This is a genomic window from Desulfogranum marinum (assembly GCF_963675105.2).
Taxonomy (GTDB): Bacteria; Desulfobacterota; Desulfobulbia; order Desulfobulbales; family Desulfobulbaceae; genus Desulfogranum; species Desulfogranum marinum.
Map to the genome: position 1 here is coordinate 2,278,775 of NZ_CAXXRO010000004.1, position 230,686 is coordinate 2,509,460.

At 46.7% G+C, this 230,686-nt stretch carries 180 protein-coding genes, 1 tRNA gene and 1 pseudogene (2 of these 182 cut by a window edge); 94 read left to right on the forward strand and 88 right to left on the reverse strand.

The genetic code is table 11. The features are described 5' to 3' along the window. Together ACHZCY_RS18785 and ACHZCY_RS18790 are read left to right on the forward strand one after the other, a co-directional pair. On the forward strand, nt 1-289 hold the 3' portion of the coding sequence (locus ACHZCY_RS18785) for a CBS domain-containing protein (RefSeq protein WP_319549968.1). The gene continues 281 nt to the left of window position 1, outside the view; the window shows 289 of its 570 coding nt (coding positions 282-570); the start codon falls outside the window, past its left edge; its stop codon occupies nt 287-289. Between the two features lie 86 nt (nt 290-375). Further along, a complete protein-coding gene (locus ACHZCY_RS18790) occupies nt 376-1,797 on the forward strand; it encodes a transferase (RefSeq protein WP_205220976.1) in 1,422 nt (473 codons plus the stop codon). A 27-nt stretch (nt 1,798-1,824) separates the two neighbouring features. On the opposite strand, the gene ACHZCY_RS18795 is transcribed toward ACHZCY_RS18790, so the two are convergent. The 3 genes from ACHZCY_RS18795 to ACHZCY_RS18805 form a co-directional block, all read right to left on the reverse strand. Next, complete coding sequence (locus tag ACHZCY_RS18795) at nt 1,825-1,950, reverse strand: hypothetical protein (RefSeq protein ID WP_319549969.1); 126 nt, start codon at nt 1,948-1,950, stop codon at nt 1,825-1,827. Nucleotides 1,951-1,968: 18 nt separating this feature from the next. Further along, complete coding sequence (locus ACHZCY_RS18800; protein WP_205220977.1) at nt 1,969-2,286, reverse strand: DUF1104 domain-containing protein; 318 nt, start codon at nt 2,284-2,286, stop codon at nt 1,969-1,971. A 268-nt stretch (nt 2,287-2,554) separates the two neighbouring features. Beyond that, nucleotides 2,555-3,238 carry a class I SAM-dependent methyltransferase gene (locus ACHZCY_RS18805; protein ID WP_319549970.1) on the reverse strand — a complete coding sequence of 228 codons (684 nt, stop codon included), beginning with the start codon at nt 3,236-3,238 and terminating at the stop codon, nt 2,555-2,557. A 529-nt stretch (nt 3,239-3,767) separates the two neighbouring features. On the opposite strand from ACHZCY_RS18805, the gene ACHZCY_RS18810 reads away from it, so the two are divergent. From ACHZCY_RS18810 to pta, 5 genes are all read left to right on the forward strand, one after another. Beyond that, complete coding sequence (locus ACHZCY_RS18810) at nt 3,768-3,992, forward strand: EF-hand domain-containing protein (protein ID WP_319549971.1); 225 nt, start codon at nt 3,768-3,770, stop codon at nt 3,990-3,992. A 412-nt stretch (nt 3,993-4,404) separates the two neighbouring features. Next, nucleotides 4,405-5,001, forward strand: coding sequence for an NUDIX hydrolase (locus ACHZCY_RS18815; protein ID WP_319549972.1), 597 nt, complete (start codon nt 4,405-4,407; stop codon nt 4,999-5,001). Between the two features lie 67 nt (nt 5,002-5,068). Further along, nucleotides 5,069-6,160 (forward strand): esterase-like activity of phytase family protein, encoded by a 1,092-nt coding sequence (locus tag ACHZCY_RS18820; protein WP_319549973.1) that lies wholly within the window; start codon nt 5,069-5,071, stop codon nt 6,158-6,160. A 143-nt stretch (nt 6,161-6,303) separates the two neighbouring features. Further along, nucleotides 6,304-6,951 carry an HAD family hydrolase gene (locus ACHZCY_RS18825; protein ID WP_319549974.1) on the forward strand — a complete coding sequence of 216 codons (648 nt, stop codon included), beginning with the start codon at nt 6,304-6,306 and terminating at the stop codon, nt 6,949-6,951. Nucleotides 6,952-7,046: 95 nt separating this feature from the next. Then, nucleotides 7,047-9,152 carry a phosphate acetyltransferase gene (pta, locus tag ACHZCY_RS18830; RefSeq protein WP_319549975.1) on the forward strand — a complete coding sequence of 702 codons (2,106 nt, stop codon included), beginning with the start codon at nt 7,047-7,049 and terminating at the stop codon, nt 9,150-9,152. Between the two features lie 8 nt (nt 9,153-9,160). Here pta and ACHZCY_RS18835 read toward each other — a convergent pair whose 3' ends face one another. From ACHZCY_RS18835 to ACHZCY_RS18890, 12 genes are all read right to left on the reverse strand, one after another. Beyond that, the gene (locus ACHZCY_RS18835; RefSeq protein ID WP_319549976.1) at nt 9,161-10,072 is read right to left on the reverse strand and encodes a LysR substrate-binding domain-containing protein; all 912 of its coding nucleotides are present in this window, start codon (nt 10,070-10,072) and stop codon (nt 9,161-9,163) included. Nucleotide 10,073: 1 nt separating this feature from the next. Then, nucleotides 10,074-10,868, reverse strand: coding sequence for an amino acid ABC transporter ATP-binding protein (locus ACHZCY_RS18840; protein ID WP_319549977.1), 795 nt, complete (start codon nt 10,866-10,868; stop codon nt 10,074-10,076). Further along, nucleotides 10,861-11,550, reverse strand: coding sequence for an amino acid ABC transporter permease (locus ACHZCY_RS18845; protein WP_319549978.1), 690 nt, complete (start codon nt 11,548-11,550; stop codon nt 10,861-10,863). Before ACHZCY_RS18845 ends, ACHZCY_RS18840 begins: the two co-directional genes overlap by 8 nt. 7 nt (nt 11,551-11,557) lie before the next feature. Next, nucleotides 11,558-12,208 (reverse strand): amino acid ABC transporter permease, encoded by a 651-nt coding sequence (locus tag ACHZCY_RS18850; protein WP_319549979.1) that lies wholly within the window; start codon nt 12,206-12,208, stop codon nt 11,558-11,560. A 76-nt stretch (nt 12,209-12,284) separates the two neighbouring features. Further along, nucleotides 12,285-13,136 carry a transporter substrate-binding domain-containing protein gene (locus ACHZCY_RS18855; protein WP_319549980.1) on the reverse strand — a complete coding sequence of 284 codons (852 nt, stop codon included), beginning with the start codon at nt 13,134-13,136 and terminating at the stop codon, nt 12,285-12,287. Between the two features lie 89 nt (nt 13,137-13,225). Then, nucleotides 13,226-14,122, reverse strand: a complete 897-nt coding sequence (locus tag ACHZCY_RS18860; RefSeq protein WP_319549981.1) for a DMT family transporter — start codon at nt 14,120-14,122, stop codon at nt 13,226-13,228. Between the two features lie 11 nt (nt 14,123-14,133). Next, nucleotides 14,134-15,342 carry an aminopeptidase P family protein gene (locus ACHZCY_RS18865; RefSeq protein WP_319549982.1) on the reverse strand — a complete coding sequence of 403 codons (1,209 nt, stop codon included), beginning with the start codon at nt 15,340-15,342 and terminating at the stop codon, nt 14,134-14,136. A 743-nt stretch (nt 15,343-16,085) separates the two neighbouring features. Further along, complete coding sequence (gene speB / locus ACHZCY_RS18870; protein ID WP_319549983.1) at nt 16,086-17,045, reverse strand: agmatinase; 960 nt, start codon at nt 17,043-17,045, stop codon at nt 16,086-16,088. Nucleotides 17,046-17,415: 370 nt separating this feature from the next. Further along, on the reverse strand, nt 17,416-18,246 hold the full coding sequence (locus ACHZCY_RS18875; RefSeq protein ID WP_319549984.1) for a DODA-type extradiol aromatic ring-opening family dioxygenase: 831 nt from the start codon (nt 18,244-18,246) through the stop codon (nt 17,416-17,418). Nucleotides 18,247-18,280: 34 nt separating this feature from the next. Then, nucleotides 18,281-20,392, reverse strand: a complete 2,112-nt coding sequence (ovoA, locus tag ACHZCY_RS18880) for a 5-histidylcysteine sulfoxide synthase (protein ID WP_319549985.1) — start codon at nt 20,390-20,392, stop codon at nt 18,281-18,283. A 94-nt stretch (nt 20,393-20,486) separates the two neighbouring features. Further along, entirely contained in the window at nt 20,487-20,636 is a 150-nt protein-coding gene (locus ACHZCY_RS18885; protein WP_319549986.1) for a hypothetical protein, read from the reverse strand. A 1,008-nt stretch (nt 20,637-21,644) separates the two neighbouring features. Next, nucleotides 21,645-23,051, reverse strand: a complete 1,407-nt coding sequence (locus tag ACHZCY_RS18890) for an MBL fold metallo-hydrolase (protein WP_319549987.1) — start codon at nt 23,049-23,051, stop codon at nt 21,645-21,647. Nucleotides 23,052-23,435: 384 nt separating this feature from the next. On the opposite strand from ACHZCY_RS18890, the gene corA reads away from it, so the two are divergent. Continuing rightward, on the forward strand, nt 23,436-24,500 hold the full coding sequence (corA, locus tag ACHZCY_RS18895; protein ID WP_319549988.1) for a magnesium/cobalt transporter CorA: 1,065 nt from the start codon (nt 23,436-23,438) through the stop codon (nt 24,498-24,500). Nucleotides 24,501-24,544: 44 nt separating this feature from the next. On the opposite strand, the gene ACHZCY_RS18900 is transcribed toward corA, so the two are convergent. Next, nucleotides 24,545-25,357, reverse strand: a complete 813-nt coding sequence (locus ACHZCY_RS18900) for a mechanosensitive ion channel family protein (protein WP_319549989.1) — start codon at nt 25,355-25,357, stop codon at nt 24,545-24,547. Nucleotides 25,358-25,366: 9 nt separating this feature from the next. Next, nucleotides 25,367-26,593: a hypothetical protein gene (locus tag ACHZCY_RS18905; protein ID WP_319549990.1), complete on the reverse strand. Its 1,227-nt coding sequence runs from the start codon at nt 26,591-26,593 to the stop codon at nt 25,367-25,369. Nucleotides 26,594-27,124: 531 nt separating this feature from the next. Here ACHZCY_RS18905 and ACHZCY_RS18910 point away from each other — a divergent pair. After that, the gene (locus ACHZCY_RS18910; protein WP_319549991.1) at nt 27,125-28,957 is read left to right on the forward strand and encodes an SLC13 family permease; all 1,833 of its coding nucleotides are present in this window, start codon (nt 27,125-27,127) and stop codon (nt 28,955-28,957) included. A gap of 101 nt (nt 28,958-29,058) precedes the next feature. Continuing rightward, nucleotides 29,059-29,382, forward strand: a complete 324-nt coding sequence (locus ACHZCY_RS18915) for a YajD family HNH nuclease (RefSeq protein ID WP_319549992.1) — start codon at nt 29,059-29,061, stop codon at nt 29,380-29,382. A gap of 48 nt (nt 29,383-29,430) precedes the next feature. Here ACHZCY_RS18915 and ACHZCY_RS18920 read toward each other — a convergent pair whose 3' ends face one another. From ACHZCY_RS18920 to ACHZCY_RS18980, 13 genes are all read right to left on the reverse strand, one after another. Next, complete coding sequence (locus ACHZCY_RS18920; protein ID WP_462687165.1) at nt 29,431-30,909, reverse strand: IS5 family transposase; 1,479 nt, start codon at nt 30,907-30,909, stop codon at nt 29,431-29,433. A gap of 591 nt (nt 30,910-31,500) precedes the next feature. Then, nucleotides 31,501-33,192, reverse strand: a complete 1,692-nt coding sequence (locus ACHZCY_RS18925) for an FAD-dependent oxidoreductase (RefSeq protein ID WP_205220993.1) — start codon at nt 33,190-33,192, stop codon at nt 31,501-31,503. Between the two features lie 484 nt (nt 33,193-33,676). After that, the gene (locus ACHZCY_RS18930) at nt 33,677-33,811 is read right to left on the reverse strand and encodes a hypothetical protein (protein WP_205220994.1); all 135 of its coding nucleotides are present in this window, start codon (nt 33,809-33,811) and stop codon (nt 33,677-33,679) included. A gap of 201 nt (nt 33,812-34,012) precedes the next feature. Beyond that, nucleotides 34,013-35,320, reverse strand: a complete 1,308-nt coding sequence (locus tag ACHZCY_RS18935) for a glycine/betaine/sarcosine/D-proline family reductase selenoprotein B (RefSeq protein WP_319549993.1) — start codon at nt 35,318-35,320, stop codon at nt 34,013-34,015. Nucleotides 35,321-35,331: 11 nt separating this feature from the next. Then, nucleotides 35,332-36,648 carry a glycine/sarcosine/betaine reductase component B subunit gene (locus ACHZCY_RS18940; RefSeq protein ID WP_319549994.1) on the reverse strand — a complete coding sequence of 439 codons (1,317 nt, stop codon included), beginning with the start codon at nt 36,646-36,648 and terminating at the stop codon, nt 35,332-35,334. A 431-nt stretch (nt 36,649-37,079) separates the two neighbouring features. Further along, entirely contained in the window at nt 37,080-37,247 is a 168-nt protein-coding gene (locus tag ACHZCY_RS18945; protein WP_319549995.1) for a DUF1330 domain-containing protein, read from the reverse strand. Between the two features lie 329 nt (nt 37,248-37,576). Further along, on the reverse strand, nt 37,577-37,846 hold the full coding sequence (locus tag ACHZCY_RS18950; protein ID WP_319549996.1) for a hypothetical protein: 270 nt from the start codon (nt 37,844-37,846) through the stop codon (nt 37,577-37,579). Between the two features lie 782 nt (nt 37,847-38,628). Next, nucleotides 38,629-40,032, reverse strand: a complete 1,404-nt coding sequence (locus tag ACHZCY_RS18955; protein WP_319549997.1) for a GGDEF domain-containing protein — start codon at nt 40,030-40,032, stop codon at nt 38,629-38,631. A gap of 55 nt (nt 40,033-40,087) precedes the next feature. Then, entirely contained in the window at nt 40,088-41,326 is a 1,239-nt protein-coding gene (locus ACHZCY_RS18960; protein ID WP_319549998.1) for an FIST signal transduction protein, read from the reverse strand. A 725-nt stretch (nt 41,327-42,051) separates the two neighbouring features. Beyond that, nucleotides 42,052-43,632 (reverse strand): IS66 family transposase, encoded by a 1,581-nt coding sequence (gene tnpC / locus ACHZCY_RS18965; protein ID WP_319548957.1) that lies wholly within the window; start codon nt 43,630-43,632, stop codon nt 42,052-42,054. A gap of 58 nt (nt 43,633-43,690) precedes the next feature. After that, on the reverse strand, nt 43,691-44,026 hold the full coding sequence (gene tnpB / locus ACHZCY_RS18970) for an IS66 family insertion sequence element accessory protein TnpB (protein WP_319548958.1): 336 nt from the start codon (nt 44,024-44,026) through the stop codon (nt 43,691-43,693). 14 nt (nt 44,027-44,040) lie between these two features. Beyond that, entirely contained in the window at nt 44,041-44,364 is a 324-nt protein-coding gene (gene tnpA / locus ACHZCY_RS18975) for an IS66 family insertion sequence element accessory protein TnpA (protein WP_319548959.1), read from the reverse strand. Further along, on the reverse strand, nt 44,318-45,154 hold the full coding sequence (locus ACHZCY_RS18980) for a DUF1294 domain-containing protein (RefSeq protein WP_394713417.1): 837 nt from the start codon (nt 45,152-45,154) through the stop codon (nt 44,318-44,320). Before ACHZCY_RS18980 ends, tnpA begins: the two co-directional genes overlap by 47 nt. Nucleotides 45,155-45,340: 186 nt before the next feature. Between ACHZCY_RS18980 and ACHZCY_RS23650 the strand changes: the two are divergent. After that, nucleotides 45,341-45,628 (forward strand): annotated as a pseudogene (locus ACHZCY_RS23650) (IS1634 family transposase); the annotation flags it as partial. A gap of 209 nt (nt 45,629-45,837) precedes the next feature. On the opposite strand, the gene ACHZCY_RS18990 reads toward ACHZCY_RS23650, so the two are convergent. From ACHZCY_RS18990 to ACHZCY_RS19015, 6 genes are all read right to left on the reverse strand, one after another. Beyond that, the gene (locus ACHZCY_RS18990) at nt 45,838-48,303 is read right to left on the reverse strand and encodes a mechanosensitive ion channel family protein (RefSeq protein ID WP_319550000.1); all 2,466 of its coding nucleotides are present in this window, start codon (nt 48,301-48,303) and stop codon (nt 45,838-45,840) included. Between the two features lie 339 nt (nt 48,304-48,642). After that, nucleotides 48,643-48,807 carry a hypothetical protein gene (locus ACHZCY_RS18995; protein WP_319550001.1) on the reverse strand — a complete coding sequence of 55 codons (165 nt, stop codon included), beginning with the start codon at nt 48,805-48,807 and terminating at the stop codon, nt 48,643-48,645. Between the two features lie 7 nt (nt 48,808-48,814). Continuing rightward, on the reverse strand, nt 48,815-49,126 hold the full coding sequence (locus tag ACHZCY_RS19000) for a lipid-binding SYLF domain-containing protein (protein ID WP_319550002.1): 312 nt from the start codon (nt 49,124-49,126) through the stop codon (nt 48,815-48,817). Nucleotides 49,127-49,476: 350 nt separating this feature from the next. Further along, a complete protein-coding gene (locus tag ACHZCY_RS19005) occupies nt 49,477-49,701 on the reverse strand; it encodes a hypothetical protein (RefSeq protein WP_319550003.1) in 225 nt (74 codons plus the stop codon). A 229-nt stretch (nt 49,702-49,930) separates the two neighbouring features. After that, a complete protein-coding gene (locus ACHZCY_RS19010; protein WP_319550004.1) occupies nt 49,931-50,110 on the reverse strand; it encodes a hypothetical protein in 180 nt (59 codons plus the stop codon). 336 nt (nt 50,111-50,446) lie between these two features. Next, a complete protein-coding gene (locus ACHZCY_RS19015; RefSeq protein ID WP_319550005.1) occupies nt 50,447-51,808 on the reverse strand; it encodes an integron integrase in 1,362 nt (453 codons plus the stop codon). 1,663 nt (nt 51,809-53,471) lie between these two features. Between ACHZCY_RS19015 and ACHZCY_RS19020 the strand changes: the two genes are divergently transcribed. The 4 genes from ACHZCY_RS19020 to ACHZCY_RS19035 all read left to right on the forward strand — a co-directional run bounded on the left by ACHZCY_RS19020 (nt 53,472) and on the right by ACHZCY_RS19035 (nt 57,117). Continuing rightward, nucleotides 53,472-53,939 carry a hypothetical protein gene (locus ACHZCY_RS19020; protein ID WP_319550006.1) on the forward strand — a complete coding sequence of 156 codons (468 nt, stop codon included), beginning with the start codon at nt 53,472-53,474 and terminating at the stop codon, nt 53,937-53,939. A gap of 154 nt (nt 53,940-54,093) precedes the next feature. Beyond that, entirely contained in the window at nt 54,094-54,528 is a 435-nt protein-coding gene (locus ACHZCY_RS19025) for a hypothetical protein (RefSeq protein WP_319550007.1), read from the forward strand. 201 nt (nt 54,529-54,729) lie between these two features. Further along, a complete protein-coding gene (locus tag ACHZCY_RS19030) occupies nt 54,730-56,295 on the forward strand; it encodes a phytoene desaturase family protein (RefSeq protein WP_319550008.1) in 1,566 nt (521 codons plus the stop codon). 33 nt (nt 56,296-56,328) lie between these two features. Continuing rightward, nucleotides 56,329-57,117, forward strand: coding sequence for an MBL fold metallo-hydrolase (locus ACHZCY_RS19035; RefSeq protein ID WP_319550009.1), 789 nt, complete (start codon nt 56,329-56,331; stop codon nt 57,115-57,117). Between the two features lie 381 nt (nt 57,118-57,498). Here the strand turns inward: ACHZCY_RS19035 and ACHZCY_RS19040 are convergent, their stop codons facing one another. From ACHZCY_RS19040 to ACHZCY_RS19055, 4 genes are all read right to left on the reverse strand, one after another. Beyond that, the gene (locus ACHZCY_RS19040) at nt 57,499-58,710 is read right to left on the reverse strand and encodes a hypothetical protein (protein WP_319550010.1); all 1,212 of its coding nucleotides are present in this window, start codon (nt 58,708-58,710) and stop codon (nt 57,499-57,501) included. Nucleotides 58,711-58,741: 31 nt separating this feature from the next. After that, on the reverse strand, nt 58,742-60,478 hold the full coding sequence (locus ACHZCY_RS19045) for a ShlB/FhaC/HecB family hemolysin secretion/activation protein (RefSeq protein ID WP_319550011.1): 1,737 nt from the start codon (nt 60,476-60,478) through the stop codon (nt 58,742-58,744). A 483-nt stretch (nt 60,479-60,961) separates the two neighbouring features. Continuing rightward, nucleotides 60,962-61,855 carry a hypothetical protein gene (locus ACHZCY_RS19050; protein ID WP_319550012.1) on the reverse strand — a complete coding sequence of 298 codons (894 nt, stop codon included), beginning with the start codon at nt 61,853-61,855 and terminating at the stop codon, nt 60,962-60,964. Between the two features lie 550 nt (nt 61,856-62,405). Then, the gene (locus tag ACHZCY_RS19055; RefSeq protein WP_205221002.1) at nt 62,406-63,386 is read right to left on the reverse strand and encodes an arsenic resistance protein; all 981 of its coding nucleotides are present in this window, start codon (nt 63,384-63,386) and stop codon (nt 62,406-62,408) included. Nucleotides 63,387-63,831: 445 nt separating this feature from the next. On the opposite strand from ACHZCY_RS19055, the gene ACHZCY_RS19060 reads away from it, so the two are divergent. After that, nucleotides 63,832-64,104: a DUF4242 domain-containing protein gene (locus ACHZCY_RS19060; RefSeq protein ID WP_205221003.1), complete on the forward strand. Its 273-nt coding sequence runs from the start codon at nt 63,832-63,834 to the stop codon at nt 64,102-64,104. Nucleotides 64,105-64,713: 609 nt separating this feature from the next. Beyond that, entirely contained in the window at nt 64,714-65,076 is a 363-nt protein-coding gene (locus ACHZCY_RS19065) for a hypothetical protein (protein ID WP_205221004.1), read from the forward strand. Nucleotides 65,077-65,240: 164 nt separating this feature from the next. Here ACHZCY_RS19065 and yccS read toward each other — a convergent pair whose 3' ends face one another. Beyond that, nucleotides 65,241-67,382: a YccS family putative transporter gene (gene yccS, locus ACHZCY_RS19070; protein ID WP_319550013.1), complete on the reverse strand. Its 2,142-nt coding sequence runs from the start codon at nt 67,380-67,382 to the stop codon at nt 65,241-65,243. Between the two features lie 577 nt (nt 67,383-67,959). On the opposite strand from yccS, the gene ACHZCY_RS19075 reads away from it, so the two are divergent. Beyond that, nucleotides 67,960-69,927: an aminotransferase class I/II-fold pyridoxal phosphate-dependent enzyme gene (locus ACHZCY_RS19075; RefSeq protein WP_319550014.1), complete on the forward strand. Its 1,968-nt coding sequence runs from the start codon at nt 67,960-67,962 to the stop codon at nt 69,925-69,927. Nucleotides 69,928-69,996: 69 nt separating this feature from the next. Here ACHZCY_RS19075 and tsaA read toward each other — a convergent pair whose 3' ends face one another. The 5 genes from tsaA to ACHZCY_RS19100 form a co-directional block, all read right to left on the reverse strand. Then, nucleotides 69,997-70,482, reverse strand: a complete 486-nt coding sequence (gene tsaA, locus ACHZCY_RS19080) for a tRNA (N6-threonylcarbamoyladenosine(37)-N6)-methyltransferase TrmO (RefSeq protein ID WP_319550015.1) — start codon at nt 70,480-70,482, stop codon at nt 69,997-69,999. A gap of 34 nt (nt 70,483-70,516) precedes the next feature. After that, nucleotides 70,517-71,152 (reverse strand): LysE family translocator, encoded by a 636-nt coding sequence (locus ACHZCY_RS19085; protein WP_319550016.1) that lies wholly within the window; start codon nt 71,150-71,152, stop codon nt 70,517-70,519. A gap of 26 nt (nt 71,153-71,178) precedes the next feature. Continuing rightward, nucleotides 71,179-74,400 (reverse strand): efflux RND transporter permease subunit, encoded by a 3,222-nt coding sequence (locus ACHZCY_RS19090; RefSeq protein WP_319550017.1) that lies wholly within the window; start codon nt 74,398-74,400, stop codon nt 71,179-71,181. Then, nucleotides 74,397-75,332, reverse strand: a complete 936-nt coding sequence (locus tag ACHZCY_RS19095; RefSeq protein WP_319550018.1) for an efflux RND transporter periplasmic adaptor subunit — start codon at nt 75,330-75,332, stop codon at nt 74,397-74,399. The genes ACHZCY_RS19090 and ACHZCY_RS19095 overlap by 4 nt, the downstream gene beginning before the upstream one ends. 120 nt (nt 75,333-75,452) lie before the next feature. After that, nucleotides 75,453-76,787 carry a TolC family protein gene (locus tag ACHZCY_RS19100; protein WP_205221010.1) on the reverse strand — a complete coding sequence of 445 codons (1,335 nt, stop codon included), beginning with the start codon at nt 76,785-76,787 and terminating at the stop codon, nt 75,453-75,455. 374 nt (nt 76,788-77,161) lie between these two features. Between ACHZCY_RS19100 and ACHZCY_RS19105 the strand changes: the two genes are divergently transcribed. After that, nucleotides 77,162-77,794 (forward strand): hypothetical protein, encoded by a 633-nt coding sequence (locus tag ACHZCY_RS19105; protein ID WP_205221011.1) that lies wholly within the window; start codon nt 77,162-77,164, stop codon nt 77,792-77,794. A 96-nt stretch (nt 77,795-77,890) separates the two neighbouring features. Here ACHZCY_RS19105 and ACHZCY_RS19110 read toward each other — a convergent pair whose 3' ends face one another. The 5 genes from ACHZCY_RS19110 to ACHZCY_RS19130 form a co-directional block, all read right to left on the reverse strand. Next, nucleotides 77,891-79,282 (reverse strand): MBL fold metallo-hydrolase, encoded by a 1,392-nt coding sequence (locus ACHZCY_RS19110; protein ID WP_319550019.1) that lies wholly within the window; start codon nt 79,280-79,282, stop codon nt 77,891-77,893. Between the two features lie 37 nt (nt 79,283-79,319). Beyond that, a complete protein-coding gene (locus ACHZCY_RS19115; protein WP_319550020.1) occupies nt 79,320-80,405 on the reverse strand; it encodes an OmpA family protein in 1,086 nt (361 codons plus the stop codon). 115 nt (nt 80,406-80,520) lie between these two features. Continuing rightward, a complete protein-coding gene (locus tag ACHZCY_RS19120) occupies nt 80,521-81,081 on the reverse strand; it encodes an HD domain-containing protein (protein WP_319550021.1) in 561 nt (186 codons plus the stop codon). 24 nt (nt 81,082-81,105) lie between these two features. Beyond that, a complete protein-coding gene (hemE, locus tag ACHZCY_RS19125; protein WP_319550022.1) occupies nt 81,106-82,128 on the reverse strand; it encodes a uroporphyrinogen decarboxylase in 1,023 nt (340 codons plus the stop codon). Between the two features lie 63 nt (nt 82,129-82,191). After that, a complete protein-coding gene (locus ACHZCY_RS19130) occupies nt 82,192-83,253 on the reverse strand; it encodes a radical SAM/SPASM domain-containing protein (RefSeq protein WP_319550023.1) in 1,062 nt (353 codons plus the stop codon). A 215-nt stretch (nt 83,254-83,468) separates the two neighbouring features. Here ACHZCY_RS19130 and ACHZCY_RS19135 point away from each other — a divergent pair, with 215 nt between their 5' ends. Beyond that, nucleotides 83,469-83,954: a universal stress protein gene (locus tag ACHZCY_RS19135; RefSeq protein ID WP_205221016.1), complete on the forward strand. Its 486-nt coding sequence runs from the start codon at nt 83,469-83,471 to the stop codon at nt 83,952-83,954. A gap of 360 nt (nt 83,955-84,314) precedes the next feature. Here ACHZCY_RS19135 and ACHZCY_RS19140 read toward each other — a convergent pair whose 3' ends face one another. After that, nucleotides 84,315-85,394 carry a hypothetical protein gene (locus ACHZCY_RS19140; RefSeq protein WP_319550024.1) on the reverse strand — a complete coding sequence of 360 codons (1,080 nt, stop codon included), beginning with the start codon at nt 85,392-85,394 and terminating at the stop codon, nt 84,315-84,317. On the opposite strand from ACHZCY_RS19140, the gene ACHZCY_RS19145 reads away from it, so the two are divergent. Next, nucleotides 85,393-85,767, forward strand: coding sequence for a hypothetical protein (locus ACHZCY_RS19145; RefSeq protein WP_205221018.1), 375 nt, complete (start codon nt 85,393-85,395; stop codon nt 85,765-85,767). The two genes, ACHZCY_RS19140 and ACHZCY_RS19145, sit on opposite strands and share 2 nt — an antisense overlap. Here the strand turns inward: ACHZCY_RS19145 and ACHZCY_RS19150 are convergent. Then, a complete protein-coding gene (locus tag ACHZCY_RS19150; RefSeq protein ID WP_205221019.1) occupies nt 85,709-86,509 on the reverse strand; it encodes an acyltransferase in 801 nt (266 codons plus the stop codon). The two genes, ACHZCY_RS19145 and ACHZCY_RS19150, sit on opposite strands and share 59 nt — an antisense overlap. Nucleotides 86,510-87,191: 682 nt before the next feature. On the opposite strand from ACHZCY_RS19150, the gene lon reads away from it, so the two are divergent. The 6 genes from lon (at nt 87,192) to ACHZCY_RS19180 (ending at nt 96,076) form a co-directional block, all read left to right on the forward strand. Continuing rightward, nucleotides 87,192-89,585 carry an endopeptidase La gene (gene lon / locus ACHZCY_RS19155; RefSeq protein WP_394713452.1) on the forward strand — a complete coding sequence of 798 codons (2,394 nt, stop codon included), beginning with the start codon at nt 87,192-87,194 and terminating at the stop codon, nt 89,583-89,585. 88 nt (nt 89,586-89,673) lie between these two features. Beyond that, on the forward strand, nt 89,674-90,678 hold the full coding sequence (mltG, locus tag ACHZCY_RS19160; protein WP_319550026.1) for an endolytic transglycosylase MltG: 1,005 nt from the start codon (nt 89,674-89,676) through the stop codon (nt 90,676-90,678). Nucleotides 90,679-90,849: 171 nt separating this feature from the next. Continuing rightward, a complete protein-coding gene (locus ACHZCY_RS19165; RefSeq protein ID WP_205221021.1) occupies nt 90,850-91,050 on the forward strand; it encodes a cold-shock protein in 201 nt (66 codons plus the stop codon). A gap of 213 nt (nt 91,051-91,263) precedes the next feature. After that, on the forward strand, nt 91,264-92,895 hold the full coding sequence (locus ACHZCY_RS19170; RefSeq protein WP_319550027.1) for an NAD+ synthase: 1,632 nt from the start codon (nt 91,264-91,266) through the stop codon (nt 92,893-92,895). An 80-nt stretch (nt 92,896-92,975) separates the two neighbouring features. Then, nucleotides 92,976-94,754, forward strand: a complete 1,779-nt coding sequence (locus ACHZCY_RS19175; RefSeq protein ID WP_319550028.1) for a hypothetical protein — start codon at nt 92,976-92,978, stop codon at nt 94,752-94,754. Between the two features lie 113 nt (nt 94,755-94,867). Continuing rightward, nucleotides 94,868-96,076 carry a pyridoxal phosphate-dependent aminotransferase gene (locus ACHZCY_RS19180; protein WP_205221024.1) on the forward strand — a complete coding sequence of 403 codons (1,209 nt, stop codon included), beginning with the start codon at nt 94,868-94,870 and terminating at the stop codon, nt 96,074-96,076. 171 nt (nt 96,077-96,247) lie between these two features. On the opposite strand, the gene ACHZCY_RS19185 is transcribed toward ACHZCY_RS19180, so the two are convergent. Continuing rightward, nucleotides 96,248-97,231 carry a LysR family transcriptional regulator gene (locus ACHZCY_RS19185; RefSeq protein WP_205221025.1) on the reverse strand — a complete coding sequence of 328 codons (984 nt, stop codon included), beginning with the start codon at nt 97,229-97,231 and terminating at the stop codon, nt 96,248-96,250. Between the two features lie 261 nt (nt 97,232-97,492). On the opposite strand from ACHZCY_RS19185, the gene ACHZCY_RS19190 reads away from it, so the two are divergent. The 13 genes from ACHZCY_RS19190 (at nt 97,493) to ACHZCY_RS19250 (ending at nt 108,974) form a co-directional block, all read left to right on the forward strand. Continuing rightward, complete coding sequence (locus ACHZCY_RS19190; protein ID WP_205221026.1) at nt 97,493-97,900, forward strand: NADH-quinone oxidoreductase subunit A; 408 nt, start codon at nt 97,493-97,495, stop codon at nt 97,898-97,900. Beyond that, nucleotides 97,870-98,358: an NADH-quinone oxidoreductase subunit B gene (locus tag ACHZCY_RS19195; RefSeq protein WP_205221027.1), complete on the forward strand. Its 489-nt coding sequence runs from the start codon at nt 97,870-97,872 to the stop codon at nt 98,356-98,358. Before ACHZCY_RS19190 ends, ACHZCY_RS19195 begins: the two co-directional genes overlap by 31 nt. A 21-nt stretch (nt 98,359-98,379) precedes the next feature. After that, entirely contained in the window at nt 98,380-98,907 is a 528-nt protein-coding gene (locus tag ACHZCY_RS19200; protein WP_205221028.1) for an NADH-quinone oxidoreductase subunit C, read from the forward strand. Then, a complete protein-coding gene (locus ACHZCY_RS19205) occupies nt 98,904-100,022 on the forward strand; it encodes an NADH-quinone oxidoreductase subunit D (RefSeq protein ID WP_319550029.1) in 1,119 nt (372 codons plus the stop codon). Before ACHZCY_RS19200 ends, ACHZCY_RS19205 begins: the two co-directional genes overlap by 4 nt. A 22-nt stretch (nt 100,023-100,044) precedes the next feature. Next, nucleotides 100,045-101,037 (forward strand): NADH-quinone oxidoreductase subunit NuoH, encoded by a 993-nt coding sequence (nuoH, locus tag ACHZCY_RS19210; RefSeq protein WP_205221030.1) that lies wholly within the window; start codon nt 100,045-100,047, stop codon nt 101,035-101,037. A gap of 2 nt (nt 101,038-101,039) precedes the next feature. Next, the gene (locus ACHZCY_RS19215) at nt 101,040-101,480 is read left to right on the forward strand and encodes a 4Fe-4S binding protein (RefSeq protein WP_205221031.1); all 441 of its coding nucleotides are present in this window, start codon (nt 101,040-101,042) and stop codon (nt 101,478-101,480) included. Next, complete coding sequence (locus ACHZCY_RS19220; RefSeq protein WP_205221032.1) at nt 101,480-102,040, forward strand: NADH-quinone oxidoreductase subunit J family protein; 561 nt, start codon at nt 101,480-101,482, stop codon at nt 102,038-102,040. The genes ACHZCY_RS19215 and ACHZCY_RS19220 overlap by 1 nt, the downstream gene beginning before the upstream one ends. 3 nt (nt 102,041-102,043) lie before the next feature. Further along, entirely contained in the window at nt 102,044-102,370 is a 327-nt protein-coding gene (gene nuoK, locus ACHZCY_RS19225) for an NADH-quinone oxidoreductase subunit NuoK (RefSeq protein WP_205221033.1), read from the forward strand. Between the two features lie 16 nt (nt 102,371-102,386). Continuing rightward, on the forward strand, nt 102,387-103,880 hold the full coding sequence (locus tag ACHZCY_RS19230) for a monovalent cation/H+ antiporter subunit D family protein (protein ID WP_205221034.1): 1,494 nt from the start codon (nt 102,387-102,389) through the stop codon (nt 103,878-103,880). Then, the gene (locus ACHZCY_RS19235; protein ID WP_205221035.1) at nt 103,877-104,158 is read left to right on the forward strand and encodes a hypothetical protein; all 282 of its coding nucleotides are present in this window, start codon (nt 103,877-103,879) and stop codon (nt 104,156-104,158) included. Before ACHZCY_RS19230 ends, ACHZCY_RS19235 begins: the two co-directional genes overlap by 4 nt. Beyond that, nucleotides 104,155-105,945: a Na(+)/H(+) antiporter subunit D gene (locus tag ACHZCY_RS19240; protein ID WP_319550030.1), complete on the forward strand. Its 1,791-nt coding sequence runs from the start codon at nt 104,155-104,157 to the stop codon at nt 105,943-105,945. The genes ACHZCY_RS19235 and ACHZCY_RS19240 overlap by 4 nt, the downstream gene beginning before the upstream one ends. 13 nt (nt 105,946-105,958) lie before the next feature. Further along, nucleotides 105,959-107,470: a complex I subunit 4 family protein gene (locus tag ACHZCY_RS19245; protein WP_205221037.1), complete on the forward strand. Its 1,512-nt coding sequence runs from the start codon at nt 105,959-105,961 to the stop codon at nt 107,468-107,470. A gap of 85 nt (nt 107,471-107,555) precedes the next feature. Continuing rightward, nucleotides 107,556-108,974, forward strand: coding sequence for an NADH-quinone oxidoreductase subunit N (locus tag ACHZCY_RS19250; RefSeq protein ID WP_232370844.1), 1,419 nt, complete (start codon nt 107,556-107,558; stop codon nt 108,972-108,974). A gap of 89 nt (nt 108,975-109,063) precedes the next feature. Here the strand turns inward: ACHZCY_RS19250 and ACHZCY_RS19255 are convergent, their stop codons facing one another. Next, nucleotides 109,064-110,320 (reverse strand): serine hydroxymethyltransferase, encoded by a 1,257-nt coding sequence (locus tag ACHZCY_RS19255; RefSeq protein ID WP_205221038.1) that lies wholly within the window; start codon nt 110,318-110,320, stop codon nt 109,064-109,066. Between the two features lie 667 nt (nt 110,321-110,987). Between ACHZCY_RS19255 and ACHZCY_RS19260 the strand changes: the two genes are divergently transcribed. After that, a complete protein-coding gene (locus ACHZCY_RS19260; protein ID WP_319550031.1) occupies nt 110,988-111,728 on the forward strand; it encodes a dienelactone hydrolase family protein in 741 nt (246 codons plus the stop codon). Nucleotides 111,729-112,011: 283 nt separating this feature from the next. Beyond that, a complete protein-coding gene (locus ACHZCY_RS19265; protein WP_319550032.1) occupies nt 112,012-112,452 on the forward strand; it encodes a gamma-glutamylcyclotransferase family protein in 441 nt (146 codons plus the stop codon). A 169-nt stretch (nt 112,453-112,621) separates the two neighbouring features. Here the strand turns inward: ACHZCY_RS19265 and ACHZCY_RS19270 are convergent, their stop codons facing one another. The 4 genes from ACHZCY_RS19270 to ACHZCY_RS19285 form a co-directional block, all read right to left on the reverse strand. Further along, complete coding sequence (locus tag ACHZCY_RS19270) at nt 112,622-113,164, reverse strand: DUF2058 domain-containing protein (protein WP_319550033.1); 543 nt, start codon at nt 113,162-113,164, stop codon at nt 112,622-112,624. A gap of 583 nt (nt 113,165-113,747) precedes the next feature. Next, a complete protein-coding gene (yhbY, locus tag ACHZCY_RS19275) occupies nt 113,748-114,071 on the reverse strand; it encodes a ribosome assembly RNA-binding protein YhbY (protein WP_205221042.1) in 324 nt (107 codons plus the stop codon). Nucleotides 114,072-114,142: 71 nt separating this feature from the next. Then, a complete protein-coding gene (locus tag ACHZCY_RS19280) occupies nt 114,143-115,339 on the reverse strand; it encodes a TraB/GumN family protein (protein WP_319550034.1) in 1,197 nt (398 codons plus the stop codon). 281 nt (nt 115,340-115,620) lie between these two features. Next, nucleotides 115,621-117,318 carry a LysM peptidoglycan-binding domain-containing protein gene (locus tag ACHZCY_RS19285; RefSeq protein ID WP_319550035.1) on the reverse strand — a complete coding sequence of 566 codons (1,698 nt, stop codon included), beginning with the start codon at nt 117,316-117,318 and terminating at the stop codon, nt 115,621-115,623. A gap of 301 nt (nt 117,319-117,619) precedes the next feature. On the opposite strand from ACHZCY_RS19285, the gene ACHZCY_RS19290 reads away from it, so the two are divergent. The 14 genes from ACHZCY_RS19290 (at nt 117,620) to ACHZCY_RS19355 (ending at nt 138,119) form a co-directional block, all read left to right on the forward strand. Next, nucleotides 117,620-121,030: a transglycosylase domain-containing protein gene (locus tag ACHZCY_RS19290; RefSeq protein WP_319550036.1), complete on the forward strand. Its 3,411-nt coding sequence runs from the start codon at nt 117,620-117,622 to the stop codon at nt 121,028-121,030. Nucleotides 121,031-121,342: 312 nt separating this feature from the next. Next, on the forward strand, nt 121,343-123,043 hold the full coding sequence (locus ACHZCY_RS19295; RefSeq protein WP_319550037.1) for a hypothetical protein: 1,701 nt from the start codon (nt 121,343-121,345) through the stop codon (nt 123,041-123,043). Nucleotides 123,044-123,133: 90 nt separating this feature from the next. Continuing rightward, nucleotides 123,134-124,054 carry a coiled-coil domain-containing protein gene (locus ACHZCY_RS19300; RefSeq protein ID WP_319550038.1) on the forward strand — a complete coding sequence of 307 codons (921 nt, stop codon included), beginning with the start codon at nt 123,134-123,136 and terminating at the stop codon, nt 124,052-124,054. A gap of 641 nt (nt 124,055-124,695) precedes the next feature. Further along, entirely contained in the window at nt 124,696-125,289 is a 594-nt protein-coding gene (locus ACHZCY_RS19305) for an alpha/beta fold hydrolase (RefSeq protein ID WP_319550039.1), read from the forward strand. Nucleotides 125,290-125,317: 28 nt separating this feature from the next. Continuing rightward, nucleotides 125,318-127,792, forward strand: coding sequence for a DNA topoisomerase III (locus ACHZCY_RS19310; protein ID WP_319550040.1), 2,475 nt, complete (start codon nt 125,318-125,320; stop codon nt 127,790-127,792). A 285-nt stretch (nt 127,793-128,077) separates the two neighbouring features. Next, nucleotides 128,078-128,470 (forward strand): ribosome silencing factor, encoded by a 393-nt coding sequence (gene rsfS / locus ACHZCY_RS19315; RefSeq protein WP_205221050.1) that lies wholly within the window; start codon nt 128,078-128,080, stop codon nt 128,468-128,470. Between the two features lie 134 nt (nt 128,471-128,604). Further along, the gene (thrC, locus tag ACHZCY_RS19320) at nt 128,605-129,996 is read left to right on the forward strand and encodes a threonine synthase (RefSeq protein WP_319550041.1); all 1,392 of its coding nucleotides are present in this window, start codon (nt 128,605-128,607) and stop codon (nt 129,994-129,996) included. After that, entirely contained in the window at nt 129,993-130,826 is an 834-nt protein-coding gene (locus ACHZCY_RS19325) for a purine-nucleoside phosphorylase (protein ID WP_319550042.1), read from the forward strand. Before thrC ends, ACHZCY_RS19325 begins: the two co-directional genes overlap by 4 nt. Before the next feature lie 2 nt (nt 130,827-130,828). Then, nucleotides 130,829-132,160: an amidohydrolase family protein gene (locus tag ACHZCY_RS19330; RefSeq protein WP_319550043.1), complete on the forward strand. Its 1,332-nt coding sequence runs from the start codon at nt 130,829-130,831 to the stop codon at nt 132,158-132,160. Nucleotides 132,161-132,229: 69 nt separating this feature from the next. Beyond that, complete coding sequence (gene tatA, locus ACHZCY_RS19335) at nt 132,230-132,415, forward strand: twin-arginine translocase TatA/TatE family subunit (protein WP_205221054.1); 186 nt, start codon at nt 132,230-132,232, stop codon at nt 132,413-132,415. A 40-nt stretch (nt 132,416-132,455) separates the two neighbouring features. Next, entirely contained in the window at nt 132,456-132,704 is a 249-nt protein-coding gene (tatA, locus tag ACHZCY_RS19340; RefSeq protein ID WP_205221055.1) for a twin-arginine translocase TatA/TatE family subunit, read from the forward strand. Between the two features lie 296 nt (nt 132,705-133,000). Further along, nucleotides 133,001-134,149: a class II glutamine amidotransferase domain-containing protein gene (locus tag ACHZCY_RS19345; protein ID WP_205221056.1), complete on the forward strand. Its 1,149-nt coding sequence runs from the start codon at nt 133,001-133,003 to the stop codon at nt 134,147-134,149. After that, nucleotides 134,107-135,747 carry a glutamate synthase-related protein gene (locus ACHZCY_RS19350; RefSeq protein WP_205221057.1) on the forward strand — a complete coding sequence of 547 codons (1,641 nt, stop codon included), beginning with the start codon at nt 134,107-134,109 and terminating at the stop codon, nt 135,745-135,747. Before ACHZCY_RS19345 ends, ACHZCY_RS19350 begins: the two co-directional genes overlap by 43 nt. An 11-nt stretch (nt 135,748-135,758) precedes the next feature. After that, nucleotides 135,759-138,119, forward strand: coding sequence for an FAD-dependent oxidoreductase (locus tag ACHZCY_RS19355; protein ID WP_319550044.1), 2,361 nt, complete (start codon nt 135,759-135,761; stop codon nt 138,117-138,119). An 82-nt stretch (nt 138,120-138,201) separates the two neighbouring features. Here ACHZCY_RS19355 and ACHZCY_RS19360 read toward each other — a convergent pair whose 3' ends face one another. Next, the gene (locus ACHZCY_RS19360) at nt 138,202-138,477 is read right to left on the reverse strand and encodes a hypothetical protein (RefSeq protein WP_205221059.1); all 276 of its coding nucleotides are present in this window, start codon (nt 138,475-138,477) and stop codon (nt 138,202-138,204) included. Nucleotides 138,478-138,620: 143 nt separating this feature from the next. Next, nucleotides 138,621-140,474 carry a penicillin-binding protein 1A gene (locus ACHZCY_RS19365; RefSeq protein WP_319550045.1) on the reverse strand — a complete coding sequence of 618 codons (1,854 nt, stop codon included), beginning with the start codon at nt 140,472-140,474 and terminating at the stop codon, nt 138,621-138,623. 156 nt (nt 140,475-140,630) lie between these two features. Here ACHZCY_RS19365 and mutL point away from each other — a divergent pair, with 156 nt between their 5' ends. From mutL to ACHZCY_RS19400, 7 genes are all read left to right on the forward strand, one after another. Further along, nucleotides 140,631-142,508 carry a DNA mismatch repair endonuclease MutL gene (mutL, locus tag ACHZCY_RS19370; RefSeq protein ID WP_319550046.1) on the forward strand — a complete coding sequence of 626 codons (1,878 nt, stop codon included), beginning with the start codon at nt 140,631-140,633 and terminating at the stop codon, nt 142,506-142,508. Between the two features lie 75 nt (nt 142,509-142,583). Then, the gene (gene hisD / locus ACHZCY_RS19375; RefSeq protein WP_205221062.1) at nt 142,584-143,894 is read left to right on the forward strand and encodes a histidinol dehydrogenase; all 1,311 of its coding nucleotides are present in this window, start codon (nt 142,584-142,586) and stop codon (nt 143,892-143,894) included. Further along, the gene (rsmG, locus tag ACHZCY_RS19380) at nt 143,884-144,528 is read left to right on the forward strand and encodes a 16S rRNA (guanine(527)-N(7))-methyltransferase RsmG (RefSeq protein WP_319550047.1); all 645 of its coding nucleotides are present in this window, start codon (nt 143,884-143,886) and stop codon (nt 144,526-144,528) included. The genes hisD and rsmG overlap by 11 nt, the downstream gene beginning before the upstream one ends. Before the next feature lie 299 nt (nt 144,529-144,827). Continuing rightward, nucleotides 144,828-145,907 (forward strand): 3-isopropylmalate dehydrogenase, encoded by a 1,080-nt coding sequence (gene leuB / locus ACHZCY_RS19385; protein ID WP_205221064.1) that lies wholly within the window; start codon nt 144,828-144,830, stop codon nt 145,905-145,907. A gap of 28 nt (nt 145,908-145,935) precedes the next feature. Then, nucleotides 145,936-146,862, forward strand: coding sequence for a ribose-phosphate diphosphokinase (gene prs, locus ACHZCY_RS19390; protein ID WP_319550048.1), 927 nt, complete (start codon nt 145,936-145,938; stop codon nt 146,860-146,862). Nucleotides 146,863-147,007: 145 nt separating this feature from the next. Then, nucleotides 147,008-148,126, forward strand: a complete 1,119-nt coding sequence (asd, locus tag ACHZCY_RS19395) for an aspartate-semialdehyde dehydrogenase (protein ID WP_319550049.1) — start codon at nt 147,008-147,010, stop codon at nt 148,124-148,126. 85 nt (nt 148,127-148,211) lie between these two features. Further along, nucleotides 148,212-149,081 (forward strand): radical SAM protein, encoded by an 870-nt coding sequence (locus tag ACHZCY_RS19400; RefSeq protein WP_319550050.1) that lies wholly within the window; start codon nt 148,212-148,214, stop codon nt 149,079-149,081. Between the two features lie 28 nt (nt 149,082-149,109). Here ACHZCY_RS19400 and ACHZCY_RS19405 read toward each other — a convergent pair whose 3' ends face one another. The 5 genes from ACHZCY_RS19405 to ACHZCY_RS19425 form a co-directional block, all read right to left on the reverse strand. Beyond that, nucleotides 149,110-151,503 carry a hybrid sensor histidine kinase/response regulator gene (locus ACHZCY_RS19405; protein ID WP_319550051.1) on the reverse strand — a complete coding sequence of 798 codons (2,394 nt, stop codon included), beginning with the start codon at nt 151,501-151,503 and terminating at the stop codon, nt 149,110-149,112. Between the two features lie 597 nt (nt 151,504-152,100). Next, entirely contained in the window at nt 152,101-152,784 is a 684-nt protein-coding gene (locus ACHZCY_RS19410) for an ABC transporter ATP-binding protein (protein ID WP_319550052.1), read from the reverse strand. Next, nucleotides 152,777-154,003, reverse strand: a complete 1,227-nt coding sequence (locus tag ACHZCY_RS19415; protein WP_319550053.1) for a lipoprotein-releasing ABC transporter permease subunit — start codon at nt 154,001-154,003, stop codon at nt 152,777-152,779. The genes ACHZCY_RS19410 and ACHZCY_RS19415 overlap by 8 nt, the downstream gene beginning before the upstream one ends. A 52-nt stretch (nt 154,004-154,055) precedes the next feature. After that, the gene (lysS, locus tag ACHZCY_RS19420) at nt 154,056-155,543 is read right to left on the reverse strand and encodes a lysine--tRNA ligase (protein WP_319550054.1); all 1,488 of its coding nucleotides are present in this window, start codon (nt 155,541-155,543) and stop codon (nt 154,056-154,058) included. Nucleotides 155,544-155,678: 135 nt separating this feature from the next. Then, nucleotides 155,679-156,974: a class I SAM-dependent RNA methyltransferase gene (locus ACHZCY_RS19425; protein ID WP_319550055.1), complete on the reverse strand. Its 1,296-nt coding sequence runs from the start codon at nt 156,972-156,974 to the stop codon at nt 155,679-155,681. A gap of 63 nt (nt 156,975-157,037) precedes the next feature. Between ACHZCY_RS19425 and ACHZCY_RS19430 the strand changes: the two genes are divergently transcribed. The 5 genes from ACHZCY_RS19430 to trpS all read left to right on the forward strand — a co-directional run bounded on the left by ACHZCY_RS19430 (nt 157,038) and on the right by trpS (nt 164,965). Next, a complete protein-coding gene (locus ACHZCY_RS19430) occupies nt 157,038-158,396 on the forward strand; it encodes a sigma-54-dependent transcriptional regulator (RefSeq protein WP_319550056.1) in 1,359 nt (452 codons plus the stop codon). 258 nt (nt 158,397-158,654) lie between these two features. After that, a complete protein-coding gene (locus ACHZCY_RS19435) occupies nt 158,655-160,577 on the forward strand; it encodes a diguanylate cyclase domain-containing protein (RefSeq protein ID WP_319550057.1) in 1,923 nt (640 codons plus the stop codon). A gap of 647 nt (nt 160,578-161,224) precedes the next feature. After that, nucleotides 161,225-161,815: a nucleotide exchange factor GrpE gene (locus ACHZCY_RS19440; protein WP_319550058.1), complete on the forward strand. Its 591-nt coding sequence runs from the start codon at nt 161,225-161,227 to the stop codon at nt 161,813-161,815. A 108-nt stretch (nt 161,816-161,923) separates the two neighbouring features. Continuing rightward, a complete protein-coding gene (gene dnaK, locus ACHZCY_RS19445) occupies nt 161,924-163,864 on the forward strand; it encodes a molecular chaperone DnaK (protein WP_205221077.1) in 1,941 nt (646 codons plus the stop codon). A gap of 132 nt (nt 163,865-163,996) precedes the next feature. Beyond that, nucleotides 163,997-164,965, forward strand: coding sequence for a tryptophan--tRNA ligase (gene trpS / locus ACHZCY_RS19450; RefSeq protein ID WP_205221078.1), 969 nt, complete (start codon nt 163,997-163,999; stop codon nt 164,963-164,965). Between the two features lie 33 nt (nt 164,966-164,998). On the opposite strand, the gene ACHZCY_RS19455 is transcribed toward trpS, so the two are convergent. Then, on the reverse strand, nt 164,999-165,127 hold the full coding sequence (locus ACHZCY_RS19455; protein WP_319550059.1) for a hypothetical protein: 129 nt from the start codon (nt 165,125-165,127) through the stop codon (nt 164,999-165,001). 83 nt (nt 165,128-165,210) lie between these two features. Beyond that, entirely contained in the window at nt 165,211-166,164 is a 954-nt protein-coding gene (locus ACHZCY_RS19460; RefSeq protein WP_205221106.1) for a peptidylprolyl isomerase, read from the reverse strand. A gap of 658 nt (nt 166,165-166,822) precedes the next feature. Between ACHZCY_RS19460 and ACHZCY_RS19465 the strand changes: the two genes are divergently transcribed. From ACHZCY_RS19465 to folP, 5 genes are all read left to right on the forward strand, one after another. Then, nucleotides 166,823-168,124, forward strand: coding sequence for a 3-deoxy-D-manno-octulosonic acid transferase (locus tag ACHZCY_RS19465; RefSeq protein ID WP_319550060.1), 1,302 nt, complete (start codon nt 166,823-166,825; stop codon nt 168,122-168,124). A 66-nt stretch (nt 168,125-168,190) separates the two neighbouring features. Beyond that, nucleotides 168,191-169,306, forward strand: coding sequence for a glutamine-hydrolyzing carbamoyl-phosphate synthase small subunit (gene carA, locus ACHZCY_RS19470; protein ID WP_319550061.1), 1,116 nt, complete (start codon nt 168,191-168,193; stop codon nt 169,304-169,306). A gap of 21 nt (nt 169,307-169,327) precedes the next feature. Then, on the forward strand, nt 169,328-172,558 hold the full coding sequence (carB, locus tag ACHZCY_RS19475) for a carbamoyl-phosphate synthase large subunit (protein WP_319550062.1): 3,231 nt from the start codon (nt 169,328-169,330) through the stop codon (nt 172,556-172,558). 102 nt (nt 172,559-172,660) lie between these two features. Then, a complete protein-coding gene (ftsH, locus tag ACHZCY_RS19480; RefSeq protein WP_319550063.1) occupies nt 172,661-174,541 on the forward strand; it encodes an ATP-dependent zinc metalloprotease FtsH in 1,881 nt (626 codons plus the stop codon). Nucleotides 174,542-174,627: 86 nt separating this feature from the next. Beyond that, nucleotides 174,628-175,422, forward strand: coding sequence for a dihydropteroate synthase (gene folP, locus ACHZCY_RS19485; RefSeq protein ID WP_319550064.1), 795 nt, complete (start codon nt 174,628-174,630; stop codon nt 175,420-175,422). Between the two features lie 52 nt (nt 175,423-175,474). On the opposite strand, the gene ACHZCY_RS19490 is transcribed toward folP, so the two are convergent. Then, nucleotides 175,475-178,552: a ChaN family lipoprotein gene (locus ACHZCY_RS19490; RefSeq protein WP_319550065.1), complete on the reverse strand. Its 3,078-nt coding sequence runs from the start codon at nt 178,550-178,552 to the stop codon at nt 175,475-175,477. Nucleotides 178,553-178,830: 278 nt separating this feature from the next. Between ACHZCY_RS19490 and ACHZCY_RS19495 the strand changes: the two genes are divergently transcribed. From ACHZCY_RS19495 to trmFO, 7 genes are all read left to right on the forward strand, one after another. Then, the gene (locus tag ACHZCY_RS19495; RefSeq protein ID WP_205221085.1) at nt 178,831-180,024 is read left to right on the forward strand and encodes a 3-phosphoglycerate dehydrogenase family protein; all 1,194 of its coding nucleotides are present in this window, start codon (nt 178,831-178,833) and stop codon (nt 180,022-180,024) included. Nucleotides 180,025-180,407: 383 nt separating this feature from the next. Beyond that, nucleotides 180,408-181,346: a DUF362 domain-containing protein gene (locus tag ACHZCY_RS19500; protein WP_319550066.1), complete on the forward strand. Its 939-nt coding sequence runs from the start codon at nt 180,408-180,410 to the stop codon at nt 181,344-181,346. A 349-nt stretch (nt 181,347-181,695) separates the two neighbouring features. After that, nucleotides 181,696-182,442, forward strand: a complete 747-nt coding sequence (gene fabL / locus ACHZCY_RS19505) for an enoyl-[acyl-carrier-protein] reductase FabL (protein WP_394713453.1) — start codon at nt 181,696-181,698, stop codon at nt 182,440-182,442. 272 nt (nt 182,443-182,714) lie between these two features. Then, a complete protein-coding gene (metK, locus tag ACHZCY_RS19510; protein WP_319550068.1) occupies nt 182,715-183,878 on the forward strand; it encodes a methionine adenosyltransferase in 1,164 nt (387 codons plus the stop codon). 72 nt (nt 183,879-183,950) lie between these two features. After that, nucleotides 183,951-185,237: an adenosylhomocysteinase gene (gene ahcY, locus ACHZCY_RS19515; RefSeq protein ID WP_205221089.1), complete on the forward strand. Its 1,287-nt coding sequence runs from the start codon at nt 183,951-183,953 to the stop codon at nt 185,235-185,237. 131 nt (nt 185,238-185,368) lie between these two features. Continuing rightward, nucleotides 185,369-185,815 (forward strand): 3D domain-containing protein, encoded by a 447-nt coding sequence (locus tag ACHZCY_RS19520; RefSeq protein WP_319550069.1) that lies wholly within the window; start codon nt 185,369-185,371, stop codon nt 185,813-185,815. Beyond that, nucleotides 185,812-187,125, forward strand: coding sequence for a methylenetetrahydrofolate--tRNA-(uracil(54)-C(5))-methyltransferase (FADH(2)-oxidizing) TrmFO (trmFO, locus tag ACHZCY_RS19525; protein ID WP_319550070.1), 1,314 nt, complete (start codon nt 185,812-185,814; stop codon nt 187,123-187,125). Before ACHZCY_RS19520 ends, trmFO begins: the two co-directional genes overlap by 4 nt. A 22-nt stretch (nt 187,126-187,147) precedes the next feature. Here the strand turns inward: trmFO and ACHZCY_RS19530 are convergent, their stop codons facing one another. The 9 genes from ACHZCY_RS19530 to ACHZCY_RS19570 form a co-directional block, all read right to left on the reverse strand. Next, complete coding sequence (locus tag ACHZCY_RS19530; protein WP_319550071.1) at nt 187,148-188,920, reverse strand: DnaB-like helicase C-terminal domain-containing protein; 1,773 nt, start codon at nt 188,918-188,920, stop codon at nt 187,148-187,150. 352 nt (nt 188,921-189,272) lie between these two features. After that, nucleotides 189,273-196,421, reverse strand: coding sequence for a HEAT repeat domain-containing protein (locus tag ACHZCY_RS19535; RefSeq protein WP_319550072.1), 7,149 nt, complete (start codon nt 196,419-196,421; stop codon nt 189,273-189,275). A 375-nt stretch (nt 196,422-196,796) separates the two neighbouring features. Next, entirely contained in the window at nt 196,797-198,179 is a 1,383-nt protein-coding gene (locus ACHZCY_RS19540) for a TIGR03013 family XrtA/PEP-CTERM system glycosyltransferase (RefSeq protein WP_319550073.1), read from the reverse strand. 106 nt (nt 198,180-198,285) lie between these two features. After that, nucleotides 198,286-198,948, reverse strand: coding sequence for a Maf family protein (locus tag ACHZCY_RS19545; RefSeq protein WP_319550074.1), 663 nt, complete (start codon nt 198,946-198,948; stop codon nt 198,286-198,288). After that, entirely contained in the window at nt 198,899-199,681 is a 783-nt protein-coding gene (truA, locus tag ACHZCY_RS19550) for a tRNA pseudouridine(38-40) synthase TruA (RefSeq protein WP_319550075.1), read from the reverse strand. The genes ACHZCY_RS19545 and truA overlap by 50 nt, the downstream gene beginning before the upstream one ends. Next, entirely contained in the window at nt 199,681-200,721 is a 1,041-nt protein-coding gene (argC, locus tag ACHZCY_RS19555; protein WP_319550076.1) for an N-acetyl-gamma-glutamyl-phosphate reductase, read from the reverse strand. The genes truA and argC overlap by 1 nt, the downstream gene beginning before the upstream one ends. A 131-nt stretch (nt 200,722-200,852) precedes the next feature. Then, nucleotides 200,853-201,245 (reverse strand): 30S ribosomal protein S9, encoded by a 393-nt coding sequence (rpsI, locus tag ACHZCY_RS19560; RefSeq protein WP_205224835.1) that lies wholly within the window; start codon nt 201,243-201,245, stop codon nt 200,853-200,855. A gap of 13 nt (nt 201,246-201,258) precedes the next feature. Continuing rightward, nucleotides 201,259-201,687 (reverse strand): 50S ribosomal protein L13, encoded by a 429-nt coding sequence (gene rplM, locus ACHZCY_RS19565; protein ID WP_205224834.1) that lies wholly within the window; start codon nt 201,685-201,687, stop codon nt 201,259-201,261. 64 nt (nt 201,688-201,751) lie between these two features. Continuing rightward, a tRNA-Gly gene (locus ACHZCY_RS19570) sits at nt 201,752-201,826 on the reverse strand. Between the two features lie 285 nt (nt 201,827-202,111). On the opposite strand from ACHZCY_RS19570, the gene hisB reads away from it, so the two are divergent. The 9 genes from hisB to hflX all read left to right on the forward strand — a co-directional run bounded on the left by hisB (nt 202,112) and on the right by hflX (nt 210,988). After that, nucleotides 202,112-202,711: an imidazoleglycerol-phosphate dehydratase HisB gene (gene hisB, locus ACHZCY_RS19575; protein ID WP_319550077.1), complete on the forward strand. Its 600-nt coding sequence runs from the start codon at nt 202,112-202,114 to the stop codon at nt 202,709-202,711. A gap of 33 nt (nt 202,712-202,744) precedes the next feature. After that, nucleotides 202,745-203,386: a hypothetical protein gene (locus tag ACHZCY_RS19580; RefSeq protein WP_205224832.1), complete on the forward strand. Its 642-nt coding sequence runs from the start codon at nt 202,745-202,747 to the stop codon at nt 203,384-203,386. A gap of 20 nt (nt 203,387-203,406) precedes the next feature. Then, the gene (locus ACHZCY_RS19585) at nt 203,407-204,174 is read left to right on the forward strand and encodes a tRNA lysidine(34) synthetase (RefSeq protein ID WP_319550233.1); all 768 of its coding nucleotides are present in this window, start codon (nt 203,407-203,409) and stop codon (nt 204,172-204,174) included. Continuing rightward, nucleotides 204,174-205,055 carry a damage-control phosphatase ARMT1 family protein gene (locus ACHZCY_RS19590; RefSeq protein ID WP_319550078.1) on the forward strand — a complete coding sequence of 294 codons (882 nt, stop codon included), beginning with the start codon at nt 204,174-204,176 and terminating at the stop codon, nt 205,053-205,055. Before ACHZCY_RS19585 ends, ACHZCY_RS19590 begins: the two co-directional genes overlap by 1 nt. Nucleotides 205,056-205,066: 11 nt before the next feature. Beyond that, nucleotides 205,067-205,798: a metallophosphoesterase family protein gene (locus ACHZCY_RS19595; RefSeq protein ID WP_319550079.1), complete on the forward strand. Its 732-nt coding sequence runs from the start codon at nt 205,067-205,069 to the stop codon at nt 205,796-205,798. Nucleotides 205,799-205,802: 4 nt separating this feature from the next. Beyond that, nucleotides 205,803-207,143 (forward strand): protein kinase domain-containing protein, encoded by a 1,341-nt coding sequence (locus tag ACHZCY_RS19600; RefSeq protein WP_319550080.1) that lies wholly within the window; start codon nt 205,803-205,805, stop codon nt 207,141-207,143. Nucleotides 207,144-207,158: 15 nt separating this feature from the next. Continuing rightward, nucleotides 207,159-207,647, forward strand: coding sequence for a hypothetical protein (locus ACHZCY_RS19605; protein WP_205224827.1), 489 nt, complete (start codon nt 207,159-207,161; stop codon nt 207,645-207,647). 134 nt (nt 207,648-207,781) lie between these two features. After that, entirely contained in the window at nt 207,782-209,176 is a 1,395-nt protein-coding gene (asnS, locus tag ACHZCY_RS19610; protein WP_319550081.1) for an asparagine--tRNA ligase, read from the forward strand. Between the two features lie 204 nt (nt 209,177-209,380). Continuing rightward, nucleotides 209,381-210,988, forward strand: coding sequence for a GTPase HflX (gene hflX, locus ACHZCY_RS19615; RefSeq protein ID WP_319550082.1), 1,608 nt, complete (start codon nt 209,381-209,383; stop codon nt 210,986-210,988). A 160-nt stretch (nt 210,989-211,148) separates the two neighbouring features. Here the strand turns inward: hflX and ACHZCY_RS19620 are convergent, their stop codons facing one another. Genes ACHZCY_RS19620 through pyrE form a run of 3 tightly spaced genes read right to left on the reverse strand, consistent with a single transcriptional unit; the run spans nt 211,149 to nt 212,354 of the window. After that, entirely contained in the window at nt 211,149-211,616 is a 468-nt protein-coding gene (locus ACHZCY_RS19620; RefSeq protein WP_319550083.1) for a PilZ domain-containing protein, read from the reverse strand. 4 nt (nt 211,617-211,620) lie between these two features. Next, on the reverse strand, nt 211,621-211,791 hold the full coding sequence (locus ACHZCY_RS19625; RefSeq protein WP_205224726.1) for a dual CXXC motif small (seleno)protein: 171 nt from the start codon (nt 211,789-211,791) through the stop codon (nt 211,621-211,623). Nucleotides 211,792-211,793: 2 nt separating this feature from the next. Next, nucleotides 211,794-212,354 (reverse strand): orotate phosphoribosyltransferase, encoded by a 561-nt coding sequence (gene pyrE, locus ACHZCY_RS19630; RefSeq protein ID WP_319550084.1) that lies wholly within the window; start codon nt 212,352-212,354, stop codon nt 211,794-211,796. A gap of 189 nt (nt 212,355-212,543) precedes the next feature. Here pyrE and glmS point away from each other — a divergent pair, with 189 nt between their 5' ends. Further along, nucleotides 212,544-214,382, forward strand: a complete 1,839-nt coding sequence (glmS, locus tag ACHZCY_RS19635; RefSeq protein ID WP_319550085.1) for a glutamine--fructose-6-phosphate transaminase (isomerizing) — start codon at nt 212,544-212,546, stop codon at nt 214,380-214,382. A gap of 392 nt (nt 214,383-214,774) precedes the next feature. Here glmS and ACHZCY_RS19640 read toward each other — a convergent pair whose 3' ends face one another. The 3 genes from ACHZCY_RS19640 to ACHZCY_RS19650 all read right to left on the reverse strand — a co-directional run bounded on the left by ACHZCY_RS19640 (nt 214,775) and on the right by ACHZCY_RS19650 (nt 221,114). After that, the gene (locus ACHZCY_RS19640; RefSeq protein WP_319550086.1) at nt 214,775-218,263 is read right to left on the reverse strand and encodes a translocation/assembly module TamB domain-containing protein; all 3,489 of its coding nucleotides are present in this window, start codon (nt 218,261-218,263) and stop codon (nt 214,775-214,777) included. Further along, on the reverse strand, nt 218,263-220,077 hold the full coding sequence (locus tag ACHZCY_RS19645; protein WP_319550087.1) for an autotransporter assembly complex protein TamA: 1,815 nt from the start codon (nt 220,075-220,077) through the stop codon (nt 218,263-218,265). Before ACHZCY_RS19645 ends, ACHZCY_RS19640 begins: the two co-directional genes overlap by 1 nt. Nucleotides 220,078-220,277: 200 nt before the next feature. After that, nucleotides 220,278-221,114, reverse strand: coding sequence for a DNA ligase (locus tag ACHZCY_RS19650; RefSeq protein ID WP_319550088.1), 837 nt, complete (start codon nt 221,112-221,114; stop codon nt 220,278-220,280). 309 nt (nt 221,115-221,423) lie between these two features. Here ACHZCY_RS19650 and ACHZCY_RS19655 point away from each other — a divergent pair, with 309 nt between their 5' ends. Continuing rightward, nucleotides 221,424-221,855: a hypothetical protein gene (locus tag ACHZCY_RS19655; RefSeq protein ID WP_319550089.1), complete on the forward strand. Its 432-nt coding sequence runs from the start codon at nt 221,424-221,426 to the stop codon at nt 221,853-221,855. Here the strand turns inward: ACHZCY_RS19655 and ACHZCY_RS19660 are convergent. After that, nucleotides 221,787-222,140 (reverse strand): cupin domain-containing protein, encoded by a 354-nt coding sequence (locus ACHZCY_RS19660; RefSeq protein ID WP_319550090.1) that lies wholly within the window; start codon nt 222,138-222,140, stop codon nt 221,787-221,789. The genes ACHZCY_RS19655 and ACHZCY_RS19660 overlap by 69 nt on opposite strands. A 406-nt stretch (nt 222,141-222,546) precedes the next feature. Between ACHZCY_RS19660 and ACHZCY_RS19665 the strand changes: the two genes are divergently transcribed. The 3 genes from ACHZCY_RS19665 (at nt 222,547) to ACHZCY_RS19675 (ending at nt 228,812) form a co-directional block, all read left to right on the forward strand. Continuing rightward, entirely contained in the window at nt 222,547-226,605 is a 4,059-nt protein-coding gene (locus ACHZCY_RS19665; RefSeq protein ID WP_319550091.1) for a DEAD/DEAH box helicase, read from the forward strand. Nucleotides 226,606-227,024: 419 nt separating this feature from the next. Further along, nucleotides 227,025-228,035, forward strand: coding sequence for an asparaginase (locus tag ACHZCY_RS19670; RefSeq protein ID WP_319550092.1), 1,011 nt, complete (start codon nt 227,025-227,027; stop codon nt 228,033-228,035). Nucleotides 228,036-228,239: 204 nt separating this feature from the next. Then, nucleotides 228,240-228,812, forward strand: coding sequence for a cytochrome P450 family protein (locus ACHZCY_RS19675; protein ID WP_205224717.1), 573 nt, complete (start codon nt 228,240-228,242; stop codon nt 228,810-228,812). 349 nt (nt 228,813-229,161) lie between these two features. On the opposite strand, the gene ACHZCY_RS19680 is transcribed toward ACHZCY_RS19675, so the two are convergent. The 3 genes from ACHZCY_RS19680 to ACHZCY_RS19690 form a co-directional block, all read right to left on the reverse strand. Next, complete coding sequence (locus ACHZCY_RS19680; protein WP_319550093.1) at nt 229,162-229,446, reverse strand: hypothetical protein; 285 nt, start codon at nt 229,444-229,446, stop codon at nt 229,162-229,164. A gap of 365 nt (nt 229,447-229,811) precedes the next feature. Further along, a complete protein-coding gene (locus ACHZCY_RS19685) occupies nt 229,812-230,462 on the reverse strand; it encodes a fibrobacter succinogenes major paralogous domain-containing protein (protein WP_394713454.1) in 651 nt (216 codons plus the stop codon). A 44-nt stretch (nt 230,463-230,506) separates the two neighbouring features. Next, nucleotides 230,507-230,686 carry the 3' portion of an EFR1 family ferrodoxin gene (locus tag ACHZCY_RS19690; RefSeq protein WP_319550095.1) on the reverse strand. The gene runs 621 nt beyond the window's last position, so only the last 180 of its 801 coding nucleotides appear in the window; the start codon falls outside the window, past its right edge; its stop codon occupies nt 230,507-230,509.

Sequence of the window (230,686 nt, forward strand, 5' to 3'; positions counted from 1 at the left end):
AGCAGACAAATGTGAGCAGTACAGGTTGGAAGGCCCGATATTGGACCAGGATTCTTTTCGTGCAACGGCAAATAAAAAAGTAGAAGAATTTATGCAGCGGCCTACCCCCGGCGAATTTGTCTCGGAAGAAAGTTCCCTGGATATGGCAATTCATAAACTTGTAGCAGGAACCCACCTCTCTCTTCTTGTTACAAGGAAAGAAGAGATTGTAGGGGTCTTAAGGATTGGAGATGTATTCGCTTCTGTTTTTCATGAAATGCGCAAGAGGGAAGGGGAACTGGAAACCTGACCGGTGATGGTTGTCGATATTGAGTCCTCCTTCATTTGATATATTCATCCTGTATACATTGCACTTTTACGGTAGAGAAGAGAAACATGAACGAACTGCAAAAATTATATGAAAGAATTATTCAGCGGGTAAATATCAACCTCCGTGAACTTAATTTTGACACAGAGCCATACTCCACGGGTATAATTCAACCCCAACAGATGGATAAGTTTTATGCTTTTTATGGGATAACAACGGGGCATCCTTTGAATTTGGTATTTGAAAATTCAGGATTAGCTGGGAGCTATTTTTTGGGAAAATGCCGAATTTCCAACTCATTGCTTTACAAGAGTGATATTCGGGGAGACGAGTTGAAGAGAAAAGGGGATCTTTTTAAATATCAGAATTTTGCGATCGACCTAAACGACGACGAATCGATCGACATCAGAACTTCTGCCCTGGCTAAAACTCTGGTCCACAATCATTCGCATGACCCGGAAACTCCTGAAGTGTTCTTTATCAGAGATACGCTTGCCATGGATTACGCAAACATCCATGGCTCGCCGACTGATGGGGCTTTTCTCGGTCCCTTTGCGACTGTTGATTTAACAACCGTCCAGGATAGTGTTATCGGAACGTATTCTTATATTCAGGCGGGAGAAATCAGTCACATGAGAATAGACCCCGGCACGATATGGGTAAACGCACCTGACCAGTTTAACTTTTACTATCGTCATGACCCGGATCTCCTCAAAAAATACGCAACTGTAACCCCGGGTGAACGTCCTCGTGGAATGATATTTGATTTTATTGAGGAACGTGAAGAAGCTTTTCAGCGCCTTTTTGATGCAGTTAATGTTGATGTTATTGAATCTGTGCCCAAAACAGCATCTCTTGATCGGTACGCTGTTGTCCTGCCCAAAACTACCATTGCTGATAATGTTCTTATCTCGCAAAGGGCGTATTTAGAGGATTCGTATATTGGTAAGGGATCAAATGCACAGGAAAATTGTTACATTATCCACTCAAAGCTCGAAGGATATAACGTCACAGCCCATGGTGCCAAGATAATTGAATCGGATCTTGAGCGAGATGTCTTTGTCGGGTTCAATAGTTTCTTGTTAGGAAAAGAGGGGGCAAGGCTGCATGTCGGCCAAGGTTGCATTGTCATGCCGCATACAATTGTCGACATTGATGAACCCTTGCATATTCCAAAGGATCATTTGGTGTGGGGCATCATAAGAAACAATGCTGATCTTGAAAAAAACAGTATTTCTTTTGATGCATTGAAGGCAGAGAAAACCGCATTCAACAAGGGGAATCTGCACTTTGAAGGAAACGGCTACCTTTTTGTCAAAGCATTTAAGGACCGCATTGATCACATTCTTGATGCTAATGGTGCTTTTTTTGACGGAGCAAATAATACCGGTCACGCGCAAAGGAACCAAAATCTGTCACTTAACACGATACAACCTTTTCAATTTGGTGCAATGAAAGGGCTCTACCCCAATATCACCATAGAACTGTAAACAGCAGATAACTGTTCATCGGTCACCCTAAGGAGTCTGCGCACTATCAGGGATCAGGCTGGAAAATAGAGCATTACTTTCGTTAATCAGCATGGGGCTCTCTTCTTTGCTGATGCAGATGGGCAGCAACTGATGGACTTTATTCGAGTCCATCAGTTGCAGGTGAATGATTCAATTATTTTTCCCCTGACCTTGCCCCTGACCAGCGCCCTTCCCAGATCCTTGACCTTTTCCGCCACCGTATCCTTTGCCTTTCCCCTTGCCTGGTCCCATATACTGGGTGCGTTCTTCAGGGGTCATTTGATTGATTCTTTTTTGCCATTCATTGCGAAAGGCATTTCTTTCGGCTTCTGTAGCATTGTACAACGTCCCGCGCACATTGTTTAACTCCTCAGTGGTCATGGTCGTGTAATCAGTGCTCCAGGCAGGGCTGTTCAAGGTAAAGACTGCCAAGGCTGCCAAAAGTGAAGTTGCCATTTTCTTTCTCATGATGTTCTCCTTAATGGTTGAAAAAGTGAATAGGACTATTCCCAGCGTCGCATATCTTGCGTGCATAAGGGACCTTCGTGCATGGATTATTCGTGCGTCTTCTATGACTCTAAGCAGTATCCATGCCAGGGAAACATTGTGCTGTCAATTATGTGAAAATTTCTTGAAATCAGGTAGTTGGGATTTTTTCTGCCGTAAGCTGACTGTTGCAGCGGCGACAAGTTATGCAACCTTCGACGGAATTGTCGAGGGAAGGGGCCTTAAAAGATTATTCTTCGTTTGTATGCCATTGCACTGCCAGGAAAGCTCCTGTTTCAGCATGTTCCCTGTTTCCCTGTAGTTCAATCTCTGGAATGTCTTCAACCCGGGTATTTTTTTGAAAGTGAATGGCCGTCTTGATAACGCAGGGGTGCGGAACCAGCAAACGCATATCCTGCGGTGAACGGAAAGAAACGTTCTGAAAGAGGCTATGCCCCCCGTCTCGGGCATTCTTTTGTCTCTCTATTGCCCATGGACTGAGACTATTTAAAGTGGTAACAACGATACATCCTCCTTTTCGGGTGACTCTATTCAGTTCTGCTATTGCTTTTTCTGCGTCAGCCACAAATTCAATCGCGGTCATGGAAAACACTTTGTCAAAACTGTTGTCAGGAAAAGGGAGGGCACACATATCGCTGCAGAGACCGCTAAAGGCGTCATCTCGAGTACGCTCCAACGCTATTTTCAGCATAGGAAGAGACAGGTCAATGCCGACCACCGTCGTTCCGCAGTCAAGAACATCCTCTGTGAAAATACCCGTGCCGCAGCCCACATCCAAAATCTTTTCGCCTGGCTGGGGATACAGTAGCTCAAGTAACAGCTCAGTTTCATACTTTTTTACAAGCCTTCCTGAAGAGGTTGTAAACCAACGGTCATATTTATCTGTCCATGAGTCAAAAAGTGCGGTGTCCATTATTTATTTTGCGGTAAAGTGTTAAAATTTTGTTGATAGTTGGTGGTATGTTCGAAAATATTTGTACCTTTTCTTTGCAAAAGGAGCCGCATACCTCCTGTCTGAATATAGTTTCAAGTATCACGTGCCTACACGAACGAAACTGATTTTATCGGCAGAAAGGGCGTCGCCATTTTGTGCATTATGTCTGGAATACTACTCTATTGGTATAAGCTGCTTGTCCTTTATGGGTAACTGGGTAGCTGGTAAATCCAGTTTACTCTCTAATTCATCAAAATTACAAGAGAAGTGTCGCCGACCGGCCACAAGCATTTTCCCGTATTTTCAGGGGGTTTGTTTAGATGGCCTGTAAAGGTGTCTTTTGCCGACAACGGTTATCCATGCTATCTTTAACTTTATATGTCTCTGATTGTTTTATCTTTTTGATATATCCACACTGTTTTGTAGTGGCATACCCCTTGCTAGAGCAGGGCAAGTTATGTGGGAATATATCCCAATATTTCAAAGTAAACAGAAGAGGAATATAATCATGATGAAAAGAACTGTAGTTGCAATGGCCGCTTTGTCTATTTCCCTGGTATCAGGAAATGTCTTTGCCGATACCCATCCCCTTATGGGACTTGATAAGGACCAAGACGGCTTTGTTTCCCTCGAGGAAGCGCAAGAGATGCCGGAAGTGGTTGAAGCGTTCGACGTGCTCGACGTTAACAAGGATGGCAAACTTGATGTAAAAGAGTTATCCGCCCTTAAATAGAACCTAAATCTTGCAGGATTTAGGTAGAAGTAATTAGTATTCGACGACGGGTTCCGGTTTTGGTCGAGTCCGTCGTCGTTTTTGTTAGAAGATTATATGGTGTAGCTGAAATAATTTTTTTTATAAGTTGTACCTACTTGTTATTGTAACCTTTCGCTTTTCAAGCCGCAGCGCACTACCCACCTGTTTGTGGTTATGAAAAATTTCTTTTGCAGTATTCCATAGCTTTCCTCATAGTCTTTCCTCGCAAGTTTATATGCCTGCATTGTAAATAAAAATGCATCTTTTTGAGGCGCATCCAGGCACTGTGAAAATGTTCATCAGTCCAAATCCCTGGATCATTAACAAGGAATTGATAGTCCACACACTGTCCATCCTGGGGTGAGTGTGGTATATATTCACAGGTTAATGCGTGTCGTTTCCCAATATGAAAAAGAAGAAGGCAATCATCATGGGCGATAAAAACAACTTGAATGGCTGGGAACTGGCCGAAGAAAAGGAACTGCTTAAAACCTCATTGGGGAGCATTTGGTCCGGTCCTGCTAAATGTCGCAGGAGTGGTAGGGAAAAGGAATTTTTTTTGTTTGATTTTACAGACTGGGTAAATGTTGTTGCCGTGACCCCTGACAACCAGTTGGTCATGATTCGTCAATTTCGTTATGGCAGTCGCCGCCAGGAAATTGAAATCCCCGGCGGAATGATCGATCCCGGTGAAGATCCCATAACCGCGGGTTGCCGTGAACTGCTTGAGGAAACCGGCTATACCGGCAGCGATCCGCTGATTATCGGTAAGGTGTGTCCTAATCCAGCTTTGCAGCGCAATTACTGTTATACGGTCATGGTACGGGACGCTGTGAAATCCGCTGAGCCCAGATTTGACGATATGGAAGATATAGAGTGTTTTCTTCATTCGTATGCAGAGGTGGCGTCGCTTGTCAGAGCAGGAACGATTGATCATGGGTTGGTATTGAACGCCTTGATGTTTTACAAAATGGCGGAGCTTTTTTGAGAAAGACCTCTCTTTCATTCAATATGATTTTTCCAGAAGCATTTTACCCGGAAAGGAAGGGAAAAAGATGAAAAGTTTGTTGTTAGTGCCATTGCTGCTTATGCAACTTAGCGTTTTGCAGGCCTGCGCAGTAACCCTGGAGTTGATCGGGGATCAGAATTTTCGCTACGATACCCAGGTTGGGGGGACTGCTTTTAACGGACTGTCAGGGCTGGCCTATGATCTTGAAGAAGGCTGCTTCTATGCTGTTTCCGATGACAGGTCACAGTTTCATTCGGCAAGATATTATGTGCTTGCAGTGGATGATGATGACGGGTTCACTCTTACACCTCAAAAGGTGATATTTTTTCAAGACGCCGACCGGCAGTTTTTCAAGAAAAATAAAATCGATTTTGAGGGACTGGCAATCCTGGGGAACAAAAATTTGCTCGTCAGCAGCGAAGGGCCTGTGGAGCAGGGAGAAGAACCGTCGCTAACCGAGTTTCGCATGGACGGTAGTTTTGTAAAACAGTGGAATCTTCCTTCGCAATTTATACAGGGGCTGGAAGGGGAGAAAGGCGTTCGGGAAAATCTTGGGTTGGAAGCCTTAACCGTGACACCGAATTTCGAATGCATCTTTACCGCAAATGAGCAGGCCCTGAAGCAGGATGGCAAGAAAACCACCATTGTAAATGGTTCACCTGTCCGTATTATTAAGTATTCAAAAAGTGGGAAAGTTTTAGCCCATTATCCCTATATGGTTTCACCGGTACCGAATCCTACCGGCATGAATGCATTGCAAGGGGGGAACGGTCTGGTTGAACTACTTGCCCTTGATGAGTATCGTTTACTTGCCATGGAGAGAAGCTGGGTCACCACGCTTAACACAGTGTATATTCGTATCTACCTGATCGACCTGGAAGAGGGGAGAGATGTTTCATCTGTGCAATCATTGAAATCTCTAAACAGGGAGAGCGGGTTTGTTAAGAAAACATTGGTTCTTGACCTGGATAGCCTCCTGCCGCTTCCAGATCCGGAGTACAGCTCTCTGGACAACATAGAAGGTATGTCGTTTGGACCCGACCTGCCGGACGGTAGCAAAACGCTTTTTCTGGTGTCCGATGGCAACTTTAATACATCTCAGCGCACGCTTTTTCTGGCATTCAAAATACGCTTATAAGAAGATGGCTCATGGTGGAAAGTTGAGCGTGGTTACCGGAAAGAGGAGACGTATTTGCTGAAAGCTACCGTTGTCGTTTTAGGATCGGGTGAATCTTTTATAACAAAGTATCAGTGGGTCTTTTCAGAGACTGGAGATATAGAATGAAATCGTATGACAGCTATCTTTTTGATGCCGATGGCACCCTTTTCGACACTGTGGATCTCATCTGCACATGTTTTCAATATGTTGCTGAAAAATATGCAGGAAAAAGCATGGAGAGAAGTACCATTATTGATGGTATTGGCCTGCCGCTCAAGAGTCAACTCATCACTCATTTGGGCGCCGAGCAGGATCATGATCAGATTCTTGATGATTATCTCCAATACCAGCTCAGTATTATGGAACAAAGCATCAGCCCGTTTCCCCATGTTATCGAAACATTGGAGCTGCTTAAAGGCGCCGGCAAACAACTGGCCGTTGTCACCTCACGAAGAAGATTCAGCCTGGAGCAAATCCTTGAGTCTACGGATACTCACAAGTATTTTGATGTGTTGATAACCCCGGAAGACACAACCAATCATAAGCCCGACGCCGAACCCGCGCTCAAGGCTATGTCGCTGCTTAATGCCGATAAAGCCAGTACCGTTTTTATCGGCGACGCCCTCTATGATATCTGCAGCGGAGCCGGCGCCGGTATCGATACCATTTTTGTCAACTGGAGCCATGCGCATGTCTCCTCCCTTCCTGTTGCTCCCACCTGGTCGATTGACTCTTTACAGGAACTGACTGTGTGCCTCCGCAACAGGTAGATGGGAAAATGATGATGTAGGAAAAGCAGCTCAGATAGTCAGGAAACTCCTCGGTAAACATCTTTTATTAAGAGATCACTTAAAAAGGTTCGCTCATGTCTAAAAATCTGTATGTTACAGCACTTGAGCCGCAAAGCGGCATGTCTGTGGTCACCTTGGGAATCATGGAATTTTTGGTGCGAAATCTTGAGCGGGTGGCTTTTTTCAGACCTATTATCAACGTCTCTCGCCATGCAGATGGTATCGATAAAATTCTTCACCTGATTTCCACCCACTATGATTTGAAATTATCCTATGAGCAGATGTATGCCTTTACCTTTGATGAGGCACAAAATCTGATATCGGAAGATAAAACAGGGCAACTGGTTGAAGGGATACTGACCAAGTATAAGGCCCTTGAAAGTGAGCATGATTTCGTCCTTTGCCTGGGAACGGATTTTGAGAGTGACTCCTCGGCGTTTGAGTTTGAGCTGAATGCGGATATTGCCAACAATCTCAGGTGCCCGATTCTGATGATAGCCAATGGCTATGAGGGTTCGGTCGATGGTATGCTGAAAACCTGTAAATTTGCCATTGAAGCTTTTGAGGACAAAGGTTCCAGTGTGTTGGCAATGATCCTCAACCGAACACCTGTCCATTTGCAGGAAAACATTTCTGCTTTCTTGCTCGATAGCCTCCGGGAGAAGGTGGAGCTTATCTATTCCATCCCCCACGACGAATCCCTGGAAATGCTCACCATGGCTGAAATAGTTGCCGCACTTGACGGGGAAGTTATCTATGGGCAAGGGCAACTCAGCAGGCTGGCTACTCGTTTTGTTGTGGCGGCAATGAACCTGCAAAACTATCTGCCCACCCTTGCCGATGATGACCTGGTCATCACTCCTGCAGACCGTCTTGATATCATTTTAGGCACTATGGCTGCCTATCGTTCCACAAACATGCCCAATATCGCAGGTATGGTCCTCACTGGGTACCTGCAACCCGAAAAAACACTCCAGGACTTGCTCGAAGGGGCTGAAGGGCTGGTTCCCATTGTTAAGGTTGAAGATGATACCTTTAGCACTGCCTCCAAGATCAAGGCTATCCGCAACTACATCACGCCCGAATCCACCCGTAAAATTGCCACTGCGCTGGGGCTCTTTGAGGCCAATGTGGACACCACGGCATTACGCAAGAGAATTATTCGTTTTTCCAGCCTGTACACCTCGCCCAAAATGTTTGAGTTTGGCCTGATTAAACGCGCCAGGACCAACAAGCAGGTTATTGTGCTTCCCGAAGGGGAAGAGGAACGTATCTTGCGAGCAGCAGAAATACTCGTCCACCGGGATGCGGTGAAAATTATTTTGCTGGGCAGGTCCAAAGCGATCCTCAAAAAAATAGTTGATTATGGGCTCTCGCTAACCGGTATCGAGATTATTGATCCAATTCAATCCGAGCATTTTGAAGACTATGCCGCCACATACTACGAGCTTCGTCGGCACAAAGGGATTACCCCGGATAATGCCCGCGATGTCATGTCCGGGGTTAACCACTTCGGCACCATGATGGTCTACAAAGGGCATGCCGATGGTATGGTGTCAGGTTCTGTGCATTCAACTCTGCAGACTGTTCGCCCCGCACTGGAATTTGTAAAAACCAAGCCGGGCAGCACCATCATGTCAGGGGTGTTTTTCATGTGCCTGGAAGACCGTGTGCTCGCCTATGCCGACTGCGCTGTCAACCCCAGGCCCACTGCCGAGCAGCTGGCGGAGATTGCCATTGAAACGTCTAAAACAGCCAGGTTGTTCGGCATTAATCCACTGGTTGCCATGCTTTCTTATTCTTCCGGTTCATCGGGAAAAGGTGAAGAGGTGGATAAGGTGAAAAAAGCCACCGAAATTGCCCATAAACTTGCGCCGGAGCTGATGCTCGAAGGGCCGATCCAGTACGACGCTGCCGTTGATGCCACGGTTGCCAAGACCAAAATGCCGGAGAGCAGCGTTGCCGGAAAGGCAACAGTCTTTATTTTTCCCGATCTCAATACCGGCAACAACACCTACAAAGCAGTGCAGCGTTCAGCAGGGGCGGTGGCAATCGGCCCGATTATGCAGGGCCTGAACAAACCGGTAAATGACCTGAGCCGTGGCTGCTTGATACCCGATATTGTGAACACGGTCGCCATTACAGCCATCCAGGCACAGGCGGAGAAAGGGTTGATGTGAGGTTTACGTCAAAACTGCATACCCTCTCGAAACAATGCTGCCTGTTCCTTGGTCCACTCATAAAATTTTTGAATGACGATACGTTTCAGATTCGATTTTGGGCAGGCAAGGTAAAAACCGTCTTCTAAAAGTACATGATCAAATAGCCTGACAAGGCGTCCCTTTGCGATATCTTCCGCCACCAGGCTGTGTCTGCTCACTGCAACCCCTTGTCCTTTGATTGCACTTTCACACACCATGGCCAAGGTGCTAAATGCTGGGCCTGTGCCGGATTGAGGCATGGACATTCCCAAGCTGGCAAACCATGCATCCCAGCTTGTACTGTAAATAGCTTGCGGCACGGAGTCATGTAAAAGGTGCTCGCCGCGGAGATCTTGTGGGGAGGCAATCCGATGAGATAGAAGAAAGTCAGGTGAACAAACCGGGAAAATGGCATCATGAAAGAGAAAGCTCTGGTCCCACTCGGGATGATCTCCCTTACCGTATGTGATGGCAATGTCTACGCCGTCATTGAGAAAATCAGGTTGTGCCAGGTCAGCGTCAACGACAATGTTTAATTCAGGTGCCCAGTCTCGCAGTTCGTCGATCCTCGGCAGCAACCAGCGTGCGGCAAAAGAGGGCAGGGCGCGAACGGTCAATTTTCCGGTGAGCCTTGTGTCGTCCAGTTCCTGCAGGCTCTGTTCTATTCTCCCTAAACCTTCACGGACAGCATCCCAAAACCTGGCACCTTTCTCGGTGAATTTTAAACCGCGTGCCTGTCGCTCAAAAAGTCGAAATCCGATGACTGACTCCAACTTGGCTATCTGCTGGCTGACAGCACTTTGTGAGATACCGAGTTCGTTTCCTGCCTTAGTGAAGTTTAAATGCCTCGCTGCAGCAACAAAGAATCTGAGGCTGTCGAGCGATTTTAATCTGTCCATATCAGTTGATGCCGGCGTTTCGTTCCGACCACGTGCTGAGAAAAGCTTTCAAGCGCGGGCTTGATGGATTTTCAAAAACCTTGCTGGGAGGACCTTCTTCTTCGATGATGCCGTCGGCAAGAAAGACAACCTTGTCTGCTACCTGGGCAGCAAAACCCATTTCATGGGTGACGATAATCATGGTCATGCCCTCATCGGCAAGATCGCGCATAACCGTGAGCACCTCGCCGACCAGCTCCGGGTCAAGGGCTGAAGTGGGTTCGTCAAAAAGCATTATAGAAGGTTCCATGCTCAGCGAACGGGCAATGGCAACCCTTTGCTGCTGGCCACCTGAAAGGTTGGCTGGGTAGTGGTCTTCCTTGCCGGATAAACCAACTTTGTTCAAAAAGAAGCGGGCTTTTTCTTCTGCCTCTTTGCTGGGAAGCTTTTTGACTAGGGTCAGCGGTGCCATAACGTTTTTAAGAACCGTCATATGTGGCCAGAGGTTAAATTGCTGAAAAACCATGCACACATTTTTCAAGGAGGCAAAACGGGCTTGCTGGAGTCTACTTGAGGTCTTTTTCCCCGGTTCTAAGGCGCTAAACGATTCCTTTCCTACAGATATTTTTCCTTCATCAAAGGTTTCCAGGCTGTTTATACAACGGAGCATGGTACTCTTGCCGGAACCGGACCCGCCTATGAGGCAGACAACTTCTTTGTGTTTTACCTTGAGATCGATCCCTTTAAGCACTGTATTGTCGCCAAACGATTTCCATAGATAGTGCAGCTGAACTGCATAAGTATCCTTGTTAGACATTGTGATTTGCCGAAGTTTGAGTTGTGGGGGAGAGGGAAGTCAGTTGTCTTTTTTCCCATGCCATGCCGCATTTAGAAATACAGTGTACGATAATCCAGTAAGCTCCTGCCAGGAGCAGGTATGGTTCTACAATGGAAAAGGTGCTGGTTGACACCTTGACCGCAGCCGTTGTCAGTTCCGGAACAGTTATGATGGATAATATGGCAGATTCTTTGACAATGATAATTGTCTGGTTTGTTAGTGCCGGTAAGATCAGGGTCAACATTTGAGGCAACTGGATATGCAGTATTATCTGCAATTTGGAAAATCCGAGGTCGTTGGCAGCCTCAATCTGGCCCTTGGGAATGCTTTGAAATCCAGCACGATAGATTTCAGCGAAATATGCGCCGCCGTATGCCGCAAGGCCTATGATTCCGGTTGCGATTGCGGAAAGACGAAGGCCAAAGTGGGGACCTCCGTAGAAGAGTAGAAAGAGCTGTACTAAAAGTGGCGTGCCTCGGAAAACATTTATATACCAGCGGCATGATATCTGAAAAAGTAGAAAGCGTGATTGGCCTAATATGTAAAGGAACAGCCCCCAGAGTAGGCCGCAAAGGATGCCGGCGGCACAGACGAGCAAAGTAAAGGCGAATCCTTTGAGAAACAGCGGGTAATATTGAGTTATGATGGAGAGATCAAACATGTTTGCTTTATATCCTTTTCATTTTTTGTTCAATGATATTGCCAAAGCTGCTTATGGCGTAGGTCATGACAAAATAAATAACTCCAGCTGCAAGAAAGAACTCGATGGGACGAAAACTGGTTGAAGCCAGTGTTTGCGAGATTCGCATAAGATCCGTTACTGCGATGGTGGAAATCAAGGCTGAGTTTTTCAAGATATCTATAGATTCGTTGATCAGTGCCGGAACGGTTGCTCTGAATACCTGGGGTATTTGGATGTGTATCTTGATTTGCCACCAGCTAAAGCCAAGATCTTGAGCTGCTTCCACTTGTCCTTTGGGCAGGGATTGAAAGCCGCCACGGAGAATTTCAGACTGAAATGCCGCCGTATTCATTGATAACGCAATGATAGCCGCAGCCACTGAAGGGATGAATATGCCGAAAAGCGGCAGGAAATAAAAAATAATGGCAAGCTGAACCAGTAATGGGGTACCTCTGAAGAAACTGACATAAATGGCGATAGTTCTCTGGAGTGGTTTGTTTCCCGAAAATTTCCCGAAACAGAGGAGATGGCCGAGCACAAAGCCGATGCCTATGGATACAAAGGATATCCATAAGGTACGCCATGCCCCAGCAAGAAGTTCTGGGATGTGATCGAGGATAATCGTAAAATCGAACATTCTGACCGTCCGTAGGTGTTGTCAAGGATGCAGGTGCGAGTCGTCCCGTTATTGGCCCGGGACGACTCGGGGGGTTTTAGTTAACGGGTTCAGGGACCTTATCCAAAGGAAGATCCATGGTAAAACCAAACCATTTCATCTGCAGTTCTTTGAGTTTGCCGTTGTCATCAAGCTTTCTAATACCGTCGCTAAAGAACTGTACCAGTGAATTGCTGGCTTCATCTTTTCGGCCGGCCCATGCAAAATAGGATGGTGGGCCAAAAGCCGGCAGGATAATTTCAAAGACATCTGCACGCTCTTTCACCAGCGGGGCAATGTTTGGAACGGTGTTGACCACGGCATCCACCCGACGACCAGCCAGTGCAGCATATGCGTCGTCATAGCTGACGAACTCCATTAATTTGTCGACACCCTTGCCAGCTTTTGGCTTGAGCACTTCGTTTTCATAGTTTTTTAGTGCGTTGAAGTAGGGGGTAGCTCCCGCCTGGATACCGATTATTTTGCCGGCCATATCTTCAGCTGACTTAATGGCATCATCACCGGTTCGTTTAACAATCGTTAAAGATGCTGTGGAGATTGGTAAGGTGAAGGCATACTTTGCAGCACGTTCTTTGGTAATGGTTAAAGATGTACACACAAAATCATAGCGTTTGGCAACTAGACCAGCCAAAATTCCTTGGTACGGCAGGTCGAGCTGCTTGAGCTTTACCCCTGGAAGATCTTTGAGGATTTCGTCGAGCAGGTCTTTGCCGTATCCGACTATTTTCCCTTGTTTCAGCATTTCAAAAGGAGCGAAACGAGCTTCGGTGGCAATAACAATTTCACCCCTCTCTTTTATCTCTTCCAATAGATCTTTGGCCTGGCTTTGTGCGCTGGTCGCGAAAAAACATGCCAGCATTAAGGCAGCGAATTTAAACGGACGAATCATGATGAACCTCTTGTTTGTTGGTTTTGGTTTTTTATTGAAAAAATGGGTTGATACTGAACTGCACCCAGTGCTGCTGTAGCTTGTCTGTTTTATTGGTGATTATGAAAAACCTCCGTGCATTTTTTTGGCCCCCTGAGGAGAGCGAAGAGCGCGGGCCTGAGAGTATCAAGTGAGCCGACCACAGCCCCTCCGGTGACCAGGACGATGGCTGCACCATGTAAAAGCGTAAAGTTTGCCCCGTTGACGACAACCAGGAGCAGGGTCGATAAGAGCGGGGTAATGTAGGCCAGGCTGCCGATGGTTCTCGAATCACTCCGTTTCATGGCTGCGTCCCATGTGTAGAAAGCCATACCCATCGGGCCTATACCGAGGAGAACGATATTGATGCACTCTTCGGGGTTTGGCATTGGGAGCGATCCTTGAGTTATGTATTGCAGGCCAAGGGAGAGGAGGCCTGATACAAAACAGAATCCACCTACTGCTGCTGTGGAAAATAGCGGAAGCCGTTTGGTGAGCAGGGAATAACACGCCCAAATGATGGCAGCGCCAAATGCGCAGCAGTATCCCGAAAGGTACTCAATCTTCAGGCCGATCTTGCCGCCTGTAACGATGAGGATAGCTCCCGTAAGGCCAAATATCGCCCCAATGATATGGTGTGTTGTGAGGTTGTTGCCCGGTAAGATAATCGGCGTAAAAAGGACGATAAACAAAGGCCACAGGTATTGAATCATGTTTGCTTCAACGGCAGGCGCTTTTCCAAAAGCTGCAAACAGGAGGAAGTGGTAGCCAAAGATACCGCCTACGCCGACCATCCAGGTTACAGCTGAAACCTTCCACTCTCGAATTCTGAGAGCACCGACTATGCCGCAAGTAGTGAGCACGAGCCCCACTGACAGCAGGGGCGGTAAATGGGAAACCCGGTCTGTCAGTAGAGCGAGGGAGCTCCACATGGCTATAGTTGCGAGGGCAAATAAGGTGGCGTTCACTTGTCTGTCCTCTAGGCTTCAATTATATTGTGCTCAGGTCCCACTGGGAATCCTGTAATGTTTCGAGCACCATCGTCTGTCAGCACAAGTATGTCATGTTCTCTGTAGCCTCCTGCGCCTTGTTCTCCCTGGGGGATGGTTATCATAGGCTCCATGGAGATAACCATGTTCGGTTTAAGGACGGTTTCGATGTCTTCGCGCAATTCAAGGCCTGCTTCGCGTCCGTAGTAGTGGCTCAATACACCAAAGGAGTGGCCATAACCAAACGTGCGGTTTTCAAGAAGTCCTTCTTGGGCATATATTTCGTTGAGTTCTTTGGCTATATCGCAGCAACGGACTCCTGGTTTTATTAGGCTGAGTCCTTTTTGGTACACTCGACAATTAATGTTCCATAGCTCCAGCTCCCTGTCTGTTGGCTGGCCAAGAAAAAGGGTGCGTTCAAGAGCGGTGTAGTATCCGGCGATCATGGGGAAGCAGTTAAGGCTGAGAATGTCTCCTTTTTGAACTCTACGGCTTGTGACCGGATTGTGCGCACCGTCGGTGTTAATGCCTGACTGAAACCAGGTCCAGGTGTCCCGTAGTTCACCGTGGGGAATCCGGTGAGCTATCTCGCGCACCATGGCATTGGTTGAAGCCAGAGCAATTTCATGCTCAGGGACACCCTCAGCTATGGCTTCTACGCAGGCCGCTCCGCCGATGTCGGCAACTTGCGCCCCTATGGTAATAAGTGCTATTTCTTCGTCAGACTTGATCATTCGCATACGCATGATGTCTGCGCTGATGTCGATCAGGTCAGCGCCTGGAAAAGTATCTTCCAGTTTTCTCAGGTTTTGCATGGTTAGATGATCAAATTCGATGCCGATCCGCTTGCACCCAGGGAGGAGTTTTTTCACTGCTCGGAAATAGTTATCCTGTTTCCAGTCGGTATAAACAATGTTGTCTCCAAAACTGCGTCTGTATGGCTGCCCGAAATCAATATTGGCACTGATGGTTGTAGATTTCGTCTGAGTAACTGTCAGGCCGAAATTACGGCCAAAAGAACAGTAGAGAAAGTCAGAGTAATAGTTGATATTATGCATGGAGGTGAATAGTATCGCGTCGATATTTTCTGCCCCCATATATGTACGGAGAGTATCCATTCGGTGTTGCATTTCCCCGCTGGAAAAGGTCCCTTTGACCCTGTTTCCATTTTTTATTTCTAGTACATCGATCATGTCCATTATTGGAGGTCCTCCTTATCGTGATTGTCACTGGATGTGGTGTGTTTTCACTTTTAGTGCAACCGTTGTGCCCAAGAGACATGTCAGGGGTTTTTTGTGTTGAGGGTGTGTTCTGCTGTGAGCCATTAGTTTGGTTAAATGCTCGTTTTTAAATGTTTTATTTGAATTTATGGAGTGCTGTTATTTTTTTAAAGCCGAAAAAGAACAATAAAAGCATAAGTTGAGCTTATGGCCATATGAGCTGAGGTTGCCACTCGCAGGAAACGCGCTAAATATTGAACGAAAATGTATTTTGAAATGTATAGTTATCACAATAATGTAATTTTTCAGCGTGTGCTTTGGGGCGTTTCTGTTGTCGGCGTAGACTGCGAGCCCATCCGTGGAAAAACAGTTGGAATCGGATTCGCTTGAGAAATGCGATACTTTGAGGGGCACTTGAAAAACTAGATATTACGTTCGTCGTCAGGTCAGCCATAACTCCGTAGCATGCGCAAAAAATCACCATAGGCATGTGGTTACTAGAGGAGTCTAATGTTTACCTCCGAGGATAATTTTTTTAGCAGAACGAGGTAAGCGTCAGGATCCGGGAGGCCGGACGAAATAGTTGTTTTTCAAGGTGAAGAGGAGCTTCAGCGAAGGGAAGATGCAATGCCGTTATTGTTCATATTTTGGCCGAACCTTGTGTGTGGGAATTTATGACATACTCGTGAAAAGTATATGTCTTCTGGTTTAGTTGTCGTGGTCTAAGGGTGTTTTTCAGAGAGGACACCAGGGAGAACACACAGCATTTCAAATAGGAAATTGGCGCCAATCAAGGACGTGTTGCCGCTGGTGTCATATGGGGGAGATACTTCAACCAAATCACCTCCGACGATGTCAAGTCCCTGGCATCCGCGAACAATTTCAAGGGCCTGAATGGTTGTCAGGCCTCCGATTTCTACCGTACCGGTTCCTGGGGCATAGGCAGGGTCAAGGCCGTCAATGTCAAAACTGATATAGACAGGACCGTTCCCAACCTGTTGCCGTACTTCTTCCATGAGGGGAGTCAGTGATTTGTGCCAGCACTCCTCTGCCTGCACTACCCGGAATCCCTGTTTTCTTCCCCAGTCAAAATCCTCTGCGGCATAGCCGCTTCCCCGGACACCAATCTGGACAACACGGTTGCCATTGATAAGGCCTTCTTCAATCGCTCGCCTGAAGGTTGTGCCGTGAGCGATCTTCTCGCCAAACATTTCATCATTAACATCGGTGTGGGCGTCCACGTGAACCAGGCCAACAGGGCCATGTTTCTTTGCGATGGCTCTTAGTATCGGTAGGGTGACGGTGTGATCTCCACCTAGAGTTAAAGGGATGCAGTTGTGCTGAAGGATTTCATCAAATTTTTGCTCGATGATGTCTATGCTTTTTAATAAGCTGTAAGTGTTTATAGGGATGTCACCAATATCGGCAACTTGAATGTTGTCAAAAGGTGCGGCCCCTGTCCCCATGTTATAAGGTCTGATCATGCAGGATTCTGCTCGAATGGATCGTGGAGCATGTCTTGCCCCAACTCGGTTTGAAGTCCCTATATCAAGCGGGATGCCGACAAAACAGGCATCAAGCCCGGCAGCATTTTTTTGCGTTGGCAGTCGCATCATTGTTGCGGGTCCACCGGCCCTTGTCATGTCGTTACCGCCGAGAGGCTGGTTGAACTTTTTTTCCATGTGCTCTTCTCCTGAACAACTGATTGACGACCATTTTTCATACTCTTGTGAGTTATTGCACCAGGGAAGGTGCTAGCAATATCAGGACCATTTGTACGTGCAGGTAAATATAGTAGAGCGATGAGGCCACTGTTGTAAGAGAAGAGGAATGACGGAGGGAAGGATAGGGCTGCCTTTATTTCATTTTAGGGTGTCTTGAATAAATAAAAAATAATTTCAAATTCAAGACGCATCGAAAATTTTACCACAGGCATATAGCTGATATCAGGATCTTTGGTTACCTCCAAGGATAAAATTTTAGATGGAAAAGAAAGGACTATCCGGCAGCTTAAGAATTACTCGTAGCTGCGCTGGTTTGTAAAAAGGGCCTTTAGTTAGTTGGAAATATACTGAATTGCTCTGCTGACCAATAGTACATGCTTGATTTTCTACCCAAAATTCGAAGTTCAAAAAAATCGGAACAATGGGTGCGGGTAAGACCATAGCAAACATGTAATGGGAGCAGATGCTCTTCTCGGGGATGGCAAAAATCGGCAAAAGGGGCTTGGTGCCACTGGGTGAGCCTTTGTGCTCTTTCCGCTTCCTCAATATCCGGGTTCGAACAGGTCTCCACCAGCCAACTTTCAAAAGATACATTCATTGCTTCCGATTCGCTGGTAACAGGTGTGAAAAAGGCATTCATGTTGTGAAAGGAAAAGCCGGAACCAATCACAAGTAGATTTTCATGAGCCAGGTCTTGGAGAATTTCTCCTATCCGAAGATGTTCAGCAGGGTCGAGGCCGCTAACAAGGGACACCTGTACACAAGGAATATCAGCATCCGGATACATTATTTTTAGGGGGACAAACACACCATGATCAAAATCTCTTTGGTCATCCAGCCTGGAGGCAACACCTTTCTTTTCAAATATCTCGTGGAGTTGGTTGGCTAGCCCGGGGTCGCCTGGGCAGGCGTACTGAATGGTGTAGGATTCTTCTGGAAACCCAGAGTAGTCATACAAAAGAGCTGGGCGTGCCGCCGAGGTGATGGTGGCTACGTTTTCTTCCCAGTGCGCACTGATGATGAGGATAGCCGATGGCGTTGGTATGTGGTCTGCAATTTTTTTTAAGCAGGCAACCATCTCTTTATGCCCTTCGTCCCCAAGAAGAGGCGAAGGGCCGCCCCCATGAGACAAAAACAATACTTGTGGTTTGTTTGTCACCGAAATCTTCTCCTGTAATGGGTGGAACGCTGAGTTAATCGGCGCGCTTTTCCCATGCTGTCATCTGGGCAATGGTGTGTTGAAATTTTCTTTTGGTCTCCCGCAGCACAAAAGGTATATCCTGTGGGTCTGTCGCCATCTGAAAATGCTTGCTGAGGATTTCCTGCAAACCTTCCAAGGTGGTATAGGGCTCGCCATCCCGCCTGAAGCCACCTATCCAGTTTTCTTTTTTGGTGAATTCTTCAAGCCAGGTGTAAGGGGAGGTTAAGACCAGCAATCCACCGGGGTGCAGACGCTCATGAATGGTGGTTAAAAACGTACGAGGATCATAGAGACGGTCCAGCAGATTGGCTGCTACAATCAGATCATAGCCGGTAAAGCGGGGTTTTAAATTTGAGGCATCGGCCTGGAAAAATTCAACCTTGTTTTTTGTCGATTCCAGGCCGAAGTCGGCGAGTTTCCGCTCGTGATAGGAAGTAATCTCCCCCTCCTCAGTAAGTCCGTAATGGGTTGCCCCCTTTTCCTGCATTTGAAAAGCGATGCGGATGAAACGGGCCGAAAAATCCAACCCCTGAACAAAATCAAACTCCTTGGCCAGCTCAAAGGTGGTTCTGCCCACTGCACAGCCAAGATCCAACGCTTTCTTTTTCGGTCTGTTTTCCATCAAGGCAAGACAGTGAGCAGCCACGGTGGCTGAAAAATTAGCAACATCGAAATAACTTTTTCCGTAATGGGCCTCACAGTACTGAGAAACAGCACCATCGGTTTCGTACATGGCCTCAGGTTGGACAAGAGGCTGCTTGGCCTCAACGTAGCGAAAACCAGCATGCTGAAAGAAATGTCGCCGAAAGGCATAACGCGCATCTTTAGTCGCTTCATTGCCGGTGGATATCCATGATCCACCCTTTATTAAGTTGTGGCGGGTGTCAAAGGTGGGGGTGGAAAAATCATCATAGCATGGGTGGACCTCAAAACCGGTAAAGCCGGAAATCGGGGTCTCGGTCCATTGCCAGACATTGCCGATGATATCGTAAAAATCACCCACTGAAAAACGGGTAACCGGGCAGGAGGAGGCCCAGTATTCCAAATTAATGTTTCCCGGTGCTTTGTCCCAGTATGGCTGGTCGGCAATCGGTTGCAGGCTCCTCAGGCGATACCATTCATCTTCGCTTGGCAGGCGGATGGGCTTACCGGTTTTATCTGCCATCCAGTTACAGAATGCCTTGGCCTCAAGATAGTTAACCTCAACCGGCCAATCCCATGGCATCTCGATAATACTGGTCATGGTACGATACTGGTAACCGTCTTTGCCCGGTATCCAGAACAAGGGATGCTGCGCCTGCGAAAAAGAAACCCAGTTCCAGCCTTCTTCCGTCCAAAATTGTTGCTGTTTGTACCCGTGATCCTCTACAAAAGAGAGGTATTCCTTGTTGGAGACCAGATACTTTGCAGCAGCAAAATCCCAGACTTCAGCTTCATGAACCCCGAATTCATTATCCCAGCCATAGAGAGGGTCATTTTTGTGCTTGCCTACAACAACTTTGCCACCTTTTACCGGTATTAAGCTGTTTTCAGGTGGCTCATTGCTTTGTTCACAGATCTTCCATACGTCAAGCTGTCGCACCTGATCTATGGGCAAGCGGCGAATGATTACCGAGGAGGTTTCCAGATGGATGCGCTGATGTTCAATTCCCATCATCATCACCCAAAAGGGACTCTCCCAGTTGATGGGCATCTCCAGCGGCAGGGTGGAAATTAATTGATCCACAAAGTTCCTGACCTGTACCCTGTATTCCTTAACAGCCTCCACCGATGGCCAATCGTAGTGGGAACTGTCCAGATCATCCCACGACATCTCATCCACACCCACTGCAAACATGGACTCAAAGGTGTGGTTAATGCGGGTGGTGGTTAATTTGGCGATGATCAGCTTGTTCATGTAAAATGTCGCCGTGTGGCCCAGGTAAAAAATCAGCGGATGCCGCAAAGGTTCAGCCCTCAGGTAAAAGGCTTCATCCCCAGCCAGAGTGCCGTATAGTTGGTCCTCAAGGGCAAAGGTGTCGTGGAAATACTGACGAATCTCTGCCCGCTTCTCCTCAGCATTTCCCTGGTTCAAAATAGTGGTCTTGGTCACACGACGATTCATCTTCACTCCTTCGGGTAAATACAGTTCAAAACCCTATCAACGGCAAAACAAATAAAAAGTTGGATGTTAAGGGTATGTGTCTGCTTTGATTATTCTAAATGGGCATTGTTGCCGCTCCCAGGATGCCGCTGGGGATAGTTGCATCGTGCCTTTCGAAGCGGTTCCGGGCGTTGAGTCTCAGCCAGGTAAGAGAAACAGTCTCAGTTTTTTGGGCGGATTTTACCGCCTCAACAAAGGTTGACATGTCAGAGATCTCCTGCCCGTTGTATGCAATGAGTATATCTCCTGTTATTGATTGTGAGCCCTTGGTCTATTTCCTCGAAGGTGCCTGGTTTTTCCTGGCTCAACCGTTTTTCCGGAGGAACCAGGGCTGCTTTCTCGTCAAGTTTAAGACGCCTTTTTCCAGCATTCTGTGGTGAACGCTGAAGCCCAAATACACTGCCAATCCAACGAGAATCAGAGGTGGGGTAAGGTATTTGGCAATTTGAATAAAATTAACAAATTTTGACCTTAGCCCGGATTTCTCATCAGTTCAGGCGGCGTCAGGTTCAAAGTTTTTGGTAATGAATTATAATAGATTATATTCATTACCAAAATACTGAAGAAGATGATGCTGGATGGACTGACCTTTGGTGAACATTGTGTGAAACTTTCAAATCCACGTGAGGTTGCATAACATGCAGAAATTGTGTGTACTTTGACAAGTTGATACAATGTTCATGAGAAATCCGGGTTGATAGTAGCCAACAATGCACTGCCGCATCCGCTAAGAATCAACCAAAAGGTTACAAAGAATTCCGTACCATATTTTTTTGTATTTTTCTTCTTTGTTTCATCGATTATTTATCTTATGAACCTCACTAGCAAGCCGACCGTTGTTGTTGAGGCGAACCTCTTCATGGTACTGTCAGTATCGGTAACAACGGGGTGTATACAGTTGACTTGGATGGGTCGATACGCCCCCGTTGGTCGTGGTTCCTTTTGTTTATACCTAAATCCTGCAATTGGAAATTTCGGAGTCTACGCTACCTGCCGAAGATGTGAGGCACCGGAGGCGCAGACGTATAAAAATACTTCAAGCCTTCGGTAACGTAGCAGATTTGGTGAAATTGCCGATCCCGAAGGGCGTTGAAGGTGAGAAAAAATAGGTTCACTCAAACCGTGAATAGAACTTCAAATCAATTTTCTGCTCAATATGTTGTTTTTTAAAATAGAATTTATTTTTTCTAACATTCGACGTGCAGGACTTAGGTTATATTGTAACACTCTGGTGCGGTTCAGGAACCTGCACTGATGGTAGGCCGATTTGTGAACGTAGTGCTTCTGCGAGTGCATTGGCCGATTCCTCTTCGCCATGTATCACAAAGGTGTGTGCCGGTTTTTTTTGCATAACGCCGGCCCATGCAAGCAGGCCTTCCCGATCGGCGTGACCGCTGAATCCGGTCAGCACCTCAATTTTGGCCCTGACCGCATATTTTTCGCCGAATATACTGACTTCCTCGTTCCCTTCTACAATTCTTCTGCCCAAGGTGTAGGGAGACTGCCATCCGGTGATCAGGATGGTGTTTTTGGGGTCACCAATCCGGCTTTTGAGGTGGTGAAGAATGCGCCCTCCTTCCATCATGCCGCTGGCACTTATGACAATGGCCGGTTTATCAGACGCGCTCAATGCCTTTGACTCTTCGACTGAGGCCGTGTAGTTCATCGTTTCAAAACCGAACGGGTCGTTTTCTTTGTCCTGCAGCATAAATTCAAGAATTTCCTCGTCATAGGATTCAGGGTGCAGGCGGAAAATGTCGGTCGCCCTTGTCGCCAGCGGACTGTCGACATAAATGGGCATTGGCGGGATATCGCCGTGCTCAAAAAGTTTATGGAGGGTATATACGATCTGCTGGGTCCTGCCGACGGCAAATGCAGGAAGCAGAAGCGTTCCGCCGCGTTCATAGGTTTCGTTGACTATTCGTTTCAGCTCTTTTTCAGACTCGGGGTAGGGGGGGTGCGACCTGTTGCCGTAGGTGCTTTCCATGATCAACACATCGGCTCCTTCTGTGATCGGCTGCGGGTCGCGTATAATTGGGATGCCTGGACGTCCGATATCGCCGCTGAACACAAGTCTGATGTCTCTGTCTGTCTCTTCCTCATGGATGTCAAGCACCACATGGGCGCTGCCCAGCATGTGCCCGGCATCTATAAGTGTAAGCTCAATCCCTGGGAAAATCTGACGTTTACGGTTGTAGCTCATGCCTATAAACTGTTCCATCGAACGGACAACGTCTTCCTTGGTGTATAGGGGTTCGAAGGGGACTTTCCCATCCCTTTCCCGTGCACGATTGACGAATTCAACCTCTCTGGTCTGGAGATACGCGCTGTCCATCAACATCACGGCACACAAATCGCGTGTAGCAGAAGTGCAGATAATATCGCCTTTGAAACCGTTCCTGACCCTGCATGGTATATTGCCGGAATGATCGATGTGGGCATGGGAAAGGATGATAGCATCAAGATCACCGTCACAGGGGTTTTGCCGGTTCAAATGAAATGCTTCTTTGCGTCTTCCCTGAAACAGGCCACAGTCAAGAAGCAGCCGCAGACCATTGACCTCGATCAAATGCTGGGAACCGGTTACTGTTTTCGCTGCGCCAAGAAAGGTAATTTTCATGAGTTCTCCCTACAAAAAAGTGATTACCCGAAAGGTGGAGTGAGATATAGGCTAAATTACATCTTAACATAACAGAAATATTTAGAAAATCGAGCAAAATGCCTCCAGGCCAGGTGTTGTTTGTACGGTGAAATAGAGGATAAGGGATAGCTGATCTGCAAAAAACGATATGGTTTACATTTGTACGGTGGTTTGTTAATGGGGCGCCTGCATCATCTCGTGCTGTATATCTCCTTTACAGGGAGGATTGATAAAGTGTTATAATACCTTTCAGCTACCTACAGTCGTGGCTGACGAATTACAACCGTCTCTCTTCCTTTCCTTGCAAAGGCAGCTTGACCGGCGATGTTTCAGAGGAAGTGCTCAAAAGACAAAGGTGAATTTATGGCGCGTTTTATTAAAAGCAGTGAAAAGGCTACTGGTCTGTCGCCCTGGTCGCCGGTTTTTATCGGCAACCGTAAACTCGAAAAAACGATCATCCGAATCCTTGATTATAATAAGAATACTCTGGAAGATGAAACGGTCGATACTCCTGGAAACATGGGACAATTTTTCGGTGCTGAAACAGTTACCTGGATTAGTGTTTATGGGCTGCATGATGTAGACATAATCAAGTCTGTCGGCGAAATTTTCGGAATACATCCGCTGACACTTGGAGATATAGCCAATACCGGGCAGCGTCCGAAAATGGAGGAATATGAGAATTACATCTACCTGGTCCTGAAAATGTTGCGGTTTGACAGTGATGAGGAGATCGTTAAGGCCGACCAGCTTTCACTTATACTCGGAGAGCATTTTCTGCTCACCTTCCATGAGCAACCTATCGACATTTTCCTGCCGGTAAGGCAGCGAATAAGCAAAAGTAAAGGCCGAATCAGGGAAAAAGGGCCCGATTATCTCGCATATGCATTACTTGATACAATCATTGATAATTATATGATTGCGATTGAAAATATAGGAAGCAAAATTGAGGAGCTTGAAGATCTGATTCTGGAAGAGCCTACCCAGGAACTTCTCAGTCAAATAACCAACTATAAAAGAGAAGTGAACTATCTACGCAAATCCATACGACCGGCGCGTGAACTGCTGTTGCAGTTGGCAAAAAATGATTCAGAATTTATTCGTGAGCAGACGACGCCGTTTTTGAAAGACCTCCAGGATATTGCAACCCAGGCGACAGAAACGCTGGATTCATACAGGGAGATGCTTTCTGATCATCTCAATATCTACAATACAGCAGTGAGCAACAGGCTCAACGAAATCATGAAAGTGCTCACTGTGTTTGCAGCTATATTTATCCCGCTGACCTTTATTGCAGGCATCTATGGGACAAACTTTGAATATGTACCTGAATTGCATTTCAAATACAGTTACTTCATTTTCTGGGGGATGATGCTGCTGGTAGCAGGTGTGATGCTTCGTTTTTTCAGGCGCAAAGGCTGGTTGTAGAGGTGCCGGACGGTGCAAAAAATGAGGAGGGGCTGTCAAGGTGATCAGCTGTCTCTTTGAGCAAGGGAAACGGCAGTGGTAAATTCCACACCTTTGTTTCGTAAGGCGGCTTTACCGCGTATTGTCAAATCGGTGATAAAGTGAAACTGCTGGAGCGGTTCAACCGGATATGCCTTGAGCCGATAGTGGGTTCCCCACGGTTTTTCCTGCACAATGACATTGATCGGCTTTTCGATTTGTACAAAAGAACTTGTTAAGGCGACGTCGTGCAGCACCTGTTTAACCTGTGCTGCGTCATGGTTGGGGTGAAGATAAAAATCCGCGGCGCACTGCAGGTCCTGGCTGCCGTCATTAGCGTTGAAAATGAGCTGGTCCCAGATTTTCAAATGGGGAATAAACACAACGGTATCATCAGGGGTGACGATCTCTGCATTCCGCATATTGATAGTTCTTACTTCTCCGTATGCTCCGTTGATTTCTATCCAGTCGCCGGGGCGGTAAGGGGCCTCGTACAGCGTTACTATGCCCGCAAGCAGGCTGCTGACATAATCTTTAAAGACGAATCCCAAGCCAAACCCCAGCAAACCCAGCAGAACCGTCAAGTTCTCAACGGTGGGTTCAATGACTGAGGTGATAAACAATATCAGGCCGGCAAGTATGATGAGCAGGCGAAGAATCGGTATGGCGGAAAGAGTGTAAAAGCGAAAACGACCGGCTAACCTTTTGGCCAGCCATGCCAGGGATCGTGATGAAAGTATGATCAGCAGCCATGTACCGATCACAATCAGTGCCAGCTGAAAAACGTCAACTGCTATGAGGGTCCGCACGATTTCGGCGGCAGCAACGGAACTGTCCATCCTCTTCTCCTAAAAGTGATCAACCAGGTAACGACTGCTCTGGAGGAACTGGCGTACAGCCGGATATCCCAGCGGTGTAACCTGCCAGACTGCGTTATCCCTTTCCACCAGTTCATATTCTTTCAGACGGTACAAGGTCGCCAAGACGTTTTTTTGCGAAAGTGGTAACAGCAGCTGCAACACCTCCTGGGTAAGTCCGTTATGCAGGAGGAGTGCATGCAGGATAAAAGCTTCATTACAGCCAATGTCCGAAGGGAGCGATGGAAGCTTGAGCTGATTCCATGGTATAACCCAAATAGTTTGCTGCGGCATATCAGGCTGCTCCGTACTATGCTGTTCCTGCTGGTTTTCACCAGGTTCGGTCTGCATGCTGGTACACCAGATTTTTTGGGCAATGCCGAAATTGCCGCGGCTGTAAGCTGCGACAATCTGCAAGAAATTGCTGTATTCCATGGAAGTATCGTGCTTCTCCAGCAGCGGCAGTACGTATCGACCGTCATGTGATTGGCGAATAAGCAGCTGGCCTCCAGTGGAAGCATTTATCAATCCCTGAAAGTATTTGATTAGTCTGGGCTCATCAAAGGCCTGCAATGTCATGACTGCAGGAGTTGGGCCGCTCCAGAGGTGTTGAATAAAGGCCCATGCCCAACTGTCGCAGCCGATAATCACCTTTCCCATGTTGCCGGAGCAGGCGTGGGCGATAAATTGGCGAATAAGCTGCAGTCCCTCTGCATGACGTAGGTAAATTTTCTCCAGGTTGGGCAAAACCCAGGGGCCGGCACCGGTGATTTGGCTGGAAAACAAAGCACTATCTCTGCTGAGTATCTGCTCTGGAGCTGGACTATCCAGGATGCGCCAGGATTGCATTTTTGCCAAAGCTTTAAGTGCTTCGCTGTTACCGCTGTAAGGCGCGCCGACGATAACCATCACAGGCGCACGTTGAGCATCTTTATCCAGCCAATCACTCATGGCCGTATCCAGAGCCGAGGCCGAATCTCTCCAGTCCGGAATCGGTGCAATGGTTTCCAGGAGGCACTGAGGTAATGAGGACAGTTTTTCTTGAGCTTTGAGCGGGAGACTCTGGCTGGGCATATCTCGCTGAAATAGCCGACGAAAAGATGTAAAACGTACCCTTGCACTGTAGGTAACCGGCGTGGTCGGAAGTTGGTAGTCAGCAAGCTGAACGTATTGCCAGGTGGGTTGGTCAGCTTTATCGGCAGCAGAAGAGGAAGTCATCAGTGGTTCCGTATGTAGCGTTTAAACGACCTGGCTGTTTGAGTACCAGGCAGTTGGTTGACCATTACGGGTGGTCATTTTCAAGTGTCTTGTGTACGCTCTGCTCTATCAACATTGAGGAATAGCTGCGAACCGTGGTTTGTTTGATTTTATCTGTCCGAATACTGATGGTCTCCCCTTTGTGTTCAAGTCAGTGGGGAAATGTATGATACAGATATCTCTTTTTTTATTACTCATAACTTACTGTAACCGCAATGAAAATGATTTGCTTTCATCCCTAGGTTCACACTTTTGAACCAATCATTGGAAATAAAGCAACGGCCTGCCGGAAAGTGGTTGCGAACAAAAAAAGATATGCTCTGGAATTTTACTGCTTATGCAGGACTGCTGATAGTTGAATTGTTAAATGATATTGTTATACTTTCCTTCTAAGGTGGAAGTTGTTGTAATCACCTGATCCTATCTCTTCGCCGGGTGGCAGCACCATAGTGCATGCATACGCTTTTAACTTTTTATTGAGGTGGCTGATAAATGAACCTTCCTTTGCCCCCGAACCCGCATGCCGTTTTTGTCCTGGTACTGACGGCCTTTGCCCTCATCCTGTTCAGCAGGGAGAAAGTGCCGCTTGAATCGTCAAGCCTGCTGGTCTTGGTTGCCCTCATTGTCGGGTTTGAGATATTTCCCTTTGCAGAAAATGATACTGTCATACATGCTGTCGAATTTTTTTCCGGTTTCGGCAATGAGGCGCTGGTGGCTGTATGTGCTCTTATGGTAGCTGGGCAGGGCATACTGCGCACGGGTGGACTGGAGCCGGTGGGACGCTTCCTCGCAAAGCTCTGGAAAAGCAGTCCGAGCATATCACTGCTGCTCACACTGCTTGTGGGCGCTTTTATAAGTGCCTTTATTAACAACGTTCCTGTTGTGGTGCTGCTGCTCCCTGTCCTGATTAGCGTATCCCTGAAAACAAAATCTCCGGCTTCGTCGGTGCTGATGCCCATGGGCTTCTCAACCCTGTTAGGGGGAACCTGTACCACTATAGGCACGTCAACAAACCTTCTCGTAGTCTCGGTGGTAGCTGAAATGGGGCTGGAGACGTTTGATATGTTCGACTTTCTTCTGCCGGCGGTGCTTGCCGGCAGTGTAGGAATAGCCTATCTCTGGCTTATTGCTCCACGGATGATAACCAAGCGTGATATTGCTATAACCGACGGCACGCCGAGAATATTTGCGGCTCATTTGGCCGTGTTAAAAGATAGTCCCATTGTAGGTGCCCCCCTGTCAAAAGCTCTGGAGCTTACAGATGGCAAGATGAAGGTGACAGCATTGGAACGGGGAGAAGATAAGCTGTTTATCCATCAGGACCTTATACTCCAGGCAGGAGACCATCTGGTGATAAGAGACACCCCCGTCAATCTTAAAGAATATGAGAAACTGCTGAAAGGGACGCTGTATCCTGCTGACTCAGAAGATATTCCCATTGACGATGATCACCCATTAATGGCCGATGATCAACAGCTAGCCGAGATTGTTGTTACAGAAGGATCGCCCCTGAACGGCACCACCCTGAGTAATTATCGTTTTTCTGATCGTTACGGTTTGATCACGCTGGCACTTCATCGCACGGGGAAAAAACTCAAGCGAATCCACAAAGAAATAAGTGATATCCGGCTAATGAATGGTGATATTCTGCTGGTGCAGGGGCCGCGTGAACAGATATCAGAGCTGAAACAGCGCTCTGAGGTACTCATTCTTGATGCTACGGTGGATCTGCCCTTTTCAAAGAAGGCACCAGTGGCGATGTTTATCATGAAAGGTGTTATTCTTACGGCTGCCTTTGGCTTGTTGCCTATTGCCGTCAGCGCGACCTTGGGTGCCTTGCTGATGATTTTGACTGGGTGCTTGAGTTGGCGAGATGCAACCAGAGCCATGAGCGCGCAGGTTATCCTCATTGTGGTGACCAGTTTGGCGCTGGGCGCAGCAATGCTCAAAACCGGCGGCGCCGACTATCTGGGCTCAGTTTTTGTGGCCCTGGCAGGGAATGCATCGCCTGCTTTTGTTATAAGCGGTTTGATTTTGATGATGGCGGTTTTCACCAATATCATTTCCAACAACGCTGCCGCAGTTATCGGCACCCCAATAGCCATTTCTATTGCCAGTCAGATGGGGCAGCCTCCTGAAGCTTTTATTCTGGCGGTACTATTTGGAGCAAATATGAGCTATGCCACTCCAATGGCTTACAAGACAAACCTGCTGGTCATGAACGCGGGGGAATATACTTTTTCTGATTTCCTGAAAGTCGGCATTCCCCTTGTTTTTATCATGTGGGGAATGCTCTCCGTTCTGCTGCCGCTGCTCTATTTGTAGTAAGGAGTATATATCGGCGTCATGAAGGCTGTGATTATCCCTGAATATGTGGCGCTCGAACAAGGTAGTGGGCCAAACTCCTTTGTTGGAAGGAAAAAACTATGAAGAAACTCGATTATCGAAATCAGGCGCTTAAGCTGTTTCCGTGGGTCTGCGGCAAATGCGGCCGTGATTTCTCCGGCAAAAATCTACGAGAACTAACAGTGCATCATAAGGATCATAATTACCGGAACAACCCGCCTGACGGCAGCAATTGGGAACTGCTGTGTATCTACTGTCACGATAACGAGCACTCCCGCAATTTGGACGCTGAATGGCTTCCCAGCCTGGATTCAGAGACGGAAAACACCGTTACCACAACTCACAGTCCTTTCAAAAATCTTAATACACTCGTACAAGGGGGGAAAAAGAAGAAAAAAGAGTAACGCGGGCTGGGTAAATAGAGCTTCCTCAGAAAAGTGACTGCCCGCCCATCAAAAAACAGAGGGCAACGAGCAGAAGTGGTTTCGTTTCCATAGTGGACGAGCACAATCATCCATAACCAACAAGCACCAGTCTGAGAAAAGCGTTTTTTTTATTTTTTTATCCAATTTTTCCCATAGCACCTTCAGGTTCATTACCAGGAAAATACTGTTGATCCAGGCTTCAGAGGTTTTCTGAAGCCTGGCCCGAATATAGTTTAATCGGTATCCATTCTTGCCTTGGCCGAATTTACCTTCAATTGGTATTCTCTCCCCGCTGTCCTGAATACGTTGCGATTTGATTTGCTTGAGGCGATCTGTATTTTCAATCGTCTGTTTGGGCGGACGTCCCAAAGCCTTTCCACCGAACCGAATCCCGTTTTCCTTGAGGTACCTTCTGTTGTCCCGTGTTCCATATAGCTGATCGGCAAGAACCACTTCCGGGTAGTAGCCGTATTTCCGACGATATTCTTCGACCTGCTGCTTCAAGTCCCTGCTTTCATTAAAGGCATCCCAGCCGAGATGATCTACAAAAGCCAAACCATCGGTCATGCTGACATTGATCTTGGCACCAAATTCTGTCTTCTTGCTTGCCTTGCCGCGTACTATCGGGCGAACATGGGGTTGTGATATGGAGACGATCCGATCATCACACCGCCTCTGCTTACTTCTATACATCCCGTCTTGTTGATTATAGAGATGCTGGATGATCCAATACTTCCGCTGCAACTTGTACTCCAAAGGAAACGGCGTACTCCCAAGATGATCAAGCAAGCAGGAAATATGCTTCAGGTTTCTTCTCAGGAATTGGAGTTGCTCCCGAAGGCCACGACGTCTCAGTTTCGAGCCAGGTTTCTTGTTTTTCGCCAGGTTCAGATACAGCTTTCTTGCTTTTCTCCGATAAGTCCGAGGTTTTCTTGAATAGTCGCTTAATGCGTATAGCTCATCGATCAGGTGCTCAGAGATTTCTCTGGCCTCGTTGAGCAAACTCAAGTCCGTCGGATATCGAATTGCCTGCTCAGCAACAGTGGCATCAACCAGTAACTTGCCTTTATTCGCAACTGGCTCGGCACTTGTCTTTCGACTGCTGCCAACCTTGTCAAGGATAACCTGCTCAAATGAGCTAAACACCTCTTGCCCCATCCGCTTACGAATATCCACAAACAAACTGGGTGCAAACGGTGGCTCATCCTTGTAGCTGGAAAAGCCGACGAAGTACTGCAGGTACGGGTTCTCCTGGATCTGCAGGACCGTTTCTTCATCGCTCAGCGTCAGCTTGTGTTTTATAATGAGAGCGCCAATCACCATCCTGGCATCTTTACCTGGTCGCCCGTATCGATCACTCATGGTTTTGTAGTAACCGGCGGCAAGGCCATCCCAGGGAATTATTTCGCTCCACCTCACCCACCTGTTGTCAGGATTCAGCTTGCCGCCAAATGGCAGGGTGAATCCGTCGAGCGTGAGCTGCTTGCTGCTTCTGTATCGAATCATGTGCACGCCTTTTTCGGGGTTATCCTATAAAGCCATGCACATTATACTGTGATTTTAGATATTATTCACGTAATTACAGATGTTTATCATTTTCTGAGTTAAATCTAAATATATCCTTGTCTTGCAAGTGGGTTAACACAAAATTGGTGAGAGACTGGGAGGCTGCTGGTTTAAGAAGTTTTGCAGTTGTAAACGCACCTAATAAGAGACCGATAAAGATTGTCGGTGTTCGTTGATAATGCTTGCACCAGCCCGAAGGGCAGTCCATGCGGCACCATCTTCTTCAGTATTTTGGCAGTAAAAGGTACGTGCAGACTCCGGTAGCCTATTATAATTTCCCACCAAAAGCCTTGAACCCGTCACCGCCTGGACTGATGAGAAAGTCGGGCTAGCGTTATTCGGGACAGGTTACGTTTAGCGAGGCGATTGTCAGTCTCGCTAAACCTTGCCTGCCCCTGTTTACGTTCAGCCAAATATCACTTTTCGTCAAAACGTTTGTGGCAACAGCGGTGCCGGTCGATGCCGATACTTTTTCGGGCATCTTACTTGCTGAAATCCGAATTGGAAGAAGCAGCCGGTCACCTCATCGATTTACTTCTCCCTGGGATAGGGCCAGGCCATGATACCGCCTTCCATGACCTTGACATCCTTCCAGCCGCGATTCTGCAGCAGCCGGGCCGCCTCGTAGCCGCGCAGGGAGATCTTGCAGTAGCAGATGATCTCTTGATCCTTGTCTTGGGGAAGTTCGTCGAGGCGGTCGCGCAGTTTGCCCATGGGCATGAGCATGTTGCCGCGGCCGATGCGCATCTCTTCATATTCCACGGGATCTCGAACATCCAGTAGAAACGGTTTTTCTCCGGCTTCCAGCTTGTCATGCACCTCCACACAGGACAGGCCCACATAGAGGCCGCGCATTTTATTTTCCAGAATGTGGGCCGAAGCGATGAAATGGTCCAGCGCCAGGGAGAACGGCGGTGCATAGGGAAGATCCGCGTTGACCACGTCGGCCACTGTCAGATTACCCATGATAGCCATGGCACCCTGGGCAACCTGCCGTCCCACGTCACCGGGCCCCACGCACTGGTAACCGAGGATACGGCCGGTCTTGGCGTCGGCCACCATTTTGGAGATGAGTAGCTTGCCGCTCATGAACCCCGGCTTATCCAGGCTGGCATTGACAGAGGCAACGATGTCCATGCCCAGAGCTTTGGCAGAGGTTTCGGACAATCCGGTGGCACCGGCATTGTAATCGAACACCTGGCAGATGCCGGTATTGATGGTGCCCGGAAAAGTTGCCTTGTTGCCGAGGACCACATTCTCGCCGGCCACACGGCCTTGGAGGTTAGCCAGGTCACCGTATGGAGCCAAAGTCTTTTTGCCGGTGATCCGGTTAACGGTTTCAATGCAGTCACCAACTGCATAAATATCCGGGTCTGAAGTCTGCATGTGTTCGTTGACCAGAATGCCCCTGGTCTCGCCAAGCTCCAGCCCTGCCTCCTGGGCCAGCTTGCTATTGGGAGCAACGCCGATGGCCATAACCGCCAGCTCGCAGGATAGTTCAGCGCCGTTGGAAAGTTTCACTCCGGTCAGCACGCCCTCCTCGCCCAGAAACTCGGTCACGCCCACATCGGTGAGCACGTTGGATGCCTTGCTTTTGACGTGATTCTCAAGAATCTTGGCCAGATCCCAGTCCAGAAATTTGAGAATCTGGGGCAGCATTTCCACCACGGTGATCTGAATACCCGCCAGCTGCAGGGCTTCGCAGGTCTCGATGCCGATCAGGCCGCCACCGATAATGACCGCCTTTTTGACCTTGCCTTCCTCGCGTACCTTTTTCAGAAAATCGGCATCCTTCATGGACTGCAGGGTGGTGATGCCCTTGAGATCTTTCCCGGGCAGGGGCGGAATGCGGGGCACGGCGCCGGTGGCCACGATGAGCTTGTCGTAAGCAAGGGACTCCTCTTCACCGGTGCGCAGATTACGGCAGTTAACTTTTTTTGCTTGCCGATCGATACCGATCACTTCGGTTTCCACTTTGGCGACGATGCCCTTGGCCCGCTGGAAAAAGCCTGGATCGCGAACCACGCCCGTGGGGGTGGCCAGGAGCTGGTTGCGGTCCTCAAAGGTGCCGCCCACGAAATAGGGGTAACCGCAGGAGGCCATGGACAGGTCCGGGTCCTTCTGGATGATGGTGATCTCGGCGTCGAGATCGAGTCGACGGGCGCGGGCTGCAGCCTTTGGTCCGGCTGCGGACCCTCCGATAACGATAATTTTCTTGGCCATGAATGCCTCCTCAATGGCTTGTAGGTATAGTATTTTGCCAGGTTTTGGAGTTATTTATGAATCGGGCCTGGTCCCGAAATCACGAAGCGGTTGTCTTTCTTACGGGATGCTGTCTCGCCGGGACGCGTAACAGATGCATTGATCAGGAGGGGATGGTGATGGTGATAAGACTTCGCCTTTCAGCGAGACGCACAAAAACCGAGAGAACCGAAAAATAAAGGGTAACCTCTCCCCATTTTCATCCTCTCGACACCCTACCAAGCGGCTTTCTTCCTGCAAAACAAGCACGGCGGCAAAAGAGACTTGAGCACATCCGCGTCAGTGTACCGCAAATATCGAAATTTAAGTTACAAAACAGGACGTAAAATGTCAAAAATATTATCAGAATCTACCATTATCCCTCCCGCCGCAGGCGTTTGACGAAAAATGCTATTTGACAGGTGCTGTGACAATTTTGAACCAAGAAATTCATTGGTCATTTTGTTCAGTAACGCCTTGGGATTCCCTCTGCAGTTAATCGTTTTAACACCTCCTGAGCGCCTGGTACCGGCGCTTCTCCAACGTATAATACACCATCGAGGTCGATCAGGAGACCGCCAATACCTTTTATTAATGGCATAATCTAATATCTCTTTTTGGGGTCGAACGTTATGAACTGAGCGCTTATGCTCAGTTCATAACAATACCGCCGCGTGCAGCGAGGCGCCATTCAATTAATCGAAAGTGGTCTGGTCTGAAGAAAGTAAGAAAAAACCTCTTAAGACCTGGGTAAAAACTTTATCCCTTGCCTGGGTTCTCCAATATCGGTAGTTACAAGAGGTTAAACCGCAAACACCGTTTGCTCTTGAATATCGGTCGTCAATCCTTGCAAGGCAATGCCTACCCTATGATGTCTTACTTTCCATTGCTCTTCTTTCGAGGTATTCGGATCTCCCAGTGGGTGGGGGATAGAAATAGTGGGAACAATCCTGTTTGCTCCGGTATTTTTTGCCACGAGAACTAAATTTGCCATTTGCACGATTGGAATGCCGGCACGCTCAACTTCTTTGACCATCGTTGCACCGCAACGAGTACAGGTTCCTCATGTAGAAATCATTATTGCTGCATCTACATCTACAGCAAGCAGGTCCTCGACTATTTCTCTACCCATTCGCGCGGCATCGCTTTGGGTAACACCAGTTCCAACTGTTGAATAAAAGAATTCATACAGATGGCCTATCTTCCCTTCTGCCTCATAGGCCCTTAACACATCAATCGGCACACATATGTTGGGGTCTGCGTCTATTGCCGTGGGGTCATAGCCCCCGTGGATGGTTTTGAAAATATCTGCTTCCAATCGTTCCATTCCCTCAATACTGTATTTCCCCCATCTTGTAGCAGAAGCTGAGCGTATGTGATCAGGATTATTTACGGGAACAACCCCGCCGGAGGTAAGCACGGCGATTCGCGCTGTTGCCAGGTCCGATAACGGCGGTGCAATTGGAACATTATCTCTCTTGGGAACGGGCAATTCCGACTCAAAGGGTTGATCATGGATTTTTTTCAACAGCATGTCGACAACACGATCAGCTGCACACACTTGGTCGTCTCTCCAGATTTGGTGTCGGTTCCCACGGGCATGATACCCTTCTTCCTCTGCTGTTCCCAGCGGTTGATTTGTCAGTATTTTATCAGCATACACAGCGAGCTTTTTGAGATCTTCATCCATGGCTATGACACTTTCGCCACCGGAAAAGATTATCAACTCCTTTTTATACAAATCCACACCGGGATTTTCCATATGCATGGAGGTTATTACAGGAACGGAGAATGTTTCATGGACAGCTTTGTTGACCGCTCCGCATGCAAGCCCGTATCGTCCTGCTTTAAAGGCCGGACCGGAAATAAAAATATCAAACTCTTTATCAGAAAGCAGTTCTAAAATCTGTTTTACGGCTTCCTCCTCATTTTCCACCATATAGTTATCGCCGCATACGACTGTATGGGTTACCTCGGCATGTTGCAGTTGCCGATTCAACTCCTGAGCAGGCCCAATTCCCCCTTCTTTGATTGCAGGTTGATGACCTGCAGTGCTTTCGCCACCGATTTGACCAAAAAATTGATTCAGGTATACTATCGCTTTTTTCATGGCTCAAGCCCTCAAAATTCTTTCACTGTTTTTGTCGACCAACCCACGACCTGGTCACCACAGAACATTGCATTATTTTCCATAATGATCGAACCGTCCGGCCTGACGGAAGGGCCTAATAACTCGTCATCCGCCCAGCCGCCTGACATCCCGTCTCTTGCGAGTGCCTGTAAATTACCTAATACAATCTTTGCAGGTGGTAACTCGATCAACTCGGATACATTGCCACAAGAAACAATGGCATCTGCCTTTTCATGCATATATACCAATGGCTGACTCCTTCCGTCTTTGCCGGTACATTCATTGGTCAATCCCACGGTTTTGATTCCCGCATCTTCCAAGGCGACAAGACAGGACGTAAAATCGGTATCTGGATTTCCATATCCTTCTTCCGCTACAATAGCTGCGTCAATACCCAGGGTTTTGGCCATATTGACGACAAACAGTGTCGATCGCTCCTTTTGATCGGATTCGACATTGAGATTGGAAAGAATTACTCCGATAAAATTTAATGTCTTGCCATGCTCTTGATACAAGCACTTGATCATTGGAAAATTTTGAAAATCATATGTCGACCATTTGGAGGAACTGGGCATAAAACTGCCTGAAACCATTGCACCGTCAAGAATTTCATTGGGATTAATGAACGTTGGGACCATATGATTGCAGTCCCAGCCATAGCATAAGGTGTTGTAGCCGGGTTTTTCCATTTGTGACTGGACCTGCAACACCAAGGCTATCTTCGGCAACGGTATTACCCTGTCGGCAACTGGCACCATTTCGTATTGTTCCAGTTTTTCCGGTTCCATGGTCTTTACCGCAGAACCTATATATTCTGCCAGCCTCAATCCGGCCCGGCGCAAGGCACGATTTTTCTTTTGAAGTTCTTTTTGTTCAAACGCTTCGTCCGTATCTGCAACGAGAACAATGTTATGTAGTTGTGAAAAGTAGGTATATTTTGCCCCTTCACCTCCCATATCAATCACACCGTCCTGATACCCGCCCCACTGTTGTCCTACCACAACGACACTACACCCTTTAAGAGCATGCGTAATCCCCTCGCCGCATTGCACCATTTGTCCTGTAACTCCTGGGAAGAGCGGTGCTCCATCGAGTTTAATCCGAGGTTCAACGGCATCTTTGACAGGGAGCAGACGAACATCGTCGCCCGGATGGACTAGATAGAGATCTGCTTCGGTTATATGGTCATCTTCGCAGACAACGGCTAATGCCTCGCTTTTGTTGATGGTCAACAGGCCTTTTTTGTATGATGTATTGGCACCGAACCGGATCTCTTGAACAAGAAAATTACCAATTGTGAACTTCAAAGTCAGTTCCCCTCTTTCTTATCAATGAGTTTATTGTGTTACTATAAACATTCCGCGATAAAATTTGTGCTGCTCTGTTTGTGCCATCTCTCTTTTCTATATAGTAAATGCAAGGAGGAAGAGTGCCTCTTTATGGGCAATTTTCTGCAACAGGTATCACCCACGCCCCAACTAAGAGATTATATCGTCCCTTTGCGACGGCAGATCATCGTATTGGACCGGCTCAAACAAGATGCCCCACGTTTGCAAGAAAAACACCCTCAAGTGGACTCAGGCAAAACAACCCTACGCTGATTCAGGCATCTGGAGGCCTTCGGATAAGGCCGCCCAACCATCTGCTGAAGCGTTGAGTCTCAGGTGCTTTATTGCTTAATACTCCGGCGAGTTAAGCCGTTTTTTCGCCGACTCTTCAGATTCAAATTTCAAAACTATTACGCTAGGAGTAGGTGATCCTCCCTCCCTTCGACAACTTCGACATCGTCATTGATGACAAGAAATTCACAGCCTTCCTTGAGTAACAGGGGAGCTACCTTTTCTCTATATTTTGCCATACCTTCAGCATCAGTTATTCTGAAATTTCCTACAAAATATGTTGCCATTTTTTCCTTCTTTAAATCTTAACATGATGGGGGAACAACTCGCTTGTTACAGTGCCACCTAAAGACAAATGTGGAAACTCTCATTTGAGCCGGTATGTCATTTTTTTGTCAGTAAAAACAATTTTTTAAATGCGTATGTATATATTTTTTCTTTCCCGCCTAAGCAGTATGACCGTGCCGATCGTCGGTTTCATTCTTGTTGACAATGTTAACCATATCAGGAGATATCTTGGTTTTGTAACGCTATTCAAGAGGCCGACAAATCGTCCGCTTTTTGGACGGTTTGGGTCGCCTTTCTATGCATTTGTTGTGCTCTCCTTATTTCAATTTTACCGATCACCATTAAATGCTGGAATTCCTTCTATCCAGGGCTCAGCCAAAATATCGTCAATGTTTCCTTCGTGAAAACACTCCCATAATTGACGAATCTTTTCCACCTCAAGATCTTTCATATGATAATAATGGTGCTCGTCATCCTCCAAATAGACCCATCCATTTTTCACTATATCAAAATGAAAAACGCCATCAGTGATCGAAATTTCGGGAAGTATTTCGGGAAGTTTTATGTCAAGAAATACATCATTTAGTGTATTGTCCAAGACACTTTTTTTGGGTTTTTTGCTTCATTCCCCCAACGGTCAGTCATGATAATAGCCATGTTTCTTCCCTACTTTTTTTTTGGTGCAAATACCATTTTCAATTTCAACTAAGTCATGACTAATAGGAGATATCTGGACTTTTGGAAATCAGAAATTCACAGGAATTATGTTGCGAGGTTAGTTGTGTTGCGTGTCTTGTTGGTCTTTTTCTTTTTTTTTAAAAAAAAATATTGAAAATATTTCTTATTCTTTTTTTGTGTTTACAAACTCGTAAATTCCTGTAACTGTTTAAAATGTAATGAAGCAGAACCAATAATAAATTAGAGTATTACGAGTGATATGAATCACATAACTGCTGGGTTTTTTCCTATATTTTATTATTTCTAAATTAGGCAGCCCTCAATTGCCTATAGAAATATTCTCGTAGCAGTTTAATTAAGGCCGGAAAATTATGTTGCGAGCTTAATAGTACCAATTCCCAAATGCTCCATAAGAGCCTGATGTTTATGGAAATATTAACTTTTCCGGAAATGTCACGAAAGCTGTTTGATTTCAAGTAGATAGGGCAACTCGCAACATAACAGGAAGAAGGTCAAGTCGAAGAAGTTGTAATCGAAGAGTGTGCAAGTGAGGTTTGATTAATGCTTAAGTAAACTGATCGACTAAGGCTTACCAGTGGATATATCGTGTATATAATTAATGTTTGTTAAAATTTGTGCCCGCTGAATCAATGTAAGACTGTCAATCAGAAAAGCTGGATTTAATCTAAAGAGAAGCCCTGGTTAACCTATTACATATTCTACGCTCTGGTCAGATTTGGCCTGATACATTGCATGATCAGCGGCACTCAGCATCTCCTCCGCATCTGAATATTGTGTTGAACTAAGAGCTATACCGATACTTGTCGAAATCTTTATGGAGTGACCTTTGAGCTCAACTGGGTGTAAAAATTTTGTTTGTATTCTATCTGCAACCGAGGTGGCATTTTGAGGCGACTGTAATTCTGTGAGCAGAATGGTAAATTCATCCCCACCAAGCCTGGCAACAACATCTCTTCCGTGCACAACCTGCTGAAGCTTTTTTGCAAATGTTTTAAGAAGTTCGTCCCCAACATCGTGCCCTAATGTATCATTGATAGTTTTGAATTTATTCAGATCCAAAAAGAAAATCGCAAAAATATAATCTTCTTTCTCTGCTGCCTCCGAAAATTCCTGGTTGATGCGTGAAAGAAAAGAACCACGATTTATCAACCCTGTTAATGAATCATGTTCCGCAGTATATGCGAGGCGTTGACGATAAAGGATACTGTCGGTAATATCTCTGGCTACGATATAGCAAAGCTGTTCATTCTGATGGGATGCCAAACTACAGGAGAACCATAGATACGAGCCCTCCTTGGTTTGAAAGCGGACCTCTATGAGTTCTTTTCTCTCTTTTTTCTTGAGGTAATGTAAAATGGCCTCTATGGATTCAGCATCTTCCGGATGAATAAAATCCAAGAACCTTTTTCCATATACATCCTTCACCCCATACCCCAGAAGACTTTGCCAAACATCATTATACTGTCGCAGGATGCCGGTTGTATCAATTATTGCCATAAGGTCTAGTGACAACTTGAAAAATCGGTCCCGCTGCACAACCTTTTGTTGGAGTTCAAGAGTGAGTAGGGCCTGAGATGCGAGTGGGGCAAATCTGTTCGCCTTCTTAACGTGGCCTGTCCCAAAGTGTTTTATACTTGAATGGGTAATAATAAAAATTGCATCCAGCCCACCGCTGTGCAAGCCTATATGTAATGCTGAAGCAATATTCGCTTTTACGTTGTCAGGCTGAGCCTGCCATTCTGGAACCTGATGGATGTCAAAAGAAGCTATAGGACGCCCTGCCAGCACACGATTGAATACAGACTTTGGTTCCCAAATAGAGTTTTCAACAGCTAAACAGGTAGATGCGAGAACTGTCATGTTGTTGTCTTCTGCCATCTCCAAAATAAAAGCATCTTCAAAATCAACAACATTATGTAAAGCATCAGTTAGAGTTTTAAACAGTTCATCTTTTTTCCGAGATCGCGCCATGCCATGAAGCCCTTGCAGAAGCGCTTCAGTTTCCATGCGAAGATCTTGTTCCCTTTTCCGTGATTTTTCCAGATCCAGCAGGGATTCAAGTAGTTCCTCAGATTTAATAACCATTTAATTACATATTGTTAGGGTGATTCAGGTAAGAACTGGTTCATGAATTTGCATGCTATTCTTTTGCTATGAGCAGGACTGAAATCATTAAGTTCCCATGGCGATTTTCACCACTTAAAAAACAGCCTTGTTCTCCAAAAGTAAATGTTCCAAGAAAAGGGGTATTCGGTAAAGCCTTTTGAAAGCTCTCGACAACCTCGTCAAGTCGCTCTTGCACTGTAAGCATACAACCAGCGCAATAGACTACAAGTGCACCCGCTATATCTGTAGAGTCGGCCTGTGTTGTTTCCAAAGCTGCCACAGCAACACGGCCAGCCCTGGAAATTAAGCTGTCAACGGTTCCACGCATAAGAGCGATCTCATCCCCCTTGCTTATATCAGCAAATAGGGTTATCGCACCATCAGGAGTGACGGCTTCAGGGTGAGCAAGCTGATAATAGGGAATATCACCGATATATCCGGCGATACGCCCAAGGGGGTTGAGAGTGGTCAGGTGTAGGATGTTCCCACCCTCATCTATGACTTCAGATAGTGTTCCACCCACCCATTCGTTATATACTTTCGCTGCAGGATGCCCATCTATCTCATACAATGTTCTCTTACCGGCACTCGTTGCCACTCCCTTTTGGCCAGTGGCCTCAAATCCTCCTACCTTGGTGATTATTCCTTTAGCCTCTGTCGGTTCGTACCCACTGTGAAAAGCAAACATCACTTCTGTGGACGGGAACAGGACGGTCACTACTATCCCATCACTGTACACAGCATTATTTCCGAATTGCTTCCACTCTCCGTTAATCGAATTATCGGCAGAGGAACCGCCAGCAACAGGAACGTCCTCACCGACTATGTTGCCAATACCTCTCAGTACGGCTTCTTCGCCTCCAGGCATAGTAGTCAACCAGATCATTGCAGGAACTTCCCCCGGACGATCGGCCTTCTTCAGTGCTGCTTTAACCGCATCCTCAGCAGCTTTTTCAGGAGAGTCACCGCAAGAAACAACTCCTACTCCGTAGCTTCCTTCCGGATCAACAATTCCCATCAATGCGATTCCGCTTCCTTTTTCGGTTACTGCTCCATCCTGAGTCATTGCGCCCATACAGGACGTACCTCCATGTAAAGACGCATTTGGCGTACGGGATGTTACTATTTTTACGATACTATCAATGTCGTAATCTATACTGCAGTATACAATGACTAAATCCGGATCAGCTCCAAGGTCACTTATCAATGATTCATAAAGGTCTGCAGCTACCCCCATCCCACACTCACTTGATGCAACAGTTGAAATCTTCATTTTTCCATTACTCCAGACTCTGGCACATAAAAAATATTTAAACAATTTCAAAATTTTCGCGACAATGTTCAGACGCAAAAAAAAAGCTTTTTCAAGGCTACAGCAATCATATCGATACGAAAGAGGACAAGCCGATAGCACAACAAACAAGTGGCTACCAACAGGTTGAATCATCTCTTTATCGTCTTCTGTAACAATGAGTCGGGATGTCGGGATACTAGTTGCCCTCTAAGTACAAGCCGGTAAAAAACAGGGCATATCAACCGGTATGATCAACCTTTGACTGCATTATACCACAGATTATAGAACGGCAAGAATGTCTTGAAACTATTTCTACTGGAAAACAGCTTTTGATGGTAATTGATTTGAGAAAACCATGATTAATATTGCCGAGACAAATTTATTGTTTTCTGACACAATTAAGTAGGAGTGGTAGGCTGCGAGGTTGCTTTCCCTAGCATAGTTGAGAGAGTTTAGCTTAATTCCTGTATCTCCTAAGGAGTCTCTGTGTCAATATTGCTTCTTTAGTTCCACGCTAACTTAGAAAAATCAGGCTGTTTTTCTACAAATATTCTACGGTTAATGGTCCGACTTCGATTGTTTTTCCAATTTTCATCATTTCCACTCAATTTTCCCGTCACTGTATGTTTCATTTTGCGGAAAACCTACATTTGAATAGACCGTTTTCCCTTCTTTAGTAAGCGCCAGCAGAACCACACCCAGCTTTACCTAACGAGGGCAGCTATATGCTCTTTTGCATTCCAAGGCAACAGTGCCTCATAATCCTGCAGTGATTGAGCTTTCGGCAGTTCCTCGAATATATGCCTCAAATAACTGTACGGTTCGATGCCGTTAGCCTTAGCTGTTTCGATAAGGCTGTACAGTGCAGCGCTAGCCTCAGCCCCTTCCGGAGTTCCAGCAAAAAGCCAGTTTTTCCGGCCCACGACAAACGGCCTGATAGAGTTTTCGGCCATGTTGTTATCGATGGCAAGATGGCCGTCCTCGATATATCCAACCAGCCGTTTCCATTGATTGAGCGAATAGGTAATCGCCTTACCAAGTAATCCCTTGGGAAGAGTTCTGGTTGACTGCTTCAAAAGCCATTCATGAAAGCTATCCAAGATCGGTTTGGCATATTCCTGTCGTTGTCGATATACCTCTTCCGGTCGCAGTTCGTTTTCCCTGAACTGCTTTTCCAACCTGTACAGTTTTCTGATGTAAGATAAGGCCACATCCGCACTGCCGCTTTTCCCTTTCTTGCCACGTGCCTTGACAATATCAGCAAAATAGCGTCTGGCATGGGCAAAGCAGCCAATGTGGACTACCCCTTCTTTGTGATCCAGAAAGTCATAGCCGCTATAGCCGTCAGTTTGCACGTATCCGGTGTACTCGCCTAAAAAATCGGCAGCAACATCTCCGGCACGGGTCGGGTGGTATTGATACAAAAGAACCTGTTTGTCGGGATCGCCCCGGCGGAAGATCCACATATAGGAATTGGAAGTCGGGTCTCGACCGGGTTCTTTGAGCACCTGTACAGTAGTTTCATCAATGTTGATGGCATTTGCAGCCAGCAGTTCATCGTGAAGCAGGTTCAGCAACGGGATGCATGCCTGTGCGGCCTGCATGGCCCAGGTGGACATGGAGGATCGCGATATTTTAACCCCAAGACGGGAAAACTGTTTCTCCTGCCGATAAAAAGGCAGATGATCTATGAACTTCCCGGTCATGATGAAAGCAAGCAGACCGGCGGTAGCTATGGATTTGGGGATAAGCTGTGGCTGGACAGGGGCAATTTTGACGGTCGGCCCTTCATCCAGCGCACCTTCGCAGCACTTGCAGGCATATTTAGGCCGAATGTGGCGGATTACCTGCATCCTGGCAGGTACTATATCCAGTTGTTCGCTGACCTCTTCCCCGATCCTGGTCAACGGACATCCGCAACCACAGGTCTTCTCGCTATCAGCAATATCGTGCACTTTTTCCACACGGGGGAGATCCGCAGGTAACGGCTTACGCCCCCCTTTCTTGCGTTGATGCCCTTTAACCGGGATTTCTTCAGGGCCAGCCTCTTCTCCCTCCGGCTCCGGCATGTCAAATAGGGGGAGAACTTCAACCGTGCTGTCCGGTGGGATCTTTTCACTTTTACGGCCAAAAAGTTTGGCCCGAAGAAGACGTAACTGCTCATACAGGATAGAGGTTTCTTTTTGGTAAGACGCCTCCAGCCCCTCAATCCTGTCCTGCAAATCGAGTATGATTTCTTTAAGAGATTCTGGCGAATCCGGTAATGTGGCAGCTTCAAATTTCATGAAACCATCATAACATATCTACCTGAATTTTCATCGATTAACTTAAAAAAACAGACTGTTATACAGTGTCAAACATGAGGCGTTCATGGGCATCAACCTGCTCAATGGACAAACCGTCAAGCAGCCAGGATAATGATTGTCCGGATATGCTCATAACCTCCAGCTCGCTTTGCGGCCATTGAAAACGGTCTTTTTCGAGCCGCTTATGCCAGAGGCAGAATCCGTTTCGATCCCACAGCAGAATCTTGACGATATCACGCCTGCGATTGCAGAAACAGAACAGATGCCCGGAAAAAGGATCAAGCTCGAACTGTTCGGCAACCAGCATGGAAAGGCCATTGATTGATTTCCGCATGTCGGTGGTGCCGGGCGCAAGATAAACTTGCACAGGCATGGAAGAAAATAGCATTACCGACTCGCGAGAAGAGGAAGAAGCCTGCCGAGGGCATCGCTGCTGAAGGTATTGCTTATCTCGATGCTGATATTGTTGGCCAATACTACACGTATGTCTCCGCGCTGAGATGACAGTGTGATCCGGGTTGCTTTTTCCGGAACCGGGATCAGTTGAGGGGTATGCGAGATATCAGGTCGCCTCCGTTTTCTCTGCCAATACGTCAGCGCGTGGTAAGATAGTTTATGTTGGCGACAGTACTCGGCGCGATTCAAGCCGCTTTTTGCCTGCGCTTCAACATGCGCCATCCAAAAACGAGATGTGTGAGCACGGTTTGTCATGTGATGCCTCCGTATGAGTTGATCGGGAGATCAACATGACATAGCTCGAAGTCAAAATACAGATGCGGTAAAATTCTCGCTTACCTTCTTTATTTGTCCAACTATAGATAGGTCCTTTGTGTTTTTGGTTAGGCTTGGTTTGAGAATATTTTGGAAATTCATGAGTAAAATGATTGATTTTATGAAGGATCAAATCGTAGTTTATAAAATTCGATCCCGAATAACAGTAAAATGAAAAGGCGGAAATATTGAGAATAACAGTGATATAGAAAACTGCCAGAAAGGACCGCTTTCTTGATTTGTGGCGGAGCCGTCTTTGTGCAATGAGAGCACCTGGCCACCCTCCAATTAAACTAAAAAAATGGAGTTTATTCTCCGGCGTCCTCCATTCATCATTCTTTGCTTTAATCTTATCCTGCCGATACAATAAAAATGTGATGAGACTTAACAACAAATACAGAACCAATATAATCGGGTCCAATTTTTTTAAAAAAACTAGAACGCCAATACAAATTAAAAATAAACAGGACAAGCTCGTGTAAATAACATCAAAAATTTCCCCCAATTTCCTCGGGTCCCGTTCTCCTCGAAACAAAACCCTCTCCGCCCTTTGTTTCCCTTCTGAGTTTGTAGCTATTTCAAAAGAGACTTCGTCTCCAACAACTGGCCTTCTGGATTGGTTGAGGAAGAAATTCTCGTGAAAGAAAAAATCTGGCTTCCCATTGATTGGTTCAATGAACCCGAACCCTTTATCGTTTTGCCACTTGATAACTTTTCCTTTTAATCTCATCTATCCACCAAAAAATATGTGCAGCCCTGCTCCCAAGGCAGGGGCGCTGAGTATTCAGCCCGCTATAGCGCAGGTTTTGCGAGACACCCTTTGCAGGATTTACTTTAAAAGCACATGGAAATGAGTTAAAACTGCCACCACGCTTGCCACCAAATCATCACTTTTTATCGTGGTACGTCCCCTTTATTCGCGCAATTTATCTCACTGGGCTATCATTGCTTCCTGACGAAAAAAATAAAGGAAGTGCAAGCCAAGCTCAAAAAGAAAGAACCCGGAAAACCCAAATCACTTGTCAAACTCGAAAAGAAAATGGACAACTGGCTTTCACAACGCTCTCTCGCCCAGATCCTGGATTGGTTCGACTGCATTGAAACTACAAAGGTTCAGACGGTCATGGCCGAATATCGATGGTCTACCGAATCAGTGGCCAGAGACAAACTGTTCTTGGAGTACCTGAGGGTGGATATCAAGTAGTGTACGCTTTAGACGACTTTCAGGTTACAAGATGATGATGCCTCCAATTGAAAAGGCAGCTTGATTAAAGAGAGAGGTTCCACTTAAAAACAACAGAACAATGTTTAAACAAACTGAGCCATCTCTTTTTGCGTCAATGCACGTAAGTAATGATATTACGGCACGCCGTATTAGATGAACAACCTTTCAAGCACATATTTACATCGTCACTACATTTCATTAAACATTTTTTTGAAAGTTGGCGTAATACTTTTCAGGTGAATATCGTTCTGTGGAAAGGGAATTTCTATTCCTTCATCAGCAAAGGCGTCAACGATTGCCGAATTCAGCTCACTTTGCACTTTAATCCGGTTGTCAATGTCCGGAACAAAGCATCGCAGTTCGAAGTCAAGCGAATTGTCGCCAAAGGCCAGGAAGAGTGCATTTGGCTTGGGAGTATTTAATACCAATGGGTTGTCGTTGGCACATTCCTCTAGAACATTCAGTACTTTATCAACTTTTGAGCCATAGGCGACTCCGACAGGTAGTTTAACCCGCACCTGACGTTTTCGTAATGTCCAGTTCGTCACCTGGGTGGTAACCAACTCAGAGTTCGGCACGACAATTTCTGCATTATCGAAAGTCTCTATCACTGTGGCCCGCAGGCCAAGTTCTTTGACTTCGCCAAGTTCAGTACCAATCCGGATAGTGTCGCCAACTTTGATTGGACGTTCCAGCAGCAGGATCAGGCCAGCGGCAAAATTGCTGAAGATTGCTTGGAGCCCGAATCCTAGGCCTACACCGACCGCTCCCCCGAGAATAGTCAGGTTGGTCATATTAAAGCCGAGGGTGGCAAGGGCAAACAACAAACCCACCAGCATGACGGCATAATGTAAAAGTCTGACAATCGAGATCTGTGTTCCCCTGTGAATATTCTGACGGGGAAGGACAGAGTGCAGCAGGACGTCCTGTACCATTCGTGAAGTCGAATAGGCTGTATAAAGGACCAAGAATGCACTCAGAATCAAGCCGGCGGATATTCTTGTTCCCTGTAGCGAAAACCCCAAGCCACTTACTCCGGCCAAAGCATCATGAATGGTAGGGAAGACCTCCCAAGCTACCAAGGTATGGATAATAAGGCCGATGAAAGTAACGATAACCAGCAAGGGCCTTAGGGCAGCGCATATGGAAACAGCGCTCTCTTTCATATAAGATACGGGCGATAAATGCAGCAGAACCTCCAGAAGCCCGGCAATTGAGAGGTACAGAATATACAACCAGAGAGCAATAAACAGGGTCTTGAATAACGCTACGAAAATGTGATAGGACAGATCCGGTTTGCCGCTAAATTGGGCGAAGATGACTGTTCCCAATACCAGTATTATGCCCCACCCACCCCAAGGTAACAACACTGGATTGACAGGTGAGGGCACAGGGCGGCGAATGAATAGAAGCACCACAACAATCATGGCAAGAGATACAGCAAGAATGTAGATACGCACCAGCACCATGGGCAGGGCTATCATCTTGAGGATATTCGTTAGTAAAAGCAGCAGGATGAGCCACTTGATAACCTTTTGCGTGTAAGTGTCAGGTAGCAGGGCCACCCTGCTCAATCGCAGCATGTTCAGCAGAACCACTATTCTAAAGGCAGCCAGCCAGAAGGGCGTCATTGTGTCTACCAGAGGAATCAAAAGCATGAGGCTGATGAGAAGGGCAACAGCACGGGGCCGCTCACCAATAAAACGCAGATGGGGTAAACTGAGCAGGAAATTTTGACCTTTTTGCAAAATTGCCGATAGTATGACGAACAAAAGCAGAACGATGAAGAGGTGATTCTTGTTGTTTTTCAGGTAGCTGAAATCAGGTCTGAAGATGCTGCTGATCCCTGCCAGTAAACTGTTCCAGAGTTGTGAATCAAACTCATTGAAATAGGTGGCAGAAAAAAGGAAACTTGTGTGATGATCAAAGTTGAATTTACTTTTGATGAGATTATTAACACGCAGGATCGATTTATGAAGAGCCACCTGTACGGTTCCAGCCTTCTTTTGCATGTTGAATAGCGGTAGGAGTTTGGCGTCTATTGTTTCATTGGCCTTCGTGATAACGGATTGCAGTTCTTCCAAAGTATTTCTGACAGCTGGAATTTCACTGCTGGCGCCCAACCCTTTCTTCCAGTTTTCAATACCATTTTTCTCATCGTCCCAGAAGTCTATCCAATAATCAAATTTAGCTACCTTAGAGACAGCCTCCTTCATGACAAGGTTTGCCTTCCGCTCATTGGTATTTAATTTTACCTGAAGGTCTGTCAATTGCTCTCGACTGCTCTGGGGGTCACTTTCCAGGGCACGTATTTGCTCCTCGAGTGGGGCCTCCTGCTTTGATAATGATGCTAGTTGTTGTTCAGCTTGTTCACTAATGTTGATAGCATTGAGCTGATTTTGCATGTCAAGCAGCGTTTTTGCCAGCTCGGTTGTCTTTGGTGTCAGCTGTGCTAAATTTCGGTCAAGAATCTGCTCTTTCTCTTTAGTCTCGGCTGATTGCGATGGGCTTGACGCTTTATTTTTTTGAGTAGTGGCTGCGGGGGCTAGGCAGGGGGTGATTGTCGTATGACCGAGGAACAATAGCAGAATAGAAACTATTATAAACCGCCGGTTTAAGTGGAAGCTCAAAGAAAGCGATGGCAAAACTCTCATTCTTTCTCCTCAAAATTCGCTATACTGAAAAAGTGTTTTTCTGTGATGATACCAGCACCAAGTTAATGTATTCACTTTCCTTATCATCTTAAAATGAGGAAAGTGAACAAAGGGTAACATCTTGTTCTTAACGAAATAGTAGAGGAAAAAACAGAGTCAATATATTGCAGTGATGCTTGTTTCAAATGCAAGGCTATCGAATAAGGAAGACAATTTACATTGTAAACAGTTTGCTCCAGTCCACAATTGTCTATAGCTTGACCAAAGGAATAGGGCAAGTAGATACGAATATAATTGGTTGAAATCAGAAAGATAATCATCTTCCCCGTATCGTATTCCTTAGTTAAGCGTATTGTCTTTATAATATTTCGTACCCTTGGCTGTGAGCTCTAAAGCCAGGCCATCATCCGTCAGCTGGTAGAGCCATACGCCGGGTTTAATTGACATGGCTCCGGCAAAGCCCCCCCTCACCACTTGTTTGGGCCGCCGCCGTTGCCTGTCCACCGAACTCTCAGCCTAAGTTGATAAAACTGTCCAGGTCACTCTGGTTTTCAAAAACCCAGATCATTCTAAATTTTTTTATGCCCATTCCAAACCCGGCCTGCACCTCAATCAGCTTCATGTAGGTCGCTTGCCCGGACTTGTTTTTTACGGCTACCCCCTTACCAGATCCGCCACCTGCAAAAACAATTTTAAGGCCGAAGTTGCTGAACACAGCATAACCAGCAGCTTTTTGGATAGCGTTTTGTGCTGAGGGCTGGGCTGTATAGAGACGCTCCAGTGTCTGGCGCCATTTTTTTGATATCTGCTCTCTGCTGCTCAATCTGTTCTTTTGTTGCCGCCAACAATGGTACCGAGATTGCCAAGAAACTGAATAAAAAAAGAAGAGGGATAATGATTCCAGGTACAGATATTTTGCGTTGATGCATAATCTTATCTCCCTGATACCTTCAATTATTTAAAATGTAATAATTCATAATTGTTGAACAACTTCCGCCTTAGGCACCTCCTATGTTTTCGACCTCTCCGTATCACGTACATGTATCCGCAATACTACCTCCATGCCACGCCGAAGGTCTCGGATGCGGTAACTGTTACAGGGATAATGCACTGAACGTTAAAGGTAGCTGCTGCCTTGCCGTTAATTCAGAACCTGAGAGCGCGGTATTTGTCTCAATCAAGCTTCTTGATGGAGTCGAGAATAGCATCACAAGCTTCGACAGCTGCTTTATCCCCAGCAGCCTTGCTCACACAATCTGTATATTTTTTGGTCAAGGTAATGCGGGCATCACTGGTTGCTCCCTTCTCCTTGTTCTTAATCTTGGTACTTTTTGAAGTACAGCCAGTGAAGGAAATCACCAGCGCCATCGCCACTATCAAATACATTTTTTGTTTCATAGACATACCTCTTTCCATAGTGTTCTGATCTAATAGGGAATCCCTGAAAATGAAGCTCGGAGATCACCCCTCATTGTTCATTATATCGCTAAATTTTCTATCAACCAATTGTTTTTAAAATGATTGAGGCCGGCCGGTCAATATAATGAGCTTACCTAAAAACCTTTAGGATAGGCCGAGGATGATGCCACCTCGAAAAACGTCGTAAAGTAAAATGTTATTCTCGTAATCAACATCGAGATAGCGGTACCCAACCGCGATTGAAAAAGTTTCCGCTACCACACTGGTAGCTCAGGTTCAAATTCTCATCCCACATAAAGTCGGAATTGGCGCCAATCATGCTCTTTCCTTTGAGACCGGTGATGGAAACCGCTGCATTTACCGGCACCACCCACTGTTCAGTTTCCATGTTATAGGTGGCCTCGGGTTGTATAGATTCAGTTCAGGCGTCGAGGCAGGTGTTGGCATTAGCAGCTGCTGTGGACCAGGCACCATAGAACCATTTCTGACACAACGATATGCGTAACAAACATTTTATCTAGCAATAGGATAAAGCAGGACTGAGATAGCCAGTGAGAAGCTCTACCATTTTATTAAATTCTAAACCATTACCTTATTCCTGTGAAGTTCCTGTATCGACTCTAGGAGACGGAACGTGTTCCTGTACACCTTTTAATCGGTAGGTGCACAGGAAACATCTCTGCATGGTGCAACTACTTCCACTGTAATATTGCCGGTGAACATATTAAAAATCAAGTGGGCTCTTTGCGTCCTTTTTCGTCGTACTTTTCACCGTATGCGTGTAGATCATGGTTGTCCGTATATCACTGTGCCCAAGTAACTCCTGAATGGTGCGAATATCATAATTGGCCTGCAAGAGATGACTGGCATAGCTGTGACGAAATGTATGCGAGGTTACCCGCTTGGGAATCCTGGCTTTTTGCACGGCTTTTCGAAGCGCTTTCTGCAACACGGTCTTGTGCACATGGTACCTTCGACGCTCACCGCTCTCCGGTACATTCGTTAGCTTTCTGGCCGGGAAAAACCATTGCCATACCAGCTCCTTGGCAGCGTTTTTGTATTTCTTCTCAAGTTGGTTAAATAAGAATACGCCGTCATACATTGCCCGACAATCCCGTCCGTGCAGGTCTCCAACCCGTTCCAACTGTTCCTCCAGATCTGGCAAAAGGGATGTGGGAAGAGGGACAGTACGGTCTTTTTTTCCTTTCCCGTCATGGATGGTAAGTACCTTCATATCAAAATTAAAATTGTGTACGCGTAAAGAAAGGCACTCTGAAATACGGAGCCCACAGCCATACATGAGGCTGACTATCAGCTTATACTGCCCATCCAGGCAATCAATGATCCGTTGAACCTCTTCTCTGGACAACACCACCGGGATATACGGTTTTCTCTTTGCTCGTACCACGCCGTCTACTTTGCCGAACTCTCTACCAAGTATATGGCGAAAAACGAACAGAAGCGCGTTGAAGGCCTGGTTCTGACTTGATGCCGAGACCTTTTCCTCCACTGCCAGCCAGGTAAGGAAATGTTTGACATCATCAACCTGGAGCAGAGACGGATCTTTACTCCTGGTGAATGCTTGAAATTTGCGAACCCAACTGGAATAGGTCTTCAGGGTTGCCGTAGAGTAATGCCGGACAGAAATTTCGTTCTTTAAACCAGTGAACACGCCTGTCCAATCTGCCCCGTGTTCTTTTGGCACAGCGGTAGAACCTGAGAGTGGTTCAGCGCTCTGCAGCGATCTGGTAACAGATGGTTCAACGTAAGGCTTTGCATCCAGCGTCTGCACATGAACCGCTACCGGTAGAGAGTTGCCGTGTTGCGTGTCGCGCAGCAAATTGTAATAGAGGGTAACTGCATGATGCGCCTGATTACACTGAAGGTCGGTCTGATGTTTTGTACGGAGTTTATTAAGGAAAGGAGTAAGGTTTTCCTTATTGCCTGGCGAATCACCATATTTTTCACAAAAATCTAAATAATATCGGAGCCATTTCAGATAGAGCCCTTCAGTTCCCTTTTTTACGCCTTGCACTTGGATGAAGGTTCTGTACTCACTATAGAGTTGCGACGGTACGCGGATCATAGACGTGCTAAACAGAAAGTTAATATCCAGTGAAAAATGTATGATTAAGAGTTATTCCGTAGCGTACATGCCTGATTTTGCGTTGTCAAGATATTGGGTTCGGTGTAGATAAAAAGAAACTATTAACTAACTTGTTAGCCCACCAACATCGCAGGTCGAAATAAAAAGTTTGTACTCCAAAAACGTGCATCGCTCTGCAAAGGCATGACGGTAAACGAGGCGATGACTTTGGAAAACACATCAGTGAAAGTGCTCAGTTCCAAAGTTTTCTCACCAAATAATGCATGACGATAATTGAGGCGAAAACGTTTTTGATTACACTGCTCGGTGGTTACTGATACGAATTCATAAGGATTATCGCCGAATGAGCATTATCGTATCAGGGCTAACAAGTCGTTGGAGACGGCAATTGTAATTGCCACCAAAATAGATTCTCGCATCCGCTCAAAATTTATCTATTTTGGTGACAACCACAATTCCGCTCAACTCCACCGTTAGCCCACCAACATCGCAGGTCGAAATAAAAAGTTTGCACTCCAAAAACGTGCATCGCTCTGCAAAGGCATGACGGTAAACGAGGCGATGACTTTGGAAAACACATCAGTGAAAGTGCTCAGTTCCAAAGTTTTCTCACCAAATAATGCATGACGATAATTGAGGCGAAAACGTTTTTGATTACACTGCTCGGTGGTTACTGATACGAATTCATAAGGATTATCGCCGAATGAGCATTATCGTATCAGGGCTAACAAGTCGTTGGAGACGGCAATTGTAATTGCCACCAAAATAGATTCTCGCATCCGCTCAAAATTTATCTATTTTGGTGACAACCACAATTCCGCTCAACTCCACCGTTATAATTCTCGCGTCACATTGCATGCTGGGGGCGGCATTACAAATTCGGGTTTCCTCTCCCCTACAGAGCAGTTCACCCAAAAACATCTCGCGCTTGCATTACTCAAGAACGAAAAATCCATCACCGTTTTTTTGGGTCTCCCACAACTTAAAGGCAGATGAGCATCTACTGGGAAAGGAAGAGATGTTTTAGCCATGCCGCATAGAATTAGCATTTCACATCACTAGAACGATCGAGATTGTTCTGGGCGAAATTATAACAAGTCATTGGAGACGGCAATCTTTTTTAAAAATTAAGAGTTCTACTGGCTGCGCCACAATATAAATGTATTTTTAAAAAAGATTCCGCTCAATTCCACCGTTATGTGAATAAAGGGAATTTCATATTGAATTCAAAAATATGGAAAATAATAGCAACTATTTTTTTAATAATTATTTCCATAATTCTATATTCTTCCGCAATTTTAACAAAAACTCATCTATCATTTGGCGGAGAATATTTTTCATCTAAAAATATAAAAATCACAATTGGAATAGTCGTCTTAATCATCATCGTATTATTGGGGGCGCTTATAGTCGATCAAGTTACAAACGATAAAAAAAATAAAGGCAATTAGCCCTCAGCAGTTTGTAATGATTGTCCAAAAAGAGAAATAGTCTTGGAATGACAATCCAGTCATGATAAACGGCATTAAAAACAAAAAAACATAAAGAAAACAACACATAACCAAGCGTTTAAAACGTGGGCTGAAGCCCACTCGGACCGCGTGATCGCGGCCGTTTAACTTACCGTTAGCCAATGAAAAAAATGAGGATACTAGCAATAATCACCAGAAAAATTCTCTTTAATCTACCTTTTTACCAGCCTTTATATATTTCACAGGACATAGAAAACATGGAAGGAAGGGGAAAGGTAGATGAAGCTCGAAAATTGCGATCAAAATGGCTAGAAAAGCTGTCGTTGAAATACTCAGGTTCACTATGGTGTTCAGAAGGGGAAGATTTACTTCATGAACAGCAAAAATATCCTGAAGCATTAAGTGCTTTCGAGAAAGCAATGCTTTCAAAATTCAACCCTGCACTTAACCCCTTAAAAATATATATTGGTGCATCAGTTGCCGCAGTAATGGCCACTAACTTAGAAAAAGCAGAGAAATATTATCTGGAAGCTCAAGATTGGTACACCAAATTGAAGAAAGGCAATAAACTAGACACATATTTGGCAGGTTTTGATGATACTTTCAGATGGTTAGAAGAAAATATCAACAATAAATAAAAAGGCTAACCAAAAAATTAACACAGACCGCAACACGATTGCGGTATTTTCAAGTTTAAAGCTGCGCTAAAACTCACAAGTAGCACAACCATCCTTCCCCAAGATTGTTGCGGCAGGTTATTTAACCCGTTAAGCATTTAAACGAACCAAACCAATGATTTGGAAATTAGCTCTAATTTTATTTGCCATAGTGGGTATAAGCCACTTAATTTTTGGCATTGTATATGTCACTGCAAACGAATTTATGCCATATCATGCGCAAGCCTTAAATGTTGATTGGATTAGCCTTAATGAAAACTACAAAACTCTGTTCCTCGCCTTAATCAGGTTAGCAGGCGCCGGAGGACTAGTAGCAGGCCTCGTCAACTTAACTCTTGTAAATTATCTCTATCATCGCGTCGAAACTAGACTTATCTGGCTATTAATAGTGTCGAGCTTAATTTTTCAATTTGTGACTAATTATGTTGTCTACTGTGTTTCTAGAAATACGCCTGGCGACCCTCCTCTACTGATGGCAAGTACAGGTTCAGTCATTTTTATCATCGCCACCCTATTTCTGTTTGCAGGTATGCGAGGTAAGCATACCTGACAATGGGCTTCACAGGATTCGCTGACATTGTTCGCTCTCTATTGAGCCCGTGCGTAGGCGGCAAACAATATCTGCGAGATGTAGCTCATGGGTTTAAATGTTACTATCTGCTTTCGGTCAAGAGTAGTTGGTTGAACTAAACTAAAATTAGTTACGGGTATTGTTGGCAGATATACTAAGAAGAAAAGGAGGTGTCGTGGAATGACTGCTAAATCATCAAGCAGCACGTTCGATGTCATTGTCATTGGCTCTGGCATGGGCGGCATGACGACGGCCACGGCACTTTCCCGGCTTGATCACAAAGTTTTGCTTCTCGAGCAAGCGCAGGTAATTGGCGGACTGACTCACACTTTTACTCGCGAAGGTTTCAGCTGGGATGTCGGTCTCCACTATTGTGGCATATTCGGCCATGACCAGTTTGCGGGCCGGATCCTGGACTGGCTCAGTGGTGGATCCATCGAGTTTCACTCAATCGGTACCCTCTATGACACGCTGCACTTCCCGGATGATTTCGACATACCCGTAGGGCGCCCCGCTGAAGCCTACAAGATGGAACTCAAAGACCGGTTTCCCGACAATGCGGCTGAAATCGATGCCTACTTTGAAGCATTGCAGTCAGCACAGGAAGCTGCATATATGGTAGGTACCGAGCGATCGATACCTGAGCCATTTCGTTCCGCCCATCGTTGGTGGAATAAAAAGAAGATCCAGCGCTGGGCCGGTCGCACGACCGGTGAGGTGATCGATGAACTTATCAGTAATCCGAAGCTGGCCGCCGTGTTGTCTGCGCAGTGGGGCACCTATGGCGGCAAACCGAAAGAAGCGAGTTTCGCCTTTCATGGCATGGTCATGGGGCATTATCTTGATGGCGCCGCCTATCCTGTCGGCGGTGCCGGTGCCATCGCAAGAGGACTGGTTCCTGTGATCGAAGCGGCGGGTGGTAGTGCTCGAGCTGGAACACCGGTGAGCGAGATATTGCTTGATGATGGTAAAGCCGTGGGCGTGCGTACCCAATCCGGTGAAGAATTTAATGCGCCCATTATCGTCTCGGCGATCGGTGCCGGTGAAACCGTGAAGCACCTGCTACCACAGGATATTCGCCAGCAACCCTGGGCTCAGGAGATTGCCACGTTCAAACCATCGATCTGTCACTTCGATCTTTATCTGGGCTTTGAGGGTGACATCGCCAAACACGGGGCAACGCGTGCGAACCACTGGTTTTTTAATAGCTGGGACACCTATGATACCACCTGGGCGGGGGGAGACAGTGAACCATTTTCGATGGCGTTTGTGTCGTTTTCTTCACTTAAGAATCCCGCGCATGATCCGGGTCCGACGAACAAGCACACTGCCGATGTGATGCTTTTGGCTGACTGGTCGTCGGTGGCCCCTTTCGTGGATGAAGCTGCGAATGGTGGTGCGGCTGAACATCCCGACGAGTGGGCAGCGTTCAAGCAGCGTATCGAATCCAGGTTGCTGGACTTCTTCAAGGACAAATTTCCGGATCTGGCGCCAATGATCGCCTACCATGAACTCGGCACGCCACTGGCAACGGCATTTTTCACTGGCCACGAGCAAGGCGGATTTTATGGTGTCGAAACGACGCCGCGTCGAATGTTATCGGATGCACTCAACGCTCGTACACCTGTACCCGGTCTGTTCCTGGCCGGTCAGGACGTGATGAGTCCAGGCATCGCCGGAGCGCTTGCCGGTGGTATGTTTAGTGCGGCGGCGATTGATCCGCGTGTCTTTCAAAAACTAAAATAAGTCAGAAGCTCAAATAGAGCATAAGCGTTTTCCATGAAAATAAGACACTTTCTTTACAATTCGTTTCTAATCGAAAGTGGTAACAATAAAATTGCCATTGACCCGGGGCAAAATCTCTGGATTTTCAATCTAAGTAGTCTCATTCCTAAAACAGAATGGCAAAGTATCACGCATATTCTCATTACTCATGGCGATCCTGATCATCACTGGCAATCGGATCGGGTAGCGGAAGCCAGCAATGCACCCGTTGTATGTGGGAAAGAACTGGCTAAAGTAGAAAATGGCGAAACACTGCTAGTCGATCCTCGCGGTAGAGGGTTGACGTCCTGGATCCCATTTAAAAATGTACATCCGTTGGACATTGGAGAGTCAATCATTTTAGGCGATGTTAAAATTGAAGCCGTCAAAACCGTTCATGGTCCTATCAGTATTCCAATATTGTGGTTCAAAATAAAACAGCAACCAGGGCCAGGAGAACGTGTCGGCATCGGTTCTGTAGGCTTTAAAATCACATTAGATGGAAAAACGATTGTGAATCTGGGAGATTCTATTTTACAAGCTGAATGGGCAGGTTTGAAACCGGATGTATTGATGCTTCCGATTGGTGGGCCAGGTAACAATACATGGACAATGGATATTACCGATGCGCTTGAGGCAGTGAAACTCATAGCACCGAAAATGGTAATTCCTTGCCATTATAACGTTGCATTTTTCTGGATTAAAAATATCGCTTCAGCAGATGATCAATTGTTCAAGCGTGAAGTGGAGAAGCTGGGTGTTGAATGCAGTATCATGCGGTATGGTGATGAGATTGAAGCATAATGCCTAACAATGCCATCAAATTCGCTCCCTAGGGTCGCCGGACCTCGCGTTCACTCGGCCGTTTATGGCAAACGTTAATATTGCCATATCGAAGGTAGCGAATTTGCTCACATGCCCCAACTTGATATACTTACTGTGAAGTTCCTGTATCGACTCTAGGAGACGGAACGTGTTCCTGTACACCTTTTAATCGGTAGGTGCACAGGAACAAGGTCAATGAGATAATGTTAGTAGATCATTAATATTGGTATGGATAAGGTAGAATATCCGTGACCGCCATCAACTTCAGTTTTAGGATAAAGTACAGTTTCCTCCCTCTTTGTTGATCAATAGATTACCGTTCTCCTGTCCACTGAATAATCGATGCGCACTCAATAACCTTTATTTGATATATTCAGGGTCACGAATTCCCAAATCAATGAGAAAAAAACCTGTGGAGTCCATTTTAATGGCATCTTTGTATAGTACCTCTCTGGCATCATTGCTTCTATAGACAGCCACTTGCTTGTTTTGAATACCCGGCTCAATAACTTCTAAGTTGTATGCTATGCCCTGAGGATGTGGGCCAGATGTCACCGGAAGTTCAAGGTGCTCATTGACTGTAATAAATTGGTGGGTCGGCTGATAATTTGGTGTCATAGTTGACTTTAGCATTTGTCGACCCTGACCATGGATCTCCCCATTTGGTCCTGATTGCCTACTCATTGAAGAAGAATGAGTCTGAAGCTGCCCCAATTGCGCACCAGGAACAGTTCTAGGCGGAATCAATTGAGGTGTCTTTTGCGTCACTGAAGGCACTTTGGGCGGGATTGATGTTGGTGTCAAGCCTGGTTTAGGTACAGGAACAGAAGAGTATCCCGATGGACCTTGCAGATAGGTCCCGGTGATTGCGGGGACTGGAGCATATCCAGCAGGTCCGCGCTGGTACGTTCCAGATACCGTTGGAACAGGGGCAAACCCTGATGGACCTGGTTGATAGGTCCCGGTAGCGGTCGGCACGGGAGAATTTCCAGAAGGGCCTGGTTGGTAACTTCCAGTAATTGTAATAGATGGTACTCGCTGAGGAATTTTTGACGGTACGGCTTGAGGTACTTTGGGTGGTGTTGCCACTGGTGCCAAGGTAGGTTGAGGCGGAGTTTTTACAAGTTGTGGAGTTTTTTGCGGAATTTTTGGTGGTACGGCTTGTGGCACCTTGTGCGGTGTGGCTGTTGGCACCATTGCTGGTTTTGGTGGAACCTTAACCAGTTGAGGAATTTTTTGTGGTATTGGTTTAGGGACCTGCTGCGTTACCTGTTTTGGTGAAGGAATGGGAGTTTTTATCTGTTTGGGTTTAGGCGGCACTGGTATAAGTTGTGTATTGTGATGATTGGGGGTCACCGAACCTGTCAGCGGATTTTGTGTAGCAGGATCAGGGGTCTGGCCGTGTGATCCAGTACTTGACAAAGTATTGCTTGAAGAGGTACCAGCGGTTGAGCTATGGCCATGGCAGTGAGGATTACCGACATGTTGCCCAGTCGTACAAAGACCAGCATGCCCCAAATTAGCTGCCCCGAAGAACAATAGTATCGTAAAAATAGAAATATTTTTTTTCATGGCTGGTAAAATCCTTTCCACTCAGGTTAATCTAGAAGTAAAAAATAGCATTCACCCAGAATCGATAGTCACTATCGGAGTCATCCCTTGCTGTACCAGTATCAGGATCTCGAACATTGTTATCGCCTATCTGGTTAGCAAATACCATACGTAAAACCATAGTGTCGGTCCAAGTCTGCGTCAATCCAAGGCCAACCGATTGTAAGGTTATATCGTTGGTTATGATGTCATTATCCTGCTGCCAGCCTTCCCACGGATCATGATAGATATTAATCCAGCCGCAACTGTAAAAGGCATTTAATTGCAGGCTCCCTCCCCATGGTAGGTTAAAAAAATCATAGCGCAGGTCACCGTAAAAGAGTGCACCATCATCACCGCTTGCTTCGCCAGTGGGATATCCTGGTACACTATATGGCCCACCAAGATAAAACTTTTGTGATGTATCAAGGTTCTTGTTTGATATCTGTCCTGAAAGTGCAACATAGGAGGAAAAATTGCCGTAGAGATGCTGCAGTCTTGAGATGCCCAGATTGATTTTGGCAAAACCGCCCGCGGTCTCTGCAGTGCTGGCATCAAAAGCTTTGTAGTTGTCACTGCCATCAAGATTGACATCGCCTATGGTCAAATAAGCATTGAAGTAGGTTACTCCATTTGCAAGAAAATGGTCATCGTGGTCTCCAGAGATTCTGAAGACACCACTATTGATAACTCTATTGGCCAGAGTGCCTCTCACGTCCTTATCTGTCAGTTCCGTGAAAAAATAACTGGCGTCCCCAAAAACATTAAAGTGGCGAGTACGAATAAAAGGATATTTAAGGTATGCTCGCCCTGAATATGCGTATCCCCTGGCGTCAATTGGTTCAAATTCGTGATTGAGCTTATACTGGAGATAATCAGCCGATGCACCAAATCTCAGATCATAATTCATAATCGGAACAGCTACATCTATGTAGCCGTAATTGCTGTACTGCCCTGTTGTTACAAAACGAAACGCCACCTCTTCCCCATGTCTGGTAGGGCTATGCAAATAAAGCGTTGTGCCAAACCTGTTTTCTCCAGTGTAGTAATCTCCAAAATTATCGTAATCCACATTGCCGTTAAATCGGTCTTCGTCTTCAATCTGCATCAAAAAATTTGCAGTCCCTACTTCACGCCCTGGAAAAATAATTGATTTTGCACTAATTCCCGGAAAATCATTAACAAGAAGTATAGCTCGCTCATAGTCTTCGGTCTTCATGACACCAGGTTCAAGCGTATTGGTTAAAATCTTTTTAATAATTTCACTGCGGACATGTTGTTCACTGTTAATCAACTCGATACCATCTTCCTCTAGGTTACCTTCATATACATGCAAGGTTATTACTCCTTGAGAAAAGCTGTGCGGAGGTAAATAAACCTTCGCAGCAAAAAAGCCTTTTTCCCGGTAATATTTCATAAGGGCATTAGCTGCTTCATGAATCTGAGTCGTAGTTAAATTCTGATGTATGTATGGATCGAGTAGTGCATGGATTTCATCCTGTGAAAGGTGCTCACTACCAACGACATGAAATCCTTTGACATAGACAGCATGGGTGTCATCAAATTTCGGTTTTTTCTCTTTTTCCTTAATTTCCACCTCTGGGGCTGTTCTTTTATCTTTTTGAAGGGTTCTTAGGGAATCATCTCTGAATTGACGAAATAAAGAACCAGAGTCAGGAAAAGGCGCGGCATGAAGACTTGATAAACAGAAAAAAAGAATAATGGAGCAGATTAAAGATATACTTCTCATGAAAGAATCCTAATTAAATGGATCAATGAAATGATTTATAACCGAATATTGTGTAATTGTATCTTATACAAAATACAGTAAACAAAAAAAAAATTATATAATACAAATCAAGTCAAGGAAGGTACTGGCGATAATGTTGCAGCGTCGAAGACTCGGCCATTCTACCAGCACCTCTACTTCACTTATCCTATTCAGGTCGCCTTCGCAAGAGAGCATTGCGCTTAAAATTGCCAAATCGGAGATCAAGAATTTGGCAATATGTCTCAACTCAATATTTTTCCTGTGTATCCACAGTCCAAGATTATTCATGAACATCGCTGAGATTGTCGGGCATTATCTTTTTCCAGGAATAATTTTGTTAGTCATGATCTATAGGAGAAATCTTGACTTTAGAAAAAACAACTTCCGGAGACATTGTATAGACGACGTGAGTCAAGCAAAGACCTGACCATGTCCTTTGTTCACTCTGACACTGATAATAGATCAATCCTTGAAGGTGAATCGCTCATTAATGTCCTGAATGTAAGCAACTTCCCTTCCTGGACCTCTTTTTACATCTTCTTTCTCAATATACCGATTCATCGTCCAGGCTGTTACTTGCCCGACAATCACTACACCCGAGGCAAACATTGAGCCTAATGGGCCAGCAAAATAACTTCCTGCTACCCCGGCCATTGTTGCTACACCAGCCTGCTTATAGTTTAAAACATAGGTAATTGCATTTTGGACAGTTGAAAAGCCGTGTTTCGTTAAAGCCCACTCATAATCCTCCAATTTTTGGCCAATTATATCGCTTGCTTCTTGGATAGAAGATGCACTCAAGCTTTCCTTAAGCCATAATCGGAGGTCACGATATTTTCGTATCGATTCCTCATCTTTCCTGAAATCTAATATTTGCGTCCAACTAGCCTTACTATCGTTAATTATTTTTATATTATTCAGCGCTGCTTCAACTCCCAGTTCTGTTCCGTTATTGAACTCCTTTACGAAGCTAGAGTACAATGCAAATGATGGGGTAACACCAACGCCTTCAATTCGATAACTCTTCGAAACTGCACGCTTGAATATATACGAGATGGGAGCAGGCCGATCTCCTTGTTTACGAGCAAGCCAATATAACATATCAGAGGTTTTCCTAGTTCCTGGAGGAAACTGTTTAGCGGCTAATCTTACGGCTCCTTCTTCTAATATTTTTTGAAAATGACGTTCGGCAGATTTAAAACCAAATGTAACACTCGCTGGTATATTCAGGTTTTCATGAATCCCTGGGCTCACATAGATACGGTCGTATAACAACGAAGCTTTTTTATAAAACTCTGTTTCACATACAGTGCAGGAATCACCTGGATTAGGATATCTATCCGATGAGTATTTCATTTTTAGCTCACCCAGAAATGAATTTTTCGACCACCTTTCTTGCTTGTTCTTTAAGTAATTCAACCTTGAAAAAAGGTCAGATCTTTGCTTGATGCACCTTGCCTGTATAATGTCCCCAGAAGTTAATTTTCATAAAGTCAACATCTTTCCACTAGATATTGACTGTCCTGTTGTCAGAAAAGGCTAAGAATGACCTGAAGCAATTGCAATCTCAAATGGAATTTTTGTGACGTATCCATGTGAGACGAACTGTTGTGTCACCATCCTACACTTGTGTGGTAAGAACAATGGGTTACATGGTACTTCTCTCGCTTGCTAATTTCAAATAAATAATAAAAATATCAGCTGGTTGGAAAAAGACGGTTGGCAGTTGATTTACTTGTCATACTCAGCCGGATTAGAGGGCCTGTCTCTCGTTTGCTGGTTGCGTGGGGGGAACCGAATTTCTTGAGGATTTTGATAGCAAGAAGCGACTGTAGCCACAAAGTTACCAGTAACAGCAAGTTCGTGTTTGCTGTTACTGACGAACTTTTGATCAGTTAGCGCATGCCTATTCTTTGGCAGGGCCGAAAACGCGATCAGTAAACTGGACATACCAGGCAGCAGACTGGACCTGGATAATGTAGGAAACCGCAATAACCAGGGCCGCGTTGGCACCGGCCTCGCCAAAGGCATTGATCGCAATCGCCAGGGCGATGGAGAGGTTGCGCATCACGGTTCCGTAGACCAGGGCTATACCGTCTTCTCGGCTGAAAAAGAATTTTGCAATAAAGGTGGAAAGGGAGAAGTTGAGCAGGTAGATCAACAGCAGCGGCATAAAAATAAGCAGCAGCAGCGAAGGCTCGCTCAAGATGGTTCGTGCTTTGAGCGCCATGGCTACAAAAACGATGCCCAATACGCCGACCGTGGAGAGGGCAGGGAAGCGCGGAGCAATGTTTTGCTTAAAACCTTGGGGCGTATATTTTTTGAGCAGATATTGGCGGGTGGCAAACCCCAGGGCCATGGGCAGGAAAACGATAAAAAGAATTTGTTTGATCACCATCATGATATTGACATCCACTTCCGCTCCTAACAGAGCAAGCACATAAAAGGGCGTGGCAATGGAACCTAAGGTGAGGCCGATGATGGTCATATTGATGGCTGCTCCCATGTTCCCCTTGGCAAAACCGGTCCAGGAGATGGTCATGCCGCTGGTGGGGAGGAGCGCGGCCAGTAAAAGCCCAAGGGCCAGATAGGGTTGGTCAGCAAAAAAGAGGCGCCCGAGTGCGTAGGCAACAAAAGGGATGATGGCAAAATTAATAATCTGGGTCACCAGCTGTAGTTTGACGTTCTTCAACCCATGGAGGAGGTGGTTGATATTTAAGGTGACCATCATCGGATAAACCATGAGAAAGGTAAGCGGCATGATCAGGCTTTTAAGGCCAACAGTTAGGCCGGGATCGGTAACACTGCCGAATAGAAACCCGGCAACGAGCATGATCGGGATGGCCTTGATAAGATTTTTATGGACCTTGAACAGTGCTTTCCACATAGTGACTCCATGTATGAGCCCGTTGATTTACTGTCTTTTTGCCCAATCTCTTCGTTATGCTGAAAAAATAATCCTCGGAATATCAAATATATGCCTGTGGTTATTTTTTCAGCATGCCTTGATCTTGAACGAAAACCCTAGTAAATCAACAGACTCATGTATTACTTGAGAGGGATTATTAAGTGAACATATGCACAATTAATTCCAGGGGTGCCTGTTGTCAAGCAATGTTTAACAGGAAGGCTACCTATCCAAAATAGAGAAAAATTGGAGACTGATGAGAAATTCGGGCTGATAGGCATTGTGGAGGAAGGCGTTTCTGTGTACATAGAAACGAGGTTCGTGTCGAAATCTTTTTCGATGGGCATGGGTATTTTTCCGGTACCCGTTATGCCGCCTATAATAAAAAATGAATAGTTCTATTCATAACAACGAGGATGTTTGCATGCCAAAATACATAATTGAACGTGAAATCCCCGGAGCCGGGAATTTAACTGCTGAGGAATTAAAGTCTATCTCTCAGACATCGTGTGGGGTGTTACAGGAAATGGGCCCAAAGATCCAGTGGGTTCAGAGTTATGTAACCGATGATAAGGTGTATTGCGTCTATATTGCACCGGATGAAGCCTCCGTACGCAAACATGCTGAGCAGGGCGGTTTTCCAGCCAACAGCGTCGCTGCTGTGCATACAATGATTGACCCCACCACTGCAGAATAATTCCATGGCGTAAGCCATTTTGTTCTCCCTGCAAGGGCACCTTTTTCATAGAAAGGTGCCTTTTTTTAGGGACGTATATTTCCCCTCAACTCTCTTGCAGCGCGATTGAATCAAAGAGACCTCTGGCCATGGGGACTTTGATCCCTCCCTGCACAGCCGTTAAATCGTCCATTTTTTAGTTGCACTCTTCCACCCGGACTTGAAATAGCAGCCATGGACGTTCTCTGCATTGGAAAACGGGTAACCTGATTGCTTCCTCTCCTTCACTGTTTATATTTTGATGGCGTCGTAAAAAGTTCGATCTACGGTGTTACAGGTTTTACCCGAGGCTTTGACATACCATATGTATAGTCAAAGCCTCGAGCGAAACACTGCGCCTTGTATATCAAACTTTTGTACTTAGCCGTCTTTAGTGAGTGATGGACTTTTTACGAGTCCATCATATTTTAGATTATAATAAATGATTGCCATTTAACCCGATCTCTCGGAGTCATGGCTTACCTGAGCTCGAACTAACTTGCTAATAATCCAAAATATCCTTAATGTCTATAGACATCGTAGAAGCACATCTTTTCGAACTGATTCGATAACAGAAAAGGGAGGAACGGTATGAGCACACAACTATCTTTCACCAAGGTGGAAAAGAAATTACTGCCTAAATTTCGGGAGAATATTAACACCGCCGAGTCCACTGAAGATGTGAAGAAGTTTTTCAGCTATACTATACAGGATTTGCTCGCTGAGGTTTTTTCAGGCAAGCACTCTCCTGCCTACGATGATGCTGTTTTGGAATGCGGCAAAGAACCCTGTTTTAGCCTCAGTAGAGCTGTTCGCAGCCTGGAAGATTACGACCATACTTGGGATAATTCCGATCTTTCCCACATTATTGAGCGATTTGCAGTCATTGCTGAACGTCGTCACAACCATCTGGAGAAAAATCCGGAAAAAACGGAATCTAAAATACGAAACTAATTGTTTAATGGGTCAGGGCAATTAACCCTCGTCATTTTTCATTTCACTCTGACCCATTAAATGAAGGTTGGTTCTAATTTTGATAACCCCACTCAGCCAGTTGGTTCTAAGCATGTTCGCTTCGATGTAAATTTGACAGTTTTGCTACTGTCATCCGCCAACGTTTACTCCCTGGGGGACGTAAACCCATTGGCTAATTTGAGTAATTGTTCGGTAACATCGGCAATATTGTAGAGCGATGTAAATTGTTGTTTTGGAATAGGCTGGCTGGATCCACGTATGCTATGGCGTATTTGTTTTAATATATTGATTATCCGAGTATTTCCCAAAGTTTTTCCAGTGGTTATGGATAGGCTGGTTTTCTGTAATTCCCCAACTATATCATTTGCCAGGTGAGCTATCTCGGGAGAGAGCGCTGTGTGTTGATCACGGTGCACGCCAAAAGCGGAGATGTAAGCAAGTAAAGCGTGGTTGAGATAGGTTAAAGTAAAAGCCTGCTGCCTGAATTGTTGTCTGTTGCGAGGCTCAAACTGCATGTCCTGCCAGGCACGTACCAATGCGTTATCAGCACGATGGGCCTCTCTGCGGGCGATCCGATATGGCAGATCATCTTCTCCTGTTGATTGAAGGTATTCTTCTAAAATGGCTTGGAAGTAGGACGTGTTTTTTGAAATTGCCTCTGCAATAAGAGCAGGCAATCGTTTGTACTGCCAATTGGGCCAAAGAAGACGTACGGAAATAATCGCGAGAGCCGAACCTATAAGCGTATCAATTAATCTGGGTAACATGATGGACGACGAACCTTTACCTGCCAGTAAATTGAATGCACACAGCACAAAAATAGTTATGAACATTACGGAAACAGAATAATTGCGGAGCTGCCAGAGAGAAAAAGCATAAGTTGAAACTAACAAAAGGAGCAGCTGTCCCTGAATAGTCGGCAAAATTTGGATAATGAGCACCCCACCTACTACGCCGAGAATGGTACCTAAAATACGTTGATACAATCGTTGCCGGGTAGCACTATAGGTTGGCTGGCAAACAAATAGAGTCGTTAGAATGATCCATTCCCCCTTGGCAATAGCAAAAACTTCAGAAATAGTAAATCCAACCAGGAAACAGAGACCCAGTCTAAAGGCATGGTGCAGGCGCGGATTTTGCCAGTCAAGCAGTTCTTTTGCTCGCAGCATAAGTGAGCGATTATCTTTTCTCAGTTTCGGTGTCAGCAGGCGTTGGCTGTCTTCATGTAAATTTTGCAGGGAAAGGTGGGAGCGAGAAAGGTTTCGAACTATCATCGCCACTGGTTGGTCAGGGGCAATGTCATGTTTTTTTAACTGATCGTTTAAAGCATCAACCATCCAACCCAGTGAGATCGGATGGATGTAGGTTTTACCGGCAAGTAAGCTTTCGGCGAATTTTTTAGAGGCATGTGAATACTGGAGCAGCGTGTGACCTATCCCTTCCAGCAAAACCCGGTTGGCTTGGTCACTGCTGAGAAGATCGTATCGTTCATGGCTTGATGCCGCTCTTTCGTGAAGGTTTTGCAGCAGCATGAAATACCTCATGTAAGGCTGTAAGACCGTCTTATCATCAATGGAATCCCCATAGCTGTTCAGCACTTCTTTGCAGCCATCCAAGGCACCGACTACCTGCACATTTAAAAGGGCTAACTGGTTACGAATTTCTCCCTGTTTATTTTTATCACTTGGAAAAAGGCCGGCTTTAACCTCAAGGTATGTAGCAAGGGCGCCAAATCCGCGGGCCAAATGCTCATCGAGTGCACGCCAGGGATTTAAGTAGAGCAAGTACAATGAAAATAAACCATAGAACAGGGCACCCGCAGGTAAAAGAATAGGCTGCCAATACCAGGCAGGGCTCAGTGTGATAGTGAGCATAGTGTAGAGTCCGATCAGTTGGGCGCCAAAGGTTACGCCACGATACCGTTCTCCGAGGCTGCCAATAAGTACGAAGGCAATGGTGGAGGCAAAGAGACCACATCCCAGTAAAATTGGATATGGACGGAGCAGTTCTACCGACAGGCTTGATATGGCAAAGCAGATGACTTTGAGGGCCAGTGATTTCATCCGTCCTTTCGGATGGTCATCGGTTTCTGAAAGAGCTCCGGCCAAGGCCCCTAGAGCGAGGGTTATTGCGAAAAACGACTCACCCAGCAAGACGAAAGGTGCCGTCAGCACGCCTATGGCTATTGTGACCTTGATTGCCCTAAGCCGGTCAGGGGAGGTAAGGAAATAATGAGTGAGCGATTTTTGCCACGAAAATATCTGTTGTTTTAAAGAAGTGCTCATTGGGTTGATAATTCATACTTGTTGGAGTTTGGGGAACTGGTATAGCTAACCTGTTTTTCCAGCCTTTTATTGTTCCTGTTCAGCCAGTAACAAAGAATCACGCTTTACCCTCGATCTTGGACCTGTCTTAGAGGTTGGAAAATACGTTGGTCCTCACTACGAACAGATACCCTGAGCCATGATTACAATCCTTGGGTTAACCGTAATACAGTACACAGGTGGATTGCGGTTTACCAATAGAAGCAATTCTTAATCCATTTTTTACTGTCAATGGTATATTGTTAATAAAATCAGCTTGTTACAATCTGGTAGGCGCAGGCAATATGAAGAGCGGCAGTACATTTATGTTGGTTTATGTAAAATTATGTAGGTTTCGGGTAAACTGTTCAGCTGTACTCCACCCCCCTTGTTGCAGGTGTCATACTTCTTTACCCAATGCAAGCGATGCTGCTGGAAACGTATCTGTCCTGTGGGGTATAGATAGGTTCAGCCGTTGAAATGTTTGCATTAACCAGATAGTATCAGAACTGGGGACACATAAGGTTATTTCCGTTCAACAAAGAGGTGCTCTCTGTCTATGAATTTCCTATCGAAAACACCACCGTCCGAACAATTTGAGCTTTCACCCATCAAGGCTATGGAGCTTGCGGCTTCCCGTGTGCCTGATATGGTTTCCCTGGCACAGGGGATACCGAGTTTTCGTACTCCTGAACGGGTTATCGGTTTTGCCCAGGAAAAGATCGCCGCCGGCCTTTGCGATAAGTATTCCCTTACCACCGGTCTCACCGAGTTACGGGAGGAGATCGCGTTGTCCCTGGAGACAGAAGGGTTGTCGTATGATCCGGAGCAGGAGATTTTGGTCACAGCAGGTTCCATCGAGGGGATTACCGCTACCATGCTTGCCTTTACCTCGCCCGGTGACGAGGTGCTGCTGCCAAGTCCTTCGTATGCCTCTTACCTGGGTGCCATATCCATTGCCGGTTGTGTGCCTCGCTATGTGGAGTTGGATGAGGAGAATAATTTTGATTTTCAGGTAGAGAAGATTAAGCAGGGGATAACCAAAAAAACAAAGTTGCTCCTTTACTGCAGCCCTAACAACCCAACAGGGACATTATTTTCCCAGGAAAAGACCAGGGAGTTGGTGGAGATTTGCAGGCAGCATAATCTGACCATCCTCATTGATGAGGTGTATAAAGATTTCTACTATGTAGATGAACCACATTTCTCCGCCACCCAGATTCCCGAAGCCAGGGGGATGATTGTCCGCGCCTGTTCTTTCTCCAAGGCCTATGCCATGACCGGGTGGCGGGTAGGTTTTGTTCATGCCGATAAAGACAGGATCAGCCGTATTGTTAAATTTCATGATGCCATGGTTACCTGTGCTCCTGTACCGGCACAGTATGCTGCCATTGGTGCTTTACGCTATGGGGCTGAATTTTTAGAAGAGTTCCGGGTGGAGTTCAAGAAAAGGCGCAACTATTGTATTTCCAGGCTGGATGAACTCTCCCAGGTGATGGACTATCAATTGCCCAAAGCGACCTATTTTGTTTTTCCCCGCATAAAGGATATTGTGGAATATGCTGGAGACAGCCACCGGCTTGCCTATGATATCCTGGATAAAGTAAAAGTGGCCACTGTGCCGGGAGTGGCTTTTGGCCCTTCAGGCGAATCCCACCTCCGTATTAATTTCGGACGGGAGATGTCGGATTTGGAGGAGGGCTTTGACAGATTGGAGCAGTATTTTTTCCATCGTCAGCCCAGGCAGCGGCCACGCAAAGTAGTTGCTGAGCAGGCAAGGGTAATCACGCCGCTGCCAGGCAAGGCTGGGACCAGTCCTTCTTGGTCCGGAAAAGGAGCGCGGCTGATGCTCGCCCATGCCAGTCGCCGGTATCTCAAGCGTAACCCGGCGCTGGTGATCGGCATTACCGGCATCAAGGGCAAGACCACGATTAAGCGAACGCTGGTTGAACTCCTTGGTATCTGCCATCACACCAGAGGGGCTCAACTCTCGTACAATACCGAAGTGGGGTTGCCGCTTTCTATCCTGGGCTTGAAAAACCCAAAGACGGTATCTGAAAAAATAGGTTTTCCCCTGTTGCTGACAAAGCAAGCCTTATGGGGGCGGGAGACCGCAGAGGTCCTTATTTTGGAATACGGGATTCGCTCACTCAAAGATGCCGAAATACTACTTAATATTGCCGTACCGGACTGGCTCATTATCAGCGGGGTAGAGGCTGATCCGCATCTTGATTATAAGGCGATTTGTAAGGGGATAAAGTATATCGCTGCCTCTCTGGAACCGGAAAAATTGCTCTGCATCGGCGATGATCATTTTGTGAGCAGCATGGAGCCGGTGCAGCAATCACCGCATGTGCTTCACGATAACCAGTTGGCTGACGGCCAGCTTTCTACCTCGAAAAATAACTATGCTTGTGGCCGAGAAATTGTGGGCACCAACGCTGCCAGAGCGTTGATTGCAGCAGTGACCATGGCTGAATTACTCTCTACACCTGCAGAGAGTATCCGGAGCTTTCTTCAAGGCTGAGCAGAACAGGCACCTTTTTTTAAGGTGCCTGTCCATGCCATTTTTCTAGTTGTTACGATACGATTGAGATTAGAGAAAACGATTATCCGAGCGTCTGGCGGCAATCGTTTCTTCGTCTGCTTTCATCCATCCGGATGTACTTTGTTCTACTGAATCAAAATTATGGATGTAGGGTTTGAGGTCCAGCAAAGGGGTTTGGTCGACCGTATCAATGCCGGTGACATGGAGGATATTGTCGTCGATGCTGGTTAGCTGGACAATGGAGATACCAATATGATTAGGACGCAACGGGGAACGAGTCGAAAAGACGCCGCGAGGAACCGTATCCATAAAGGGCGTGACGGTCAATTCGGTACGCTGGGCCAGATGAAATTGGTAGAGTAAGTAGAGGTGACTGAAGCCTTCCAGGTCTTTTAGGCCTTCGGAAAACTGTGGATAAACCTCTATCTTCCCTCGTATTTGAGCCGCTCCCTTTGGTTGGATAGGGGCGTTTTTCGGTGAGTCGATGGGGGTGTGAATAATGCCGATGGGAGCAATGGTGTTTATGGTGTCCATAGGTAGCGGAAATGGTTGGAGTTGTAAGGGGTAACTAGTTTTTGGATAGTGCCAGCTGTACACCAAATCCTATGAAAACCAATCCTGTAATTTTCTGGAGGCCCAGTTGCACCGCGTTGTTCTTTCGTAAGTAGCTGGTGGTTCGGGCGGCACTGCAGGCAAGAAAGCAGCACCAGAGTGTTCCTGTGGTTACAAAGGTTGCACCCAGGATAAGAAAGGGCAGCGGGCCGTACGGAGAGTCAGTGCTGATAAACTGAGGCAGGAAAGCCAGGAAAAACAGGGCAACTTTGGGGTTGAGCAGGTTGGTAAGGATTCCCTGACAATAAATTTTTCGTAGCGAATTGTGTGGGTGAGCAGCTTTTTTATCTTGTGGGGTAACAGCAGGCGGTGCCTTGAGCAGCACGCAACCCAGGTAGGCCAGGTAGAAGGCACCGGCAAGCTTGACCGTAAAAAACAGGGTTGCCGAGGTGGTAAGGATGACCGAAAGCCCCAGGGCTGCAAAAAGAGTATGGCAGACTGCGCCGCTGCAGACACCCAGCGCTGAGACGACACCAGCTTTTGTGCCCTGGCTGATGCTGCGGCTTATAATGTAAAAAGTATCGGTTCCAGGGGCGATGTTAAGCAGGACCCCGGCCATTATAAATCCGGGGTAATTATTGATTCCAAACACAATGTTGCCTTTAATATAAGCTGGTTTCAGATAGTTTTCGATTTAACCATATAGTAGAGCACCGGTACCGCCATCCGACTGATCAGCAGTGAGGCTATTTCGCCGAACATGAGCGAGATGGCAAGTCCCTGGAAGATCGGATCTGCCAGGATAACAGAGGCACCGACAACAACTGCCAGCGCGGTGAGCAGCATGGGGCGGAACCGGATCGCTCCTGCTTCCACCACGGCTTCAGCCAGGGGGAGCCCATGGCTGATACGCAGCTCAATAAAATCGACCAGGATAATCGAGTTACGGACTACGATTCCTGCCCCTGCCATGAACCCGATCATAGAGGTGGCTGTAAAAAACGCATCAAATCCCCAGTGGGCAGGCAGGATGCCGATAAGTGAGAACGGGATAGCAGCCATCACCACCAGCGGCGTAATATAGTCCTTGAACCAGCCGACCATGAGCATGTAGATAAGCACCATTACCACGCAAAAAGCAAGGCCCAAATCACGGAACACCTCCAGGGTGATATGCCATTCACCGTCCCACTTGATGGCTGGTTCGGTTTCCAGAAAAGGCTGCTTGAGGTTATAAAGCCGGACATTGCCGTCAAGACCGCCAAAGTCTTGTGCCTGTAACTCTTTAAGTCGGTTGTTCATTTTTAAAATAGGGTAGACCGGGCTTTCTGCAGCCCCGGCCACATCACCGGTTACATAAATGACCGGGCGCAGGTTTTTTCGGTAAATCGGCTGATCAACCGGCGCCTTGCCGACGCTCACCAATTCTCGAAGAGGGATAAGCGGCGCGCTGGGATTGGTTGCCGATCGGATGGCGATGTTTAATAGGGTGTCGATTCTTGCCCGTTGTGACTTCGGCAACTGGAGGATTATGTTGATTTCTTCCTTGTCGCGGGGTTGGTGAAAGAGGTCCACAGATGTTCCTTTAAGTCCAATCTGTACCGCATGGGTGATATCAGCCTCAGAAATACCATGCAGTGCCGCTTTTTCCTTATCCACCGTGAGGATGGTTTTTTCCCGCTCCTTTTCCCGGTACCAGTCAATATCCACCACACCGTCTGTGGATGCGAAAATACCTTTGACCTCGGCTGCCAACTGTTGCCTATCGTGTGCTGTCGGTCCGTAGATTTCAGCCACCAGCGTCTGTAAAACGGGCGGGCCGGGCGGTACTTCAGCCACGGCAACAGCTGCATCATATTTTGCGGCAATGGCGGCAATGGCTGGGCGAATCCGTTTGGCAATATCATGACTCTGGAGATCGCGGTCATGTTTGGGGAGCAGGTTGACTTGAATGTCGGCTACGGCAGGGCCGGAGCGCATGAAATAGTGGCGGACCAATCCGTTAAAGTTATAAGGGGAAGCCGTTCCTGTATATATCTGATAGTTCACTACTTCCGGTTCTCTGCCGATAACTTCGGCCATTTCCATTGCTGCCCTGGCTGTCTGTTCCAGGGTACCGCCTTCCGGCATGTCGAGGATAATCTGGAACTCGGATTTGTTGTCAAAGGGGAGCATCTTGACCTTGACCATGCCCACATAGACCATGGCAAACGAGCCACCCAGCAGGCTGAGAATGGATACAAAAAAGACCATCCTCCACAGTGTGCTTGCAAGCAACGGATCCATGATTCGGTGATAGAGCCGGGTGAAAAAATCGTCGGGCGCATGGTCGGGGTCGTTGTCGGCCCCTTCTTTGGTAGCCTTGTGGCGTTTGAGTACGCGGATGGATGCCCAAGGGGTTACTGTAAAAGCGATCAGCAGTGAAAAGATCATTGCTGCTGAGGCGCCGACGGGGATAGGTCGCATGTAGGGCCCCATCAGGCCGCCGACAAAGGCCATGGGGAGAATAGCGGCAATCACCGCCCAGGTAGCAAGAATAGTGGGATTGCCGACTTCAATCACTGCGGCAATGGCAATATCCTTGAAAGAGAGATTTTTACTTTCCGGCAGGCGCATATGGCGAACAATGTTTTCCACCACCACAATCGCATCGTCAACCAGGATACCAATGGAAAAAATAAGGGCAAAAAGGGTTATCCGGTTCAGGGTATACCCATAGAGATAGAACAGGAGCAAGGTGAGGGAAAGCGTTGACGGGATGGCAAGCATAACGATAATGGATTCCCGCCAGCCAAGGAAAAAGAGAATGAGTACGGCAACTCCGAATACGGCAATACCCATATGGAGTAGCAGTTCATTGGATTTTTCTGCAGCGGTTTCTCCGTAATCACGGGTGACCGTGACGCTGATGTCCTCCGGAATGACGCTGCCTTTGAGGCTTTCCACTTTTTCCAGCACGGTCTCTACCACGTGGACAGCATTTGCTCCCGGGCGCTTGGCAACCGACAGTGTGACTGCCGCCTCTGGTTCACCCTGATTCTTACTGCCGAAAAGAACATAGGACGTAGGTTCTTCCGGGCCGTCGATGATCTGGGCTACTTCATCCAGATAGACCGGCTTACCACCATGGACACCGATCACGATTCTGCCGATGGTTTTTACAGAATCCAGAAAAGTGCCGGTTTGGAGCAGCATTTCATTGTTCATCGATTGCAGGGTGCCGGAGTAGGACTGTCGATTGGCCTGTTGCAGGTGAGCGATAAGCTGCTGGGGGGTGATATTGCGGGCGGCAAGCAGCAGCGGATCAAAAAGAACCCGTACCTGTCTGCGTGTTCCTCCAATAAGGGTGGTTTCAGCTACTTCAAAGATATTTTTAATGGTGTCGTCCACTTCTGCTGCTAATCTGCGCAGGGTGTAGTGGTCGTAGGTGCTCGAATGAAAAGTGAGCGCCAGGATCGGCACATCATCAATGGTATGTGGTTTAATCAGTGGTTGGGAAACGCCGTGGGGGATGCGGTCGAAATTGGTCTGCAGCTTTTGGTTGAGGCGGACGATCGAATCCTCGAGGTTTTCACCCACATAAAAACGGGCGACCAGCAGGGATTGGCCCGGCATGGAGGTCGAATAGATATACTCCACTCCGGGAAGCTCATAGAGCAGTTTTTCCATGGGGATGGAAAGTCGTTGCTCCACCTCCTTGGCACTTGCTCCCGGCATGGAGACCATGACATCGATCATGGGTACTTTGATCTGTGGTTCTTCCTCTCTGGGGAGAAAGGTAAGGGCAAGCATGCCAAGTAAGAGGGAGGCACCGATGCCGATGACCGTCAACTTGGAGTTGATAAAGGCTGCTGCAAGGCGACCGGCAAAGCCTTGGTCTTGGGTGTGTTCAGCATTCATGGGCGTATCTGCAGGGGCTGACCGTTGATGAGAAGAGTATTGTTGCTGGTAATGACCTGTTCTTCCGGCTCAAGGCCACTGAGTATTTCAACCATACCGTCATGATGCATACCTGTACGGACAAGTCGCAACCTGGCGCTCGAATTTTCCACGACAAAGACCCGGTCAAGCTGGCCCTTGGGAACGACAGCCGATTGAGGAATAAAAAGGCTTTGCCGTTCTTTGCCGGGCAGCATGACCCTTGCAAACTGACCGGTACGCAGGTTGCTATTGGGCTTGAGGTCAATGGTGACCGCTGCTGTTCTGGAGGCAGGGTCTGCTGAGGGAGCAACCTCGGCAACGACCCCTTCAGTAAGAATACCTGCTGAAGGGACGGTGAGTTGTAACTTGGCGCCCGGCTTAATACTGAGTACCAGGCTTTCCGGGACTGCTGTAACCACCTGCAGGTTTTGATCGTTTTCGATGTGGAGCAAAGTGGCACCGGGTGTTGCAAGATCGCCGGGATGAGCCGCCTTTCTTGTGACCACGCCATCAAAGGGTGCGCTGATGGTAGTGTAGCCGAGCATGGTTTGCACTTCTTGGTAACCAGCCCGGGCAACATTATACATGTCCTGCATGGATTTGACGGTTTCTGCAGTGGTGGCATGCTTTTTCAGTAAGTTTTGTTCCCGATCCAGGTTGCGTTCAGCCTGTTTAAGCTGAGCTTCAGACCGGCGCAACTGCGCTGTGATTTCTTCGGCGCTGATTTTGACCAGCAGGTCTCCTTTTTGAACGCGCGAACCAAGCACAACCGGCACGTCTGTGATCGTCCCGGTCACCTTGGCCGCAATTGCCGCTCGTTCGACGGCCTGGATAGTACCGACCACCTCGATAAGGGCGGGAATATTTCGTTTTGCGGCATATGCTGTTGTTACTGTTACAGGGTCTGTCATTTGCTTCTCTTCCGCAACTGCGGAGAAGGAGAGGCTTTGCAATGCCAGTAAACACACTAAGGGGAAAAAATATGCTGTCTTCATAGTTGTTGCTCTACTCAAAAGAGTACTGGTTAACGGCTATTTCGGATATTGCATCAGTCCTGCCGCACGACGCAAGTCCGCCACAGCAATACGTTGTTCGGCATTAGCCACAGCGTTACGAACCTTGGCGTCGGTTAGTCTGTTTTCCGTATCTATAAGCTCGGAGGAAAGCAGCAGCCCCTCTTTAAAGCGCTCTCTGGACAGACGAGCACTTTCTATGGCTGAATCAACCATCTGCGAGGTGACTTGGATTCTTTTTTCGGCCTGTTCTAATCCGAGTAGTGCTTGTTCAATCTCCAGATTATAGGCCAGTTCCATTTGATTGAGTTGCTTTTTTGCTTCGGCAAGTTGCGCTTTGGCTCGCTCAACTTCGGCACTTGTCTGGTGGCCGTTAAACAGAGACATGTTTACTCGCACCCCGGCAAGCCATGAATTACCTGATCCTTCGTCCAGCTCATATCCTTTATCTATCTGATAGGAACCAAAAGCATCTGCTGTTGGATAGTACCCAGCCCTTGATTTGCGGACCCCGTCCTCAAAGGAGGCTACAATGGCCTTCATGGCATTAATTTCCGGTCTTTGATGGAAGTCTGGGGTTCCCGGCACCTGTTGGAAAGTACTTCCAGCAAGATCGACCTCCGGTTCACCAGTGGTCAGGCCAAGCAGATTGAGAAAACCGCGTCTGGCCAGGGCCAGGCCATGTTGGGTTTGGATAAGATTTTCGCGGGCAAGTGAATGCTGGACCTGCAGGTTGAGAAGTTCTTCCTTGAGCAGGTCGCCTTCATCAAAGCGTGCCTGGGCAACTTTAAGGGAGGCTGCAAGAGAAGCTACCGCAGATTCTCTTGCCTGCACGGTTTCTTCTGCCTGGACAATAGTAAAAAAGGCGCGGACAACGGTGTAACCAAGTTGAGAGTGGAGCGATTGCTGCTGGAGTTCCGCTGCCTGCTGCCTGTGATGAGCCATATCAAGCCCGGCTTGATCACTGCCTCCATTGTAGAATCGATACGCGAGGAGCGCTTTTAACTGGAGATTGTCGGTTAAGCCTGGCTGGTTGAAATCAATGGAATTGGAGAAAACGCCCTGGTTGAGAATGTTGCCAAAGGAATACATCGGATTGTTGGTCCTGGCATACTCTCCCGCCACACTCAGTTGCGGATAGAAGGCGGCTTTGGCGCGTCTTATGTCTGCCTCGGCAGATTCGATGCGGTGCTGAGCTGCCTGTGCATTGGGACTGTTTTCGATGGCATAACGAACTGCTTCCTGGGTGGTCCAGCGAGTTGGTTGTGTTGTTTGGGCTTGGGCCGGAGGCTTCCACAGAGAGAGCAGGAGCAGGGAACAAAGCGCAATCAGTGATAACCGCTTGTCAAACATGATACCTCGCATATGTTGAAAGAGGGATGAACAGCAATATTCCATCGTGTTGTCGGAGATGGATTACCACCTGGATGCACCCGCAGGTTAAACAGAGCCTGAACATATTAACTAGCAAAATGATAGCGAAGTATAAGGAACAGTGCCGGGAAAGTCCAATAAATTGTCTGTGATTTTAGGCAGGTGTCACAGTGTGGGTGTTGTCGGTACTATTTATTGATGCTTTTATTGTTGTGGTGGTTGTTTGCTGCACAGGATTCGTGTTTGTACTGCTGAATAGGCAGCAAATTTCTTGCCTTTCACTAAAAAATGCCTACAAATAATCGTGATTACATGATTCATAAGGATACTTATCAGTAACAGAAGGAGAAAGTATGTCTATTCTATTTAATCATCGTATGTTGGTAACTGTAGTGGCTGCCGGATTGATCGCCGGAGCTGGAGTCGTCGGTGCAACCGAGCAGCAACCCGAGCCCGGGAAATGGACAGAAGCTGGGCAGGAGGTGAAAGAAGCTGCTGGTGCGGTCGCTGAGGCAACCAGTGATTCAGCAGAAAAAGGATGGCAAAAGACAAAAGAGGTAAGTGCTGAAACGTGGGATAAGACCAAGGAGATGAGCGCTGAGGGCTGGGATAAGACTAAAGAGGTGAGTGCTGAGAGTTGGGATAAGACCAAAGAAGTGAGTGCTGAGGCCTGGGAGAAAACCAAGGCTGAATCTGCCGAGCTCTGGGATAAAACCAAGGAAGCAAGCGACAAGGCCTGGGATAAGACCAAGGAGGAGTCTGCTGAAGCCTGGAAAAAGACAAAAGAGGAATCTGCCGAACTTTGGGAGAAGAGTAAAGACATGGGGGGCGAGGCCGTGGAAAGCTCACAGGAAGCAGCCGGCGAGACTGTAGAAAAAGCTAAAGATGCGGCCGGCGAAGCTGGAGAAGCAACCCAGGATGCTGCAGCGGCGGCTATGGAAAAAGGGGAGGCTGTTATAGAAGAGGCCTCCGAACCTGCAGAATAGAAAAAAATATATAGTTAAGCCGGTAAGCAGTATGTTTACCGGCTTTTTTTATGCTTTAGCTTCAGAAAAAGGCAGGAGGCGCTGCTTCAAGCACTCTTAAAATAAGGTGAATTGTTGGTGGTTTTCAGGGATGATCACCTCGGTGTCGGTGAGCAGGGCGGCAAAGGTGGTCATGGCGTGTTCTTCACCATGGACGAGGAAGGTACGCTCCGGGCTGCCGGTTTTACGGTGCCAGTTAAAGAGTTCCTTTTGATCAGCATGGGCAGAGAATCCGCCGATAGTATAAATAGCGGCGTGCACATCAATTTCTTCTCTGAAGATGCGTATTGACTGGGCGCCGTCTATGATGCTGCGGGCAGGAGTACCTTCCCCTGCGTAGCCGACAAAGATAACCGCTGCTTCCTTGCGCCACAGGTTGTGGCGTAGATGATGGCGTATCCGGCCGGCAGTGCACATGCCTGAGCCGGCAATGATCACCACTCCCCGCATTTGTTTCAACGCCATGGATTCAGCCGTTTCCCTTGAAAAATGTAACCCTGGTAATGCAAAAGGATCTCTTCCTGAGTTAATCACGTCCCAGGTTTCTTCGTCAAAACACTCAGGGTGCCTTTTGAAAATTTGGGTGGCTGAGATAGCCATGGGGGAGTCAAGAAACACTGCCAGATCTTGCGGAAGTCGATTTTGCTCCACACCTTCTCTTAGGTAGTAGAGAATTTCCTGACTTCTTTCCAGGGCAAAGCTTGGAATGAGTACATTGCCGTTTCTTTTGATGGTTGTGTTGATGGCGTCATAGAGTTCCTCAATGGAGGGCTCTAGCTGCTTGTGCAATCTGTCGCCGTAGGTGGTCTCCATTATAACAATGTCGGCGTGAGGCGGGGAAGCAGGGTCCGGCAGGATTGCGCGATTATTGTAGCCCAGGTCCCCGGAAAAGAGGACCTTTTTGCGGCCTGCGTCAGTGTCGAATTCTATCAATATAGATGCCGAGCCGAGAATGTGGCCGGCATCATAAAAGGTAGCCTGGATGCCGGGGCATAATTCGTGTGGTTCATCAAAAGCTGCAATATCAACGAAGTAGTCAAGGCTGTTTAAGGCGTCCAGGGTATCATAAAGGGGGAGAAAGGGGGTCTTGAATTTTTTTTGTTTGTTGTTTTTATAGTTTTTGTATTTTGCCTCCTCCTCTTGGATTCTGGCAGAATCAAGCATGACCAAGCGAGCCAGTTCTCTGGTCGCGGATGTGGTGACAATGGTCCCCTTAAACCCTTTTTTTACCAATAAGGGAATACGCCCGCAATGATCCAGGTGACCGTGAGTGAGGAGGAGAAAGTCGATGGATGCAGGGTCAAAACCGAAATCATTTCGATTTTCTTCTTCCAGCTCTCGACCACCCTGATACAAACCGCAATCTATAAGGATGCGGGTATCATCGTGCTCAAGATAATGGCAGGAACCGGTAACATTTTTTGCCGCGCCGTGAAATTGCAGGTGCATGATGTCTCCTGGGTGGTCCAAGATCTTTTTTATATCATTATTGGTGGCTACGGAGGCTAATGGTCACACGACGGTTGAGTTGACGCCCCGCGGCGGTATTGTTAGAAGCGACGGGATTGGTATAACCATACCAGTAGAGCAGGATTTGTTGTTGCTTTACCTTATGCTGCTGGAGCAGGTATTGCTGAATTATTTTTGCCCGCCGTTGAGAGAGGTCAACGTTGTAGGCTTCGCTGCCGATGTTATCTGTAAACCCTGATAAAACGACATAGGTTTGAGGATGATCAAGAAGGAATCGGCCGAGGCTATCCAGTTCTTTTGTGTACAGCGGTTTGATATCTGCTTTGTCGAAATCAAACAGGATATTGCTAAACCGGCTACTGCCTGTATCCATATACAGCTTGCCGAACAGGTGTTCCGGGTTGTTGTAGACCGTGTCAAAATCCATCACCTGAGAACAGCTGTTTACCGAACCGATATCATGCAGCAACTGTTTGCCTGTCGCATCTGTGGCGCTGCTGACGATGGTAAAGCAGACCTCAAAAGTCTCAGCTAGTTTTTTTGCCTGCTCCAGTGGCGGTGGCTCCAGTTCCGGGTAGGTCGATTCCTTGCCGTCGGAAAAAATAAAAACCTCTGTACGGCCGGGGAGGCCGAGCATATGTTCAAGCTTCATCAATCCGGTCTGCAGCATAGGCGGAGCCTGGGGGCGCGTTGGCAGTTGATTGATGGCTTCGCCAAAGGGTATATTTTCGTACCTGCGGAGAGGGTAGTAAGGTTTAAAAGCCATAGGGGACCCATGCAGCCAGAGTCCACCTTTCCAGTGGGGGTAGAGCCCTGCCTGCCAGCCGAGTTCGGGGAGAGAAGCATTGCTTTTTTGGAGTATTTGTTTTTGCGCCTCTATGCGACTGAACCCTGTATCTTTGTAAGGGACATCCATGGTGGTGGATGGGTCATAGATGATAAAAAAGTTATCTGCCATGCGAACAAGGCCGCCGGCCGGGCTGTTGACAGTCGGCTTGACGCTGACTGCCTGTATTTCTGCGGCTGCAAGCGGAGGTGGGCAATGAAACAGCCAAAGAAAAGCAACTGCACATACAAAGGACAGTTTGGTTAGATGCTGCATAATCCTGGCTCCTTTTAAAAGGGTGATTAATGAGAATCGGTTATTCTGTGCTGGACAGTACTCATCCATTAAAAAGTATGGAAGCGATAGTCTTACTGCATTCTATATGATGATGTTAGAGTTTTCCAAGGTCTTTGGGAGGAAAATCAAGCCATTGGAAAAGGAATGCTTCAAGCTCAACGCACCTGCTGAAATTGTCTCGTATTAACTGCCGTCGAATCGGGTCGTTTTGTCCGTAATGGTCAATAATGTATTCCAGTCGCTCATTTAGATTGACGACCTGGTGGTGCCGTACTCTTTTGTCGGCATAATACACGATTTCCTCAGCCGTGAACTCACCGCGGGCATATCTTGCCGGCTCATGATGTTTGAGGATGACATGTTCTTCCACAATTGCAGCAACTTCAGGATAGCCATGCTCCCTGCAAATTTGGGCGCCGACTTTTGCATGATTACAGGGTTCTTTCAGGCATGGTGTCTTGGCAATGTCGTGGAGCAGAGCCCCCGCAATGACCAGTTCTCTGGACGTATGGTGGGTCGCTTGGCTGTTTTGGGCCAGGGCGGTGACAAGCTGATCGGCCAGCTGAGCCACCACCAATGAATGTTGGCGTATGTTTGCCAACATGTCATAGGTGGTCATCATGGCCGCACATTCGGCTATGCCTGGAACTCTCACTGTTTGCCCTTTATACTCTACGCATCATTTGCCGCTGAAGCGATGGACAGCATCGACGACTATCCGTGCTTTATCCGGCGAGGTCTGGGGCAAGATGCCATGGCCCAGATTAAAGATATGGCCCTTGGCCTGGGACGCATCATCAAGGAGTTGTTTGACTCGTTTTTCCAGCGCCTCTTGAGGGAGAAAAAGTGCCATGGGGTCGAGATTACCTTGGACGGCGTGATTGCCCACCTTGTCGATAGCGTCTTTGATGTTGATTCGCCAATCCAGACCAAGTACATCAGCACCGGCAGTAACTGTGTTGGGGATGAGGGTGGAGCCGTTGTTGGCAAAATAAATAATCGGTACGTCGGTTACCTGGCGCAGATCCTTGATGATTGACTGGACATAGGGGAGGGCGAACCGGGCATAATCCCCAGGGGCAAGCACTCCTGCCCAAGAATCAAAAATTTGCAGGGCCTGTGCTCCTGCTCGGGCCTGTGCCTGGAGGTAAAGGCTTGTGCAGTCGGTTATTTTCTGCAGTAGTTCATGGTAGAGCACAGGGCTTTCAAACATCATTCTTTTGGTTTCGTAAAAAAACTTGGACGAGCCGCCTTCAAGAAGATACGTGGCAAGGGTAAAGGGGGCACCGGAAAAACCTATGAGCGGCACCTTGAGCTCCTTGAGTAACAGCTTAATCGTTTCCATGACAAAAGGCATGGTCGCATCCGGGTCGGGAACGATCAGTTCGTCTACCGCTTTCTGGGTCCTGACGGGGTCGGGAAATACCGGACCTCTTCCTTCGTGGAATTCGAGCTTGAGGTTCATCGCCTCCATGGGGATGAGGATATCGGAAAATAAGATAGCAGCATCAAAGCCGAACAGATTAATTGGTTGCAGAGTTACCTCTGTGCAGAGCTCTGGGCTCTTGCAGAGTTCGAGGAAGGTGGTCTTTCCTCTTACCGCCCTGTATTCGGGGAGGTACCGTCCTGCCTGACGCATGAACCATACAGGAGTGTAGTCAGTCTTTTCGCCGCGGCATGCTTTTAAAAACGTATCGTTCATGTATCCTCTGTTGTGACTTGATTAATCTATTTCAGTACCTTGCACTATATTATACAAGATGTTTTATTTTTTATCCTTGCCAGGCTGGTAGTGGCAAAAAGGTTCCTGAGCCATATAATCGCCTGTCATTGCATAGGCACGGGCACGGCAACCGCCGCACACGTTAACATACTCACATTTGCCGCAGGTGCCTTTGTAGTTTTTAAAATCCCGCATATCGAGAAAAAGCTTGGAGGTTTCCCATATTTCCTTAAAAGATTGCTCTTTCAGATTGCCCCCTGAAAGCGGAAAATAGCTGCAAGGGAGGACGTTTTGGTCAACATCTATGAGGCAGATCAGCTGACCGGCCAGGCAACCCTTGGAGCCACCGGTGGAGAATTTGAGGCTACGGCGTTTGAAGCGAGATCCTTCTTCCTTTGAACGTTGCAGCACGATGCGATAGTACTGCGGAGCACAGGTCGGTCTAACCAGAATGTCGGACTCGTCAGCTTCCATATCATAATGCCAGTTGAGCATATCCTCATATTCATTTTCCGGGATCAGTTCCGACATGATCTCTTCTCCCCGACCGGTGGGGACGATCATAAACAGGTACCAGGCCGTTGCGCCCAATGATTTAACCAGTTCGTAGATCTTGGGTGCTTCCTGTTTATTTCTTTTGGTAAAGCTGGAGTTTACCAGAAAGTCTATTTGGTATTTATTAAAGAGTTCAATGGCGTGCATTGTCCCGTCAAATGCTCCCGGCTGATTCCGAAAATCATCATGGATATCAGCGGAGGCGCCGTCCAGACTGAGGGAAACCATCTTGATCCCGGTTTCCTTTATTTTGCGGCAGGTTTCGTCTGTGACCAAGGTTCCATTGGTCGCCAGGCACATGCGCATCCCAAGCCCGGTACCGTAGGCTGCAATGTCGAATACATCTTCTCGGAGCAGTGGTTCTCCTCCGGACAAAACCATAACCGGATCAGCATAGCTGTGGATATCGTCTAGTATTCGTTTAGCTTCGACAAGGGAGAAGTCGGGATGATCGTTTATTTTCAGTTCAGAAGAGGAACGGCAATGCACACATTTAAGGTTACAGCGGCGGGTGATTTCCCAGGCTATCCATTTAGGGATAAAATCCATTGTGAACTCCGGATTAAATATTAAAAAAAGAATTCAAAATATATTCCCTGTGACAGCCTGGGTCAACTTTTTTCCTGAAATTATTGCTGTTTAGCCTTGTATTGAAGGGAAGCATGTGCGACAATGGGACTAGAAAAAAGGATGGAAATGACTATATATTTACAGGAGATAGGGCAAAACGTTTGTCATTGTTGTTTTTAACAGGGAGGTAAATTATGCAGGAAATTAAACGTGTTCTTACACCTATTGATTTTTCCGATAATGCAGGAAAGATAGCCAGTGCAGCTGCCTATGTTGCAGGAACCTTTAAAGCTGATCTAGATCTTGTTTTTGTTGCTCAGAATTTTGAAGATTACAGCGGGTTTTTTGTCCCTCCAGTGAACTTGCCCAACTTGGAGGAAGAGTTGTTTGATTCCGCACAGCAGAGAATGGTAACTTTTGTTGAGGAACATAAAGCTACCTTTGAGACGTTTGGAGTGAGCAACGTGACGAGCACTGTTTTGTCTGGGGATGTGGCCGAGGAAATACTTGCCTATGCCACCGAGAAAGGAGCCCATCTCATTGTCATGGGAACTCATGGGTACAAGGGGCTGGAAAGGATCATGTTTGGTAGTGTTGCCGATAAGGTGGTGAAGACTGCATGTTGTCCGGTTATGACCATTAACCCCTATCGTAAGGAATGTGAGGAGAAAACCGCTTAACTGTATTGCCTCTCGATATTTTGTTATTGGGTCGTGTCTGTTGGACTATAACAGGCACGACCTTTTTTTATAGCCTTGCCGGGGAAGCTGTTGCCTTTAGCCTGGTTTTTTCATCAATAAAGTTTTTCGCAGGGCAAGGCACAAGCCGCGCAGCAGGTAAGCGAAGACTCCGGGTAGCGAAGACTCCGGTAGTAGGCCTGCGCAAGAGGTTTGTAACGTGGATCTTGCGGAAAAATCTATTGACCCGAAGGGGGAACTTTTGATTGAAAGCGAAAACAGGCTGTTAATTGTGCAGTTATTCTTTACTTAATAATATCAAACAATTGAGTTTAAAATCAAAAAGGTCACGAGGTGTCCAGGTTAGGGATGTAGTTCCAGCAAGCCTATGACGCATCCTGTCAGCTCTTCTGCTGACTGTTCTCCTTGCTGTATGTTGCGAGCAAATGTCTCTTTAAAAAGGTGTTTTGCAGAGAGGTCAGGGAATGGGTAAAGGGTAAGTCTGGTTCGTCCGTATTGGTCGACAGGGTATTGCCGTTCGAGTTCCTGGTACCAAGCTTGGGTATGGGAGGTAACCTCTTCTTGATCTATTTCTCCCGTTAAAAGCTGAGTGCAGAGTGTTTGCAGACGCTTGTTTGGTAGTAATGGAAACTGAGTTGGATCAATGTCACGGTCGGCTTTTTGTTGTTCATATCTTGGCAGTTCAATGGCGACCGATGACGGTGAAGTGGGCAGACTGTTTTCCCATTGGTCAATTATTTTTCCAGCTACACCTGGATCAGAGGTGATGAAAAAATTACTGTGCGCAGTATCAGGAGCCTGGCCAAGGCTGTAGACCTGCGCCCATGCGGCAAGTCGTTGGAAAAGCATGGAATCTGTATCTTTACTGATCTCGTGTATCCCTTGGGTCAGTGCAAAAGGGGTGTCGCTTTCTTCGCGTAATTCCTGGAGAAGGTTGTCCTGCTTTTGTGCCAAGACGGCAAGTTGGGTATAAATTTCTTTCTGTTCGCGGTCAAACAACTCCCCTAGTTTTAGGACCAGGCGTGCCTGCCAGAGGAGCATCTCCCTGCTGTCCTGCTCTGGTTGGTGGCTTCCCTTGAGGTGGCTGATAATGGAGTGACGGGATTCTTTTTTCCCCGTATCGCTGAGATTCATCAAGGCCAGGGCTGACAGTTGGCCGGCATAGTCATCCCGGCGGTTATAGAGGTCTGCTATAAGTGCGAGAAAACGCTCCCGATCATCGCCAAGCGGCGCTGGTGAGAAAAAAGTAAGCTGATTCCTGTCGATGAATTGTTGGAGTAATGATCCTGGTTCAGCTGCAGAAGAAGGATCATTCTCTATCGCCTGAAGGTAGACAAGCGACTGGAAAACATGTACAAGGGGGAGAAAATGTGACGCATCAGGTACTGTTTCCGGAAAAATACAAGCTTTTAAATTTGACATGACGACTTTACGAGAAAAAATAACGTTTATTTTGACTGCAGGCGTATACCTGCTTTTTCACCTGCGACTAGGGAGTGACGCGGTTGCTACCTTAAGTGGTACCATGTCCCAGGTACTTTTAACCGCTCCCTATGCGCTTGGCTTTACCTATATTACTGCAGCGGTATTTAAAAAAATGACCGAGGCGACCAGGTTACCCTGGGATCGATTGTTAAGGATTTACTTTACTGTCGGAATCCTTTTTGCTTTCTTTTTTGCTCTTTATGAGTATGCAGGTGGAGGAACAGAACCTGTTGATATAAAAAGCAGGTTGCCTATCTTATCAGGCTGCTTGGAGGATGAAACCCGGAAGCAGCGGTGGTGTTTGGCATAAGTGCACACTTCTGGCCCATGATCGTGCCTGGATTGGTCACCGAATTGCATCCTGTTTGACTGCCGTCGCCGAGAATAGCGCCTATCTTACGCAGTCCGCTGTCAATGGTTTCTTTTTTTGTCTTGATGCCGACCGAGCCGGGAAGAAAGCGAAGATTTGCGAATTTGGTGCCTGCTCCGAGGTTTACGTTGTTCCCCAGGATGGAATCACCCAGATAAGCAAAATGACCTGCCTTGGCGTCGTTAAGGAAAATGGAATGCTTGACCTCTGTGGCATGGCCCACCACGCAACGTTTGCCTATGACGCAATAGCCGCGCATGTAGGCACCGTGTCTTATTTCTGAGAAGTCGCCGATAATGGCAGGTTCTTTTATATAGGCTCCTGCCTCAACCAGTACTCCTTTCCCTATTTTTATATTTTTTCCGATCAGGACAGCCCCAGCCATGATAACAGAGGCTCCCTCAAGCAGCTGGCCATTCTCTGTGACCATGAGTTTGCCCTTGGTCGCATCGTTAAAGGTGATGGTACATTCCCTCGCATTACGCAGCTTTCCGTTGTGAACGAGAAAGGGACTGGGGAGGGGAATGCCGTCACTCAGGCACCGATGGGTAAAGTTGCCGTCGGTTCGCCTGCTGGAGTATTCTTTGAGCTGTTTAAGAGCATCCCAGGCATAGATGCAGTTGCTGAAAATATCTTTTTCCGGGAAATCGTCCAGGTGAAATAAAGAAGCAGGGCTAAGCATGGTTACATCCTGTGTGGATAGGGACTTGAGATAATAAATGGTAACTATTGAGCAGCTCTCCACCTCTCCACAATCTGCCCGTCCGGCATACCGATGTATCGAAGTCGGGGCTTGTCTGCTACATCGGTCAGCTTGTGAGCATTTGGAACACTGCTGAACAGGTACAGTTCGGGATAGATTGACGGTTTTCAGATTTTCGCTGAATAGTTGCAATTACTGTATTCTTTGTCCTCTATATTGGGAGCCGGTAATTTAAGCAAGATAATTATGACGGCACCGTGAAAAGTTCGCTTTCAGGTGGTGTGGTCTTTGTGTTATCAGGAAATGAACTGTTCCTTCACGCAATGAGAAAAGACTTTTCTGTGGAGTGTTGTTGTGTTGGCTGATCCTATGGGCTGTGCGCTAATTACTTTCTTGTTGTGATGCGATGGATTTTTCAAGAGTCACTTTTGTCTTTTATTTACAGAAAAAGAGGCGAAATCGTCTTTCTTGCTCCTTGCGGAACCTGTTTTTAGCCCCATCTGCGGGGGTTCTTCTTTATAACAGGCCTGGGCGCAGTTCCGTGGCTTGACTTCGGATGTGGTTGTGTTTACCTTCCTGGTGACAATTATTTACCAGTATTCGCTACAGGCGTTTTAAGAGGAGGAAAAGAGTGGAGTTTGACGATTCGTTGTCCCACAGTATGGATGATTTCGGGGAGAGTCCCAAGGATCTTGAGATTCCGGAATCCCTGCCCATGATGGCGGTACGTGATGTGGTTGTTTTTAATTATATGATCATACCGCTGTTTGTTGGTCGTCCTGGATCGGTGGAAGCCGTCAATGAAGCGGCCAATAGTAACAAGCTGCTGATGCTGGTTACCCAAAAGGATGCCACCAAGGATGAGCCGGATGAGGAAGACCTGTATAAGGTCGGCATGGTATCGATGATCATGCGCACCCTGAAACTGCCGGACGGGCGACTCAAAGTACTGGTGCAGGCTCTTTCAAAAGCGCAGATTAGATCTATTCAGCAAAAAGAACCGTATTACAAAGTTGACATCGACCTGCTGGAAGAGCCGGAGACTACAGAAGTTTCGGTGGAGATCGAGGCGTTGATGCGCACGGTCCGTGAACAGACCGAGAAGATTATGTCACTCAGGGGCATCTTGTCTTCGGATTTAATGATGATCATCAACAACATCGAGGAGCCGGGACGCCTGGCAGATCTTGTTGGGTCGAATTTGCGATTGAAAATAGCTGAATCACAGCAAATCCTGGAGACCATAGATCCGGTTGATCGATTGCGTCTTGTCGCGGAGTTATTGCGCAAAGAACTTGAAGTCTCCACTGTACAGGCGAAGATTCAATCCGATGCCAAGGAGGAGATGTCCAAGAGTCAGCGTGAATATTTTCTGCGTGAACAGATGCAGGCGTTAAAGCGCGAACTAGGCGATGAAGACAGTTATTCGCAGGAAATTGAGGATCTGGCCAGAAGCCTCAAAAAGAAAAAAATGCCCAAGTATGCCAAAAAAGAGGCGCGCAAGCAATTAAAGCGATTGGAGATGATGCATCCAGATGCATCGGAAGCGACTATTGTGCGGACCTATCTTGACTGGTTTTTGGATTTGCCCTGGAAAGATTCTTCTCAGGATAGGCTGAACTTAAAAGTTGCGGCTGAGGTGTTGGACAAGGATCATTATGGCTTGGATAAGATCAAGGAGCGTATCCTTGAATACCTGGCGGTGAGAAAACTCAACAAGGCTACCAAGGGACCGATTATTTGTTTTGTCGGTCCTCCGGGGGTCGGTAAAACGTCATTAGGACAGGCTATTGCCAAGGCCATGGGGCGAAAGTTTTATCGTCTTTCCCTTGGAGGTATGCGTGACGAAGCCGAGATACGGGGTCATCGCAGGACTTACATTGGAGCGCTTCCCGGTCGTATTTTGCAGGGATTGAAAACGGTTGAGACCAATAATCCGGTTTTCATGATGGATGAAATCGATAAAATAGGAGATGATTATCGTGGCGACCCGTCTTCTGCATTGCTGGAAGTGTTGGATCCGGAACAGAACAGTACCTTTTCCGACCATTATATGAATCTGCCTTTTGATTTATCCAAGGTCATGTTCATTACTACGGCCAATCGTAGCGACACCATTCCTCGGCCACTTCTGGACAGGATGGAAGTCATTCAATTGTCCGGATATACTCTGGAAGAGAAAAAAGTTATTGCTCGCCGCTACCTTCTTCCACGACAGATTACTGAGAATGGAATCAAGTCACGTCAGATAAAATTAGACGATGAAATGCTGGAAACCGTTATCCGTAGCTACACCCACGAGGCGGGAGTTCGGAACCTGGAAAGAGCCCTGGGCAAAATTTGTCGAAAGATAGCGCGCAAGGTGGCAGAAGGCGGCAAGGGACCATATACTATTTCCACAAATACCCTGGCTAAATATTTGGGGCCGCCTAAGTTTTTACCTGAAGCGGATTTGGATACCAGTAGCCAACCCGGCTTGGTAGTTGGTCTGGCATGGACTGAAGTGGGTGGGGAGCTTTTGCATATCGAAACTGCAGTGCTTCCGGGCAAAGGAAAGTTGATTCTTACCGGGCAGCTCGGTGATGTTATGAAGGAGTCTGCCCAGGCTGCGCTGAGCTACTGTCGGAGTCGTAAGGATGAACTCGGAGTGGATGCCGAATATTTTGACGGCATTGATGTGCATATCCACGTGCCGGCTGGGGCTATCCCCAAAGACGGTCCTTCAGCAGGCATCACCATGACTACTGCATTGTTTTCAGCCATCAGCGGCAAGGCTGTCAAAAAGCAGTTTGCCATGACCGGTGAGGTTACCCTGAGGGGCAGGGTGCTTCCCATCGGCGGTTTGAAGGACAAAGCGCTGGCTGCTTTGCGAGCGGGAATCACTAATGTGATTATTCCCTATGAAAATGAAAAGGATCTTGTCGAAATTCCGGAAGAATTGCGCAAGAAAATCACCTTTTATCCGGTGGAGCATATGGATGAAGTCATCGGTCTTACCCTTGGTAAGATTCGAAAATATAACCGTAAGAAAAAAACGATTTCGGCGACAAAGTAAATATAAGTTGTTTGAGTCTTTCTTCGCCTGGTACGTTTCTACGTTCCAGGCGTTGTTGTTTCTACTTCTAAAAAAATGATTTTCCGGGATGCGTAATTTCTTTTTTTGTGCTGCAGGAGCGCTGGGCGTTGTCGTTGTTGCGATCTCCATTTGGATATGGAGCTATGTCTCTACGACCTCTCCGGGGAAAGGGACGGTGCTGGTTGAAGTGCCGAAAGGGTCGGGGGTGCGGACTATAGGCAGTTTGCTGGCTGAGAAACAACTGGTACGAAATGATATCAGGTTTTTGCTGCTTGCTCGTTTTTCAGGGATTGGGAACCGGTTAAAAGCCGGGGAGTATGAGATTGCCTATGGACTGACACCTTTGGAAGTATTGCAGGTTTTGGAGAGTGGCAAGATTTATTATCACAGTGTCACTGTTCCGGAGGGGCTGACGCTCGTTCAGGTTGCTGATATTTTCGAGCGAGGCGGGTGGATTAACCGTGACCGTTTTCTTGCTTTGGCAAACGATAGCCTTTTTGCGGAGAGCCTGGGGGTACGCCGGAAAAATCTTGAAGGATACCTTTTCCCCGACACTTATTTCCTTGCTCGTGGAGCAAAGGACGAAAAGGCGATCATAAAAACAATGGTGAAGCGTTTTTTTGAGGTGATGGACACTCTACCTCTTGAAAATCAGGAGCGTTTAGACCCGCATCAATTGCTCACTTTAGCCTCAATTATAGAAAAAGAAACAGGGGCTGCCGAGGAGCGCCCTCTTATTGCCCGAGTTTTCCTTAATCGGCTGGCTAGAAACATGCGGCTCCAATCAGATCCGACGGTCATTTATGGTATTATTGATTTTAACGGCAATATCACTAAAACGGATCTCAGAACATTAACGCCATATAACACCTACATGATTAAAGGTCTACCGCCTGGACCAATTTGTAATCCAGGGCGAGAATCGATAAAAGCCGTGCTTGAACCGGCAGAGTCCGATGCGCTCTTCTTTGTCTCTAAAAATGATGGAACTCATATATTTTCTAAGACTCTTCGGGAGCATAGCCGTGCTGTGAGAAAATATCAAAAAAAGGCTAAGCGTGAAAATAAGTAAGATTTCCTTTGTTTTTAAAAATTTTAGTGGTAATGTCGCCTCATTCAGTAGACCATGTACTGCTATTGAATAGTATAGTACTGATTATCATTCATGATTTTGGGTTGTCTACACTGTAGGAAGCATTGCATGGGATAAACATTCAGCCTAATAAAGGAGATAAAAAGGGCAATGTTGAAAGGAACTGTGAAGTGGTTTAATGAGTCAAAGGGGTTTGGTTTTATCGAGCAAGAAGAAGGTCGGGATGTCTTCGTTCACTATTCTGCAATTGATGGATCAGGTTTTAAAACTCTAAGCGAAGGTGATAAAGTAGAATTCGAAATTGTTGATGGACCTAAAGGACCTGCAGCTGCCAATGTCATGAAACAATAATTTTGCGCATCTTTGCTACCCGATGGAAGTACCACTTGCGTCGGGTAGTTTGGTTTCAGGCAGCTATTGCAAGTTGTGGTGGCTGCCAATCTCGGATCTGTTCACCTCTCGATATTACCAGGTAATACCCTCCATCCCTGCATGTAATACAACCCGAGACGGTAGTGAGTTTTCGTCTCATTAATTTCCATTTTCCATAACCTACCTACTGCTGTGAAAATTGCTCTTGTTCAGACTAATCCCGTTATAGGTGCATTTGACCGGAACCTGGAAAAAGTTTTTTCCTGGATTGATAAGGCCAGGGCGGCCGGTTGCAACCTCGTTATCTTTCCTGAATTAACTCTGTGCGGATACCCACCCCAGGATTTATTGGAACGTCCATCATTTCTTACCGGTCATGATAAAGCTTTGGCCCGGCTTGTGGAGAGAGTGGAAGGGATAACCTGTATTGTCGGCGTGCTGGAACAGCGGCAGGGGCCGGGAAAAAAACTGTATAATTCAGCTTTTGTCATTGAAGATGGACAGATAGTAGAGCGGGCACGGAAACAATTGTTGCCCACCTATGATGTTTTTGATGAAACCCGTTATTTCGAGGCCGGAACCGAATCTACGATTTTTTCTTGCCACGGTCTCCATTTCGGATTGTCCATATGTGAAGATATATGGTGGGATCACACCGCATATTCTGTTAATCCGCTCAATGCCTTTGTCGTTGGCAACGTTGTGCCTGATTGTTTGATTAATATATCCGCCTCTCCATACTATCACGGTAAACTTGCAGAGAGGCTGACCGTTTTCGGTAGTATTTGCAAAGAAAATAATTATCCCCTGCTGTATGTTAATCAGGTGGGGGGGCAGGATGGGCTGGTTTTTGACGGTCATTCCCTGTTTATTAATAATCTCGGTGAGGTTGCTGCTTTCGGAAAGGGGTTTGTCGAAGATATGATCGTTGTAGACAGCGATAGCTTTGATCTCCCATTTTCCGCCCCTGCTCCTGTTGAGAGCATTGAAACGGTTGAGCAGGCATTGGTGCTTGGTGTTCGTGATTATCTCCATAAAACCGGTTTCAGAAAAGCGGTTCTTGGTCTGTCAGGTGGGATAGATTCTGCGATTACAGCTGCCGTTGCATGTCGTGCACTTGGTCCTGAAAATGTATTATGTGTGGCCATGCCCTCTCCTTATACATCCAAGGCCTCAGTGGACGATGCCAGGTCGCTGGCGGCTAATCTTGGCTGTGACTTTCAACTGCTCGCCATTGAAGGTTTGATGGAGCAGTACCGTGCTATTCTAAAACCGTTGTTTAGCGGGATGGATGAAGATGTCACGGAACAGAATATTCAAGCTAGAATTCGTGGAAACCTGCTCATGGCAATTTCTAATAAAATGGGCGGTTTACTGCTGTCAACAGGCAATAAGTCTGAGATGGCTATCGGGTACTGCACGCTGTATGGGGATATGAGTGGCGGATTAGCGGTGCTTGCAGATGTGCCCAAAGTTATGGTGTATGAGTTGGCACATTTTTATAACCGTAAGGGTGAAGTTATTCCTGATTATATTATTACCAGGCCACCTACTGCCGAGTTAAAACCCGATCAGTGCGATCAGGACGACCTCCCCCCTTATGAAGTACTCGACCCTATACTGGTGGCCTATCTTGAAGAGCATCAAAGTATAGAAGAGATTGTGGCTAACCATGGAGCAGATCTGGATACCGTGAAAGATGTGGTGCGCAGGATAAAACTTAATGAATATAAACGGAAGCAGGCTCCGCTTGGCATTAAAGTCACCACCAAGGCATTTGGAGCGGGACGTCGATATCCGGTTGTTCAGGGATTTCAGGAATAACTGCTACGCAAGGAGTAGTATCCTGAAAATATGCCGATCGCAATGGCATTGTAGGTAAGCATCCGTCAAGTAGAGAGACCATGAATTTTCCTTCGCGCAACTTGATATCAACTCTGATATTTCTTCCTGTTGTGTTATTGCTGGTGGGCTATCTTGTTGTTAGAGAGCAGACAATAAAGCGTCCCGATCAGCTAGCCGTGACAACGGCAGGCTATGTAGAAATGTGCCTGTCCTGCCATAAAGAAGAAAAGTTGGATTCAGCCCATGACAGTCTTATCGTCGGTTGTTCGCCTTGTCACCTTGGCGATCCCCTGGAAGTCGATAAGGACAAAGCGCACAAGGGCATGGTTTTGAATCCTGGTGATTTGCGTGTCGTTGCGCAGACATGCGGCGTTGAAGGGTGCCATCCCGCCGACGTCTCCAAGGTAAAAAATTCGTTGATGGCCACCAATCGTGGGATCTTAGCTACTCTTCTGTATTATTGGGGGGAAAGGGAAACCCAGGATGCTGATATTTCCGTTGAGCAGCTACTTGCCGACGGTGAAACTTCCCTTGCTTTAGATTACTATCGAAAGCTTTGTGCCACCTGTCATCTCTGGAAACAGAAAAACGATTTACCCGGTGCTCCAGACTTCTTTAATGAAAAAGGAGGGGGCTGTTCAGCATGCCATTATCAGGCACCGGAGGGTACGGAGATCTCTTCTGTAATTTCATTTGATGAACAAAACTCGTTAGGCAACGACCAAGCAAAGAAAAAAAAGCCGCACCCTTTTATCGTAAAAAAGGTTGCGGATGATAACTGTATTCGTTGCCATAACAGGTCCGGCCGAATAGGGCTCTCGTACATCGGGCTATTTGAGGCTGAAGGCTATGGAACCCCCTACGAAAAAGGTGGGCTCTCGTCCAAGAAACTACCAGGCGATCGTTTTTACCTGGAGATTGCTGAGGATGTTCATCATGCCAAAGGCATGTCGTGTATTGATTGTCACACCAGAGAAGAAATTATGGGTGATGGAAATCGCTATGCACATTACGAAGAGCAACTGGAAATACAATGCAAAACCTGCCATGACCCATCCCCTGGTGTAACCAGAAAAGGTAATCCGTTGACAAATGTATCGGAGGAAACTGGTAAATTTTTGTTGACCGGAAAAAATGACGGCAAAAAAAGAATCTTAAATCCCCCGAGTAAAGAAGCATGTCGATACCCTGGGCATGAGCGAGTGAGCTGTGAAGCCTGCCATTCAACCTGGGTGCCACAGTGCTATGGTTGCCATGCCAAGCAGGATAAAAGGGAGACCCATCTGGATAAACTGACCCTTAAAGAAACGCCGGGATGGTGGGAAGAAGGAAGATCTTATATCCGCTACGAAAAGCCCATGCTTGGGGTATGGAAAGATGAGGTAGTGATTGTGACTCCCGGCTGTCAGGATATCGTTACCTTGGTAGATGAAAAGGGTGACGTGACTGACCACTTTAACAGTTTTACCATGGCCGCCATTAATCCACACACTACGCAGGCTAAAGGAAGAAGTTGTAAAGAATGCCATGCATCTCCCAAGACGGTTGGGCTTGGTGAGGGGACTGTGGTGAAAGATAAAGGGCAGTGGGCATTTTATCCTGTAGATCGAGGGGTTGATACCCTTGATGGCCGCACTGTCGGCTTGGATAATTTTGTAGCCATAGACGGGACACCTTTGCAAAAAGGATCGAGAAAAGATCTTCGGCCTTTTAATGGAGAAGAGTTACAGCGGATATTGCGGGTCGGCTTGTGTCTTGAATGTCATGAAAAATATGATGATCCGGCTTACCGTGAATATGATTGGCGGCGTCCCTGTCCTGTGTACAAAGAACCCTAACATCTGATTACCGGGAGTAGTTTGCTATTGAAATTGCTTTGCTCCCTTGTACAGAGAATTATTATTGCGGCAGTATTAAAATAATATCAAAGCTGCCTAGAAGGAGAGTCCGTATGAGTTCAGAAATCATTGCACTTGCAGATAGAGTGCTCCGAGTTGCACCTTCCCCAACCCTTGCCGTCAATGCCAAGGCTAAAGCCTTGCGGGCAACAGGTGCAGATATACTTAATTTCAGTGTTGGTGAACCTGATTTTTCAACTCCAGCACATGTTTGTGATGCAGGAAAGCAGGCCATAGATGACGGTCATACCCGTTATACCCCTGTACCGGGTATTCCCGAATTGCGTGAAGCAATATGCAACAGGTTTAAAGAGGATCATGGTTGGGCATTTACAGATGACCAAATTCAGGTTTCCTGTGGTGGAAAACATGGTCTTTATAATGTTTTTCAGGCGATCCTTAATCCCGGCGATGAGGTTTTAATACCTGCTCCCTATTGGGTGTCCTATCCCCCCATGGTGCAGTTGGCTGGTGGGGTTCCTGTGCTGGTTCCTCTTGATGAGCAAAATAATTTTGATCTTGATGGGGAAACGATCGCCTCCTACGTGACTGAAAAAACTCGCGGTATTATTTTAAATAGTCCTTCAAACCCTACAGGGGCTATTTTCTCGCTTAAGGGACTTAAGGAAGTTGCTGCCCTTGCCCTGCAACACAAGTGGCTGGTCGTGTCCGATGATATGTATGAGACGCTGACCTATAACGCGGATCTGCCGCCTCATATTCTTGATGCAGAGCCTGCGCTCAAAGACCAGACCTTGATACTTAATGGGGTATCCAAGTCTTTTTCTATGACAGGTTGGCGGATCGGATATTCAGCAGGACCGCTACACCTGATCAAGGCGATGAATAAAATTCAAAGCCAGTCAACCTCTAATCCTTCCGCACCCTCCCAGTATGCCGCTCTTGCCGCTCTTGAGGGGCCTCAGGATTTCCCAAAACTCATGAAAAAGGCATTTTTACCACGGCGCGATTATTTTGTGAATGCGCTCAATACAATAGATGGGGTGAGTTGTATTATGCCTGGAGGCGCTTTTTATGTTTTTCCTAATTTTTCAAGCTACTATGGAAAGGCATATTACAACCATACCATTACTGATTCGGTCACCCTTGCAGATTATTTTCTGGACGAGGCATTGGTCGCCAGTGTTCCAGGTGTCGCTTTTGGCGCTGATGACTTTGTTCGCTTTTCTTTTGCCACTTCCATGGAAGTGCTGGAGGAGGGGATGCGTCGGATAGAAAAGGCGCTGGCAGCGCTGCGGTAATAAATGAGAGACGTAGTAGAACAATGGACTGCAAGTGAGGTTCTCACTTGCAGTCCATTGTATTTAATTTGAAAGGAGTGAACGGAATGCTGTGCATGACAGCCGCTTTTTCCTCGTTGTATTACTGTTTGTAAGAGGGTTGGCTAGGGATTTGCCAATCGAAATGTACTGTTACTGCTGAACAGTGTTTTTTTCCAACTCGTATCTTTTGAGAAATTTTTTCAGGTTTTCAGGAAGAGAAAGGCATTCCTTGCCATTGATAGCTTTGGCTGCCAGTTCGCAAAAATCTAAAAATTCAGCCATTAACCTGGTGATAATCTTGTCTTTGTGTTGAATAATTCTCAGTTGCCGACGCATATCTATTCCCTCAATCACCAGCATTTTCAACCATCCGTGTTCTAGCTCTCTGCGGACGGTGAGAGCAGAAAGACATGCTGCGCCGGTTCCGGACTCAACAGCTTTTTTGATAGCTTCGGTGTGCCCGGTTTTTGTGACAATTTTAAGAAGTGAGGAATGCTTACCCAGCTTTTTGGTGAAAATTTCCGCTGTGCCGGACCCTTCTTCACGCATGACCCAGCTTGTTTCTTTGAGATCCTCCGGGATTTTAAATGCCTTGTGTGAGGCAAGTTTGTGCGAGGGGTTGACGATAATTCCAAGTTCGTCTTCAAACCAGTCGGTGGCTATTAAAGATTCGACATTGATTTCTCCTTCTACAAACCCGAGATCTGCTTCTCCTTTTGCGACAAGATTTTCAGCTGCCATGGTATTGACGACCAGCATGTTGATGTGCGCATCCGGGTGCAGTTGCATAAATGCACCGATCAGGTGGGGCAGGACGTAATTGCCAATGGTTGAGCTGGCTACAATTTCCAGTACACCCGCTACTGAATCGCTTTGCTCTGTGAGCATGGTTTCAACATTAGCAACCTGGTTGAGTATCTGTTTGGATAACGGGAGCAGGTATCTACCTCGGTCATTGAGCAAAAGGCTCCTTCCGTGGCGATCAAACAGCGGGCCACCGAGCTGGTTTTCAAGCTCGCCAAGGGCCATGCTCACTGCCGACTGGGTAAGAAAAAGTTTTTTACTTGCCCGCGTTACTTGCTGGGTTTCGGCAACGGCAATAAATATTTCTAATTGTCTAAACGTGATAGCCATGTCTTAGCACTTGTATCAAGATGATTGAACCTAAGTATTATTGGAATTGAAATCGCTGCGTACACTACCACTTCGGCAGAATTGGTCAATGATTTTATCACTTAAATAAGAGTAATTATTGAACCCCTACAATGAGGCACTTAGGCCAATTAAGTCATAGGTTTGGGCTTGACAGGGAAGTTGAATCTCGATATACTGATAAAATGTGCTGATTGGAAGTATCAGTTTATTTGATGAAAAAAGAAGTGTATGGAGTGGTGTATGGATCAGGTCACCCTGACTAATATCGTCTACGTTACCATATTTTTAATAGGTGCGCTATGTTTCGGTATCGGTCCTATTGTTATCGTTAAACTCTTAAGTCCTTCTTCCCATACTCGACAGACTGCTGGCAAAGCCACGCAGCTGATTGAATGCGGTATGGAACCTATTGGAAGTGCCTGGATACGGTTTGGTATTGTCTATTACCTATATGCCTTAATTTTTCTGGCCTTTGACGTTGATGTCCTTTTTCTGTTTCCGGTGGCTGCAGCCTATAACAGTCCGGAATTTGTTATCAGAGATTTTGTGGAAGTGCTGATCTTTGTAGGTATTTTGTCATTGGCTATTGTTTATGCGTGGATTAAAGGAGTGTTCGAGTGGAACTTGAAAACGTACCGTCATCAATAGTTCAATTCGCCCAGCTTGATAAGTTGCTCAACCTTGGGCGCGCTAACTCTCTTTGGCCGATGACCTTTGGCCTGGCATGCTGTGCCATTGAAATGATGTGCACCGGCGGGTCCCGTTATGATATATCCCGTTTTGGTGCTGAGGTCTTTCGTCCATCACCAAGGCAGAGTGACGTCATGATCGTAGCAGGCACAATCAATAAAAAGTTGGAACCTGCTGTTAAGACACTTTATGATCAGATGTCTGAACCCAAGTGGGTCATCGCGATGGGGAACTGTGCTATCTCAGGCGGTCCTTTTAAGGTGAAGGAAAACTATAATGTGGTTGAAGGCGCTGATAAGTTGTTTCCTGTCGATGTGTATATTCCTGGTTGCCCACCTCGACCCGAGGCTTTGCTCGAAGGAATAATGGCCCTGGAAGAAAAGATCACCGGCAATCGCCGCTGGCCAAGAGTCTGATTACGCATTTGGTATAAGCCGATGAATAGAATAGAGAAAACACAAGTTGCCTTGGCTGCACTTTTTCCGGAAGGGGAGAACGAGCCGGAAACGGTAACGCCGGTTGAAGGGGATGAGGCTGAAGAAGCTGTACAAACCGGGCAAAGACAACCTGGAGTGCAACCAACTCCCTACGAAAAACATGGAAGTCACCTTGATGTGCTATGTGAAAATGAACAGGTTGTTGATATTGCCGGTGTCCTGGATAAAGAAGGCTTTTTCTTAGAAACCATTTCCGGGGTGGACTGGTTAAAGCAGGAGCAACTGGAAGTTGTTTATGATTATACACGTTATGATCATGAGCTGTGTCGGGTGACGGTGCGAACATTTATATCCCGCACAGATCCTGAACTGCCGACCATCTCTTCGGTTATCCCCGGGGCTAACTGGCATGAAAGAGAAACATTTGATTTTTACGGAGTAAACTTCTCCGGTCATCCTGACCTCACTCGTATCCTTCTTCCTGAAGATGCTGATTTTCACCCCTTACTCAAGGATTATATGCCATGACACTCCCTGTCGAATTGCGGCATGATGAGACCTTTGTTCTTAATCTTGGCCCCCAGCATCCTGCCACCCATGGTGTTCTTCGCGTTAAGCTTACCATGGATGGAGAGTATATTGTCAAGGCTGAGCCGGTGCTCGGATATGTCCACCGGATGCACGAAAAACTTGCAGAAGCAGGTAATTTCGCTCAGTTCATGCCGAATACCGCCCGCATGGATTATTTGCATGCGCTGGCGTTTAACCATGGTTACGCGCTTGTTGTTGAAAAGGCAGCAGGTATAGAGGTTCCTGAACGAGCAGAATATATACGAGTGATAACGGTAGAGCTCAACCGGATTGCCAGTCACTTGTTGTGGTGGGCTGCTTTTTTGCTCGATTTGGGCGGCTTTACTCCACTATTGTATGCCTTTGACGATAGGGAACAAATCCTTGATCTGCTTGAACGGATTACCGGTTCCAGGCTCACATACTGTTACATGCGATTTGGCGGTGTTTATAATGATATTGATGATGAGTTTATCACCGGCACCCGCGATTTTATAAAAAGGCTGCGTTCGCGTATGCCCAGCCTGTATCATGATTTGGTGACCCATAATATTATCCTTATCAAACGGATTAAGGATATTGGATTTATTACTGCAGAGCAGTGTCGAAAATATGGGGCAACCGGTCCAGTGGCTCGTGGGTCGGGAATTGATTACGATGTGCGCAAGAATGAACCCTTCTCTATTTATCCTGAATTAGATTTCGACATACCTGTGTATAACGAATGTGATTCAATGGCTAGATATATGGTACGAATGGATGAAATCGAACAGTCACTTCGTATTATCGAGCAGGCGCTTGACAAACTACCTGACGGCCCTGTTCAGGCAAAGGTGCCGAAGCTGTTGAAACCAGAAGAAGGATACTACTATTCTGCGGTGGAAACGGCCCGCGGTTCTCTTGGCCATCGTCTGATCTGTGATGGTGGCAAGAACCCATATCGACTCAAGCTTCGTTCCCCGACATTCTCTAATTTGAGTTTGTTTGGTGAGGTTGCAGAAGGTATGCTTCTCGCAGATGCCCTGGCTTTTATGGGGAGTCTTGACTTGGTCATTCCTGAGATTGATCGTTAAGTAAGCACAATTACAATTACCTATGGAAACAAGTATCTGGCGTCCAATTTTGTATTTGGTTGGCATAATGGCCTTTGCCGGCCTTAATGCGGCCTACCTCGGCTGGTGTGAGCGAAAAGGAGCTGGTCGTATTCAGCGTCGTCCCGGCCCCAAGGAAGTAGGCTTTGCAGGTTTATTGCAGCCGTTGGCAGACGGTATCAAGCTGATGACAAAACAGCTCATGGTACCTCAGGGGGTGGACGGTATTATTTTCCGGGTGGCTCCTGTTATTGCCATGATCCCTGCCATCACCTCTATGGTTGTTATACCCTTTTCAGGCAATATTCAGGCTCGGGCTATGGAGCTGTCCGTGCTCCTTATATTTGCTTTGGCCTCGCTCGGAATGATGGCCGTTCTGCTTGGTGGGTGGGCTTCGGGAAATAAATATGCAATCATATCATCGGCTCGTGCGGTCTCTCAGAATCTTGCGTATGAGATTCCAATGCTGCTGACAGTGATATCCATCGTTATGATTTCCGGGTCCATGAACCTGCGAGATATTGCAATAGATCAACAAGGCGGATTTTGGCACTGGAATATATTTAGATTTGAGAATGGCCACTTCCTCTATATGTGGATAGGTTTTATCATCTTTTTTATTTGTTCCCTGGCAGAAACAAACCGTGCTCCTTTTGATATGGCTGAAGCGGAAAGTGAGCTCGTCGCAGGTTATATGACGGAATACGGGTCCATGGGGTTTGGTCTGTTCATGATGGGCGAATACCTGAATATTGTTGTTGGGGCCTGTCTCACTGCAACACTGTTTTTAGGAGGCTGGGACTGTCCCTTTGGTTTAACCCCAGGAGTCTGGTGGTTCCTGCTGAAGATCTACGTACTCATTTTTACCGTTATCTGGGTCCGCTGGACCTACCCTCGAACACAGATCTATCGATTGTTAAATCTTTCCTGGAAAATTCTTATTCCGTTTTCCCTTGTCAATGTGCTGGTTACCGCAGCACTCATCAAGGTATTTTAATTATGAGTGGATACTGGAGTGATATTCTGGTCGGCAGTAAAAGCCTGGTGACCGGATTGATGATTACGGCCCGACAATTTTTTCGTCCTGTGGTGACTGAGAATTATCCCTATGAAGTTCCGGAGATGACGGAGCGCTTTAGGGGGCATATTGAGCTCATTGCCAATGAGGAAACTGGTAAACCCAATTGCATCGCCTGCATGGCTTGTCAGAGGGCATGCCCCTCCGACTGTATTTCCGTTGCCGGAAAGAAAATGGAGGGTGAGAAGAAAAAGACGGTTACCAAATATGTACTTGATTTTACCAAATGCAGTTTGTGCGGGTCGTGTGTAGAGAGCTGTAAATTCAATGCTCTTCGTTTTTCCAAGGAATACAACCTTGTCAGTTTTAATAAAGATGATTTCATCATCGACTTGGTCAAGCGATTGGAGGATCAAAACTGATGCAACCACTTGTCTTCTCGCCGACGCCCAATCCAACTCTTTTTTCCGTAGAGGGGATCGTCGGTATCATATTTCTGCTAACTGTGGCTCTTGTTATTTTCGGTGCTCTTGTTGCGGTGAATTCGCACCGATTAGTGCGGGCCGTGTCCGGACTTGCTATTTGCTTCACCGGACTTGCCGGGGTCTATTACTTTTTACTCAGCCCTTTTCTGGCAATGATGCAGCTCTTGATTTATGTCGGTGCTGTATCGATTTTAATTGCCTTTGGGATCATGATGTCGACTCCTGAACAACAAGATCTTCCTGGTAATAAGCACATCTCTAAACTCGCTGGTCCTTTAGGATGCAGCGTCGGCGCACTTTTTTTTGCAGGTTTTTCAGTACTGGGACTGAATACCCAGTGGCAGGTTTTCCCTCGTCCTGAAAATGCAAGCGGAGATATAGAAGCGGTTGGCAAGGTACTGCTCACCACACATTCTATGGTATTTGAATTGATTTCCATTGTATTGCTGCTTGCTATTATAGGTGCGTTGGTACTTGCACGAAGAGGGAGGAATTAGCACATGGTACTGCTGAATCTCTACAACTGTTTACAAACCTACTTAGTCCTCGGTGCATTACTCTTTGGATTCGGAGTATATGGTTTGATTGTGCGTAGGACTATTATCGGCATGCTTATCTCTTCGGAGTTTATTCTAGCTGCCGCTTCAACTAATTTCATGGCCTTTAACCGGTTTCTTGCACCTGACCCAACTATTGGTCAGATTTTCACACTGTTCATAATGGCTATAGCAGCGGCAGAAGCTTCAATAGCTATCAGTATCGTGATCGCTGTCTATCGAAACTATAAATCAATTGATGTTGAAGATCTTGGCGATCTACAGGGGTAATCGGAGATAAAACACCATGGACGCTGTTTCCACTACCAATATTGTTGAAAATTCATGTCTGCTGCTTGCAGTGATTATCCCGCTTTTCGGGAGTCTGGTGGTGATGACGTTGAAAAACAATCCGAATCTGCGGGAAGCTATTTCCTGTAGTGCATCGGTACTGCTTTTTATCGTTGTCCTATCCTTTATCCCTGCCCTAAAAGCCGGATCAACCCTAGTCTTTCCCATTTTTAAGATTTTACCGGGATTATCGGTCACGCTTCGTGCTGATGGTTTTTCCATGATCTTTGCTTTGGTGGCTTCCTCGTTATGGGTGATCGCTGTTTTTTACTCGATGGGCTACATGCGAGCCCATGATGAACCATATCAGACCCGATTTAATGCCTGCTTTGCCCTAGCTATTTTTGGCGCCATCGGCGTAGCGTTATCAGATAACCTTTTCACCCTCTATCTCTTTTATGAAATAGTATCTGTTTGCACCTATCCTCTTGTTGCTCACCATCAGGACAAAGAGTCATATGACGGCGCCAGGAAATACATTGTTTATCTGACAACAACCGCTAAATTCTTTTTGCTGCCTGCGCTGATTCTTATTTACGTACTGGTTGGTAATCTTGATTTTCCTCATAACATATTCACCGGTATTATCCCTGCCGATACAAAAGGGTGGATTGTTGTGTTACTTTACGTGTTCTGTATTTTCGGGTTTGCCAAAAACGGCGTGATGCCGTTTCATCACTGGTTACCCGGAGCAATGGTCGCACCAACCCCTGTTTCTGCTCTTCTTCATGCGGTTGCTGTCGTTAAAGTAGGTGTATTCTGTACCACTAGAACCATGCTGTATGTATTTGGTGTCGATACAATGAATATGCTGAATCTTGGGATACCCACCGCCTATTTTGTCGGGTTTACTATCATTGTCGCATCAGTGATTGCCTTGTCCAAGGATAATTTGAAAGCCAGGCTTGCTTATTCTACTGTCAGCCAATTGTCTTACATTATCCTCGGGGTAGCGTTACTCACGCCACATGCCATTGATGGCGGATTAATCCATATTGTTAATCATGCTTTTTCCAAGATTACGCTCTTCTTCTGTGCAGGGGCTATTTTCATTGCTTCCCATAAAAAATATATATCAGAAATGAGTGGGCTTGGTCGTACTATGCCCTTTACTTTTGGTGCGTTTGCTGTTGCCTCTCTCTCTATGATCGGCGCCCCGCCTGTTGCCGGCTTTGTTACCAAGTGGTATCTCCTTGTTGGCTCCATGGAAGCGCATCAAGTAGGTATACTTCTTATACTTATCGCCTCCACTGTGCTCAATGTCGGTTATTTCGCACCGGTAACCTATAAGGCTTTCTTTGGTAAAAGACCTGCAGGGGAACCTGAGACAGGCATCAAAGAGGCACCACTCAGCATGCTGATTCCAATTCTTATCGCGGTTACTGTTTCTGTAGTTATCGGTATCTTTCCCGGCTTTATGATGCAATTTGTGAAGATGGTGACAGGATGACACAATTTATTGAATACTTGCAAACACATCTCAAGATTTTGGTAGGGGTATGCTATGGCATACTTGTTGTTGTTGTCGGCTTTGCTCTGGTTGTCGACACAAGTCATGCTCACTCATGGGTTGAACAACATATTCCTGCATTCTGGTCGATATTTGGGGCCATCGCTGCAGCGGTGATCATTGTAGTGGCGCGATGGCTTGGTCGTGCCGGGCTTCAAGTACGGACTGATTTTTACGACTGTTGCACAGGTGACAACAGCAATGAGGAAGAGAAATGACAAGCAGCTTCATTCACCCATCATTACTTCTGATTGCCGGCGCACTGGTATTGCCCTTTGTTCGTGGGCCCTTGCGCAGACCCTATCTATTTCTCGTCCCTTTACTGGCTCTGGGTGCAGTAATGCTCAACACCGGTCTCTCAGATACTTTTGGCGTCTATCGCTTTATGGACTGGGAACTGGTTTTTGGTCGGGTTGATAAACTCTCTTCCGTCTTTGCCTGTATCATGGCTCTGATGGCTGTCATCGGTACCCTCTATGGTCTTCACGTTGATAAGGCAGGAGAACACATCGCCGCTTGGTTTTATGTGGCAGGTTCCCTAGGGACAATCTACTGCGGGGATTATCTCAGCCTCTTCTTTTTCTGGGAAATGATGGCCTTTGCTTCGGTTTTTCTTGTTTGGTTCCGCCGAGGCAAGAAAAGTCTACGTATAGGGTATCGCTATTTGCTTATCCACACCATAGGCGGAATTATTCTGCTTGCCGGAATCATGCTTCGATACCAGGCAGTTGGTAATATTTCCTTTGATCTTATGGATGTTGCCCACCCCGAACTCTACACCTGGCTTATTATGATCGGGTTTGCCCTGAACGCAGCTGTTGTTCCGTTGCACTCTTGGTTGCCGGATGCATATAGCGAAGCATCGTTTAATGGTGCAGTCTTCATGTGTGCTTTTACCACCAAAACAGCCGTCTATACTCTTGCCAGAGCATGTGCAGGAATGGAGATACTTATTGTTCTTGGTGTCGCCATGGCCCTTTACGGTGTCATATATGCGGTAATGGAAAATGATATCCGTCGGCTATTGGCTTGGTCCATTGTTTCCCAGGTCGGATATATGGTTGCAGGGGTTGGGATTGGAACCGATCTAGCCATAAATGGAGCAACAGCCCATGCCGTAGTCCATATCCTCTACAAAAGTTTGCTTTTCATGGGAACCGGGTCTGTGTTGTATATGACCGGTAAAACCAAATTCACTGAATTGGGCGGCTTGTACAAAAAAATGCCGGTAACTCTGTTTTTCACCATCATTGGTTGCCTGTCCATTTCTGCTGCGCCCTATTTTGCAGCCTATGTCTCTAAATCAATGATCATTACTGCAGGTTTTGAGGAACATCTGTACGTAACTTCCTGGTTGTTGATGTTTGGTGCCACAGGCACCTTTATATACAATGGCCTGAAACTGCCTTATTTCCTCTTTTTCGGCAAAAATAATTGCAGTGATGAGACATGGGAACGCGCCGGTGATCCGCCAGGGAATATGATGATTGCCATGGCATTGGGTGCTACACTCTGTTTTCTAGTTGGTTCTGCTCCCAGCTTTCTTTACTCCATGCTGCCGTATCCTGTAGATTACGACCCATTTACTGCTTATCATCTCGCTGAAACTTTGCAGATCCTTGGTTTTGCTGCGCTTGTTTTCTTCCTGCTCAAGGGGTTGATGACACCGGTTGATAAAATATGCCTTGATGTTGATTGGTTGTATCGACAACTCGGACGTGGCTTCATGTGGTTGAGCAAGAATCCTATCCAATGGTTTGATACTGCTTGGGGAGAAGCTTATAGGGTTGTAGGCCTTCGCTCTTTGATGACACTGAGTAAATTTTGGTCATGGTTTGATTGGCACGCTATTGATGGTGTTGTCGATGGGTTGGCTCGTTCGGTTCGCGCTCTTGGCGGAAAGGTGAGAGTGCTGCAAAGTGGACAGATTCAATACGTCCTGTTTTATGCAACCAGTCTCGCTGCCGTTGTTGTGATAACATTCATTTTATATCAATTATATTAAGGGGAAGGAGGGAATGGACGTACTACTTATAAAAGAGGGCTTTCCTCTGCTCAGTTTCCTTATTTTTTTCCCGCTGGCCGGCGCCATGGTGCTGCTTGTTAACCCCAAGGAAACCTTTGCTAAGATATGGACTTTGGTCGTTACTACGCTGACAGCGGTTTTTTCGATTCCACTGCTCATAGGATTTGACAGTACAACAGCCAAATACCAGTTTGCCGAACTCTATGCATGGATCCCTCAACTTAGTATCAACTATGTTGTTGGAGTTGATGGGATCTCCATTTTGTTGGTTATCTTGACGACATTTATTATGCCGTTTTGTGTGCTGGCATCATGGAACTATATTTCCACCAGGGTTATTCCTTTCATGTTTTGTCTCCTGATTATGGAAACAGCCATGGTTGGGGTTTTTGTTGCTCTTGACTTTGTCCTTTTTTATATCCTCTGGGAATTTATGCTTATTCCCATGTACCTCTTGATAGCTGTTTGGGGCGGGCCTCGTAAAGTTTATGCTTCGATCAAGTTTTTTCTGTATACCTTGGCCGGTTCGGTACTGCTATTAGTCGCAATCATAGCCTTATATCTGAAAACAGGTAGTTTCTTTATTCCAGATATGATGTGGAATAACTATTCCACCCTTTTTCAGGCGCTGGTGTTTCTTGCTTTTTTTCTCGCATTTGCCATCAAAGTGCCCATGTTCCCTTTTCATACATGGTTACCTGCTGCCCACGTTGAGGCTCCGACCGCCGGATCTGTTATCCTTGCATCGATACTCTTGAAAATGGGAACGTACGGCATGTTGCGTTTTTGCCTGCCGATTACACCGGAAGCAACTTTTCTCTTTGCTCCGTATATTCTATGGCTCTCCATTGCCGGGATACTGTACGGTGGATTCACTGCCCTCGCTCAGCATGATATGAAAAAGTTGATTGCCTACTCTTCTGTCGGCCATATGGGATTTGTGACTTTAGGTATTTTTGTTCTCAATACCAAGGGTGTTGAGGGGGCAATTATGCAGATGATCAACCATGGCGTCACCACCGGTGCTCTGTTTCTTTGTGTCGGCATGATCTATGAGCGAACCCATAGTCGAGAACTCAAGCTGGCAAGCGGAGTAGGGCGGTTTATGCCATGGTATGTTACCTTTCTCGTCTTTTTCTCACTCTCCTCGTTTGCGTTTCCTGGAACGAATTCCTTTATAGGCGAATTTCTGGTTTTAGCCGGTACCTTTGAGTTCAATATAGTACTTGCTTTAGCTGCAATTCCAGGCGCTGTACTTGCTGCTGCATATATGCTTCGCATGCTGCAGAAAATTGTTTGGGGGGGAACTGATAATCCTGATCAGTCGTATCTCACTGATCTTTGCCCACGAGAGATAATCATACTGGCACCTTTTCTTGCTTTTGTCTTCTGGATCGGTCTAGGGCCGCAACCGTTTATTGACCTTATCCATCCATCTGTTGCTAATTTGCTTGATCAATTGCAGCAGTGGCAGCAGCAGAGTGTTGCGCTGGTCAATTTGTAATCTAACAAGATAAAATGCAGAAATTTACCTCCAGTCCTGAAATAATGCTGGACAACGTAGATGAACAATCAAGTAAGGCTTTTTTATGATGGCTATTTTACCTGAACTTGTGCTGACAGCAGGCGCACTCTTTTATTTTGTCGTCAGCCTTTTTAAAACCCCTGATATAAGGCTGCAACGATTGAGCGGCATGGTTATCGGTCTGCTTGTTTTTATTACCGTTTGCCTGACCCTTTCCCAGCAGACTAGCTTGTTCTATGGAGCTTACGCTGTCGACAGCTATTCCCAGATGTTCAAGTTGTTGATCAGTTTCGCCTTTTTCATTGTTGTTATTTTCGGTCAGCACCTTAAAGGAATCAGCGACGAGGTACGGCCCGAATACACCATGTTTTTGTTGCTGAGTGTACTCGGACTGATGATGCTTGTTAGCTCGGTCGAACTCATTGCTATCTTTATTTCGCTTGAACTTTCTTCTTTTGCTCTTTATCTGTTGGTACCTCTTCGTGACGATCGGACCGGTGTCAGGGTTCAGATGGAGGCAGGCATTAAATATATTCTTTTCGGCGTTATGGCTACAGGGTTCCTCCTTTATGGAATGAGTTACCTTTTTGGCCTTACCGGATCAACCTACCTGGTAGATATAGTACCTGCTTTGCAAACCATAGCAAGTCAGCCTGCTGTGCTCATCGCCGTGCTTTTAGTGTTGGCTGGATTTTTCTATAAACTTGGTGTTTTTCCTCTCCATTTTTGGGTGCCGGATATTTACCAAGGGGCGAGCAATGAAACGACCGGTTTTATTGCCACTGTTCCTAAACTCGCGGCAGTTGCGCTTTTAATTCGTTTTATGACCCTGCCCACAGGTCAACCTGATTTTCTTGTCCAACTGTTTTCTGTTATAGCTGTTTGCTCTATGTTCTATGGCAACTTGAGCGCCTTGGTACAGACAGATATAAAAAGAATGCTAGGGTTTTCCGGTATCTCTCATGCTGGATTTATCATGCTGGGGTTACTTTCCATGGGGGCGGATGGGTATGGCTTGGCTGTTTACTATATAGCAGGATATGTGCTGATGAATCTTGCTTGTTTCCTCGTTATTTGTCAGGTTTCCCGTGATGGAGAAAATCTCGCTATCGCAGACTTAGCAGGGCTTCATAAACGTCAACCGCTTCTTGCTATTGTACTTGCTGTCAGTCTTTTTGCCTTGGCTGGTATACCGCCTTTTGTTGGGTTTATGGGCAAGTTTTTCCTGCTCACCTCAGCCCTGCAACAAGGACATCTCATAGTTGTTATATTGGCTGCAATCAACACCGCTATTGCCATCTACTATTATCTTTCGGTTGTCAAAGTTGCCTATACCGACGACCCGGTAGATGAAACAAATGTAAATGTAGAACCAATAGTAAAAATGATCGGTATAGGTCTTGTGCTGATGATCATGTTGATGGGGGCACTTCCCGCAAAACTTATAGAAACTGCCGGGAGTATTGTTCAGACTATTATGTAAGGGAATGAGCAACTGTTGCTTCGGAAGTATAAAAAAAAAGAGGTTACCTGATGGTGACCTCTTTTTTTTTGTTGTTTACTCAGTATAGATTATTTGTTGCTTAAATGCTCGAGGCCCGGAGCAGGGAACTTTGAACAGAGTGTGGCAACTTGTGCTGCAATATCTTGTTGGAGGTTGATGTTTTCAGGATCAGCAACAATAGCGTTAATCCATTCTCCTGTTTGCACCATTTCTTTTTCGCTAAATCCTCGCGAGGTGACAGCCGATGTTCCTAAGCGTACACCGCTGGGGTCGAAAGGTTTACGCGTATCAAATGGTACGGAGTTGTAGTTTAGCACTATCCCTGCCGCATCAAGAGCTTTAGCAGCAACCTTGCCTGTTACCCCTTTGTTGGTCAAATCTATCAATAACAGGTGATTTTCAGTGCCACCAGTGACCAGGTGAAAGCCTTTGTCAATTAAGGTCGATGCCAGCGTTTTAGCATTGGCAACAATTTGTGCGGCATAGTTTTTAAAACTGTCTGTTGACGCTTCTTTTAAGGCAACTGCTATTGCCGCAGTGGTGTTGTTGTGCGGACCACCTTGTATACCTGGAAAAACTGCCTTGTCTATTGCCTGTGCATGCTCCTTTTTACACATGATCATCGCTCCCCTTGGGCCACGTAGCGATTTATGCGTTGTAGTTGTGACTACATCTGCAAAGGGAATAGGTGAAGGGTGTGCTCCACCTGCTACCAATCCTGCAAAGTGAGCCATGTCGACCAGTAACAATGCACCAACCTCATCAGCGATTTTTCTGAATTCTTGAAAGTCAGGTATCCTGGAATACGCAGAATGCCCGGCAATGAGAATTTTCGGCATGCATGCTTTGGCCTTGTTTCTAATAGCCTCGTAATCGAGGTTACCTGTACCTTGATCCAGACTATAGGATTCGGCGTGGAAGTATTTTCCAGAAATAGAGACCTTTGACCCATGGGTCAAGTGACCACCATGGGGAAGGGCCATACCGAGAATAGTGTCTCCTGGTTTCAGAAAAGCAAGATAGACAGCCAAGTTGGCAGGGGAACCGGAATAGGGCTGCACATTAACATGCTCAGCACCAAACAGCTCTTTAGCACGTTTAATAGCGAGATCTTCAATCTGGTCCACATATTGTTGACCTTCGTAATACCGTTTCCCGGAGTAACCTTCTGAATATTTATTGGTAAATATAGAACCGGTTGCCTCCATTACCGCTGAAGAGACATAGTTTTCTGAGGCAATCATCCTTATTTTCTGAGCCTGTCGTAGTTCCTCCAGGCGGATAAGCTCATATATTTCAACGTCATTTTGTTGTAGGTTTTCCATTTTTTCTCCTTGTTTTTCGGTGTTCCGAAAAAGATTGCGATTCTTTTAAATCTATAGGCAATAGCTTTTGTAGCTTGTCGTTACTGTATTGTCCTAAAATGAGTGTGCAGGAAGGTTACATGTTTGCAGACCGCTACTGTACCGGCATGAGGATTGAAAAGTAAAATAGCCTGGCTGATACATTGGTCACATAATAACCTCGCCTATCTTTTACCGTAGAAAATACCTTTTGCAAAGGCCCATTTTCTTCGCATATTTGAGAGAGTACAGCCACACATGAAAATGGAAAATAGGATAAAATTCTGCGGTCCATCATTGCTTTTATTTTTCTGATAACTAATTTCTTGGCAGGAGAGGGTATCTTAATTGTTAGCAATTCATTTCCAAGTCAAGGTATGTGATTACTTTTAACATAGGTATATACGTAGTCTTACGCTTGCTCCTTAAGATAAACGTTTGAGAATAACGGGGGAAGCGCAACATTCTGGAAGATCCGGCTAAATGGCAATTATTCAGGATAGCCTGGTAGCCTGTCGGATTGAGTAATTTTTTCTGCAATAACTGCGAGTTGAGGAAAAAGGGACCAGGCCGGCCGACTCCGAGAGTTATAGAATTCAGACGCATGCAATGTTAAACTGATGTCTTTCAAACGAATTGGAGGTGTTCTATGCGCTACTTAATGTTGATACTTATCCTTTTTCATTTTTCGTTGGCTTTTGCTGATGGACGCGATGTTGAGTACCAGGTAGGAGGCGATACTTTTGAAGGGTATTTTATTACTCAGCAATCAAGTCAACCACTGGTTCTACTCGTTCATGATTGGGATGGTGTCACCGACTACGAAAAACGACGTGCTTCCATGCTCAACGAATTAGGTTATGCTGTCTTCGCTATAGATTTATTCGGCAAGGATGTCCGACCAACTGCTGTAGCCGAAAAAAGAAAACTTACCCAGGCTCTTTATAGTGACCGCAAGCGTATGCGAAGTCTACTCAATGGTGGTTTGGCTGCTGCAAAACAACTCGGAGCTAATGTCGACAATACAGTAGTGGCTGGGTATTGTTTTGGCGGTGCTGCTGTTCTTGAGTTCGCCAGGTCTGGTGCGGATTTTAAAGGCTTTGTTACTTTTCATGGCGGGTTAACAACACCTGACGGCCAGGATTATTCTAAGGTTAAAAGTGAAATTCTCGTCCTTCACGGTACCGCAGATAAAGCAGTAAGCATGGATGATTTTGCAGAGCTTGCTCAAACCCTTGAAGAGGAAGGCGTCAAACACGAGATGATAACCTACAGCGGGGCTCCCCATGCTTTTACAGTATTTGGGTCCGACCGTTATCGTGAGGACGCGGATTTGAAATCATGGCAAAGATTTACATTGTTCTTAGACCAAAATTTGCGAAGCAACTGAGACGACAGGTTGGATATCGATTCGTGAAATAGTGCTTTTGGTGAGTTCTTGAATTGTTTGTGGCATATGGCTTTTTGAGGAGGATATCGAGGTTTTTTTTGTTATCTCTCTTGGAAAATATAACGAGTTGCGTTATGTTAAACAGTTTAAATCATCACTATTGAATCTGTGTACAAGAGATATCGAAACAGAGGCAAAGAGAAATAGTAATTCAATTTATTATTTTATCCAACAAACCATGAGAAGCGGAAACGCTCGATCTGTATAACTGGTAAGAACCGATATGGGAAAAGAAGCACTTTTTTGCTACGGCACTTTACAATCACCTCTTGTCATGAAAGCGGTTACAGGTACAGCATATGATGGAACGGAAGCAATATTGCATAACTGGGCCAGATACCGTGTTGAAAAAACAGAATACCCAGGTATCAGGGTTGAAGATGGTGGGGCTGTCTTCGGCAAACTGTATTGGGGAATCGACGAAGAAGCATTTGTTCAACTGGATGCCTTTGAAGGTGATAAGTATCAACGACTCGTTGTGCCCATAACCCTGCCTGATGGTACTGTTCAGGATGCTTGGGCATATGCCTTTAAAAACGAATATCTTAATCTTTTATCCACAGATCCGTGGGATTTTGATCGTTTCATGCAGAATGGGCTAGAGCGTTTTATCAATTGGTTTGTGGAGGATCGCCGGGATCTCTTTGATAGGGGAGATCTTTAAGAAGACGTATCGTCTGCACAGGTTAAGCTTCAAGCCACTCTTTTATCTATTAAAGGGTGGCTTTTTTTTTTGTGTTGGATGCCTGGCCCTGCTGCAGTATTTGCAGCTTTTCTGGCAAACTGAGATACCTAAAGAGACCTATCATTGGGTGAGGCGTTATACTGCACTCTTACCACATCAAGTCATCCGGCACCTGATATTGGGCATAAGGATCCTCTTCGGAAGTTGTCTTTTCAGTGCTGCTAGGTATAGATATAACGTACTTCGGATCACGGGCTTTAATCTTTTCCCCGACAGCAGTGGGGACCAATTCGTATTTTTGGTTCATTTTGACGATAACCAGCTGGCCACTGATTAATTGTTTCTGCACAGCTTCAGAAACATACAAACGGTGCACTTTGTTCCCATCACTGAAATGGTAACGTATTTCTCCTTCCTTTTCCTTGATTTTGTTCTGTTGTATGAGTTGAGCAATTTGTGCTGTGATCGCTTTCTGCTCAGCAGCTAGCTTTTGCTGTTGATTGAGTGCCCGATCCCTGGCCGTTTTTTCAGCTTGTGCTTTTTTAGCAACTTGTTGACTCTTTGTCTCTTTGGTTACATTTTTCCCTTTTTTTTGCTTACTCTGCTGGTGCTTTTCTTTTTTTACTTGTTTGGCCTTTTTTGCATCGACCAAGCCCGTCTTTTTCAGCTGATCAAATAATGTGCTGCCCATGTTGATTGCCTCGATTACTGTTTTTTTTACAATTTACGATTTTATGATTTCGAGGGTGTTTTGAAAAATCAGAAAATTCATTCAGGTTCGAGGCGCATCCAAAATTCTACCACAGGCATATAAGTGATAACGGAGTCTGCGCTTACCTCCGAGGATAAAATTTTGGATGCAACTAGGAGTTTGGGTGAATTAGCCATTTTTCAAGATAACCTTAAGAAGTAGGTTGCTCAGCACCTATGAAAAGTAACACGAACATAACTCATCTTTCCTTAAGTGCAGTTGACAAAAAAAATCCACGTGACCGATAATTGGAGTAGCAGGGAGGGAAGGCTATAAAAAAAGTGGTAACCATTTCAGTGAATAATTAAAAAACTGTCCATCTACCCTGAACCGTAACTGTTCAGCAGTGCTCCAAATGTTCACAAGCTGACCGATTAGCTATAGATCCGTATGCTGCACGGGCAGGTCGTGGAGAGTAGGAGTGCTGCTGAATAGTTATAAAAAGTGCTTGTCTGGAGAATAATTCAAAGGACCAAATCATATCAACAGAGTCGTTGAATTAGAAGGATATATATGAAGGTTGTCAGATTTTAATTTTTTTCTCTAACGGTAACTCCGGATTAGGCCTGAAAAGAAGTACCATTTTACCAATAAGCTGGACCAGATCCGCTTGGGTCGATTCGGCAAGCGCCTCTGCCGCTTCCTTTTTGGGCAGTGGGCAATTTTGGCCAAGTTTAATCTTTATTAACTCATGGGCCTGTAAAGCACTTTTAGCAGCTTGAATGAGAGTGGCTGAAATACCTTCCTTGCCTACATAAACAATAGGTTCAAGATGATGGCCAAGACCACGTAATGCTTTTCGTTGCCTGACATTTAATGTGGATTGCTTAGGATCGTTATCACTCATAGTTATTTAATATAAAAGTAAAACTTAATAAATGTTGTAAAAAACGGGACTATGTTTTGCCTGGATTCTTTTTAACTCAAGAGATTGCTGACGATACGGTATCCTCCAACCCAAGTACCAATACTTGAGCCAACGCCGGTAAGAATGAAAACCAGAAAGACTCGTAGCAGTTTGTTTTTCCACCATCCCGTTAAAGAGGAGATATCTTCGCCGACACATTCAAACTCTTTTACCACCGGTGGCTTGGTCATTATTTGAACAAAGGCACAGACATAGCCGGCACCAATCACTGGGGTGAGGCTGGTTATGGGAGCTGCCGCAAAGGCTGAAAAAATGGTTGCAGGATGGGCAAAGGCTAAAAGAGCACCGATTGAAGAAGGGATACCATTGGCCAGCACCCAATAAAGCGCATTGGCGCTGGCTTCACCTGCGCCCTGTTTGAAGCCAATCAGAAGTATGGAAAGTATAATGAGCATTGGAATAGACCAACCTATAAATTTCCATATTTTGGAAACTGGCGGGATGGTATTAATTTCTTCCATTATATGACTATTGTCTTCTTGAATAGTTTTAACTATTCCAGCGACATGTCCAGCGCCCACCACTGCAACGATTCGGTTGCCGATAGCGTCCTTAATTTTTTCGGACATGAAAATATCACGCTCATCAATAAGTGCTCGCTTGGTGTCGGGGAAGGTTTGTCCAAGTTCATCCATTAATTCGGAAAGGACGTCTTTTTTTCTCAGTTCTTTCAGTTTATCTTCATCAAGTTCCGTTTTATCAAAGAGGCTGGCCAGAAGGGTCGAAAATAAATAACTTTTTTTAAAAAAGGAGGTGGCATGCCATGCTCGGCGTAGTGTTACGCGGATGCTTCTATCGCAGAGAGCGACAGGTATCGCCGATTCTTCAGCGGCTTTTGCTGCTGTGAGCAGTTCGGTTCCAGGCATGACGCCCATCTTGCCGCCGAGTTTTTTTTGATATGACGAAAGTATCAAGTTGACCAAGAGAGTGGATAATTGTCTCTTTCGCACAACTTGTTTTAGGTCAAGGTTCTCCCAACGCTGTTTTTTGGAAAGTGCGGCGTACCTTTTTTCATCGAGTTCAATACAGACGGTGTCTGGGTTTTCTGTTTCAATAATCTGTTTGACTAGATCTGCAGATTGTTGGGAAATGTGAGCTGTCCCTACAAGGAGGACGGTCTTTTCTCCAACATGAAGAATGGTGACATCATCAGGGTAATCACCACTGGGAAAGTTTTGTGTAGTCATTGAGTCCGGCGTGGAAAGGATTTGTAGCAGGCTGTCACTGCGCAAGGGAGCCAAGTTGGTTCGCAAAAAATATAAACAGGCAGCATTATACGTGCAGCCCACACTATAAGATGATCTGCACGGAATGCAATGTTGATGCTATTGAAAGTAGAGGCATTTTGAATAATAGCTTTTCAGTCAAGCTTGGCGTTATGTCAAAAAAATATCCACGGAGGAACGCCTTAGACTCCGCAATGAATTATATGCGTTTGCTGATAATTCAAGGTACCCTTGAGAAATAGTTACCCATTTTTAATGACCAACTTGGTTCCCGGGTGAATCAGGTTGTTGGCAAGATTATTCCATTGCCGCAACTGCCTTGCTGAAACCTGAAACTTTTTAGCAATGGTCCAGAGAGAGTCACCGTTTTGAACTTTGTACCAGATGCGGTTGCCCTCTGCGTTACTGCCGGGCCATTTTTTTTGGTCGTTAAGGGTGACGATACTGCCTTTTTTCAGCTGATTTGTTAACGCCATAGAGTTGGTAAAAGAGTTCACGCCATTATCAAGAAAGAGGGCGAGATGATGGCCGGCGCGTATCTTACGCACATTTTTTATATCATTCCATTGCATGATAACCGACACAGGGACGTCATACTGTTTGGCAATTTTAGAAAGGGTCTCGCCACGTTTTAAGGTGTGGAGAATCATCTCGCCGTCTTTACCTGCAGATGCGAAGCGGCTTTCCGGGGTTTCCCCTTTAGCGAGCAATACATATTTTGTTGTCCTGTAAGGGATACGGAGACGTTGCCCGCGCTTTAAAGAGGCTGTTCTCAGGTCGTTGGCCTTGAGCAATATGGTTTTATTGATTTTGTATTTTCTACATACCCCGGTAATTGTGTCCCCTTTACCTACTTTATGCGTTTTGTAGGCGGTAGTGATCACTGGGTGGAGTCGATTAAGGTTTTGGGCAACCAGTTCTTTTGATCCTTCAGGTATTCGCAGCAGATACTCTTTTTTACCTGGAGGGGTTTGATTTTTTCGTAGCTCATTATTAAGCTTGCGTAGCTTTTCCACACTGGTTGCAGCTGTAACCGCCACTGCGGCGAGGTCGGTGGCAGGAGGGAGTTCGATAGTATCGTACTGTACCGGTTTCTTATAGGGGATGTCGGTAAAACCGTACTTTGCAGGTTCTCTGGCTATGATGATTGCTGCAATGAGTTTAGGTACATATCGCTTGGTCTCTAGTGCAAGGTATCGGTGACTGGCAAGTTGCCAGAAATCCCTGGTTTTATATTTTTTGATCGCCCTGCCGATCTTCCCTTCACCTGCGTTATAGGCTGCTACTGCCAAATACCAGTCGCCAAATTCTTTATGGAGAAAAGAGAGGTATTTTATAGCTGCCTGGGTAGATTTTTTGGGTTCTCTGCGCTCATCTACCCAGGTATCAATACGCAATCCATAATTTCTACCTGTACCGCGAATAAACTGCCATAAACCCGCAGCATGAGCATAGGAGTAAGCAGAAGGGTTGAAGCCTGATTCGATCATGGCCAGGTACACCAGGTCAAGCGGTAAACCGGCTTTTTGTAGTTCAGTCTCTATGTCGTCCTGGTATTGTGTGGACCGCGCAAGCCACCTGCTGAAGTGACGCCTTTGTTTGCCCTGGAATTGATCGAGGTAAAACTGCACCTGTTTATTAATTGTAATAGGAAAGTCGAAGGTGACTTCGTTCACAGGTTGTGGTGTGTTGTCCAGCTTGCCCGGCTCCCATGCGCCTGTTTTTTCGAGGGCGGCAAGTTCTTCTGCAAGCTGTTGTTCCGGCTCTATTTCCAGGTAAGACATTTCTTCTGCTGTCGGTGCACCGGTGTCTTCCTGGTTATGAACGCCTGATTGACGGGAGTCAGCATTGTGGAGAGGGCTGAGTGAAGAACACGCTGAAAGAAGAAAAATACAGATAGGAAAAAGGCAGTGGGTGACAACTCTGTTGGGTAAGGTCATGAAATTTAATATGTGAAGATATGCTGATATTGCTTTGGAATCATATTGTTTTATTTTTCATCAGCGGTATGATTGGGCCAAAATTGACACAATTGCGATTTTATTACCATTGTTTAAGGGCGTTTTACAAGGAAAATCTTGTGGTTAGCCACTGTTTTTCGCCTGACGCAAATCTTAAACGACATTTTTTACACAAGAGCGGTATGCTACGATGTATCTCCTTGCGTATATTTTGCCTATGCCGGGTCGGCCCTTCTCTTTCAATCACTTTTTTTGTTGATTAACTGTTATGTGGAAGTTCTTGAAATATCTTTTTTTCAGTTTGTGTATACTCGGTCTGCTTTTAGCTGGAGGTGTTGCCGGCGGATTGTATTATCTGGTGGTCGTTAACCCGGGGCCGGAAGTGGAAGAGGAATATATAGAGGAAATTCTCGGTCGTGAAAGCCCGGTTTTCTTTCGTGATGGCGAACAAAAACTAGGGGTATTGTTTCAAGATGTGCATCGCCAGTATCTGGCGTATCACGCCATTCCTCAACATTTTATCAATGCCATTGTGGCAGCTGAGGATGATGAGTTCTTTTCTCATTTTGGGGTCGACATCCCGGGAATAGTCCGAGCCATGATTGCCAATATTAAGGCCGGCAGGGTGGTACAAGGCGGGAGTACAATTACTCAACAGACAGCTAAAAATCTATTTAAACGAAAGTCCCGCAGCTACCAAGCCAAATTGAAAGAGCTGCTGTTTGCGTTGCGCCTGGAATATAAATATTCAAAGGAAAAAATCCTGGAGTTTTATAGCAACCAGTTTTTTGTCAGCGGCAATGGACATGGACTGGGGGTAGCCGCCCGCTATTATTTTAATAAGGAACCATATGCTCTTAATTTGTTAGAGTGTGCTTACATTGCAGGCAGCGTTAAGCGGCCGAACTATTACAATCCGTTTACCAAGAGGAACCAGGCAGACCCTGTAAAAGCCAGGCAAAAGGTAGATGAACGGGTAAGATATGTTTTGCAGAAGATGCTTGCTGCGCAAAAGATCACCAAGCAGGAATACGAACAGGCTATCCACAGTGATGTGGCGTTTGAACGCGGTAAGATGGCTTTTCGTTTGAATACCACCATGGATATGGTGAAAGACGGGTTGAGTACGGCCATTATCAAAGAAGCATTGGAAGACCATGGCGTATCCAATGTATCCACCTCCGGGGTCAGGGTCATCACCACTATCGATAAGCAGATTCAGGAGCAGACTTTGTACGCTCTGAGGCGTCAGTTGTCTTTGCTTGACGTCCGACTGCGAGGCTACAACAGAGAGGAGGTGCAGCAGGAATATCGTGAACTGGAGTATGCCGGAGATACAGAGTTGCTACCTGGTGCATTTGCGTTTGGGGTTATTGATGAAGTCCGTGAAAATAAATCAACAGGATTTTACGCCGGTATCGATATTGGTGAAGGTAAGGCAACTGTCGTCTTGGATGAGGCTGGTCTTAAAAGAATGATAGCGGCCTTGGCCAAGTTTAATAAGAATCGCTGGTCTGAACCTGATAATAAGGATCGCCGTAAGCTGATAAAACAGCTGCAACCTGGAGACGTTGTGTATGTCAGTATCAGGCCGTCCGAAGGAGAGGGGCCGTTGCGGGGAGATCTTGAGCGTTATCCGAAGGTCGAAGGCGGCGTTATGGCCTTGCAACAAGGAGCTGTAAGGGCGATGGCTGGTGGTATGACTGATCGTTATTTCAATCGAGCCATTGATGCGAAACGATTAATGGGGTCTACCTTTAAACCATTTCTTTTTGCCGCTGCGCTGCAGCTCGGGTGGAGCCCTGTTGACATGCTTTCCAATCAACGGGATGTGTTTGTGTTCATGAACAGACCTTATTTCCCCAGACCTGATCATAACAGTCCCCATGATGTTGTCTCTATGAGCTGGGCTGGAGTAGAATCTGAAAATCTTGCGGCCGTGTGGCTCCTGTATCATCTTACTGACCACCTGTCACCGTTGCACTTACGCGAGGTTGCCAAACAGGTGGAAATGGCTCCCATGGCCAATGACGGCGTCGTCGAAAATTATCAGCATTTTAAGCAGCGGATAAGAGATGATTTTGGGATTGTGGTTAACGGTAACGTGCTTAAGGAAGCGGCCTTTGATAAAGCCAGAAAGAATCTTCGCGCAGATTTTTTATTCGACAACCGGTTTGATGAATACAAGCTGGTTGAACAATTAGACTATGGTCTTTATTATGATCGCTTCAGGGAGCAGATCAAAGAGTTGCTGCAGGATAAGTCACTTTCATCGTACACACGAAAAGACCTCCATTTACAGCGGGGTCTGTTGGATGATACTTATTTAAGCCTTGCCGGAACTATCGACCAACTGAACGTATATCGTCGTTATGTAGAAGCTGAAGCGCGGCAAGGCGCTAATTGGTTTGGGGGCACACTTGCCGGCGATTTTCAGATGCCTTCGGGCTTTTTAGTACAGGATCAAAACGGTGGGGTACACTATACATCCGGTCACCGCGATCTGAAAGACCGTCAGTGGACCCGGTGGCCGATTGAGCAGGTGATAAGTTTCTTGCAGACTTTAAACGCAAGCCAGCTCGACATTTTTTGGGAAGGCGTTCACTTGGAGGGGAGCGTCACTGTAGGATCCTATAAGCAGTTGCAGGAACAGATTACGATCGAAGAAAATACGTTATTCGCCCTTCGTCCATATTCTCTGGAAGTTTTGACCGAGGTTCGTGATTACAGGATTATGCTCGGTCTCCAGTATCTTGTCCGGTTGGGTTATGCATGCGGGATTGAAAGCAAACTGGAACCTGTGCTCTCTTTTCCACTGGGATCGAATGTGGTTTCCTTGCTGGAAATAACCAGAATGTACGAAGCACTCGTTACCGGGAATAATTTTGTTGTTGCAGGACAAAATGGTGAACGTATCAGTGATGAGGATTCAACTGCAGATAGAAACGGCCTGGCAATTATCGAAAGGATAGAGGCTCCGGACGGAGAAGTTATTTATCAACAGACAGTGAATGCTCAACGAGTTTTTGATCAAGCGACGGTTGCAGCGGTTGGTAATATTCTGGAAAACACCGTGCTCCACGGAACCGGAAAGTATGCCCACAAGACGGTTCGGCTGCACAGTAACAATCCCGATCGTGAACAAGAGTTGGCAGATTTTAATCTGCCGGTACCGTTGCTGGGGAAAACCGGGACTGCAAACAGGTATCGTAATGCCTCCTTTCTTGGGCATGTTCCAGTTTTGGGCGAGAGTAATGAATCGTTTATGAGCGTAGACAACGGATATACTGTGGGGGTGTATGTCGGGTACGATAACAATGCACCCATGATCAAAGGGACGACCAGGATTACAGGCGGGCAGGGGGCGTTGCCGGTCTGGAGTAAGGTGGCGGAAACACTGCTGCAAAGCGAAAATGTCGGAGAACGACTGGACGTGGTAGACCTGGCTTTTAATGGCCTGGTGTTGCAGTATCCTGATGTGGGGCAGCTTTTTCTCCCTGTCGAGCCGGATAAAGGGGGGCGGTTGAAGAAAGGGGGCGGTGGCAAGCAGCAGACAACCCCACCATCCTTTCCCTGTAGCCTGGGATTCGGACACTTTTTACAAAATGAGCATTTTGAGCCGGTCCGTAATTTCCATCCGTTTTGGGACTACAAATCTGATGATCGGAAGCAACAGCTAGAATCCAACTAAGAATATATTCCTTTTTCCGGGAGTGGTCGGCTGATTATACTATCGCAAGACAGGCGAGGCCCTGTCCCTTGTGCAAATACAGGATTTTCGATGTTTCTGCAGAAAGCGATTGTCCGTCACCGTTTTATTTGATATCCTTTCCAATATTTTGCCTTGCACACTCTAACTGATCGTTTACGCTGAAAATGTATACAATCAAACTTGAGTGTCGGGCAGGTATAAATATGTTTTCAGGTTGTGGATAAGGTGATTCATGGTGTACTGGGGATATATCCGACAATAAACAAGGCAATGATAGGAAAATAATCCGGCATGGGATGTAAGTGGCCTAATAAAATCGTGTGGTGCCTGGTGTTGATGCTGAGTGGCTGTGTGGCACAGAAACAGGTAATTGATCCTTATTCTGCAAAGCAACAGCGTGACGACATCAGTGCGCGTCAGGGGGGGGAGGCTGAAGTGGAATCTTTGAGCCGGGATATGCAGGAACCAGCTGTCCTCCCTGTCAAAGACTTGCTGATGCCGACCCTGACCTTGATCAATGATCGTATCTATGCTTATGAACAAAAGCTAGAGGTATTAAGAGAACTGCAGGCACAGACTATATCCAGCCCTTCTTCTCAGGAAACGCTGAACGTCATGAGCGATTGCCGGGCACAGTTGCAGAGTGTGCTTGTCGAGTACAATGCCTTGAATCAGCGATTGCTGCAAAAGACAGACTTACAGGCGGCGCAGTTGCTGGCGGCCGATTCTCTTTTGCAGATAAGTGAAAAGGATATCAATTATCTGGAAAGTAGTTGTCAAAGCCTGATGGCGGCCCCTTTGGTTTCCCAACAACAGCTACCTGTCCAGGCTAAGAGCCTGCATGCGGAAGAGCAATTATTGAAAGCTGCTTCGGCAGTAGACGATTATGCAACGGTCATTAGTCATTATGAGCAACTTCCCCTTGAAGCTGGTCAGTTACCTTCCTTTGATACCACTTTTTTATATGGTCAGGCATTACTCAAAACAAGCCGCGAGCCGGAGGCGAGAAAAGTTTTTACTGACCTGTTGAGCGTTATCCGCAAACAAGACCAGGCACAGTGGGAATTTCGTTTGATGCAGCTTATTGGAGATCTTGAATTCGGGCTTGAAATTTTTGATGGTGCAAAAGACAGGTACAAAGAACTGGCTGTTATTTACGAAGGGTTGTCCAGTAAAAATGAATGGGCACTGCAGCAGTTGTCGGCTCTGGACAGGAATGTGTATCAGAGTGATGAAGTGAGGTCGTATGCACAGTTGCTTAAAGCCTATTTGGGGTATAACCCGGATCGTGATGGATATGGAGTAGTGGAACAGGCGAAAAAGTATATTGCCGAATATCCTTATTCACCAGTTGCTTCCAATGCAGATTTGGTTCTGGAAAGAGCAAATGAAGAGGCCGATGCCTGGTTAAAGTCGGTTCTTGCCAGAATAGACAGCTTGGTTGAAGAGAAAAAATTTCAGGAAGCGCTTTTGTTGGTTGAACGTGTTCCGCGCGATATTCTTCCGGTTGAAAAACAGGAAATGCTGCGCCGGAAAAATGATCAGCTGTTGACTGCAGAATCCATTTCCATTGAAACAAGTCGGTTGGTTCAGGAGCAGGAACTCCAGGAAGAGTGGAATCAGGGGATGCTTCTGCTCGAAGCGCGGGAATATGATCAGGCCATCGAGGTTTTCACGAGCCTGATGGCCTCATCGTACGCTGTTAAAGCGCGTGAACGTATAGATCAGGCTGCCAAACTCGCAGCCAAGGAAGATCGCCAACGGGCAGCTGAAATTTTCATGCGCGCAAACCGTACAGGTGACCGTGAGAGTAAAATAAAATTGCTTTTTGCCTCAAGGAAATTACTGCAGGATATATTAATTAAATATCCACAATCCGGGTTGAGTGATAAGGTAAATCGAAACCTGGTAAGAATAGAGGAAGAGATAAACCGTATAGACCCCACCTTGTTGACAACACCTGTAACCGTAGGTGAGGGTATTACGCCTTAAGACCTGTTAATGCAATAGAAGAAAAGTTAATTGAGTAGCTTGATATACTCAACACCATAGACCGTAACTATTTATAGGAGTATGAAGATTATGGAGAAGAACAGGAATTTGATCATTGGGGGGTTAATTGTATTACTGGTCATTTGCTCTATCTGGGGATCAGTGAGCAATCGAGCAGCCAAGTCGTTGCAACTTGATTTGACTGCCGTTACTGCCGAATTAGATGCTTTGAAAGCTGAAAAGCCGGCTGTTCCGGCTGAGCCTACAATTGTTACAGTCGAGGATCCTCGTGTTAAAGAGCTGGAAGCACAAATTGCAGCATTGCAAGAGAAGAAGCATGCAAAAGGTAGCCAGGCAAAGCAGCTTGAAAACGCCAGAAAAGAACTTGTACAGATCCGTAAAGCCAATAAGCGGTTTGAGGCGCAGATTGCCCAGCAGAATGCAGTAATAAAAAACCTGCAGGATGCAGCGGGTGCAAATAAGAAGCAGGATGAGGCAGCTGTCGAACAAGCAAACGCCTTACGTCAGGAACTGGCCAAATTACAAGATGCAAACGCTGTTGCTGGTCAAAAAATAGAAGAGCTCGTTGCTAACAACGAGAAGACTGTTCAGGAAAAAGAAAAACTGCAGGCAGACATCGTAAAACTGCAGGCTGAAATCAGTGCTGCACAAGAGGTAATAGCTGCAAGCCAAGAGAGGGAAACTGTAGCTGCTGAAGAAGAAAAAGAGCAGGTAGCAAAGCTTACCATAGATATGGAAATGGCCATGGCCCAGATCGTTGGTCTTGAAAATATAGTTGAAGAAAAGAATGCAGCCCTGGAAGAGACCAGTCGTGAGTTGGATCGGATAAAAATCAACATGGATGTTTTGCTCGGCAAAATTGCTGATCAACAGGATGTTCTGCAAGAATTGGAACAAGAAAATAATGAACTTGTACAGGATTTAACCGATAAGAACGAACAGCTTGCTGATTTGCAAGATCAATTGCAGCAGACCCCCCTTCAAGATTAATAGCTAATCTTTTAAGATTTTTTAGGGAGCGACTTATGGTCGCTCCTTTTTTTATGTATGCGGGGCACTTCCCGGTCGTCCAGGTCGTAGGCGGTTGACGTGGCAATTTTTGTATGAAAGCCGGTGCTGATTGTGTGTACTTTTCAACATTTTTTGCATTAGGCGAAATCACAGGTTGCTACTGCTTTGCGCAATGTTCTCCAACGCTCCGTTTGTCAGGCATCTTTTTTTCAGTATTTTGGTAATGCATACAATCTATTACCTGGAGTCTTGCTTACCGTCGATCTGAGAATTTTGAGCGTAACGAGGTAAGCGCAACCAGCAGGCAAATGAGGCTCAATGGCAATTATTCAAGACACCTTTGCTTTTCATGTCTCATGCTTGTTTTCGCTGGTATTCAGCCTCCTTTAGATCTACTTGATGGCCATCGTATAAAACTTTTTGCCTTGCGATTTTCTCTTCCTGTATGCGTGTGTTGTAACGTCGCCGACGTAGAAGGAAGAATCTATTTTTGTGGGTTTATCAACATCGTTGATTGATCCTTGGACATTGACAAAGAGCCGGATGTCGCTTACTTCTTTGGCAGTCGTTGCGGAAAAATTGCTGAGCCTATTTACTTGTACTTTGCAGAGGATTTTTTCATGTCGCATATTATCAGTAATATCGTAAATGTAGATGGTTGTACCTTGCACTATCTTGAGGCTGGCGAACGTGGACAAAAAACCATTGTGCTGCTGCACGGGATGAAGTTCAAGGCAGAGACCTGGCAGGAGCTGGGTACCATGGACTTTCTCGCGAACCAGGGCTTTAGAGTAGTGGCCGTGGATATGCCGGGCTTTGGGCAGAGTCCTGAGTGCGAAAAGACGCCTGTTGAAATGCTGCATGCTTTTCTCGATGTAATGTCGCTCTCACAGGTAACCTTGATTGGCCCCTCCATGGGAGGAAAAATAGCCATAGAATTTGCAATTGCTCATGGGGCAGGTCTCTCGGCATTAGTTCTTGTCGGTGCTGTGGGGGTTGAAGAAAATAGATCCGGGCTTGCCCGGGTACAGGTACCGACGCTTATCGTTTGGGGTGGGGAGGATGCTGTTTCTCCTCTAGCTATGAGCGATATACTTGTTGAAGAACTTGCCGACAACCGGCGAGTTATTTTGGATGGCGCCCCCCATCCCTGTTATCTTGATCAACCTAATCAATGGCATGATGCATTGAAGAAATTTTTATTAAACAAATAATTTACTCTATCCGCTTTGAGCTGACCTAATGGATAAAACCCTAATTATTGCAGAAAAACCGAGCGTCGCCGCAGATATCGTCAAGGCACTTCCCGGTAAATTCACCAAGTCAAAAACGCATTTTGAAAGCAATGATTATATTGTTTCTTATGCCATTGGTCATTTGGTGTCCATAGCCTACCCAGAAGAAATTAATCCTGATTTTCAGAAGTGGACTTTGGATAACCTTCCCATTCTTCCCCATGAATTTCCACTTAAGGTTCTACCTGGGACTAAAGCTCAGTACAATGCACTGAGTAAATTGATCAGAAGACGCGATGTCTCGGTTATCGTTAATGGATGTGATGCCGGCCGGGAAGGTGAACTTATTTTCAAGTATATCCTCAAGCAGTCCTGGACCAATTCAGTCAAAGCCAAACAGATTCGTCGACTTTGGTTACGGTCCATGACCCAGGATGCTATTCGAGATGGAATTGCACATCTGCGTAGTGACGAAGAAATGCATCCTCTTGAAGATACTGCGCTTTGTCGTTCGGAAGCGGATTGGCTTATAGGCATAAACGCTACCAGAGCATTGACGTGCTATAATTCGCGCTTTGGTGGATTTAGAAAAACACCCTGCGGCAGGGTGCAAACCCCGACCCTCTCATTGCTGGTGAAGCGTGAAGCGGAGCGGCGTGCATTTGTTCCCACTACTTATTGGGAATTGCGCGGAAGTTTTGTCTGTGAAGATGTTACATATGAGGGCATCTGGATAGACCCCGATTTTAAAAAGGGTGAGAGTCAACCCCATGGACGACAAAGTCGTATCTGGGATGTCCAAAAGGGTGAAGATATTATCGCCCTTTGTAAAGGGAAACCGGCAGTTATTGAAGAGACAAGCAAGCAGTCAACCAAAGGAGCTCCACCTCTTTATGATTTAACCCTCCTGCAAAGGGAGGCCAACAGCCGATTTGGTTTTAGTGCAAAGAATACGCTTGGCCTGGCCCAAGCTTTGTATGAAAAACATAAGCTGATCACCTACCCTCGGACAGACAGCCGTTGCCTGCCGGAGGACTATCTTCCCACTGTCAAAAACGTTGTGGTTGCGCAGCAACAATGGCAATTTGGTAAATTTGCTCGTGAGGCTATTGAGCAAAAATATCTGAAAAAAAATAAGCGAATTTTTAATGACAAAAAAATCAGCGATCACTTTGCCATTATTCCCACCACCGGTTTGGCCAAAACCCTGACAGAGCCGGAGCTGAAGATTTACCAGATGATCGTGCAGCGTTTTCTGGCTGTTTTTTTCCCTCCTGCTGTGTATCACAATACAAGAAGACTTTCCATCGTCGAGGGGGAGACGTTTCTCACTGAAGGGAAAATTTTGGTTAAACCAGGTTGGCGCGCTATTTATGGCGTAGGCAGTACCGGAGGTGAAGGGAATGAATTGCAGACCATTCCAGACGTTGAGGCAGTACACTGTCAGGAGGTGACTGCAGAGAAGAATGAAACCAAGCCACCACCACGTTTTTCAGAAGCAACGCTGCTTTCAGCCATGGAAAACTCAGGCAAATTGGTGGATGACGAAGAACTGGCTGAAGCCATGAAAGAAAGGGGATTGGGGACGCCGGCAACCAGAGCAGCAATTATTGAAAAACTGCTCAATGAAAAATATATTGTCCGCGAACAGCGGGAGCTGGTACCCACCGGAAAAGCGGTTGAACTACTCTCCCTCCTTGAAGCCAGAAATATTGATGTTTTGGCTTCACCGGAACTTACCGGGGAATGGGAGTACAAGCTCAACCGAATCCTTAAAGGCGACATGACCCGCGAACAGTTTATGCAGGAAATCCGAGATATTACCAGTACCATCGTGGAAAAAGTAAAATCCGGTGAAGAAAGCAATATCCGTGAAGCATCGTTTTCTCCGGTAGACGGACGCCGTTTTTTTGAAAATGCAACAGCGTTTGAAGCAGAAGATAAAAAACTGGTTATTCGTAAAGTTCTCGGTGGTCGGGTAATGAGTGAAGAGGAGATTGTTGCTCTTATCCAAGGGAAAACAATTGGCCCCTTTGACGATTTCCGGTCGAAAAAAGGAAAACCATTTGCCGCAGCAGTACGGATTGCCAATTCAAAGGTGGAGTTTCTCTTTGCAGACTCAACTGAAGATCTTGATCTGGCAGAGATTACAGCGCAAGAACCTCTAGGGATTTCACCCGTTGACCAAACCAGAGTGTTTGAAACGCCTGTCGGCTTTTTATCGGAGTCTGCCCTGGAGGGCGATAAAAAGAAAGGCTTGCGCATATCCAAGATGATTTTGGGACGCAGACTTGATGCGGATCATATTAAACAATTGCTTACCAATGGTAAAACGGAGCTCATCACCGGATTTATTTCTAAAAAGAAACGACCGTTTGATGCTTTTCTTCTGCTTGATAACAAGGGGAAAATAAGTTTTGAGTTTCCTCCGAGAAAAAAGCGTACTCGCAAGGGGAGCTCTGAAACCAGTCAAGCCGAGTAGATAAGTGTTTGTGCCGGCAAGGGTATGCATGAATGCATGTAATACCATTAGCAATGCAGCACTAAAACAGGCTGTCCTTATGCTGTGGCAATGTGCCGGGACTGACCAAAAGAACATCTAGCCGGAATAAGGTCTTTTTTTGCACAGGCCTTATTTTCAGAAGTCAGTCATATGGCTGTGTTTTATTTTCTGAAAATGCCTTGATTTGAGAAAAAACAGGACCCAACAGGCTCCTGTACAATACATAATAAACGAGCTGGAAAGGTTCCGGCTCCACGAGGAAAAATGAGAGAGTTAAAAAAAGGATACCAGGAAAAGGGTGGGGAAGAATTAGCTGTTACCGCTGCCCGTATTGCTTCAGATGCCAAGGCCGAGGATATAGTAGTTCTCGATGTTCGTGGGTTATCGTCTTTCACTGATTATTTTGTGATCATGAGTGGTCGCTCAACCCGTCATGTTCAAGGCTTGGCTGAAGCCATTGAACGTGAACTTCGCTCTAAACGGGTGAGCACGAAACATAGTGAAGGGTTACGTGAGGGGCAATGGGTGCTGCTTGATTTCGGTGATATGGTTGCGCACATTTTTTATAAGGAAAGCAGACAGTTTTATGACCTTGAAGGCCTGTGGCATGATGCAGTGCGGATCGATGTCGATCAACTACTGGAAAATCTCCAGTAAAAGGGCATCAACCGGCGGTATCATTTTTTCGATGTGATATGGCAACGGAGATGCATATTGTTTTGTAATTATTTGCAGGTAAACAGCTTTGAAGAAGCAGTTCTTTACAGGGCCTATCGATAGAGGACAGTGAGATGCAATATATAAGCACGCGAGGTGAGGTTGATCCCATAGGATTTCGGGATGCGGTGATGATGGGGCTTGCCAGAGATGGCGGCTTGCTGCTTCCTCAGTTCCTCCCCACTATAGCAGAAGCGAAACTGGAGCAGTGGCAGAACCTGACCTATCAACAGCTTGCGGTTGAGGTTTTGTCTCTTTTTATTGACGATATTCCAAGGCTGGAACTGGAGGAGATGGTTGACCGCTCCTATGCCGCCTTTTCGCACCCGCAGGTTACACCGATAACCAAGAGGGGCGGCCTGTATATTCTGGAGTTGTTTCATGGCCCGACTCTTGCTTTTAAAGACGTGGCCCTGCAATTGCTGGGTAACCTGTTTGAATATCAGCTTGGACGTATTAACGGTCAGATGAACATTCTGGGGGCCACCTCAGGGGATACGGGCAGTGCTGCAATTGCCGGTGTTCGCGGCAAAAAGGGGATCAATATTTTCATTCTCCATCCCCATGAGCGGACAAGTCCTATCCAGGCTCTGCAGATGACCACTGTGCTTGATCCAAATGTGTTTAACATGGCTGTTCGCGGTACTTTTGATGATGCCCAGGCCATGGTGAAAACCCTTTTTAACGATCTTGCCTTTAAAGATGCCTATCACCTTGGGGCTATTAACTCCATTAACTGGGCCAGGGTACTCGCTCAGGTGGTCTATTACATTTATGCTTTTTTAAAATTACTGAAGCGCGGGGAAAGCAGTGTCGATTTTTCGGTGCCCACCGGTAACTTCGGCGATATTTTTGCAGGTTATGTGGCGAAACGGCTATTGCCCAAAGGGTGCATCAATGCGCTTATCCTTGCGACCAATGCCAATAATCTTTTAACTCGTTTTGTTACAGGGGGAGATTATTCAAAAGGAAGTGTCGTTGCCACCAGTAGTCCTTCGATGGATATCCAGATAGCCTCTAATTTTGAGAGGTACCTCTATTACTTAAGAGATGAAAACGGCCGACAAGTCAAGCAGGATATGGCTGATTTTGCAGACACAGGTGCCTTGGATTTAAGTGGTTTGAAGAGCCAGGTGAACCAGGATTTTCTTTCCCGCTCTGTTTCCGAGGAGGAGACCTTGGCTATGATCAGGGATTTTCACAACCAGGAACAGTACCTCCTTGACCCTCATACGGCTGTAGGCGTGAAGGCTGCATTGGAATGCGCAGATAACAAGCGACCTGTGGTCTGTCTTGCCACCGCTCATCCCGCAAAATTTGGTGCTGCAGTGATGGCAGCTATCGGAGAGGAGCCGCAATTACCGCCGGCATTGGCTGATTTAGTCGGTAAAGAAAGCCGATGTGAGATTATTGATGCTGATCCGGAGCTTGTCCGTTCCTATATCAAGCAGAATGGGCTCCAATGATTGGTATGGATCAGTACCGGCAGCAGGTAGAGGAAGCAGTTGCTTTTCTTCGGCAGCGGCTGCCGCGCATGCCGGAGGTTATTATCCAGTTGGGAACCGGATTAAGCGGACTTGTACCGGCCATGGATGATGTGGTCGATTTTCCCTACGAAGAGCTGCCCCATTTCCCGCGTTCAACGGTTGCCACCCACGCAGGTAATCTGATCTGTGGTCGACTTGGTGGGCAGGACGTCGCCATACTCCAGGGTAGATTTCATTATTATGAAGGGTACTCCACCAAAGAGGTGACCTTTCCCGTCCGCGTTCTTTCTCAGCTTGGCGCCCGTATGGCCCTGATTACCAATGCCAGCGGAGGATTGAACAGTACATATAAGCCTGGGACGATCATGATTATGGCAGATCATATCAATCTCCTTCCTGAAAATCCCCTGCGTGGACCTAATATTGATCACTGGGGGGAGCGATTTCCTGATCTTTCCTGCCCCTATGCTCCCGCCTTGCAGCAGAAAGCATTGGCTGCTGCAGCTGCAACTGATATTGGCGATGTCTGTACGGGAACCTACATATGCATCCCTGGACCCAGCTTGGAGACTCCGGCTGAAACTCGTTATTTGAAGATGATCGGTGCCGATGCCGTTGGCATGTCTTCTGTGCCGGAGGTAATTGTTGCCCTTCATGCGGGGATGGAGGTTCTTGGGCTGTCTGTGGTTGCCAATGTCAATGATCCTGATAATTTTCAACCAATACTGCTGGACGATATTGTGGAGGCCGCTGAAAAGGCAGGTCCTCGGTTACGAACGTTGCTGGTTTCTTTTTTGTCGGAGCTCTGAGGATGAACAAAAAAACTGTAGATTTGATTCTGAGTGGTCGCTACCTGCTGACCCTGGATAAGAAGGATACTATTGTTGGACAAGGAGCACTGGCGATCAACGATGGGGTCATCGTCGCCCGAGGAAAGACCGAGGAAATCGGTGCAACCTACAGAGCCAGGCAGATCATAGCTGAAGAGCATGGGTTGATAATGCCCGGTCTCGTCAATACCCATACCCATGCTGCCATGTCTTGCTTCAGGGGACTCGCAGATGATTTACCGCTCATGCAGTGGCTCCAGGAGTATATCTTTCCTGTTGAGGCTACCCTGTCTGGTGATATGGTGTACAGTGCCACCTTGCTCTCATTGTGTGAAATGATCAAGTCCGGGACTACTTCTTTTTGCGATATGTATCTTTTTGCCGCCGATGTGTGTCGTGCTGTGGAGCAGTCAGGTATGCGTGCCTGGTTAGGAGAGGTACTGTATGATTTCCCTTCACCAAATTATGGTGAACTTGCAAACGGTTTTGCCTACACCCAAGAGCTGCTTGCACAGTACCGTAATCATGATTTGATCCGGATAACCATCGATCCTCATGCTGTGTATACATGTTCCCCTGAATTGCTGGTGCGTTTGGGCAACATGGCCAGAGACAATGATCTCCTGTACCATGTCCATCTTGCTGAAAACAGTGATGAGGTTAATACCTGTAAAGAACGTTACGGGTGTTCGCCTGTCCAGCACTTGGAAAAACTTGGTCTTTTAGACGAACACGTAGTGGCTGCTCACTGCGTGATGGTAACGGATGATGAAATTGAGCTTATGGCAGAAAGAGGAGTGAAGGTCGCCCACTGTCCGGAATCGAACCTGAAGTTAGCATCAGGTGTTGCGCCTGTACCAAAACTCATCGATCAAGGAGTTACTGTGGGTATCGGTACCGATGGTGCCGCTTCCAATAACGATGTTGATATGTTTGGTGAGATGAATACAGCTGCCAAGGTACACAAAGTCACCTCTATGGATCCCACAACCATGGATGCTGTTTCGACTCTTCGAGCCGGTACCATGGGGGGGGCCGCGGTGCTTGGTGCAGACAAGGTGATTGGATCACTTGAGGTTGGGAAAAAAGCTGACTGCATTGTCATTGACCTTGATCAGCCCCATCTGACTCCTCTGTATAACCCTGTTTCCCATCTTGTGTATGCGGCCAGAGGCGGCGATGTTATTCATTCTGTTATCAACGGCAGGGTAGTGATGGAAGACCGTCAATTGCTCACTCTCGATGAAAATGCTATTATACGAAAAATACAGGAAATGGCGTTGGGAATCAGCAAGCAAAGGAATGTCGGTTGACAGTGTATAGCTTGAAATGCTATTGTTGTCGGATTTAACAGTAAAGTAAACTTCAAAGAGGTAGCCCCTATGTTCGGTCTTGGAATGCCCGAATTGATAATTATTCTTGTCATTATCGTTATCATTTTTGGTGCAGGTAAACTGCCTGAAATTGGAAGTGGAATAGGCAAGGGCATTAAAAATTTTAAAGATGCCACCAAGCAGGAAAAAGAATCAAAATCCATTGAAGAAGATAAAAAAGATCCTGAAGCGTAAGTAGATGAGTTTGTAACTGCTTGTTTTAGGGAGGACAGTCATGTTTGGATTAGGTACACCAGAACTTCTGGTGATTTTTGGTATAGCGTTTCTTATTTTTGGTGGGAAAAAACTACCGGAAATCGGTGCTGGTCTTGGTAAGGCGATTGGTTCCTTTAAAAATGGTCTTAATGAGGTTGAGGACATGGGACTGGATATTAAAAAAAACCTGCCTGGGGTGAAAGAAGTTACCGCAATGCAGGACAAAGTGGACAAGGCAAAGAATATATCCAAAGTGCTTACCAAATAATTTTTTAATCTCCTTGTCGGCAGCCCCCTCACGGAAATCTTCATTTTTGTAGCTCAATATGTTCTGTTGAGATAAAATCCTTCAAAATTGTTACCAGAGGTTCTGGTAACAATTTGTTCTTATGGAGGACTCCCTTTCCTCTTGACAAGGTTGCAGTGTTTCTGTAACTTTTCATGCTTGCAACTCAGCTTAACTTCATGAGACATCCCCTGTCTCTGGAATTACATCTGCTTGTATTGTATCGCCAGTTTTCCTGGTCAAATCCGCTTCCAAGAATGACTTTTCAGGAGTAATGCATGTGCCGATTAGCTCTAAAAAGCGCAGATGAACCGTTTTCCCCATACGAAGTCCTGACTGCCATGGAGGCCATGCAGGAAGGATATGATGGCAGTGGCCTAGGGCTACTGCTGCGTGGAATCGAGTTTGAAGATTTTAAACTGCACCCCCGTCATGTTATTTTATCCGGGATAGCCCATACAGAAAGGGCCCTGAATCGCATGGCTGACTATATGACTGATTCAGGATATGATTTTCGATATCAACATGATTTTGAACGTCGTAAAGGTATAATTGATGAACGGTCACGAGGTCGATTTAAATATGTTGTCAGGGTCTACAGAGTACCGGAGAGATGGAAAAGCCTGACCAAAAAAGAGCAGGAAGCCGAGCTGCTTGCCACCCGTCTTGCCCTACGCAAAGACGGGGAAGATCATGGTGGCGATTTAACAGTTTTTTCGCTCTGGAATGATGTTATCACGATTAAAGAAGTAGGATGGCCGCTCCAGGTTGGCAACGGCCTCAGTCTTGATGATAACAGGATCAGGGCTAGGGTGGTTATGGCCCAAGGGAGGCAGAATACCAACTATGGTATTAATCTTTATGCATGCCATCCCTTCTTTATCCAGGGAATTTCGACCATGACCAACGGTGAAAATACTGCTTTTATCCCCGTCAAGGAATACCTGGAAGGTCGTGAGGTTCCCGGTTATTTGGGATACCACAGTGATTCGGAGGTTTTTGCCCATATTCTTCACTACGTAACCAAAGTCCTTGGTCTGCCGCTTGAAGTATATAAACATGTTATTACTCCCCTTAAAACAGAAGAACTTGACAGGCATCCACAGGGCGAATTCCTTAAAGGATTGCGCACTGCCTGTCGCCGCCTTATAATCGATGGCCCGAACGCGGTGATTGGAACCTTGCCCGATGAAACCTGTTTGTTGGTTATGGATCAGAAGAAACTGCGGCCTGCAACTGTCGGTGGTCGGCCCGGAGCCTGGGCCATCGCGTCAGAAATGTGCGGCGTAGATGCCCTTGTACCTGATCGCGATCCATCTTTAGATTTCCAGCCCATGCGGGAGCATACAGTTATCATTCCACCTGAACGAAAGGAACTTACAATATGGTCTCAGTTCGATCCATTTTCACTAGCCCAAGCAGCTTAACTTATCATGACCTTCCCTGGGTCATCAAACACCGCGAAGACCGCTGCACTCTTTGTGGCAGGTGTACTTCTGTCTGTCCGGTTGGTGCTATTTACCTTACTTACAGGCGCCAGCGAGTACCCAAGCTTGATGTACTCAAGAAAAAAAGAGGGAATGAATACCGACATTTCGTAGGTATTCGCCAACAGACAGATATTGCCAAACGATGCATCGGTTGCGGCATGTGCTCCATGGTCTGTCCCAACGAAGCCATTGGCCCGGAGCCCAATCAAAATGAGAATCGATCCCACTTTATCCATAACCAAAAGGGTGAGGCATATAAAAGGGGGGGGCGACGGAATTCGACCGGGGCAACGATTCTAGATCGTATCTCTTTTGATCGTATCTCCATGTTGACTGATCCTGCTCTGGATGCGGGGCGCCACGAATTTAACTACAATACAATTCTTGGCAGGGTGCTTTCCCCTGAAGATTATTTAAAGAAAAAAGCTACCGGAGAATGGATTCCGCCGACCAGGGAAGTTTTTCCTTTTATCATCGGTTCCATGTCTTTTGGTGCTCTTTCTCCTAATATGTGGTTGGGGTTGTTACAAGGTGTTGCTTACTGTAACGAAGTGCTTGGAATTCCGGTGGTAATGGCCACCGGTGAGGGGGGCTGTCCCCCATGGGTTCTGAAGTCGCCGTTTTTGAAATATATTATTCTCCAGATCGCGTCCGGTTATTTCGGGTGGGATGAAATTATTCGTGCGATTCCTGAAATGCAGTGCGATCCGGCTGCTATTGAGATTAAGTACGGTCAGGGAGCCAAACCAGGCGATGGCGGCTTGTTGATGTGGTTTAAAGTCAGTAAGTTGATAGCCCGTCTGCGTGGTGTGCCTGAAGGTGTTGACTTACCCTCACCACCGGTACACCAGACACTCTATTCCATTGAAGAGAGTGTCATGAAAATGATCCAGACCATGTCCATGGCTTTTGGTTTTCGCGTACCGGTGTATCCGAAAATTTCCGGCTCTACTTCAGCCAAGGCCGTGCTGAACAACCTGGTTCGTAATCCATATGCCTCTGGTTTGATGATCGACGGTATTGATGGGGGGACAGGAGCTGCCTATGATGTGAGTATGCAGGCCACCGGACACCCTGTAGCTTCCAATCTGAGGGAATGCTATCTCGACCTTGTTGCGCAGGGGAAACAAAATGAAATTCCTCTTTTTGCAGCTGGTGGAGTGGGTAAAAATGGGAATGTTACCCAGAACGGTATGGCGTTGATCATGCTCGGCGCTTCAGGCGTACACGTAGGCAAGTACATCATGCAGTCTGCTGCCGGATGTCTCGGTAATGAACTTGGGCGCTGTAATGTGTGCAACACAGGTATTTGCCCCAAAGGGATTACCAGTCAGAATGAAAAATTGTATCGTAGGCTCGATCCCGATGACGTGGCGCAGCGGGTGGCCGATACCTTCATGGGTATTCGTACCGAGATGAAAAAAATAATGGCACCACTCGGTCGATCACAGAGTTTGCCCATAGGTATGTCCGATGCCCTTGGAATTGATGATGCCGCCGCTGCTGAACGGCTGAAAATTAATTATATCTGTTGATCGAAAATACTATGAGTCAAGAAAATACAAATGTAATTACCGTTCCAGGTAAGGATAAAGACAATCAGCGCATTTCCTCGAAAGTCTTTGAGGAAGAGGTTCGCGGCGCTGCAGCTGCTTGTGACCGGCTGATCCTTGAATCTTTTGGTCAACATAATATTGGTTTGCGGCTTGGAACAAAGCAGCGGCCCGTGCATCTGACGGTTAAAGGGCCGGTTGGGCAGCGACTTGGTTGTATGGGGCAGCCCGGAGCAACCATTATCTGTGAAGGATCTGCCTCGGATGATGTTGGTTACCTTAATATTGGTGCCGACATCGTCGTCAAAGGGGACGCAACCAATGGCGTCTGCAATGCCATGGCCGCCGGACGAGTCATGATTGGTGGGTCAATCGGTGCCCGTGGTTTGACCATGACCAAGTGGAATCCGGATTATGAAAAACCCGAGATGTGGGTACTTGGTTCTGTCGGTGATACCTTTGCCGAGTTTAACTGCGGTGGTGTTGGCGTCATTTGCGGGGTTGAACCTAGAAATCCGGAGAATGTTCTCGGATATCGTCCCTGTGTCGGCATGGTCGGCGGCAAAATATTCTACCGTGGACAGACCGATGACACGTATTCGAGAACTAATGCCAAGCTTTCCGATCCGACTGATAGTGACTGGGAATGGCTGATTGCAAATTTACCGGGTTACCTGGAATCCATAGAACGACCTGAGCTTTTGGAGATGTTGTCAGTCCGGGAGGAATGGCAGGTTCTTGACGCTATCACCCCGCAGGAAAGGGCACTGATGTTCTCTGGACCAATGCCTATGGAAGAGTTTCGCAGGCGTATCTGGATGCAAGGCTTTGATGGAGGAGACCCGCTGCGGGATCTTGCTCCTGCCCTTGAAAGAAGCGTTATCGGGGTGGTTGAAACAGGGGATATGCGTCGTAAAAAGCCTTACTGGGCAAATCGCGATTCAGCAGCACCCTGTACATTTTATTGTCCCATTCATATTCCTACCATTGACCGGTTGCGGCTGATAAGGGAAGGGCGAAACGAAGAAGCCTATGAAATGCTGCTTCGGTATACTCCTTTTCCTGCCTCTGTATGCGGGACAATCTGTCCGAACCTCTGCATTCAGAACTGTTCCCGGGAAAAAATAGATTACAGCATAGATGTCTCCGTCCTTGGGCGGGCTGTTCAACGGGTTGACCCGCCTGAGCCTGAACCTTCCATCAACGCTAAAGTCGCTGTCATTGGAGGTGGTCCGGCTGGTATGGCCGTAGCTTGGCATCTTGCTCAGCACGGTATACGAGCGGATATTTTCGAGCAGGATAAAGTGCTTGGTGGAAAGCTAGCGCAAACCATTCCCTGGGAGCGGCTTTCTAAAGCAGTCTGGGAGATGGAGGTTGAACGTTTTCTTAAATATGAAAATATCCATGTCAATCTGGGCGTCAGTTTAACCAAAGAAAAGGTTGAAGAACTGAAAGAGCAGTATGATTATGTGGTCATTGGTGTGGGAGCGCATCTGCCTAAAACCCTGTCATTCCCAGGGCATGAAAAGGTGATCCCAGCCCTTGATTATCTTAAGGCGGCAAAAAGCGATACCCCGATGGTGACCGGTAAACAGGTGGTCATAATCGGTGCCGGCAATGTCGGCTGTGATGTGGCGGCAGAGGCGTATCGCCTTGGGGCTGAGCAGGTTACTCTGGTTGATATCCAAAAGCCACTTGCCTTCGGCAAGGAACGGGAAGCAGCCGAGGCTCTTGGCGCAACCTTTCAATGGCCTGTAATGACGCAAGAAGTGACCGATGAGGGATTGATAACCAACGATGGTACGCTGATACCTGCACAAACTGTGATTATCTCCATTGGGGATATTCCCACGTTGCCGTTTTTGCCTGATTCAGTTGAGGTGGTTAATGTCGCCGGCGGTTCCTGGATTAAGAGCGATGAGACTGGTCGTACCAGTGATGAAAAAATATTTGCTGTTGGTGATGTAGAACGTCCAGGGCTTGCTACCAATGCCCTTGGTGCGGGAAAACGTACTGCAGAATTTATTGTCGCTGAAATCAAGGGAGAACCATGGCTTCCTTTTAACAAGCGGTTAATAAAATATGAAGATCTCACCATTGCCCATTATGATCCGGAAAGAGATAAGGCTACTACGGAGGATCAGCAGGCGGCGAGATGTCTGAGTTGCGGCTCTTGTCGGGATTGTCATCTGTGTGAAACTATCTGTCCCACTAATGCGATTTCAAGGCAGGAAAAGAAGATGGGAGCTGATGGGGTTGACTATGAGTATGTCTCTGATGATAACAAATGTATTGCCTGCGGCTTCTGCGCAGATACTTGTCCTTGCGGCATCTGGGTCATGCAACCCTTCTGATTGATATCGCTTTCAACTGGGGCGCACCTCCAAAATTCTTATTCAGCCCTTTTTTGCCGTAATGTGCAAAAAAGGGCTTTTTTTATGTCTTTTTCACGATTCGCATTACGACCTTGTATTTTTTACCGTCAAGATCTTTAGGCAGGGTCATTCCGTTAGGAACCAATAGGGTCAAGACTTGTCCGTTGTGAGGATCCTGCCTGAATTGCTTGCGCCTCTCTTCACCGGCCGGTCGTGTTATTTGTTTGCGCGGAGGTCTGACATTAAGGATTTCAGCTTCCACGCTAATGGAGTTGGTATCGGTTTTTTTAACTGGTGGTCCAATAGGTTGAACTTGTCCGATAATGATATCTACCATGGTCCCTTCTCCAAAAATGTAGAGTTGCGAGTATGTTAAAATTATATCGGTTATCGCTTTAATTTGCCCTAATTATTTTATGGTTGACATATGATCACCTCGGGCTGATTGATTGTCTTATCAATGACGCGGGTAAAGTTCTCCTACTGTTGTGATTGCTGCATAAATGTTTTCCAAACCGGGGCTGCGGCCCGCCCGCCGGTTTCTTTTTTTCCCAGAGACTGACTCCGATCATAGCCTATCCAGACGCCGGCCAAGAGCCTGTCTGAAAAACCAATAAACCATGCATCCGTGTTGTTGTCGGACGTCCCGGTTTTACCGGCCCCGTTTTTTACGGCTGCTGCCTGCCTTCCTGTTCCTCGTTGGACCGCAAGTCTCAGCAGTCGCTTAATTTGCTGAGCTGTTTGCGGAGAGAGTATTTTATTGGGACGCGGTTGCGGCCACGGACGACGTTTGCCGGTATGATCACGAACACTGGTGATAAAGACGGGCCGAATGGCGAGTCCCTGGTTGGCAAAGGCAGCATATCCTGCGGTCATTTCGAGTAAGGATACCGGCGAAGAGCCCAGGGCAAGGGTCAGGTCGCGCTGCAGGTCTGCGCTTATGCCGGCCTGTTGGGCGAGCCGGATAACCGGTTTGAGTCCTGTCTGCCGGAGCAGCTTAATACTCACAATGTTGTTGGAATGGATAAGACCGTCTGCCAGACTGGTTGATCCCTGGTAGCGATTGTTGTAATTTTTGGGCTGCCACACAGACCCGTCGCGGTTACGAATGGAGAAAGGGGCATCGTTAATGAGATCACCGGGCTGTCTGCCTTTTTCAAAAGCAGCCGCATAAATGAAAGGTTTAAAGGAAGAGCCTGGTTGCCGGTTTGCCTCTACAGCTCGATTATACTGGCTTTGCTGATAATTTGCACCGCCAACCAAGGCACGCACTCTTCCGGTACGGGGATCCATGGCAACCAGAGCGCCCTGGGGCAGGTTTTTAGTGTTTTGTCTGTTGCCTACTTGACTAATTCCTTTTTTCACTGCGCGGACAGCATGGGCTTGCAGTTGGCTGTCCAAAGTGGTGGTTACGACTAAACCTTCTTGATAAAGGGCCTTTTGCCCGTACTGTTTTGCCAAAAGCTTGCGAATATGGGCGGTAAAGTATCCGGCAATTAATTTGTTTTTATGCGGTGCTGTGTAGTGTAGTTTTTGCTGGTATGCTTTCCGGGCTGCAGCAGCTGTAATGTGGCCTTCTTCGGCCATACGGTTAAGTACATACCGTTGCCTGGCTTTGGCAGCTTTTGGTTTTTTGTGGGGAGAATAACGACTGGGAGCCTGTGGCAACCCTGCAAGCAGAGCTATTTCAGCGAGGGAAAGCTGACTTGTTTTTTTACCGAAATATCGTTCTGCAGCTGCCTCTACGCCGTAGGCACCTTCGCCAAGGTAAATTTCATTAAGGTAAATGTAGAGGATTTCCTCTTTGGTGAGCCGTTGGGTGAGTCTGTAGGCAAGAATTGACTCAGTAATTTTACGGAGATAACTTTTTTCCCTGGTGAGCATCAGGGACCTGGTCACCTGCTGAGTAATGGTCGATCCCCCCTGGCTACGCCTTCCTGACCGGAGATTATTGATTCCTGCACGCAAGATCGACCACAGGTCAAGTCCCGGATGTTCCCAGAAACGACTGTCCTCAGCGGCGACAAAAGCCTTGGGAAGGAGAGCCGGCATTTTGTTGAGCGGAGTTATCACTCGGTATTGCTTGTATATCGCGTCAACCGGTTTGCCTGTTCGATCAAGGACGATGGTGGCGACCTGGGGGCGGTAATCGTCCACTGAATGGATAGCCGGAATGTCCAGGAGCATGAACCACGCAAGTCCTCCTCCCACCAGCAAAGAGACAATACCGCCGATGGTAAGGAGAAAGAGACAGATGTGCGAATGGGTGTATGGATTACGACTTTTCCGCTTTAAGGGCGAAGATCGTTTTTTTTGTTTGGCTTTGGTAGACAAGAGAAAGGAGAATATGTAATGTTAGAGGTTTGACAACCCATATATAGTGATGCTCACTCTCGCGGCAGGCAGGCTACCGTTCCTGATAGGCAGTTCTCTACCATGAATTCTTAGGTTGAGCATCATTAAAGCCCACTTTTTTGGAACCGATTTATTTTGTCACGTATACGCATTCTTTCTGAACATCTTTCCAACCAGATTGCAGCCGGTGAGGTGGTTGAGCGGCCTGCTTCCGTGGTTAAGGAATTGATAGAAAATAGCATTGATGCCGGAGCCAACCAGGTAGATGTCGAGATAGAAGGCAGTGGCGTGCGGCTTATGCGTGTCGTTGACAATGGATGCGGCATGATCGAAGATGATGTTCTCCTCTGCCTGGAGCGACATGCAACTTCCAAGATACAGGAAGAAAGTCAGCTGGGTGCCATTGCCACCCTTGGCTTTCGCGGAGAAGCTCTCCCCAGTATAGGTTCTGTTTCCCGGATGACCATTATCTCCCGCGATCAGGAAAAAGAGAGCGGGACCTTGGTCGAGCTAAGGTATGGAGCTCTGCATGCGGTCCACGAGCAGGGCTGCAGCAGGGGAACGGTCATGGAAGTGCGTAACCTGTTTGGTAATGTGCCGGCAAGAAAGAAATTTCTTAAATCTGCTCGTACTGAAACGTATCATGTCGAGGAGGTCGTGAAGAACCAGGCCATTGCCATGCCTGAAGTCGGTTTCAGTCTCCGTGTCGATGAACGAACAGTGTTGGATTGCCCTTCCGGAAGCGACTTGGAAACTCGTCTCCGTTATATTTTTCGTTATGATGGTCCTTTGCTTTCTCTTGAGCATAGTGGTGCTGCGGCAACCGACTCCATACAGGTGGGCGGATACCTCCTTCTACCTGAAGCAGCCCCAAACCGTTCAGCTCGTTTACGGATTCTTGTCAACGGCAGGGCCGTCCAGGACAGAATGATTCGCAATGCAGTGACAGAGGGGCTGCATGGTTTTTTAATGAAAGGGTATAAGCCGGCAGGAGCTGTGTTGCTGTCCATTTCACCTGAACTGGTTGACGTTAACGTTCATCCTGCCAAACGGGAAATTCGTTTCCGTGATCATCGGCAAGTGTATCAGCTGCTTAAGACGGTTGTGAAAAGTGCTATCCAGAAGCATCAAGAGCATGCCCGTGCACAGCTGTTTACCCCTGCACAGAAAAGTATCAACGAAAATCAGGAACGGCTCAGCGAAAATCTGATAATGGCCGAGCCCGCAGCAAAGCCTTTTCAACGCCCTTTGGATAGCGCTATTGGCATTGCCCGCGTCCAGAACAAGCATGTCGTGCCCGATGAGCAGCCTCCTGTCATGGAAAAACCCACGGCAACCGAGCGTCCTGAAAAGGTATCAGAGCACGTTTTTTCTGCGCCCTTTTTCCAACATGAGCCAACGGCGGAGAAAAGAGACACTGAGTTTGCCGGACTTCGTCTTGTCGGTCAGTTGTTTTCACTGTATTTACTGTGTGAAAAAGGTGACCGGTTTATTGTGATTGATCAACATGCGGCCCATGAGCGAATCCTTTACGGGCAAATGAAACGGGACTATTTGAAAAAAGATATCCCCCGGCAAGGACTGCTGTTTCCTGTGACCGTGGAACTGGGGCCTGATCACATGGAAACCATGGAACGTTACCATGACGATCTGCAAAGTCTCGGCTTGGAGATTGACTATTTTGGAGAGACAACCTGGGTTATCAAAAGCGTGCCGGCAGTGATAAGTGTGCTTGACCCGATCTCCATGCTTCACGATATCCTGGATATGCTCTATGAAAGCAAGGGAAGCCGGAAGCAGGTGGTGGCGGGCGTTATTGACGACCTGCTGGCGTCTATGGCCTGCAAGGCAGCCATTAAGGCCGGCAATGTACTCAGTCCACAAGAAATGATAAGCTTATTGCAGCAGATGGAGGAAAGTGACGTTTTCTCCCACTGTCCCCATGGGAGACCGGTTGTTAAAACTTTTTTACAACCGGAAGTAGAAAAATGGTTCCATCGCCACGGTGGTTGATACCTTTTGCAGAACTACAGAAAAAGACAGTACCTCTGTGGAAAAAAGAAAAACAAACAAAGGAGTGAAATCTCAATGCTTGAAGTAACAGATGCAGCCAGCAAAAAAGGGCAGCAACGCCTTGCTCAATTGAACAATCGTTTTGTTGAGGCTGATTCTGGATGTCGACAGTCTGTGGCAGAAATCCTAGAACGTGTACGTACTCAAGGGGATGTTGCTGTACTCAATTATACCAACCAGTTTGATGCCCCAGAGCTCGATATTGCAGACTTACAAGTAAGCGAGGTTGAATTTGAGCAGGCCAGGGCTTTGGTCGATACGCAATTTATAGAGACCCTGCATTTTACAATCGATAGAATTCGCACTTTTCATGAGCGGGAGATGGAAGATTCATGGATGTTGACCCGTGAAGATGGAACTATTACCGGTCGGTTGGTGCGTCCGGTGGATTCTGCAGGATTGTATGTTCCCGGCGGGCAGGGTGGCTCGACCCCGTTGGTTTCATCGGTATTGATGAATGGAATTCCGGCGGCAATAGCTGGTGTGGGCCATCGGGTGATGGTGACGCCTCCGGATCGGCAAGGAGCTGTCAATCCGGCCTTGCTGGTCGCTGCCCGTGAGATAGGGATAACGGAAGTGTATAAGGCCGGTTCAGCTTGGGCCATTGGGGCACTGGCCTATGGAACGGAGTCTATCCCTCGGGTAGATGTTATTGTCGGTCCTGGTAATCAATATGTGGCAGAGGCCAAACGCCAGGTTATGGGCAGGGTGCGAATCGATATGATTGCCGGTCCCAGTGAAGTGTTGATTGTGGCTGACGATTCCGCAACTCCTGCATATATAGCTGCCGATATGTTGGCCCAGGCTGAGCACGACGAGCAGGCAACGGCTATTCTGGTTACCACCTCAGAAGATGTTGCCGCCAAAGTCTGCGAACAAATAGAACAGCAGCTGGCCCAGCTTTCACGGGCTGATATAGCCAAAAAAGCGCTGGATGATTATGGCGCTATTTTGGTGGTCGATTCCCTGGAAAAAGCGATTACAATGGCCAACCGGATTGCCAGTGAGCATCTTGAATTACAGATAACCGATCCGTGGGCATGGTTACCGCATATACGTCATGCGGGTGCTATTTTTCTTGGTTCATATACACCGGAAGCCGCCGGTGACTATGTAGCCGGACCAAACCATGTTTTACCGACCATGGGCACTGCGCGTATTTCATCAGCCCTCGGAGTAGAAACTTTTTTAAAGAAGAGTTCTGTTATTTCCTATTCAAAACGTGCTCTGTGTAATGATGCTGATCATATCCAAAGGTTGGCGAACCTGGAAGGGCTCACTGCCCATGGAAATTCAGTGGCTGTAAGGGTGCGCGGTGGAGAGTGAAAAACTTCTGAAAAAGGGCGCTTCTCGTTTAGGAGTGGCGCTTGATCAGCAGCAGGTTGAAGCGTTGCTGCTCTATTTTGGCGAACTCAAGAAGTGGAATCGTCGCATTAACCTGATCGCCCGTGACACCAAGGACGAGCAAATCCTTGAGAATCATTTCCTTGATTCCCTGACCTTGTACCCTCTGCTCGTTAATAAAGAAGGAATACGTCTGCTGGATGTGGGCACTGGTGCAGGGTTTCCGGGACTTGTGCTTGCTGCCGTATTACCGAAGGTATCATTTACCCTGCTGGAGCCACGCCTGAAAAGAGTTTCTTTTCTGCGTCATATTGCACGAATCCTCCAGCTGACAAATGTCGAGATTGTTGCAGACCGGATAGAGGCCTTTGCTCATGAGCATATAGATCATTTCAACCTTGTAACCAGTAGAGCGGTAGCCTCACCAGTGAGTTTTTTGCCGATGGTGTACCCTATTCTAGAACAGGGGGCAACAGCAGTGATTATGGCGGCAAAGGAGGAGCGCTTGTTGGAGGTAGAAAATATGGATCGTTCTTGTCGGTTGATTTCGACTCAACGGTTTGTCCTCCCGTATTCAGGTGCCGACAGAATAGTAGGGTTGGTTCGTCTTCATTAAAAAGAGTATTGCCCTTATACTTTCCAAGCAGCTGTAGACCTGGTCTACTTCTCACTGGTAACTTCTACGTATATTTGGTAGTAAAAATTTAAAAGTAGTAGTCGAATCGTGAGACCACATTGAGATATTCTTTTTTCCACATTTTGGGGCAAAAAGTTTTCTTTCAGCGTGTTATATAATCCTTTTTAACAATATTCTGTTGATTCTTTCCCCCTGCTTTGTCGTCCATGCAGCCATGTACGGTTGGTACAGTCAGTAAAGCAGGCGGATTTATTTTTTACGTTTAACTGAGGAGTCTAATGAAAAGCAAGATTGCAGTGTTAGCCGGTGATGGTATCGGACCCGAGGTAATGGCCGAGGCCTTGAAAGTTTTAGATACAGTCCAACAGAAATTCGATTTTTCGTTGGAATTTGTCCATGCAGATGTTGGCGGTATTGCCATCGATAATCACGGCGAGGCCCTTCCCCCGGCAACCCTTGCCGTCTGTGAGGAGAGTGACGCTGTATTGTTTGGTTCGGTTGGCGGACCCAAGTGGGAAAAATTACCACCCGAAAAACAACCGGAAAGAGCTGCACTTCTGCCTCTACGAAAGCATTTTGACTTGTTTTGCAACCTGCGTCCGGCAAAGGTTTTTCCTTCGCTTGCTGCTGCCTGCCCTCTGCGGAGTGATATTGTGGGTGAAGGGTTTGATATCCTCGTTATGCGGGAATTGACTTCAGGCATTTATTTCGGTCAGCCCAAGGGAAGGGAAGGAAGCGGCCCGGAAGAGAAGGCCTGGGATACAATGGTGTATAAGCGATCTGAAATTGAACGTATTACAAGAATGGCTTTTGAGGCCGCACGGGTGCGTAGCAAGAGAGTTACATCCGTTGACAAGGCGAATGTACTGACTGTCATGGTCCTGTGGCGCGAAGTGGTCAATGAGATTGCCAAAGAGTATCCTGATGTGGAACTCAATCATATCTATGTTGATAATGCAACCATGCAACTGGTCCGCAACCCTCAACAATTTGATGTAATGCTGTGTGGCAATATGTTTGGCGATATTATTTCCGATGAGGCTGCAATGATCACCGGCTCCATGGGGATGCTGGCATCTGCAAGCCTCAATGCCGATAAATTCGGTCTTTATGAACCTGCTGGAGGCTCTGCACCTGACATCGCCGGTCAGGGAAAGGCAAATCCCATAGCTCAGATTTTGTCAGCGGCAATGATGCTTCGCTATACGTTGGGACAGGAGGCGGCCGCCGATGCCATAGAAAATGCCGTGTCTGCTACCCTGGAACAGGGCATCATGACCGAGGATATTGCTACACCTGATTTGACACCAGTGTCTACGGCTGCCATGGGCGATGCCATCGTTGCGGCGATGAAATAAACATCTAAACATTTTCCAGGGGGAGCATATGGCAAAGCGAAGTAATATTCTGCTCATTAATAATATTGCGGCGGAAGCCTTGGCAGAGAAGGTTGCCAACGAGTTGAAAGTGGTGCGAACCGAGATGAAGCGACAATGGTTTGCAGACGGAGAACTCTATCATGCCTTCCCCACAGAGGTGGCGAGCAAGCACGTGGTGATTATAGCATCGACTCCTGATGATAGTGCCCAGCAGGAGTTGGTGGACCTTATTGCCGGCGCCCGCTACTGGAATGCCCTTTCTGTGAACGTGGTGATCCCATATCTTGGATATTCGACCATGGAAAGGGTACGGCCGGAATCGGGCGAAATTCCCAAGGGAATAACCAGGACGCGGCAGATTTTTCGTTCTCGTCCCAACTATGTTGCTTTTGTGGATTTACATTCAGAAGCAGTTCTGCATGCCCACGCCGGCGAGATTAGGACCCGTCACCTGTGGACCGAGCGATACGGAGCTGAAAAAATACGCAGACTTGGTTTGAAAGATTTTGTGCTTGTTTCCCCTGATTATGGTTTTAGCAAACGAGTGTCGCGTCTGGCAGGGATATTGGACTGCCCCCACACTGCAGCCAATAAGGATAGATACGATGTGGATAAGACTATTGTGGGCCAGTTGTCGGGGGTTATCAAAGGCAAGACGGCTGTTATTTGTGATGACATGATCCGTACAGGTGGCTCCATGCTCCAGACCGTTGATCGTTGTTATGAGGCTGGAGCGGTTGATGTCGCAGTGATGGCAACGCATTTAGTGCTTGCCGGCAAGGCTAGACAGCGTTTTGCAGAACGCGGTATTCATTGTATCATCGGAGCAGATACATATCCCGGTTCCTGCAGTGATGATTTGCTGCAGGTGTTTTCGGTGGCACCTTTGATTGCTAATGAATTACGAAAACATTTGCGCCTCAAAAAACGATGATGTCAGGAAAACTGCAGTTGTCGGCGTCGTGAGATAAAGAATACCTTGCTTGGTATGCCTGTGTCGTAATTTAACTATCTTAAAGCAAGTGATGGGCTTATCAAAAGTTCATCAAGAAATAGATTCCTAGAGAAAGAGAAGAGCCATGAAAAAAGTAGGTATTGTCGGTTGGCGGGGTATGGTTGGCTCCGTTTTGATGCAAAGAATGCGGGAAGAAAAGGATTTTCAGGGGTATGAAGCTCGTTTTTTTTCAACTTCCCAGGCTGGGCAGGCTGGTCCGGAAATAGATGGAACCACCTATCAATTAATTGACGGACACGATGTTGAACAGCTTGCAGAGCTTGATATAATTGTTTCCTGTCAAGGGGGGGGGTATACAGGGACTGTGTATCCTCAGTTGGTCAGTAAGGGCTGGCAAGGGTACTGGATTGATGCGGCTTCCAAACTGCGTATGGACAGTGATTCCATTATTGTGCTTGATCCTGTTAACCGTTCGGTTATCGATAAGGGCCTTGCAAGTGGCATCAAGAAGTTTGTCGGTGGTAACTGCACCGTTTCTTTAATGTTAATGGCTTTAGGCGGTCTTTTTGAAAAAGGCTGGGTTGAGTGGGTATCATCTCAGACTTACCAGGCAGCTTCCGGTGCCGGTGCCAAAAATATGAAAGAATTGGTCGAGCAGATGCGCATTATCGGCGAGAATGCAGGAACACTTCTTGATGATCCATCCTCAGCCATCCTTGATGTGGACAGAAACGTTACTGAAAGTATCAGGAGTTCCATGTTTCCTACTGCCAATTTTGGTGCGCCACTCGCTGCTAGTCTTATTCCCTGGATTGATTCACCCATGGAGAACGGACAGACTCGTGAGGAATGGAAGGGCGTGAGTGAAACCAATAAAATCCTGGGCCTGGAGGATTCGCCGATTCCCGTTGACGGATGTTGTGTCCGGATCAGTTCGATGCGCTGCCATAGCCAGGCTTTTACGATTAAATTAAAGCAGGATATTCCGCTTGCAGAGGTTGAACAGGCCATAAATGAGCATAATCAGTGGGGCTATCTGGTGGAAAACACCAAGGAAGAAACACTTCGGGAGCTGACCCCGGCCAGGGTAACCGGTACGCTGGACATTCCGGTGGGGAGGGTTCGAAAAATGAATCTAGGTCCTGAATTCATAAGTGCTTTTAGTGTGGGGGATCAACTCCTGTGGGGTGCGGCAGAGCCACTGCGTCGCATGTTGAAAATTGTGTTAGAGTATATTGATTAAACTACACTGATGAATGCTCGCCATCCGGCAGGGGGCATCTCTCTGCCGGACACCTTTGTTAAACTGAGATCTAGGGCCACATATAATGCACTATCAGGGTGATGTCTTCCGGCCGCCAAGTGAAGCGAAATCTATCCTTCTTCAGGTGACCACTGGTTGCTCTCACAACAAATGTAGTTTTTGCGGAATGTACAAGAATAGTCGTTTTTCGATCAAAGACGATGACATTATCATGGAAGACATCGAGTATGCTTCCCGGCATTTTCAAAGACAAAAAAGACTGTTTATTTGTGACGGTGATGCACTGATTCTGCCACAAAAGAGGCTGCTGCATATCCTCAATGCAATTCGCGAGCAACTTCCTTGGGTGGAGAGGGTTGGAATATATGCCAACACGAAAAGTATAAGGCTTAAAAGTGATGAGGATCTACAGAAACTACGTGATGCTGGTTTAAAAATTGCCTATATGGGCCTTGAGTCCGGCGATGATGTGACGCTTGAGCATATCTGTAAAGGCAGCAATGCACAGCGTATGGTTGAGATGGGGCAAAGACTGCGTAGTGCCGGGATGTTACTTTCGGTAACGGTATTGCTTGGGATTGCCGGTAAAAAGCGGTCCCATGTCCATGCAGTGGAGACAGGCCGGGTGCTGAGCGCAATTGATCCTGAATATGTAGGTGCACTCAGTCTCATGCTCAGTCAGGGAACAGACCTGTATTCGTCCTATGAAAAAGGGTTGTTTGAACTGCTCGAACCCATGGAGATGCTTGAGGAATTAGCTGTGATGATCACTCACACTGATTTATCTGGCGGCTATTTTCACGCAAATCATGCATCCAATTATTTACCGATCAAAGCCAGGCTGCCTGAAGAGAAGGAGAAAACGCTGCAGCTTATCCACAGTGCCCTCCAGGGGAAGGTTGGTCTCAAGGCCGAGCAGTATCGTTCTTTTTGAATTTCTTTTTTTGATACCATCGATACGGTTACCAGGAGAGCAACAACTCAAGGTTGCTTTGCATATCTGCAAGCTGAAATGGTTTAGCTAGAAAACCGTCTGGCGCTGTAGCGGTATTGTTTGCTGAAAAAGGAAATTCTGTTGCAAGGTATCCGCTACTGAGCAGGATGGGCAGTGTTGGATTCATCTGCCTGATTGATTCCATGGCTTGGATACCATTTATTTCCGGCATGGAAATGTCCATTACAATTGCGCGGTAATCGTGCTCCTGTCCTCTGATTTTGGAAATAGCTTCCTTACCGTTGACAGCGGTATGTACTGTAAAACCAAGCATTGTCAGGAATTTTTTACCGACCTCCAGCACTGGCGGTTCGTCATCCACAAGCAGGATATGTCCCGATAGACTTGTGCCAACGTTGGGTGCAACTTCGGCAACGGGCATGGGATGTCCTGATCGGAGAGGGGTGAAAGGGAAAAGAATCTGCACAGTCGTACTTTTACCTGGGACACTGTCGACGATGATGGCTCCATCGTGTGCCAGCATAATCCCGGAGGCGAGAGCCAGGCCAAGCCCCCTGCCGACAAACCGAGTGGTGTAAAACGGTTCAAAAACTTTCGATAGATTATCACCTGCTATTCCGTGACCTGAATCTTTTATCCGGCAAAATATATAGTTGCCGTCGCTGATGTTCTTTTTCTGAAAAAAAAGAGGGAATGAAGCTTTACTGAAATACTCGTTGCCAAAGGTAATCTCAACGGAGCCGGAATCGTTGCTCAAGGATTCGGCAGCATTGGCAAGGATGTTTTCTATGGCTTCACTTATTTGCTGTCTATCAACCGAGCAGTAAAGTGGTTGCGAAGGCGGTATGAATATGAGGTTGACCTGTGGATGAAAAAGATTTTGGGAGCTGGTAACAGTTGACCTGACCAGCTCTGCAAGAGCGACCTGCCGGCACTGCAGGGGATTTTGGCCAACGTAGCTTAACATGATGGAACCGACCTGAGAAGCTCCCTTTGCTTCCCGAAATGCGTTTGCGGCCATTGCGTATTCTTTTGAGTTTTTCGAAAGAGCAAGGGTTAGAAGCTCCAGGTTGCCTTGTACGCCGGTCATGGCATTGTTAAAGCGGTGGGCAATGGCTGTGGCCATTGTTTTGAGACTTTCCAGCTTTTTGAGCTGTTCTTGGTGTTGGAGGCTCTCCAGTTTTTGTTGTTCTCGCTTTTTTTGCTCAGAAAGGTCACGGATAATTTCCATTTTAGAAATAGTGCCATCGCTGTTGTGTATAGGGGTGGCAACCATTTCAAAGGCCCGTCCATCTGGGACCGTAGGGTGATAACGAATTTTTTTCCCTCGCTCGATGACCTCCACCATTTTACAATGGCTGCATGGTTCTTTTTTCCCCATAAGAGCGCTGTAACAGGTTTTGCCGGGGTGGCCACCGAACCAGCTTGTAAAAGTTGTGTTCATGACCTGCAGGCGATAGTCCGCATCAATTACGCATAATCCAAGTCCTATATCATCAATGGCTGTGATGTAGCGCTGCAGTTGCTCCTTGTTTTGCAGCAATGCCGCTTCTGCCAGTTTGCGATCAGCAATTTCCTTGCGCATGGTTTGATTCGCTTGTGCCAGATCTGCGGTGCGCTCAGCGATTATATTGTCTCGGTTAACTATCTGGTCCTGATGATCGCTTTCAATAGCCTCTGCCCGTTCAACAAGTGTTTTGATTCCAGGCATGTTACGAAGGGCGGCTTTGGCAAGACGGGTAAGGACCCCTGGTTCCTGATAGGTGATCTTGAAATCCCAGATGGCTCTTCTGGGGTCACCAGGGCCTTCCGGTCCCTTTTCAATACAGCGAGAGGATACTTTGATATTGGTGGCCCCTGCCAGTCGAGCATAGGAGACAAAGCAACCAGCATTCCACTGCATGGTAAATGGACAGGTATTTATTCCAGGATTATGGGTAATGCGGATTTCTATACATTTTTTTTCCATTTTTACAACAGAGTACTTTTTGGTCCTGTTATATTTGTATGCTTCAGAGGAAACCTTTTTAGCCACTCTATGGATACCAAGCAAGGGGATGCCCAGAGCAGTGGTAAGCATAGGTTGAGTTTTGTACATGGTGCTGCCTATTTTAAAGGCCAAGCGAGGATCTGGTATCTCTTGCTGGATGATATCATGCAGCGTTTTGATAAACCTGTGGGAGAACCAGTGTCTGGGGTTTCTCAAGTGGGCGAGGCCAACTTCTTCAACCTCACCGGTCTGTAAATTTTCGACATACACAGGCTTCTGCCGGCAGGCCTCAGTGATGAGCTTGCGCAGATCAAGAGATGGGTGGTGCTCCTCTAAATATTGGACAAGCCAATAGGTGTTGAGCGCAGATACCTCTTTGGCCATGGGGTGTATGGTATTTATCTGTGTCATCTTGTTTGCAACAGAAAAAAATCAACCAACTTATTTCAAAATCGCTTTGGAAAAATTGTTGTCAGCTCAACGACAAGCAGGGAAATGCTTTTATGCAAAATATTCGTCCCTCTGCAGGAGCGCTCCACGGTGCATGCACTCTCCCGTGAGGAGGTTTGTTCGCTTTGCCTCTGCGCACGATCAGGCAGAACAACCCGGCACTCCTCTCGTTATCCAGGGTGGTTGTACGCATCTGGAAGACTATTGAACAGCAACAATAATCAAAACAAGTTCGACTTCGCTTGGAAAAGTCAACAAATCTATCTCAGGTAAAGAGGGAAAGCAAATAGCATGTGAAAATAGTCGCAAATAACCGCTATGTATCTGGCGAAGCACGATCAGGCCCGGTATCAGTGGAGAGGAATGGAGAAAAAGGGCGCTCGGAGCAGAAGAGCGCGACCACTGACCAGCAAATTTTAACTGATTTTTCGGGTATAGGTGTAGCTGTTTTTTCCTTTCTTCCTGGTCATAAAAATAACAACATGTCAAGGAGCAGAAGACCGGATTATTGGCACATCAAAAAGACGGTGGCAAATGATGCGGTTGCTGGAGAAGGCCTTAAGCCAGGTTGCCGTCTTGCAGAGTCAGGCATCTGTCCATCATTTGAGCTAACTGCATATTGTGGGTAACCATGATCACACTGAGTCCCATGGAATTGGTGAGGTCACGCAGCAGGTGAAAGACTTTTTCGCCGCTGACAGAATCGAGATTACCGGTTGGCTCGTCCGCAAAAAGCAGTGCTGGTTTCATAATCAGGGCCCTGGCAAGGGCAACTCGTTGCTGTTCGCCGCCTGACAACTCTCCGGTTCGATGGTTGCTCCGCTGTTGGAGGTCTACTCCGCCAAGCAGTTCCATTGCGTTTGTTTCCAGCTGGTCGCGTTTTAATCCCTGAATAAGGCCAGGCATGATTACATTTTCGATTGCTGTGAATTCAGGCAGTAGATGATGGAACTGGAAGATAAAACCGATATTGGCATTACGGTGTGCGGCAATTTCGTTGTCGGACAGAGTGGTTAGATCTGTGTCGTTGAAGAGGAGTTGGCCGCTGTCGGCTTGGTCCAAAGTGCCGAGAATTTGCAAGAGGGTTGTTTTGCCGGAACCGGATGCTCCGACAATCGCAGTCATCTCACATCGATGAACATCAAGGTCGATATCGTTGAGCACATGGATCGGCTGCTGTCCCTGATGAAAGGCTTTGCAGATACCCCTGGCTTGGAGCAGTACGTTTTGTGATTTACTCATAGGTTAAGGCCTCTGCAGGTCGGATTTTTGAAGCCTTCCAGGAAGGATAGAGGGTGGCCAGCAGAGTAATGAGTATGGCTGAAACCGCTATGAGTATTACATCAAACGGAACCACGGTGATCGGCATGGTTGACATGGGGTAGACATTGCTTGGAAGTTCTATGATTTTATAGCGTTTGAGGATGCCACACACTGTTAGTCCGCTTATAACTCCCAGGGTTGTCCCGCAAAGGCCGATAACAGCCCCTTGGTAAAAAAAGATACGCATAATAGAGCCGGTGGTAGCGCCCATGGATTTGAGGATGGCGATATCCCTGGTTTTTTCCATGACCACCATAATCAGCGCACTGATGATGTTTAGGGCTGCGACCAGGATAATGAGGTCCAGCGCAATAAAAATTCCAACCTTTTCAAGCTTTAGGGCCGCAAAAAGATTTTGGTTGATCTGCATCCAGTCGCGTACGGAGTAGCCCGGCCCTAGCGTTTTTTCAACGGCATCTGCTGTTTTGTCAGCCGCATCAACATCCTCTACCTTGACCTCGATGCCGTGAACCCCCTTGTCCAAACCGGTTAGAGTACGGGCTGTCGCCAGGTTTGTATAGCCGATGGTGGAATCATATTCGTACATTCCGGTTTCAAATATGCCGACCAGTAAACAGGTTTTGATTTTAGGGAGGATACCCATGGGCGAAAGAGGTCCATTGGGTGAGATGAGGCGCACCTTGTCACCAACCGTTACCCGAAGGCTTTTGGCAAGTTCTATCCCCAAAATGATCGATGGAAAGCCAATCGTGTTTTGCAGATCTGTTAGCCGGCCCATCTGCATCACCTTGTCAATGGTGATGACCTTGGCAGCGCTTGTTGGGTCAATCCCTCTGAGTACGATTCCTGTGGAATTATTACTGGAGGTGATGAGTGCTTGACCGTAGACGTAAGGAGTAGCTGCCACTACCCCTTTAGTCGTCTCCAATCGTTCAAGAACATGGTCAACATTGTTGATCGAACCACCATAGGATTGGACGAGAACATGGGCGTTGATACCTATGATCTGGTCCCGCAACCCCTGAGTAAAGCCGGTATAGACACTCAGCACCACAATCAGTGCCAGAACCCCAACCGCAACCCCTAAAACAGAGATGACCGTGATCAGGGAAATAAATTTCTGCTGCCTTTTGGCTTTCAGGTAGCGTAGGCAGATAAACCATTCAAAAGACGGCATAAATTTTATTCTGTTAGAGTAGAGCTTTATAAAGAGGCGGTGAGAGTTTTTTTTACTCCTTTACTTCCGGTTTCAAGTGAGGAAAGAGGATGACGTCTCTAATAGAGGGCGAATCAGTCAGCAGCATCACCAGTCTGTCGATCCCTATCCCTTCACCAGCCGCAGAAGGCATCCCGTACTCAAGAGCCCTGACATAATCCTGGTCCAGTACCGGATGGATTTCTTCATCATCACCCCGTTGATCAATTTGTTGTTGAAAGCGTTGCAGCTGATCAACAGGATCGTTTAACTCACTGAACGCATTGGCGATCTCTCTACCGGTGATAAACAGTTCGAAACGGTCGGTCACACTCGGATCCTCTTCGTTGCGGCGAGCCAACGGTGAAACTTCGGTCGGATAGGAGGTAATAAAGGTGGGATCTATGAGTTTTTCCTCGACCAGTAACTCAAACAACTCAGTTTTCGCCTTGCCAACCCCAGCTCCGGGTTGCAGCTGGATACCTTTTTCCTCAACAAGGTTAAATATCGCTGCCTCGTCTTCAAGTAGGGAGGCGTCTACACCCCCAACCTGCACCAGCGCTTCATCCATTGTCAAACGTCGCCATGGAGGTGCCAGATTGACCGGAATATCCTGGTAGGTAAGCTCCATGGAACCGGTCACTTCTGCTGCCAGCCAGGAAACCATTTCTTCGGTGAGATCCATCAGGTCATGATACGTTGCATAGGCCTGGTAAAATTCGAGCATGGTGAATTCGGGGTTGTGGCGAGTGGATAACCCCTCGTTACGGAAGTTTCTGTTTATTTCAAAAACTTTTTCAAATCCCCCTACCAGAAGCCGTTTAAGATACAATTCCGGTGCAATCCGGAGAAACAGATCCATTCCCAACGCATTGTGATGAGTTTTAAAAGGCTTTGCCGTTGCACCCCCGGGAACGGGCTGCATCATTGGCGTTTCTACTTCCATGTAGCCGCGGTTGTTAAGGAATTCTCGAATCAGGCGGATGATTTCCACCCTTTTTTGAAAGGTTTCCTTGGTTTCTGGGTTGACGATCAGATCAAGATATCGCTGGCGGTACCTGGTTTCTACATCGGTAAGGCCGTGAAATTTTTCAGGCAGCGGACGCAGCGATTTAGAGATCATAACCAAGGTTCTTGTATCAATGGAGGTCTCACCGACTTTGGTTTTGAAGAGTTTACCTTCCACCCCTACGATATCACCGACATCCCATTTTTTGAAAAGAGCAAAGTTTTCAGTGCCAATAGTATCTCTGCGTACATAGATCTGAATTCTTCCTGAGGTATCCTGGACATGGAAAAAAGCAGCTTTGCCGAATTTACGCATGGACATGATTCGTCCGGCAATACGATAGGTGGTCCCGCTTTCGTCGTGGGATTCAGCGCTGAGCGGCTCGCCTTGGGGAAGAATTTCAGCTATTGCCTGTGGGGCAGTGAAAGTGTTGCTGAATAACTTGACGCCTTCCTGGGCAAGTGCTTCGGCTTTTTCTCGACGTTGTTTAAGGAGATTGCTTGTTGTTTCCATCAGTTAAAATATAAAAGTAAGTATTTGGGGGAGATATAAGAGCGGTATAAGGTGTTCGACTGCGAATCCATCGCCTTGTGATAGAGGGGCAGGCCCTACAAAAACACGTATAAATAGTGCGTCGTGGTTTGGATGTCAATTTTTTTCCAGAACAATCACCGATTCAATATGATGTGTTTGCGGAAACATATCAACAGGAGTGACTTCTGCGACACTATAACCTGATGAACACATATGGGCTAGATCTCGAGCCATGGTCGCGGGGTCACAGGATATATAGACTATTTTTTTGGGTGCCATGGCTGTCAGATCCGTTACGGCTTCTCTGTCAAGTCCTTGCCTGGGGGGGTCGAGGAGCACCACATCAAAACCGAGTTTTTTTTGCTTAAATTGGGACAATGATCGAGTAACGTTTTCACACTGGTAGGTAATAGCTGCTGTAGAGGCGGGATGAACGCTATTTTTTTTCGCCCATGCAATAGATCGTTGATTATGCTCTACGCCGGTGATTTGCCATCCTTGAAGCAGCAATGGAACAGAGAAATTACCTATGCCGCAGAAGAGATCCAGCAGCGTAGTTGGCTTTTTTGTGTTGAGCTTGTCCCATACCCATGCTACCAGTTGTACGTTCTGCTCTACATTGGTTTGGAAAAAACAGTAACTGTCCCAGGACAACGTGTAATCAAAATCAGCCAGGCTGAACTGCTGCTGCAACTGTGGGCTGTTTAAAGGCGGGTGGGCGGCATGAAAGTGCTGTTTGTTTTTACTGACAGTGTAGTCAGCCGCATCGCTGAGGTCCAATGGTGGAGCATTGCTGGAATGGTGGCGTCGTGGATGGAGTACAATGGTAATTTTACCAGTGGCTGGAGACTCTATAAATTCTACACTCTTCCAGGAGGCAGCCAGTTTTTGATCAAGGTAGTTGGTCTTGAATATATGTAAACTGCGATTGATCGCATCTGTGGCCAGCAGACATCTGGATATGGGGATGATCTGATTGCTGCCAACCCGGTGGAATCCCAGACGCTGTTTGTTGTCCAGGTGGAGCCGGATACGATATCGGTAGGCAAAAGGCTGTGGTGAGGGCAGGGTATCATTGATAGCCGCTGTTGTTAGCGGTATTTTGTTTCTTGCCAGGGTTTCTGCAAGCAGAGTGCGTTTTAAGGCGAGTTGTTCTGGGTATTCAATATGCTGGAGATTACAACCGCCGCATTGGGTATAATAAGGACATGGGGGGGAGATGCGACGTGGGGAGGCTTGGGTAATCTCAAGCAGCTCTGCCTGGATAAATTTTTTGGAGCGTTTTTTTTCTTTTATCTCTACCTTTTCGCCAGGTAGTACAAAAGGTACCATCACGACTAAGCCGCCCTCCAGACGGCCCAACCCGCTCCCACCGTGAATGATTTTTTCTATATGTAGTGTCTGTTTCATGTGCGCCTCCTGTTGATGAGAAGCAACATATACCTAATATGCAGAAAAAAAGAAAATATTACTATGCAAGACCGTAACAAGAGCAAGTGCAAAATTTTAGTCGTTGATGATGAACAAGTGCACCGTTTTATGCTCACGTCCCTTTTTGCTGAGTGGGGCTGGCAGAGCATGGAAGCTGATGACGGTGTAACCGCTGTGGCAGCAGTCGAAGAAGGGCCATATGATGCTATTTTGATGGATGTACGGATGACCACCATGAATGGGATGGAGGCGCTTAAGCGGATTCATGCTATTAACCCGGCGATTCCGGTGGTGATCATGACGGCTTTTTCTTCCATTGATTCAGCGGTAGCTGCCATGAAAGAAGGCGCCCATGACTATCTGACTAAACCGCTCGATTTTGATAAACTCAAACAAACCCTCGAGGTTGCCATGGGGCATAGGCAAAAAGGGGAGGAGGGGAGCGTTGTTGGTCAGCCTTTTGGTGAGAATGAACGTTTTATTGGTAATTCTGAGGCAATGCAGCATTTGTGGCAGCTTATCCTCCAGGTAGCACCAACAGAGGCAACTGTACTTATCTGTGGGGAGTCAGGGACTGGTAAAGAATTGGTTGCTTCGGCGATTCATCATTACAGCAAGCGGGCAAAGGGGCCTTTAGTCAAGGTCAACTGTGCAGCGCTTGCCGAAAATCTGTTGGAGTCAGAACTTTTTGGCCATGAGCGTGGGGCCTTCACGGGTGCTGATAAAAGAAGAGAAGGGCGGTTTGTCCAGGCCCAGGGGGGCACCCTCTTTTTAGATGAAATCGGAGAAACTTCGCCGGCAATGCAGGTCAAGCTGCTGCGTGTTCTTCAGGAGCACGAATTGGAAAGGGTTGGTGGTCAGGAAACCCTGGATGTGGATGCCCGTATCATTACGGCCACGAACCGTAATTTGGAAGACGAGGTTGCAGCTGGTCGATTCCGTGAAGACCTGTATTACAGATTGAATGTTGTAGTGTTGGAGGTCCCTCCTTTGCGACTTCGCGATGGAGATATTCCGGTGTTAGTCGATTTTTTTATTCGACGATTCGCAGAAAAAAATTCTCGTCAGGTGAGGGGGATTACGCCGGAGTATATGGACATACTTATCCGGTATCCGTGGCCTGGTAACGTCAGGGAGCTTGAAAATTCCATAGAAAGGGGAGTTATTCTCATGCGAGGCGAATACCTTGATGTCGGTGAACTGCCATTGCCGATTCAGCGCTGGGCCGGCTTGCACCCCGCCGGCAAAGAAAAAAAGCCTGCAACTCTAAAAGACGCAGAAAAAGCATTAATTCTGAAGACGCTCAAGGAAACAGGAGGCAACAGGAGTGAGGCCGCTCGTCGTCTCCAGATAACCAGAAAGACACTTTTGAATAAGCTGAAAACCTACGACATACAGTAACTGCTGAATTTTTTGTTGCTTGGCCAGCCACATCAGCCATAATGCCTGCCAAGCTGCGGTTTAGAAGTGTAATCAGGAGATAATGCTTACATCACCTGCCGGTCTTCAGGGCTGGTTTTGGGAAAAGTGTTCATTTTGGTTAAAGCTACATGAAAGGCGGGACCTATTGCCCCATATTTGTGAGTAAATTGAAAGTCAGCAAGATAGAGCTATAAGCGGGAGGAAATATGGAGAGGGGAAAAACAGTATGGAGACGAGATGGCATGTGATAGGCAAGGGGAGTTACTCCAGGCTATAAACGAGGTGTATCGTCATCTTTTGACGGAAAACGATCTTTCGAATTTGCTACAGGGGATCTGTGACAGGCTGGTAACTAACAGCCTGTTTGTATCATCGCTTATTGTGTTTATCGATGAAACGACCGGCAGCATGATTACCGCTGAAACTGGATTTGCTGCTCGTTTTCAAGAAATAATGGCCCATCTTCGCGAAGGTGTTTTGCCACCATGCGGGCTTCGGGTGTTGCAAGAGCCATCTTTGGCGACAGTTTTTTGCCGATCAGAAAAATGTATTGTATGCAATACCTTTCCTCGAGGATCGTCGTATACCGGTATCTGCACTGCGATAAGGTCTACCCCCGCACTGTATGGTTTTTTAGTGGTGCATACAACGCTGTCTGTTGGTGAGGGAGTGTCATCCATTCTTGATGTTCAGTCTTTTTCCCAGGTCGGTGAGGCTGTTGCTCATGCTTTACGCCGCTTATTTGATAAGGAGGATGCAAAGCATCGTGAAAAGGAAATGCGCCGGATTGAAGAACGCTATGAACTCGCATTACTTGCCTCCCAAGCCGGGTTGTGGGATTGGAATATTCAAACCGGTGAGATGTACACCAGCCCCAACCAAAAAGAGTATTTAGATTATCGAAGCGGCGATAAAGGGCCTGGCTCAACCAATCGCATTGTTCATCCGGATGATAAGGAAAAGGTGCTCACTATATTAAACGCGCATCTGGAAGGGCAAACTGACGAGTATAGAATCGAATACCGGGTAAAAGATGAGCATGGTGATTGGGCCTGGTATCTTGACCGGGGAAGAGTTGTTGAAAGAAATGAAAACAATATGCCGGTCAGGATGACCGGGACCCACCAGAATATAACTTTACAAAAACATAGGGAACAGGCACTTGCTGCAATCCAGCAACAGCTGCATAATGCAGTCGACCATGAACGAAATTTTTTACAGACAGTTATTGACAGTGCCGGTGATCCTGTCATGGTCATTGATTTGCAATATAACATTTTGCTTATTAATCAGACCGCGGTTGGGCTGATTAATGTTTCTGAAGCAGGTGGTTCCATGCATGGCAGAAAATGTTATGAACTGTTTTGCAGTGCAGGTGGTCCCTGCAACGACCACCGCTTTCCCTGTCCCATAAGTGCAATCAGGGAAAAAGATAATCAGGTGAAACTCATCCATAATCCCTACCATGGTAACGGTATTAATAATACCTTTGAGCTCGATATCTCACCGTTGAGAAATGCTGAAGGAGAGGTTTACGGGATTATTGAAGTTGCCAGGGATGTCACCGACAGGCTGCGAATTGAAGACGAACTTCGAGACAGCCAATCCAAGCTCTACCGGCTGGCCCATCATGACACTTTAACCGGTTTACCCAACAGGCTTTTGTTTAGAGATCGGCTCAACCAGGCGCTGATCAAGGCCGGCAGGCTTGAGAAAGGGGTAGCTGTCATGTATCTTGATCTGGATCGTTTTAAACATATCAATGATACGCTCGGTCACGATGTTGGTGATGATCTGTTGGTGGAAGTGGCTGACCGTTTTAAACGGCAGTGTCGAGCCTCGGACACGGTAGCTCGACTAGGCGGGGATGAATTTGTTTTTGTACTTGACGGAATCGGCAATAAAAAAGACGTTGCAATAATCGCTGGGAAAATTATTGCTGTCATGCAGGAACAGGTGCGGATACAAGAGCATGTTATCAGTATTTCAACAAGTATCGGCATCGCCCTGTATCCTGATGATTCATCCGACATCGACGGGGTGATCAAGTGTGCTGATATGGCATTGTACAAAGCTAAAGAGAAGGGGCGGAATACTTTTTGTTTTTATCGGTCCTCTGTCGAGGACGTGAACGCGGATTCGTCTGATGGGAAAATATAAGCTCACCTGTTAAGCTGTTCACAGTCAACGCTGAAAAACTCAGGCATTGCATTCGCTAGGTTGCCACCAGTTTGTGGCGTCAATGTACTGCGCGTGTAGTTAGTTTGAGTCGGCTCCATGCTATCTTGAAATATTATTCATACATCCAACTGTTTTGTTCCATTCAAGTTTTTATCCTTGAAGGTCAGCGTTAGGCTCCGATATCAGCTTATGTGCCTGCGGTAAAATTTTGCCTGTACAGCGAATTTGAACGAATTTGCCCGTTTTCCAGGACACCCTGTAAACATATTTGCTGCACCTTGTTGATTTGGCTCGAATTAGTTCATAGTTGCCCGATCAGCAACGGCGATTTTGTCAGGATTTAGCGTGGGGAGCTGTTCTTTTCGCCAGTGGCATCGTGTGTTGTTTTTTTAACCTTGTTCGGCAAGGGAAAAACATTTTTTATCCGGCGTAGCTTTGCTTGGCCAAGGTGTAAAAGGCTTTACACTCCCCATTTTTTCCTACTTAAATTGATTTTTCCCGCCCTTGACACTGGTTTTTGCCATACTTATTGTTGGCACCAGATTTGTCTGGCCGGTTGATTGATCTGTGTGGAATAACAGCTCAACAAGACGGTGGAAATATACTTAGGGAGAAGGAGACTTGAGGTGGTAGAAGAGACCAAAGAGCAGCAGCCTGTTGATCCGGAGGAAGAAACTGCAGTTCCTGAAGAGCCTGGTGGTGTGGAATCTGTTGTTGATGAATCTGTTGAACAACCGGAAAGAAACCTGCAGGAAGAACTTGAAGCTGCAGAGGATAAACTGCTTCGCGTCGCTGCTGAATTTGAAAATTTTAAAAAGAGAATAGAGCGCGAGCAGAGTAAACTCATGAAATACGCCGGGGAAAATATACTGCGTGAGTTACTGACAACACTTGATAATCTTTATCGTGCCATTGATCAGGGCAAAGCAGATGCCGACGATGCGAGTGCGAAACTTGAATCAATGCTTGAAGGGTTGGATCTTACCCAGAAAGGTTTGGTCGGAACTCTTGAAAAATTCGGTGTTGAACCTTTAGATGCTGTGGGGCAGGAATTTAATCCTGATGAGCAGGATGCATTGACCATGGAAAACAGCAGTGAGGTTCCAGCCAATCATGTCTTGCGCGAATTTGCCAAGGGGTATCGGTTCAAGGACAGGGTGTTGCGTCATGCTCAGGTGGTTGTCTCAAGCGGTCCCGCACTGGAAGAGGACGCATAACCGATCCCTGCAAGCAGGGGAAACAGTTTAGATAATGTTATATTAAGTAATTATTAAGGTATTTTTTACAGCTTGTAGCTGATTATTTAAGGAGACAGGAGAAGCATTATGGGAAAAATTATAGGCATTGACCTGGGTACTACCAACTGTTGTGTATCCATCATGGAGGGCGGTGATCCAAAGGTCATTGAAAATAGCGAAGGAAACAGAACCACCCCTTCAATTGTGGCATTTACAGACAATGGGGAGCGTTTGGTCGGCCAGGTTGCAAAACGGCAGGCCGTTACGAATCCGACGCGAACTCTTTTTGCCATCAAACGGCTTGTTGGGCGAAAGTTTACCGACTTGGAAGTGAAAAAATCTATTGATATCAGTCCTTTTAAGATTGTTGAAGGTCCTGGTGGCGATGCTGTGGTTGAAGTTGAGGGTAAAACCTACTCCGCAGCAGAAGTCTCGGCAATGATCCTTGGTAAAATGAAGCAGACAGCGGAAGAGTATTTGGGGGAACCAGTTGAAGATGCCGTTGTTACTGTTCCTGCATACTTTAATGATGCCCAGCGCCAGGCCACAAAGGATGCCGGAAAAATTGCCGGTCTGAATGTGCAACGTATTATCAATGAGCCGACCGCTGCCTCCCTTGCCTATGGTCTGGATAAAAAAGGCGAAGAAAAAATCGCTGTTTTCGATCTGGGTGGCGGTACTTTTGACGTGTCCATCCTTGAGATCGGCGACGGTGTGTTTGAGGTCAAATCCACCAACGGTGACACCTTCCTTGGTGGTGAAGATTTTGATATGCGGATCGTTAACTGGCTTGCCGACGAATTCAAGCGTGATAATGGGGTGGATCTCCGCAATGACAATATGGCCCTGCAGCGGTTAAAAGAAGAAGCTGAGAAAGCAAAGAAAGAGCTTTCTACCGCTATGGAGACCGATATTAACCTGCCATTTATCACCGCAGATGCATCCGGACCAAAGCATCTCAACATCAAGTTGAGTCGTGCTAAACTGGAAGCACTGGTAGAAGATTTGATCGAACGTACTGCAGGTCCATGTAAGGTGGCACTTGCTGATGCCGGACTCAACGCTTCAGAGATCGACGAGGTTATTCTTGTAGGTGGCATGTCTCGTATGCCTAAGGTGCAGGAAAAGGTTAAATCCATCTTTGGTAAAGATCCGCATAAGGGGGTAAATCCAGATGAGGTTGTTGCCATCGGTGCTGCCATCCAGGGTGGCGTGCTTCAGGGTGACGTGAAGGATGTACTGCTGCTTGATGTTACGCCACTTTCCCTTGGTATTGAAACGCTCGGTGGAGTAATGACCAAGCTTATCGAGAAGAATACCACTGTACCAACCAAGAAAAGTCAGGTCTTCTCGACAGCTGCAGATAATCAGCCTGCGGTTTCCATTCATGTTCTTCAGGGCGAGCGTGAAATGGCCCAAGATAACAAGACCATTGGCCGATTCGAACTGGCTGACATTCCTCCGGCCCCGCGTGGTGTGCCGCAGATTGAGGTTGCCTTTGATTTGGATGCCAATGGTATTCTTCATGTTTCAGCAAAAGATCTTGGCACCAACAAGGAACAGTCCATTCGCATTACAGCCTCTTCCGGCCTTTCTGAAGACGAAATCGAGAGGATGAAGAAGGATGCTGAGTTGCATGCCGATGAAGACAAGAAACGTAAGGAGCTGGTAGAAGCGAAAAATAACGGCGATGCAATGATCCACATGACTCAGAAGAGCTTGACAGAGCTTGGTGATAAGGTGGATGCTGAGACCAAGGGAAATGTAGAAAAAGAAATTGAAAATCTGAAAAAAGCGCTTGAAACTGACGATGTTGATAGCATCAAGTCTGCAACAGAAGCTTTGACCCAGGCGTCACATAAACTTGCCGAACTGATGTATGCTCAGGCTTCACAGGATCAGCCTGGCGGTGGATCTGGTGCTGCAGGAGCTGCCGGTGGCGCTGCAGGAGCAGGCGCAGCAGGAGGCGGTAAAGGTAAAGGTGATGATGACGACGTTGTTGATGCTGACTTTGAAGAGGTAAAATAAGCAGAGAGTTACTTTTCTTTTTTTCAGTGCGAATGGGAGTGCGGTTCAATCTGCACTCCCATTTTTTTTTGTTTTGCGCTATAGATGATCTGTCAATTTTCCCTTCACTGAAATTCTTTATACAAACTACCTATGAAACGCATATTATCGGGTATTCAACCTTCCGGTAAACTACACATCGGAAACTATTTTGGCATGATGCAGACCATGATTCGGCAAATGGAGTCAGCAGATCTGTACGTGTTTATTGTCGATCTCCACGCCCTGACATCTGTGCATGATCGTGAGCGCCTGCGAAAGGGCACCCTTGAGGCTGCTGCAGATTTTCTTGCGCTCGGTCTTGATCCAGAACGTTGCACCTTCTGGGTGCAGTCAGATGTGCCGGAGGTCTGTGAGTTGACCTGGATGCTGTCGACCATTACCCCGATGGGACTTTTGGAGCGATGTCATTCTTACAAGGATAAAGTAGCCAAAAATATTGCACCAAGTCATGGCCTCTTTTCCTATCCTGTGCTCATGGCGGCTGATATTCTTTTATATCAGGCAGAAATTGTGCCGGTTGGTAAGGATCAAAAGCAGCATCTGGAAGTTGCACGCGATATAGCCATCAAGTTTAATAATACCTTTGGCGAGACTTTTGTGGTACCCGAACCTGCTATCAGCGGATCTACAGCGATCGTTCCCGGGTTGGACGGTCAAAAAATGTCTAAGTCCTACGGCAACACCATTCCAATTTTTATGGATGAGAAACCGTTGCGTAAGGTCGTCATGTCCATCCAGACCGATTCTACTCCGGTGGAAGAGGCAAAGGATCCTGAGACATGTAACCTCTATGCTTTGCTCAAATTGTTTGCGTCTCCTGAAAAAATGGCAGAGGTACATGATTTGTATGTCAATGGCGGGGCTGCTTACGGGTATTTGAAGCAGGACCTTTTTGAATTGATTAATGACTATTTTGTAGACGCAAGGGCTAAAAAGAAAGATCTGTTGAACAACCTGGATTATCTGCGGGAGGTCCTTGCCGGAGGGGCGGAAAAGGCACGGGAAAAGGCAACGGTAACCCTGGACCTGGCGCGAGATAGAATTGGATTGAAATATTAATTGTGCCGAGAACCCCGGGAAATGTGAGGAGAGCTAATCGTGTAGTGGTCTTTGGTGCTGCCGGCGGTTAATAAGCAGCAGGCCGACCAGGACAAGACCGCAGCCTATTATCAGAGACGTATCAACCTTCTCTCTGTCTGCAGTAATAATGGATCTGTTCATGTGCCGGTTTGAAATCAAAATAAAAAAGGCGGTATTCCCGAGGGATCCCGCCTTTTCGAACAGCTTGCAGTGTCTTTTATAGGCTAAAAATCAACAAGTTCCACATCAAAGACCAGCCATGCATTGGGGGGGATTACCCCGCCTGCGCCTTGTTCCCCGTAAGCCAGGTTCGGTGGAATAATAAGGGTGCGTTTTTCTCCTTTCTTCATTGCACTAAGCGCTTCATCCCAGCCACGAATGACTCTTCCTTGGCCCACCGGAAACTGAATGGGTTCTTTGCGGTCATAGGAGCTGTCAAATTTTTTATTGTTAGACAGGAGGCGGCCTGTATAGTGAGCACTGATGACATCACCTTGTTTGGGGGTTGGGCCGCTGCCTTCTGCTTCAATCTGGTAATAGAGTCCTGAACGGGTTTTATGGGCTTCCGGCCATTTATCCTTGATCAGTTTTTTGATTTTTTCGTTTTCTTTTTTTAATGCGCCGTTTTTCGAATCTTCAATTTCAGCCACTGCTTTATCAAAAGCAGCCTGGTTTATTTTGAATTTCTCGGCATCCTTGCCAACTCGGATAATTTCTATTTTTTCGATAACATCGCCCTGGGCAATAGCATTAACAACGTCTTGCCCCTCAATCACTCTACCGAAAACCGTATGTTTACCGTCAAGATGGGGGGTGGGTACGTGGGTAATGAAAAATTGACTGCCATTGGTTCCTGGTCCGGCATTAGCCATGGACAGAATGCCTGGTCGATTGTGTTTTAATGAAGGATCAAATTCGTCAGGGAAGGTATAGCCAGGACCACCTGTGCCGGTTCCCAGTGGACATCCGCCTTGGATCATGAAATTGTCAATTACTCTGTGAAAAGTGAGACCGTCATAAAAGGGCTTTTCGGTTGGTTTGTCAAAGCCACCGAGATGAAGACTGCCTTCTGCCAGTCCTGCGAAATTAATAACCGTCAAGGGGGTTTTGTCATAATACAGCTTGAGGAGTATATCTCCTTTTTGAGTGGCTATGTTAGCGTACAATCCATCTTTCATTTTTTTTTCCTCATTTTTTGCTGATACCGGTTGTCCGAGTCCAAAAAGCAACGCAGTCAGGAGTAGAGTGGTGAGCCATTTGTTCATTGTCGTCTCCGGCATGTCTGTTCGTTCCGTGTAGCCTGGCCTGTGAGCGATAAAGATGGAACGTATGGTTACGGCTTTCCTTTAATAGATGCATGACCGTGCTGTAAGGGCACGTTGAACTCCCGATTGGGGAAGGGTGCGGGCCTTTAGGAAAGCTTACTAAGAATGGTCTGGCTTGCTTACAAATCAAAACAGGGATTGTCAATGATAAATTCCACTGTAGATTGCTGAATGTACTTCTTCTCGCCTCGGATTTGTATAGGCTCAGGCATCGCGAGACTTAAATTTTATGCTACCGGTACCATTGGTAAGCGCAAGACTTTTGGAAGGCGAACGAAATGGGAGGTATTCAACATAGTCTTAAGAAATTGGGTGCGATTGAAGACATTCACACAACGCTCAGAGGCAATCCAAACGAGGAGCAGAACGATTTGTCTCGTGAAGCTACAAGGATAAAAAACACTGATAGGGTTGTTTTAGCGAATTTAGGATGAACTTTGTTGACTGACGCCATAAATCCTGTTTTAATATAATGTTTTTGCGCTTTCTCTTTCAATAAGCCGGTGCTCATGTGAACAATATTCTGTACTTGGGATACGGTATAGTCGGAACAGGTATTTATTTTTTGTTACGCCTGTTTCTTCCCCTACTCAGGCATCTAGGGAAAAGGTACAGTTACGGACTTGAGCAGCGACTCGGGCTCTATAATGAAAACCTTTTACCGGAAATTCAGTGCCAAAGGCGGCTTTGGCTGCATGCTGCATCGGTAGGCGAAGTGCGCGCTGCTGTCATTGTAGCCGATGCTCTCTTGCAGACAATACCCGGATTGAGTGTAGTTTTGACTACAACCACCGAACAGGGAAACAAGGTCGCTAAAAAACTGTTTCCTGAAAATATCCCATGCCTCATGGCGCCACTGGATGTGCCGATTGTTGTTGCCAGGGCTCTGCAAAAGATAGCTCCAGACGTATATGTCTGTCTTGAGACAGAACTTTGGCCGGTTATGTTGAGCATGCTAAGAAAGCGAGGTACAGCTGCCGCACTGCTTAACGGGCGTTTGTCGGAACGTTCTTTAGGGCGTTACTTGTATTTGAAGACGTTTATGGGGCAGTTACTGCAGGGGTTTGAGTGGATTGCAACTATTACCAGTGAGGATGCTTCGCGTTTTGCTCGCTTAGGCGCGGCCCCTGATCGGATAGAAGTTTGCGGTAACGTAAAATCTGCGATGGTAAAAGGGGATATCCCCCTCCGTAGAGATCGTTACCGAAAGATTCTTCAGGTGGAGGCAGAGAAGGTTTTTCTCTGCGGTTCCACCCATTCCGGTGAAGAGGAACAATTGCTGCCTGTCTATCGGCGGCTTTCTGCACAACGCGACATACTGTGGTTGCTTGCACCCAGACATCTTGAGCGGATAAAGGAAGTTGCCGCGTTGTTGCTGACGGATGGACTTCAGTTTCATTACTATACGGAATTGAAAAATGGTGGGAAACGAAGCCATTCTGTCGTCCTCGTGGATACCATGGGGGACTTGGTCGATCTTTACAGTGCCGGTGATTATAACTTCTGTGGTGGAAGCCTGGTTGAACGAGGAGGGCATAATATACTTGAAGCAGTCCAACAGGAGCGTCCAGTATACTACGGTCCCTTTATGAACGATTTTCACCAGGAAGCAGCATTGCTTGAGTCGGCAGGGTGTGGCTTTTCTGTTAGAGATGCTGACCAATTAGCCTGTTTGCTGCAGCAGCATGACCGGCATCAGGAAAAATATGAGCAGGCTTGTGAACAGGCCAGACACCTGGTTTTAACTGGTGCTGAGATTATAGAAAAACAGGTTAACCTGGTGAACGATCTCTTTGAAAATAAAAGGAAATAGGTTTGTAGAGAAGCGCCTCTCAGGCATTATTCACATTTTTCACAATAAAATGATAAAAGACACTTTATGAAAGCATTGATTGGGCTTGAAGACGGTACAGTAATATCAGGATATTCATTTACAGGACCCGGGGAGGCCTTGGGCGAAATAGTTTTTAACACCAGCATGAGTGGGTATCAGGAGGTGTTGACTGATCCTTCGTACACTGCCCAATTGGTAACCATGACATATCCCTTGATTGGTAACTACGGTGTTAATGCAGAGGATATGGAGTCTGCGTCAGTTCATCCACGTGCATTTTTAATGCGGGAGTATCAAGCTCAGCCCAGTAACTATCGATCCACCTCTGATTTAGCATCCTTTTTACAACAATACAATGTACTCGGGATCGAAGGCCTTGACACCAGGATGCTTACCCGGCTGATACGTAACACTGGTGCCATGAAGGCTGTTATTTCCACCGAAGATCTGGATGCTGATTCGTTGGTACAACGAGCCAGGCAATGGCCGGGGCTGGTTGGCCGGGATATGGTCAAGAGAGTGAGCTGTGAGACCCCTTATCTCTGGACTGATAAAGGACCCGAGCAGGGAAAAGGCTTCGAGAGTGGTGGAAAAGAAAAGTTTAAGGTCGTGGCTTATGATTTTGGCGTGAAGTACAATCAGCTACGGCTTTTGAAACAGTACGGGTGCCAGGTCGTTGTGGTGCCCGCGACAACTTCTGCAGCGCAGGTGCTGGCGCTTGAACCGGACGGAATTTTTCTTTCCAACGGGCCCGGTGACCCTGCCGGTGTTGAGGGTGTTGTTGAAAATATAAGACAATTACTTGGTGTTAAACCTATTTTTGGTATTTGTCTTGGGCACCAGATGCTTGCTCTCGCATATGGAGGCTCCACCTATAAGCTTAAGTTCGGCCACCGTGGAACGAATCAACCGGTAAAGGATCTCACTACCGGTAAAATCGAAATTACTTCACAAAATCATGGTTTTTGTGTTGACCCTGAAAAATTACCACCTGAAGTCGAAGTAACCCATATCAATCTCAATGATAACAGTCTGGAAGGAATGCGGCATTTAAAGTATCCTGCCTTTTCCGTCCAGTATCATCCTGAATATGCTCCCGGTCCACATGATGCAGAGTATTTATTTGGCCGTTTTATTGAACTCATGCAGCATTCATTCTGATCTCTTATTTGATAACGTATCATGCCTAAACGAACAGATATAAGTAAAATCCTCATCATTGGCTCCGGGCCCATTATCATTAGCCAGGCCTGTGAATTTGATTACTCTGGAGCACAGGCTGTTAAGGCTCTAAAAGAAGAAGGATTCGAGGTGATTTTGATTAACTCGAATCCTGCCACCATCATGACCGATCCCGGGCTTGCTGATCGGACCTATATAGAGCCAATTACGCCGGAGTGCGTGGCCAAGGTCATAGAACGGGAACGACCGGATGCATTGTTGCCGACTCTGGGTGGGCAGACCGGACTGAACACTGCCATTAAGGTCGCCGAAATGGGGGTGCTTGAAAAATATGGCGTAGAAATGCTTGCCGCAAATATCGACGTCATTCAAAAGGCGGAAGGCCGTGAAGAGTTTCGCGATGCCATGCGGAAAATTAACCTGAAGGTGCCGGAATCGGCCATTGTGCACACGATTGAAGATGCAATGGAAGCGGGCAGTGAAATAGGGTTTCCCATAATTGTGCGACCAAGTTTCACCTTGGGGGGGACCGGCGGCGGTGTTGCCTACAACCGGACCGAGCTTAAAGAACTTGCCACCGCAGGACTTGATCTATCCATGACCACAGAGGTGATGATTGAGCGAAGCCTCCTTGGGTGGAAAGAATATGAGCTTGAGGTTATGCGTGATAAAAACGACAACGTCGTCATTATTTGCTCCATTGAAAATATTGATGCGATGGGCGTTCACACGGGTGATTCCATTACCGTAGCCCCAGCGCAAACACTTACTGATCGAGAATATCAGGAGATGCGTGATGCGGCCATTGCTATTATCCGTGAAATCGGTGTGGAAACAGGAGGTTCCAACGTACAGTTTGCCGTCAACCCTGCAGACGGGGAGTTGATGATCATTGAAATGAACCCCAGGGTGTCCCGCTCTTCTGCGCTGGCCTCTAAAGCAACCGGGTTTCCCATTGCTAAAATTGCAGCCAAGCTGGCTGTTGGCTATACGCTGGATGAAATTAAAAATGATATCACCCGTGAGACCTACGCATCTTTTGAACCAACCATAGATTATTGCGTGGTCAAGATACCGCGATGGACCTTTGAAAAATTTCCGGAAACCGATGATATTCTCACCACTGCCATGAAATCGGTAGGGGAAACCATGGCCATGGGACGTACTTTTAAGGAAGCATTCCAGAAAGGAATCCGCTCCTTGGAAATAGGCCGTATGGGATTTGGCTTTGATCGTAAGGACGAGATGGTCGAACTGCACCAGGATGACTTGGATCGTGGTCTTACCCGGCCGAATTCACGCCGCATGAGCTATATATTTGAGGCTTTAAGGCGCGGAATGGAGGTTGAGCGGATCTATGAGTTAAGCCATATCGACCCCTGGTTTTTGTATAATTTCCGCCAGATCGTAGACAAGGGAGTGGAAATTGGCGAAAAAGGATTTAGCGGGCTGGACAGTGATGCGCTTTATTTAGCCAAGCAGTATGGTTTTTCGGATGTGCAGCTGGCTATCCTTACCGGTACTTCTGAAGAGGATATTCGTCAGTTGCGAATTAAAAAAGGGTTGGAGCCTGTTTACAAGCTCGTAGATACCTGTGCCGCTGAGTTTGAATCGTACACTCCATACTACTATTCAACCTATGAGCAAGAAGATGAGGTTGAGGTTACTGATCGGAAAAAAATAATTATTTTAGGTGGCGGTCCTAATCGTATCGGACAGGGCATAGAATTCGATTATTGCTGCGTTCATGCTTCCTTTGCCTTGAAAGAGATCGGAGTTGAGTCGATCATGGTTAATTCAAATCCGGAGACCGTTTCCACGGATTACGACACCTCGGATAAGCTCTATTTTGAGCCTTTAACCAGAGAAGATGTGCTGAATATTATAGAACGGGAAAAACCTGACGGGGTGATTGTCCAGTTTGGTGGTCAAACGCCGCTTAATCTTGCTATGCCATTGGATAAGGCGGGTGTTCCTATCATCGGTACACCTCCCGATGCCATTGACCGTGCAGAGGACAGAAAACGGTTTCAGCAGTTTCTGCAAAAGCTTGGTCTCAGGCAGCCGGAAAACGGTACAGCCCACACCTTGGAAGAAGCACTGCAGGTGGCAGGTCGGATCGGTTACCCTGTGGTCATGAGACCATCGTACGTTCTCGGTGGGCGCGATATGCGGATTGTCTACAATGAAGAGGGTATACGCGACTTTATGAATTTGCCGGGAATAGCTGGAGCAGAGCACCCTGTTTTGCTCGATCAATTTTTAAAAGATGCCATTGAAGTTGATGTGGATGCAGTCTCCGATGGTACCATGAGTGTGGTCGGTGGCATTATGCAGCACATCGAAGAAGCCGGCATCCATTCTGGTGATTCAGCCTGCGTTTTACCGCCCCATACCTTACCCGCTACCATGGTAGATGAAATTACAAGGGCGACCAAGTCCATGGCCGAAGAACTGGGAGTTATTGGGTTGATGAACGTCCAGTTTGCCGTAAAAGGCGATATTTTATATGTACTGGAAGTTAATCCGCGGGCTTCGCGAACCGTTCCCTTTGTTTCCAAGGCAACAGGCGTCGAGTTGGCCAAAATTGCGACCAAGGTGATGATGGGGTTAAGTCTTGAGGACTTGGGCTTTACCCAGGAAAAGCAGCTTAGCCACTGGGCTGTAAAAGAAGCTGTCTTTCCTTTTGATCGCTTTGAAAATGTGGATACCCTGCTTGGGCCGGAAATGAAATCCACGGGTGAGGTTATGGGGATAGATGATAATCTCGGCCAGGCCCTTGCTAAAGCGCAATTGGCAGCGGGATCGAGCTTGCCGCTTAAAGGGAATGTCTTTGTATCGGTCCGCCATGGAGACAAGGATGCCGTTGTGCCGGTTGCAAGGAAATTTGTTGAGTTAGGCTATTCTCTTCTTGCCACAAAGGGGACTGCAGCCAGGCTTTCCGACTATGGTATTGAATGTACAGAGGTGAATAAAATTTCCCAGGGAAGACCACATATTCTTGATAAAATAGAAGATGGGGCTGTACAATTGATTCTTAACACTTCAGCGGGCAATCGAACCACTGAAGATGCATATACCATCAGGCGTGCAGCCTTGGATTATCACATTCCCTATTCCACAACCATTACTGGTGGGTGGTCCATGGCACTTGCAGTTGAGTCCCTTCTTGCGCAGGAGGTTGGTGTGAAAACTGTACAGGAATTTTCTAAAACCATTGACGGAAAATAAAACAGTATTACTGTAAAACAAAATTATACGCCTGGCGTGGTACTCAAAAAGGTTATACTGCCAAATGGTTACACGTCAACAGCATCATAGTGGAGAGTTTTTTTGAATACTTTTTATAAAAATCTGAGCATGTGGCTGGTCATAGGTCTGACTATGATCTTGCTGTTTAACTTGTTTAACAAACCTCATTCAGCCAGTAACTCTGTGACATACAGCGAGTTTTGGTCAAGCGTGGATAGTGGTGCCATCACCAAGGTTAATATCCAGGGTGAAAAAATTACCGGTTCTGGTCTTGATGGGCGTCCATTTACAACCGTGGCTCCCGATGATACAGAACTTATCCCCATGCTCAGACAGTCTGGAGTGGATATTTCTGTTAAAGAGCCTGAGCAAACGCCTTGGTATTTGACTATACTGATATCCTGGTTTCCGATGCTGCTTTTGATTGGGGTGTGGATTTTCTTTATGCGCCAGATGCAGATGGGCGGTAAAGGCGGGGCTCTTTCATTTGGCAAAACCAGGGCAAAACTCCAGGGAGAAGGGGAAGTACAGGTTACGTTTAAAGATGTTGCCGGTATTGATGAAGCCAAAGAAGAACTCGAAGAGATAATCGATTTCCTGCGCGATCCTCAGAAATTCACAAAGCTGGGTGGAAGAATACCCAAAGGTGTTTTGCTTGCAGGTTCTCCTGGGACAGGAAAAACTTTACTTGCCCGAGCCATTGCCGGCGAGGCCGGAGTTCCGTTTTTCACCATCTCTGGTTCTGATTTTGTTGAAATGTTTGTCGGGGTAGGGGCCTCAAGGGTTCGTGACCTCTTTAATCAGGGTAAAAAACATGCGCCCTGTATTATATTTATTGACGAAATTGATGCTGTAGGGCGTCATCGTGGAGCTGGGCTCGGTGGAGGGCATGACGAGCGCGAACAGACCTTGAACCAACTGCTGGTTGAAATGGATGGGTTTGAGGGCAATGATGGGGTTATTATTATTGCTGCCACTAACCGACCTGATGTACTTGATCCAGCATTACTCAGACCAGGTCGTTTTGATCGTCAGGTAATGGTGCCGGTGCCGGATGTGAAAGGACGAGAAAAGATTCTTGAAATTTATGGCAAAAAAACCAAGTTGGCAGATGATGTCGACATGGGGGTGATTGCTCGGGGTACACCTGGATTTTCTGGTGCTGACCTGGAAAATCTCGTCAATGAGGCTGCTCTTATGGCAGCCAGAAAAGGTAAGGACCAGGTTGATGCTGAGCAGTTGGAAAAGGCCAAAGATAAGGTAATGATGGGCGCAGAGAGAAGATCAATGATTATCTCCGACAAAGAGAAAGAGATCACTGCCTATCATGAAGCAGGACATGCCTTGGTTGCTCGCTTTCTGCCAGGAACAGATCCCATACATAAAGTGACCATTATCCCCAGGGGTAGGGCTCTTGGTTTGACAATGCAATTGCCCATGGATGAAAAATATACACATGCTCGTGGTTTCTTGCTTGATTCCATTGCCATTCTATTTGGCGGTAGGGTCGCTGAAAAACTTGTATTTAATGAGATTACCACAGGTGCAGGCAATGATATTGAACGTGCCAGTGAGCTCGCCCGAAAAATGGTGTGTGAATGGGGAATGAGTGACGAACTCGGACCTCTTGCGTATGGTAAGAAAGATGAGCAGATTTTCCTCGGACGGGAGATTGCCCAACATCGTGATTATAGTGAGTTGACAGCCCAAAAAATTGATGATGCTGTGAAAAAGATCATTCTCGAGGGTAATGAAAGAGTCACAAAACTTCTTCAGGATAACATGGACATCCTGGATGCGGTGGCTGCTGAATTGCTTGAGAAAGAGACAATTATGCTCGAAGACATGAATCGTATAATTGTTAATCTCAGAGGTGAAGAAGAAGCTGGTGTAAACACTACTGAAAAGAGTGAAACGGAGCCATCTGACGCTACTGAGGAGCATGAAACCGCCGAAGCCTAATTTGCAGCAAATGTAGGCACGTAGAAATTTGAGCCGGTAGACTGCTTGCAGTCGACCGGCTCTTTTTATTTATTGGAGATGTATTCATGGCAAGTGCAACAAAGGTTATGGGGATACTCAATGTTACTCCTGATTCCTTTTCAGATGGCGGCCGGTACACCAATAAGGATGCTATTCAAAAGCAAATCGTTAAGCTCGTTGAGGATGGAGCGGACATTATTGATGTGGGAGGGGAGTCATCCAGACCTTTTGCTGAAGCGATCGATGCGGATGAGGAGATGGCAAGAGTTCTGCCTGCAATTATTCAGATTCGCCAATTCACTTCCATTCCTGTTTCCATTGACACAACCAAAGCTCTTGTCGCAAAAGCTGCTCTTGCTGCGGGTGCTACAATGGTCAATGACATTTCAGCCCTCCGCCAAGACCCAGAAATGGTAGAGGTGGTAGCCAGTTACAGTGGCCCCGTGATCATAATGCACATGCAGGGTAACCCAGATACTATGCAGATCGCCCCTCAATACACTGATGTTGTTGAGGAAATAAATACTTTTTTTACTCAACGGCTAGCCTGGATGGAAAAAAAGGGAATTGATCGCCGGCGAATTATTATTGATCCTGGCATTGGTTTTGGCAAAAGCGTAGACCATAATCTGGCCATACTACGAAATATCAAGGAATTTAAAAAACATGGATGCCAAGTGCTGGTTGGCCACTCACGCAAGTCGTTTTTTGACCACTTGCTAGGCATACCTGTCACGGAACGTGATCTCCCGACCGCCATTGTATCAGCTTTGTGCGTGCAAAAGGGTGTTGATATATTGCGAGTTCATGATGTGAAAAAGAATGTTTGCGCAGTGGCTCTCAGCTCGGCCCTCTCATAGCTGGAGGTTCTTGTTTAAGTTCAACGAACCTTTGCAATAAGCTTTTCTCCCTTCAAGGCATCTTTATCTTTGGGTGAGCCTTTGGCATCATTGTCTGTTGAATGGAGGAGAGTTCCACTTGGAAGTCGTAGAGCTTTTCACCTCTTATGATTTGAGCGCTGACCGTGTCCCCGGCCTTAGTGTCAAGGAGGCTGATTTTGATATCGGCGACACTGGCGACAGGATTGTTGTTAATTTGTTTGATAATATCCTGTGGCATCAGACCTGCCTTGCCTGCCAAACCATGAGGGCTTATTTGACGTATTCTCACTTGTCCATTTTCTTCCTCTTCGAGTATAACCCCGATTTTACCCACTGCAGCTAGTTCAACGCTTGCTGTGTCCATCAGTATATCGGCAGGGGCCGGCATTCCTGCATCAGAGGATAGCCTGCCTGCTGGAACGATAATTTTTTGGGCAATGTTGTTCATTCTTCTTTGCACCCTAGGGGGAATGCCGTTAATTTTATGCACATGTCCTGTCCCGGCAAGAACAATGATCTGTTTTTCAGGAAATTGTTGCAGGATATTGATTATAGATGTAGCCATGGTTTCATCCCATAATGCCTGGGCCTGAAGAAAACCGGGAAACCCTCCTGAAGAATGAGGTGTCTGATGCATTTTGAAGACCGAAGTAAGTCGTTGTTCATATCCGGGAAGTATAAGGTCACGATCCTCTGGAACACTGGCTCGCTGTTCTACTGATAATGCATCTGTTGTTCCGGTACGATACAATGTTCTTGTTATCTGTTTGTCTAGGTTCAGGCCAATAAGAGGTATTTTTTTAGCTTTTGCAAAACCTATAATATCGCGGTATAGCCGGTAGTCGTATCCCCAAACTTTAAAATATTGTGACTGTTTAATGAATTCGGACTCGCTCTGGATGGTCCCGTCGATATAGTCATCAAGCGCTTGCTGCGAGGAAGTGGGAAACATCTCCATTCCTATGACCAGATTTGGGTTTAGTTGAAAGAGTCCTTGGATTATCTGCAGTTGAAGTAAATGGGCACCATAGTCGGTATGTGTTTCGCCCACATAAATTACTTTCGAGTCTTTTATATTTGTAAGAATTTCTGAAAAGTCCATGGGGGCTTTGGTCGGTACACCTCCAGGAAGTGAGAGTAAAGGATAGTGGTCTCCATCGTCTGCCGGACTGGTTTTTTTTTGTTGTATGTTGCCGTTGTTGAAGCCAAGGACGGAATATTGTCCGTAGTGAAACAGTTTGCCGGCAACAGCCTGGGTTTGAAAAAAATCTTCGCTGTCTACCAGGACCATAACCTGCCTTTGATGAAAAGGGCTTGGGTGCACTGCCAGCGAAAAATCAAAATCTGCTGCTTTTTTGTCGGCAAAAAGACTGCTGCGATGGCTGCTGGCTCCGGCAAAAAGCCAGGATCCTTTCTGTAGAGCACTGTTTGTTACATTTTTTGGGCTGATAACGTTGCCTCCCCGCTTCTGAAGGAGGTTTATCAACGGTTGATACGTTGCTGCTTGTTTTTCAGAAACCAAGATATTCATCGGGCTTGCAGCCAGAAAATGAGCCCAAGTCACTCTTCTTTCCCCAGCTCCAAGACTTCGCATAAGGTCGTATTTCGGGTCTAGGGTTATGGACACCGGAAGGGTATCTGTGGTAACGGCAAACCTTTTTTGCGTGCTATTGGTGGTAAGTGTTTTTTGTATTGGCTCACCCATAGTTTCGATTCGTATGGGGACATCAATTGCATATGGTTTTTCCGTATGTTGGACGATATCAAAAGCAACAGAGGCTTGACCGCCTTTGGGCTTTACGTCTATTTTTTCTATGGACAGCGAGGGGATATCCTCACGGTCTACCCATTGGTCGAAAAAAGCAGCTAAGTTTGTGTCGGAAACCTCAGCAAAAGCATCTTGAATATCCTGCCAGCCAGCCCTTTGGAAACGGTTTGTTTGATAAAAGAGAGCGAGTGCTTTAAAAAAGTTGTCTCGACCGATTTTCTGATGAAGCATATGGAAAATCATTGATCCCTTATCATAGCCTACTGCCCTGAGCATACTTGATTGTGGCTGGTTATCGCTCGGATTGTGAAAATTACGCATTGAAGGTGGTGTGCCGGCTGCAACGTAGGCATCGTATCGAACAAGCTGTTTTTTTCGGTACTGAATGTCTTTTCCAGCTTTAGCAGCCAGGTGTTGATCTGCAAGGTAGGTTGTCAGCCCTTCTGCCCAGTTTCCATCATCATGACGAATAAAAATACTGTTACCGAACCAGGAGTGAAGAATTTCATGACCCAAAGAGGTGTCCACAATAAAGGGAAGGCGAACAACAGCTTGGCCAAGGAGGGTAAAACCGGGCATTCCGTAGCCGGTGGGAAGCCTGTTCTCCACAATACTATAGCGGGAGTAAGGAAAGGGACCAATCAAATTTTCATACTCACGGATGTAGGACGCCGTTTTTGCCAGATATTGTTTCATCAGATGAGCATCTTCTTTAAAAAAATAAGCATAAATCGTCAGATTTTGCAGTTGTTTACTCTGGATGACATATGGCCCTGCAATCAAGTGCATGCTCTGAAGAGGGTGGTTGAAGGAGGCATGTACATGCTTGTTGCTGCCGGAAACCGTTGTGGTAATCTCTTCTGCTTCAGTAATAGCTGAAAAATGCTGAGGGATAACCGCATCAAGAGAGAAAAGCATGTCTTGTTTGCCTAATGGATGCCAAAACCCAGCAAGTGTTATCCCGTTATCGGCAATAAGATTGTCCCTGTCCAATACATGAGCTGTTGAGAGTTCCCAAGAGATATAAAGCTGCTGCGGTAGGTGTGATGCCGCGATAAAAATGTCGTTTTTTTCTCCGGCAATAACTTTGACAGGGGTGGTTTTCTCTTTTTCAAGGACTATCCCGGTGAGTGAGAGCGGGCCGCCTTCCAGATACAGCTCAGTCTGTTGAGGAATGCTGATACGCGATGTTGCATACAGCGTCTGCTTGTTTATATCAAAACTGAGGGATATATGGTGGTGGATGGGGGCAACCATAGTATTGGCCGAAGCATGGTTGCAGGGAAGAAAAGAAGGAAAGATAAAGAACAGGAAAATAAAAATGAATAATGTGTTTTTCATGAAGTGTCAGTTTTTGGTAGTATGATTTGAAAGAATGGCTAAATACTAATCATTTATTATCTGTTAGAAAAGGTTACTTCTCTATTGGACATGCTTCTGCTTGACAAGGTCCAAAAGATCGTTGTAGGGTCTGCCGTTAAATTTTATATCAATTTGTCAACAGGTTGCGTTCGCCTGCCAGGGTGTGCACTGTTTTACCGCACCTGATACAACAGACTGTTTGAGTTTCGCAACTGACTGCTTTGCATCCTTTAATGATGACCAGAAAGAGGACATTTATGCAATTATTTCGTATCAAGACGATGAATGCCATTGCTCCGGAAGGGCTGGCACTTTTAACAGACCGTTATATTGTAGACCCGGAAGAGAGCGACCCGGAAGGGTTGGTTGTACGGAGTTCTCAGGTGGATTTGAATCTTTTTCCAAATTTGCTGGGCGTCGCTAGAGCCGGTGCCGGCGTTAATAATATACCGGTTGACGAAGCTTCTGAGAAAGGAATCTGTGTATTTAACGCACCAGGTGCAAATGCCAATGCTGTAGTGGAGTTGGTCTATACGACTTTAGGTATCTGGCTGCGTAATGTGGAAAAGAGTATCTCATTTTGTAAAGATCTCAATAAATTGAAGGATGATGACTCCATAAACATTGAAGTGGAAGCGCAGAAAAAGAAGTTTAAGGGCGAAGAAATGGCGGGAAAGACCCTTGCCGTGGTTGGACTTGGAAAGATTGGAGTGGGCGTCGCCAATGCAGGGTTACATCATGGGATGAAGGTTATCGGGTTTGATCCTTTTCCAGCTATGGATAATATTCATGGGCTTTCGCCGGAAGTAACACTTTCAAGATCCCGTAAAGAAGCGCTTGGACAGGCCGACTTTATCAGCGTGCATATTCCTTTAAACAAAAATACCCGCGGATATGTGACACAAAAGGATTTTTTAGAGTTTGTGAAAGATGATGCCATTCTTATAAATTATGCCAGGGGACCTATTGTTGATGAAGATGCTGTGTTGGCAGCACTTGCAAGTGGCAAACTGAGAGGCCATATATCTGATTTTCCCTCGGTGAAGTTTATCGGCCATGAGAAGATTATTGTTACACCGCATTTGGGAGCCTCTACTTCAGAGTCTGAAGAAAACTGCGCGGTGATGGCCGTTAGAGAGTTGAAAAGCTATCTGGAATACGGCAACATTGTTCACAGTGTCAATTTCCCCAACATTGAAACCATTCCAACGGTAGATGTTCATACACGATTAACGGTCATTAATCGTGATCAACCCGGAATGATTGGTCTGGTGACAAACATCCTTGGTGCACATCATATTAACATCATGAACTACACTAATAAAAGTAATGGAACTTTAGGCTATAATATTATTGACTGTGCAGGTCCTGTTCCAGCTAGTGTAGAAAAGGAAATTTGTCAGCAGGAAGGCGTGTTACGGACCCGAAGTATTGCCTTTCACGAGGCGTAATATAACCATAATCAGCACTGTGGATTTTGTATGTCAGTGAGGGTGTATAAAAAATATCCAATTGGGGGTCTATTGGGAGATATGGAGTATAAAAAATAGTATTGCATGGTAATTATTTGATATGTTAAGTGTTTTTTTTGATCCATTCTTTTTTTAGCCCAGGCGAGGTTAAAAAAAATGAACTACTTTGCGGGGCTTGAAGCAAGAGAGAATAAAATTCCATGTAACACCTTGAAAAAAGGGTAATATTTTTTTGGGCCCTGGTTTTTTTCTGGCATGAATAATGCTAAATTTAAAATGATTCTTCATCTTCTCTCCTTTGCCGACTTGATCCTTTTACTTTTGAGGGTCAAGTCGGTTTCTTTTTAGCAAAATCGTTTTTTATGAAGAGCTCTATTCCGCAGGTGGCTTTGCTGCCTTTAGCAACGTATGCTCAAGATTCTCTTGACAATGTGGTGAATCAGTTGCTTTCAGTAACCTGCGGAGGAGGCTCTTTTGCAGGTTCTCAGGTACTGATCAAACCAAATTTGATTTGCGCCCGTAATGGAGGTCTAGCATGCAGTGAACCTGTTTTGCTGGAATCGGTTGCCAGATGGTTTCTTGACCAGGGGGCGAAGGTAAAGCTTGGTGACTCTCCAGCTTTTGGTTCAGCAAGGTCTGTGCTGGAGGCAATAGGAGCACTTGCGGGTTTGAGCAATTTAGGGGTCGAAATTGTAGAGTTTAATCAAACGGAAAAAATAGCCTTGCCGGATGGAAAAGAGCTGAGAGTAGCTACGGCACCCAGGGAATGTGACATATTGGTAAATGTACCTCGTGTCAAAGCCCATGCCCAAGCGCGAGTGACCATGGCGGTAAAAAATATGTTTGGCTGTGTTGCCGGTTTAAGAAAGGCATGGTGGCACATGGCATATGGTGGGAAAAATGGAAGCTTTGCAGAGCTTATCCTTCAGTTGCTTCCCGCCTTTCCCCACAGCCTGTCATTGCTCGATGGTATAAAGGCAATGCATGTGAGCGGACCAATTCATGGTGAGCCTTTCTCTGTTGGGGTTCTTGGTTGTTCTGCTAATGCGATTGCTCTGGATACCGCTTTTCTTGATATACTTGGGATAAATCCGGCAGATTGTCCTCTTTGGGCTACTGCTGCCGGAAAAGGGTATGCAGGAGTTTCGCTGGACCATATAGAATGGACTTTTTTGCAAAGTGATACATTGAACGTGGAAGGATTTATAGTTCCTGAGAAGTTAATGCCTATTCGCTTTCATCCCCTCCGTTTTATAAAAAGTTCTATACGAAGAATAGCCCAGCCTATACTACAGCGATAGCCGAAAGGAAAATGGCAAGGATAAGCTGCTACCTAAATCTTGCATGTCAAACATGACAAAAACGCTTTTAGTTATTTTTTTCCAGACTGTTATCGGTTTTATCAACAAGAAATCAGTTCACTTTTAATGTGAGTTAGGTTTAAGAGCATTTTTCTCATGCTTGCCACCCTTCGGGATTGCCGATTTTACCGAATCTGCTTTGTTTGCGCACACTTGAAGTACTACAGTACGTCTGCGTGTACGCAGCCTCGCACCTTCGGCAAACTTGGCAATTGCAGGATTTAGGTGCTAATTAATTATATACAAGTTTTATACTACTGTTTTTGTTCAGGATTATAATATGAAAAATATGCAGGGAAAAACAGCGTTAATAACAGGTGGATCTCGTGGCATTGGTCGGGCTATTGCCCTCCGCCTTGCCGAGTGTGGCGTTAATATCATTGTCAATTTTGTTCGCCACCGCAGTGATGCCGACCAGGCTGTTGAGGCTATTAAGGCGAAAGGAGTACAGTGCTTTGCTGTCAAGGCTAATATTGCTGATGAAATCCATGTTGCGCAACTATTTGAAAGTATAAAGGAACATGGCGTTGAGCATTTGGACATTGTTGTTTCCAATGCTGCCTCCGGAGTGCTGAAACCTGCCATGGAGCTGACGCCTCGTCACTGGGACTGGGCAATGAATATTAATGCCCGTGCCTTGTTGTCATTGACGCAACATGCACTACCGATGATGGGGGAGGGAGGAAGGATTATAGCCATTTCGTCCATGGGGTCGGTGCGGGCCATTCCCGATTATACCGTTGTCGGAGCGTCAAAAGCCGCTTTAGAGTCATTAGTGCGTCATTTAGCGGTTGAAATTGGTCCGAAGAAGATCACCATTAACACTTTGAGCGCCGGTGTTGTGGATACCGATGCCTTAAAGAAATTTCCTAACCGGGAAAAGATATTGGAAGCAGCGGAACAGCGTACCCCCCTTGGTCGTCTGACCACACCGGAAGATGTTGCGGATGTCGCCCTGTTTTTATGCAGCGACCTCGCCTCCATGGTACATGGGCAGGTCGTGGTCGTAGATGGTGGCTATGCCATTCAGGGATAAGGACTGCAAGCAGGTACACTTTACAATTTTTTTTCATCATTATGAAGAAGTGGCTTAAGCCTCGTCACAGTTGGTTGATATTGTTGTAAATCACCTTCATGGTCTCATGGGGTGGTCACTTGTTCAGATTATCGCATGAGCAAATATTGTCGCAATTCTAACATATTTAGGTTGAATTGACCGGGATATGGATGTAGAATCTTTACCCCTTTACTATACGCAAAATCAGAAGGACGATTGAAAACCAATTATCTCCTTAAGGAGTCAACTATATGTCAAATCATTTGTTTACGTCAGAATCAGTATCTGAAGGGCATCCGGATAAAGTAGCTGATCAAATTTCTGATGCCATTCTTGATGCTATTCTTGCCCAGGATAAACACTCCCGTGTCGCTTGTGAGAGTCTTGTTACCACAGGAATGGCACTGATTGCAGGAGAAATTACTACCTCGGCCTGGGTTGATATGCCGGAGATTGTTCGTCAGACAATACGTGAAATAGGCTACAACTCTTCAGATATGGGATTTGACTGGCAGTCCTGTGCGGTTATGACCTCCATTGACAAGCAATCGGCTGACATCGCCGTAGGGGTTGACGAAGGAACCGGACTTGACTTGGATCAGGGCGCCGGCGACCAGGGGCTTATGTTCGGCTACGCTTGTGATGAAACAGATGTTTTGATGCCCATGTCCATAACCTATGCCCATCGTTTGGTAAAGCGGCAGGCTCAGATACGTAAGGCTGGTGTTTTGCCGTGGCTACGACCAGATGCCAAGAGTCAGGTAACCATTGAATATGAAAATGATATTGCCAAACGAATAGAGGCGGTTGTTCTTTCCACCCAACATGCCCCGGAAATAACCCATGCAGACTTGAAAGAAGGGGTCATGGAAGAAATTATTAAGCCTATTCTTCCTGCCAATATGGTGGATGCGGACACTAAATATTTTATCAATCCCACAGGTCGTTTTGTCATCGGTGGGCCTGTAGGGGATTGCGGTCTTACAGGTCGGAAAATTATCGTGGATACATATGGCGGGCGTGGTTCACACGGTGGCGGTGCTTTTTCCGGCAAGGATCCATCCAAAGTCGACCGCTCTTCCGCGTACATGGGACGGTATGTTGCCAAAAACATTGTGGCGGCAGGGCTTGCTAAAGAAGTTGAGGTGCAGGTAGCCTATGCCATCGGTATCTCTCAACCGGTATCTATTAACGTAAAAACATTTGGGACAGGCAAGGTAAGCGAAGAAAGATTGATTGAGGTTATTCGCCAGGTATTTGACTTGCGACCTAAGGCCATCGTCCAAAAGCTTGATCTCTTACGACCTATTTATAGGAAAACTGCAGCTTATGGCCACTTTGGCCGTGAGCTTCCTGAGTTTACCTGGGAAGCTATCGATAAGGTCGAAGCACTGAGGGACGCAGCCGGACTATAATCTTTGGATGTAGTTGAGCTATAAATTTAGAATTGATGAAGCATTTTTTGAAAAAAGATGCAGGAGCAATGTATGACCGATTATAAAGTTGCAGATATGAGTCTTGTCGAATGGGGCAGAAAAGAGATTGCCATAGCCGAGACCGAAATGCCGGGTTTGATGGCCCTGCGAGAAGAGTATAAAGGTAGCAAACCGCTAGCAGGAGCACGTATCGGCGGCTGCCTGCATATGACCATCCAGACCGCAGTTTTAATGGAGACTCTGGTTGACTTGGGTGCTGAGCTGCGCTGGTCTTCCTGTAATATTTTTTCCACCCAGGATCACGCTGCAGCTGCAGTGGCGGCTGCAGGAATCCCGACCTTTGCTTGGAAGGGAGAGACCGAGGAAGAATTCTGGTGGTGCATCGAACAGACTATCTTTGGCCCCGATGACTGGCGGCCCAATATGATTCTCGATGATGGTGGTGACCTGACCCTGATAATGCATCAGAAATACCCTGAATTGATGAAGGATGTGCGTGGTATTTCTGAAGAAACAACCACAGGGGTTCTGCGCCTCAACGAGATGGCCCAGGACGGAAAATTGCTTTCGCCTGCTATTAATGTCAATGACTCGGTTACCAAATCAAAGTTCGACAACCTGTATGGATGTCGGGAGTCATTGCTTGATGGTATAAAACGCGCCACAGATGTCATGATCGCCGGTAAAATTGGTGTCGTTGCCGGCTACGGTGATGTCGGTAAGGGGTGTGCACAGGCACTGCGTGGTATGGGGGCTACTGTCCTGGTAACCGAAATAGATCCTATTTGTGCGCTGCAGGCGGCCATGGAAGGGTACCGGGTTGTAACCATGGAAGAAGCCGCCGCAGTAGGTGAAATTTTTGTTACTTGCACCGGTAACTTAAGGGTTATCAGCAGGGCTCATATGGATATGATGAAGGACCAGGCCATTGTATGCAACATTGGTCACTTTGATTCTGAGATCGATATTGCAGGCATTCGTGAACTGGAATGGGAAAACATCAAGCCCCAGGTTGACCATGTTATCTTTCCTGATGGCAAGCGATTGATCATTCTTGCTGAAGGTCGACTGGTTAACCTCGGCTGCGCTACTGGTCACCCAAGTTTTGTCATGAGTAATTCCTTTGCCAATCAGGTTCTTGCTCAGATTGAATTGTGGAATAATGCAGAAAAATATGAAAATAAAGTCTATTTTCTGCCTAAAGAACTCGATGAGAAAGTCGCAATGTTGCATTTAAAGAAAATTGGTGCAACACTTACCGAGTTGACACAGGAACAGGCTGAGTATATCGGTGTGACTGTAGAAGGTCCGTTCAAACCTGAGTATTATAGATACTAAACCCAGACGTCTCTTTACGGGCAGGATGCTTTAGGCGTTCTGCCTTTTTTTATATGCGTTTTTCCATTTTTTTTCTTCTTCTTTGGCTCAGCATTCTTTTGTCTGGCTGTGCCGGCTACGAAACCAGGATTATGGAAACCACTGCTTATTGCGGATGCGGTAAGTGTTGCTCCTGGGAGAGAGGCCGTTGGCTGTTTCTCAAACTTGATTTCTGGAATAAATATGTCTCTGCCGGTAAACGAAAGGGTATGGCATATAATGGTAAAACAGCCGCAAATACAGTTCCTGTAGAACCCGTTCCCGGCCTATTCTCTCAGGATAGCCTTGTTCATCCCTGGATGATTCCGGTACGAACAGTATTGCCATGGTTGTGGTTTCATCGAGATGGAACCATAGCCGCTGATACGAAGTATTATCCCTTTGGAACGAGAATGTTTGTCCCCGGCTATGGGTGGGGAGTCGTCGCTGATAGAGGCGGAGCAATCAAAGGACCGACCCGCATTGATTTGTATTTTGAATCACATCAACAAGCCCTGGGGTGGGGACGTCGAAACGTAGAGGTAAAGATCGATAGATGACCAAAAAAGTTAGTGTAATCGGTGGTGGGCTTGCAGGGTGTGAAGCATCCTGGCAGTTGGCTCAGAGAGGGGTGGAGGTTGTTCTGTATGAAATGAAGCCTTCACTTTTCAGCCCTGCTCATGAATCTGAGCAGTTGGCGGAACTAGTCTGTTCCAACTCCTTTCGCTCAAATGCAGTAGACTCTGCAGTGGGCTTGTTAAAAGAAGAAATGCGCCGTCTTGGATCGTTGATTATGACTGGCGCAACTGCGACCATGGTGCCTGCTGGTAAGGCGCTGGCCGTGGACCGTAATATGTTTGCCCGTCATATAACACAAGCCATTGAAAGGCACCCGGCTATCACTGTTCGCAGGGAGGAAGTGGTGTCTTTGCCGGATTCCGGCTGTCAGCCTGTTATTCTTGCAACAGGGCCCTTGACTTCTGCATCGCTGTCTACAAGGTTGCTTGAACTAACCGGCGAAAAATTAGCCTTTTATGATGCTATAGCTCCTATTGTTGATGCAGAAAGTCTCAATTGGGATCGGGTTTATAGAAAATCACGTTGGGACGATGAGGGACCTGGAGACTACCTGAATTGTCCGTTCACAAAAGAAGAGTATGAGCTGTTTCTGGCCTCATTGTTGAGTGCTGAAATGGTACCTTTACAATCTTTTGAAAAAGAAAAGTATTTTGAAGGTTGCCTGCCCATTGAAGTTATGGCAGGCAGGGGGGCTGATACGCTTCGTTATGGGCCGATGAAACCGGTTGGACTCGCCCATCCTGAAACCGGAGAGGTCCCCTACGCGGTAATGCAGCTCCGGGCAGAAAATCGTACAGGCACGATGTTTAACATGGTTGGTTTTCAAACCAAATTAAAATACGGTGAACAACAACGTGTTTTTCGTATGATACCAGGGCTTGAGCAAGCCGAATTTTTACGATTGGGATCTATTCATCGCAATACTTTTATTTGTGCGCCTGATCTACTTGATACCTCCCTGCAGATGAAAAATGTACCAGGATTGTTTATAGCGGGACAGTTGTCTGGTGTGGAGGGATACGTCGAAAGTGCGGCAATGGGGCTGCTGGCGGGAATAAATGCAGCAGGACTGGCTACGAAAGGTTCCGTCCCTGAACCGCCTCCCGCTGCGACGGCGTTTGGAGCTTTGCTGCGTCATTTGACCTCCTCAGATGGTCGCTATTTTCAGCCAAGCAATGTCAACTTTGGATTATTTCCCCCTTTAGCAAAAAAAATGCGGAAGAGAGAGAGGGGGGGCTACCGGGCAAAAGGTGCTCTGGAGTTGCTGGAACAATGGCAGCAGCGTTGGTGAACAGGCAGAAATTTCGCTGTACCTACCCTTGCTGCTCTGTAAATCCCCAGTAAGGGAAGTCAAGACGATATGCTGCTATTTTTCCAGGGCTTTGCTCACGGCTTGCTACCATCCATAGATTGTTGATTCTGTCTTCAGGGGGAGTGCTTTCAAAAGGATCCCATTCCGGTAAAAATATGAGTGCATTATCTGCTGAATAGGCTATATCGCCCGACCCCTTGAATGAACCTAGCTGTGGCTGGTGCTCAAATTGACCGTCTTGACCGCGGGCGAGTTCTGATATGACAAGAAACGAAACCTGCAATTCATCTCGGATTGCTTCCATATGACGTAACCAGCCATCAATACCGGATCGCCTTTTGGTCAGGTCTTTAAAAGGGAGCTTGTGCAGACTGTCTATGATGACAACCGCCCGGTCTCCGTTGGTTTCTCGGCGTAAAAAGTCAATATGGCGTCGCATAAGTTCAGGGGTAAGCTGACGATCATTGACCACCCGAAACCAGCGCAAAGCCCCCTTAAGTTTTTTCTTGGCTTTTTCCACCCTGGCAACTTCTTCTGGGGTAAGCCTGCCTTTTAAAAGTACCTCTGTTGAAACTCTGCTCCACCGAGAGAGGGTGCGAAGGTATATTTTTTGTTTGCCGTTTTCAAAATCGTAGTAAATAACCGGAATTTTGCGAGAAGCCATTTCGGTAGCAATCTGGATGAACAGACAAGATTTGCCGGCCTTTGGCGTACCACCCATAATGTTAATCCCGCGCAGTTCTCCAAATGTTTTATCAAGCAGTGGAAATCCTGTATTAACAGTATGTCGCTCCGGGTCTGAATCATTACCTAGCAGTTTGTTGAAGAGGTAATATTCCCGATCTGGGGTTGCAAAAGGGGAAAACGCTCGTGCCTTACGCAGCATAGTAAAGACGTCCTGCTGAAAATCCTTGCCACGATCAACGGCCAAAGAGGTAAGCGAATATTTTCGTGGATGATCTGCCTGCCAGGAAACGAGACGTACTTTGTAACCGATTATGGTGGCAAAGGATCGAGCAGCCGTAAGAGATTCAGCCGTATTATTTACCCACAGAAAAATAGTGCGAAGCCATTGGAGCTGACGTTCATCAATATGTACCAAATCTGCTGCAGATGGAACTGCAATACAGGGGAGTCCCAGTTTTTTTAGTGGAAGTAGGTTCTTTTCACCTTCCACAATGACCAGGCTTCCATTTTCGCAGCGATCAATCTCTGTGCAATTGAAAAGGTGGAATTGATTGGTGGTAAACTTTTCGTTACCGTACCAGAAACTGTCCCCTTCCTTTTCAGGATGCACACAACGTGCAGCGTAGTAGTTGTCATCTCTTTGTATGTAGGGGTAAACGAGATAGCGCCCGTTGTAGCCGATTTTCGTTTCTTCAAGTACGGCCTTGGAAATTGCCTGGTGTTGGAAACCGTTTATTAACTCTGGGGTAAGCTTTTCGGTAAAATCGATGACGTCCTGGTTGATATTTTTTGCCGGAAAATCGATATCCCGGCCAAAATATTCACGATCAGGATCAAAACCAGGGACGTGGTCTAGGCTTATTCCGTTGAGTTTTGCAAAATAGAGAGGAAATCCACCCTCGCAACATCGATTCCGGCACCAGAAATATCCGTGGAAGAAGCTCTCTTCATTGAGCAGAATGGTCAATGTACCAGGGTTTTTTCTGTGTTGCCTTTTGCAAAAAGGGCAAACTACCTGCAGCATGTGATTGGTAACCGGTGTCTCAGGGAAATATTGCCTGTAAAATCGACTCACTGCATCAGGCATGGTTGTACCTCTTGTTAAATAATCTTTATCTTTTTTTGTTCAAACAAAAAAAGAGTGATGAGCACTGCAATGGAAATTCGAGCTAGCCAGTACAACAGGCGTCTATAAAAACAGGTGGAACCTCGTCAATAGAAAAATGGAGCGAGCAATACTATAAAATTACTTTTTTTATAGCGTCGAATCTGAGGTAGTGCGACTTCAACTCTAAGCAAAATGTTAAGTTTTGCAGGAAGCTTATCGATAATATAAGAGTTTAGGCCTCCTGTGAGGATGAATTTTTTAGTCCAAGGAAAAGATTATCAACGTGCACATTGAAAAACGACATTAACCCTGATTTCTCATGAAACCCGTTTTAACCAAGTATCTGCTGCAGGATGGTTGCATCCAATTGATCATGGAATTTAAAGTGTACGGCGTAATCACTTTCGAAAACATTAAAGGGTTGTACGCCAATGGAGAGTCCCTGCAGATAAAGATAGTTGGCTTTTCCACCGACAGGTAAAACAATCTGCAAACCTCTACCAAGCAAGAGTTTGGCATTTTCTTTTTTAGTGATACGAATAAGAAACGCTAAGCCACCCTTTGAAATATCTAGAATGTCAGCCCTGAATCCACGGCCTATTGGGTTCCCTTTACTGTCTGTGGGTTGCACCTGTATTTTTCGTGATATTTTGAAACGTTCATCCTGGCGTCGTTCTAGTCCTTTTTTCTTTAGTGTTGATGGTATTTTGTTGTTTTTATTGTAAAAATTTTTGAGTTTGTTTTCCAGCCCAGGAAATTGATCTTTCCATTTTGCGAGTTGGTCCTGCTTCAAGACGTAGATTCTTGATTGGGTAAGAGCGGTGAGGCTGATAGTCCAAATAGAAGGGGTGAAAAAATTTTCACCGATAATTTCACCTCTGCCGAGACTGGTGATAAAGATTTCTTTGTCGTTAATAAGGTGAGACGCTTTGATGCTTCCCTGATTGATTAAAAGCAGCTCATTGTTTTTTTCGCCCTGGTTAACGATTGACTCTTCCGGATTAAATATACGTTCACGCAGTTCATGGTAGATCGTCTGGAATTCAGCTGATGTAAGTTCATCGGTAAGTTGAGACCATGTATCCAAATCGTCTTGGTTTATAGCCCCGGTTTTTTCCTGTTCGATTATCTCGCCGGAACGAATAATCTCACTCAGGGCCATGGGATCAATTTCGTATATGCGTTCGCGCAATCGTTCTGCATTATGAAAATCGCCAGCCCTGGCTGTTGCTGTCACCAAGTCAAAGAGAGCTTCTTTTGCTTCTTCCTTTTTCCCCTGTTCGACCATTTTAAAAATATGTATTTCCTGATCAGTTATAGATGATGAGTGGGAGCTTGGCTGCGATTGTTTGTCATTTGGAGATTTCATAGTAGAACTGCTTGGGAGCTGTGGGCTTTGATCGGGAGAAAGCCTTGCCCTGATGCGTCGTGCTGTTTGACCTGCAGCATTACGGACTTCATCTGCATAACCGGTAATACCGAGGACAGACTTGCTTTGTGCAACGCTTTGTAGTGTCTGCAGTGCACGCCTGGATCCAATAATACCCAGAGTTTTACAGATAGCAAGCTGGAAAAGGTTTTTGTTTTTTCCCTGCATGGATTTATTTTGTTCAAGCAACTCGGTGAGTGGACGTACATAGCTTTCATCAGGAATGTTGCCCATATGGTGTACAACTTTCGTTTTAATCGTATCATCCATGGAGGATAAGGCTTGTTTGAGGAACTCGGGGGTCTCATTCCCCCTAAGCTTGACAGCCGTATTCAACACTTCCTGCTGGACCCTTAGATCCTTGTGATTGATAAAGGGTTTTATGGCGTGCACAAGCGAAGGACTGCCGATCTCTCCGAGCAAACGAACAATGTTGCGGGTCACATACCAAGGAGATGGCTGTTGGATTTGTTCAAGCAGAATATCTTTGGCGGCGTTGCCGGTTTGTTTGATAAGACTTAAAAGCAGTTTTCTTTCAAAACGGCTTTCGCTGTTCATTAAATATTGCAGTTGGTAGCGTGCCGACCTGTTGCCGAGATCGGTGAGTAAGTTGCCCACATTATCTCTCTTTTCCTCGTCGTGAAGATAGGCTTCGAGAAGCCTTTCCAAAATAGAATCAGAGCTGATTTGGTCAAGAACTGCAATGCCATGCTCTCTTACAGTCTCACTCACTTCTATACCAACCTTCGAGGAGGTAATCCGGTTGATGACATGAACGATTTCAAATGCTTTGGCATAGTTGTTTTGTTCGAGAAAATGGTGGGCTAATTGCGAGATCGCGGTAATTATTCTCTTTATGCTGCTTTCGTCGGTAACAACCAGCTGAAGCGCTTGCTCTAAAGCAGGGAGGAGTTTAACCAGACGATCCCATTGTTTCTGCTCAGCTAATTTTTGTGCTGTCAGTGCAAGGGTTTCTGCTCCATTTAAGCGTATCTTCTCTGAAGTCGATTGGATAGCTATGGCTGTATGCATCAATAGGGTATCTGCTTCGATATTTTTACCATCTTTGATGAATTGAATGATGGCATTGGGTAATTCCTGACAGATCTCTTGGTCGGCTAATTGGTTTGTATCGTTTGCAAGGATGGCATTTATCCCTTTTGCTATTTTTTCGGCCTTGCCCTCAGCTTCTTTTTGTTGTCGTTCTTTATGCATTTCGACAACCGTACGGATTTTTACATTTTTGACGGTTTGCATCAGCCGCTTATAGGCTGCAGCAACTTCTTGATTTGAATCACCTTCCGGAAGTACTTCCTGGCCGGTTACAAATCGGTACATCTGTTGGGTGAGCGTTGCCAATTTTTCGTCGGTTAGGTGTTTGATGATCTCGGTATACAACTTGTCGCCGAAAAGTCCTTTAAAACGATGGATGAGCATTTGGCCGAGTTCATCGTCTTCAAAATCAGCAAGTTGTTGTCCTGCTTGGGCTGCGACCTGCGTTTGTTGTTCTTGGCTAAGGGCAGTATCGTAATTGGTAAGGATTTGGTTAAACCCATCAAAGCCTGCTTTATGTTCATCGACAATTGCAGGATCTACCGTAAGCTGGGCTGCTGTTACCAGAAGAGGAGCTGACCATTGAGGCTGTTGAAGACGCTTTTGCAGGCTTAGAGGCGCAGGCTTCCCTGAAGCAGCTGCAGCTTGTAGTGCGCGGGCATCGACCTGCTGAGAATACAATTGTCTGACCATGGGCCCTTTAGGGGTCTGTACAAGCTTGTTGAGCATGTCATCATCCACAGCCGTGAGGTCGGGATCACCATTGTTGTCGATGGCCAGTGGAATGCTCGAGGTGAGCATGGCGACCATCCGGTTGAGCTGTTTTGGGGTGAGGTTCTCAATGGTTTCATCGAGCAGATCATCGGAGACCTGGTTGACCACCTGATGGTAGAGTTTGTCGCCGAACAATCCTTTGAACTTTTGGGTCAACACATTGCCGAGCTCAGTTCCTCCCATGGCTGCGAGTTGTGCCCCTGCCTTGGCGGCCACCTGTTGCTGTGTATTTTCATCGAGGAGTTGCTCATAATGGCTGAGCATCCTGTTGACCGCAGCCGGATCAATGGTCGATGCCGCACCCGGTTGATGGTCCACTGCCTGCTGGACCGCATTTGCCAGAACCGGTGCGGACCAGTCCGGCTGCCTGAGGCGTTCAAGGAGATGGGGCGGCAGTTCGGCAATGGTAGTGGAAGGGTTGTCGAGCAACTGTCTGGCGTCCACATTAAGGGCAATGGTTTTTTTGATTTCAGTGCCCCTTTTGGTGTTGACCAGCTTGTTGAGCATGTCATCATCCACAGCCGTGAGGTCGGGATCGCCATTGTCGTCGATGGCCAGTGGAATGCTCGAGGTGAGCATGGCGACCATCCGGTTGAGCTGTTTTGGGGTGAGGTGCTCAATGGTTTCATCGAGCAGATCATCGGAGACCTGGTTGACCACCTGATGGTAGAGTTTGTCGCCGAACAATCCTTTGAACTTTTGGGTCAACACATTGCCGAGCTCGGTTCCTCCCATGGCTGCGAGTTGTGCCCCTGCCTTGGTGGCCACCTGTTGCTGTGTATTTTCATCGAGGAGTTGCTCATAATGGCTGAGCATCCTGTTGACCGCAGCCGGATCAATGGTCGATGCCGCACCCGGTTGATGGTCCACCGCCTGCTGGACCGCATTTGCCAGAACCGGTGCGGACCAGTCCGGCTGCCTGAGGCGGTCAAGAAGATGGGGCGGCAGTTCGGCAATGGTAGTGGAAGGGTTGTCGAGCAACTGTCTGGCATCCACATTAAGGGCAATCGTTTTCTTGATTTCGGAGCCCCTTTTGGTGTTGACCAGCTTGTTGAGCATGTCATCGTCCACAGCCGTGAGGTCGGGATCGCCATTGTTGTCGATGGCCAGTGGAATGCTCGAGGTGAGCATGGCGACCATCCGGTTGAGCTGTTTTGGGGTGAGGTGCTCAATGGTTTCATCGAGCAGATCATCGGAGACCTGGTTGACCACCTGATGGTAGAGTTTGTCGCCGAACAATCCTTTGAACTTTTGGGTCAACACATTGCCGAGCTCGGTTCCTCCCATGGCTGCGAGTTGTGCCCCTGCCTTGGTAGCCACCTGTTGCTGTGTATTTTCATCGAGGAGTTGCTCATAATGGCTGAGCATCCTGTTGACCGCAGCCGGATCAATGGTCGATGCCGCACCCGGTTGATGGTCCACCGCCTGCTGGACCGCATTTGCCAGAACCGGTGCGGACCAGTCCGGCTGCCTGAGGCGGTCAAGAAGATGGGGCGGCAGTTCGGCAATGGTAGTGGAAGGGTTGTCGAGCAACTGTCTGGCATCCACATTAAGGGCAATGGTTTTTTTGATTTCGGAGCCCCTTTTGGTGTTGACCAGCTTGTTGAGCATGTCATCGTCCACAGCCGTGAGGTCGGGATCGCCATTGTTGTCGATGGCCAGTGGAATGCTCGAGGTGAGCATGGCGACCATCCGGTTGAGCTGTTTTGGGGTGAGGTGCTCAATGGTTTCATCGAGCAGATCATCGGAGACCTGGTTGACCACCTGATGGTAGAGTTTGTCGCCGAACAATCCTTTGAACTTTTGGGTCAACACATTGCCGAGCTCGGTTCCTCCCATGGCTGCGAGTTGTGCCCCTGCCTTGGTAGCCACCTGTTGCTGTGTATTTTCATCGAGGAGTTGCTCATAATGGCTGAGCATCCTGTTGACCGCAGCCGGATCAATGGTCGATGCCGCACCCGGTTGATGGTCCACCGCCTGCTGGACCGCATTTGCCAGAACCGGTGCGGACCAGTCCGGCTGCCTGAGGCGGTCAAGAAGATGGGGCGGCAGTTCGGCAATGGTAGTGGAAGGGTTGTCGAGCAACTGTCTGGCATCCACATTAAGGGCAATGGTTTTTTTGATTTCGGTGCCCCTTTTGGTGTTGACCAGCTTGTTGAGCATGTCATCATCCACAGCCGTGAGGTCGGGATCGCCATTGTTGTCGATGGCCAGTGGAATGCTCGAGGTGAGCATGGCGACCATCCGGTTGAGCTGTTTTGGGGTGAGGTGCTCAATGGTTTCATCGAGCAGATCATCGGAGACCTGGTTGACCACCTGATGGTAGAGTTTGTCGCCGAACAATCCTTTGAACTTTTGGGTCAACACATTGCCGAGCTCAGTTCCTCCCATGGCTGCGAGTTGTGCCCCTGCCTTGGTGGCCACCTGTTGCTGTGTATTTTCATCGAGGAGTTGCTCATAATGGCTGAGCATCCTGTTGACCGCAGCCGGATCAATGGTCGATGCCGCACCCGGTTGATGGTCCACCGCCTGCTGGACCGCATTTGCCAGAACCGGTGCGGACCAGTCCGGCTGCCTGAGGCGGTCAAGAAGATGGGGCGGCAGTTCGGCAATGGTAGTGGAAGGGTTGTCGAGCAACTGTCTGGCATCCACATTAAGGGCAATGGTTTTCTTGATTTCGGTGCCCCTTTTGGTGTTGACCAGCTTGTTGAGCATGTCATCATCCACAGCCGTGAGGTCGGGATCGCCATTGTTGTCGATGGCCAGTGGAATGCTCGAGGTGAGCATGGCGACCATCCGGTTGAGCTGTTTTGGGGTGAGGTTCTCAATGGTTTCATCGAGCAGATCATCGGAGACCTGGTTGACCACCTGATGGTAGAGTTTGTCGCCGAACAATCCTTTGAACTTTTGGGTCAACACATTGCCGAGCTCAGTTCCTCCCATGGCTGCGAGTTGTGCCCCTGCCTTGGCGGCCACCTGTTGCTGTGTATTTTCATCGAGGAGTTGCTCATAATGGCTGAGCATCCTGTTGACCGCAGCCGGATCAATGGTCGATGCCGCACCCGGTTGATGGTCCACCGCCTGCTGGACCGCATTTGCCAGAACCGGTGCGGACCAGTCCGGCTGCCTGAGGCGGTCAAGAAGATGGGGCGGCAGTTCGGCAATGGTAGTGGAAGGGTTGTCGAGCAACTGTCTGGCATCCACATTAAGGGCAATGGTTTTTTTGATTTCGGTGCCCCTTTTGGTGTTGACCAGCCTTCTGATTATGTCGTGTTGTTGAGATTGCCCTCCAGTAGAAGGAGATCCAGGTGTTTGCTTGGCGAGGTCAATGATCAAATTGTTGACCAGATCGTTCAGTTGTTTTGGCTGCAGGTTATCAATGGTTGCATTGAGCACTTCGTTGCTTGATTCTGTTTGAGGCAGCAAGGCAAGCAGTTTAGAAAGTTTGTCCGGGGCAAGGTTGGCAATGGTATTGGCAGAGGCTTCTACATCATCAAGGTGTTGTGAATTATCCTCTGGCTGTTCATGGAGTGCGTTGAAAAAGGCAGAGGTAAGTTGTGCAGGGTTTTCGTGACCCTGAAGAGCTTCGCTGAAAATAGTGATAATAGGTTCCAATTCTTTGGGAAGTGAGTCTGCAAACGGCGTTGATACCCCCGTTTGCCCAAGTATAAAACTGGCCATCTCCTCATCACTAATGCCTACACCTGAACCAAAACCGATTTGATCCTGGCTTACAACTTGTTCTCCTTCGTGGACGACAACGTAGCGTTTGGAATCGGTAGTAACCGAAGTGATATTAGCTGCTTCCAGTAGATCAGAAAGCGACTTATCAATCTCTTTTTTGCCAAACAAGGTGGCAAGGGTACTGATAAAACGCGAACAATCCTCCTGGGTAAAGGTTTTTTTAAAGGAGAGCGAGTGTAGCTTGAGTTGCTGAAGAAAGGTCGTCAAACCTACGATCTGCGGACGAGCCTGTTCTTTTTCTGAAAGGTGGTGACCGTTGACAATAATTTTTTGTTCAGAAAGCGCTATGGTGACATCGTCTTGGTCAGAGGAATCCAACAAGGTCTTGTATGCCTGGTGCGCAGCTGCAGTATTTTGGATGACCTGTGGATTAGTAGGTGGATAAAGACGTACCGTACGTAATGCTGTGTAGAGCCTGATTGGAAACTCGGCAGCATGCTCGTTGAGTTCGTGTGCAGGAGAAGAGGACGTGGTATTCATAGCGATTCAACCTGTAAATGCCGATTAACCCAATTTTATGATTTTATTCAGTAAAGATACAACAATCGCGTTGGATTCGCAAGAAATGGTAGAAACCAGGGTGAAGGAGAGCTTGTCCTGCTCAGCCCTGATTTTTCATCAGTTCAGGCGGTGGCAGGGGTAGCGTTTTTGACGGTGAAAAGGTAAGCATAGACTCCGATAACCTACTATCTGAGTCTATGCTTACCTTCTACTACCAAAATACTGAAGAGGATGGTGCCGCATGGATTGATCTTTGGCGAATATTCTGTTTACTTTACACCTTTTTTGTTTCAACTGTATCGTGTTGAAATAAAATTTTGTAAGAGATGGCGGAGTTTTCATGAGAAATCCGATCTAGCGTGACCCTACTTGAAAAAGGACGGTTTTTATGGTTCTGAAGATGATGAGCAGGTCCATAAAAATAGATTGGTTTTTAATGTAGTAGAGATCGTATTCCAGTTTCCGGAGAGCATCTTCTTCAGACGCTCCATAGGGGTAGCAGATCTGTGCCCACCCTGTGATTCCAGGTTTTGCCGAATGACGAAGGGCATAGTATGGAATAACTTTTGTGAGCTGGTCGACAAAAACGGGACGTTCCGGTCGAGGGCCGACAAAGCTCATTTCGCCTTTTAATACATTCAACATTTGCGGAATTTCGTCGATTCTCACTTTTCTGATAAAATTACCGACCTTGGTTACCCTGCTGTCATTTTGGCTGGCCCACACTGCTCCGGTCTTCTCAGCATCATTACGCATTGACCGAAATTTTATCACCTTAAATGTCTTCCCGCGCTCGCAGACCCTTTCCTGCATATAGAAAACAGGACCAGGTGATTCGAGCTTTATCAGTAAGGCGGTAAGAGCTGATATGGGAAGGGAAATAAGCAATCCTGTAATTGCAAGAACAAGATCGATGCACCGTTTGGTGAATAAAGTCGCTTTACCACTATCAAAACCTTGAGAAAAAATAAGCCAGGCGGGATTTACTTTTTCAATGAGAATTTTTCCGGTAAGTCCTTCATAAAAAGATATGCCGTCTTCAATAATATTTTTTTGTAGCTTAAAATGAAGGAGGTCTGTAATCGGCATGGTACCTCGACGATCGTCAAGAGCCACAACGATTCTTTCAACTCGGTGACTTAAGTTTCGTGTCTCCAGTGTATTGAGGTCGGGTAAAACGGGTATTGACGTAGGAGAAAAACATGATGTAGAAGAGGCAATAAAAGCCAACAGTGAAAAGCCCGAATCATCATTTTCCTGTAGTTCTCTGTAAATTTTTTCAGCTGTTTCTCCAGTGCCGATCACCACAATTTCGCGGGAAAATAGTTTTTTTTCAATCACGAGGTAATACAGGGATCGCCATAACAGAAGCGATGCGCAGATAATGACGTAGCAGCACCAAAAGATCTGAGAAGAAATGATCAATGAAGGGAAGACATAATATAAAAGCCCGAGCACAATACAACCAACTCCAAAAGACTGCATCATGCGTATAGCCGTATCAGTGGTGGAGCCGGGTTTCCTGAGGTCGTAAAGATCGAAGAAGTAAAGAGAAAGCTGAAAAACAACAGTGACGGTTGCAGCGCGAATTATGTCTTGAACCAGTTCAATGAGAAAAATCTGCCAACCGGAAAAGCCTATGTAGACGAGTAGGAAAGTCGAGAAAATAAGGACTCCTTCTCCAAGGAAAAAGATAATTTTGCGTACCGGATAGTATTTATTCAGAATTGTCGGCATATTGGCTATTGAGAAGGTACAATGTATAATATTGTTAGATATTAATACAGGATAGCATACTCCTTTTGGAAGTCAAGATAGCAAGGGGTGGCTGGTTTTTTTTTTATTACACCGTGAGCAGATTATGTTTGAGTAGTGTCGTAATGAGGTGGGACATGGGGAGCCCGACAACATTGCTGTAGGAGCCGGTTATGGATTTAACCAGAAAGCCTCCGTACGATTGAATTCCATATCCACCGGCTTTGTCCATGGGGTCACCTGTGGCTATGTAAGCGTCTATCACTGCATCGCTGTATTGTTCAAAAACGACTTCGGTCTCAACCGGAAATGACTCATCAATATTCTTTCTTGCATGGTGTACGGCTACGCCGGTAATAACCTTGTGAGCTCTTCCTTGTAATTTTCTAAGGATGGTTCGTGCTTCTTCTACTGTGGTTGGTTTGCCAAAAATATTTTGACCAAGTGTCACAACCGTATCTGCGGCAATGACGCAGGAATTTTTGTTGTTTTGGGCGACGGTTTGTGATTTTTCCTGGGCCATCCGGATTGCAAAGGCTGCCGATGATTCTCCGGCCATGGGGGTCTCATCGATAATGGCTGGAATGGTTTCAAAGGAGATGCCGAGGGAGGCTAGGTATTCTTGTCTGCGTGGAGATGCAGATGCCAGGATAAATGATGTTTGTTGTTTGAACATGGAAGAAGGGTAATGTGACCTGTAATCAAGAATGGAAAAGTTGCTGATAATATATTTTTTCCAGAAAAAGACCATGGGCTGGTGCAGTCATACCGGCTTTTGTTCGGTCTCCTGCCACCAGCGCCGTTTGTACGGATGCTGGAGAACGCTTTCCCATGCCGATTTCTATAAGAGTGCCTGCAAGTATCCTAACCATTTGCCGTAGAAATCCATCACCGGTGATCTGAATAGACCAATGGTCTGCTTGATGCGGATGCGAAGAGCAGGTTGCTTTATATATGGTACGCACCGCACCGCGGCCGGTTTGTAACTCTCTGTTGCGGCTGCCAACACGTTCAAAACTTGAAAAATCATGGGTCCCGGTAATCAATTGTAAGGCTTCTGTTAGCCGTGATGAATCAAAAAAACCGGGAAAATGAGCTGCGTAGAGCCGAGTAGTAGGTTGTTGCAGTGGGCCGGTATAAAAGTCGTACCTGTAGGTTTTTCCGAGCGCATTGAAACGACTATGGAATTCAGGCTTTTCTTCGCGTGCCTCAAGAATACGAATGTCTTGAGGCAACATTGAGTTGAGTCCGTCGGTAAAGGCTTTTAATGGTATGGATGCTCCAAGGTGAAAATGAGCGACCATGCCCATAGCGTGTACGCCGGCATCGGTACGACCAGCCCCATGCAGGGTAATGTTTTTTTTGCACAGATGACCTAGCTGCTCCTCAAGTACTCCCTGAACGGTGATACCGTTATGTTGGCGTTGCCATCCGTGATACCTGGTCCCATCAAAGGTGATAAGGAGACGAATGGTGCGAAGCATCAAGGGAAAAAGGGCGCATGCATGAGGCCGGAGGTTTCAGAGAAACCATTCATCAGGTTCATATTCTGGATGGCTTGCCCGGAAGCACCTTTGACAATATTGTCAATGGCAGACATGACAATAACCCGGTTTGTTCGTTCATCAATCTGGATTCCAATGTCACAGCAGTTAGAGCCTCGGACATGTTGCGTGGCAGGGGGATTCCCGCTGGGCATGATTCGGACAAAAGGTTCTTCGCTGTATGTTTTTTCATACAGGCTTTGCAGGTCTGTAGACTTTCCCTGGTGGTTTAAGGACGCATACACCGTACTGAGAATTCCTCTGGAAAGAGGGAGCAGGTGCGGTGTAAATGAAATGGTAACTTCAGTTTCGGCAAGTAAAGACAGTTCCTGCTCTATTTCAGGTATGTGACGATGACTGCCTCCGACCTTGTATGGGCGGAACCCATCTGCTACTTCGCAGAATAAGCTGCTGACGCTGGCTGCCCTGCCTGCTCCGGAAGTCCCTGATTTAGAATCAACTATTAAACTGTCTGTGGTGATCAGTTTGTGGCGCAACAATGGCGCCAGGGCAAGGATAACCGAGGTGGGGTAACAACCAGGATTGGCTGTAAGCTTACATCCGTTGATTGCATCCCGGTAGAGTTCTGGTAAGCCATAGACGGCTTCAGGCAAAAGGTGTTTGCTTGAATGAGCCTGGTACCATTGTTCGTAAACTGCAGCATCATGGATGCGATAGTCAGCACTGAGGTCGACTACTTTTTTACCTGCATCAAGAAGTTGCGGGACTATGTCCATGGCAGTTTTATGGGGAACAGCTGTGAAAAAGAAATCGGCACGATCTATGAGTTGATCAATAGAGAGATTCTCGCAACGAATATCTATCCGTTTTCGGAGATTTGGAAATACTTCCGACAACATTTGACCAGCATATTTTCTTGAGGTGGCTGCCGTCAACTTGACTTCAGGGTGGGTTGACAGGATTCGTGCAAGTTCAACTCCTGTATAACCGGACGCACCAACAATTCCAACATTTAGCATGACAAAAATCCTTTTGTGATGTACCTACGGCGAGGTTGCAACCATAAAAAAAGGGAGTAACGAAGAATTCGTTACTCCCGGAACATCTGTACAACTTTTTGAAAAACGGCAGTAAACCGTTCCAGTACCTGTTAACGTTTAGAGAACTGGAAGCGAGCACGTGCACCGCGCTGTCCATACTTTTTACGTTCTTTGGCACGGGGGTCACGAGTGAGTAAGCCTGCCTTTTTCAGCGGCATACGCATTTCAGAATCGCGATCCTGAAGCGCTTTTGCTATACCGTGAACTAAAGCATCTATCTGGGCTGATTTCCCACCACCTTTAACAGTGGCGTGAATGTCAAATTTGTCAGTGGTTTCGGTCACTGCAAAAGGTTTAGCTACCTTTGGCTCGTAATAAATGTTCCCGAAATAGTCACTAATTGGCATTTTGTTTACAGCCACATTGCCGCTACCTGGGGTAATCCAGACGCGTGCAATAGCTGTTTTTCTTTTACCGGTGGCGTATGTGCTATCCTGCGACATGATGTTGCTCCAATCAGATCTCAAGGGTTTCAGGTTGCTGTGCCTGATGAGGGTGGTCAGGGCCGGCATATACCTTCAATTTCTTAAACTGTGCCCGGCCAAGCTTGTTTTTTGGCAACATGCCTTTAACAGCTATACGGATAAGTTCTTCCGGTTTTTTTGCCAGAAGTTCTTTCGCTGTTTGAGACTTTATTCCACCAACATATCCGGTATGACGGTAGTATTGTTTGTCATCCCATTTTGCACCGGTCAAATGCACTTTATCAGCGTTGACAACAATGATAAAGTCGCCGTTATCCTGAAAATTGCAAAAGGTGGGCTTGTGCTTTCCGCGAAGACGGCTGGCAATCTCGGTGGCGATACGTCCTAGAACTTTTCCGTCAGCATCAACAACATTCCATTGACGGGAAATCTCGTTAACCGGCGTATAATATGTTTTCATTAATGGCGCCTCGTTATTTAACAAAAAAAGGTTCGAACGTGGTCCGAACCTTAAAAAAAAATATTGGAGCGGGAAACGAGATTCGAACTCGCGACTTCAACCTTGGCAAGGTTACACTCTACCACTGAGTTATTCCCGCTCAGCAATTTGTATTCAGTAGACGGCGGGGAAATTACCTTTTTTGGCGGTTTGTGTCAAATGAAAAATGCATTGGCCGTCCTTTTTTTTCAATTGATCTCTGTCGAAAACCATCAAACCTCGGCCAAGAACTGTTGCGAATATACAAGAAGCAGAATAGTATACCCTCATTGATGAGTAAATGACAACAACCTGATAATATATTCTATTTTTGCACCCTTTCTGTAAAAGTGGTCGGTTATCTGCTTGAATGTTGTCTTTGTGGACACCTGATGAGGAGTGAAAAATGGCGGTAAAGTCTTCGCGGACGGCGGAAATCGTTCGTGCAACAAAAGAAACTGATATCCAGGTTAGTCTTGGACTCGATGGTGCAGGAAAAATAGATGTCCAGACCGGGGTCGGTTTTATGGATCATATGCTTACTTTACTTGCCGTGCATGGATTCTTTGACCTCCATATACGTGCTGCAGGTGATCTTGACATAGACGATCATCATACGGTAGAGGATGTGGGCATCTGCCTTGGCCAGGCTTTTGCCGATGCGCTTGGTGATAAGTCCGGTATCTGCCGCTACGGACATGCTTATGTACCGATGGATGAAACCCTTGCCAGAGTTTGTGTGGATTTTTCCAACCGTCCTTATCTCTATTATAATGTACCCCTTGAAGATCGTAAGGTCGGAACCTTTGATACCCCATTAGCCAAGGAATTTCTTCGTGCCCTGTCTCTGCACGCAGGCTTAACACTGCATGTTGACCTCCTTCATGGCGAAAACACCCATCATATTCTTGAAGCTGTGTTCAAAGCACTTGGGCGTGCGATGGCAGAGGCAACTACCGTACATGATCAGTTAACTGGTCAGCTTTCATCTAAAGGGACTCTATAAAACAGAAATGTATCTATCACCAGGGAGGATAAAGTGATTCAATCCGTAAAGCTGTTGGCTATTGCATGTGTGACCACTGTGTTTGTTTTTTCCGGCTGTGCCAAAAAGCCGGAACAGAAACCGGTTCCCAGGGATCCTGCACTGGCTATCTCCTGTGTTGGCGTTATGCCTGTACAGGCTGCTGTTGATGTTTCCAGTGCCATGTCCTTTGCCCAGGCTAAGCAACTCAAAGAGGGGGCAACCATCATGGATGCTCTTCTGAAAAAAAAGTTTGCCGGTCGCCGTGAATTCCGTTTTGTAAACCCGGCACAGGTTTATGGGCTTGACGTTGATGGAGAGGGGAGTAGACTTGGTTCTCTGCAGAAGATTGCAGAACAGATGAGCTGTAATGCTATGCTTGAAATAAGCATAAGTCGTTTCTCCGACCGGGTTGGTGGAGAATATACAGCCAAAGACCCTGCTTCTGTTGCCTTCCAGTATCGACTCTATGAAGTCGGAGAAGGGAAAATTCTTTGCCAGGGAAGTTTTGATGAGGTTCAACAATCCTTGATGGAAAATCTCTACAACTGGAAAAGTGCAAGGAGTAGAGGTTTTACCTGGATTACGTCTGAGCAGTTGTTGCAAGAGGGAATTGATGAAAAGTTTTCCCAGTGCGGATATCTGCTGGAGCCTTGATAAGTGATTTTTTGCCGAAAATGAAAGGAACGCTGCCCCGTGGGATGAACCGCAAAGTTGGTCGTGCAATGCATGATTATGAGATGCTTGCCGACGGTGACCGTATTCTTGTTGCTGTATCAGGTGGTATCGATTCTTTAATCCTTTCCTGGTTGCTCTTGTCTTGGGAAAAAAAAGCACCCATCAGTTACCGGTTACAAGCTATTCATGTTGATATGGAAGGTGAGGGGAACATTCCTGGTCGTGTTGCGAGGGCGGTCAGTCGGGTGATGGAGAGCCTGGGACTTCCTCTGGTTGTGCTTCCTGCTGCCTGGAAACCTGACATTGAGCATCAAGAGCACGCTCAATTATCAAAAAAAGACGTTTGTTTTCAATGTGCACGTTCCAGAAGGACACAGCTGTTTGCCTATGCCCGGGAACACAATTTCGGCAAATTGGCACTTGGTCATCACCGGGATGATATTATAGACACCTTTTTTTTAAATCTTACCTGTGCCGGCAATATTAGTACCATGCGTCCCAAACAAGAGCTTTTTTCCGGACATCTGTCAGTCATTCGACCGCTGGCATACTGTGACAAAGCTGAAGTGTCTCTGTTAGGGGAGAAAATCGGGCTTGTCGCGATTGAAACGGAGTGTCCGATGGCGGGGCATACAAGGAGGCAGGAGGTACACGAACTTGTCCAGTTTATTTATAAACAAATTCCCGATTCCAAAGAACATATATTTGCAGCCCTTGGTAATGTGCGCCGGGACTACCTTCTTCTTCCTTCTATCAAGAGACCGTGATGCGTACCGGAACTGATTGTTTAGCCTGCTTTATGCAACAGGCTTTAAATGTGACCAAACTCTGTACAGAGGATGCTCAAATGCAGCGGCAACTGCTGGTAGAGGTGGGAGCAATGCTGGGCACCTTTCCTGAAAACAGTACGCCGCCTGAAAATGCTGCGCATTATTATCGGCTCATAGCCGAGTCTACCAAGGTTGCTGATCCCTTTGCCGAGATAAAAAAACAAAGCAATGATTTTGCCCTTTCTTTGGAAAATCGTATTAACGACACTATTCAACAGGCACCTGATCCTTTATTAACAGCTTTGCGTTTTGCAATTGGAGCCAATGTGCTTGATAATGGGGCTCAAAGGCAACTTGATATTCAAGATACACTGGCACAGTGCCAGCAGCAACAATTTGCAATCGATCATTATTCGTGGTTGCGGGAAAAACTGGCCACGAGTCGAAAGGTTCTGTTGCTCGCCGATAATTGCGGGGAAATTGTTTTTGATAAACTCCTGGTTCAGCAGCTTCTAGCGATGGGTCTTGATGTCGTGGTTGCGGTACGGGGAATGCCGATCATTAATGATGCCACATTAGAGGATGCCCTGTATTGCGGCCTGGATAAGATCTGCAGGGTTGTTGCCAACGGGAGTGATTTGCCCGGCACCTCTTTGGAACAATGCACTGTTGAGTTCCGCGATCTTTTTGCAGGCGCAGACTGTATCCTGAGTAAAGGGATGGGGAATTTCGAGTGCTTATCTGAAAGTAATGCACCGATAGTGTTTCTTTTTACTGTAAAATGCTCAACAGTCCTCCACCATCTGCAAGGACTGTATTCGAGTGCTCTCTTGCAGGTCGGCTCGCCGGTTATCGTCGCTCCTTCGGCTGTTGTATAAAATTTTATACTATGCGTATTGCTGTCATAGCTGATGTTCATGGGAATTACAGAGCACTGGATGCTGTTTTTGCCGATATTGACAAGATTGGGGTAGATGAAATTATTTCCCTGGGCGACAATATCGGGTATGGGCCGGAGCCGGAAGAGGTGGTGCAGTGCCTTTTGCAGCGTCATGTTTCCTCGGTCATGGGAAATCATGAACTCGGGCTTATTTCCGTCGGTTATTTTAATCGTTTCAATCCTGTGGCAAAAGAATCTCTAGAGATAACAAAAAGCCTCTTGTCCGAGCAATCTCTTTGCTGGTTAGGCAACCTGCCTGCCGTGTCCCTTCGCCATGGAGCCCGTTTTGTTCATGGTTGTCCGCCGCAATCAATGACAGCTTATCTTTTTTCTCCAACTGCTAATCGGTTAAAGCGTATTTTTTCCACCTATCCTGAAGTCTACTGCTTTGCGGGCCATACACATACTCTTTCCTGGTTTACATTGAGAGGCAACTTGGTTACATGTCGTACGCTCAAGACGGGTGTGATTTCTTTGTCCAGTGATTCCCGCCATCTCGTGTTACCCGGAAGCGTCGGCCAGCCGCGTGACCAGCTTAATGCAAAGGCAAAATACTGCGTGTGGGATGTTGGCGCGTCAAATATAGAGATTCGAGCGGTTGATTACGATGTCGACACAACGATTCATCTTTTAAAAAAGCGCCATTTTCCTGTATCTAATGCCATAAGGTTGAAACGATAAAGATATGAAACAGATTGGCCGTTATCAAGTTATCCGCCGTCTTGGAAAAGGCGGGATGGGAGCTGTTTACAAAGGATTGGTTCCGGAAATTGAGAAGGTGGTGGCAATTAAGCTACTGGATCCTTCGGAAGTTATGGAGGTCGTTCTCGGTCCTGAGAAGCTTCGTGAAATTTTTCTGGCCGAAGCGAAAACCATGGCGTCTTTCCATCAACCGTTTTTGGTGACGGCCCATGATTATGCAGAAGATGATCAAGGACGGCCATTTTTTGTTATGGAGTATATTTGCAAAAACCTGGGGGACATGATAGGCGAGAAATTTCAGGTCGAAGAAGATTCCCGCATTATTGAGGCGAACAAGGTGCTCTATTACGGGCGGCAACTACTCGAGGCGCTAGCCTTTCTCCATCATAATAAAATTATTCATCGTGATATCAAACCGCAAAATATCCTGGTAACCGATGAGGACACCATCAAGCTGTGTGATTTTGGCATGGCTCTGGTTGAAGGCGTTGCCTTTTGCGGCCCGGATACCATGCAGGTCGGCTCGCCTTACTATACACCGCCGGAACAACGAAAAAAGCCACTCGGTGTGGATGGCAGGGCGGATTTGTATTCGGCAGCTGTGCTGCTATATCGTATGCTTACGGGTAAACTGCCAGGTATGCAGAGTTTTTCCCTTTCCCAGGTTAATAAACGATATAATCATGACTGGGATGATTTTTTTTCCAAGGCTTTAAGTTGGGACCCAGCATCTCGTTTTCAAACTGCAGCAGATATGTTGGCAGCCATGGAACAGCTTCGGGTGAGTTCTTCAGGTGAGGAAAACCAAGGTTCTTCCTGTCTTGTAAAAGAGGCAGAACAACGAGGAAAGCTTCGGCATACGCCAGTGAACGTATGCAGCTCGCGTGCGGAAGAAGCGTTTTCCGTGAACAGTCAACATCGTCCAGTTGCCCCGGTTGCATCCTGCCTCAGGGTGGAGAAGGACAGGATCGTAGATGAGGGAACAGGTCTTGTCTGGATGAGGAACGGGACCTTGTATCCACTTTCTCAGGTGCAAGCTGCCGCGTACGTCAAGCAGCTCTCTCCTCCTGATTACGGCAAAGAGCTAAAATGGCGGTTACCAACGGTTAATGAATTGCTGAGCCTGCTTGATGGACAAAATCATCTTGATCCTTTTCCTTTTAGCCCTGCTAATGCAAGGTGGCTCTGGAGTTGTGATCGGCATGGCAACCATGAGGGGTGGTATGTTAATCTGGATATGGGATATACCGGTGTTCAGGATATCAATTGTTTGAATTTCGTAATACCTGTTTGTACCGATCCACAATTTACAAGAACAGTGTGATTTTTGATACCCGATATGAATGCTGAACAACAACAATACAAAATTTCTCATCTTTTTTTAGTGGAAGCTGAAAGTGCTCAAGAGGGTGCTGAACGGGTTGCACATTATCTAACGGGAAATCAATTGATTACTTATTCCGATCTTGTTATCCGGCCGGATGAAATTATCGGCAGCAAAGAAGGCCGCTTTTGGCCAATGCTGGAAAAGGGTATTGCTAAAAACATGGATTTTGCCTTGTCTTTGGTTGAGAGTCTCAAGGATGAGGGGATAGAGACAATTGAAGACTTGGTGCATATGGAGGAAGGGTATCTAACGAAACTACTCCACACGCTCACGCACCTGCTTGACGGATTCATAGGAGTAGATAGTGTGTTTTATAACTTAGTCGAGGATTCTCACCGTATTAGCCGCACTTTGAAAAAGTCTGTTGATGCACAGCATGAAAAATACTGGCTCATTCCGGTTCGAACCGGCATGCTTGAGGCTTCGGTGTTGCATTTGTAATAGCAATGCTTATCAGCGAAAAATAGCGCCTGTCTAGACATGAGGCACCTGTAAGCAGTTACAGGTTGCAAGTATAATAAATTAAAGAGTTATCAACCTCGTGATTATTTGCGATAAATTTAAAAGAATTGAAAATGAAAACAAAATTTTCCGAAATGCGTACAATAAAGGAGCTGCTGAATAACCCGGTTGTTGGCAGTCATGTTGCCGTCCAGGGCTGGGTCAGAACAAGGCGTGACTCGGGTAGCCTTTCCTTTGTTGAAATAAGTGATGGTTCCTGTCTGGCTAATCTGCAGGTCGTTGCAGAGGAAAGTCTTGCCAACTATGACGAAGATGTAAAAAGTTTGACCACTGGTTGTGCTGTCAAAGTTGTCGGAGAACTCGTCGCATCGCCTGCCAAAGGACAAGCGGTTGAGTTGAAGGCAGATCAGCTCCAGGTAATCGGCTTGGCCGACGCAGATTCCTATCCTTTGCAGAAAAAACGACATAGCCTTGAATTTTTGCGGACTATTTCCCATCTGCGTAGTCGCACCAATGCCCTGGGAGCTGTCACCAGGGTACGAAGTACGTTAAATTTCGGGATTCATCAGTTTTTTCAAGAAAATGGATTTTTTCAAGTGCAGACACCGGTTATTACTACCTCTGACTGCGAAGGCGCTGGTGAAATGTTCACTGTGACCGCTCTTGAGCCAGATCAACTGAAGAAAGATGGGGCGTTTGCTGATGATTTTTTTCATAAACGTGCTGGACTCACCGTAAGTGGTCAGTTGCAGGCAGAGATTTTTGCTCTTTCCCATAGCCGTGTGTATACGTTTGGTCCAACCTTTCGTGCAGAAAATTCCAACACCAGCAGACATCTTGCTGAGTTTTGGATGCTGGAACCGGAAATGGCCTTTTGCGATCTACAGTGCAATATGCAGCTGGCAGAAGCCATGATCAAGGATTTGATTGGCAGAGTGCTGGAGGAATGTGCTCCAGATCTGGACTTGTTTAATAAATTTATTTCCAAGGGACTGCTCAACAGGCTGGAAACCATTAAAAACAAGCCTTTTGTGCACCTATCTTATACTGATGCCGTCAAGGAACTTGAAAAGGCGGACAAGCAGTTCGAGTTTCCGGTTAAGTGGGGGATAGATCTGCAGGCCGAACATGAACGTTATCTCTGTGAAGAGGTGGCTGGCGTACCGGTGATTGTGACCAACTATCCCAAAAAAATTAAACCTTTTTATATGCGCCTTGATGACGGAGAAGAGACCGTTGCTGCGATGGATATTCTGGTGCCTGGTATCGGTGAACTGGTAGGAGGCAGTCAACGTGAAGAGCGATACGATTTCTTAAAGGCCAGGATGGAAGAGGCAGGACTTGATCTGGAGGAGTATGGTTGGTATCTCGATCTGCGAAGATATGGAACTGTTCCCCATTCAGGCTTTGGGCTAGGCTTTGAGCGACTGGTGCAGTTGATCACCGGGATGCAAAATATTAGGGACGTGATACCTTTTCCACGTACTCCGGGTAATGCTCCCTGCTGATTGAACCGACATTTATATGTGTTCAGCAGCATCCACGGAATCTGCGCTTACCTCGGCAGAAGATCAGTCAGGCAGGAAAACATAACTCGGCAACTACCGTTGGAATCTAAGGCGAGACCGTGTTGTATTTGCTCAATAGTTACGTTATTTTTTGAAAAGTAGAGGAGAAAGACCATAGGCGCCGTAGTTGGTAATACAAGCGGTTTGAAGAGTAAGCAGTTACGTGCTCTTGAGCGGCTTGCCCAAAAAAAAATCACACCTGATGAGATCATCGGCAGAGAGACTGCCCGAAGCCTTGCCGCTTTGTCCGCGGAAATGAATCGCCAGGTCGGGTTGCTTATCCATCGTTCCGGCGCAATAGCCAAAGTGGTGGTGGGTGATCATGACCGGATCGTTATTCCTGCTTTACCGGAAGTCGGAACAGGTGGTGGACGCTTGCGTGGATTGCGTTGCGTCCATACCTCTTTTCGTAAAGGGGGCGTCAATGAGGAAGACATCATGGATATGGCCTGCCTCAGGCTCGACATGATGGCGGTACTCACTTTGGATGATGATTCGCTACCCGCTCTGCTGTATGGGGCGCATCTGCTGCCCCGGCAAGTTGATGGGAGGGATTGGCAGGAGCTGGAGCCGGTACATCCGGCCAATCAACGCATTTCCTGTATCGAGTTAATTGAATCGCTGGAAAGTGAGTTCGTTCGTGCCCGACCGATCAAAGAGGTGGACAAAGGACGGGACCGGGCTTTGCTGGTGAGTGTCACCACCGGATCGCTGACATACGCTGAAGATTCAATGGCGGAATTGGTCGAGCTTGCTAGATCTGCGGGTGTGGAAGTGCTGGGCCAGGTCATTCAGCGAAGAAAACAGATGCATCCCAGGTTCATCCTTGGTCGGGGCAAGCTGATGGAGATCATGTTGACCAGTCTCCGTCTGGGCGTCAACCTGCTGCTCTTTGACCAGGAACTCAGTCCCTCGCAAATCCGTTCAGTTACCGACCATACAGATCTGCGGGTCATTGATCGTACCCAGCTTATTCTCGATATCTTCGCCAGCCGTGCACGATCACGTGAAGGAAAGCTACAAATTGAAATGGCCCAGCTGAAGTATATGCTGCCTAAGTTAACAACTCGTGATGATGCCTTGTCACGGCTGACCGGCGGGATAGGGGCTAGGGGGCCGGGGGAAACCCGTCTGGAAATCGACAAGCGTCGCATCAATGATCGCATTGCCAGGCTGGGGAAAGAGCTCAAGTCCGTGGGCAAGCAGCGATATCATCGTAGAAATAGACGGCGCAAACGGGATGTGCCGGTTATCTCGTTAGTTGGTTACACCAATGCAGGCAAATCAACCCTGCTCAACACCCTCACCAAGAGCGAAATACAGGCAGAGGACCTGTTGTTTGCGACCTTGGACCCGACGAGCAGGCGGCTTCGTTTTCCTCAGGATCTGGAGGTGATCATCACCGATACGGTCGGCTTCATTCGCAACCTTCCTGCCGATCTGCTCAAAGCGTTTGAGTCCACCTTGGAGGAGTTGTTTGAAGCTGACCTTCTCTTGCACGTAGTCGATGTCTCCAACCCGCAATGGCAGCAACAGGTCGCGGTGGTCGAAGCATTACTGCATGAACTTAAACTGGATGATATCCCCTGCCTGATGGTTTTTAACAAAATTGACAGGGTTGATAGTGAGCAGGTGCAGAAAAAGATCGATCAGGCTGGTGGGGTCGGTATCAGTGCTATTAATGCGGCCACACTGCCCCCATTATTGGAGACAGTGGAGAACTTGTTGCAGAAATCTTTACAGGTGAGTTGAAGCGTGAAGGTCATTATCCAGCAGTACTCCAAATGTTCACAAACCGGCCGATTAGCAGATTAGCTCCGACTTCGAGACATCGGTATGCCGGCAGGCAGATAGTGGAGAGTTGGAGTGCTGCTAAAAGTTACGAGTGATGAAGAATGCTCTCTTTCCTCGGTTATGACTGGAGGAAAAAACCAAGAGCTTTGCCGGTTTCTTCTGATGCCGAAAACCGGCAGCCGATTTGATTTTTATTCACTGAGACAATAACAGTTTTTTTTCTTATGGTTGTCTGGTTTTTGTCATTGAGTTGAAATTCAATGCCAAGCACCTGCCCCTTTTTGAGCTGATGGATCCCTGATACTGTAAATCCAATTCCTCCGGTGGAAATGTTGCGTATGTGAATAACGCCGCCACCTTGCCCATCGCGGAGGATAGTGTAAGTGCCGGGGAGACTGATTGGTTTTCGGTAACTATGGCGAAAATCAATCTGTATATCAAAAACAACATTGCAGCGGCAACGAACTTTGACGGTATGCCTTTTTCCCTTCAGCTGCAGGGTATTGATATTTTTTCTAGCACCGCAGGCAGGACAGACAATCGTTGCCGTGTTGTTGGCACGGACATATGCTGTGTTGGTTGGCATATTCTCAGTCGTAGATAATAGCTGTGTAACGTTCCAGTTCCGCCTCGGTAGCAGCGTCCAGGTCTGCTGCAACTTCATGAATTTGATATTCACGTTGGCAGCCATTGCACTTAAGCCTGACTTGACGACATCGGCGCAGCACCGTTAATGTAGCTTCACACTCTTTGCATTCCACGATTATTTTCTCTTTCCTATGAGTTGTTCCCGGGTAAAAACCGATTTTAATGGATAGCCGTGGTCAGCGAGTGTTTCTGCTCCTCCTTCCTGGCGATCTACAATGGTGACAACCAACCCGACCTTAAACCCTTCGTTTTCCACCCGTTCAATGACTTTGATCAGGGTGCCGCCGGTTGTAACCACATCTTCAACCAAAGCAACAACTGCTCCGGGTTGGAGATTGTTTTTGCCTTCAATATAATTACCTGTACCGTGCCCTTTGGCTTCTTTACGCACGATGAATGCAGGAATTGGATTGTTATCCAGGTGGCTGACCAGTGAGACTGCCGTGACCAACGGATCAGCTCCCAGAGTCATGCCGCCGACACCGGTAATGGGTTGTTCGTTATTTTGGATTAATTCATAGAGCAAGCGTCCACAAAGGTAACCACCTTCGGCATCCAGGGTGGTTTGCTTACCATCTACGTAAAAATCAGATGTTTTGCCGGAAGTCAGAGTAAAGGTCCCTTCCCGGTAAGACTTGCTTAAAAGCAGCTCTTTTAGTCGCTGTCGTTCGTCCATTCAGCATGTTCCTTTATAAGTGTTTGTTTAAAGATACAGTTTTTTCCTGTATTCGCAAAATGATTTCTTGCTCGCATACAATCAATAAATAACTCTGTTGTTAAATTGAGCAGTGTGATACCATATTTTTTATTTTCATACTCTGATAACCAGCCTTTTTTATAGAAAATAAGTAAGAGGAAAACGCAAATGTGCGGAATAGTAGGCTATGTAGGTACGCGTAGGGTTGTTCCCATTCTCCTGGAAGGATTACGCAGGCTTGAATACCGAGGTTATGATTCAGCAGGGCTTGTCTATTATTTTGAAGGCAAGCTGGAAAGATATAGAGCAAAAGGCAAGTTGGCAAATCTGGAGACTGTGGTTGATGATTATATTGGTACGGCAAGTAGTACCGGTATCGGCCATACCCGGTGGGCAACCCATGGGGCCCCTACAGAACTCAATGCTCATCCTCACACCGACTGCAGCGGTGAGTTGGTGGTTGTGCATAATGGTATTATTGAAAATTATCATTCTTTGCGAACTGAGCTGACTGCTAAAGGGCATACTTTTGCCTCAGAGACAGACACGGAAGTGCTGGCCCACCTCATAGAGGATTGCCTGGATGGCGATCTGGTGGCTGCGGTCCGTGAAGCTCTTGCTCGGGTTGACGGGTCCTATGCCATAGGTGTTCTCTGGGCTAAAGAACCTGAGATGCTTGTAGCTGCCAGAAATCACAGCCCCCTGGTCATGGGCGTTGGCGAGAATGCTTGCTATATCGCTTCTGATATCCCGGCTCTGCTGCCCTATACCCGCGATGTCATCTTTCTCGATGACATGGAAATGGCGGTTCTCAAAAAAGGCGAATACGAGATCCTGCAGGTAGAGGATGGAACGGCACTTGAAAAACCAATAAGCACCATTGATTGGAATGCGGGCATGGCTGAAAAGGCTGGGTTTAAGCATTTCATGCTCAAGGAAATTTTTGAGCAACCACAGGCTATTTTAAACACGGTCAGCGGCAGGATTTTTCCGGAGACCGGAATAGTTGAACTGCCTGAAGTTGGGCTGGATGACCAAGCGATCAAAAAAATCGAGCGGATTGCACTTGTAGCCTGCGGCACCTCCTGGCATGCCGCCCTGGTAGCTAAATACTGGATTGAAAAATGGGTTGGTATCCCGGTTGAGGTCGATATTGCTTCTGAGTTTCGCTATCGCCACCTGCTGGTGGATGACCGGGTGCTCACCATATCCATCTCCCAATCCGGGGAAACAGCAGATACCTTGGCCGGTATTCGGCGTGCCGGTGCGAAGGGATCAAGGATTCTGACGATTTGTAATGTTGTCGGGTCGACTATGACCCGTGAAGCAGACGGCATTATTTATACCCATGCCGGGCCTGAAATAGGGGTAGCTTCTACCAAGGCTTTCACATCCCAGCTGGCCGCACTGTTTTTGTTGACGCTTTATCTGGGGCAGGTTCGGGAAACCATGGATGCTGCAATACGAAAGGAGTATGGTAGCGCATTGATAAGCATGTGCGGCCTGATAGAGGAAGAATTGCCTCGCTTGCAGGGGGAAATAAGGACGCTTATCGAAAAGTATTATGATGCACGCGATTTTCTTTTTGTAGGCAGGGGGGTGAATTTCCCCATAGCTCTTGAAGGAGCGCTCAAACTCAAAGAAATTTCTTATATCCACGCGGAGGGTTATGCAGCAGGTGAATTAAAGCATGGCCCCATTGCTCTGATAGACAAGGATATGCCGGTGCTTGCTCTGGTGCCGAAAGATGATGTTTACCAAAAGACGGTTTCCAACGTGGAGGAAATCAAGGCTCGTCAAGGCAGGCTGGTGCTCATCGGCACCGCTGGTGATGAACACCTTTCTTCTCTGACCGAGGACGTGCTGTATCTTCCCGAAGTCCTACCTGACCTGAACCCACTGCTATACACCATACCGGCGCAACTGCTTTCGTATGAAATCGCCAACCGTCGTGGCTGTGACGTGGATCAGCCAAGAAACCTGGCTAAAAGTGTTACTGTCGAATAGGTGAGGGGGCGACGAAAACCGGCGGAGACTAATACAGTTTCATCAAGCAATAACGTGTCATATTCAACAGAGGTCGGGTTTCTTGCCGGATCGATCTCTGTTCAATATGATCTTGCCTGAAGAGCAAACATATCAGCCTGGATTTCTCATCAGTTCAGGCAGTGCCAGTTTCAAAGTTTTTGGTAATGAATCATAGTAGGCTATATTCATTACCAAAATACTGAAGAAAATGGTGCTGGATGGACTGACCTTTGGTGAACAGTGTGAAAAACTTTGAACTTCATCTTAGTTTTTATAACATATAAAGATTGTTTGTAATTTGACAGGTTGACACAATGTTCATGAGAAATTCGGGTTAGGGTATCTTTATGTTTTATTATAACTGCTGAAAATTATTTTTTAATTTCATAGATGATGTCACCTCCGTTTTGGGTTGTACTTGTCTCCGTTTGAAAAAAGAAACCTTTGCCCAATGTGTAACTAGTATTAAAACTAGCAGAGTCTTTGAGGAGACTGTGGCCATAGCTTACATAAAAGCGAGGAGTGAGCCAGGAACCGATGATGAGAGAAACATCATCAAAGAAGTCTCCTGTGTCAAGGCGGATATCATCTATGCTCAACAGCTCTTTTGAGCTTTGTAAAATTTCACCCACTTGAGGAAACCCAGCTTTTTTTGCCAAATCGCCAAGGACCCCGGTTTGGCCCTGTACCTCTCCTGAAGAGGACGAGCTAGCCAGGAGGCGGCTGAGTATTTCGTATTGTTCCATAGCAGCTGAAGAATAGAAACGAATTTCCGGGTGTTGCAAAAAACCACCGATTTCCATTCCTACAGAGGTTCCATTGTCTCGTTTTTCTGTGCGCACTTCAATCCCTGGGTTGTCAAGCGGGCCACCGGAAAAAAGCAACCTGCCGACATCAATGTCAAGGCGCTTGCCATAGAGAATAAAGGTACCGTTATTGATCAGCAGGGAGCCGGTTGCTAAAGGAAGCTCACCTGAGATGTCGGTTACATGGAGTTGTCCTTTTAACACTCCTTTCAGGCCATAGGCGTCGATATCCACTGCATCGCCGGCAATGAGTGTTATTGAGGTCCTGAGCGGGAATGCCGGGTCAGATGTAGCTGCATTTTGTTCAGCATCAACAATCACCACATCACTTGACGGCGTTATCGATCCCTCTTGACCCGTGTAGGCAATATGAGCTTCAGGAAAGGTTATGGTGCCCTTGATATGGACAAGTCCATTGCGTCTCGTTACCACTAGATCCGGCGAGATAAACACTTGCATCTCATCATTATTCGCCACCTCAAAGTGAGTACCATTGATCAAAAAATGGAGGTCTTGGGATACTCCTTTATCTAGGTAGACACTTCCATTGGCAGAAAGATCACCTGTACCAGACTGAGCGTTGGCTGAAAGGATGAGTTGATTAGTATTAATCTCCGCTTTAAGAGAAAGCGGATCAAGGGTGACGCCGAGAGCAAGCAGGTCTGCTGTACCCTGTGTGAGTTGTATAGTTCCTGTGAGCAGCGGCTGTTTGAGATTACCTGCAATGTTGAGAGTTCCCTGCAGTCTACCGGTCATCTTGGTATATTCCTCCCAAAAGACGTTCATTGTGCTGACATCTTTTACCTGCAAAGCCATTTGGCCGGTTATGGGCAGCAGGGCAAGGTCAACGGGGGCTGGAAATTTTCCCGGTTCAGGTACGGTTACCGCAACAGTGCCGTCAAGATAACTCCCATCGCCAAGACGGATTTTGGTTTCCGCTTTGAGTTCAGCGTCAATATAGGTTGCATTGAGTTTGCCCTGAATGTGCTGCAGCGAGTCGATTGCAGAGGCAACCGGCGACACCATTGCCGCATCAACCGTTGCAATATGCAGTTCCCCTTTGTCAATAGTACTGTTGTGACCGGCAAGGCGCAAAGAGCCCTGGATAAATCCTTGGACAACGTTTTTCTGGGCAAAAATATTTTGCAGTGTTTTTGTTGAGAGGCTTTGCATATTGCCGTTAACAGTCCATTGCGCGTTGAAGGTATAGGCACCGGCTACGCAAATTTCTTCGGGAAAAGCACTTGTGAGACATATTTCTTCAAGAGTTATTTCTTTGGTTGATGCGCTAAACAATGACGGTTGCTTCATCTCCCATGAACCTATTCTTTTTGTATCGATTGTTACACGGTCAACCTTTCCATGCCATTTCCGATCTTTTTGTTTGCCCTGTAAAGAGATGCTTGATACCTGTTCCCCTTGCTTAAGCTTGGCCCGTAATTCTACATTTTCAGGGTTGCCGGTTACGGTTAGCTGTATGTCATCTGCGTGCTGATCAAATGCATCAACATCCAATGCACTGAGGCGTAGAATCAGCTTCTCGTCGGTGCTCAGCTTCCCTTGGACACTGGCTTCCAGTCGATTAATGGCATGGGTTTTATACGCAATTTCATTTCCTGAAAGGTGCAAGGCTATATCTGGATTATCTCTGCTGCCTTGAACCGTTCCTATGGCGGTAACGGAGCCGGCAACCTCGGGCCAGAGCTGAGCCGCATCTGGGGATTGCAGAGAAACCGTAAGATCGGCGTCACTTCCCCACTCACCATGGGCTGTCAGTTGGGACTCACCGCTTGTTATCTTGAGTGATTCGATATGGAGCATATTACCTTGTAGTGTGGCTCTGCCTTGTCCGTTGACCTGGTACCCACGGAGTTGGCCGTGACCCTCAGTCACTTCAAAATCGGCATATATTCCTTTGGAGGTAAGGTGTCCCTGTAGAGAGCCGTTTCCGTTTAACGTTCCCTGCCAGCCTGCAAACCAGATCGAAGGATCGAGCTCTTTAGCCTGTGCTGCAACAGACCAAGACAGTTTTTTGTTCCAATCCAGGTGTCCGTTGGCATGAATGCGGCTTGTTCCTTTTTTCATGGCCAACTCTGTTATACGAAGCCCGTCTGCATGAAGCTCAATGGTGGCTTGTGTTGCTATGTCGCCCAGATTCGGATAGTCGGCAAGGTTGCCGGTGGTTTGAAGCATCAGTGCAGCCTTATCAAACGTTCCGCTGCCCTTGAGTTGTAGGTCACCCAAGACAATGTTCGGCCATTGACTGCTAACCGCAGAAAGATCCACAGCCTTACTCGTTGCTTCAATATTCCACTGGGGATGCGGTTCATCCATGATGAGCCGGGTGGAAAAGGAAGCCTGCACAGGCTTGCCTATATTTGATGTGACAAGGCAATCAAGTAGATGCCCTTCAATGGTGCTGTTGCCCGATATTGGCGAATATTGGGCCGGCGTGAGGTGATACGCACTGGAAATGTGCAATGGATAGTCGCCTGTTGTGCGCAGTTCCCCCTGGAGTTCAACAGAAAACCGTTCGTGGAGCAAGTGAAGAGATTTTACCTGGAGATGACTCTTAACCATGGACAGATGTGTGAGAGAGAGTTTTGATACATGCAGTCCCTTGCTGCTTGAAAACTGATTGATATCCACCGATTCAGCCATTGCTTGTTCAAGGTGCAGAGAGAAGGGGAGGGTAATTTGAGGGAGTTCTATTTTGTTGGAAGTGGGTGGTTGTTGGAGCTCTTTGAATGCGACATTCCTGAGTTTCAAGGATGTCACAACCAGCTCCTTTTGTACAACAGCCGATAGCCTTAATGCGATGGAAGCCTCTGCTATCAAGAATTCATGCCTGTCATCATTATACCGGACCTCATGTAATACCACTCCATTGATGAGGGAACCTTTGATGGTGGCAACTGATAGTTCCCCGGGTACACTCCATTTCGCCAGGGTGATAAGCAGGGCAAGTCCAGGAGTGGTTAGGGTGACAAAAGCACTGAGGCTGAAAAAAAAGAACAGGAGTACTATAGCAACAACGGGCAAGATTTTTTTCATCAGAAATCTGCTCCAATATTAAAATGGATTCGCCAACAGTTGCCTTCGTCCAAAGCCTTGGCAAAATCCAATCGGACCTGGCCAAAAGCAGCATTCCAGCGAATCCCGACACCAGCGCCATTTTGCATGGTCAGCTCGTCCCAGGAATTGGTGGCTGTACCACTATCAAAAAATACCGATGTACTCCAGTTATCAAATATCTCTTTTTCCAGCTCTAGACTATAGGTGAACAGGTAACGACCACCAATCACATTACCGGCGGCATCTTTAGGGCCAATGCGCTTGTATCCATAACCGCGTACACTTTGATCTCCACCAGCGTAAAACCGCAATGATGGGGGGAGCTCCAAAAACTCATCTGCCGCTGTGGCACCGATGTTTGATTTACCAATAAATCGCCAAGAGGGTAAAAACGCATAAATAGCTTTGACCAGTATCAAACCCTGAATAAAGGTAGTATCTGATAGCAGGTTATTGTTTCCACCGGTTAAAGCGCCGGTGACGCTAAGGCCTTGGCTGGCCTTAATGCGGTCATCTGTCCATCGCCATGTTATGCCGACCCCTGGTGCGAGTATGGTCGCATGACCGCTATCCAGGCCGGCGGTATAATCCTCATCTAAAAATTTGAGATAGAGACTGTATTCACCGTTTTTTTTCAGTTCATCGTAGCTCACCGATGATGTCCAGCTTTTCGATTCTGTGTTATCGAAATTTTCATTTTCCCATTTTCCAAGCAGTGACAGTTTTTCTTTTTTCGGATCACTGATGGGGATAGTGTATACTCCGCCGAAACGGCTTTTTCGCTCAGAAGGCTGCAATTGCAGGTCAAACTGGTGGCCAAAGCGGTTCACCCTCTGATTGTACCAGTCGAACCGACCACGAAAGCCGGTGTCGGTCCCGACACCAATTCCCACTCCATAACGGTTGACGACTCCAGGAGTAAGCTGAATCGTAACCGGCACTCGACCAGCATTCGCTGTCTTGAGATTGTATTGTATGTCAGCAGTGGCGAAATAGCCCGTACCCAAGAGGAGTTGCCGTATTCGAGTAATTGCCCTTGGCGATAACGGATCCCCCTCTTTTTGAGCAGTTATTTTCCTGAGTAGACTGTGGTTGATGAAATCACATTGGTACGTAATCGGACCAAAAAAATAGCGATCCCCAAGCTCTAAGGTAAGGCCGATGACAGCTGTGTTATTCCTGGCGCTTACCTCAACAATATTTCGTGATAATCGTGCGTTTTGATACCCTTTATTGAGTGCGGTGGTAATGAGCTGTTGTTTACCTTGAGTATATTTACGGTGATCGAGGGTGGCCCCTGATTGCAAGGGAAAGGAAATTCTCAACTTCGCCACCCATGGTGAATCACAGCCTTGTCCGATACATTCAATACGGGTTTGGGCAACGATTGTCGGTGGTCCTTTCTCAATTGATATTGTTATAACATCCTGTGCATTTCGGCGGGTTTCGTTCAACGAAATTGTGGGTGCATAGTACCCAAAAGGCTCTAATGCTTTTTTGATCTCTCCTTGCGCTTTGTCCTTATATTTTGCAAGCAGGTGGGGATTCAGATTGGTATTGGTTTGATATTTTTTCAGTGATAACAGGGCAAGGATATTATCCTTCAGCTCCTCCTCAACGCCACTGATAATGATCTGGTATGAAGGGGATGATTGGCAATATGCATAAGGCGCGAGGACAAATATGGTGGCCACCAGCAAACACGCAAACAAGCACCAAAAACTGCCGGAGCTTAACCTTTGTTCTCTATTGGAGTCTTCCACGTATTGCTGGTCATTATAAAGGATGGTCACATGTCCCTCTGTGTCAACTCTAGAAAAGAGCTTGGAAAACGGGTCCTTTTTTGTGCTTGTATCAATGTATTTAATACTATCTGGTTTATGGAGAAAAAAAGAGATGATTTGTTGGTGAACCAGGAGATCTGAATCTTATCAAAAAGTGGAAAATATATCCAACAGTAAACTCAACATCCACCAATAGGGCGAATAAGGTTTTACAGCTCAACATCTTTTCGGATACGCAAGTAGGATGGGAATTTTGGTATACCTGAGTCATAACGACCATAGAATTTAAAGGTGATAACTGTTCCAACAGGCGGTGGAGACTCGCGATCAGCATCACTGAAACCACTCCCTATCCTGAACTTCGTACCATCGTCTAATTCTACCAAAAGGGCACCGAGTCGTCCTTCATTTTTCCCTTTGCCCGGTAAATAGGCAACAACTGTTGCCTCGGCATCCTGGTAGTTTTTTACTTTCAGGATTTCGGTGCTTCGGCCCGTTTTGTACAAACCATCGGGCTTGCGGACAATCAGTCCTTCGCCGCCAAGTTGCTCTATGCGTAGTAGCTCACGCTCCATATCAACCTGATCTGTAATGGGGATCTGCGAAATCACAAAAGCATAGCCTGAAGGATGCTGTGCGAACCATTGGCGTGCTTTTTCAATCCGATCAAGGAAATTATGCGAAGGATGCGGCACGTCAAAAATTGCAAATTTTAATTGTAGCCAACCTGGATGGGGATACTGTTTGTTGACAGTTGAAACCGTCTGTTCAAAAGTTCCCCTCCCACCCCATAACTCTCCTTCTATTGGAAAAGGCGGAAGATCTTGCACAAATTCAAGCGGTGGGTGGAATTGTTTACCGTTTTTCGAGAAGAGCTGGTGACCATCCCAATACCCCCTGACGCCGTCATATTTTTCACTCATCAACCATCCGGAAATGTCAATCTCCGACGAATAAACTTGAGGTAGCATTAATTCCGCGGCTTGTGCGGGTAGCACACAGGAAAAAAGGCAGCACAGTAACCAGTAGGTAAATTTCCTCATCATTTCTTCTCCAGGTTGAAAACGGATAATGATTTTTACGGTAGAGTAACCAAAAGGGTAGCATTATGCGAAGTACGATATTTCAAAATGAGCTGCTTTTGTTTAGCCAAGTCTACAGAAGCGCGTTGGGATAGGATTGAATTCTATTGTTCAATCTTTTGTAATAGTTCGCCGGAGCGTAGCAGGCTGACAAATGCGGGTAAGAAGGGCATGGAGTCACATCTCGTGATGAGGGTAGCTGAAATGAATCGGCTGTTTTTTGACTGGTCCTGAAAGTCGTAGACAACACCCCATTCACCAGATTCATCAAAAATGAAGTTTGCAGCATACATGCCGGCACTGGATGAAGGTTCTTACCTATTGATGCCAACCACCATGTCCCACGCATCGATTGGTGAGGCAATGGATGTATTACGCAAGCAGGACATGGCCATTAATGCGATTACGGAAGTTGAGCCGGCAGTCGGTAAAATCGGACGTGTAGAAAGCCCGATCGATCCGGCTCCGATCTTGATGATTGAGACGATTATCACTTATGCTTCAGAAATCAAAACCGATGCTAATGGTCGTGTCCTGACCTTTGTCTACAATGAACAGGAGGAAACAATTTTCCGTGATGAAAGGAACAACCACATCCCCGATGGAGATGGTCGCCCTTATCGTCAATGGCCGGATTTACAGCTCGGCAACTCCTTTGGGGATCAGGCAGGCAAATACCAGATCCTGGTCACTGTCATTTTTTAACTGGTGTTCTTCCATGCCCGGTATAAAAATGACACTTCCCCGCTGAATAGCAGCCCATTGCCCATCATTGAGCAACTTGCCTTTTCCTTCGTGGATAAGTATCTCGTGTTCCCATTGATGGGCATGCCGTGGTGTATTGCCACCGGGACTCAGGGTAAAAATACGCATGCAGAAGTTGTCAGCGCCATCGTTTTTACCAATAACGACCCTGCCGACAACGCCTTTCACAGCATCACCTTCAAAGCTCTGGCCTGGTGCCTGTTCGTAATGATCAAGAATTTTCAATGTGGATTACCTTTTCGTATGTGTAGTTAATCTAGGTGTTCATTCCTGGAATGTATTATATAGTCTGGAAATTATTTTTTGTAACTATTGAGCAAATAACTTTGCTTTACCTTTTATCCGCACCCGTTCAGCACCAGTCCAAATATGTATACGGTGGCTGGATGTTGCTGAGTCGTCTCCGCTTTTTAAAAGGCAATCAGTGAGATTTCGAGGGACTTGCCGGAAAAGAGGCTTTTGATCATTTCATTTACTCTCAACCATCACTTTTTTTATTTCTATGTCGTTACCCACGTTAACCGCGCTTCAGAATAAATTTCCGAATATCTACGCAAGTCTCTCCGATAACGATCGGAATGTGCTGCAATGTCTGTCTGTGATTTACCACGTGGTATCCAGAACCAATCTAATGAATTGTCTTGATCAGGCGGGTTTGAGAAATGAGCATGGGCAAAGATTTGTTGTTAAAGAACTTAAAGGCATTCTTGAGTCTCTTCAACAGCGCAAGCTGGTGCAGCTGAGCTCCAGAGGGGCGATATGCAATCCAGAAATAGTCGAGTTGGTTGCCAGGGAGGCCGTTATAGGGAAAAATTTTGAAAAAATCGCCAAGTGCGTGCAAAAAATTATTCCCTTTGAGACTTCCTGGAGTGGGGCTGTCTGGTACACAAGTTATGAACAGGGATTGCGTGAATTAAGGATAGCCATTTATCAACAGCAGAGTGAGAAAGAGATTGCCGGTATTCTTGCCTTACTGGAGGAACAGTACCCTCGAGAGTACCATGGCGACCATCCGTTTGAGTTAATCTTTTTTAATCCTTACCATAGAGAAGGTTTGTTTTCCTTGTCCAAAAGACAGGTTTACGATTTTGTGATCCCGCTACTCAGTCGTGGCTGCCTGCTGCTGGAGTCGGTTGATGTCTTGTTTAGCTTTTTGCAGGAATACGCTCAAGAAAATGGACTTAACGACGATGAGTATAACGCTATTGTTGCGTTATACCTTATCAGCAGAGGGGAGGTGGAGCAGGTGGAAAGTCATCTGCAATCCTGGAAGGTTTCAGCTAACCAGTTGTCATATCGAGGTTGGTTTTCCCTGTTACAGGGCAAGAGCGATGAAGCTCTGCATTACTATGAACAGGGATTACAGGCTTTAAAAAAGGACACCGGGAAAAGAAAAGTCGTTTACAGTAATCTGGCCGGTTTTTTCTATCCTGTAGCCCTGCTGCAATCCGGAGAGAGTGAAAAATTTCAAAAGGCAATGCGCTATCTCGACCAACTGAAAAAAAAGAAAAGTTTTACCAGCTCTTTTTTGTGTACGGACCTTGAACAGACCATCCTGTTTGCCCAGGGACAGAGAAATAAAGCAGAGCAGGTGTACCACTCGCTTGAGATAGGTGGGTATTCTGACTATGCGTCCCTGCTGATGGCGTATCTAACGCTATGCTGGCAGGGAAGTGAGTTGAAAAAAAACATGGTCCAAGGGCTTGAACTGGTGCTGCAACAGGCGGAAAAGAATGGCTACTACTGGTATGCCAAAGAGGCTGCGGCCATCATGGTGGTTCATAACCTGGGGAAAGCAACCAGTAAGAAAAAATATAACCGATTGGTAAAACAATGCCCGCTGCCTGATTTATGTGAAGCGATTCGTCCCAGAGAGCAATGGGAGCAGGTGCTGGAGGCACTTGCTACTCTTAACAGCGACCCCAAAAGTGCAGCTGGTCTCGCGACGGAACGATTGGTTTGGTGGATAGATTTTGATGAAGAGTATGAAGAGTGTGATATTGTACCACGGATCCAGAAGTTGAGTAAAAATGGTAAATGGACCAAGGGCCGTGCTGTGGCTTTGTCCCGTTTAAGCTCTGATGTTAATACCCTGAGTTTTCTGAACAGCCAGGATAGAAATGCTATTAGCGCCATCGAAACAACACGCATATCCTCCTGGGGAGGGTATGGAGGAAATCCTACCTATGTCTTGCGGACAGGCCCTGCTCTGGCAGCGCTTGTGGGCCATCCCCTCCTGTTCTGGGCAGATAACCCGAGCGTGCCCGTCGAATTAACCATGGGCACGCCCGAGCTGCATGTGGTGAAGGAGGAAAAAGGGTACGAGATCAAGTTGTTCCCCTTTATTGAGCATGGCAAGTCGTATTGCCTGACCCAAGAGACCCCGACTCGCTTGAAATATATCCCCCTGACCCAGGAGTACGAACGGCTTTTTGATATAATCGGCGAATCCGTGACCGTCCCTTTCCAGGCAAAAGAGAGAGTGGTTGCAGCGCTCTCTGAGATTGCCAAGGTGTTGACCATTCAGTCAGACATTGGCGGGACCGCTGTGGATGCGCAAATGGTGGAGGCTGATGCGCGGCCTCATGTACATATGATTCCCTACAACAACGGCCTGCAGGTGGAGGCGCTGTGCCGCCCCTTTTCCACTGGTGGTGGGTACTATCGTCCAGGAACAGGGGGCGAGACAGTGGTTGCCGATATCAATGGCGAGCAGCTGCAGACCAAACGCGACCTGGAGCTTGAAAAGCACAACGCTGCCCTTATTCCCAAGAATTGTCCGGCCCTCAGTTATATTCAGTCCCTTGATTATGAATGGATTATCGACGATCCGGAAACATGCCTGGAACTGCTTTGCGAGTTACGGGAGTTGGGAGATCTGGTGGTCCTGGAGTGGCCGAAAGGGGAAAGCTTAAAGGTTACCCCAACTATCTCTTTTGATAATCTTTCATTAAAAATACAAAGAGATAACGACTGGTTTGGCGCCACCGGATCACTTCGGGTGGACGACGACTTGATTCTCGACATGAAAAAGCTGTTGGCCCTGAGCGTCGATTCCGAGAGTCGTTTTGTCCCCTTGGATGACGGTCGTTTTTTAGCACTGAGCAAGTCTTTAAAACAACGGATTGAAGAGTTGCGCGCGTACTCCGAAAACCATGGCAAAGGGGTCCGCTTCAGCCCTTTGGCCGGATTGGCTTTACAGGAATTCACCGAAGAAGCAGGAAGCTGCAAGAGTGACGGTCATTGGAAGAAAAATCTTAAGCGCTTCCAAACAGTCACTGAGCCGGAGGTGCCCTCAACCCTGCGGGCAACGCTTCGTGAGTATCAGGAACAGGGTTTTCGCTGGCTGGGCTGTCTGTCCGCTCTAGGTGCCGGAGCCTGTCTGGCCGATGATATGGGCTTGGGAAAAACAGTGCAGGCGTTGGCCGCCGTTTTGTTGCGGGCCGCGAAAGGTCCCACCCTGGTTGTTGCTCCCACATCGGTGATGATGAATTGGCAGGATGAGGCAACCCGTTTTGCGCCGACTCTGAATGTATATTTTTTTGGTAATGGCAACAGGCAGGAACTGCTTGACGGTTTGGCAGAATTTGATCTGGTAATTTGCAGTTATGGCCTGCTGCAGAGTGAAGGCAAAATGCTTGCCGGTGTGCAGTGGCAGACGGTTGTCCTGGATGAGGCCCAGGCAATTAAAAACATGCATACCAAACGCTCCAAGTCGGCCATGCAGCTCCGGGCTGAGTGTAAGATTATTACCACCGGGACACCCATTGAAAACCATCTGGGAGAGCTGTGGAACCTGTTCCGGTTCCTTAATCCAGGACTGCTGGGCTCCTATGAGAGTTTTAAAAGAAAATTTGCGATTCCCATCGAAAAGAAGCAGGATCGAGTCACGGCAAATCATCTGAAAAAATTAATCCAACCTTTTATCCTGCGCAGGTTGAAACATGCTGTATTACAGGAATTGCCCGAACGTACTGAAGTGACCATGCAGGTGGAGATGAGTGCAGAAGAAGCAGCAATGTATGAAGCGCAAAGGCTGCAGGCGCTGGAGTCGTTGGAAGGAACAGGTGAGGAGCAGAGCGGCGGAGCAAAACACCTTCAGGTACTTGCTGAAATTACCAGACTGCGGCGTTTTTGCTGTAACCCGGAACTGGTTGTGCCGGACATGGGCATCCCCAGCTCCAAGCTCAAGGTGTTTACCACTGTTGTGACCGAGTTGCTGGAAAATAAACACAAGGCCTTGGTTTTCAGCCAGTTTGTGGGGCATCTCGCGCTTATTCGTGAACACCTGGACCGGTTAGGAATCTCCTACCAATACCTGGATGGCTCCACCAGTGCCGGTCAGCGAGCTAAACGGGTAAAGGCCTTTCAGGCAGGGGAGGGGGATGTTTTTCTGATCAGCCTCAAAGCGGGCGGTGTGGGATTGAACCTGACGGCAGCGGATTATGTTATTCATATGGATCCCTGGTGGAATCCGGCTGTTGAAGACCAGGCTTCCGATCGTGCTCACCGTATCGGGCAACAACGTCCGGTGACTATTTACCGGCTGGTGGTCAAAGATTCCATCGAGGAAAAAATAGTTGCCCTGCACAAAGTAAAACGGGACCTGGCAGATAATCTCCTCTCCGGAAGCGACATGAGCGGACGTATCTCCACCGAGGAGCTGCTGAACCTGCTCAAGAGTAAGTAAAGGCGAAAGGAACTATTCAGTGATACAATCGGGGCCCTGGCCTCTATTTGAAAAGTTACTTGTATAAACGGGTGTTAACGATAATAAAAAATAGGGTAATCGTTGATGGTTACCCCGCTTTTGCTCGCGATTCTTGCTCTGAGTAGGGTGGATAAGCGTAGCGCATCCACCAATTCCAGGCATCGGATTCCGCGTGGATGCGCTACGCTTATCCACCCTACATGGCTATGGCGTCACTAAACTATTGCGTCCATATGTAGTTGATTGACCCGGTTGCGATCGCTGGCCGAGAAAGTATCAAGAGCACCGGCATGGCTGCTGGAGTTGCTATTTTCCTTTTACGGCAGTAGACTGCGCGCGTTTTTTGGTTTTTCCAGTCATACTATCAAATTTTTCTAAGTCGCAAGGTGGGCAGGATAATGTCAGAAGCGCTTCTTGAAATAACCCGGGGTGATGTCATAGAGTGCATTCATCGGGGGGATATTGCTGTTGTCAATAGTTGTGGTGAGCTTCTCCATAGCTGTGGAGATCCGTATAAGCTCACGTATTTTCGGTCGGCTGCTAAACCAATCCAGGCACTGCATGTATTTACTTCCGGGGCTGCGGATCGTTTCAATATTTCCGACAAAGAGATCGCCGTCATTTGCTCATCACATTATGCCGAGGAGTTCCACCGGCAAACCATCCGCTCGATTCTCGCCAAAATAGGATTGACAGAGGAAAACATCTTAGGCGGCACCGTCACCTCCCTCAATAGCGATTACGCCTTACAGCTTGCCCGCGAAGGGGTACCGCTCTCGCCCATTTTTAGCGACTGCTCAGGCAAGCACAGCGGGATGCTGGCCGCCTGCGTACACAAGGGCTACAACTTGACCTCCTATCTTTCTCCGGAGCATCCATGCCAGCAAAATATCCTCACCATTTTGGCCGATGTCTGTGACGTACCCTCCGAGGACATCAAGATAGGGATTGATGGCTGCAGTGCACCTGTACATGCTCTGCCGATACGGAACATGGCTTTAGGGTTTGCCCGGCTTGCAAATCAGCAATGTCTGCCCTCTACTCTGGCTCCATATGCAGGCAAGATTTTTTCCGCCATGAACTCGTATCCGGAAATGGTGTCTGGGACCGGAGGATTCTGTACAGAACTGATCAAACATACACAAGGATTGCTTATCGGCAAGATAGGAGCTGAAGGGGTATATTGTGTCGGCATTAAAGGCATGGATGTAGGGATCGCGGTGAAAGTGGAAAACGGCTCCATGGATGTCCTGCCGCCGATTGTCATGGATATCCTTGACAAGCTTGGTTGCCTGGATGAAGAAATGAAAGGGAAACTTGCTGCTTTTACCCACAAGAGCAATGTCAACGATATAAATACGGTGGTCGGGGAATATCGTTCTGTGTTGCAGCTCAAGGCTGCCGGGTGAATGTTTTTCTGAAAAGGAGTGGCGCTAGTTGGCTGGGCAGAGGCAGCTTTTAGCTTTGAGGGTATCTTGAGCAAACAGAATTTTTGGTCAAGATCAGGTTCGAAGCAGTGAGAACGTGTGCAGAAAGTCTCGGTAGCGATGGGCGAGAGGGGTGGTTAGTTACTGGTAAATGAAATAAAAAAGTTTGGGTGGAGAAGGAGACGAATGAAAGAGGAAAATACGGACTTTGAGATTGATAGTAAATCAAAAGCATTAATGGAGAAATGGCAGCGGCAGGCTGATTCGCTCAAAAAGCAGCACCCAAAGTGGAATGCGGAAAAGATTCAGGAAGAGATGAAAAAACGCATCATCCGGGACGCAGAGGCTGCCTTTTCTACAAAGAGCGGAAAAGAATATATCAAAGAGGTCAATGCCCACTTAAAGGAAATCGAAGATGCCAGAAATAGAGCCATAGACGGTATCATGACCTACATGGGGAAAACCAGTCCCGAGGCGGTCGGTACTGTGTTGTTTGAACTCGATTGCGGGTGCATCAGAGCATGTGCGGTATCCAATGAGGGAAGCCCGATGGGCGAGATGATCATGGTGTCCGGCAAGAAGGTGGAAGAGGATTACGAATGCAGTGTTTGCAAGGATGACGGCGGGGCCGATCCCGAGCGCTGCATCAGTAAAGCAATAATCTGGCCGGGAGAAGAGGCAGATATGCCCTCCGAGGAGTTAAGGCTGGCCATCGGCAAAAAGGTCTTTGGGGATGACTACTCTGTAGATGATATATGAGTTGACGCTCTTCCGGAAATCTGATTGCGTACAAAACTCAGCCAATTATCTACCGAAACAGACAGGGGACTGATTTTATTTCTCTTTTAAACCCGGGAGACAGATCGAAGTCTTCGCTATCTAATTTTCATAAAAAACCATGAAAAAAAATCAGTCCCCTACCTAAGTACTGAGAAATTTAATCTGTCTCCCGGGTCCAAGAAAAAAAGGCTGAGTTTCATGGGTAATCAGATTCGAAAAAGAGAGCGTCCTTGATGAAATTATTCGGAAGAGTAAAGGGCTGACCTGGCAACGACCTGTTTTTGGGGTTAGGTTGCTGTCAGGTCAAATCTCAATAACAACATTTCAACTATTGATTGGTCAGCGCACCGATGGCCGCCGCACAGATTGCCACCGGTGCTAGCGGATATTCGGCTGAAAAATTTTCACCATTTTTAAGAAAATTCGCACACCATAGGGAATCGGTCAGGCTTTTTGGACAGGCATCCTTGAGTTGAAAAGAAAATCCCCTGGCTTCCATAACTGTAACCAGTTCCAGAGCCGAGTTAATGTTATCTGTGACATGTGTGGGGATTGCCTCGTCGAGGAGCTGTTTGAGTTGTTGTTCTAATCTTTCGAATATGGTTTCGGACATTATCGGCTCCAATGTAAGAAGATTTTCGATTTTATTTTTTTTTGTGGTTAGTTGAAATTTATAGGAGAAATCTTGACTATGGAACATAGCATAGCATGACGTTCAGCTCAGCTGCCTCAGAGATTGAACTCGGCAACCTCAAGTCCTCAGTATCTTTTTTAGCACTTACCTGTTCAGAAATGCACAGGAAACACCTACAGCTGGAGCAGGCGGGTGGATGGCTCACCTTCGGACTGGCAATGTTTATTTCGTTGAAATCTACGGTTCAAAGATTAAGGAAACATCCTGTTTCGCTCATCTCTCTTTGTTATTTTTATAATTCTTCGAAGCCAAATTCCCGATTGCAAATGTCACCAGTCCATTCCTCAGTTTTTTATACACCTGACTGAAAACATATAGTTTTTTGATATCGTAGTACGGCGTATTTCGCCCTTATGCGGATTCCACCACGAGTATGCAAGTGTTCGGTTATATGCATCTTTATCTGTTGCGTTGCTACTTGTCCAAAACTCGGTATACATTCCCTGGGTTATATACCAGCGACTCAACTTTACTCCAGCAGCACTTGCAAAGAACTTATACTTATTTACCTGCGATTGATCGAATTTCTTAAACAGTGTATCAGGTTGAGATTCTTTAATCGTGATGGCTATATCATTGTCGCCTCTCCACCCTTTTTTGTTTACTTCCGCTTCAGGTATACCAATTGTTTTTTCCAGCTCTTTCCAATCCTCATCTGACGCTACTCTCCACCCAACCGGACAAATGTTTCTTTCATCCGTGACATCGTGCCAGTCATAGAGTCTGCCGTATTTTAGGAGATTTTGTTCGTCATCATCTGGAATAAAAGCAGTCTTTATCTTCGAGCCATCTTGAAATTCTGTACTCCGAAGATTTTCTGCAAGCCAAACTTGTTCTCCAATTTGTACTGTACGATACGTGTTTCCTTCCACATCTTGAACAGTACCCTCTACTACGTTTATGTCATTGGCTGATAGCATGGCAGGAATAGACATAATAACTCCTATAAATAACAATAGTTTCTTCATTTACCCACTCATTACATTTGGTTATTGGAGTGGATAAGTTCTTTTAACGTAACATGATTATTTCTGAACCTGGCGTTACTCACTTCGCCTTTTATATGAATAGCGTTTGAGGGGCAATTATGGATGCAGGCAAAACACATGAAACACTTGTCACTCAAAGAGATCTTTCCATTTTTCGCGTCCATCTCTAT

Bases quoted from the DNA above. Each gene is read 5' to 3' on its own strand.
- ACHZCY_RS18790 (WP_205220976.1), top strand. From the start codon at position 376: ATGAACGAACTGCAAAAATTATATGAAAGAATTATTCAGCGGGTAAAT.
- ACHZCY_RS18795 (WP_319549969.1), bottom strand. From the start codon at position 1,950: ATGGACTCGAATAAAGTCCATCAGTTGCTGCCCATCTGCATCAGCAAA.
- ACHZCY_RS18800 (WP_205220977.1), bottom strand. From the start codon at position 2,286: ATGAGAAAGAAAATGGCAACTTCACTTTTGGCAGCCTTGGCAGTCTTT.
- ACHZCY_RS18805 (WP_319549970.1), bottom strand. From the start codon at position 3,238: ATGGACACCGCACTTTTTGACTCATGGACAGATAAATATGACCGTTGG.
- ACHZCY_RS18810 (WP_319549971.1), top strand. From the start codon at position 3,768: ATGATGAAAAGAACTGTAGTTGCAATGGCCGCTTTGTCTATTTCCCTG.
- ACHZCY_RS18820 (WP_319549973.1), top strand. From the start codon at position 5,069: ATGAAAAGTTTGTTGTTAGTGCCATTGCTGCTTATGCAACTTAGCGTT.
- ACHZCY_RS18825 (WP_319549974.1), top strand. From the start codon at position 6,304: ATGAAATCGTATGACAGCTATCTTTTTGATGCCGATGGCACCCTTTTC.
- pta (WP_319549975.1), top strand. From the start codon at position 7,047: ATGTCTAAAAATCTGTATGTTACAGCACTTGAGCCGCAAAGCGGCATG.
- ACHZCY_RS18835 (WP_319549976.1), bottom strand. From the start codon at position 10,072: ATGGACAGATTAAAATCGCTCGACAGCCTCAGATTCTTTGTTGCTGCA.
- ACHZCY_RS18840 (WP_319549977.1), bottom strand. From the start codon at position 10,868: ATGTCTAACAAGGATACTTATGCAGTTCAGCTGCACTATCTATGGAAA.
- ACHZCY_RS18845 (WP_319549978.1), bottom strand. From the start codon at position 11,550: ATGTTTGATCTCTCCATCATAACTCAATATTACCCGCTGTTTCTCAAA.
- ACHZCY_RS18850 (WP_319549979.1), bottom strand. From the start codon at position 12,208: ATGTTCGATTTTACGATTATCCTCGATCACATCCCAGAACTTCTTGCT.
- ACHZCY_RS18855 (WP_319549980.1), bottom strand. From the start codon at position 13,136: ATGATTCGTCCGTTTAAATTCGCTGCCTTAATGCTGGCATGTTTTTTC.
- ACHZCY_RS18865 (WP_319549982.1), bottom strand. From the start codon at position 15,342: ATGGACATGATCGATGTACTAGAAATAAAAAATGGAAACAGGGTCAAA.
- speB (WP_319549983.1), bottom strand. From the start codon at position 17,045: ATGGAAAAAAAGTTCAACCAGCCTCTCGGCGGTAACGACATGACAAGG.
- ovoA (WP_319549985.1), bottom strand. From the start codon at position 20,392: ATGAATCGTCGTGTGACCAAGACCACTATTTTGAACCAGGGAAATGCT.
- ACHZCY_RS18885 (WP_319549986.1), bottom strand. From the start codon at position 20,636: ATGTCAACCTTTGTTGAGGCGGTAAAATCCGCCCAAAAAACTGAGACT.
- ACHZCY_RS18890 (WP_319549987.1), bottom strand. From the start codon at position 23,051: ATGAAAATTACCTTTCTTGGCGCAGCGAAAACAGTAACCGGTTCCCAG.
- corA (WP_319549988.1), top strand. From the start codon at position 23,436: ATGGCGCGTTTTATTAAAAGCAGTGAAAAGGCTACTGGTCTGTCGCCC.
- ACHZCY_RS18900 (WP_319549989.1), bottom strand. From the start codon at position 25,357: ATGGACAGTTCCGTTGCTGCCGCCGAAATCGTGCGGACCCTCATAGCA.
- ACHZCY_RS18905 (WP_319549990.1), bottom strand. From the start codon at position 26,593: ATGACTTCCTCTTCTGCTGCCGATAAAGCTGACCAACCCACCTGGCAA.
- ACHZCY_RS18910 (WP_319549991.1), top strand. From the start codon at position 27,125: ATGAACCTTCCTTTGCCCCCGAACCCGCATGCCGTTTTTGTCCTGGTA.
- ACHZCY_RS18915 (WP_319549992.1), top strand. From the start codon at position 29,059: ATGAAGAAACTCGATTATCGAAATCAGGCGCTTAAGCTGTTTCCGTGG.
- ACHZCY_RS18920 (WP_462687165.1), bottom strand. From the start codon at position 30,909: ATGATTCGATACAGAAGCAGCAAGCAGCTCACGCTCGACGGATTCACC.
- ACHZCY_RS18925 (WP_205220993.1), bottom strand. From the start codon at position 33,192: ATGGCCAAGAAAATTATCGTTATCGGAGGGTCCGCAGCCGGACCAAAG.
- ACHZCY_RS18930 (WP_205220994.1), bottom strand. From the start codon at position 33,811: ATGCCATTAATAAAAGGTATTGGCGGTCTCCTGATCGACCTCGATGGT.
- ACHZCY_RS18945 (WP_319549995.1), bottom strand. From the start codon at position 37,247: ATGGCAACATATTTTGTAGGAAATTTCAGAATAACTGATGCTGAAGGT.
- ACHZCY_RS18955 (WP_319549997.1), bottom strand. From the start codon at position 40,032: ATGGTTATTAAATCTGAGGAACTACTTGAATCCCTGCTGGATCTGGAA.
- ACHZCY_RS18960 (WP_319549998.1), bottom strand. From the start codon at position 41,326: ATGAAGATTTCAACTGTTGCATCAAGTGAGTGTGGGATGGGGGTAGCT.
- tnpC (WP_319548957.1), bottom strand. From the start codon at position 43,632: ATGAAATTTGAAGCTGCCACATTACCGGATTCGCCAGAATCTCTTAAA.
- tnpB (WP_319548958.1), bottom strand. From the start codon at position 44,026: ATGCCTGTGCAAGTTTATCTTGCGCCCGGCACCACCGACATGCGGAAA.
- tnpA (WP_319548959.1), bottom strand. From the start codon at position 44,364: ATGACAAACCGTGCTCACACATCTCGTTTTTGGATGGCGCATGTTGAA.
- ACHZCY_RS18980 (WP_394713417.1), bottom strand. From the start codon at position 45,154: ATGAGATTAAAAGGAAAAGTTATCAAGTGGCAAAACGATAAAGGGTTC.
- ACHZCY_RS18990 (WP_319550000.1), bottom strand. From the start codon at position 48,303: ATGAGAGTTTTGCCATCGCTTTCTTTGAGCTTCCACTTAAACCGGCGG.
- ACHZCY_RS19005 (WP_319550003.1), bottom strand. From the start codon at position 49,701: ATGAAACAAAAAATGTATTTGATAGTGGCGATGGCGCTGGTGATTTCC.
- ACHZCY_RS19010 (WP_319550004.1), bottom strand. From the start codon at position 50,110: ATGGAAACTGAACAGTGGGTGGTGCCGGTAAATGCAGCGGTTTCCATC.
- ACHZCY_RS19015 (WP_319550005.1), bottom strand. From the start codon at position 51,808: ATGATCCGCGTACCGTCGCAACTCTATAGTGAGTACAGAACCTTCATC.
- ACHZCY_RS19020 (WP_319550006.1), top strand. From the start codon at position 53,472: ATGAGGATACTAGCAATAATCACCAGAAAAATTCTCTTTAATCTACCT.
- ACHZCY_RS19025 (WP_319550007.1), top strand. From the start codon at position 54,094: ATGATTTGGAAATTAGCTCTAATTTTATTTGCCATAGTGGGTATAAGC.
- ACHZCY_RS19030 (WP_319550008.1), top strand. From the start codon at position 54,730: ATGACTGCTAAATCATCAAGCAGCACGTTCGATGTCATTGTCATTGGC.
- ACHZCY_RS19035 (WP_319550009.1), top strand. From the start codon at position 56,329: ATGAAAATAAGACACTTTCTTTACAATTCGTTTCTAATCGAAAGTGGT.
- ACHZCY_RS19040 (WP_319550010.1), bottom strand. From the start codon at position 58,710: ATGAAAAAAAATATTTCTATTTTTACGATACTATTGTTCTTCGGGGCA.
- ACHZCY_RS19045 (WP_319550011.1), bottom strand. From the start codon at position 60,478: ATGAGAAGTATATCTTTAATCTGCTCCATTATTCTTTTTTTCTGTTTA.
- ACHZCY_RS19050 (WP_319550012.1), bottom strand. From the start codon at position 61,855: ATGAAATACTCATCGGATAGATATCCTAATCCAGGTGATTCCTGCACT.
- ACHZCY_RS19055 (WP_205221002.1), bottom strand. From the start codon at position 63,386: ATGTGGAAAGCACTGTTCAAGGTCCATAAAAATCTTATCAAGGCCATC.
- ACHZCY_RS19060 (WP_205221003.1), top strand. From the start codon at position 63,832: ATGCCAAAATACATAATTGAACGTGAAATCCCCGGAGCCGGGAATTTA.
- ACHZCY_RS19065 (WP_205221004.1), top strand. From the start codon at position 64,714: ATGAGCACACAACTATCTTTCACCAAGGTGGAAAAGAAATTACTGCCT.
- yccS (WP_319550013.1), bottom strand. From the start codon at position 67,382: ATGAGCACTTCTTTAAAACAACAGATATTTTCGTGGCAAAAATCGCTC.
- ACHZCY_RS19075 (WP_319550014.1), top strand. From the start codon at position 67,960: ATGAATTTCCTATCGAAAACACCACCGTCCGAACAATTTGAGCTTTCA.
- tsaA (WP_319550015.1), bottom strand. From the start codon at position 70,482: ATGGACACCATAAACACCATTGCTCCCATCGGCATTATTCACACCCCC.
- ACHZCY_RS19090 (WP_319550017.1), bottom strand. From the start codon at position 74,400: ATGAATGCTGAACACACCCAAGACCAAGGCTTTGCCGGTCGCCTTGCA.
- ACHZCY_RS19095 (WP_319550018.1), bottom strand. From the start codon at position 75,332: ATGACAGACCCTGTAACAGTAACAACAGCATATGCCGCAAAACGAAAT.
- ACHZCY_RS19100 (WP_205221010.1), bottom strand. From the start codon at position 76,787: ATGTTTGACAAGCGGTTATCACTGATTGCGCTTTGTTCCCTGCTCCTG.
- ACHZCY_RS19105 (WP_205221011.1), top strand. From the start codon at position 77,162: ATGTCTATTCTATTTAATCATCGTATGTTGGTAACTGTAGTGGCTGCC.
- ACHZCY_RS19110 (WP_319550019.1), bottom strand. From the start codon at position 79,282: ATGCACCTGCAATTTCACGGCGCGGCAAAAAATGTTACCGGTTCCTGC.
- ACHZCY_RS19115 (WP_319550020.1), bottom strand. From the start codon at position 80,405: ATGCAGCATCTAACCAAACTGTCCTTTGTATGTGCAGTTGCTTTTCTT.
- hemE (WP_319550022.1), bottom strand. From the start codon at position 82,128: ATGAACGATACGTTTTTAAAAGCATGCCGCGGCGAAAAGACTGACTAC.
- ACHZCY_RS19130 (WP_319550023.1), bottom strand. From the start codon at position 83,253: ATGGATTTTATCCCTAAATGGATAGCCTGGGAAATCACCCGCCGCTGT.
- ACHZCY_RS19135 (WP_205221016.1), top strand. From the start codon at position 83,469: ATGCAGGAAATTAAACGTGTTCTTACACCTATTGATTTTTCCGATAAT.
- ACHZCY_RS19145 (WP_205221018.1), top strand. From the start codon at position 85,393: ATGACGACTTTACGAGAAAAAATAACGTTTATTTTGACTGCAGGCGTA.
- ACHZCY_RS19140 (WP_319550024.1), bottom strand. From the start codon at position 85,394: ATGTCAAATTTAAAAGCTTGTATTTTTCCGGAAACAGTACCTGATGCG.
- ACHZCY_RS19150 (WP_205221019.1), bottom strand. From the start codon at position 86,509: ATGCTTAGCCCTGCTTCTTTATTTCACCTGGACGATTTCCCGGAAAAA.
- lon (WP_394713452.1), top strand. From the start codon at position 87,192: ATGGATGATTTCGGGGAGAGTCCCAAGGATCTTGAGATTCCGGAATCC.
- mltG (WP_319550026.1), top strand. From the start codon at position 89,674: ATGCGTAATTTCTTTTTTTGTGCTGCAGGAGCGCTGGGCGTTGTCGTT.
- ACHZCY_RS19165 (WP_205221021.1), top strand. From the start codon at position 90,850: ATGTTGAAAGGAACTGTGAAGTGGTTTAATGAGTCAAAGGGGTTTGGT.
- ACHZCY_RS19175 (WP_319550028.1), top strand. From the start codon at position 92,976: ATGAATTTTCCTTCGCGCAACTTGATATCAACTCTGATATTTCTTCCT.
- ACHZCY_RS19180 (WP_205221024.1), top strand. From the start codon at position 94,868: ATGAGTTCAGAAATCATTGCACTTGCAGATAGAGTGCTCCGAGTTGCA.
- ACHZCY_RS19185 (WP_205221025.1), bottom strand. From the start codon at position 97,231: ATGGCTATCACGTTTAGACAATTAGAAATATTTATTGCCGTTGCCGAA.
- ACHZCY_RS19190 (WP_205221026.1), top strand. From the start codon at position 97,493: ATGGATCAGGTCACCCTGACTAATATCGTCTACGTTACCATATTTTTA.
- ACHZCY_RS19200 (WP_205221028.1), top strand. From the start codon at position 98,380: ATGAATAGAATAGAGAAAACACAAGTTGCCTTGGCTGCACTTTTTCCG.
- ACHZCY_RS19205 (WP_319550029.1), top strand. From the start codon at position 98,904: ATGACACTCCCTGTCGAATTGCGGCATGATGAGACCTTTGTTCTTAAT.
- nuoH (WP_205221030.1), top strand. From the start codon at position 100,045: ATGGAAACAAGTATCTGGCGTCCAATTTTGTATTTGGTTGGCATAATG.
- ACHZCY_RS19215 (WP_205221031.1), top strand. From the start codon at position 101,040: ATGAGTGGATACTGGAGTGATATTCTGGTCGGCAGTAAAAGCCTGGTG.
- ACHZCY_RS19220 (WP_205221032.1), top strand. From the start codon at position 101,480: ATGCAACCACTTGTCTTCTCGCCGACGCCCAATCCAACTCTTTTTTCC.
- nuoK (WP_205221033.1), top strand. From the start codon at position 102,044: ATGGTACTGCTGAATCTCTACAACTGTTTACAAACCTACTTAGTCCTC.
- ACHZCY_RS19230 (WP_205221034.1), top strand. From the start codon at position 102,387: ATGGACGCTGTTTCCACTACCAATATTGTTGAAAATTCATGTCTGCTG.
- ACHZCY_RS19235 (WP_205221035.1), top strand. From the start codon at position 103,877: ATGACACAATTTATTGAATACTTGCAAACACATCTCAAGATTTTGGTA.
- ACHZCY_RS19240 (WP_319550030.1), top strand. From the start codon at position 104,155: ATGACAAGCAGCTTCATTCACCCATCATTACTTCTGATTGCCGGCGCA.
- ACHZCY_RS19245 (WP_205221037.1), top strand. From the start codon at position 105,959: ATGGACGTACTACTTATAAAAGAGGGCTTTCCTCTGCTCAGTTTCCTT.
- ACHZCY_RS19250 (WP_232370844.1), top strand. From the start codon at position 107,556: ATGATGGCTATTTTACCTGAACTTGTGCTGACAGCAGGCGCACTCTTT.
- ACHZCY_RS19255 (WP_205221038.1), bottom strand. From the start codon at position 110,320: ATGGAAAACCTACAACAAAATGACGTTGAAATATATGAGCTTATCCGC.
- ACHZCY_RS19260 (WP_319550031.1), top strand. From the start codon at position 110,988: ATGCGCTACTTAATGTTGATACTTATCCTTTTTCATTTTTCGTTGGCT.
- ACHZCY_RS19265 (WP_319550032.1), top strand. From the start codon at position 112,012: ATGGGAAAAGAAGCACTTTTTTGCTACGGCACTTTACAATCACCTCTT.
- ACHZCY_RS19270 (WP_319550033.1), bottom strand. From the start codon at position 113,164: ATGGGCAGCACATTATTTGATCAGCTGAAAAAGACGGGCTTGGTCGAT.
- yhbY (WP_205221042.1), bottom strand. From the start codon at position 114,071: ATGAGTGATAACGATCCTAAGCAATCCACATTAAATGTCAGGCAACGA.
- ACHZCY_RS19280 (WP_319550034.1), bottom strand. From the start codon at position 115,339: ATGACTACACAAAACTTTCCCAGTGGTGATTACCCTGATGATGTCACC.
- ACHZCY_RS19285 (WP_319550035.1), bottom strand. From the start codon at position 117,318: ATGACCTTACCCAACAGAGTTGTCACCCACTGCCTTTTTCCTATCTGT.
- ACHZCY_RS19295 (WP_319550037.1), top strand. From the start codon at position 121,343: ATGGGATGTAAGTGGCCTAATAAAATCGTGTGGTGCCTGGTGTTGATG.
- ACHZCY_RS19300 (WP_319550038.1), top strand. From the start codon at position 123,134: ATGGAGAAGAACAGGAATTTGATCATTGGGGGGTTAATTGTATTACTG.
- ACHZCY_RS19305 (WP_319550039.1), top strand. From the start codon at position 124,696: ATGTCGCATATTATCAGTAATATCGTAAATGTAGATGGTTGTACCTTG.
- ACHZCY_RS19310 (WP_319550040.1), top strand. From the start codon at position 125,318: ATGGATAAAACCCTAATTATTGCAGAAAAACCGAGCGTCGCCGCAGAT.
- rsfS (WP_205221050.1), top strand. From the start codon at position 128,078: ATGAGAGAGTTAAAAAAAGGATACCAGGAAAAGGGTGGGGAAGAATTA.
- thrC (WP_319550041.1), top strand. From the start codon at position 128,605: ATGCAATATATAAGCACGCGAGGTGAGGTTGATCCCATAGGATTTCGG.
- ACHZCY_RS19325 (WP_319550042.1), top strand. From the start codon at position 129,993: ATGATTGGTATGGATCAGTACCGGCAGCAGGTAGAGGAAGCAGTTGCT.
- ACHZCY_RS19330 (WP_319550043.1), top strand. From the start codon at position 130,829: ATGAACAAAAAAACTGTAGATTTGATTCTGAGTGGTCGCTACCTGCTG.
- tatA (WP_205221054.1), top strand. From the start codon at position 132,230: ATGTTCGGTCTTGGAATGCCCGAATTGATAATTATTCTTGTCATTATC.
- tatA (WP_205221055.1), top strand. From the start codon at position 132,456: ATGTTTGGATTAGGTACACCAGAACTTCTGGTGATTTTTGGTATAGCG.
- ACHZCY_RS19345 (WP_205221056.1), top strand. From the start codon at position 133,001: ATGTGCCGATTAGCTCTAAAAAGCGCAGATGAACCGTTTTCCCCATAC.
- ACHZCY_RS19350 (WP_205221057.1), top strand. From the start codon at position 134,107: ATGGTCTCAGTTCGATCCATTTTCACTAGCCCAAGCAGCTTAACTTAT.
- ACHZCY_RS19355 (WP_319550044.1), top strand. From the start codon at position 135,759: ATGAGTCAAGAAAATACAAATGTAATTACCGTTCCAGGTAAGGATAAA.
- ACHZCY_RS19360 (WP_205221059.1), bottom strand. From the start codon at position 138,477: ATGGTAGATATCATTATCGGACAAGTTCAACCTATTGGACCACCAGTT.
- hisD (WP_205221062.1), top strand. From the start codon at position 142,584: ATGCTTGAAGTAACAGATGCAGCCAGCAAAAAAGGGCAGCAACGCCTT.
- leuB (WP_205221064.1), top strand. From the start codon at position 144,828: ATGAAAAGCAAGATTGCAGTGTTAGCCGGTGATGGTATCGGACCCGAG.
- prs (WP_319550048.1), top strand. From the start codon at position 145,936: ATGGCAAAGCGAAGTAATATTCTGCTCATTAATAATATTGCGGCGGAA.
- asd (WP_319550049.1), top strand. From the start codon at position 147,008: ATGAAAAAAGTAGGTATTGTCGGTTGGCGGGGTATGGTTGGCTCCGTT.
- ACHZCY_RS19400 (WP_319550050.1), top strand. From the start codon at position 148,212: ATGCACTATCAGGGTGATGTCTTCCGGCCGCCAAGTGAAGCGAAATCT.
- ACHZCY_RS19405 (WP_319550051.1), bottom strand. From the start codon at position 151,503: ATGACACAGATAAATACCATACACCCCATGGCCAAAGAGGTATCTGCG.
- ACHZCY_RS19410 (WP_319550052.1), bottom strand. From the start codon at position 152,784: ATGAGTAAATCACAAAACGTACTGCTCCAAGCCAGGGGTATCTGCAAA.
- ACHZCY_RS19415 (WP_319550053.1), bottom strand. From the start codon at position 154,003: ATGCCGTCTTTTGAATGGTTTATCTGCCTACGCTACCTGAAAGCCAAA.
- lysS (WP_319550054.1), bottom strand. From the start codon at position 155,543: ATGGAAACAACAAGCAATCTCCTTAAACAACGTCGAGAAAAAGCCGAA.
- ACHZCY_RS19425 (WP_319550055.1), bottom strand. From the start codon at position 156,974: ATGAAACAGACACTACATATAGAAAAAATCATTCACGGTGGGAGCGGG.
- ACHZCY_RS19430 (WP_319550056.1), top strand. From the start codon at position 157,038: ATGCAAGACCGTAACAAGAGCAAGTGCAAAATTTTAGTCGTTGATGAT.
- ACHZCY_RS19435 (WP_319550057.1), top strand. From the start codon at position 158,655: ATGGCATGTGATAGGCAAGGGGAGTTACTCCAGGCTATAAACGAGGTG.
- dnaK (WP_205221077.1), top strand. From the start codon at position 161,924: ATGGGAAAAATTATAGGCATTGACCTGGGTACTACCAACTGTTGTGTA.
- trpS (WP_205221078.1), top strand. From the start codon at position 163,997: ATGAAACGCATATTATCGGGTATTCAACCTTCCGGTAAACTACACATC.
- ACHZCY_RS19455 (WP_319550059.1), bottom strand. From the start codon at position 165,127: ATGAACAGATCCATTATTACTGCAGACAGAGAGAAGGTTGATACGTCT.
- ACHZCY_RS19460 (WP_205221106.1), bottom strand. From the start codon at position 166,164: ATGAAAGATGGATTGTACGCTAACATAGCCACTCAAAAAGGAGATATA.
- carA (WP_319550061.1), top strand. From the start codon at position 168,191: ATGAAAGCATTGATTGGGCTTGAAGACGGTACAGTAATATCAGGATAT.
- carB (WP_319550062.1), top strand. From the start codon at position 169,328: ATGCCTAAACGAACAGATATAAGTAAAATCCTCATCATTGGCTCCGGG.
- folP (WP_319550064.1), top strand. From the start codon at position 174,628: ATGGCAAGTGCAACAAAGGTTATGGGGATACTCAATGTTACTCCTGAT.
- ACHZCY_RS19490 (WP_319550065.1), bottom strand. From the start codon at position 178,552: ATGAAAAACACATTATTCATTTTTATTTTCCTGTTCTTTATCTTTCCT.
- ACHZCY_RS19495 (WP_205221085.1), top strand. From the start codon at position 178,831: ATGCAATTATTTCGTATCAAGACGATGAATGCCATTGCTCCGGAAGGG.
- ACHZCY_RS19500 (WP_319550066.1), top strand. From the start codon at position 180,408: ATGAAGAGCTCTATTCCGCAGGTGGCTTTGCTGCCTTTAGCAACGTAT.
- fabL (WP_394713453.1), top strand. From the start codon at position 181,696: ATGCAGGGAAAAACAGCGTTAATAACAGGTGGATCTCGTGGCATTGGT.
- metK (WP_319550068.1), top strand. From the start codon at position 182,715: ATGTCAAATCATTTGTTTACGTCAGAATCAGTATCTGAAGGGCATCCG.
- ahcY (WP_205221089.1), top strand. From the start codon at position 183,951: ATGACCGATTATAAAGTTGCAGATATGAGTCTTGTCGAATGGGGCAGA.
- ACHZCY_RS19520 (WP_319550069.1), top strand. From the start codon at position 185,369: ATGGAAACCACTGCTTATTGCGGATGCGGTAAGTGTTGCTCCTGGGAG.
- trmFO (WP_319550070.1), top strand. From the start codon at position 185,812: ATGACCAAAAAAGTTAGTGTAATCGGTGGTGGGCTTGCAGGGTGTGAA.
- ACHZCY_RS19530 (WP_319550071.1), bottom strand. From the start codon at position 188,920: ATGCCTGATGCAGTGAGTCGATTTTACAGGCAATATTTCCCTGAGACA.
- ACHZCY_RS19535 (WP_319550072.1), bottom strand. From the start codon at position 196,421: ATGAATACCACGTCCTCTTCTCCTGCACACGAACTCAACGAGCATGCT.
- ACHZCY_RS19540 (WP_319550073.1), bottom strand. From the start codon at position 198,179: ATGCCGACAATTCTGAATAAATACTATCCGGTACGCAAAATTATCTTT.
- ACHZCY_RS19545 (WP_319550074.1), bottom strand. From the start codon at position 198,948: ATGGTCTTTTTCTGGAAAAAATATATTATCAGCAACTTTTCCATTCTT.
- truA (WP_319550075.1), bottom strand. From the start codon at position 199,681: ATGCTTCGCACCATTCGTCTCCTTATCACCTTTGATGGGACCAGGTAT.
- argC (WP_319550076.1), bottom strand. From the start codon at position 200,721: ATGCTAAATGTTGGAATTGTTGGTGCGTCCGGTTATACAGGAGTTGAA.
- rpsI (WP_205224835.1), bottom strand. From the start codon at position 201,245: ATGTCGCAGGATAGCACATACGCCACCGGTAAAAGAAAAACAGCTATT.
- rplM (WP_205224834.1), bottom strand. From the start codon at position 201,687: ATGAAAACATATTATACGCCGGTTAACGAGATTTCCCGTCAATGGAAT.
- hisB (WP_319550077.1), top strand. From the start codon at position 202,112: ATGGCGGTAAAGTCTTCGCGGACGGCGGAAATCGTTCGTGCAACAAAA.
- ACHZCY_RS19585 (WP_319550233.1), top strand. From the start codon at position 203,407: ATGAAAGGAACGCTGCCCCGTGGGATGAACCGCAAAGTTGGTCGTGCA.
- ACHZCY_RS19590 (WP_319550078.1), top strand. From the start codon at position 204,174: ATGCGTACCGGAACTGATTGTTTAGCCTGCTTTATGCAACAGGCTTTA.
- ACHZCY_RS19595 (WP_319550079.1), top strand. From the start codon at position 205,067: ATGCGTATTGCTGTCATAGCTGATGTTCATGGGAATTACAGAGCACTG.
- ACHZCY_RS19600 (WP_319550080.1), top strand. From the start codon at position 205,803: ATGAAACAGATTGGCCGTTATCAAGTTATCCGCCGTCTTGGAAAAGGC.
- ACHZCY_RS19605 (WP_205224827.1), top strand. From the start codon at position 207,159: ATGAATGCTGAACAACAACAATACAAAATTTCTCATCTTTTTTTAGTG.
- asnS (WP_319550081.1), top strand. From the start codon at position 207,782: ATGAAAACAAAATTTTCCGAAATGCGTACAATAAAGGAGCTGCTGAAT.
- ACHZCY_RS19620 (WP_319550083.1), bottom strand. From the start codon at position 211,616: ATGCCAACCAACACAGCATATGTCCGTGCCAACAACACGGCAACGATT.
- pyrE (WP_319550084.1), bottom strand. From the start codon at position 212,354: ATGGACGAACGACAGCGACTAAAAGAGCTGCTTTTAAGCAAGTCTTAC.
- glmS (WP_319550085.1), top strand. From the start codon at position 212,544: ATGTGCGGAATAGTAGGCTATGTAGGTACGCGTAGGGTTGTTCCCATT.
- ACHZCY_RS19640 (WP_319550086.1), bottom strand. From the start codon at position 218,263: ATGAAAAAAATCTTGCCCGTTGTTGCTATAGTACTCCTGTTCTTTTTT.
- ACHZCY_RS19650 (WP_319550088.1), bottom strand. From the start codon at position 221,114: ATGATGAGGAAATTTACCTACTGGTTACTGTGCTGCCTTTTTTCCTGT.
- ACHZCY_RS19655 (WP_319550089.1), top strand. From the start codon at position 221,424: ATGAAGTTTGCAGCATACATGCCGGCACTGGATGAAGGTTCTTACCTA.
- ACHZCY_RS19665 (WP_319550091.1), top strand. From the start codon at position 222,547: ATGAATTGTCTTGATCAGGCGGGTTTGAGAAATGAGCATGGGCAAAGA.
- ACHZCY_RS19670 (WP_319550092.1), top strand. From the start codon at position 227,025: ATGTCAGAAGCGCTTCTTGAAATAACCCGGGGTGATGTCATAGAGTGC.
- ACHZCY_RS19675 (WP_205224717.1), top strand. From the start codon at position 228,240: ATGAAAGAGGAAAATACGGACTTTGAGATTGATAGTAAATCAAAAGCA.
- ACHZCY_RS19680 (WP_319550093.1), bottom strand. From the start codon at position 229,446: ATGTCCGAAACCATATTCGAAAGATTAGAACAACAACTCAAACAGCTC.
- ACHZCY_RS19685 (WP_394713454.1), bottom strand. From the start codon at position 230,462: ATGTCTATTCCTGCCATGCTATCAGCCAATGACATAAACGTAGTAGAG.